Origin of the sequence: Rhizobium sp. R339 (assembly GCF_002211395.1) — a bacterium.
Lineage (GTDB): Bacteria > Pseudomonadota > Alphaproteobacteria > Rhizobiales > Rhizobiaceae > Rhizobium.
On sequence record NZ_LOKV01000009.1, the window covers coordinates 1 to 162,738 of the forward strand.

A 162,738-nucleotide genomic window follows, 5' to 3' on the forward strand; every position below is an offset into this window, starting at 1 on the left:
CGCACCGCGCTGCAGGATGCCGCCTCCGTTGCCGGCCTGCTGGTGACGACGGAAGCGATGATCGCCGAGAAGCCGAAGAAGGAAGCCGCTCCGGCAATGCCGGCCGGCGCCGGCATGGACTTCTAAAAAGGCGATCGGCAAGGCTCGCCCCAAGCCGCCGTGGGGCGAGCCATTGTGGAGGAAACATGAACTTGCCGTCAAAAGAAGATGCGCGCCTTTGCGCCGGCGTCGTCAGAGAGGTTGCCCGCGCCAAAGGTATAAATGGCCACCCAGCTCCTATGGGTCGATTGACCGCGACGGTTGCCAGACTGTTCAGCATGGGCATCCGAGACCGGGACCGTTTGCTATCAGAAGCGATGGCAGCCGCCGAAATGCCAGTGGTGCTCAAGGAGCACCATTCGATTCGTGCTGAGCCGCTGAACTTCACCCCAGGAACCATCGATTTATCTTTGGAGCCAGAATATGAGAGAGGACATCAACACCAATAGAACGAACCACAGCGCCGAAGCAGCCATAAGCGCCACGCACCTGCTTCATCCGGCGCATCATTTCGGTCACCCGCGTGACGTGCTTGCCGCCGATCACATCGGCCATGACGAAAAGCGCGCCATCCTTGCATCTTGGGCGTCCGACATCTTCGCCGTCGATTCCATACCAGCTCTTCGTCTTCATCCTGAGACGAATAAAGCTGTCTCTTACGATGAGATTGTGGAAGCGTTGAAAATGCTCGACGCGCACGATCAACAGCCTGAAAAACCCTGTTCGTCCGAATCCTTCAGCACCCGCCGGGCCCGTCATTGGAGGCCGAAAGAACGCCGGTTCAGTGGCCTTGGCCTGTGCAGCTATCGAAAAGGGAACCATCGCCGACAGCCACTTGAGATTTAGAGCTTCCATCTGACTTGCCGCGTACCTTGTTAGGGACGCGGCCCTGGTTTTTACCGAGGACTCTTTGCTCAATTGAGGAGGTTTTGCCGATGAAGATCGCCCAGATCGCACCACTCGCTGAAAGCGTTCCGCCCAAACTCTATGGGGGAACCGAGCGCATCGTTTCCTATCTCACCGAAGAACTTGTCGCCCAGGGCCATGACGTCACGCTTTTTGCCAGCGGCGACTCCATCACCAACGCCAGGCTGGTGGCGTGCTCGGATGTCGCGCTCAGGCTCAACCCTGGCGTCAGGGATCACCTGCCGCATCAGGTCGTGATGCTGGAGGAAATCCGTCAGCGCGCACATGAGTTCGACGTCCTGCATTTCCATATCGATCTCCTGCATTTCCCGCTGATCCGGGACTTTGCCGACCGCACGGTCACCACGCTGCACGGGCGTCTTGACCTGCCTGATCTCAAGCCCTTCTACAGGGCTTTTGCCGATATTCCCCTCGTCTCGATCTCCAATGATCAGCGCCGCCCGATGCCTCCGGTCAACTGGTCGGGAACAGTCTACCATGGCCTGCCGGTCGACCTGTTGCCATTTACCGAGAAACCGAAGGGCAACTATCTTGCCTTCCTCGGACGGATATCGCCGGAGAAGCGGCCTGATCGTGCCATCACGATCGCGGCGAAGGTCGGCATGCCCCTGAAAATCGCAGCCAAAATCGACAATGCCGACAAGGCCTACTGGGAAACGGTGATCGAACCAATGGTCAAGAGCCATCCGAATGTCCAATTCATCGGCGAGATCAACGAGCATCAGAAAGCCGACTTCCTCGGCAACGCCCGCGCGCTGCTGTTTCCGATCGACTGGCCTGAGCCCTTCGGGCTAGTCATGATCGAAGCGATGGCGTGTGGTACGCCGGTCATTGCATTCGGATGTGGCTCCGTGCCGGAGGTCATCGACAATGGTGCCTCGGGCATTCTCGTCGACAGCATGACGGAAGCGGTCGAGAACGTCGAATGGGCTTTCAGAATGGATCGAAAGAAGGTTCGTGCGACCTTTGAGAAGCGCTTTAGCGCCCAGCGGATGGCACAGGACTATCTTGACGTCTATCGCAATCTTCGTGGCGTCCGTACCAAAGCGGCCCCGCTGCGCCGTGCTAACGGTCAGGACCTCGATCTTCAGATCGTCGCATGATCCGGAGGACTTGAGCATGTCGATCTCTTCTGGACACGACGGTTCCGCGCCTGCAGACGGCCAGGCGCCGCTCGCGCAATTTTTCATTCCGGCGACCGCCTCGCTGCAGGAACGGCGGCCTCGCACCCTGAAGCACGGCGACACATTCGCCGTCTTCGACCACAATGGTGACGCGCTTTCCGGGCCTGGCAGCCCGGAAGGCGTTTTCCATCGGGACACGCGGTACCTTTCGCATCTGCATCTAACGATCAATGGCAAGCGGCCGATGCTTCTGTCGTCGACGCTGCGCGACGACAACGCGACGCTGACCTGCGATCTCACCAATCCTGATCTTTTTGATGAGAGGCGTAAGCTCACGCTTGAGCATGATCTCATTCATATGCGCAGGACACGCTTTGTGTGGAATGCCGGTTGTTATGAGCGCTTGGCGATAAGGAACTACGACGAGCGACGACAACAAATGCGCATCGAAATTTCGTTCGGAGCGGACTTCGCCGATCTGTTCGAGGTTCGCGGAACTGTCAGGGCGAAGAAAGGCCGCCAGCTTCCGGCCGTGGTGGAACAGGACCGCGTTCTTCTGTCCTATATCGGCCTCGACGATCAGAAGCGCCTCACGCAGTTGTCCTTCGATCCGCGCCCAGACGAACTTGGGAGCGGCCATGTCATTTATGATCTTGATCTGGCGCCACACGAAACGCGGTCGCTGTTCATCCAGATCTGCTGCGACCAAGCCAAAGACCAGCGTCAGGGCTCTCAGTCGTTTTTCCTTGGCCTGCGGGATGCCCGCCGTGCATTGCGCTCCTCTTCCTCGCGCGCGGCATCGATCGTCACGTCAAACGATATTTTTAACGAAGTGGCGCGGCGCAGCGTCTCCGATCTCTATATGCTGACGACCGACAAACCTGAAGGTCCGTATCCGTATGCTGGCATTCCCTGGTTCAGCACCGTGTTCGGACGTGATGCTCTGATCACCGCGCTGGAAACGTTGTGGCTTGATCCGCAGATTGCGCGCGGCGTCCTTAGCCATCTTGCGGCAAACCAGGCGACCGAGGTCGATCTGGCAGCAGACGCCGAGCCCGGAAAGATCTTGCATGAGGTGCGCTATGGCGAAATGGCCGAACTGGGCGAAGTGCCCTTCCGCCGCTATTACGGCAGTATCGACTCCACACCATTGTTCATATTACTGGCAGGCGAGTACCTGAAACGAACCGGCGATCTTGCCACAATCAATCGCCTTCTGCCGAATATCGAGGCCGCTCTCACCTGGATCGATGAACACGGCGATCGCGACGGTGATGGTTTCGTCGAATACGGGCGGTTGACGGAGGAAGGGCTGATCAATCAGGCCTGGAAAGACAGCCACGATTCTGTTTTCCACGCCGACGGCAGCCTCGCCAAAGGCCCGATCGCCATTGCCGAGGTTCAGGCTTACGTTTATGGCGCCTGGCAGGCAGCCGCCGCGATTTTCCGCCTGCTCGGCAGACCCGAACGCGCGGCAAAATTTTTGGCAAGGGCGGAAGGTCTTCGTCGTGCCTTCGATACGAGTTTCTTCGACGAGGAACTCGGCACCTTCGTTTTGGCGCTCGACGGGAACAAGCAGCCTTGCAGGGTCCGGTCTTCGAATGCGGGCCATGCCCTCTTTACCGGTGTCGCGTATCCCGAGCGGGCCACCGAGATTGCCAAAACCCTGATGAGCGCCTCGTCCTTTTGCGGGTGGGGCATCCGCACCATCGCCTCCACGGAGGCACGCTACAACCCGATGAGCTATCACAATGGCTCTGTCTGGCCGCATGACAATGCAATGATCGCCAGCGGTCTCGCCCGCTACGGCTACCGCGCTGAGGCAACTCGGATCTTCGAGGGTCTTTTTGCGGCCTCGACATATCTGGACTTGCGCCGTCTTCCGGAGCTCTTCTGTGGCTTGCCACGCCAGCAGGCTCAGGGGCCGACCTTCTATCCTGTTGCCTGCTCTCCGCAAGCGTGGGCCGCTGCCGCACCGCTCCTTCTGCTGCAATCCTGTCTCGGCCTCGACTGCGACCCGCATGCCCGGATCATCAGCTTCGACGAGCCGCAACTGCCCGCGTTCCTGGATGAGGTGATGCTGCGACACCTGCGGGTCGGGAACGGCTGGGCCGACGTTGCCATTCGCCGCTCAGGACGTCGCGTGGTGGTTGACACTGTCGGTCGCCAGGGCGAGGTTCGCGTTTTGACCACCGCATAGGCGAGGCTGCTTCCACGCGGGCGCCTTACCTACTCCAACTCCTCTTGGTCTGAGACGAGAAGGCGGTCCTGCCTGTCGGCAGAGGCCGCCGTTCACTCATCAACGCTTCGTCGCTATTGACCCATGCGAAGCTTCCGCCAGTTCAGCTTGGTCGCCACCAGTCGCCACCACGTCAGCTATCAAAGTTTCGTCGTCAGGTCCGAGGATGGCGATGACGTCTTCGGAGGTCATTGTCATACCTATTACTCCTTTTGTTTCATCACAGAATCCGGGGTGATCCTTATAGAAAGATCAAATTGTCAACCGGGCAATTCTAGAGCTCTTGAAACTGCAAGCCACTGAATTATATAACTATTGTTCGATCGCCCAATGGGGGTCGACAAGTCCAGGAGGCGCCATATGCTCTTGGCGCCTCCATGTATCCATGTTGCTTACAAGGAGGATATGGCGATGAGGGCAAACCTCGATTTTTCTCCCCTGTACCGTTCGAGCATCGGCTTCGACCGAATGCTGAATGCGCTCGAGGCTGCAAGCCGCATCGAAACGATCGACAACTGGCCACCCTACGATATCGTCAAGTCCAGTGAGGACGAATACCGCATTGCCATGGCAGTGGCAGGCTTCTCGCAGGACGAACTGACGATCACCCAGGAGCAGAACATGCTCTTCGTATCGGGCCAGAAGGCAAATGCCGAAGACGTGCAATATCTGCACCGCGGGATCGCCGGGCGTTCGTTCCAGCGTCGGTTCGAGCTTGCCGATCACGTCAAGGTCGTCGGCGCGGGCCTCGTCAACGGTCTGCTGACCATCCATCTCAAGCGGGAAATTCCGGAAGCGATGAAGCCGCGCCACATCGAGATTGCGACCGACACGGCTCTGCCGAAGGCCGAGACGAAACAGATCGAGGCCGAAAAGCAGGCAGCCTGAGCTTCCATCAGCGCAACACGCGACGAGGTGCCGGGCGATGCCCGGCACCAGTAGGGAAGCTTTTTCAACTAACCCCCAGAAAGGAGAAGAAACATGAGTGTTCGTGATCTGATTCCCTGGGGCCGCAACAACGGCAACCAGGTTCCAAGTCTCCTGCGTGACGACGACCGGGATCCCTTCCTGTCGCTGCATCGCGAGGTGAATCGCCTGTTCGACGACGTCTTTCGCGGCTTCGGCTCCGGCCTGCCGGCCCTCGGCAGCGGCACCGCGTTCAGCGCCGGCTGGCCGAGCGTCGAGATTTCCGATACCGAAAGGGAGATCAAGGTAACCGCCGAAGTGCCCGGCCTTGAAGAGAATGACATTGAGGTCCTGCTCAACGACGGCGTGCTGACGCTGAAGGGTGAAAAGCGCTCCGAGACCGAAAACAAGGACCGCCAGTTCACCGAGCGGTATTACGGCCGTTTCGAGCGCCGCATCCCGCTCGGCGCCGAGGTCAAGGATGATCAGGTTGATGCTCGCTTCAAGAACGGCGTGCTGACCGTTACCTTGCCCAAGGACGAGAAGGCGCAGTCGCAGGTCAAACGCATCGCGATCAAACATTAAGGAAAGAAGCCGGAGGACGTCCTCCGGCTTTTTTCTGCGTCAGCATGTTCGAAACGAAGGAGGGACCATGTCTGCGTTCGTACGGCTCATCAGGCCATTGATCATCGTCTTCCCCGTCTCCCTGCTCATTGGCGGATTTCCAGCCCAGGCGCAATTCGTGCCCGGGATCGGCGGCAGCGTGCCGACGCTTGCTCCGATGCTGGAAAAGGTAACGCCGGCAGTCGTCAACATCTCGGTTGTCTCGCAGGCGCCCGAAGAGGATAACCCGCTCTACAGTGACCCCTATTTCCGCCGCTACTTCAACCTTCCGGATCGACCTCAGGCGGAGCCGCGTCTGAGCGCCGGATCGGGCGTCATTGTCGATGCAACACGAGGCTACGTGCTGACGAACCATCATGTCGTCGCAAATGCCCGCAAGATCCTCGTGACGCTGAAGGATGGAAGGCGGCTGGATGCAAAGCTTGTCGGCTCTGACATGGGTACCGACATCGCCGTTCTCCAGATACCGGCCGCCAATCTGACCGCGTTGCCCTTTGGTGACTCAAACGCTTTGCGCGTCGGCGATTATGTTGTGGCGATCGGCAATCCGTTTGGGCTTGGTCAGACCGTCACGTCCGGCATCGTCAGCGCGCTTGGCCGAAGCGGTCTCAGCCGCGAAGGTTATGAGGACTTTATCCAGACGGACGCCTCGATCAACCCGGGCAATTCGGGTGGCGCCCTCGTGACCGTCGACGGACGGCTCGCAGGGATCAACTCCGCAATACTGAGCCCAGCCGGCGGCAACATCGGTATCGGATTTGCGGTGCCTAGTAAGATCGCAAGATTGGTGATGACTCAGCTGATCCAGCATGGCGAGGTCATTCGCGGCAAGCTCGGCGTGGCGATCCAGGATATCGATTCGGATATGGCAGCGTCACTCGGGCTGGATGACGCGGGCGGCGCGCTGATCGCCGCGGTTGAGCAGGGATCCCCGGCCGCTGCAGCGGGCTTGAAACCGGGTGACGTGGTGGCAGCTGTCGATGGTCGGCCGGTTCATGGCGCTGTCGATCTGCGCAATCGCATAGGTCTGACACCAGTGGGCTCGCAGATCGAGCTGACCGTCAGGAGCAGTGGCTCGGAGCGTACGATTAAGGCGCGCGTGAGCGGATCATAGAAGCCGCCGCGCTTCATGTTTCCGGCCGCGGTTCGTCCACGGCCGGGAATCCTCATCAACGGGGAATTCAATGGTTCCAGCTTTCGTAGGCTGTTGGCGAACGCAAAGAAGCACTCGACGAGCTCTAGCGGAATCCATCGTCTTGAAGGGACTAAAACTCGCGGCCCTCATTTAAATGCCAGGACCTCCTGCCGAAAATTCAACGAGTTAGAAGCGAGATCATTGATGAGTTCCGCCTAAGGGTTCAGCGCTTTAGTGAGGTCATGCAACCCGACCATCAGCATCATGGGGTCGGAAGGAGAAGGTAGGAAGCCGACGGCCTCATAGAAGGCTCGTGCGTCATCTGAAATCGCATGAACGAGCATACCTCGAATGCCAAGTACTTCAGCGGCATTGAGCAAGCGCAGGCCCGCGTCGCGCACCAATGCCTTGCCAATACCGCGCCCTTGGTAGGATTGATCAATGGCGAGGCGACCAAGCACAGCGACCGGAATTGGATCGGGCATATTGCGCCGAAAACGGCCAGGCGCCTCCGGCTGCTTGAGGGCGCCGGAAGCGAGCGCGTAATAGGCGACGACGCGACTCTGCTCGCACACGACGAAGGTCCGCGATGCGCCGCTCGTTTGATTAGACCGGGCGCGACGTCGCAGCCATTCATCTAGTTCAGTGACTCCGGAATTGAACTCGGCCAGCTCATGATGATCGGCCAAGGGTGCCGGTCGGCTGAGGGTCACGCCTTATCCCACGGTGCTTTGGTCGCCATGGTGCGTGCTAAACGCTCATTGGGCTGCGTGGGCGCATCGAGCAGGGCAAGGTATTCAGCATAGATTTCCGAGCTTACCGTGAAGATAGTGCGGTCGAGCAGTACTTCCTCGGCTCGGCGCTCGGACGCTTCCAACATGAAATCTGTTCGCGTCTTACCAAGCAACTCAGCGGCTCGATCAATCAGATTGCGGGTCGCAGGCTTGATGCGCATATTCAGCGGTACGCTCGCGTCCGAGCTTTTGCTCGTGTGTGAGGTCGGCATGGCAAACTCCTGTTTGCACCTAGATAGCGTAACGACGATATCTTTACAAGGTCCGTAAAGGCATTGTCGTTACACAATGCGCGCATTCCTAATTCGCGGCATTTGGCTCATCTACGCTCTTGATGAGAATCGAACGCAGGACATCAACCTAAGACTGGGATGCATAACCCCAGGAGAGCGTTAGGCGATGTAACCCAAAGATCCTCCCTTACGAGACAGCCGATAAAACAATCACGCGATCTGGTCCATAAGCGCCAACGACTCGACCACTTTGAGCAACACCTGGGTACCGGAAATCATATGCGTGTCGGTTACGAACTCCGCCTCGTTATGGCTGATGCCATTGCGACACGGCACAAAGATCATGGCCGTTGGAGCTACGCGGCTAACAAACAGCGCATCGTGAAAGGCCCCGGAAACCATTTGGCGGCTCTTGAGACCAAGAGCTTTGCAGGCCTCCTCGATTGTTCCTGTTATCGATGATGCAAAGCGGCCTGGTGCCATGTCGACGCGCTGGCTGATGGCAACGTCACAGTCCCAGCGCGCGGCCGCTGTCTCGCATTCCTTCCGCACATGCTGGTCCACTGCGGCAAGGGCAGCGGCGTCCGGATGGCGGATATCGACCGTGAAGGCAACAGAACTGGGAATGACGTTGATGGAACCCGGTTCGGCGGTGATACGGCCGACCGTCAACCGTGCCTCCGGATCCGCAGGCATGACCGCAGATTGAAGACTTGCGATTGCGGCTGCTGCCGCGCTCATGGGGTCCTTGCGGAATTCGAGCGGCGTCGTGCCGGCATGCGCGGCGACGCCCGAGAAGGTCACTTCAAGCCATTTCGTGCCCTGTACCGCCGTGACCACGCCGATTGGCACATCTTCTTGTTCAAGGATCGGGCCCTGTTCGATATGCAGTTCCACAAAGGCAGAAATGGCATGGCCTACTGGACGCACAGCGGCTTCGGGCAGCGTTGCTAGCGTTGTCGCCAGCTCATCGGCCAGCCGCGTGCCGTCCGTCGCATGTATCGACTTCCAGTCCGCGACAGTTCCGACCCCTGCGAAGGCCATAGATCCCATGCAGCCCGGCGAGTAGCGGCTCCCCTCCTCGTTGGTGAAGGCAACCACTTCGACGGCACGGTCGGTCTCGACACCGGCGTCGGCGAGTGCTTCGAGCGCTTCGAATGCGCTGAGCGTGCCAAGCGCTCCGTCAAAGCGACCACCGGTCGGCTGGCTGTCGAGGTGGCTGCCGATGAGGAGCGGCGGCAGCGTGATATCCCTGCCCTCCCGGCGAATGAACAAGTTGGCGATATCGTCCTGGAAAATAGTAAATCCGCGGGCAAGCGCACGCTCGGCTAGCAGCCGCCGCGCCGCGCGGTCTTCTACGGTCAAAGCCTGCCGGTTGACACCACCGGCAGGCGTCGCGCCGATCGCCGCGAAATCGGCGACGGACGCAAGAAGGCGTTCGGCGTTAACCTCCGGCTTCCTACTCATCGACCGAGGCCCGCGATAAAGCGTTTGACCCGGTCGAGCTCAACCGCATTCCACCAGACGCCATCGTATTTAAGGGCACTGGCAATGATCACGCCATCCGCGACTGAAAGAATATCGTTGGCATTATCATGCGTGACGCCACTGCCCACCAGTGTCGGCAGCGATGCCGCTTCCTTGATCATTCTGATGTAGCCGAGATCGGCGGCGTGGCCGGTGCGCTGGCCGGTCGCAATGACGACATCGGCATCGAAGAAGACAAGATCCTTGACCTGCTCCTCGACCGGTCGGTCTGCCACGATGGCGTGCGCGCCGTGCTTGACGTGGGCGTCGGCAAAGATGCGGATGCCGCGAGCGCGAAGATGGGCGCGGTAGCGCATGGCACGCGCTGCTTCTCCCTCCACGAAACCCTCATTGGCGATGTAGGCATTGGCCCACTGGTTGACGCGGATGAAGGATGCAGACGATGCACATGCGATAGCCAGTGCCGGGATCGCCGCATTGGCCAGCACGTTGATGCCGATGGGACGGCCGAGTTCCCGACGGATGCGATCGGCGATAACGGCCATATGCGCTGATGTTTCGTGCCCGATATCGTCGGGCTTGGCAAATGGCACATCACCATGGTTCTCGACAATGACGGCGTCGCAGCCGCCGGAAAGATAGGCTCGCGCATCCGAAAGACCGCGCTCGTAGATCGCCTCGACGCCTTCGCCGTCGTAGCGCGGCGCGCCCGGCAGCGGCATCAGATGCACCACGCCGATCACCGGTTTGTCGCGCCCGAAAAGCGTCTTCAGTGTATCCTTGTCCTGCCGTCCGATCGGGTTGCTCATGGCGTTCACATGTTTTCCGGTTTGAATATCTTGGTGAGGGCGGCAAGCTCCGCCGGGGTTGGGAAGGAGACAAGCGTGCCGGGACGGCCAACCGCGAGACCCGCCGCCCGTGTTGCAAGTCTTGCGGCATCGCAAAGGGGTACGCGCTGCGCGAGAAGCCCGGTCAACGTGCCCGCAAAACAGTCGCCGGCCCCGCTGGTATCCACGGTTTCGCGTTTTTCAGCCGGGATCTGGAGCCGAGAAGATGCCTCCAGAACGAAGGCGCCCTCCGAACCGAGCGTCACGATGACGGTGGCCGCACCCATTGCGCACAGGCGGTCGGCAGCGCGGTCACCATGCGTTTCCCCGGTCAAGGCTTCGGCCTCTTGCCGGTTGACGATCAGAAGCGACACCGCCGCCAGATCCAGCTCCTCAGCATGAAGCGGGCTCGGATTGAGGACCGTGAAAAGCCCGGCCGCGTGCGCTGCCTTCAGGCATTGCGCTGTCACATCGGCACCAAGGTTGCCCTGCATCAGCAAAATGTCTCTGGCGCACCAGGTCGATGCGAGTGCGCACATCGCCAGCGGATCGAACGCCTCCGCGCAGGCGGCAGCAGTGACGACAACATTCTCGCCATGGCGGTCGATAAGGATCACCGAGCGGTCACTGGGTAGGTCAAGGCGCGAGAGGCGCAATTCGGAAATCTCCGCCGAGAGCACGCTCTCCATCCCGTCGCCGGCAGCATCCCGGCCAACAGCTGCCCAAAGCGTCACCGATGCGCCTGTCCGAGCGGCGGCAGCGGCCTGGTTCGCTCCCTTGCCGCCGACGCCTTCTCCGGCAGCCGCTGCGTTCAGCGTTTCGCCCGGGCTCGGCAGCCGCTCCAGGCGAAAGCTCGTATCGACGCAGACGTTGCCGACGACGTGGATGGTCATGGTCTGGACCCTTCCGATCAGTCCGTAGCCCAGGCGAGCATCTGCTCGAACAGGGTCTTATAGCCCGGCCAGGCGATGAATTCCGGCGGCAGCCAGTGCGGGCCGACATCGGACGTCCAGACAAGCGTGCGACCCTCGCCATAGGTGCCGGTGACGAGCAGCGGCAGCGAACCGTATTCCGACGAAACGGTCATAAGCTGGTTGGCGCCTTCCTTGAGCGTCACTTCGTTGAAACCGAGCAGATACGGGAACTCACCGGTTATGCCCGCAAGGATCGGATGCGAAGCATCGCCCGACACAATGGGCGTAAAGCCCTCAGGCACCTCCACACGGTCGTCGACGGAAAGGCAGGAGACCGGCAGTACGTCTTCGACAGCCGTGTTTCGGAAGCGCGCGCCGCCATTGATGCCCTGGAAGGAATAATAGCCACCGAACATCAGGAGTGCCCCGCCTTGGGCGACGTAGTCGCGCATCAGTTTCAGACGGTTCGGCGTGCGACGCGAGTGAATCCAGGTGTCCGGATGCAGAAGCAGCGTATTGGCGCCGATATCCGAGAGCACGATGGCTTCGTAGGCCCTAAGGCCTTCGAGCGTGCTCGGAAACTCCTTCTGTGCCTCGTGTGCCGGCATGAAGGTAACGTCGAAGGGGCTATCCTTCAGGGCCTTCAGCAATTCGTCCGCGCCGGTATGATAGGTCACGGTAGGGAACTGGTCAAAGCCCTTGATATGGGTGGCGGTCGATACCCAGGATTCGCCGGCGAGCAGCACTTTCTTCTTGGTCATGGGAACTCCTTGAACGATGGCCAACGCTCAGCGCATGGCGGAAAAGACGGATTTCGGATTGTCGATCAGCATGCGGTCAATGGCCGCTTGATCGACGCCATGGCGCCTCAAACGCGGCAGGAAGTGCTTGAGAACGTAGCCATAGCCAAAACCGCCGTAGCGCGTCAGCATGATCTTCAGGAACACATCCTGCGAGAGCAGCAGCCTGTCGCCAAACCCCTTGTCGACAAGGGTGGCGATAGCACGGGCATTCTCCTCGTCGGAGGGCGACTGGGCATCCTGATCGGCATAGTAATAGTCCATGCCGATCATGTCGTATTCCAGGAAGGCGCCGCGCCTTGCCAGCGCCATCTGGTAATCAAGATCGTTATGACTGGGGTTCATGTGGCAAAGGACAGTATGGCGCAGATCGGCCCCCTCCTCCTCGACCACATCGAGCACGCGATGCGCCAGACGCTCCCAGCCCGGCAGGTGAACGGAGAGCGGCAGGCCGGTGATGCGTGCCGCCCGCGCTGAAGCACGAAGCGACTTCTCTTCCTCGGCGGTGAAATGACGGCTGACGCCGACCTCACCGATAATACCTGCCATGATCTCCGGCTGCGTCTCGCCGCCGCCGACATCATCGACGATGAACTGCGCAACCTCTTCGATGTCCATGGCTTTCAGCCAGTCGGGATGGGTGTGCTCCAGATAGAAGCCTGTACCCATGATAATCCGGAGCCCCGACATGCGCGCGATGCGGGCGAGTCCCGCCGCATCACGGCCGATGCCGAAATTGGTCGTTTCCACCACGGTGCAGCCGCCGAGCGCCTGGAACCGTTTGAGCTCTCCCAGCGCCAGATCCCCATCATCGAGCGAGACATTGTCCCGGTTCATGTAGGGGTTCATACGCAATTCGCCGATAATCTCGATCGAGACCTTCTGTTCGGCGATCGCCTTTTCGTCCGGGTGGCAGGGGCAGATCCAGCTGGTCGCGCCATTGAGGAAGATGTGCTCGTGCATTAGCGTCACGCCCAGATCCTCCACCGGAACGGGGCCGGTGACGGTCATGGCTGTGCCGGAATTCACCCCGATGGGATGCCGCTTTTTCGGCGCGCCCGTGAAGAGACGATCGAGCATCCTCAGCGCCCCTTCGCGCCGCCGCGGAACAGGCGGAAATTCAGCCAGATGGCGACGAGGATGATGAACCCGGTGACGATCGGCGTGAAGAAGGGCGATAGATGTGAAAGGATGAGGCCGTTTGCGAGCACCGCGACGGTCAGCGCGCCGAGAATCGTCCCCACGAGAGAGCCGCGTCCACCAAAGAGGCTGGTGCCGCCGAGCACGACGGCTGCGATGACATCCAGCTCAAAACCCTGTCCCGCATTCGACGAGCCGGAGCCGAGACGGGCGGAAAGGATAACGCCGGCGGCCGCCGCGGCCGTACCCGACAGCACATAGACCCAGAGGATGACCCGGCGCGTGTTGACGCCTGCCCGCCGTGTCGCCTCGGCATTGGCGCCGACGCCCGTGACGTAGCGGCCGAAATGGGTTTCGTTGAAGGCGATGTAGGCGATGGCGAGAATCACAATCGCGATCAGCGCCGGAGCCGGAATGCCAAACACCCAGGCGCGGCCAAGGGCTACGAAGGGGCTCGTCGGCTCGATGGGGATCGAATAGCCGCCAGTGATGAGCAACGCGAAACCGCGGATCACGGAAAGACCGGCGAGCGTAACGATGAAGGCGGGGACGCGCTCATAGGCGATAAAATAACCTTGGATGACACCCACCACGCCGCCGAGCAGAAGCATCAGCACGATGGCAAACGGCCAAGGGACGCCCGCCTGTAGGGCTGCGGCCGACAAGGTGGCCGTCAGGGCAAGGACGGAGCCAACCGAAAGATCGATGCCCCCGGTCGTGATGACGAAGGTCATGGCCGCCGCGACGATCAGCAACGGGGCGGATTGCCGGATGACGTTGAGGAGATTCGGCGCGGTCAGGAAGGCATCCGTTGTCACCGAGAAGAACAGGCAACAGACGACGAAGAACAGCGCGATCGACATGACGCCGCCATTGGCCACGACCTTGTCGAGGATCGTCGGCTCGCGCATGCGGGGCGGATGGCTGGCATAGGCGTTGGGTTCGGAACTCATGCGGAGGCGCCCTTTTCCCGGTTATGGCCTGCGGATCGGGCTGCAAATTTTCGCCCGACGATGAGATTGACGACGTCCTCGATATTCGTGTCTTCGATCCGGCGCTCGGCGATGTTACGCCCCTCATACATCACCTGGATGCGGTCGCAGACGAGGAAGAGGTCCTGCAGGCGATGCGTGATGAGAATGACGGACACGCCGCGTTGCGAGACGGTGCGGACGAGTTCGAGCACCGCCTCCACCTCAGCGACGGCGAGTGCCGCTGTGGGCTCGTCCATGATGAGCACCGAGGGGTTGAAGGATGCGGCGCGGCCGATGGCGATGGACTGACGTTGGCCGCCCGAAAGGTTTTCCACCTTCATGCGCGTATCGGGGATGACGATGCCGAGATTGGAGAGCATGTCGCGCGCACGCTCATGCATCAGCGTCTTGTCGAGCATCGGTACGCCGGCCACCCGCCGTTTCGGCTCGCGGCCAAGGAAGAGATTGCCAGCCACATCGATCGTGTCGCAGAGCGCCAGGTCCTGGTAGACCATCTCGATACGCGCTGCGCGCGCATCTGCGGGCGAGGTGAAGGCGACCGCTCTGCCGTCGATCTCGATCGTTCCTGAATCGGGGATCACGGCGCCGGACAAAACCTTGCTGATGGTCGATTTGCCTGCTCCGTTGTCACCCACCAGGCCGAGAACTTCCCCGGGCTTCAGATCGAGCGAGGCGTTGTCGAGCGATTGCAGCGCGCCATAGCGCTTAGAAATGCCGGTCATACGAACGCGGCTGACTTGCGTGTCGGTCATATTCAATGGCCCTTGCTGAAATCCGGCCGCCCAGCCTGATCGACAGCCCGGGCGACGGCGGCAGTTCGCCTTACTTGAATATATCGCGGTACTGATCGACATTCGACTTGGTGACGATGGTAACCGGCACATTGATGATCGGCTCGATCTTCTCGCCCTTTTTGACCTTGACGAGCGCCTCGACCGCAGCCTTGCCCTCGCCGGCCGGATCCTGCTGGATCACAGCGGTCACGAACCCTTGGTCGATGCCATCGATGGCGGACTTCGTCAGATCCCAGCCGAAGACCTTGATGCTATCACCGCGGCCCTGGCTGGCAACCGCGGAAACCGCGCCGAGCAGCGCCGGCTCGCCGGTCGCATAGAGCGCCGTCATGTCGGGGTTGGCCGTCATCAGGTTTTCGGCGGCAGACAGCGCGACGTCCTGCACGTTCTGGCCATCAACGGTGTTGAGGAATTCGATCTTCTGACCGCCCTCGCCTACCGCAGCCTTGAAGCCGTCGAGGCGCTGGTTCTGGATGAACGAGTTAAGCGCGCCGACGACGCCGACCTTGGCCGCACCGCCCATGTCGCTCTTCACGTAGTCAGAGAAGAACTTGCCAATCTCGCGACCGGCGGCGGTATTGTCGACACCGACGAAGGCTATGTTGTCGCCTTCCGGAATCTGCGCATCGATGGCGATGACCGGAATGCCGGCATTCTTCGCAGCAGTGATGGCCGGCTTCACGCCGTTCACATCGATGGCGACCAGGATGATGCCGTCGACTTTCTGCGTGATGTAGGTCTCGATCGCATCGTTCTGCGCCGAAGGCACGTTGTTGGCGTTGAAGATGACGAGGTCGACGCCAGCAGCCTTTGCGGCAGCGTTGGCACCATCATTGATCTGGTTGAAGAAGAGTGCCTGCTGATTGATGGTGACGAGCGCGAACGTATCGGCAAAGGCGCCTGAAACACCCATGGAAAGCGTCATGGCGACGGCTGCGGCGCAGCTGAGGAGATATTTGGTCCGACCCATTTTTAAGTTCCCCTTGTTAGACGCCGCGGGCGGCGTTCAGAATTTACAAGGGCATTATTCAAGTGACTTGAATTATTGTCAAGTCGCTTGAATGGTCGGAGCCACAAAAGTCAAATCATGAGTTTTTTGAGGTAATCAAAATGTTGGCGGCGTATTGACCCAGAAAATCGAGGCACGCTGGCTTCCGACATTGCGATACCAATGGGCCAGCTCTGAATTGAATACGAAACTGTCTCCGGCGGACAGGTGAAAGGTCTTATCGCCGATCATCAACTCGATCTCGCCGACGAGCACGTAGCCGACCTCTTCGCCGACATGCTGGATCGGGCCGGCGCTCTCGCCTCCCACATCGATATGGTGGATGTTGCACTGGAGCAGATGACCCTGCGAATAGGGAATTATACGTTCGAGCGATATGCCCTCGCCGCGTCGCAGCGGATCGAGCGAGATCAGCGGCCGTGTGCCGGCGCGAAACACCACGCCCTCGTCGGCATCCGTCTCCTCGAACATCCAGCCGATATTGGAATCGAGCGCCTGCACCAGCCGGTGCAGCATGGGCAACGATGGCGAAGCCTTACCGTTCTCGATCTTGGACAGCAGGCTTTCTGAACAATCCGCAGCCAGCGCCAGTGCCTTCAGCGTCAAGCCCCGCGTCTGCCGCGCCAGCTTGAGGCGTGCGCCAAGCCGCACCGGATTCGACTGAACTTTATCCTCCCGGCTATTGTCAGACGGTGAAGGCGGCTTGACGATATTCATGTTCGAGGCATCGCATTAATCGGGACTCCAATCATAGGTCGTTCAGTCCAGTTAGGATACCCCCGACATGATCCAGCAGCACTGTGGTCGCCTACTGGAAAGGCTATCGGTACCCAGGCTTCGGCTGCCGATTCCACTTCGATGATCTGGATTAACTAGGTTGGAGCTGACCCGATGTCTCTTCGGCCTCATCGACGTCGATTGCCCATGCGACCCTGGCCTCGTTTCAGTTAGTGTTCGATCGCGGGATTGCCAGCCCATCGACCAGAGTGGCAATGGCTGCCTCCAGCGGCGCCGATCCGACCTTTTCTGGCACCAGAAGTCCATCGATCGCGAGCAGGGTCATGCCGTGAATAAGCGCCCATGCGGCGGTCGCCTGTCCCCTGACTGGCCGCTTGCGAATGGTGCCAGCAGCCTGACCGCGTCCGAGCATGTCAAGCACTACGTCGAATACAGCGAGCGCCCTCTCATCGAGATGCATTCCCACGGCCTGCCCCTCCTCCGCGTTGAACATCAGGCGATATAAGGCCGGGTTATCGGTTCCGAACGCGACATATGCCAGAGATATCGGAGTGATTTCCTCGAGCAGAGATCGGGGGACTTCGGGTTTCGCCTCCAGTAGCGCCTCGCGTAGTCGATCGAACCCAATCATGGCGAGTTCGACGAGCAGAGCCGTTTTGTCCGGAAAGTGCTTGTAGGGTGCTGCGTGGCTGACGCCAGCCCGGCGGGCGACTTCCCGCAGCGTGAACTGCCAGTCCTTCTCGGTCCGAAGCATGTCCAGAGCAGTTTCAATAATCACACGGCGGAGATCCCCGTGATGATAGGGGCGGTGGGGTGTAGCCTGCATGGCACCTCGAAGTTGCTCTCAGAAACATTGTTGACAGTGGTAACTTTGTCGCCTATTTAAAGACTATGTTTCTTATGTCTACATCGGAGCCCACATGAACGCCATAGCAAAAATCACCGGCGCAGGATCGATCCCCCATCACTCGCTCACCGTCACGCCAACCTCGCTGAACTGACGCAGGCGCTGATTGGTCGACGCGCGGCTCTTGAGGCCGCTGGCACTTCGGACCTTGGGCATCGCGCTCGGCACGCGCGATTATGGGGTCTTCGGTTAAGCAAGAACCTGCGCCGTTCATGCGGCCTCAGCGCCGTCATGTCCGCTCCTGATGCATCGGCAGGCAGTTATGAGCAGGGACGGTGTGAAGGCGTCAACTGGTTCCACCCCCGTTACCGAAAGCTGGTCGAGCGCATCCTGAACCTGATGCTTCGGGGAAGGCCAAAACTCTGCAGGGACTTAGAAGCAAGGCTTCGTGTCCGCTCCGCCGAAATATATCCATGCAGTTGAAAGGAAACCAAATGCAAAACGTTGCTAACGCGGAAACGCAGACGTCCCTCATAGGGAAGTCAAAATGTGCCGCGACGAAGCGAGCCCTAATTACCGGTGCCTCCAGTGGCATGGGTCTCGAATATGCCAAGCTCTTGGCAAAGCAGAAGGTAAATCTTGTGCTCGCCGCCCGGCGCAGGGAGCCGATGGAGAGGCTCGCCACAGAGCTTCGGCAGAAATACGGTGTCGAGATCGTCGTCCAACCGATCGATCTTGCCGTCCCTGGCGCTGCCGCTCGCTTGAAAAGCAGTCTGGACGACAAGTCGCTGCAGATTGATATTCTTGTGAACAATGCCGGGTACGGGTTGCATGGGGACTTTTTGGACACGCCGCTGGAGCGCACGACCGATATGATGCAACTCAACATCACGGCGGTAACGGAACTGAGCTTTATCTTTGGGCAGGATATGGCAACCCGTGGGTCTGGGCAGATACTTCTCATAGCGAGCATTCTGGCATTCCAACCCGTCCCTGGGTTTTCTGCCTATGCAGCAACGAAGTCTTACGTGCTGTCGTTTGGAGAGGCTTTGCACGACGAACTCAGCCCTCGAGGCGTGACTGTCACCTGCCTTTGCCCAGGACACACCGAAACCGGATTCGATTCGGCCGCCAGCGCCCCTGTTTCGCGCATGCTGCGCCTTCTGACGATGAAGCCCCGCCCCGTCGCCGAAAGCGGTCTCCGCGCGCTGTCACAAGGCAAGGCCTCCGTAGTTGCCGGGTTCATGAACAAGATCATCATTTTTTCAAATCGCCTGACCCCGCGTTCGATGCAGCGAACCGTTATGAAAAGCGTTACAGGGGGATAGAATTGCAGTCGACGACGGACGCCTCCGTTGCCAGCCTGTTGATCTTGGCAGCCTGACGTGGATGACCACCATGTTGCGGCGACGGGCGGCTTCGAGGACCTTCTTCGAATTGGCGACCGCAGTGTCGATCTGCTCGCGGTCCTGGAACAGCCGCCGCCAGGAATGGCGGAGCTCGAGGTGGCTCTCGAACGCGTCGATGACCGCCGTGAGGATCATATCTTCCACCTCGATAGGGGTGCGCGCTTCTGCGCCAAGCAGAACTCATGCCCGCGCATGAGATATCGACGCCGGGTCAGGAGAATGTATGACGGTGCTGCGAAGGTGTTCTCGTACCATTGCGCGGAGCTCGCCGAACGTCCGAAACCCGATGTGCTGTGCAAGCCGGTGGACAGTCGTTTGTGAAACGCTGCACCTGCGTGCAATCGCGGCAGCACTTTCGAAGGCAATGATTTCCGGTCGTTCCAGCATCAGCCTCGCGACTTGCTCGAGACTGTTGGGAAAGACGAGCTGCCGCTTGGCAATAAAACACTTCAGTTCCCGCAGCGTCGCGGGAGGACGGTGGCCTTTGTCTTGTAGCATGGCGCTCACCTTTTAAAGAACCGTCTTCCCGTAATCTCGGTGCCACCCGAGCACCGTCAGGACGCGACATGTCATCCTCCGTGGCGGGAAGACATGGCCGCATGGCATCGAACCTTGCTACTCGACCTGCACCGGCCTGCCCGTCTTCCAGCTCACGGTCGCCGCCTCCGCCAGTTTCTGGGCCTGAAGTCCATCCAGTCCACCGGGTCTCAGGGATCGGCTGCCGCTTCCGATCGCGTCGATGAAGGCATTGATCTCGTTGGCGTAGGCCTGCGCATAGCGCTCAAGGAAAAAATATTGAACGGGATCGCCCCTGATACCGCTGGCGTTGGAAAGCTCGACACTGGTTGCCTGGATATTCCGTGCCGCAAGCATGCCGGCAGAACCATGAACTTCAATGCGTTGATCGTAGCCGTAGGTTGCCCGGCGCGAATTGGTGATGACAGCGATCCGACCCGACGCCGTCTGCATCTGCACCGCGGCAGTATCCACGTCACCTTCGGCCCCGATCGCCTTGTCGACGAGAGACGATCCAACCGCGCTTACCACGACGAATTCCTCGCCCATCAGGAAGCGGGCCATATCGAAGTCGTGGATCATCATGTCGCGGAACAGGCCGCCGGAAGATTTGACGTATTCGGCTGGCGGCGGAGCGGGGTCGCGGCTGGTGATGGTGACGATTTCAATGTCGCCGACATCGCCGCGACGCAGCCGCGCCTCCACGCTGGCGAAACTGGGATCGAACCGCCGATTGAAACCGATCATCAGGGTGGAATTGTTCTTCTCGACAAAGTCTAGGCAGGTATTGATACGTTCGACCGACAAGGATACCGGCTTTTCGCAAAGGATCGCCTTGCCGGCCTTCGAAGCCGCCTCGATGAGATCGGCATGACTGGGTGTCGGCGTTGCTATCAGTATCGCATCCACCGCAGTAGAATTGATGATATCCTCTGCGTCAGCGACCTCGGCGCCCGTCTGGGCAGCCAGCGCCTCTGCCGTGGCCCTGAAGGCGTCGGCCACATAAACGAGTTTCGCCTTCGGGTTCGCCGCGATGGTGGCGGCATGTACCTTGCCTATCCGGCCGGCGCCGATCACTCCAAACCTGATCATCGATATTTCTCCGTATTTGCAAGCGTTAACAGTCAGATCGTTAAACCGTGAAGGCATCGCGGAAGCGGTCGAGCGCCGCCTCATCGTCGCCGGAAGCCCAAGCTTCCATACCGATGGCGCCGCGATAACCCATGTCCTTGAGCGCGCGTGCGATCATCTTATAATGGACCTCGCCAGTGCCCGGCTCGCAGCGGCCGGGCACATCGGCCACCTGGATTTCGCCGATCCAAGGCAGGCATTTGCGGCAAAGCTCGATCAGGTTTCCCTCTCCTATTTGGGCATGGTAGAGATCGAGATTGAGGCGGAGCCGCGGATGATTGACGCTTGAGACCAGCGCCAGCGTGTCTTCGGCGCGCCCGAATGGCACGCCCGGATGATCGACCGGCAGATTGAGGTTTTCGAGAGTGAAGGTGACGTCCTCTTCTTCGGCCATGTCAGCGACCCGGCAGAGGGTGTCGCGCGCCTTTAACCACATGGCGCCGGTCACAACTTCGACCGGCTGGACCGGCAGACCTCCATCTCCCAGACCGGTGCCGTGCAGATTGAGCCTTTGCACGCCGAGTCGCTTTCCGATCTGCGCGGTCTCTCGCGCTGTGCTCAGAAGTTCGGCCGCGCCTTCATCGTCGGTCAGCCGGCCAGTGATGTAGCCGTTCATGATCGTGAAGGTCGCTCCGGTTGCTTCCAGCTTGTCGAGATCGTGTTCGGGCCAGTTCCAAAGTCCGACGCCGAAACCCATTTCCGTCAAGCGTGAAGCGCGCCACTCGATCGGGCGGTCGCGCCAGAGCATTTCAGCACATGCCGCAAGCGTGAAAGGGCTACCATTATTCCTCGTTCGATCGCTCATGATCGTCTTTCGTAATTGTTGCGTGATTTTCGGGCGGCGCCTGCTTTCGAGAACGGGCACCACCTGCGACGTGACGCGGACTAGATCGTACCACCGAGCTCTTCGGACAATTGCTGCAGTTCCTTGCCGCCGGCCATGAGGTTCTGAAGCTCATCCATGGCTATGTCGACCTTGGCAAAGGTGCCGAGCGTCTGGCCTCGATTGAGGATCGTGAAACGGTCCGCCACGGCATAGGCGTGTCGGACATTGTGGGTGATGAAAATGACACCCAGCCCATTCTGCCGGACCTGATGGATATATTTCAGCACCATTGAGGTTTGCGCCACGCCGAGCGCCGAGGTCGGCTCATCGAGAATGAGGATCTTGGCGCCGAAATAGACCGCGCGCGCAATGGCGACGCATTGGCGTTCGCCCCCCGACAGAGTGCCCACGGCCTGATTGGGATCACGGATATCAATGCCGATCTTGCGCATCTCCTCCCGCGTGACATTGTTGCAATGCATGAGGTCGAGGTGACGGAAGGGGAAGAAACCTTTGCGGGGCTCCCGCCCCATGAAGAAATTGCGCGTGATCGACATGAGAGGGATCATCGCGAGGTCCTGATAGACGGTCGCGATGCCGGCATCGAGCGCGTCGCGGGGACTGCGGAAATCGACAGGCTTGCCTTCGACCAGGAAGACGCCCCCGCTTGGCCGGACGACGCCGGAGAGCGTCTTGATCAAGGTGGATTTGCCCGCGCCATTGTCGCCAAGGAGACAAAGCACCTCTCCGGCCGAAACTTGTATCGACACGCCGTTGAGAGCGATCACGGAGCCGTAGTGCTTGACGATATCGGTTACTTCGATGATCGGCGTTCGGTTGTTGACGTCTGGCATGATCAGCGCTCCCCGGTAACCTTGCGGCGGATGAAATTGTTGAAGAGAACAGCCAGCAGCAGCATCGAGCCGAGGAAGACCTGGAACCAGTCGGAGTCGAACCTGGTATAGGTCAGGCCGATGGAAACCGAGCCGAAGATGATCGCTCCGAAGAAGGCACCGATCGCTGAGCCGTATCCGCCTGTGAGGAGGCACCCGCCAATGACGGCGGCGATGATCGCTTCGAACTCTTTTTGAAAACCGCGCCGGGCATCGGTCGAGCCGGCGTCAAGCACCGTGATGATGGCGACCAGCGCGGCGGCACATGCCGTCAGCGCGAACAGGCCGGTTTTCACCCTATGGACAGGGACGCCCGAGTTTCTTGCTGCATTGGGATCGCCGCCGGCCGCGAAGATCCAGTTGCCCATGCGGGTGCGCAGCAGGACCCATGTTGCAGCCAGGGCAAGCACGACAAACCACAGGACCGATACGGGGATGCCGGTGACCTTCGGCAGGCCGTTCGGGAACTTGTCTATCAGATCGTGATCTGCAAGCCACACGAACAGGCCCTTCAGCGCATCGCCGGAAAAGAGCCCGAGCAGAGGACTGTCCTTCACATAGTCGCCGATGCCGCGAAGCTGCGTCGAGCCGCCGGTGGCCCATTTCAGACCCACGAGGGTCAAGCCGCGCAGTATGAAGAGAAATGCCAGGGTCACAATGAACGATGGCAGCCGGGTGTGGATGACGATCTGCCCATTGATCGCGCCCATGAACGCCGCAAACAGCATCGTCATGACGATGGCAACCGAAAGCGGTTGACCGAAATTGGTCAGGATGACGCCGAAGATCAGTCCTGCGAAAGCTACCATCGAGCCGATCGAGAGATCGAACTCTCCGCCGATCATGAGCAGTGCCGCCGCAATGGCGAGAATTCCCAGTTGCGATGCAGGCGCCATGATGGTCATCAGGCCCGAAAGGGAGAACATCGTCGAATCTGCGGTAAGAAAGAAGAACACGATGACGAGGACAAGGCCGGCCACGGCACCAAGCTCGGGCCGCCGCATCATATGCGTCAGAAAACTCACTTGTTTGACGCGCTCATCGGCCTTCGGCGCAGCCGCCGCCTTTTGCTCAAGCGAAGCCATAACTCCTCCCACGGGATCGTAATTTAGGATAACGGCGGCGCTGCTCAGCACCGCGCTCTGTCAGCCAAACCCCCTCCCCGGTTCAGAGGAGGAGATTCTGGGAGAATGCCTTTCGGCAGTTCTTTTCAGCGAATGCCCTTGGCGGAAAGATCTACGACCTGGGCGGCCTTTTCCTTGGTGATCAGGTTCGGGCCGGATGGGACGTTACCCCCTGGGATAAGTCCGTATTTGGCGTAGTTGGCCAGGAACACGACCGGCAGATAGCCCTGGAGGAATTGCTGCTGATCAATCGCGAAGGCCGCCTTGCCATCGGCCACGGCCTTCAGGAAATCTGCCGAAAGGTCGAAGGTCGCGACATTGATCTTGCCGATCATTCCTACATCCTCGACAGCTGCCAGAGACGGCTCGCCGGCGGTGCCGGCGCCGAGCGCCATGACGGTATCGACCGCGGCATTCGAACTCAGCGCCGCCTTGACCTTCGCACGGACGTCGGCAGGATCGTTGCTGACGGGCAGAACCGTGACCTTGCCGCCAAAACCGTCGGCAAAGCCCTTGCAGCGCAGATCGAGCGCGACATTGCCGACCTCCTGGTTGACGCACAAGCCTTCCTTGCCGCCCAGTTCCTGCAGCTTCGCGCCGGCGGCCTTGCCTGCGGTATATTCGTCCTGGCCCACATGCAGAAGCGCTCCCAGCTCCTTCGAAACATCGGATCCCGAGTTGATCGAGATGACCGGAATGCCGGCGGCCACGGCCTTCTTGATCGACGGGCCGAGCGCCGAGGCATCCGGAATGGAGACGACGATCCCGTCAGGCTTCTGATTGATGGCAGCATCGATGAGCTGCCCCATCGAGACCATGTCGAATGTTTCCGGCGCGCGGTAGTCGACGCTGACGCCAATATCCTTCGCAGCCGCGTTGACGCCGTTCTTGACCACGGACCAGAACGGATCATTGGCCTGGCCATGGGTGACGGCAACGATGCGAATATCCGCAGCGTTGACAACTGCCGAAGAGCACATGAGCGCGACGGCGGCGCCTGCGAGAAGCGATTTCAAACGTAATTTCATTTTATCCTCCCAAAAAACAGTCCGCCTTATGCGGGCCAGCATTTGCTACCGGTTGCAACTCCTTTGCTACCGGTAGCAAGGACGGTCAAATTACTTTATTGTCGTCGAAAATCAAGCATCCATTCCATTTTTATTTTTTTATGGAATATTCATTCCGATCGAGAGGAGAAAGGCATGCGCAAAAGGGCAACCGCGAAAGAGGTGGCGGACGCCGCCGGCGTATCGAAATGGACGGTCATCCGCGCCTTCACCCCCGGTGCGTCCATTACAGATGCCAGCCGGCAGAAGGTGCTTCAGGCGGCAGAGGCTCTGAATTACTCACCCAATCTGCTTGCTCGCAGCCTCGCGACGAACATCACGCATCAGGTCGCCGTCTTCGTAGACGACTTCGCCAACCCGCACAAGCTCCCGGTCCTGGAGATGCTGACCGAGCGACTGCAGGCGGAGGGACTGCTGACGGTATTGATCAATATCAACCGGCATTTCGATCACGTTCACGCGCTGATCAATGCCGACCAACGACAATTCGACGCCGTTATCCTGTTCGGTACGGCCTTTCGCGAAGAAACGCTGGGTGATCGGCGGCTTGGTCGGGGTCTTCCCCCAATGTTTGTCCTTGCCAGAGACAGTCAAATCCCCGGCGTGCCGGCAATAGCGTGTGACACCGAAGTCGCTTTGAACGAAATCGTCGAATATCTATTCGATAAAGGGTACCGCCGCCCGGGGTTCATGACGGGAGCGAGAACACTTTCGACCGCTCTGGGCAGACGGCGTCACTTTGCGCATTGCTGGCGCCAGAAGGACATTGAAGGTGTAGTGGAACTGACCGCGGAAAGGTATAGCGTTCAGGCCGGCGCAGAGGCAGCGCGGGCCTATTTGAGCGCTACCTCTCCGGCATCGCGCATCGACGTGTTGATGTGTGAGAACGACATTTTGGCGCTCGGAGCAATGGACGTCGCCAGAAGCGAATTTGGACTTCGAGTTCCACATGATCTCGCTCTCGTCGGTTTCGACAACATTGAACTGGGCGCGAGCCCCGCATACGAGTTGACCAGCTACGAACAGCCAACCGAAACGATGATCGATGCCATTGTCGGCATGATCACAGGGGAGCGTGCATCCGAAACAATCGCCTTCCCGGGCAGCATTATCCGAAGATTATCAGCTTGAACTGCGAAGGCGTCATTTGCTTCATCTCTTGCCCCCATGATGAAGTGTGTCAGTGCAGATTCCGATCATCTGCTGGGACCGATTGGCCGTCCAGATCTCCTTTCGCAAGTCGAAAACCTGATGCTCTTTAATGATCGCTCGGAGTACGAACGCGATCGCTTCACATGTAATACGCCGGTGTAGCAAGCCCTGCTCGTATCTGCGATTTGTCCGTTAGCGAGTGGGGCAAGATGTTCGCTGTCCATCTTTGCGGGGCATCGCTTCTGGCCAAACATTGCTACCCTCATTTGAAAAAGAACGGAGGTGCAGTCGGCTCAAGTTGGTGTCAACAGGCTCGCGCCGGTCGGCACATTGGGGTCTGCCCACCGACGGATGGTACCGGTGCCCAAATCAGCACCGTAAAGCCAGCCGTCCGGTCCCTTCTCAATGTCTACCAAATAGGGGACGCCCGTGTCGAAGACCTGCACGTTCGAGATCTGCCGGCTTGCGTTCATCGTTGCGGTGTAGACATTTCCATTGACAAGATCCGCAAACATCAAGGTGTTGTCGTTATAGAAGTCCCCGACCGTGATCGCAGTGGCGTTGTCAGGCGAGCCGTGGCTTCTCGATAGCAGCGGAAAAACAGCAGCCTGATCGGAAGGACTGTTTCGGTTCCCATTGTTGTAAAAGCTGATCGCCTGAGGCAGATTCTGGTAGCCGCCCGTTTGGGCAGGACCTTCCAGATACGGCCAACCGAAATTGGATCCTGCAGGGCCGGTATTTATTTCCTCCCAAGTGGTCCAGCCGACATCTCCGACAACGGGCAGGTTGGTCACTGGATCGAAGGTGAAGCGATAGGCGTTGCGCACCCCGGAATAGAATACCTTGGACTGATTGCTGTTCGGATCTGCGGGGTCATAGAAGGGGTTCCCCGGAACGCCCGCGCCGGTCATGGGATCTATCCTCAGGACTTTGCCGGACAGATTGTGAACGTCTTGAGCCCGAACCGTGCGAGGGTCCATGAAATTGTATGACGTGCCGTCTCCGTTGCTGAAGTACAGCATGCCGTCGGGCCCGAAATGGAGAGCTCCATTGGAATGGGAGTCACTGTCCGTCGCCAGATAGTCCCGAATATTCTGGTTCTGGATTCCGGCGCGATCTGGATCGTTGTCCTGGGTTCCCACCTCGATTTGGCTTGCAGGGGCGGTAATGGTGGTGCCGTTGACGATGCCGGACGGCGGTATGTTCACAGCGCCGGTGCTGTCGAGATCCGGACGGCTGGTGTAGGCCCAGGTGCTGTTGGTACCGGCCAGCACGACCAGGCTGGCCGGATCGGCGATCATCGTGTTGGGGTTGATCGTAAGCCGAACGAGGCGAGAAGGACGGTTCCCCTTGGTGTCCGGTCCCGCCAGACCGGTTCCATTCGCGGTTTCTGGCGGATCGTAAGTGTAGAGCAGATAGACGTATGGATTTGCCGCGAAGTTCGGATGAATGGCCATCCCCAGCATTCCGCGATCGCCGGGCGTATAGTTGACCTGGCTGGACAAATCGACAAGCGGCGTCGATCTCAGCGTGCCGTTGTCCACCACCCGCACAATGCCATTCTGTTGCGCGACAACCATATAGCGGCCATCGGGGGTCCAATCCAAGGCCGTCGGCTCGCTCAAGCCGGACACGACGGTCTGTCGGACAAGATTGCCGAGGTTGCTATCGTCGTCCAGAATGTTGACGGTCGCTGTCGCTTGGCTCCCCAGGACAGCACCTGTCGGGTTGCTCAAGGTTAAGGTGAAGCTTTCATTGCTCTCGGCCGTGGTGTTGTTGAGCAGCGGAACGGAAATGGTCTGGATCGCTTGCCCTGCGGCAAATGTCAGCACGCCTGTTGTTGTCGTATAATCGGAACCGGCGATCGCGCTGCCATTGCTCGTTGCATATGCAACGGATGCCGTGGCATCGATGTTTCCACTGCGCTGAACCGTGATCGTCGCGGTGGCCGCCGCCTCCGACAAGGTGATGACCGGATTGCTCAAGGAGATGGTGGGTGCGGAATCGTCGTCGACGATCGAGACCAGAACAGTCCGTGGCGCCGCCAGCGAGCCACCAGGTCCAGGATTCTGGATGCCGACAGAAAATGTCTCTGTCCCTTCGGCATTAGGGTCGTTGACGATGGGGATGACAAACGTCTTGCTGCTCTCGCCGTCCGCGAAAACAACTTGGCCGGTGTTTGCCCGGCCATTGAAGGTCGGTTGCGTATAGTCCGCTCCAGCCTGGGCCGCTCCGGCTCCGCCGATCTCATTGGTCGTGTACTCCAGTGTCAGCTGCCCGCTCGTGCTGCCTGTGCGAACGACGGTGATGGTTGCAGCGCCCGCTGTTTCACTCACGAAGATGGTGGCGTTGTCCCGCAAGGCAACGCTTGATCCAGCAGAGAACACGACATCGCGGAAGTAGTTTTCGTTCTGGTAGACGAGGGTGGGAAACGTGCCGATGGTTTCGTTGTAGACGCCGGCGCCGACCGGGGCGGTCAATCCGCCATTGCTGATGGGGTTGGCAAAGCCGTTCGAGGTCACCGAATAGTAGCTGTTGGCATTGACCGAGACGACATAGGTGGTGCCCGCATTGATGACCAGCGGGCTTGCCAATGTCTGCTGCTGCCAGCCTGAGGCCGTCTCATTGGTGAAGGTGACGCTTGCCAGCTGCTGCCCGGTAGCCGACCAGATGCGGCCGACATGCGTGCCGGTCTCGCTGGGGGATTTGTAATAGCGGATCGCCTGGATCGAACCGGTATTGCTGCTGACGAAGCGCATCCCGACTTCCCAGTCCACTCCAGGTCCGTCGGTGAAGTTGGGTTGGGCCGGCGTCTGGGTGGTGAAGAGGCTGACCGGGCTGGAACTTACGGACGTAATCGGGGCAGTCGCTGCGCTCACGACGGTCTCGCCAGTGCCACGCAGGTCGGTATAAGTGGCATTCACCCGCAGGCGCTTGCCGACGAGACTGCTGCCCAGCGTCAGGCTTTGCCCGGCCGCGACGTCAGTCCACGTACTGCCGTTGTCGCTGCTCTGCCACAGATAGCTGACGCTCGCCGGCAGGCCATCGATGTCACTGAGGTTCGCGGTCAAGGTCTGGCCCTGGCTCGCTACGCCATTGATCGAGATCACGCCGGGATCATTGACATTGGCGACTGCCGAGGGCGTCGCCGGGCTGGTGACATTCTCGCTGTTGCCCAAGTTGTCGATGTAGCTGGCCGTAGCCCGCACGAAATTGCCGACCTGGGCCTGCTGCAGGGTCAGCGTATTGGCAGTCGCTCCGCCGATATTGCCCCACGTGGTCCCGTTGCTGCTCTGTTGCCACTGATAGGTCACCGATCCCGGCACACCGTCCGCGTCGGTGACAGCGGCCGTCAACACCTGACCTTGCGTCGCCGTTCCGCTGATGCCAAGCGCGCCCGGCTGGTTGTTGGGATTGGCCGCCGCAGCAGAGAACACGACATCGCGGAAGTAGTTTTCGTTCTGGTAGACGAGGGTGGGAAACGTGCCGATGGTTTCGTTGTAGACGCCGGCGCCGACCGGGGCGGTCAATCCGCCATTGCTGATGGGGTTGGCAAAGCCGTTCGAGGTCACCGAATAGTAGCTGTTGGCATTGACCGAGACGACATAGGTGGTGCCCGCATTGATGACCAGCGGGCTTGCCAATGTCTGCTGCTGCCAGCCTGAGGCCGTCTCATTGGTGAAGGTGACGCTTGCCAGCTGCTGCCCGGTAGCCGACCAGATGCGGCCGACATGCGTGCCGGTCTCGCTGGGGGATTTGTAATAGCGGATCGCCTGGATCGAACCGGTATTGCTGCTGACGAAGCGCATCCCGACTTCCCAGTCCACTCCAGGTCCGTCGGTGAAGTTGGGTTGGGCCGGCGTCTGGGTGGTGAAGAGGCTGACCGGGCTGGAACTTACGGACGTAATCGGGGCAGTCGCTGCGCTCACGACGGTCTCGCCAGTGCCACGCAGGTCGGTATAAGTGGCATTCACCCGCAGGCGCTTGCCGACGAGACTGCTGCCCAGCGTCAGGCTTTGCCCGGCCGCGACGTCAGTCCACGTACTGCCGTTGTCGCTGCTCTGCCACAGATAGCTGACGCTCGCCGGCAGGCCATCGATGTCACTGAGGTTCGCGGTCAAGGTCTGGCCCTGGCTCGCTACGCCATTGATCGAGATCACGCCGGGATCATTGACATTGGCGACTGCCGAGGGCGTCGCCGGGCTGGTGACATTCTCGCTGTTGCCCAAGTTGTCGATGTAGCTGGCCGTAGCCCGCACGAAATTGCCGACCTGGGCCTGCTGCAGGGTCAGCGTATTGGCAGTCGCTCCGCCGATATTGCCCCACGTGGTCCCGTTGCTGCTTTGTTGCCACTGATAGGTCACCGATCCCGGCACACCGTCCGCGTCGGTGACCGCGGCCGTCAACACCTGACCTTGCGTCGCCGTTCCGCTGATGCCAAGCGCGCCCGGCTGGTTGTTGGCACTGGCAATCGCTGCGGTCGACGTGCTCACTCGGTTGGTTTCGACCCCACCCAACTGATCGGTGTAGGTGGTTCTCACACGGACTTGCCTGCCCACCTGCGCCGCCTGGAGTGTCCAGTTGGCACCGGTGGCTCCAGCGATGTCGGTCCAGGTCGTCCCGATCAGCTGCTGCCAGCGATAGGTGATCGACACGCTGGCGAGCCCATCGAGATCGGTAACGGCCGCGGTCAGGGCTTGGCCCTGAACGGGGGCACCGGTGATCGTCACCACGCCTGCGTCGTTCAGGTTGGCGACTGCCGTCGTCGGACCGCTGGCGACCGTCTCGTTGTTACCAAGGGCATCGGTGTAAGTAGCGATCGCCCGAACCTGCTTCCCAACCAGTGCTTGCTGCAGGCTGAGTGTTTTCGCAGTGGCACCGGCAATGTTGCTCCACGTGCCGCCGCCATTGCTGCTTTGCTGCCACTGGTAACCGACGATGGTCCCGGGCGGGAGCCCGTCGACATCGGTAACGCTCGCGGCGATTGTGCGATTTTGAGTTGCGGCCCCGATGATGGAGACGACGCCAATGTCGTTACCGGCAGGATTGCTCGCGACGATTGGGGACGTGGCCAAGCTGGTTCGATTGTTTTCGGTTCCTCCCAACTGATCGGTATAGGTTGCCTGGACGCGGACTTGCCTGCCAACCTGCGCCGCCTGAAGCGTCCACGTCGAACTGGTGGCGCCCGCGATATTGCTCCAGGTGGTTCCGATCAGTTGCTGCCATCGATATGTGATCGACACGTTGGCGAGCCCATCCAGATCCGAGACCGCGGCGGTCAGGGCTTGGCCTTGCAGGGGTGTACCGTCGATCGTGACGACGCCGATGTCGGTCACGTTGGCGACCGCGGCATTGGTGGTGCTGGCAGCCAGTTCTTGGTTACCCAAAGCATCGGTGTAAACAGCGGTTGCCCGCACCCGCTTTCCGACTTGAGCCTGCTGCAAGGTCAGGGCGGCCGTGGCTGCACCTGTTATGTTGCTCCACGTGGCACCGTTATCGCTGCTCTGCTGCCACTGATAGGTAATGACCGTCCCTGACGGCAACCCGTCAACATCAGTGACGTTTGCCGCCAGAGTCTGATTCTGAGTCAGAGTCCCGCTAAGAGAAACAACGCCCTGCGCCATCACGCTACCTCCGCATCAACCTGAAAATGTTGTCTGCTAAGTCGTCGAGGCGTGGCCGCAGGAGTACTGTATCCCGCTTTTTCCCACGCGCGCTGATACCCCACTGGCGGACTATGCTCCGATCCTTTGGACTTTCCAATAGCTCTTTCTTGGTAGAACTCTGTCAATCCGCACACGCCCTTGGTGCGCTGGAGCTCAGTTGCAGCTGGCAAATGGATGCGGACGACGCGGCTTTGCCATTCTATGCGCCAGAGACGTCGAGGCTCGTGGCCCACCTTCGTGGCCGATAAGTACCGTATCGGTCTGGCATTCACGCGCTTTTCCTGAGCAAGGGCTAGCAAAGAGTGCACGCGCGAGGCGCTCTTGACCGTCACAGGCGCGGGAGCGCTTGCCATCAACCTGTCCTGCGCCTTCCTGCTTGCGGCTTTCCGTCACAAGAGCGGCAGCCTCACGCGAGCTGCCCTTCTTTGCGCACGCAATAATACGCTCGCCAATATACGAAGCAGCTTGAGCGAACACTCAAGAGAGCGACAGTGCTACATGCCGACAGCCCCACGGCGGCTCTCGACTTTCTTGCCGACCGAGAATGCGATGCGGCGGCTGGACTGACCGACTTCCTCTTCAACGCCTCTGAGCGGATGGAAGGCTTCCGGATGGTGGACGGAGTGTTTTCGCGAATTCCTCAGACGATCGCTGTGCACAAACGGGCCACCAACGCCTCGCTCTTCATCGCGAACTTCGTGCAGCGTTTGATCGACATCCACAGGGCAAACGGTGGTGTCGTGATAACGTCGCAGCAAGGCGGTACTATCGCCTAATGCTGCCTAATCGCGCCAAGTCGAACCAGCGCATACCCCGCGCCTCCAATTTGAACTAAAAGGTCTGCTCTCATTTCCCCGTCGGTGACGACCTTGATTTTGGTCCATTTGTCTGTCCTGGTACCGAGCGGGAGAGGCAAGCCTTCGCGCAGCAAGAGGGTAAGCTCAGGTGCTCTTTCCGACTTATAGATGCAAATCCTCATCGCATGGCGCTCTAACTGCACAGATTTGTGACAGTTATATTGCAGTGCATTCTTGATTATTGCAATGCCACGAAAACGTTCTCCGCAAATGTCAGCTTGCGGTGAAGTTGGTGCGAGAGCGCGGCGCCAGTGTTGCGCAGGCAGCTCGCGAGCTGGACGCCTTCAGGAGCAGATAGGTCTGTCGCTTGTCCTCGCTGGCTCGTCTGCTCGAACCCGCAGAAGGCGACATATCGTCCGCACCGAAAACTGCAAGCGATGAAGGCAATGCAACGTACTTCATTTTGCTCCCCATAATGGTGCTGCCGACAAGATCCCGTCCCGCAGAACTTGGGTAATGCACAGGCCAAGATGATCGTCGAAGATGTCTCCAGCCAGATTGCTGAGGTAGCAATGGCCGGCGCGGAGCAGCAAGAGAAGTAAGAGAGAACCGATCGCGCTTGATAATAGTTGATAAACGGCATATCTTGTCTCCATTGGAACCGATGGAGAGCAGAATGATTAGTGCCGATCTGGGAAAGCAGCTCGAAACCTATATCCAGCAACTTGTCGACACAGGTCGCTACGGCTCGAAAAGCGAAGTTCTCCGCGAAGGTGTTCGACTGGTTCAGGACAGGGAGACCCGGCTTGCCGCACTGGATGCTTCCATCATGCGCGGCATTGCCGATGCCGAGGCGGGCCGGACCAAGCCGGCGAGCGATGTCTTCGACCGGCTCGAGGCAAAGTACAATGTGATGGTTGATCAGGCCGAAAAATCGGCATGATCCTTGAATTTTCCGACGAGGCGGAGAACGATCTTGAGCTGATCACCGACTACATCGCGTGGGACAATCCACGCCGTGCCCTGTCATTCGTCCGGGAGCTCCGCAGCAAGTGCGAAGACCTCGTCGACAACCCCAACGGTTTCGCCCTCGTTCCCCGCTACGAGCACCATGGTATCCGTCGACGCGGTCATGGCAACTATCTGATCTTCTACCGCGTCGAGGACGCGAAGGTGATCATCATCCATGTCCTGCACGGCGCGACGGACTATGGCGCAATCCTGTTCGGCGAGTTTAATGGGTTGATCTGAGGCGACCTCGCGCACCAAAGCCGAGCTAAGCGGCTACCTTGGTCTCAGCATCATCGCGCGGATCAGCCATTCCACAATCATGCAGTTGAAGGGATCTGGACCGGCGGTGCGTTAACTCAGATAAACTAAGCGCCTGATAAACCGAAATCACGGCATAACTTTATGGATTTCATATCATTGGTGGCGGTGATTGCGGTTTCCTGTCAGCACAGGGACTCTGGGACTCGAATCGAAAGCTCCCGGATGTGCTGACAGAATATCTGTCGGAACTCCCTGAAGTTATCGAACTTTGCAGCCGACCCGCAAACGGCTGCGTCTTCTGCCACATCGACAACGGCATTCCAGACGGCATCCGCACCGATGTGAACGAAAGTCTCTGATCTAGCGCAGCCGATGGCGTCCATTGCTTCGAGACGACGGGAAACTGGCGGGCAAGATCCGTGTCCCCCAGATCGTTGCAAACCTCATCTTCGGCGGGCCCAAACGCAACCGCCTCTTCATCGCCGCCACCAGCTCACTCTGTTCGTCTACATCGCAGCAACCGGGCGCCTATAGGACGCGGCATGTTCCGACTTCTTGTGTGAGGGGATTCACATCGGGGCGTTCCCGGTACGCAACAGAGCAAAACGAAGAGGCATGATCAAATAGGTGCTGGCTATCTTCGTTGTCGCAATAATTATAGCGGTGGCGTGTTTGGCCTTCTTCACGCCCGGTCAAGTATAAGCTCTGCGCGCAAGTCGACAGTGGGAATCGCAGTCGTTTGTCCTGGCACCGGACCCAGAGGGTTTGCCGCCGCAACGAACAGCCCGTCATCCACCTCGCGCAGTCAGTCGCTTTTCTTCTGCACGAATATCTCCCGTAACCTGGCCACTCTCTTCCCATCCAGGCTTGTTCGCCTAGAAAGGCGACTGGCGATTAGTCCGGGAGAGGAATGAACTCGCCGCGATCGTCAACCGGGAGGTCGAAGCGTCCCTCGCCCCACTTTCCGGCCCGCCACTCGGCCTTGGCCTCTTCGATACGTTCCATCGACGAAGCAACGAAATTCCACCAGATGTATCTGGGTCCGGAAAACGTGGCGCCGCCGAGGATCATAATGCGCGCGCCCTGCTCACCTGCGGCCACCGTGATCCGGTCTCCGGGGCGGAAAACCATCATCTGCATCGTGCTGAATTCCTGCCCGGCGACGGAAATCGAGCCTTCGACGATGTAGATCGCCCGATCTTCATGGTCGTCGGGCATTGGCAGCCGCGCCGACGGCTCCAGCTTGACGTCGGCGTAGAATGTCTCCGAGAACATCCTGGCGGGCGCATTCTCGCCGTAGGCGCTGCCCAGGATCAGTCGCGCCGAAACGCCCTTGTCTTTGATTATGGGAAGCGCGTTCCTGCCATGGTGCTCGAATGACGGCGTCAAATCCTCATGACTTTCCGGCAGGGCAAGCCATGTCTGAATCCCGAACAAGCTGTTCGGTCCGGTCCGCGCCGCAGCGCTCGTACGCTCTGAATGGGATACGCCCCTTCCCGCGACCATCCAGTTCAATTCGCCCGGCCTTATGATCTGGTCGGCGCCAGTGCTGTCCCGGTGATGGAAGTCGCCGCGATAGAGGTAGGTGACTGTGCCGAGACCAATGTGAGGATGGGGGCGAACGTCGACGCCCTGCCCGGTCAGGAGTTCGGCAGGACCTGCCTGATCGAAGAAAATAAACGGGCCGACCATCTGTCGGTTCGGTGCGGGCAGAGCGCGCCGGACTTCGAAGCCGCCAAGGTCGCGCGCCCGGGGAACGATCAACGTTTCGATCGCGTCCACCCCGACCTCGTTGGGACAGCCGGGTTCGATGGCATGGTTCCAGCTCATGTACTACGTCCCTCTTATGGCGTTGATCATCCCTGCTTGTTGGAGAGCGAGGCGCAATGCGCGTTCCCTCTCCAACTGTAAGCAGGATTATACCCCTGCGCCAGCCTTGGGCGCCGGGGAGTTGAGCAACTGCTGCTCCCATAGATATGCGATCCCGCTACCACCAGAATGCTGGACGATGACGTCCGTCACCTTCGCTGCCTGTTCGGCGCGGGCCCAGTCGCGCTGCCACTCGGCCGTAAGCGCCAGCCAGGTCATCATGTTGACCCCGGCTGCGATCATGCGCTGGATCGCGACCTGGTGCGCTTCGACCGAGACTGCTCCAGATGCATCGGTGATCACCGTCACATCCCAACCCTCGCCTGCGGCCTGAATTGCTGGCATGGCGACGCATACCTCGGTCCACAGACCCGCGATGATCAGTTGCTTGCGCCCGGTCGCCTTCACGACGTCGACAACCTTCGGATCCTGCCAGGTGTTGATGAATGTCCGGTCGATAATTTCCTGGCCCGGAAACACCTCCGCGATCTGCGGGAACAGGTTTCCACCCCGCTCTGCGATGACGGTCGTAAGGATCGTCGGAACGTCGAAGGCTTTGGCTGCCTTCGCCAGACCTATGGTGTTGTTGACGACCATCGTAGGCTCGTGGCTGTTCACATTGGCGAGCTGGTAGGGCTGATGATCGATGAGGACGAGCACCGAATCTTCAGGACGGAGGAGGGAGCTGAGGCCGTTACGATATGTCATGGAATATCCTTGGCTGGTGGTTCGTCGAAACTCATGTGGACGCTTCGTTCGGAGGCGGTCCACGAGAACCTTGTCATTGCCACCCACGATGCGGTAGCCCTCGGATAAAGGGAGCTGTGTTGCAGAATGGGGAACGCTTAATGGAAATAGAGGATCTCAGGACTTTCGTGGAAGTCGCGGATGCGGGCGGGGTGACGCCTGCCGCGCAACGCCTTGGCATCTCAAAGTCGATGGTCAGCAGGCGGATCACCAGGCTCGAAGCGGAGCTGGGCGCACAGCTTGTTTCAAGAACGACTCGAGGGATTGCGCTCACCGAGGAAGGAGCCACTTTCCGGGACTACGCCGCGCGAGTCGCGTCCGAAATCGATGCTGCGCGCGAGACGATCTTGCCGGCAGGCGAGCTTCGGGGCCGCCTGCGAATTGCAGCACCTCTGTCGTTCGGTCCGACGCACTTCGCCCCGGTGCTCGCACAGATGGCACGTCGACACCCGCAGTTACAGGTCAACTCGTGCTATACCGACCGCTTCGTCGACCTCATCGCGGAAGGTTTCGACTGCGCCATTCGGATTGGCTATCTGCCTGATTCCAACCTCGTCGCGAGACGCGTCGGACCGCTGTATGGAAAGTTCGTTGCGAGCCCTTCCTATATCGCCGCGAACGGGGCACCCGAGACGCCGGACGAGCTTCTCCAACATCAAGCCCTCATGCAAGGAACGGAGGCCTGGCAGGTCACCGACGGCGACCAAGTCCTCACCATTCGGCCGCAAGGACGCTTCAAAGCCGACAACGGAGTAGCGCTTCTAGCGGGCGCGCTCGAAGGGATCGGCATTGCGAGACTTCCGAACGGCCTTACAGATCAGCATATCGCCGCTGGGAGGCTTGTCGAGGTGATGCCACGCCACCCCCCGCCCGCAGCCGGCATCTTCGTCGTCCGACCTCCTGGACAGCATCCGTCGCGAAAAGTTCGTGTGCTGACGGAGATGCTGATCGAGTGCTTCGATTCCGGCTCGTAAAGAAGCGCATCGATTTCGAGCGCAGGGTCTTCGGAATGGAGTTCGGCCAGCCGCGCGAGCGCCTGGTCGACATATTCCCGCTTGTATACAGGTCGTAGCCGCCGCGCCGCCCGGTGTTGCCGGGTCGGTCCGCGGCGCCGGCCCACGATAACTCGCAGCGGTTGCGTAGCAGCTCAGGCACGAGACTGAACGCGCCTAAATTGTGCAGGCCGCCGTAGCTGGCGAAATGCAGGCGGTTGGTCGAGTTCGGCTGGCGATACTCCAATTCCCGATAGAGCGTGACGGGGCTTCACACAGCCCGGATTTGTACTTCCCGCGTCCTCCACTTCGCCAAGACTTATCGAATATCCAAGGCCCTCCGTGGAACGTGCCGCGCATCCACCCCGTCCGCTCCGCCGCCATCTCGGTAAGGGTTGGCGGTCGTGGGAAGCCACCGCCGCATCGCTTCACCGACGTCGTTGGCGACGATCGTGCCGCGCGCCTTGAGGCGGCGTTCGGTCTGCGCGGCCTTGATGGCGTACCCGCCGCCGGCGCAGATTCCAAGCAGTCCGACGCGCGCCCCAGCCACGCGGGATACCGTTGTGAGATAATCTACCACGCATCGAATGCCCCTCTTCTGCGACATCATCCCTCCCTAGAAGAGCCGCCCGAACGCCCGGAAGCCATTTAGGACGTCTACTGGCGTTGCAACGTAAGCCGACTTGCAACCCCGAAGCCGAGCATCGGGTTGTGCGACGGACGCCGCCTAGGAGCAGCGGAAACCCGAGGCCCCCTGTTCCTCCTCGTGCAACGCGCTGTCGCAAGTCCCGTCACTTTAACGGCCGCACTACAAGCACAAGATAGTTGAACATTCTGTCAGGGCTTCCGCATGCCTGTTGCCCCTCTGCAAACGAAATGAAAGGAAACGACGCACATGATTGATTTGAGTGGAAAACGCGCCCTCGTTACGGGCGGATCCCGCGGTATAGGAGCGGCTATCGTCCAAGCCCTTGCTGACAACGGGGCTGATGTGGCGTTCACCTACCGCCGCTCAATCGAGAAGGCTGAAGCGCTCGCAAGAGGCATCGAAAGTCGCGGCACTCGAACGGTCGCTCTTCAGGCCGATGGCGCCGACCCGCAGGCCATCGATCAAGCAGTTAAGAAGGCCGTGGCTGAGCTCGGCGGGCTGGACATTCTTGTCAACAGTGCAGCCATTGGTCATGCGGGGAATGTCGTCGATCTGAAGTTGGACGAATATCAGGCCGTGATGGATATCAACGTCCGCGCGCCGGTGCTTTTCGCAAAGGCTGTGATTCCGCACCTGCACGAAGGAGGCCGTATCATTACGATCGGTTCCGCACTGGCGGAGCGGGTGCCTTTCCCTGGGATTACGACATATGCCATGTCGAAGGCGGCGCTGACCTCGTTCACCCGCGGTCTTTCGCGGGAACTCGGTCCTAACGGCATTACCGTTAACCTTGTCCAACCTGGCGCGACGGAGACGGATTCGAACCCCGCGGACGGCGCGGCTGCAGATTTCCAGCGAAGCCTAACGTCGCTGGGACGCTTCGGGGAACCGAGCGAGATCGCGAACGTGGTTGTCTTTCTCGCAAGTCCCGCCGCGAGCGTCGTGACGGGCGCGATCCTCACCGCCGACGCCGGAGCAATCGCCTGACGGTGGTGGCTGTCGGAGCAGCCCGCGATGCGGCTGACCCAGCGTCGTGGCTGCTCGCCGCACATTGGCACATCCTCCGGCAACCGACGATGGTTCCGACTAACCAGTGAATGACGAGCCAGGAACGAATTGAGGTGCGCCGCTGCCTGATTCTGAGAGAGCTTCCCCGGCGTTGCGACGATGACTCCGTCGGGGCGCTCGGAAATCATCATCTCGGCAAAACTGGGGAACCATCTGACACCAGCCTCACTAGCAATCGCTTGACCGACTGGCGTGGGATCCACAACTGCCGTCAGCTCTGCGGCCGGCTCTTCCATCACGTGCTTGATATGACGCTTGCCGATTAGGCCCGCCCAAGGACCGCCAGCTTGACCCGGTTCGCCATCGCCATCAGTCCTTGCTCTCGATCTTGAGCATGGTCGCAACTCTGCGTATGCCGAGTTGATAGCCTTCGGTGCCGAGACCTGCAATGACGCCGTCGGCCCGGTAGGACACGAAGGAGTGGTGGCGAAAAGTCTCGCGCTTGTGGACGTTGGAGATATGGATTTCGATGACGGGGCCTTCAAAGGTATTCAGTGCGTCGAGGATAGCAAGCGAAGTGTGAGTGAACGCGGCCGGATTGATGACAATGCCAGCGCCGTCCTCACGCGCCTGATGGATCCAGTCGATGATCTCATATTCGCGGTTGCTTTGATGGAAACGGATCTCGTGCCCCAGTTCCGACGCCAACTTTCGGCAGTCCGCCTCGACGTCAACCAATGTCTCGTGCCCGTAGATATGCGGCTGGCGCTTGCCGAGGAGGTTGAGGTTTGGTCCGTTGAGAACGTAGATGACGCTCATTGCATTTGTCCTTGTTAGGCGTTGCCGGGATCAGGTGAACGCTATGTCCTGAAGCGCGAAGTTCGGGTCGGATTCATAGAGATCTGCGCGAAGCCCAAGCCGACCGGTTTCCAGTGCGGAAGCTGCGGCGTCACGCGCAGCTTCAAGCACCGATTTCAGCAGCTCTCGTTTGACCTCCGGAGGACGGCCTGGGGCCATGCGTACAATTATCTGCACAAAGTGATTGTCGGGATGCTCGTCGCCGACGCATGAGACGGTGGCTTCTCTGGCGAACGTGCGGACCACGGTTGGCTTGACCATCCCTCCGTCGCGGACTCGGCGATGAACCGCGCGGGTCAACTCGTCGATGGCGATGCATTGCGCGGCGCCTCGGCTGTAGTCGATGATAATATGCGGCATGGCGTAGTCCCCCGATCAGGCTGCCACTCCACACAGCTCGTCGAAATGGCGTGACATTCGTTCCGTATCAGGCGCCCGGCCCGTGAAAAGCGCGAAGGCTGCGGCCGCTTGGAACACGGTCATTCCTCCGCCTGGGAGCGTTCGGCAGCCCTTCTGCCTCGCCAACGCGAGGAGTTCGGTCACCAAAGGCATATAGACGATATCCGCCACCCAGTGATGATGCTGGATCCAATCGGGATCGACCGGAAGCCCCGGATGGCTTCCCATACCAGTCGGCGTGGCGTGGATCAGGCCATCTGCGGCGGCGAGCGCAGCACCGACGTCTCTGACCGGCCTTGCAACCTCTCCTGAAAATCTCTCGTTGAGCTGATCGGCGAGAGCGGAGGCGCGGCGCTCGTCCTGATCAAAGATCGAAAGCTTTTCTATGCCGACTTTCACGGCAGCGTGCGCGACGGCCACCCCAGCACCACCAGCGCCAAGCAGAACAGCATGAGCCTTCGCGACGCCGGGCAGGCCCCGCTCGAAATTCTTGTAGAAGCCATACCAGTCGGTGTTGTGTCCGATCCGCTCGCCGTTCTGAAGCACGACCGTGTTTACGGCTCCAAGCATCTCAGCATCTTCGGACAGGCGCGTCAGGTGGGCCAGAACGGTCTGTTTGCATGGGTGGGTGATGTTAATTCCCGCAAAGCCGCGGCTTTCCAGTTCGTTCAGAAGATCTGGCAACGCGGAAGGAGGTAAACCGCGCGCTGCCAGGTCCACCAGCTCGTAATCGTATTCGAGTCCCAAGTGGCGCCCTTCCGTTTCATGGAGCGCCGGCGACTTTGACATCTGGATGTCGGCGCCGATCAGGCCGACCAGGAATTTGTTGTTGTCCATGTCTCTGCCCGATTAGTGATGCGCAAGGATATCGCCGAGGAATACCTTCGTCCGGTCATGCTTGGGGTTCTTGAAGAAGGTTTCGGGCTCCGCCTCCTCGACGATCTCTCCGGAAGCCATGAAGATCACCCTGTCGGCGACTTGCCGGGCGAAGCCCATTTCATGGGTCACGCAGATCATCGTCATGCCGTCTCTTGCGAGGCCGATCATGGTGTCGAGAACCTCTTTGACCATTTCGGGATCCAAGGCGGACGTGGGTTCGTCGAAAAGCATCGCTTTCGGCTCCATGCACAGGGCGCGCGCGATAGCGACGCGCTGCTGCTGTCCGCCACTGAGTTGTGCTGGATACTTTTCCGCCTGATCGAGAATGCGAACGCGCTCGAGATACTTTCGCGCCAACTTCTCTGCGTCGGCACGGCGTGCGCCTCGCACTCTCATGGGTGCAAGCGCGCAGTTTTGCAGGACGGTCATGTGCGGGAACAGATTGAAGTTCTGGAAAACCATTCCGACTTCACGTCGAATGGCGTCGACCGCCTTGGAGGTGCCGTCCAGCAGCTGACCTTCCACCACGATCCTGCCGCCCTGAATTAGTTCAAGAGCGTTGATGCAACGGATCAAGGTAGACTTGCCAGAACCGGACGGTCCGCAAAGGACGATCTTCTCTCCCTTGCGAACCGATAGATTGATGTTCTTCAGGGCGTGGAAGGAACCGTACCATTTCTCCACTTTATCAAGGGATATCAAGGTCGATTGATCTTTAGGGGAATTGAGCACGGCGCCCTCCATTTATGCTTTACTTGACCGTAAACGGGATGTTGGGGATGGATTCGGGGAACGTGGGAAGATCGATTGCCATCCACTTCTTGGTGATGGCCGCGAGTTCGCCGTTGCCCTTGATCTTGTCGAGGAACGCGTTGACGGTCTCGTTCCAGTCCTTCTCGCCGAGTCGCGTTCCGACGCCATTATAAGTCGTCAGGAAGTCGATCTTTCGTTCGTAGGTGCCGGCGCTGGCTGCATCGAGCCTCTGCCCATAGAACTGATTACCACCCACCGCCTTCACCTGTCCGGAGATCAGGGCCTGGATAGTGGCCGCGTCATCGTCGAAGCGGCGAATGGTGGCCGTCGATCCGACCGCGTCGGTTACAGCCTTGTCCTGCGAGCTGGACTTCGGCACGCCGATTTCCCAACCAGCCAGGTCGGCCGGCGATTTCACGGCGTCGGCTTTGGCGGCATAAAGCGAAATCGTGTTAGCCGCATAAGGTTTGCTGTACTGGATCGACTTGGCGCGCTCTTCCGTCATTGCCATCGTGGCGAAGAGGATATCGACCTTGCCGGTGGTCAGCGCGGGAATACGGTTGGCTACCGCGAGCGGTTGGAACTGGACTTTCACGCCGAGTTCCTTGGCGAACAGCGTCGCCACGTCGGCGTCAAAGCCGTCCTGTTTGCCGCTCGAGTTCACAAATCCCCATGGCGCGTTGTCGCCTTGGATGCCCACGACGAGCGCTCCCCTCGACTTGATCTCCTCGACAGAGGCCGCGGTGGCTGCCGCAGCGCCAACGGTGGCGAAGGTTGCGGTCGCCAGCGCTAGACCGAGAAATTTCCTGCGATTGGTATTCATTGCACTTTCCTCCTCTTGTGTTGTTTGCTTCTCCCGAAGCAGGCTTAGCGGGCGGCTTTTGCCATCCGTTTCTCGAGGCCGCTCCCGACATAGGAGAGAGGCCAGCAAATCATGAAGTAGATTATTCCGACGATCCCGAAGACGAGCAGCGGGCGGTAGGTCTGGTTCGATATGATCTGGCCAGCGCGGGTCAGCTCGATGAAGCCCACGATCGCCGCAAGCGACGTCCCCTTAATGAGCTGCACGAGAAAACCGATGGTCGCAGGCATCGAGATCTTCAAAGCCTGTGGCAGAACCACGTCCTTCATTCGGGAGACGTAATGCAGGCCAAGTGCGTTCGCGGCTTCCGTCTGCCCTTTCGGAACGGCTTCAATCGAGCCTCGCCATATCTCGCCGAGGAAGGCGCTTGCGTGGAGAGTGAAGGCGATGGCGACTGCGACCCAGGCGTTGACGTCGATGCCAAGCAAGGCAACGCCGTAGTAAACGACAAAGAGCTGCATCAGGAGCGGCGTGCCTTGGAAGAGCGCGATATAGCCAGACGATGCAAGCCGGGCGAACTGATGCTTCGACGCGCGCACAAGCGCGATCAAAATGCCGAACACGCCTCCGCCGATGAAACCGATGATCGCCAGCAATACGGTCCATTTCAGACCCTGCAGGAGGAAGAACAGCTCGTTTTCGCCGATGGGACCCATGCGCCCCTCCTATCGAGTCGGATAATTGAAGTAGGAACGGGATATCAGAGCGAAGATTCCCATCATTAAGCTTGAGATGACCAGGTAGATTGCGGTTACCGTGAAGTAGACTTCGAAGCTTCGGAACGTATCTGACTCGATGCGTTGCGCCGCGGATGTCAGCTCATATGCGGCGATCGACGTGCACACCGACGTGGTCAAGGTCAGCATCACGAATTGGCTCGTCAGAGACGGGTAGATCGCTCGCAGTGCCGGCTTGAGAACGATGAGGCGGAAGACGTCAGCCTTGTGCAGCCCGAGCGCTAACCCAGCTTCGACCTGTCCCTTGCTGATGCTCTCAACGCCCCCGCGGATGATCTCGATGGCGTAGGCACCTCCGTTGATCCCCAGCGCGATGATTGCAGTGATCGTCGGGTTCAGGCGGATGCCCATAAGCGGAAGGGCGAAGTAGATAAAGAAGATCTGCACCAGGAAAGGCGTGTTGCGGACGACTTCGACGAACGCGATGATCGGAGCGCGAACCCACGCGATCTTCGACGTTCTCACTGCAACGCCCAGGATTCCAATCACGAGAGCGAGCAGCATCCCGGCGCAGGCGAGACCCAACGTTCCAAGCGAACCCCAAAACAATTCCGGGGCGCGGTCGAAGACCGCACCAAAATCAAACGTGTAACCCATGTGTTGGCTTCCTCCACTCGGCGCGGCTTTCGCCTCGCCGGCGCCGGGATCACTGATCCGGCTTAAATATTCGTACGGCCCCTTCGAACAGGCGCTTCAAATGCTCCTCCGCGTCTGCCGAGCCTGAAAGAGGTACTTCGACTGAGACCGATGCGGCCCCGTCGGCGATGGCGACCAATTCGCCTAAGGGCAATTCCCCCTCGCCGGGAGCAAGACGTTTGCTTCGTGCCTCCGCGATCATGGCCTCGGCCGTGCTCGGAGCGGGTCCGGCGACGTCGCACAACTGGACGTGCTTGACCCTGTCGATCTCGGCGCGCAACGACGTCAACGTTCCGCCGTTCCTGAAGAAATGCACTCCATCGACGAGTGCGCCGGCATTGGGCGCACCGCTCGATTTCAGGAGATCGACGCTGTCAGCGAAGGTTCTGACCGTCCGCCAACCCATGTTCTCGATATCGACCGCCAATCCGTAGCCGCTTGCAAGATCGCAGAATTCGCTGAAATTCGACTGCAGCCTGCTCTGTTCCGGATCGTCGCCGCACACGCTTAGACGCTTGGCCCCGATGTTGGCAGCCGCGGCCACCACGGGCTCCAGAGACGCGGCATTGAACGATGGGTCCATGACAAAGAACTCGATATCGAAAACGTCGAGCGCTTCGCCGCGAAGTACGGCTTTCAATTCTTCCGCTGCGCGGCCGCCTACAGGCAGTTCGTAGTGCGGCGCTCCAGGAAATGCCGGATTCAGCCTCAGCCCAATTCTGGAAAAGCCCGCCCCCGCTGCAGCCTTCGCAAAATCGCTCGGTGTCAGGGAGATGGCGGAGAAGTGCGCTACGCCAATCTGTTGCTCTGATTTCGATCCGGGCGTCACCATCACACGATCCCTTTCGTCGCGAGATGATTTCGAAGGTTCGTCCCGGTGCGGTGGATGTGCTGTCGCAGTTTCTCGGTAGCGTATTCGATATCCCGCGCGACCGCTCCTTGCGCAATCTCGCTATGCTCCTGCCCGACGTTCCGGTCGCCGGAAGTCCTGATGAGGAAGACCCGGCGGTATCGGTCATTCAGGTTCAGCAAGAGGCCGCAGAAATGCAACAGAAGCGGTTTGCCGCAACCGGAAATGAGCGTGAGATGGAATTCCCGGTGAAGCGCCTCCCATTGCTCGAGCGTCTCAGGCCGTGAGGCATCTCGTTCCGTGCGGTTCAGGCGATGGAGCGAGCGCATTATATTGCCCTCCCACTCGACATCGCCCATACGCATGGATTCCCGCAGCGCGAAGACTTCGAGCTCTTCGCGGAGCGTCGTGATTTCTTCCAGATTCGCCAGCGAGATCGGAGCTACGCGATAGCCGCGGTTGTCCTGAAACTCCACCAGGCCGTCGGAGATGAGGCGGGCAAGTCCCTCCCTCAGAGGGCTGAGGCTGACGTTGAACGTGCGGCGCGCCTTATCGAGATTGATCTTGCTGCCGGCCTCCAGCTCGCCAGAAATGATCGCCTCGCGGAGACGCGACGCCAACTGACTTCCGATAGTGTTCTTGCCATCATCGGCAAAACCCGCGGACGCTGTCTCCTCGTCTGTCATTGGCGCAGAGGCGCTGTCGTCGGTCGAGCTCATCCCTGCTCCCTGGCAATTTTGATTAATTGTCGATGATCGATATAATAAACGATTATTTGTGTCAACGAAAAATGCAAACGAGCCGATCTTGTTAGCTATGGTCTGTTTGCTTTTCGATTTTAAATAAATATTATCAATACATTAGACCGGCACAAGGCTAATCTCCTCCCGGCCGGCGGGAAAAGTCGTCGTAACATTCCTTGACAGATAATCGATTATTTTTATAGTCGGCTCCACTAGGAGGTAGCCCTATGGCCATAAAAACCGAAAGCGATCTGACGCCTGCGGTCCTCGCGGCGATGAACAAAACGGAGGATCCGCGTCTTCGCGAGATTCTCGTAGCGATGGTGAAGCATCTCCATGCATTCGTGCGGGAGGTGAGATTGTCCGAAGTCGAGTTCCGCGAAGCTACGGCGATACTAAACGAGGTCGGACAACTGCAGACGGACAGCCACAACGAGTTTGTTCTGATGGCCGGATCTCTTGGCGTATCCTCGCTGGTTTGCCTGTTGAATAACGGCGATGGCGGTCAGACGGAGACGTCGCAGTCTCTTCTTGGCCCGTTCTGGCGCCTCAACTCTCCCCGTGTCGACAACGGCGGTACGATTGTCCGCTCCGACACGCCGGGCACGCCACTCTTTGTCCGCGCCAGGGTGGTGGACCGGGACGGGAGGCCGATCGCGGGTGCCGAGATCGACGTTTGGCATGCTTCTCCTGTTGGGCTCTATGAAAATCAGGATCCCGATCAGGCTGAGATGAACCTCCGGGGCAAGTTCACCACGGATGCCGACGGCCGCTTCTGGTTCAGGACCGTGAAGATGGTCGGCTACCCGATCCCGATCGACGGCGTCGTCGGCCGACTGTTGAAGGCGCAGGGACGTCACCCGTACCGACCAGCGCATCTTCACGCCCTGATCTTCAGGCAGGGATACAAGACGCTGATTTCCCAGGTCTTCGATCCAAGCGATCCGAACATCGATTCCGACGTTCAGTTTGGAGTGACCGCAGCCCTGACCGGCGACTTCGTCCGCCATGACGAACCGCATCCGTCCGAACCGGACGTCGACGGTCCCTGGTTCTCGCTCGACTACACCTACGTCATGGAGCCCGGCGAAGCCGTGCTGCCGCGCCCACCAATCAAGTAACCAACGACAGAGCCGAACCGATGATCACAGAACAGGAGCGCCAAGAGGCGGCCAATGCCCTTCTGAAGGCAGAAACCGACCGCAAGCCAATTGTCCAACCGAGCAAGACCTATCCCGGTTTGGAGCTTGAAGATGCCTACAAAATTCAGGCGCTCTGGGCGGAGGCTCGGGCTGCGAAGGGTGCTCGGGTCGTAGGCCACAAGATCGGCCTTACGTCGCGCGCGATGCAGATGGCATCCAAGATGACCGAGCCCGACTATGGTGTCATCCTGGACGACGCCCTTTACAATGACGGAGCGCAGATCAAGGCGGAACTCTTTATCAAGCCCCGCCTCGAGGTCGAACTCGCCTTTGTGATGGGCGAGGATCTCGACGGGCCCGGAACTCGGGTCTACGACGTGATGAGGGCGACCGAATTCGTAGTCCCGGCTCTCGAGATCATCGACTATCGCACCGAGGTTCCGAGGGCGATCACTGACACGATCGCCGACAATGCGGCTTTCGGGGCGATCGTTGTAGGGGGTCGCATCGTTCGTCCAATGGACATCGACATCCGCTGGGTGGGCGCCACCCTCTCGAAGAACGGCATTATCGAGGAATCCGGTGTTTCTGCAGCGATCATGGGCCATCCGGCAGCCGGGATCGCCTGGCTGGTAAACAAGCTCTATGCAGTGGGCGGCGGTTTGAAAAAGGGGCAGATCGTGCTGGCCGGCTCTTTCACCCGCCCTGTGGACATCGCCCAGGGCGACGTGATCCAGGCCGACTACGGCCCCGTGGGGTCTATCGGCGTCTCATTCGTGTGAGGATCTAATGGAACTTCCCCTCAACAGGTTCAAGCGAAAGCTGCGGGCCGGTCAAAGTCAGATTGGATTATGGTGCGGCCTTCCGGGCAGCTATACAGCGGAAATCGTCGCACCGTCCGGTTTCGACTGGCTACTTTTCGATACCGAGCATTCTCCCAGCGACGTCCTCACGGTGCTGCCACAGTTGCAGGCGGTCGCGCCGTACGACGTCGCCCCCGTGGTACGCCCTGCCTTCAACGACCCTGTATTGATCAAGCGCTTTCTGGATATCGGCGTCCAGACGCTTCTCATTCCATATGTGCAGAATGAGCCGGAGGCGAAGGCGGCCGTAGCCGCCGCGCGTTACGCACCGCGAGGTATCCGCGGCGTATCCGCCCTCACCCGCGCCACCCGTTTCGGGCGCGTGCCGAACTACGCACAGACCGCCGAACAGGAGATCTGCCTCCTGCTGCAGATCGAGACTCGAGAGGCGCTCGATCAGCTTGAGGCCATTGCAGGGGTCGACGGGGTCGATGGGATCTTCATCGGTCCTGCAGACTTGGCCGCCAGCCTCGGTTATCCCGGTCAACCAGGACATCCCGAGGTAATCTCGGCGATCGAGAGTGCGATCGAGCGCTTGAAAGCCGTCGGCAAGCCGTCGGGCATCCTGACGCCTGACGAGAAGTTTGCGGCTCGCTGCATAGCGCTGGGAACGTTGTTTACGGCAGTTGGCGTCGATGTTGCCCTCCTTGCCAGAGGATCGGAGGCACTCGCGTCCAGGTTTTCTCGCTAGGGAGACATAGCATGTTCACTCTGGATCAGGTTCGGTCGGAAATAGCACCGGGTGGAACCGTCAGGGCCGCCGTTAACATGTCGAACGCAGCATTAATTCGCTGGGACGAAAACGCGGGCGCGTTAGTGGGACCGAGCGCGGAAATTGCGGATAGGATAGCCCGCGAACTTTATAGAGGGCTTTCTCTGATACGATACGGTTCGGCTGCGGATATTCTTTCCGCTGCCGCCCCGAGTGAGTGGGACATCGCCTTCATCGCGTCAGACCCATCGAGAACCGATCGCTTCAGCTTCTCACCCCCCTATATCTCGGTCGAAGCCACTTACCTAGTTCCAGTAGCTTCACCCTACCGGACGGCGGACGAACTGGATTCCACTGGAATTCGCATCGCGTCCGCGCGTAGTGCCGCCTATACGAAGCAGCTTGAGCGAACACTTAAGCGAGCGACAGTGCTACATGCCGACAGCCCCACGGCGGCGCTCGACTTTCTTGCCCACCGAGAATGCGATGCGGCGGCTGGACTGACCGATTTCCTCTTCAACGCCTCTGAGCGGATGGAAGGCTTCCGGATGGTGGACGGAGTGTTTTCGCGAATTCCTCAGACGATCGCAGTGCACAAACGGGCCACCAACGCCTCGCTCTTCATCGCGGACTTCGTGCAGCGTTTGGCGACATCCGCAGGGCAAGGAGACTTCTGACTTACAAGGATGATCTCACGAAGTCCCAAACGATCAGACGCATGGTGCGAAGTGAAGGCCGCCTCCTCATCATGCGGAAGATCCTCATCATCTGCATACTGACTTGTTGCAAAATTGACGGGGGGTATGCAGGCCTTGATGGGACACGAACTGCCGACTCGTGATTATTGCCCCACCACGCCTCCCGTTCGGCCTTTGGGATGAACTCAAGAGGCTGTTTGAGTTTGTGCTTGCGTAATGAGCAAGCGTCTCTATATTGCTAGCATGAACAGCAAGCAGAGAAAGACTCTCGCGGCGGTCTTCAAGGACCCGGTCTCGGGAACCATTGAATGGGCCGCTATAGAGAATCTGCTTGTGGCTGCCGGAGCCGACCTCATTGAGGGGAACGGTTCCCGCATTAAGTTTGAAAAAGACGGGATCATTGCGAGCTTCCATCGACCACATCCGGCCAAGGAAGCAAAGCGTTATCAGGTACGCGATGCTCGCGAGTTCCTGATGCAGATTGGAGTAACGCCATGAACATCATGAGCTACAACGGATATCACGCTCGCATCGAATTCGATGCTGAGGACGATGTGTTTTTCGGCAGGATTGCAGGTATCTCCGATGTAATCGGCTTTCACGGTGACAGTGTCGCTGAACTCAAGAAAGCCTTCCATGAGGCAGTCGATGACTACCTGGAGACCTGCAGGAAAATCGGCAAAGAGCCCCAGCGACCCTATTCCGGGAAGATGATGTTTCGTGTCGCTCCCGAAGTCCATCGCCGAGCAGCTCTTGCTGCTGAGCTTTCGGGAAAGAGTCTGAACCAGTGGGCAGAAGAGGTGCTGGAAGAAGCCGCCGACCATTTTGCCGGGGCGCGCTTGCCGGCGTAGTGCCCTTCCCCTTATAGGCATCCAAAATTTGCGCGCCGAAACACAGTGAAGCGTCTGCGTCCTCGCAACGAGAGCGCCCCAAAAGCCTCCGGCTCTACCTTGTGAAGTTGCTTGTCGATTAATGCGTTCACACGTCCCTAGTGGCCGTGGCGCAAGTGCATGGCCACGACTGTTTCCATGTAAACTGCCTGGGCGCGAGCGGCATGCCAGATCTCATGCATATCGCTATGCGAGCTCAGCACCTGCAACCTGAGGAATTGCGCACGAGACAGAACTGCAGGAACGCCTGGACTGGGCTCCGCTCCGAGCAGGAGCTTGAACAAAGCTGAACCGTTTACTGTTTCGTGAAAGCCTCAAATTCGCACTTCGAAATAGAATGTAGCAGGGCATTGGGGCGGCGACGAATACGGTAAACCAGAACTTCTCGTCCCATCACATCTGTGTCCGGGTCCTATGTCGCCCATGCATACCCTCCAAGGCTTGCCGGCTAAAGCTCGGACCGCGCGGCGGTTATGCTTGTCTTGGTCGAGAACCGCCTGGTACGAATCTTGCGCGCGGGCGTCACCAATGATGCTGGTGCATCGGCGAGTGCCTCGCGGGCAGCTGAGGTCAAGCTGGTGGCAACGAAATCAGCCTCCCCAAGCGTAGGCAATTGCTCTTCCTCCTGATTTTCCACCCAAAGTACCGCGCCGACGCGAATGGCCGGGTATATGCGCTTGAACCGACGAATAAGTATGCGTGCGTGCCTTGCCGAGTCCTCGTTGAGGAAGCAAACCACGATGGCGTTCGATTGTTTCGGAACGAGGCTCATGGCGCGCCGATTGGGGATGTCAGAATGCCTCGCTGCGACCACCTCGGCTCCCTGTACCTGAAGAACCTGGGCGAGCATCGCAGCCGACGCGTCGTCGAGCGGGCCCCTGCCTCCGATGCAGAAGACGGTCTTGCCCCGTCCGTCAGGCAGTTCGCTTTCATCTTCATTGCCTTCCTTGGGGTGAGTGCTGGGGGGACCTGACACTCCCTCCTTCTGTTCTTCCTCTTTTTCCTCCTCTTCCTCTTCTTGTCCTTCTTCCTGCGCAATTTCCGCAAGGTTCGAGACCAGCGTGATGGCGGTCCCGAACACCTGTTCCATCTGCTCCGCAGTCAACACGCCTCGACGCCTATCCTTCTCGGCGAGTAGAAGGGCGGGAATGGCGACCTCGCCATAATAATCTTCCAGATAGTCCTGCTCTAGGAATTCCTCAGCGTAATCGGTCGCCTCGTCGGGATCGCCAGCAAGAAGCCGCTGGTACAGCCGCTCCTTGGGATCGAGCACTGGGTCACTACCAAAAACCACCTCAAGGAACTCGAACTGCGGGACATACCGCCCCAGCACTGCAAGACACACGGTCAGCGGCGTGGACAGTACAAGACCGACTGGGCCCCACAGCCATGCCCAAAAAATCGCTGCTACGATGATTGCCAGCGGAGACAGGCCGGTACGAGAACCATAGAGCCAAGGCTCGATGACGTTGTTGCTGGTCAATTCCAGCACGACGAAGATGGCAGCAACCCAGAGAACCAGGCTCCAGCCAGGGTCGACTGCAAAGGCCAGGAACAGCGGCAGAACTGTCGCGATGACAGGCCCGATATAGGGGACAAATCGAAGGACGATCGCCAGCATCCCCCAGAGTGCTGGATTTGGAATGCCAACCGCCCAAAGTCCGAGCGCCAACGGAACACCGTAAGCGCAGTTCACCACCAACTGCATAAGAAGATATCGCGCGACGCGGCTTCCCGCCTCCTGGATGGCTTCTGTTGTGCGATGCAGATCGCCATAGCCAACGAGCCGGATAAAGCGATCGCGAAGCTCTTCCCGCTCTAACAGCATGAATATTACGACGACGATGATCAAACCCAGTGAGGCGATGGGGCCAAGCAGAGGACCGATCAGGCTAGTAAGCGTTTCAATTGGTCTGCTCGGCGCGAATATTTCGACGAGCACGGGCTCCCTTGGTCTTGATCCGCTACCTGAAGCAACTGGGCGCTCCTCGGCGTTGCTAAGCTCACGACCGACGCTCTCAATGACGGACGTCAGGCGCCGCACAATACCGCTGTCCGTTCCACTTTCCTGGAGAGATCGAATTTTTGCAATGATATTGCCCTGGTAGGCCGGAAGGTTCTGGGCCACTTCGGCAACGTGTCCTGCTACGACAAGCCCGAACAAGACGAGGACAAGAAAAGCGATCACTACAGTGATTATTACCGCCGGTATACGGGGCAGGCCAAGCTTTCGAAGACGAGAGGAAATAGGAGCCAATGCGAATGTCAACAGGACTGCGATTGCTAGAGGAAGAAGTACTTCCTTGCCGAAATACAGAATAGCAATAACAGCGAGTACACTCGCGAAGGCAGGCATGCGTGAAGGGGAGGATGGCGAGGTCGAATAGACGCGGGGGCCGAGGTCATTTTCCAATTCCGCCTCCGTGGTCTTTGGCGTTGCTCGAAGACATCGATGTTGTCGGTCGCTCTCGCCAAGTCTTTGCAATTAGGGCGCAGTGTGACCTCGGCAATGGCTGTGACGTGCCTCACTTGACGGCCTCTATGGCATCGCGTGCGGGAGGTGACCGCACGGTCAAAGAGACTGCCTGCAAATGGGCTCTGTTGCAAAAAATCCCATTGACGTTTGAAAGAGCGCCGAGGATTTTCAGCGAGATTTTTGATAAGCGATTTCAAGTGGCGCCATTTTCAGGGTGATGCGATATTGTCGGCAGTGCGGTGGTATTGCCGCCATGGCGCTACCGTGATCTGATGGGCGAATAGGGCTTGTTTGTCGATCATTCGCCAACCTATCGCTGGGCCCAGAAATACGCGCCAGAGATTGAAAAGCGGCTGCGTTGGCACTGGCGACGGCCACAGGCAACGAGCTGGCGGGTCGATGCGACCTATGTGAAGGTTCGTGGCAATGGACGTACCTTTACCGGGCCGTCGGCATTTCGGCAACACGATTGATCGTACCTGTCTCAGACGCGCAATGCCAAGGCGGCGAGTCGGTCCCGCGCTTGTCGCGCAAATCTTCGGTGGCCACTGTTAGACCGGCATACGGAACAGAAAGGCGGTTTGCTTTGTGTCGGAGTGCACCTCCAAACGACCGCCATGGCTTCGAGCAATCTCGCTGCAGATAAAAAGACCGAGGCCAAGCCCCTGCTTTTCCGCAGAACCAATCACCTCCAATAGCCTGTTTGAGGAGGGCAGTCCGCGCTGTTTTACGACGGACGTGACCGATCTTCGTGAGACCGAGACTGCCCGCCATGGAAAGCGACGAGCGACTGGCCGCAACCTGTGGCGCCGCCACGATCGGGTTTGCTGAAGCCGACAAAGACGACCAGCTGCTCCGCGTCAACGACACCCTCTGCCGGATGTTGGAACGCTCCCGCGAGGAGCCGCTCAATATGACCTTTTTCGAGTATACGCAATAAGAGCACCGGCAGGAGGATGGCGCACTATATAGCCGCGAAATCGATAACTACGGGCGCGACGGACACGGATTCGAACCCCGCGGACGGCGCGGCTGCAGATTTCCAGCGAAGCCCTAACGTCGCTGGGACGCTTCGGGGAACCGAGCGAGATCGCGAACGTGGTTGTCTCTCTCGCAAGTCCCGCCGCGAGCGTCGTGACGGGCGCGATCCTCACCGCCGACGCCGGAGCAATCGCCTGACGTGGTGGCTGTCGAAGCAGCCCGCGATGCGGCTGACTCAGCGTCGTGGCTGCTCTTCTCCTTGCCGATTGTATCGAAGACTTCCTCCGGCTTGCCGCTTGTTCTCCACTCATTGGCACGTCCCCCGGGAACCGACGATGGTTCCGGCGAACGAGTGAATGACGAGCCAGGAACGAATTTAGGTGCGCCGCTGTCTGATTCTGAGAGAGCTTTCCACGTAACGTCGGACTTCCGTCAATAGTCCCCGACAGCGTAGTCCCCTGCAATATGCGGTATATCGGTGTCCCTGTGAGCCTTCTGAGTTCCGCATTCAGGTGAGATGATGGACGCTACATCCCCATGCCAGTAGCTGAGGGACAGCACTATTGCCTTGAACATATCGGAACAGGCGGCTCGGGGTATCTGATCGGGCTCGCTGCCGCCACAGGCAAAGAGCGCGCACTGGCAAATGCGCAGCCACCTGCCTTCGGACCCATTTATCGAAGGCTGCACAATTTATGTGCAAATGCATTTGGCGGCGATTTCGAAAGCAAATGGCAATTACCATCTTATGTAAAATCAACAGGTTACGACCTGGCACACCGCTTGCTTCGAGATTTGCGAGTTGGTGGCTAGGGTTCCGGCGCTCTCTTTGGGGGCGTGCTGGTCCGAGAGCCACCACCGGCTGGGAGAGAAATCCCACCGGATGCACGGCGGGATAAAAGCCCGGGAGACCTCGTAAGCCAAGGGATTGGCGGCGCGACGGTCTTTGCCGATCCCTTTTTGAAAAAGCAAAAGGGGAATTTCTATGCAGACTTTTTCGAAGATTCTTTCCGTAGCGGCCCTTTCGGTATCGTTGGCTTTCGGGTTCGGCTCTGCCGCCGGGGCGGCGCCGAAAACCAGCTTCAAGGTCGCCTGGTCGATCTATGTCGGGTGGATGCCCTGGGGCTATGCGAGCGACCACGGCATCGTCAAGAAGTGGGCCGATAAATACGGCATCAACATCGAAGTCACCCAGTTCAACGACTACGTCGAGTCGATGAACCAGTATACGGCGGGCGCCTTCGATGCCGTGACGCTCACCAATATGGACGGTCTCTCGATCCCGGCCGCCGGCGGGGTCGACACGACGGCCGTCATCGTCGGCGATTTTTCGAACGGCAACGACGCCGTGATCCTGAAGGACAAGCCGAGCCTTGGCGACATCAAGGGTCAGAACGTCAATCTCGTCGAGTTTTCCGTCTCGCACTATCTGCTTGCCCGTGCGCTTGAAAGCATCAAGCTCAGCGAGCGCGACGTGAAGGTGGTCAATACATCAGATGCCGACATGGTCGCCGCCTACAAGACGCCTGATGTCAGCGCCGTCGTCACCTGGAATCCACTCGTCTCCACCATTCTGGAGGATCCTAGCGCCAAGAAAGTTTTCGACAGCTCGCAGGTCCCGGGCGAGATCATCGACCTAATGGTCGCCAATACCGACGTACTGAAGGACAATCCGAATTTCGGCAAGGCGCTTGCCGGCATCTGGTACGAGACGGCAGCGCTGCTGCGGGCCGATACCGCCGAGGGCAAAGCCGCCCGCGAAGCCATGGGCGCAGCATCCGGCACTGATCTCGCCGGCTTCGAGGCGCAGCTCGCCGCGACCAAGCTCTTCGACAAACCGGCCGACGCCGTTGCCTTCACCGCCTCGCCCAGCCTGCCGAAGACCATGGATCTCGTCCGCGGCTTCCTCTTCGAGAAGGGCCTGCTCGGCAATGGCGCGCCATCTGCCGACGTGATCGGTATCGAAATGCCTGACGGCAAGGTGCTGGGCGATGCCGCCAATGTGAAGCTCCGCTTCACCGAGACCTACATGAAGGCAGCGGCCGACGCCTCGCTCTGATCACAACAGGGGCGCGGTTCGCCCGCGCCTCCTCCCCTTTCCAAGCGGAGCATTTCCCATGCGTTGGATCAACACGAGGCCGAGCCGGGGCGCGCAGCTTGCCTTGACGCTGCTGCCCTTCGTGCTGCTCGCCCTTGCCTATGCCTTCGGCTCGGCAGCGCGACTGGCGGAAAACGCCAATGATAAGCTTCTGCCGAGCCTGGCGGGCTTCGCCGATGCGATCAACCGTCTTGCTTTCGTTGCCGACCAGCGCACGGGTGAATATCTGCTCTGGTCGGATACCGGAGCAAGCCTGATCCGGCTGCTCTCCGGCCTCGGCATCTCGACGGCGATCGCGCTTCTCATCGGCATGCTAATCGGCATGTTGCCTTATCTCCGGGCGCTGCTCGCCCCTTTCATCGCCGTTATCTCCATGGTGCCGCCGCTCGCGCTTTTGCCGATCCTCTTCATTGTGATGGGGCTCGGCGAAACCTCAAAGATCGCCCTCATCGTTATCGGCGTTGCGCCGACGATGATCCGGGACCTGGCATTGAAGGCGCTGGAGCTGCCCCGCGAACAGATCGTCAAGGCTGAAACGCTCGGCGGCTCCTCCTGGCAGATCGGCCTGCGTGTCGTGCTGCCGCAGATCCTGCCGCGGCTGATCACATGCCTCCGGCTGCAGCTCGGCCCCGCCTGGCTGTTCCTGATCGCCGCCGAAGCGATCTCGTCCGATTCCGGCCTCGGCTACCGTATCTTCCTCGTTCGCCGCTATCTTTCGATGGATATCATCTTTCCCTATGTCATCTGGATCACGTTGCTTGCCGTGGTCATGAACGCCCTGCTCGACCGCTTGCGGATCGCCGTCTTCCCCTGGTCGGAGCTGGAGAAGCAGGCATGAGCGAACTGAAGATCGAACGGGTCTGGAAGGAATATGGCGACCAGATCGTATTGGAAGACGTGTCGCTCACCGTCGCTTCGCGCGCATTCGTCGCCCTAGTCGGCCCCTCCGGCTGTGGCAAGACGACGTTTCTGCGCATGCTGCTCGGCCAGGAGCAGCCGACGAAGGGCAAGATCCTGCTCGACGGCGAACCTCTGCCGCCGGAGCCGGGGCCGGATCGCGGTGTCGTCTTCCAGCGCTACTCCGTCTTCCCGCATCTGACCGTGCTCGGCAATGTGCTGCTCGGCAGGGAATTTACCGCCGCGCGCTACAGGGCCAGGCTCTTCGGCGCGGCGCGCCGCAACGCGCTCGAGGAAGCGCGCCGGCTGATCGCCGAGGTGGGCCTTGCCGGATCCGAAGGCAAATATCCGGCGCAGCTTTCGGGCGGCATGCAGCAGCGCCTTGCGCTGGCCCAGGCGCTGATCATGAAACCGAAAGTGCTGCTGCTCGACGAACCCTTCGGCGCGCTCGATCCCGGTATCCGCGCCGAGATCCACACGCTGATGAAGCGGCTCTGGCACGAGACGCAGATGACCGTCGTCATGGTCACACATGACATGCGCGAAGCCTTCACGCTTGCCAGCCGCGTCGTGGCTTTCGAACGCCGCCGCAACCGGCCGGAGGAACGGGAACGCTACGGCGCCACCATCACCAAGGATATTTCCATCTGGCCGCCGCGCCTTGCCGGCCAGCCCTCGATCTTCAGCCCCGACCGGGACGGCCCGGTCGCTTCCCTGGGGCACAGCCGGGACGACCTGGCACCGTCAGGAGAGATGCAATGATGCATGTGGGACGCTCACCCGAAGAAATCGCCGCCAACCGGGCGCGCTATGAGGAGCATCAGAAGAAGGGGCTGGAATTCGCCCCCAAGGCGCTGCCCGGCCCAAGCCCCTTGCCGGCGCCGGCGATCGACGCCGGCGCCATCATCCACCAGGAAACCGTCCCCGGTGGCTGGTACTGGTCGACGAAAGTCTCGCGCGGCGAAGCGATCCGCATCGATCAGGCGGAGGGCAATTCCACCGTGGCGCTCGTCGCCTGGAGCGCCGCTGATACCAGCGAACGGATCAATCTGGTCGATACCGCCAAGGTCCAGTGGACGACAGCGCTCGGCAGGGGCCGCGTGATCTTCTCCGACATGGGCCGCGTCATGTTCTCGATGATTGAGGACAGTTCCGGCGCTCATGACTGTCTGATGGGCGGCTCGACCGCTGCCTCGAACGCGGCGAAATATCCGGGCGAAAAGACGCGCAATACCCGCGACAACCTGATCCTCGTCGCCGGCAAGCTCGGTCTTACCCGTCGCGATATTCCCGGCATCCTCAATCTCTTCGCGCCCGTGCACCTTGCCGAGGCCGGCGGCTTCGGCTGGCAGGCCAAGCGTTCCAACAGCGGCGATTATGTCGAACTGCGTGCCGAGATGGACATGCTGGTCGGCTTTTCCAATTGCCCGCATCCCCTCGATCCGGATCCGAACTACCAGCCGAAACCTGTTGTCATCACGCGCTACAACGCTGCAGTCCCGGCTGCGGACGATCTTTGCCGCACGGCAACCGCCGAAGCGGTGCGCGGTTTCGAAAACAACGCCTTGATGCAGGCCTGAGGAGAAGACGATGTCCGATTTCATCCAGACCTCCCCTGCCCGCGCCGTGGAAAATGCCGCGCAGGATCACTTCATCGCAGCCGAAGCGCCGTGGTCCGGCATCGTGCGCAAGGGCCAGATCATCCGTATCGAGGATAGCTACGGCCAACAGGCGATCGACACGCTTTTCTATCGCGCCGATGATTTCTCCGAGCGCTATTCCAACCAGGACACGATGCGCATGCAGGGCGCCGCCTATGTCGGCATCGGCACGAAGATCATGTCGAGCGAAGGCAATGTCATGCTGACCATGACGGCCGACAGCTGCGGCCGCCACGATACCTCGGCCGGCGCCTGCTCCTGCGAGAGCAATACGGTGCGCTTCGGCCACGGCACGAAATACCTGCATGCCTGCCGCGACAACTTCCTGCTCGAAGTTTCGAAACACGGCATGGGTAAGCGCGATATCGTGCCGAACATCAACTTCTTCATGAACGTGCCGATCCAGCCGACCGGCGAGATGACGATCGTCGACGGTATTTCCGCGCCCGGCGACTATGTCGAACTCGTCGCCGAGATGGATGTGCTCTGCGTCATCTCCAATTGCCCGCAGGTCAACAACCCGTGCAACGGCTTCGATCCGACACCGATCCGGGTGCTGATCTGGGATGGCGAGGCCTGATCATGTTCAAGAAAATCCTGATCGCGAACCGCGGCGAAATCGCCGTGCGGGTCATCAAGACGCTGCAGCGCATGGGCATTGCCTCGGTCGCCGTCTATTCCGATGCCGACCGTTTCGCCAAAGCGGTGATGATGGCCGACGAAGCCGTCCGTCTCGGCCCGCCGCCGGCCGGCGAAAGTTACCTGAATGTCGATGCCGTCATCGCCGCGTGCAGGTCGACGGGAGCGGAAGCCGTCCATCCCGGCTATGGTTTTCTCTCCGAAAATATCGGTTTTGCCGAGCTGCTTGCCGCCGAAGGCATCGCCTTCATCGGCCCTCGGCCGGAGCATCTATCGGCCTTCGGCTTGAAACATACGGCCCGCGAACTCGCCAAGGCGAGCGGCGTACCGCTTCTGCCCGGTACGGGCCTGTTGTCGAGCGCCGAGGAAGCGCTTTCCGCAGCGGAAGCGATCGGCTACCCGGTGATGCTGAAAAGTACGGCCGGCGGCGGCGGCATCGGCATGCAGCTCTGCGCCGATCCGGAAAGCCTGAAGGCTTCGTTCGAGAGCGTGCAGCGCACGGCGCGCGCAAGCTTCGGCGACGCACGCGTCTACATAGAACGCTTCGTGGCGGAGGCCCGGCATGTCGAGGTGCAGATCTTCGGCGACGGCAGAGGCAACGTCATCGCGCTCGGCGAGCGGGACTGCTCGCTGCAGCGGCGAAACCAGAAAGTGGTCGAGGAGACCCCTGCCCCCGGTCTTTCAGCTGCAACCCGTGGCCGCCTGCACAAGGCAGCCGTCGATCTCGGCGCTTCGGTTTCCTATGAATCGGCAGGCACGATCGAATTCATCTACGATCCGCTGCGCGAGGAATTCTATTTCCTTGAGGTCAACACGCGTCTTCAGGTCGAGCATCCCGTCACGGAAGCCGTGTTCGGCATCGACCTCGTCGAGTGGATGATCCGCCAGGCCGCGGGCGAAGACGTGCTCTCCGGCGCCAAAACACTAGGGCCGAAAGGTGCAGCGATCGAAGTGCGCGTCTATGCCGAGATGCCGCATGCCGACTTCCGCCCGAGCGCTGGGCTGCTGACGGAGGTCGTCTTTCCCCAGGACGCGCGCATCGACGGCTGGATCGAAACCGGCACGGAGGTGACGCCCTTCTACGACCCGATGCTTGCCAAGGTGATCGTCTCCGCCGAAGACCGCCCGACGGCGATCGAAAAGCTGAAGAAGGCTCTTGCGGAAACATCGATATCCGGCATCGAGACCAATCTCGATTATCTCAGCGCCATTGCCGGCTCCGAACTCCTCGCCGGCGGCAAGGTGGCGACGACGGCGCTGCGCGATTTTTCCTTCGTGCCTGACGTCATCGAGGTGATCGCGCCCGGCGCCCAATCAAGCATTCAGGAACTGCCGGGCCGGCTTGGCCTCTGGCATGTCGGCGTGCCGCCGAGCGGCCCTATGGACGAGCGCTCCTTCCGCCACGCCAACCGCCTCGTCGGCAATGGCGACACGGTTGCAGCACTGGAACTGACGGTGTCCGGCCCGGTGCTGAAGTTCCACACCGATACGGTGGTCGCGCTTGCCGGCGCCAGAATGGCGATGAGCGTCGACGGCGAGACAATGCCGCATGACGTGGCCGTGATGATCCGCGCCGGTCAGATCCTCTCGATCGGCAGCATCGATGGACCGGGGCAGCGCGCATACCTCGCCGTCGCGGGCGGTTTCGCCGCCTCGATCGTCCTCGGCTCGCGCGCCACCTTCGGCCTCGGCCAGTTCGGCGGCAACGCCACCGGCACGCTGAAGACCGGCCACGTTCTGCATCTTGCCCGCAAGGCCGCGGCCGAGCCGCCGATGCCCGCGACGGAGCCCGCTGAACTGACGCGGGAATGGGATGTCGCCGTTGTCTACGGTCCGCATGGGTCGCCGGATTTCTTTCAGGACAGCGATATAGAAACGCTGTTTTCGACGAGCTACGAGGTGCATTTCAACAGCGCCCGCACGGGGGTGCGCCTCATCGGCCCCGCGCCGAATTGGGCGCGTAGCGACGGCGGCGAGGCTGGCCTTCATCCCTCCAACCTGCATGACAATGCCTACGCCATCGGCGCAATCGACTTCACGGGCGACATGCCGATCATCCTCGGGCCCGACGGGCCGAGCCTCGGCGGCTTCGTCTGCCCGGCGGTGATTGCCCGTGACGAGCAATGGAAGATGGGTCAGTTCAAGCCTGGCGACCGGATCCGCTTTCATCCCGCCGTGCGGCCAGAAGATCCGGTCGCCGGCCCAGTCGTGCATCGGGCAAGGGAGGAGGCGGGCTCGCCGATCATCGGCAAGCGCGACGACGGCCCGGTCTCCGTCGTCTATCGCCGCCAGGGCGACGACAATCTGCTCGTCGAATATGGACCGATGACGCTCGACATCGCTCTGCGGCTGAGGGTGCACCTGCTGATGCAAGCCGTATCGCAGGCACGGCTGCCCGGGATCATCGATCTCACGCCCGGCATCCGCTCGCTGCAGATCCACTATGACGGCACGACACTGACCCGCAAGCGCCTGCTCGGCCTCCTGGCAGAGATCGAGGCGGGCCTGCCGGCCGCGCAAGACGTCAAGGTACCGAGCCGCATCGTCCATCTGCCGCTTTCCTGGAATGACGCGGATGCCGAGCTCGCCATGCGCAAATATCAGGAACTCGTGCGGCCAAACGCGCCCTGGTGCCCTGATAACATCGAGTTCATCCGCCGCATCAACGGTCTGCCGGATGAACAGGCGGTGCGCGATATCGTCTTCGACGCCAGCTATCTCGTGCTTGGGCTCGGCGATGTCTATCTCGGCGCACCGGTCGCGACACCGGTCGATCCGCGCCATCGGCTGGTGACGACAAAATACAATCCGGCCCGTACCTGGACGCCGGAAAATGCCGTCGGCATCGGCGGGGCCTACATGTGCATCTACGGCATGGAAGGCCCTGGCGGTTATCAGCTTTTCGGGCGTACCATCCAGGTCTGGAATACATGGAGGCAGACGCCGGTGTTTGCCAAGGACAAGCCGTGGCTGCTCGACTTCTTCGATCAGGTCCGCTTCTTCCCCGTCAGCCACGAAGAGCTGACCGAAGCCCGCGCCGCCTTTCCGCGCGGAGGATATCCGGTCAGGATAGATGAAAGCGAGTTCTCCTATGGCGCCTATGAGACCGGGCTTGCCCGCGAGGCCGCCGCCATAGGCGCCTTTAAAGCGAGGCAGCAGGCTGCATTCGAAACGGAGCGGCAACGCTGGAAGGAACTCGGCCTCGACAGCTTCACCGTCGATGAGAGCACCGGCGCCAGCCTTACCGGCGAGATACCGCAGGGTTGCTTCGGTGTCGAAAGCGCCGTGCCGGGCAACGTCTGGAAGATCCTCGTCGAAGAAGGGCAGCCGGTGGCCGCCGGCGACACATTGGCCATCATCGAATCCATGAAGATGGAAATCAACGTCACCGCACATGCCGGCGGCCGCGTCCGCGATCTGCGCGCCGGCCCCGGTCGCAATGTCAAAGCCGGCGATGTGCTGGTCATTCTGGAGGAAATCTAATGCTCCCCACCATTCTTGATCTTGCCTCGCTGCGGTCCGCCTATGTGGCGGGCCTGTCCCCGCTCGAGCTGGTGGAAGAGGTCATCGCAAGATGCAGTGCGTCCGACGATCCGGCCATCTTCATCACGATGACGCCCGAGGAAGAATTACGCGCCGCCGCCCGAGAGCTGGTGGCCCGCGCGCCCGAACCGAACAGCCTGCCGCTCTGGGGCATTCCCTTCGCCGTCAAGGACAATATCGATGTCGCCGGCCTGCCGACGACGGCTGCCTGCCCAGCCTTCGCCTATCACCCGCAGGCGGATGCGACAACGGTTGCACGGTTGCGGGCAGCCGGCGCCCTCGTGATCGGCAAGACCAATCTCGACCAGTTCGCAACGGGGCTGAACGGCACGCGCTCGCCGCACGGCGCGCCGCGTTCGGTTTTCGATCGCAACTATGTCTCCGGCGGCTCCAGCTCTGGTTCGGCCGTCGCCGTGGCGGCCGGTCTGGCAAGCTTCTCGCTCGGAACCGACACGGCCGGTTCCGGCCGCGTGCCGGCCGCTTTCAACAACCTCGTCGGCATCAAGCCGACGCCGGGGCTGGTGCCCAATGTCGGCGTGGTGCCGGCCTGCCGCAGCGTCGATGTCGTCACCGTCTTCGCCGCGACGGTCGGCGACGGCATCGCCATCCGCGGGATCATGGAAGGCTATGACGCCCGGGATCCGTTTTCACGGCAAGCCACACGGGCGAGCCTGCCGTCGACGCGCCCGCGCATCGGTGTCCTCGATGGTGCTGAACGGGAATTTTACGGCAACAGGCAGGTGGAGGCGCTCTATGACGCGGCAATCGAAAGGGCGCGGTCGCTGGGTGCGGTGATCGTGTCCTTCGACTACGCGCCTTTCCGGCAGGCGGCCGAGCTGCTCTACAATGGCCCCTGGGTCGCCGAGCGGCTGGCGGCGGTCAAGGAATTCCTGGCAACGAATGACGGCGACTTCGACCCGACGGTGCGAGTAATCATCGAAGGGGCAAAGGCCTACGATGCCGTCGACGCCTTTGAGGGCCGCTACAGGCTGGAAGCATTGCGGCAGAAAACAAGGGCCGAATGGGAGAAGGTGGATTTCCTGATGCTGCCGACATCCCCCACCACCTACAGCGTCGAAGAAATGCAGGCGGACCCGATCGTCAAGAACAGCCATTTCGGCCGCTATACCAATTTTGCGAACTTGCTCGATTGCGCGGCGATCGCCATTCCCGCCGGCTTTGACGCAGACCGTCATCTGCCTGCAGGCGTGATGCTGGTGGGACCCGCCTTCACCGATGATGCGCTGGCGCCCTTTGCCGACGCCCTGCACCGCACGGCGGAAGCGGGAATGGGTAGGGACCGCAACATCGCGCTGCCAGAGGAAAGCCGCGTTTCACCGCCGGCCGACGACTTCGTCCCGATCGTCGTCGTCGGTGCCCATCTGACTGACATGCCGCTGAACCACGAACTGACGCGAACGGGCGGATACAGGTTGAGAACGGGACGAACGGATGGCAGCTACCGCCTCTTTGCCCTCCCCGGCACGATCCCGCCCAAGCCCGGGCTGGTGCGCGATCCGGCCTTTGCCGGCGATGGCGTGGAGATCGAGATCTGGGCGCTGCCACCGGCCGCATTCGCCCGTTTTGTCCAGAACATTCCAGCGCCGCTCGGCGTCGGCAAGATCACGCTCGACGACGCGAGTTGCATCACGGGATTCCTGTGCGAGGCGCATGCGGTCACGGGCGGCCGGGAGATCACCGAATTCGGCGGCTGGCGCAACTATGTTCGCTCAATCAGTCCGGTGGCGTGAAGGGGGAGAGGATGCGAGGATTTCTATCGAAGGCAGCACAGCTTCTTCTGAGGGGTCTCATTGCCAGGACCTGCGCGATCTCGGCGAACAAGCCTCAAAAAGGCATCGGTCCGGCCGCAAATTGATGCTTTTCGCGCGCAATAATTTTCCCTACTCACTGCTTGAAAGCAACGAGAGGTGCGGCGATGGCGATGCCATTCTACTGGAACGAACTCAATACCGGCGATTTCGCCGGCCTTTCGCCCGACACGACCATTGCCATCCTTCCGATCGCCTCTACGGAACAGCACGGTCCGCACCTGCCGATCGCGACCGATGTTGCAATTGCCAACGGCATGCTGGCTGAGCTTCGAAAGCAGAAGCCCGCCGATCTCGATTTCCTTGTTCTGCCGACGCAGGAGATCGGAAAGGCGAATGAACACGTTTATGGGCCGGGAACGCTGTCGCTCAGCGCAGAACTCTTGATTCCGGTCTGGACGGCGATTGGCGCCAAGGTGGCCGAAGCCGGCATCCGCAAGCTGGTGATCGTCAATTCTCATGGCGGCAACGTCGATATCATGAGCATCGTCGCGCGCGAACTGCGCGTGCGTCACCAGATGGCCGTCGTCTCCACGCAATGGGGCCGCTTTGGACACCCGGAGGGGATGATCGGCGAACAAGAGCTGAAATACGGCATCCACGGCGGCGAGGTGGAAACTTCGCTCATGCTCCATTTCCGGCCGGACCTGGTGCGGATGGACAGGGCGGAGAACTTCACCTCGAAGGCGGAGTGGATGCGCGGGCAATCGAAATACATCCAGCCGCTGCCGCCGCATTCGCTCGCCTGGATCGCCCACGACCTCAATCCCAACGGCGTCGTCGGCGACGCGTCGCTCGGCACCGCCGAGAAGGGCGAAGCGATCTGCCGCCACCAGGTCAAAGGGTTCATCGAACTGCTCCATGACCTGAAGCGCTACCCGCTTTCCAATCTCTATTCGAGATAGGTCTGCGCCGCGGCACCGCTCACATCGCTGCGGGTTTTTCCGCCGCGATGTGGCCTTTGGCCTGCAATTCCTCCACCAGACCGGCCAGTTCAGCCAGGAGATATTCGACGAAGAGACTGGTCGCGGAATCGAGCGGCGCGCGGGCGCGGGCAAAAAGCTTCATCGGCTGGTGGCGGGCATGCGGCTCCGCGATTGGCCGGAAGACCAGCTCGCCCTGGCGGCATTCGGTGATGACGTCGAGCGGATTGAGGATCGTCAGCCCCGCTCCCGACTTGACCAGCTTCTTCAGCATCTCCGAGGCATTGGTTTCGAGCACCGGCTCGACATGCACGTCGAGGCGCGCGAGCGCCAGATTGATCACATCGCGCAGGCTGGTGCCTTGCTGCGCCAGCACCAGGCGCTCCTGGACGATATCCGCCAGGTTGATCGGGCCGGACCCGATCAGGTGGTGACCGGGGGGCAAAACCACACCGATCGGAATGTCGAAATTGCCAAGCGTCCGGATGCCGGGCGTTGCCGGAATATTGAAGCCAAGGCCGATATCCACCTCGCCTGAGATCACCGGGTTGAAGGTCATCGTACCGGCGTCGTTGCGCAACTGCATGAAGACACGCGGATGCTCCGACTGGAACCGGGCAATGATGTCGGGCAGCGGACCTGCCGCCAGGCCAACCGTGGTGACGATGCGGACCTTGCCGGCCTGCTGCATCTTCAGGCTGCGGATGCGCCCCTCCAGCCGCTCGTAATTCTTCAGCACCTCGCGAATATGTTCGATGCAAAGTTCGCCGGCGGCCGTCAGCCGCAGACCGCGCGGCAGGCGCTCGAAGAGCGGCGCGCCCATCTCCTCCTCCAGCGCAAGAATTTGCCGGTTGATCGCCGACGACGCCACGTTCAGCCGCGCCGCCGCCTTGCGGATCGAGCCGGTGCGGGCGATCTCATTGATGTAGATAAGCTTTCTGGAATGCAGCATCGCAACCTCGTTGCATAAAAATAAAGCAGACGCACAAATTAGGCACAGGCTTTCGCTGAGATGCCGAAAAGGCATCATTGCGCACGAAATTTGATGCTTTTCAAAGAGCAACGCAACCGCTCCTATGAGGAAAATGGAACGTCGCGATGGGCGTTCCGCGCTCAGAAGGGGAACGCAGATCATGGCCGATGCACTGAAGAACTGGGGCCTTTCCGCACTTGCCGGTCTTGGCGGCGCGCTTGCCGCCATGGCCTCCGCCCATGCGGCCGACAAGGTGAGTTACGGCACGAACTGGCTAGCCCAGGCCGAACACGGTGGGTTTTACCAGGCGGTCGCCGATGGCACCTATGCCAAACACGGCCTCGACGTGACCATCGTGCAGGGCGGCCCGAACGCGGCAAACAGCGCGCTTTTGATCTCCGGCAAGATCGACTTCTACATGGGCGGCCCGCAGGGCGAAATCTCGGCCGTCGAACAGGGCATTCCGCTCGTCGATGTCGCGGCGATCTTCCAGAAGGATCCGCAGGTGCTGATCGCCCACCCGGACGCCGGCATCGAGAAATTCGAAGACCTCGCGAAGCTGAAGACGCTGTTTCTCGGCAAGGACGGCTACCTCACCTATTTCGAATGGATGAAGGCGAATTTCAAAGGCTTCAAGGACGAGCAATACAAGCCCTACAATTTCAGCCCGGCTCCGTTCCTCGCGGACAAGGAGTCCGCGCAGCAAGGCTACCTCACCTCGGAGCCCTATGAGATTGAGAAGCAGGCCGGCTTCGAACCTAAGGTCTTCCTGCTCGCCGACAACGGCTACTCTCCCTATTCGACGATGATCACCACGACGCAAACGATGATCGACAGTAAGCCGGATGTGGTTCAGCGCTTCGTCGATGCCTCCATCGAGGGCTGGTACAACTATCTCTACGGCGACAACCGCAAGGCGAACGAACTGATCAAGAAGGATAATCCTGAAATGACGGATGGTCAGATCGCCTATTCGATCGCCAAGATGAAGGAATACGGCATCATCGAGTCCGGCGACAGCCTGGACAAGGGCATCGGCTGCATCACCGATGCCCATTACAAGGCGTTCTTCGAAGAGATGGTCGCGATCAAGGTCTTCAAGCCGGAGACGGATTACACCAAGGCGTTTACGACGAAATTCGTCTGCAAGAGCACCGGCATTGCGATGAAGAAGTAGGCTGGCCGCACCCCCCAATGATCCGCCGCGGGTCGCGGCGGATTGCAACTTCCCGCATGAACGAGACAGGCAATGCCGTTAGCAGAAGCCCAGGCCGTATTCCCGCAAGAGACGCGCAAGCGGCCACTGGTCGTCATGCGCTCGGTTTCGAAGGTCTTTTCCAGCGGAACCGTCGCACTTTCGGACATGTCACTCACCGTCGAAAGCGGCGAATTCGTCAGCCTCCTCGGCCCTTCCGGCTGCGGCAAGTCGACGGCGCTGCGCATCATCGCCGGCCTCGGCGACGCGACATCGGGGGCGATCGACTGGCCGAGTTCGCGCATCAATTCGAAAGGCCTGCCGGAGGGCGATATCGGCTTCGTCTTCCAGGAGCCAACGCTGATGCCCTGGAAGAACGTATTCGACAATGTCCACCTGCCGCTGAGGCTGAGGCGTGTTTCGAAAGCGGCAGCCTCCAAGCGGATCATGGATGTACTGACCACGGTCGGTCTGCAGGATTTCGCCAAGGCCTATCCGCGCGAACTTTCCGGCGGCATGAGGATGCGGGTCTCGATCGCCCGCGCGCTGGTGACGAAACCGAAACTTCTGCTGATGGACGAGCCCTTCGCCGCACTCGACGAAATCACCCGTCAGAAGCTCAACGACGACGTGCTGCGGCTCTGGAAGACGACCGGCATCACCGTCATCTTCGTCACCCATTCCGTCTTCGAGTCGGCCTATCTCTCGAACCGCATCGTCGTGATGAAGGCAAGGCCCGGCCGGGTGCACGCAGACGTCCCGCTAACGACCAGCCTGGAGCGCGATGCCTATTACCGCAGTTCCGAAGAATACAGGAAGGCCTGCGAGACGGTCTCCCATTCGCTCATCGGCGCAATCAATTCGGCTGGAGATCATTGATGAGCGACGAGACCGGCGCATCGCCCCATCCGGATGCCGCGAGCGCCAGGCGCCGCGATCTCGCCTTGCGGATCGCCGTTCCATTGCTCGTCATCGCTCTCCTCCTTCTGATCTGGTACGCCTATGTGAAACTGTCAGACGTGCCGCCTTATATCCTGCCGGGGCCAGCGGCTGTCGCGAACGCCTTCGTGACCGACTGGGCCACGCTTGCGCCCGCCTTCTGGGTCACCACCAAAATCACCTTCCTGTCGCTGATGCTGGCACTTGTCGGCGGCGTCGGCTTTGCGATCTTCCTCGTGCAATCGCGCTGGATCGAACTCGCCTTCTATCCGCTCGCGGTCATTCTGCAGGTGACGCCGATCGTCGCGATCTCGCCGCTGATCCTGATCTATGCGCCCTCGACGCAGGTGGCGCTTTTGATCTGCGCCTTCCTCGTCGCCTTCTTTCCGATCCTGTCGAACATGGTCCAGGGGCTGAAAAGCGTCGACCACAATCTCATCAATCTCTTCGAACTCTACGGCGCCTCCCGCTGGCAGACACTGCTCTATCTCAAGCTGCCCGCCGCCCAGCCCTATTTCATGACAGGCCTTAGGATCGGCGGCGGCCTGGCGCTGATTGCCGCCGTCGTCGCGGAATTTGCGGCAGGATCGGCGGGTGCGGGTTCCGGGCTCGCCTTCCGGCTTCTCGAAGCTCAGTACCGGCTCAACATCCCCCGCCTCTTCGCCGCGCTGCTGATGCTTTCGCTTCTCGGCGTCGCGATCTTTGCCCTCACCTCGTTCATTTCCTGGCTTGCCCTGCACCGCTGGCACGAGAGCAGCCTGAAACGGGAAAACTGATGACCTATCCCTTCATCTCTCCGCCCAATGCCGGCCGCTTCGCACTGTGCAACGCGACGCTTCCCGCCGCCGCCACCGTCGGATTTGACGCGCCTGCCGTCGAAGGTCTGATCAAGGCCGATATCGTCATCACCAATGGCGTCATCTCCGCACTGCTGCCGGCGGGCGAAACGCCGGCGGAATTCGCGAGATCCGACCTGAAGGAGGGCATGGTCTGGCCGTGTTTCGCCGACATGCACACGCACCTCGACAAGGGGCATATCTGGCCGCGCAACGCCAATGCGGACGGCACTTTCATGGGCGCGCTGGAGGCCGTGCGCACGGACCGCGAAGCGAACTGGTCAGCGGCGGATGTCTGGAAACGCATGGAATTTTCGCTGCGCTCGGCCTATGCGCACGGCACCAGCCTGATCCGCACGCATCTCGACTCGCTGGCGCCGCAGCACCGCATTTCCTTCGAGGTTTTTGCCGAGATGCGCGAGGCATGGAAGGACCGGATCGCGCTGCAGGCTGTAGCGCTCTTCCCGATGGAAAATATGGCGGATGCGGCCTTTTTCGCCGACCTGGTTGCTGTCGTACGCGAAAAAGGCGGACTGATCGGCGGCGTCAGCCGGATGACCGCCGATCTCGACAGCCAGCTCGACGTGCTTTTCAGAACTGCCGCCGACAACGGCCTCGATGTCGACCTCCACGTCGACGAGACCGACGATCCCGCTGCCGAGACCTTGAAGGCGATTGCCGAGGCCGTGCTGCGCAACCGGTTCGAAGGCCAGTTAACGGCCGGCCATTGCTGCTCGCTCGCCCGCCAGGACGAGGAGGCCGCAAAGCGCACGGTCGAGCTCGTTGCAAAGGCCGGCATTTCCATCGTCTCGCTGCCGATGTGCAACATGTATCTGCAGGACCGCTACCCCGGCCGGACACCGCGCTGGCGCGGCATTACTCTCTTCAAGGAACTGGCCGCGGCCGGTGTGGCAACGGCGGTCGCCTCCGACAATACCCGCGACCCCTTCTACGCCTACGGCGATCTGGACCCGGTGGAGGTATTCCGCGAGGCGGTGCGCATCCTGCATCTCGATCACCCATTGGATACGGCCGCGCGCATCGTCACCACTTCGCCCGCCGATATTCTCGGCCGCGCCGATATGGGCCGCATCGCCGTCGGAGCCCCGGCCGATCTCGTGCTCTTCAGCGCCAGGCGCTGGAGCGAATTTCTTTCCCGTCCGCAGTCAGACCGCGTCGTCCTTCGCCGCGGCAAGGTGATCGACCGCAGCCTGCCGGACTATCGTGAACTCGACAGCGTCGTTGGAGCCTGACATGCCGGATTATCAGACGATCAAGAAGGAACTCGAAGGCATCGCCGTCGAGGACAATCCGGCGCTGGTGCGCCAGAAGAGCCGTGACTTCTACTGGTATTCGCCGATCCTGAAGGCGCAGCTCGACAATGTGACGGCCGACCTCGTGGTTACCCCGAAGACCGAGGAAGAGGTCATCCGCACGCTGAAAGTGGCTTTCGCCCATGGCGTGCCGGTAACGCCGCGCGGCGCCGGCACCGGCAATTACGGCCAGGCCATGCCGCTTTCCGGCGGCATCGTCCTGAACCTTGCCGGCATGGACAAGGTCAAGGAAATCCATCCCGGCCGGGTGATCTGCGAACCTGGCATCGTGATTGCCCAGCTTGACAGGCAGACCAAGGCCCATTCCGGCCAGGAGCTGCGCTTCCATCCGTCGACGGCGCAGACGGCGACCGTCGGCGGTTTCATCGCCGGCGGCTCCGGTGGGGTCGGCTCGATCACCTGGGGCGGCCTGCGCGATCTCGGCAATATTCTGCGCCTGCGCGTCGTCACCATGGAAGCCGAACCGCGCGTGCTCGACCTCACCGGCTGGGACCTGCAGAAGGTCAGCCATGCCTATGGCACCAACGGCATCATCACCGAGATCGAAATGCCGCTGGCGCCAGCCTATGACTGGGTCGACGTGCTCGTCGGTTACGACGACTTCATGGCCGCCGTACGCTTCTCGGATGCGCTCGCCAAATGCAACGGCATCCTCGTCAAGGAGATCGCGCCGATCGCCGCACCCATACCGCATGATTATTTCACCCGCCACAAACCCTATATTCGCAAGGGCCAGTCGGTGGTGGTGCTGATGATCGCGCCGCATTCAATGGACGCGTTCCTGGCCTTCGCCGCCGCGCACAAGGGCGAGGTCATCTTCCAATCCGATACGGTCGAAACCATGAAGGGCATTCCGCATGCCTATGAGCTTGCCTGGAACCACACGACGCTGCGCGCCCTGAAGGTCGATCCCAACTTCACCTATCTGCAGGTTCAGTATCCGGGGCCGGATCACGTGGCCAAGGTCGCCAAGATGGTCGAGATCTTCGGGGACGAAGTGCCGGGCCATCTCGAATTCATCAGGTTCGACGGGCAGATCCAGTGCTCCGGCCTGCCGTTGGTGCGCTATACCTCGGAGGAACGCCTCGAGGAGATCATCAGGATCCATCAGGATCACGGCTGCCCGATCTTCAATCCGCACCGATACACGCTCGAGGAAGGCGGCATGAAACGCACCGACAAGGTGCAACTCGCCTTCAAGCACGAGACCGACCCGAGGGGGCTCCTCAATCCCGGCAAGATGATCGCCTGGGAGAACCCCGATTTCGATTTCGATGCCGGCAAGAACTATCTCTTCCCAGGGCTTGCGAGCGTCATGGGGGCCTCATGAGAGTTCTCGTCCTTCACTCGCATCCGGTCGAGGAAAGCTACGGTAAGGCGCTTTACAAACAGACGCTGGAAAGCCTTCGCAAAGCCGGTCACGAGGTGGATGCCTGCGATCTCTATGCCGAGAAATTCGATCCCGTGCTGTCACGCAACGACCGGCTCGCCTATCACGACTACCCCGGCAATACCGCACTGGTGAAGCCCTATGTCGATCGGCTGAAACAGGCCGAAGGACTGGTGCTGGTGACGCCTGTCTGGAATTTCGGTTTCCCGGCAATCCTCAAGGGCTATTTCGATCGTGTCTGGCTCCCGGGCGTCTCTTTCGAACTCGTCGACGGCAAGGTGGAATCGCGGTTGCGCCATATCACCAAGCTCGCCGCCGTGCTGACCTACGGCGCAACCCCATTCCGCGCCTTCGTGGCCGGCAACCCGCCGAAGAGGATCGTCAAGCGCGTGCTGAGGGCGCAGATCAATCCGCTTCGGCCGGTCACCTTCCTTGCTCATTACGACATGAACAATTGCACGCCTGAAACACGGGCGCGGTTTCTGGAAAAGGTGCAGATGGCGATGGAACGGTTCTGACACGCGTCATCACAATATTTTGGCGGCGGTGACCTCGACTTCGACGAGGAATTCCGGTCGGGTGAACCCGCCGACGATGATCAACGTCGAGACCGGCTTCGGATCGAGCGTATAGCGATCGCGCACCGCCATATAGGCCGGAAAATCCTCACGCTTCGTCACGAATGCCGAAATGCGGATGACATCCGCAAAACTCATGTCCGCATCGGCGAGAATGGCCTTGATCGCTTCGAAACAAAGCTCCGCCTGTTTGCCGATATCTTCCGGCACCTTTTCGTCGAGACCGATGCCGAGCTGGCCTGAAACGACGAGCAGCGAAGCCCCTGGCGGCACCAGCAGCCCGTGATTGTAATTTCCAAATGGACGGCGGACGGACGGCGGATTGAAAATCTTCTTCATCGGCACTTCCTGCTGAAGCGGAACACTAAGCATCGTTCCCATCTAGTTGAATAACAAGGACAGGAAAGGATGCAAAGGGCGGTTTCCGCCTACTCCTGGGCACCCCTCTCCGACGTCAAACGCCGCGCTCTTTCCGCTCGGCAGCGGCCGCAAAGACGGCGCTGGCATCGCTGACGATTTCCACATGCGCATAGGCGGCGCGCGCGGCGGCCGCGCCATCCGCCCGCATGATCGCGGTCACGATCACGTCATGCTCGTCATAGGATTTCGCCAGCCGGCCGGACAGCCGGAACTGCGCTCGACGAAAGGGCGCAAGCCGGGCCCTGCTCTGCGTTACCAGCTCATAAATGTGCTCGTTGTGCGAGCCGCGATAAAGCCGGCTGTGAAATTCGGTGTTATAGGCAGCATATTCTTCGTCGGCGCCCTGGCGCACGAGCCGGGCCGAGGCGCGGTGCTCGATTTCCAACAGGCGCCGTTCTTCGATCGTCATCCGCTCGGCGGAAAGCCGCGCGCAAATGGCCTCGAGCTCCGCCATCGCCTCGAACATCGAATGCAGATAGGTTTCCGTCACATTGGTGACGACGGCGCTGCGGTTCGGCTCGCGTTCGACAAGCCTCATCGCTCCGAGCTCCCGGAGCGCCTCACGGACCGGGGTGCGCGACACTTCGAAACGGGCTGCCAGCGAAATTTCGTCGAGCTTGTCGCCCGGCAGCATCTGCCCGGTCACGATCATGTCGGCGATTGCCCGCACCATCTGCTCGACAGTCGTTCCTGCCCGGATGATCTCCCGGTGCCGGATCTGCTTCGATGGGTCACTCTGGTCCTTCGTCATGCTGCATACACATGCATTGTCCGCGAAACAAAGTCAAATACGGAAACAATACATTGTTTTCATGTGGAAAAATGAATTAATCCGCGGCTGGAAACAAGCTCACTTTCTTTATAACGTGGAATTTCAGCCAACTTTATAGGCTTTGCATAAATTTTATACTTTGAATCGGTGAAATTGCATACACTTATGACACCCGTCGAACCGCTTTGAAATTACCGTCGCAAAATCAATCCCTTAATATCTGGCACATCAGTTGCATGCACTCCCCCGTAACCAATGAACCGGCAGAAACCGCCGCAAGGGGAGCATTCCAATGACCAAACTCCTTTCCATGAACCGCCGCAATTTTCTTCAGGCTTCTGCTGCTGTTGCCCTTGCCGGCGCCGCGCCCGGCCTCCTCTCCTCGCGCGCCCTTGCCCAGAGCGCCCTTACCGTCGGATTCATCTATGTCGGTCCGAAGGACGACTATGGCTACAACCAGGCGCATGCCGAGGGTGCAGCCGCCGTCAAGGCGCTGCCCGGCGTCACCGTCGTCGAGGAAGAGAACGTGCCGGAGACGGTCGACGTCCAGAAGACGATGGAATCGATGATCAACCTCGACGGCGCGGCTCTGCTTTTCCCGACCTCCTTCGGCTATTTCGATCCGCACATGCTGGCGATGGCCGCCAAATATCCCGATACCCAGTTCCGCCATTGCGGCGGTCTCTGGCAGGAGGGCAAGCACCCGGCCAATACCGGCTCCTACTTCGGTTACATCTTTCAGGGCCAGTATCTGAACGGCATCGCGGCCGGCCATGCGACGAAAAGCAAGAAGATCGGCTTCGTCGCCGCCAAGCCGATCCCGCAGGTGCTGCAGAACATCAATGCCTTTCTGCTCGGCGCACGCACCGTCGATCCGACGATTACCTGCCAGGTGATCTTCACCGGCGAATGGTCGCTCGCCGTCAAGGAAGCCGAAGCCACCAACGCGTTGGTCGACCAGGGCGCCGATGTCATCACCTGCCATGTCGACAGCCCGAAGGTCGTGGCCGAGACGGCGGCGGGCCGCGGCGCCTTCGTCTGCGGCTATCACGCCAACCAGAGCCCGCTCGCGCCCGAGAAGTACCTGACCGGCGCCGAATGGGCCTGGGGCAACGTCTACAGCGACTTCGTCAAAAAGGCCCAGGCCGGCGAAAAGCTCGGCAACTTCGTGCGCGGCGGCCTGAAGGACGGCTTCGTCAAGATGAGCGCACTCGGCCCCGGCGTTTCCGATGCCGGGCGCAAGGCCTTCGAGGCCACCCACGCCGAGATGATGAAAGGCGGCTTCTCGGTCTTCAAGGGACCGCTCAAGGACAACAAGGGCAGCACGGTCGTGACCGCCGACCAGAGCTACGCCGAAGACGCGATCGAGCTCGAAAGCATGAACTATCTGGTCGAAGGTGTCGTCGGGTCCACGGCGTAAACCGCAAAGGGAGAAGCGCCATGACCGTCCAGGCCAATGATCCCGCAATATCCATCGCCGAAAACCCGGCTTCGCTGCGCCCCATCCTCGAATGGATCGCGCGAAAAGCCGAACCTTTTGTCATCGGCCTTGCCGCCATCCTGATCGGTCTTGCGCTCTTCTCCCTGTTCGTCCTGGCGATCGGCAAATCGCCGGCAGTGCTTTTTGGGCTCATGTATACCGGCGGCTTCGGCAGCTGGTTTTCGGTGCAGAACAGCCTAAGCCGTGCCGCACCCCTTCTCCTGACGGCACTCTGCGTTGCCCTGCCCGCTCGCCTCGGCCTCGTCATCATCGGCGGGGAAGGAGCGGTCGTGCTGGGCGGCGTTGCCGCCGCGGCCATGGCCATGCCGCTCGCGGGTTCGGCGCCGGTCTTGCTGACGTTCGTTCTCATGGGAATTGCCGCCATGGCGGCCGGCGGCATCTGGATCGGCCTTGCCGGTTTCCTGCGCCACTACCGCGGCGTCAACGAGACCATCTCGTCGCTGCTGCTCTCCTATATCGCCATCGCCTTGATGAACCAGTTCGTCGAAGGGCCGCTGCGCGATCCTGCAAGCCTCAACAAGCCGTCGACCAAACCGCTGCCCGCCGACTATATGCTCGGCAACATCCCCGGCATGGACGTGCATTGGGGCCTTGTCATTGGCATTGTCGCCTGCATCCTCTCCTGGCTCCTGATCGAACTGACGAGCTATGGCTTTGCCGCCCGTATTGCCGGCGGCAATGTGCGCGCGGCCCAGATTCAAGGCTTGCCTGTGGGCCGGCTGATTGCCGGCTTCACTGCGATCGCCGGCAGCTTCGCCGGGCTTGCCGGCATGATCGAGGTCGCCGCCGTCCAGGGCAGCGCTAATGCTTCGCTCGCCGCCGGCTACGGCTATACCGGCATCCTCGTCGCCTTCCTTGCCCGCCACAATCCGCTGGCGATCATTCCGGTCGCGATCCTGCTCGGCGGCATCGACGCCTCGGGTGGCCTGATCCAGCGCCGCATGGGGCTGCCTGATGCCACGGTGCTGGTGCTGCAGGGTATGCTCTTCCTCGTCATCCTCTTCTGCGAAACCTTCTACGGCCGTTTCAAGATCTTCAATCCCGACCTCTGGAAAAGGAGCCTCTGATGGAAGAGACCGGCATCGGCGCATGGGGCGTGCCCCTCGCCATCCTTGCGGGCGCCATCCGCGTGTCCACCCCCTTCATTTTCGTCAGCCTGGGAGAGACAATCACCGAGCGCTCCGGCCGCATCAACCTCGGCCTCGAAGGCACGCTCGTCTTCGGCGCGATGACGGCCTATGCCGTCGCCGTCATGACGAATTCCCCTTGGCTCGGCGTGCTCGCGGCCATGGCGACAGGCGCGGTCTTCGGCCTCGTCCACGGCTGGATCTGCAAATGGCCGAAGGTCAACGATATCGCGATCGGCATCGCCATGATGCAGTTCGGCCTGGGTCTCGCCTTCTTCCTCGGCAAGCCCTTCATCCAGCCGGCAGCGCCGCATCTGCCGGCAATTCCGCTCGGCTTCTGGTCCAATCTGCCGCAGATCCAGGCGGCGTTGAACATCAACGTGCTGTTCCTTCTAGGAGCCGCCCTTGCCTTCGTCCTCTGGTGGGCGTTCAGGAATACCCGCGTCGGCCTCGTCCTGCGCGTCGTCGGCGACAGTACGGATGCAGCACGGGCCATGGGCATCAACCCGGATAGCGTGCGCCTGCTCGCCACCGCCGTTGGCGGTTCGCTGGCGGCGATCGGCGGCGCCTATCTTTCGCTCTATTACCCCGGCTCCTGGAACGAGGGCATTTCCTCCGGTCAGGGCCTGATGGCCGTAGCCCTCGTTATCTTTGCCAGATGGAATCCCATCGGCTGCTTCCTTGCCGCCCTGCTCTTCGGCGGCGCCGGCGCGCTCGGGCCGGCGCTGCAATCGGTTGGGGTGAGCGAGGGTTATTATCTCTTCTATGCCGCCCCTTACGTGCTGACGCTGGCCATCATGATCGCCACCTCCTCGCCGACACGTTCGCTCGCCGGTGCGCCCGGGGCGCTTTCCCTGACAAAGTAGCATGAAAGGAGCCAAGTCATGAACGGCCTCGGCGGATTGAACAAATCGGAACATGGCGTCGGCATCGGCCTCGTCCAATTGCAGCTTCCCGTTACGGTCACCAGAGAAGACCTCGCCCGCCAGACACAAGTGATCGTGGATCTCGTCGGTAAAGCGCGACGCAACCAGCCCGGCATGGATCTGGTTGTTTTCCCTGAATATGCCCTTCACGGCCTGTCGATGGAGATCAATCCCGCGATCATGTGCGCGCTCGACGGGCCGGAGGTCGCAGCCTTCAAGAAGGCTTGCAAGGGGAACGCGATATGGGGCTGCTTCTCGATCATGGAGCTGAACCCTGAGGGAATGCCCTACAATTCCGGGATCGTCATCGACGATAAAGGCGAGCTGAAGCTTTATTATCGCAAAATGCATCCATGGGTGCCGGTCGAACCATGGGAGCCTGGCAATGTCGGTATCCCGGTCATCGACGGGCCAAAGGGTGCAAAGCTCGCGCTCATCATCTGCCATGACGGTATGTTCCCGGAGATGGCACGCGAATGCGCCTACAAGGGTGCGGAAATCATGATCCGCACGGCCGGTTACACCGCGCCAATTCGTGAAAGCTGGAAATTCACCAACCAGTCGAATGCCTTCTGCAATCTCATGGTCACGGCGAGCGTCTGCATGTGCGGCTCGGACGGCACCTTCGATTCCATGGGCGAAGGCATGGTCTGCAATTTCGACGGCACGATCATCGCTCACGGCGCCTCTGGGCACGTCAACGAGATCATCACCGCCGAAGTCCGTCCCGATCTGGTGCGCGAAGCACGCCTCGGCTGGGGCGTCGAAAACAATATCTACCAATTCGGCCATCGCGGGTATGTCGCTGTCTCCGGCGGCGCGGGTGACGCACCCTATACCTACATGCACGACCTCGTCGCTGGCAAATACCACCTTCCCTGGGAGGATCGGGTGAAGGTCAGGGACGGTACGTCCTGCGGCTTTGAGAAGCCGACGCGGCGTTACGGTGAAACATTCAAACTCGCAGGCGAATAGGAGAAGCAGACGATGGACGCCATGGTCGAAACCAAAGGACATTATATCGACGCCGACCCCTATGCCTGGCCCTATAACGGCGATCTGAGGCCAGAGAACTCCGCCCTCATCATCATCGACATGCAGACGGATTTCTGCGGCAAGGGCGGCTATGTCGATCACATGGGCTATGACCTGTCGCTCGTCCAGGCGCCGATCGAGCCGATCAAACGCGTGCTGGCGGCCATGCGCGCCAAGGGCTATCACATCATCCACACGCGCGAAGGCCATCGGCCCGACCTTGCCGACCTGCCGGCCAACAAACGATGGCGCTCGCAGCGGATCGGCGCAGGAATCGGCGATCCAGGCCCTTGCGGGCGTATCCTGACCCGCGGCGAACCCGGATGGGACATTATCCCCGAACTCTATCCGATCGAAGGCGAAACGATCATCGACAAGCCGGGCAAGGGTTCCTTCTGCGCCACCGACCTTGAACTGATCCTCAACCAGAAGCGCATCGCAAACATCATGCTGACCGGCATCACCACCGATGTCTGCGTCTCCACCACGATGCGCGAGGCCAACGACCGCGGTTTTGAATGCCTGCTGCTGGAAGATTGCTGCGGCGCGACCGACTACGGCAACCATCTCGCCGCCATCAAGATGGTGAAGATGCAGGGCGGTGTCTTCGGCTCCGTCTCCAATTCGCAAACGCTTGTGAGCCAGCTGCCATGAGCACGGTCCGCGACACACCTCTCCCGCAGACCGGCAGGGCCGTCGGGATCGATACGCTCGACATGACGATGCGCTTCGGCAGCTTCACGGCGCTCGACCATGTCTCGATCAAGGTGCCCGCCGGCAGCTTCCATGCTTTGCTCGGCGAAAATGGGGCCGGCAAATCGACCCTCGTCAAATGCATCATGGGCTTCTACCGCGCCACCGCGGGAACGCTTTCGGTGGACGGCCGCGAAGTGGCCATCGCCTCACCCAAAGACGCCGCCATCTATGGTCTCGGCATGGTCTATCAGCACTTCACGCTCGTCCCGTCGCTGACCGGCGCCGAAAACCTCGTCATCAGCCGCGCCGAAGTGCCGGCCATCATCAACTGGGCGAAGGAGCGGAAGGACCTTGCCGCCTTCATGGAGCGCATGCCGTTCAGGATCCCGCTGGACCGGCCGGTGAGCGAGCTTGCCGCCGGCGAGAAGCAGAAGCTGGAGATCCTCAAGCAGCTCTATCTCGGCCGCTCCTTTCTCGTTCTCGACGAACCGACCTCGGTTCTGACGCCTGCCGAAGCCGATGAGATGCTGGGTCTCATCAGGGGAATGACCGAGCGCGGCAAACTGACCGTGCTGATGATTTCGCACAAGTTCCACGAGGTGACGAAATTCGCCGATGCCGTCTCGATCCTGCGGCGCGGCAGGCTGGTCGGCACCGGCAAGGTCGGCGACCTCTCGACATCGGATATGGCCGCCATGATGATCGGCGACGTGAAGCTTGCAGAACTCGACAGCCGCGTTCCCGTCGCCGAAAACGCCAGGCCCGTCCTTGCGGTGGAACAGGTCAAGGCGCCGGACCGCTCTGGCCTCAAGACCATCGCGATCGACAATCTCATCGTCCGCTCCGGCGAGATCGTCGGCATTGCCGGCATTTCGGGCAATGGTCAGAAAGAGCTGACGGAAATCCTCGCCGGCCAGCGGCCGGTCGACAGCGGCCGCGTGAGCGTCAATGGCGAGGCCTACGGCGCAACGCGCCCCGAGACCCGCAGGAACAACGTCCGCTTCATCCCGGAGGAGCCGTTGCAGAACGCCTGCGCCCCGCGCATGACGGTCAGCGAAAATCTCGCCTTCCGGACCTTCGACCTGGCGGCGAACGGCAAGGATGCGACCTGGCTGAACAAGGGCAAGATGAAAGAGCGGGCGGCCGTGCTGATTTCGGATTTCAAGGTGAAGACCGCTTCCACATCCTCGCCGATCGCGGCACTTTCAGGCGGCAACGTGCAGCGTGCCGTGCTCGCCCGCGAACTGACCGGCGAGGTGGACCTGCTGATCGTCTCAAATCCATGTTTCGGCCTCGACTTCTCGGCTGTCGCCGAAATTCGGGCCCGCATCATGAAGGCCCGCAATTCCGGCACTGCCGTCCTGCTGCTGTCCGAAGACCTCGACGAGCTGCTCGAGATATCCGACCGCATCATGGTCATTTCCGAAGGCAGGCTCGTTTACGAGACGCCGGCGCGTGCGGCCGATATCGCCGTGATCGGCGCTCACATGGCGGGGCATCACTGATGGCTGAGATCAAGGCAGAACCCTTCGCTTTCCCGGTAAAGAACGACCAGCTCGCCCTTATCGTCATCGATATGCAGCGTGATTTCGCCGAGCCCGGCGGCTTCGGCGCAAGCCTCGGCAACGACGTCAGCCGCATCGGCAGGATCGTCCCCGATGTCAAACGTCTGATCCAGGGCTTCCGCTATGCCGGCCTGCCGGTCATCCATACGATGGAATGCCACCGGCCCGACCTTTCGGATCTGCCGCCGGCAAAACGCGACCGTGGCAATCCCATGCTCAGGATCGGCGACGAAGGCCCCATGGGCCGCATCCTCATAGCGGGCGAGGCGGGAACGGCGATCCTGCCGGAGCTTGCTCCGATCGACGGCGAAGTCGTCATCGAAAAGCCCGGCAAGGGCGCCTTCTATGCCACCGGGCTCACGGAGGTGCTGCAGCGAAAGGGCATCAGGCAACTGGTCTTCGCCGGCGTGACCACCGAGGTCTGCGTGCAGACGACCATGCGCGAGGCGAACGATCGAGGCTATGAGTGCCTGCTCGCCGAGGAGGCGACGGAAAGCTATTTTCCTGAGTTCAAGGCCGCCGCCATCGCCATGATCCGCGCCCAGGGCGCGATCGTCGGCTGGACCGCCCATGTCGACGACATTCTGGAAAGCATTGCCCATGCCTGAAACCACCCGCGAACGTCTGACATCCGGCGGTTGGAAGGAATTGGCATTCGGCCCCTTCCGCGATCAGGTGACCATCCATTGGATCCGTCCCTTTGAGGACGACCACCCGGGCGTGGCGCTTCTGAAATACGAGGCCGGCGCCAGCGTTCCGCGCCATCGGCATGAGGGACTGGAAACCATTCTCGTTCTCGATGGCGTACAATCGGACGAGGCGGGCGATTATGGTCGCGGCAGTTATATCGTCAACGCTCCCGGTACCGAACATTCGGTCTGGAGCGAAACCGGCTGCGTCGTGCTCATTCAATGGGATCGGCCGGTGAAAATACTAGAATTGGACGTCGCATAAAACCGGAGATCCGGCCTTCGACATTGCCCCGCTGCGCCAGTCTGTGGCAATGACCTCAGCACGCCGCGATCGTTGTATGATTTCTGGCCGCGTGACCGATCCTGGCATGAAGCCGTACGATCAAGGGTCCCACGTAGGTTTTTCCAATCGATTCGCGTCGAAGGATAAGAAGCGACGACCCCGTCGTATAGTCGATATGACCACGCCCAATTTCCGTCTACTGGCAGCTACTTGCTCCTGGAATGGCCGATATGGGCCGAGACAAGAACGGCAGCTTTTAGGTGTAGAGGATACATCTTCCCTCCTCTTTAAGAAGCATCGACTGATCGCTAAACTCACTGCACGGGAATATGATCTGTCGCTGTCTGAGGTAACGGAACCGTTCTGCGGTTGGTGGACAGTTTGCGGTATTTTGTCGGCGTTAAGTTGTGGTGACGTAGAAACACCCGGTTGAAGTTCGACAGATTGCGATAGCCCACCTCGAAGCAGATGTCCGTTATTGGCAGAGAGGTATCGGTCAATAGCTGACCTGCCTTCCAGATACGAAGCTTGTTGATATGGTCGGTGAAGGTGTGGCCGCTGTTTTTCTTGAAGAATCGCGAGAAAGCGCTGTCACTCATGCCGACCATGCGAGCCATGTCAGGCAACCGGATGTCCTCCGACAGATTGGCAAAGAGATACGCGAAGACCTGTTGCAGGGCTTCCAGCGAACCATAGCTCAGGTCCGGCACGTAAGCCTCTGAAGACAGCGTATCGAACTCGTCGGTGTCCCGCAGCAGCGAGAGCAATGCCAGGAAGGTCGAAAGCCGCACCGAGCCGGTCTGGAACTCCATGTCTAGTATCAGCCCCTCCGCCTGTTCCCGGGCCCGGCCCTTGAAGGAGAGCCCCCGCTGCGCGCGGGCGAGAAAGTCACGCAGCCCCGCCAGTTCCGGCAGGAAGGCCGAAGCCTGCTCCAGCTTGGCCGGCGGAAACTGGATGACGATGTCACGTCCTGGAATGCGCTCATTCGGTCCGAGCGGCGTCACCCAGTCGTGCGGCAGGTTGCTGCCGATGACGGAAATATGGCCCGGCGTGAACGCGCCGACATGATCGCCTGCAAGCAAGACGCCGCTGGCGTTGGGAATGTAGTGGATCTCCACCTCCGGGTGGAAATTCCAGACGTTGCGTTCCCACGGATAGTCATCGCGGCGCCACAGGAACGACTCGTCCGCGCCAGTCAAGACATACTCAAATCTCGCGACCGTCGGCGAAATAACTGACATTGCGGACATCCTCCATTGCTTCCCGCTATGCTCGTTGCGCTGCCAATCAATATTAGATTGTGCAACGCACACAGAAAATCATGAATATATTCGGCATTTCGCGCATGAGAGTATCAGTATCGCGCAACGGCCGCGCTTGTGTCCACCCGTACTTTCTACAACTATTGGGGTCCGTTGAGCGTGTCGGAGGAGAGTTTAGCACGCACAACCGGACAGATTTTGGGATCCAAATGGAGGAGAACAATGAACAGTTTCGTCAAAGCCGTGGGCGTCGGCTTCATTTCGCTTGGCCTTTGGAGCTCGACAGCTCTTGCTCAAGATTCCTGGTGGAAGACTGCCGCCCAGCCCTATCAGGGCGCGACCATCCGGGGCATCTCGGAATCGACCCCAGCGTCGAAATATGTCGAGCAAGTGCTCGGTCCCAAGTTCACCGAAGAGACCGGCATCAAGGTCGAATTCGAGGCGACATCGTGGGACCAAATGTACGACAAGGCGATCAAGGACATGGAAGCCAATACCGGCATCTATGACTTCGTCTATATCGAGCAGGACATCGTATATACGTATCTGGCCCGCAACTTCCTGGTCGATATCACCAAGTCGCTGGCCGATAATGCGAAGATCGCTTCGCCGGACTTCAAGCCGGAGAATTTCACCACTTTCCTGAACTATTTCAAGGATCCGAAGTCGGGCAATGTCATGGGCGTCCCAATGGAAGCTTTCATCAAGCCTTACCTCTACCGTAAGGATCTTTTCGATGATCCGGCGATCCAGAAAGCCTACAAGGATTCCACCGGTGCGGATCTGAAGCCCGCGACGACGCATGACGAGTATACCCAGATCGCCAAGTTCTTCACCGAATACGGCGCGGACAAGGAGCTCTGGGGAACCACCGTACAGGCCTCGTCGAGCCACCCCGCCGCCTTCTACGAATTCTTTGAGTCGGTCGCGCCGACGTTTGGCGTCTACAACTGGGGCATCGATGGCAAGACCTTCGCAGCCACCGAAGCCAACGGCGGCCAGATGAACTCCGCCGCCGCGAAGAAGGCACTCAACTACTGGGTCGGCCTGCTGAAATACGCGCCGCCTGAATCGACGTCGTCCACTTGGGACGAGGTTGCGGGGACATTTGCCGCCGGCCGCGCAGCCCAAGGCCTCGTCTACGGTGAGAACGCTGCCTGGATCGCCACCGACGAAAGCAAATCGACCGTCGTTGGCAAGGTGGGCGTAGCATTGCCTCCGGTTGAGGCGGGTGTCATGGAAGCAGCCGAAGCCGGCAAAGGATATATCGGCTATTACGATGGTGGCGCGTTCGGCATCCCGCATTCGTCCAAGAACAAGGACGCGTCTCTGCTATTCCTGCAGTATATCGGTCAGGCTTCAGTGCAGACCGACTGGGCGCTGGCCGGCTCCCGCATCGTCATGAACTCGACCTACGACGATCCCAGGATCGTCGATCAGGATAAGAAGATGAACGGCTATTACACGCTGATGCGTGAGGACGGAAAGCTGTTCGCCGGAGCTCCGCCGTTCCCGTTCCACGCGCAAGTTCTGCAGGTTGTCGCGCCTTTCATCTACAAAGCGATCGTCGGGGAGATCAAACCGGACGATGCGCTGGACCAGGCCGCCTCGGCAGCCGAAGCTGAACTCGTGAAGCTCGGCTACCGCAAGTAAAAGACCGCCTCCCAAGCGGTTGGCGGTCGCCTTCAGCAAGGTGACCGCCCCTTTCCTGACTGCGGTTTGCGGGCCCGCCCGCGACGCTGCAGGCGAATAAGTGTCAAGGACGATCTGACGGAGCGCAGGATGAGACAATCCAACATCGGATGGCTGTTTCTAACACCAGCCACGCTAATCCTGTTCGTTGTCGGGTTCGTTCCCTTCATCTACATTCTCTATGTCGGCTTCTTCGACTGGAACACCAACGCCGTCGACCCCACCCTGCGCTGGGCAGGCCTCCAGAATTATCGCAGCCTCGTTTTTGACACGACATTCCTGAACTCGCTGGCGCGCACGCTCATCTTCGCATTCTTCGTCGTTGTGAGCGAACTGTTGTTGGGCTACGTCCTGGCCCGCGCACTGATGGCAGACCGCCTGTGGGGCCGGCAGTTCTTTCGCACGATCCACACATTGCCGATCGTTGTCGCGCCCATTGCAGTCGGCGCTACCTGGCGGCTGCTTTGCGTTCCGGGCTTCGGCATCGTGCCCTATTACCTGAAACTGTGGTTCGGCATCGACTACAACATCTCGACCAATGCCTATCACGCCTTCGCCACGGCGATCATCATGGACCTGTGGCACTGGACGCCGTTCGTCACCCTGTCGCTCATGGCGGGACTGACGGCCTTGCCGAAAGAACCGCTGGAACAGGCGCAGATCGACGGCGGCAACAAGCTGCAGATTTTCTGGTACGTGATCGTTCCGATGTTGAAACCGGTGCTGCTGACAACCGTCTTCATCCGGCTGATGGATGCATTGCGCTCGGTCGACGAAATCTGGATGCTGACAAAGGGTGGTCCGGCCGAGTCGACGCGGTTCATCGGCCTTCATATCTGGATCAACGTCTTTCCGAAAACCGATTACGGCTACGGTGCGGCCATGTCGCTGCTGACGCTGTACGTCACGATCGTTCTGAGCTGGCTGCTGTTCGTTGCCATGACTGGCCGCAAGGGAGGTGCACAATGAGACGCTCCGGTATAGCTTCCTTCGTCCTTTGGATATGTCTGACCATTCTGACACTCCTTCCGGTTTGGTGGATGCTGGTCGTTTCCATGCGTCCTCGCGTGAAGCTCTATTCGAAGTCGTTCCTCATCGACGATCTTTACTGGAACAATTTCCTGGCGGTGCTGAACAGCTCGACCTTCCTGCAGTATCTCTGGAATTCGCTGGTCGTGGCGACATCGAACGCAGCGCTGGTGTGCGCGCTCGGCCTGCTCGCGGCGTTCGGGCTGTCGCGTTACAAAATCGGCGGCGGTGACAATGTGTTTTTCTGGTTGATCACCAACCGCATGGCGCCGCCAGCCGTGTTCCTGCTGCCGCTCTTCCTGCTGTTCACCAAGTGGTTCGTGTTCGGTGATTTCATGCTGTTCGACACGAAGATTGGCCTGATCCTGCTCTATTGCGTCTTCAACCTGCCCTTCGCCGTCTGGCTCTTGAAGGGCATGCTCGACGGGATTCCTCTGGAGCTTGACGAAGCGGCGCGGGTCGATGGTGCGACAACCGGCCAGGTGCTGTCCAACGTCATCCTGCCGCTGGCGCGGCCGGGGTTGGCCGTCACCTTCATCCTGACCTGGATTTTCGCCTGGAACGAGTACCTGTTCGCAGCGACCCTGACGTCGTCGGCTGACGCCAGGACGGTGACGACAGCGCTCGCTGAATATGTCTCGGTCACCGGAACAAACTGGGGCGAGATGGCGGCGATGGCGTTCCTGACCACGCTTCCGGCCCTGATCGTGCTGGGCTTCGTCCAGAAGCACATCGTGACCGGCCTCACGTTCGGCGCATTGAAAGGGTAAGAGATGGCTGGCATTCAACCCCAGAAAACCCAACGCGACGGATTCCTGCCTATCCGAACCAACGGCTTCGACAGGGGCTTCATCTCGGTCGTGATCCTGATCCTGGTGCATCTTCTATGGATGCGCTTCCTCGAGGGCGTGTTTCCCCTGTGGGTGGCGACGGTGCTCTGCCTGGCGCTGGCCGTATTCATTATCCGAAAGGGCTGAAGACATGAGATCGCTCGTCCTCGAACGCAAAGACGAACTGCGCATTCGCGACCTGGACCCGAAGGAGGCGCTCGGTACCACTGACGTGCGCATCGCCATCAAGACCGTTGGCGTCTGCGGATCCGACGTTCACTATTATACTCACGGCGCGATCGGACCTTTCGTTGTGCGCGAGCCGATGATCCTCGGGCACGAAGCCGCCGGCATCATCGAAGAGGTCGGCAGCGCGGTGCAGAACCTGAAAGTGGGCGACCGCGTTTGCATGGAGCCCGGCATTCCCGACCCTCAAAGTCGCGCGTCGCGGCTAGGTCTCTACAACCTCGATCCCGCGGTGCGCTTCTGGGCGACGCCACCGGTGCATGGCGTACTGAGACCGAGCGTGATCCACCCGGCGGCCTTTACCTTTAAGCTTCCGGACAACGTTTCCTACGCCGCAGGCGCCATGGTCGAGCCGCTAGCTGTAGGCTTTCACGCAGTCTCCAAGGCGAGGCTGACGCCCGGTGCGATCGCGCTGGTTACCGGCGCCGGGCCGATCGGCATGGTGACAGCGATAGCGGCGCTATCGGCTGGCTGCGCCAAAGTTATCGTTACCGATGTCGTCGACGAAAAGCTTGCCGTGGCGCGCAGCCTCGGCCCTGCCATCATCACCGTCAACGTACGTTCACAGGACCTGAAGAGCGTCATAGCCCGCGAAACCGACGGCTGGGGCGTCGATGTCGTCTTCGAATGTTCCGGCGCGGCTGAAGTGATCGCAGACACGGCGCAGCATGGTTGCCCCGGCGGCGCCATCGTCCTTGTGGGCATGCCCGTGAAGCCGGTCCCGCTCGATGTCGTCGTGGCCCAGACCAAGGAACTGCGCATCGAACACGTATTCCGCTACGCCCATGTCTACCCCCGCATCGTCGCGCTCTTGGGATCGAACCAGATCAATGTCGATGCGCTAATCACCGATACCTACGCCTTCGAGGATTCCGTCGAAGCATTCGATTACGCCGTGCGGCCAAAGCCGGCCTCCGTGAAGATCCAGATCGAGCTTGGGAAATAGCATGTACCTGCGCAAGTTCGATCTCAGTGGAAGAGTGGCGGTCGTCTCCGGCGCGGGGCGCAACATCGGCTATGCCTGCGGGACAAGGACTGGATGCACATGATGCCGATGAAGCGCATGGGCGACGTCGAGGAAATTGCATCTGTCGTCCAGTTCCCGGCCTCCGACGCCGCCAGCCTGATGACCGGCAGCATCGTCGTTGCCGATGCAGGATACCTCGTGGTGAAGCTGCCCGTGACCCGCCCCGACCACAACTGACCAAGGATTGACACATGGCGACGATCGAACTCGACAAGGTCGATAAGCATTACGGCTCCTATCACGCACTGCGCAATATCTCGTTCGATATAGCCGACGGTGAGTTCGTCGTGCTGGTCGGTCCCTCCGGTTGCGGCAAATCCACGCTGCTGCGGTCGCTCGCCGGCCTTGAGGAGATCACCGGCGGCACGATCAAGCTTGGCGGAAATCGCATCGACAACATCGCCGCCAAGGACCGCGACGTGGCGATGGTGTTCCAGAACTACGCGCTTTATCCGCACATGACCGTTCGGGAGAACATGGCCTTCGCACTGAAATTGCGCGGCGAGAATCTCGCGGATCGCAACGCCAAGGTCGACAAGGCTGCCGAGATGTTGCGCCTTACGCCCTATCTCGACCGGTATCCGAAGGCGCTCTCCGGAGGCCAGCGGCAGCGTGTTGCCATGGGGCGCGCGATGGTTCGCCGCCCGAAGGCGTTCTTTTTCGACGAGCCGCTGTCAAACCTGGACGCCGCGCTGCGCGTAGACATGCGTTCGGAGATCAAAGCTCTTCACCAGCGCCTCGGCGCTACGTCCGTCTATGTCACGCATGACCAGATTGAAGCCATGACAATGGCGGACCGAATTGTCGTGCTTCGCGACGGCAAGGTGGAGCAGATCGGTGCGCCACTGGAGCTTTACGACAGGCCGGCAAATACCTTCGTCGCCGGCTTCATCGGATCGCCGGCGATGAACATGCTACCGGCCACCATCGAACTCTCCTTGAACTCGGCGCGGCTCGCTGACGGATCGGGCCTTCCTCTTCCACAAGGCATGCGGGCGAGTAACGGCCAGGACGTGATCTACGGGGTCCGCCCTGACCAGTGGATACTGTCGAACGGCGATGCGGGGATACCGGCAACTGTCGAGCTGATCGAGCCGACCGGGGCCGAAATTCTGCTGGCAGTCCAATTGGCGGGCAAGCGGGTCCTGTGCGCCTTTCGCGAGCGCCACGCGCTGAAGCCCGGCGACAGGATACGGCTCGATGTCGATCCTGCCGCGGCTCATGTGTTCGACAAGCAAACCGGGCAAAGACTCCCGTTGTGAGCAACAGGCATCGGAAGGATCAACCATGTCGGACTTTACAGGAAAAACGGTAATCATCACCGGTGCTGGCAAGGGCATCGGTCGCGCCTGCGTTGAACTGCTCACCCACCGTGGCGCACGAATAGTAGCCCTGTCGCGTACCCAGGCCGATCTGGATGATCTTGCGGCAAAGTGCGGCGCGACGGTGATCTCAGTCGATCTCGCCGACAATGCAGCAGCACGCGCCGCCATGAAGAAGGCGGGACTGGCAGACGCGCTGATCAATTGCGCGGGAACCAATGTGCTTGAAAGCGTTATCGATATGACGGAGGAGGGCTATGAGCAGGTCCTCGGCATCAACCTGCGGGCCGCGCTGATTTGTGCGCAGGAGTTCGCGCGGGCTCGCATTGCAAACGGAGGCGGCGGAACGATCGTGAATGTGACCTCGATCGCCGGCCATCGGGGTTTCGTGGATCACGTGGCTTACGCCGCTTCGAAGGCGGGACTGGAAGGCGCGACACGTGTCATGGCCAAGGAACTCGGCGCCTATGGAATCCGGGTCAATGCAGTGGCGCCTACGGTTACCACGACGGAGCTTGCCGCCAAGGCGTGGTCTGAGCCCTCCAAACGTAACCCGATGATGGTTCGCCACCCGATGGCGCGTTTTGCAGCGGTCGACGATGTCGCGCGCTCGATCGCACTGCTTATGTCAGAGGACGCCCCGATGATCACCGGCGCAGTCCTGCCAGTCGATGGCGGCTTCCTTGCTGTCTGAAATCAAAAGCGAGACAAGATGATGACTAAACTACTCGAAGGAAAGATCGCTGCGGTAACCGGCGCAGCTTCCGGTATCGGGCTGGCGACGACCCGTGCCCTAGTCGATGCCGGCGCCAAGGTCGTGATGGTCGACTACAACAGACAGGCGCTGGAAACCTACGCTGCCGAGTTCGGCGGCGCCGTGGTCATGCAGGTCACCGATCTTCTGGACGCCGCAAGTTGTGCGGCCATGGTGCCGGAAATCCTGGCAAAGGTCGATCACCTCGACATCCTGCACTGCAATGCAGGGTCCTACATTGGCGGGGATCTTATCGATACCGATACCGCTACAATCGATCGGATGCTGAACCTCAACGTGAACGCCGTCATGAAGAACGTCCGCGACATCGCTCCGCATATGATCGAGCGCGGCACCGGGGACATTTTGGTCACTTGCTCCGTAGCCGGCCATGCGCCGATCCAATGGGAGCCGGTCTATTCCAGCTCTAAGTGGGCGGTTACCAGTTTCGTCCAGATCATGCGCCGGCAATTGAAAAACCACGGCATCAGGGTCAGCCAGGTGTCGCCCGGCCCGGTCGTTTCCGCTCTGCTTGCGGACTGGCCCGCGGAAAACCTCGAGAAGGCAAAAGCCAATGGGAGTCTGATCGAGCCCTCAGAGGTCTCTGATGCCATCATCTTCATGCTGACCCGCCCGCGAAACGTCACGATCCGGGACATGATTGTCCTGCCGACAAATTTCGACGTGTAGGTAAGGAAAACAAAGTCGTTGCGGAAGCAGATTTCCGGGCTTCACGCCAAAGGTCTGCGATCGCACCAGTTTGTATTTCTGTCGACGGCTGCTTTTGACGATGCCGAAGGTAAGTCGCCGTGCAGTTTTTTTGTTGGATGGCTGGTCATGCTTCCACGCTTGGTAAGGGGTGTCCCTGACGCTGACACCTTCGTTTGTTTCCCGGACGGTCGATCGATTGTGATTTATGCGCTTGGCTTCTCGATGCCGCCCCAGCTCCACGATGGTGCCAGGGCGCAAGTAGAGGATCACTTTGAGTCCAATTCTGCTTGCGCGGCGTGAGGGATCAGGCGCAGAATAAAGTTATGGACCCTTTATCCAGTTCCAGTCGCGCCCGCGAACGCTTTCTCGACGCGATCCTTCAGAGCGCCATCGAATACGCCATTATCTCCGTGGACCTCCATTCGAGGATAACCAGTTGGAATGAGGGTGCTCGCCGGATTCTCGGTTGGGATGAAACCGAAATCGTCGGCCAGCCCGTGGCCTTGATATTCACAGAGGAAGACCGGGAGGCGGGGGTTCCTCAGCGGGAAATGACCGCCGCTTTGACCGACGGTCACGGAGATGATGAGCGCTGGCACATCCGAAAGGACGGCTCGTTATTCTGGGCGTCTGGACAGATGATGGCATTGCGGTCAGATGATGGTGAACTTGAAGGCTTCCTGAAGATCCTTCGGGACCGAACCGAGCAGCGAGAAAGCGAGGAGCGACAGCGTGTCCTGATGCATGAACTCTCTCACCGCATCAAGAATACACTCGCCGTCGTTCAGGCCATCACCAACCAATCCTTCCGAAGCGCTGCCAGCATGGAGGAAGCGGAGCGGTCGATCCGGTCGCGCATAAACGCTTACGCGAAAGCGCATGATATTCTGCTGCAGAAGAACTGGCTGTCCGCAAGCTTGGACACGATCGTCGAAGCGACCGCGACCAACCTCGGACTTGCGACAGACCGCGTCAATGCCAGCGGCCCTGACGTTGAGCTAAACCCCCAGGCGGCTCTCGCGTTTTCCCTCGTGCTGCACGAGCTTGCCACGAATGCAACGAAGTATGGATCTCTATCAGGGGCTGCCGGCACCATTGAAATAAAGTGGTCTGTGCGCCGAACAGTAGGGGACAATCGCTTGGATTTTGTCTGGCAAGAGCGTGGCGGGTCTGTTTCGGATGCCCCCGGCAAGGAGGGCTTCGGCTCTCGGCTCATCCAGTCTACCCTCTCCGCATTTGGGGACGTCGCATTTGACTTCGCCGCGACAGGTCTGACGCTGAAGCTCAACGCATCTCTTCAGAAACTGCAATATCCAAATTGCGCGGACGCTGAAGCGTAGCCACACGTAGGCGCAAGGTAGTCCGTGAGGGATAATCCTCAATTCCTCCAATAGCTCTGTCCAAGAACGCGGATCTGTCAGCGACCCATCCAGCAGTCGGCAATTGTGCGCGACGGGAACGGCAGCCTGCTGCTTGCCCGCCGCCAGGGGTATGACCAGGTCTTTGTCGGCTCCGTCGGAACAGGGGGCAATGCCAGGATGCTGGTAGCCGACAAGCACGCTCAATCAGAAGACCAATCGGCCGGCCCTGCCGCTCAAGGGCAAGAGCCGGTCTTCGTCCAGCCGACCTTGCTCGCCGAGATCGCGTTGCGGAGGGACCGATGGCGGCAGCTTGCGGCCGAATTCGCCGTTTTGGCGGGGATTTAAAGCGTGCACTAAGCAGCAGACAGCGAGGCTGGCCAGTTGCTCGTGCGCCCATCGATCTCAGAGATCCAGAACGCTCCGGATGCGCACAGCAAGATCTTTGATCGAAAAAGGTTTCTGCAGGAGGTGAACCCCTTTGTCGAGGCGGCCGTGGTGCACTATGGCGTTGCGTGAGTAGCCCGTGGTAAACAGCGCCTTCACAGCGGGTTGCAGCTCCCTCGCCTTCGCGACTAGGTCGGCGCCGCTCATGCCCCCGGGTAACACGACGTCGGTAAAAATAAGATCCACCGGCAGGTTAAGCTTCAGCACCCGCAGAGCTGTCGGGCCGTCCTTTGCTTCCAGCACGCGATAACCGAGCTCTGTCAACGACTCGACTGAATAGGCAAGTACATCGGGATCATCCTCGACCACCAAGATGATCTCCCCGAAACCTGCTTCGGGCAGTGGCATGCAGTCGACGGTTGCCTCATTTACTTGGCCCGATAGGAGCCTCGGCAGGTAAATCTTAACCGTCGTTCCTTGCCCAATCTCGGAATAGATTTTCACATGCCCCTTCGACTGCTTGGCGAAACCGTAGACCTGGCTTAGACCGAGCCCGGTACCTTTCCCCTGGTCCTTGGTCGTGAAAAACGGCTCGAAAGCACGAGCGACCGTTTCTGCGTCCATCCCCGCTCCGGTGTCGGAAACCGATATTGCAACATATTGCCCCGGCACCACTTCGGCGTGATTTACTGAATAGGCCTCATCCAGGTGAGCGTTGAAGGTTTCGACCGTGAGCTTTCCGCCACTCGACATCGCGTCCCGTGCATTGATGGCCAGATTGAGAAGTGCACTCTCCAAAGCGTTCGGATCTGCTTCCGTCCTCCAGAGGCCGCCGGCAAGAACGATCTCCAATTCGTAAATTTCTCCCAGTGTTCGATGCAAAAGATCCGACATCCCCCGGATCAGACCATTCGCGTCGACAGGTTTCGGATCGAGCGGCTGGCGCCTGGCGAAGGCAAGGAGCCGTTGTGTCAAAGCCGCAGCTCGTTCGGCGCCATTCATCGCCTGCGAAGCAGCGCGGCGGAGCCGGCCTGCGTCAGCCGGCAGCGTCCGCAACAGCGTGTCGAGATTTCCAACGATGATCTGCAGCAGGTTGTTGAAATCATGCGCGACGCCTCCGGTGAGCTGCCCGACAGCCTCCATCTTTTGCGCTTGTCGCAGAGCGTCGGCATTGCGTGTCAACTCATCCGTCTTCTGGGCGACAAGATCTTCCAGGTGAGCATTCAGTTCCTTGAGGGCCTCTTCCGCGCGCCGTCGCTCCTCCAGTTCCCGTTGCGCAGCCTCGAACAGGCGAGAGTTGTCGATGGCAACAGCGGCCTCACCGGCAAGGCCGAGCAGTCCCCGCTCCGACTCCTCACTGAACATGCCGGTATCGGCATGGCCGAAGAACAATCCGCCGATCACCTCTCCCGTGCGAGAAATAACAGGCACCGCGAGATAGCTCCTGACGGGAAGATGTCCTTCGGGCATCCCTGCGTAAGGAGCATTGCGCCCATAACGAGGATCCTGCGTGATGTCATCTGACCGAACGATGCCTTCCCCGCTGAATGTTGCCGCAAACACAGCCGTGTTGCGAGGCATGGGGAAGCTTGAGAAAGCTTCTTGGGGGGCGCCTGCGAGCGAGTAGAGCATGTAGCTTTCGCCGGCGTGATCGACGAGGTTGTAAAAAAACGCGCCGAACTGGGCCCCGGTGAGTTCGACGCCTGCGTCCGTCACCGCCTGAACAAGCCGTTCAAGATCATTTTCGCGCGCAAGGATAGCTCCCGCACGGTTGAGAACCTCGAGTGCGCGCGTGCGCTCGCGAAGTGCGGTCTCCGTCCGCCGTTGCTTGGTGCGATCTCGGAGAATTTTTACGAAACCGATAAGGCCTTGGCCATCGGCAAACAGCGGCGTGGTTTCTCCGACCGCCCAGATTTTGCTCCCGTCTTTGCGAAATCGCCACCCCTCGCCGCCACCCTTGCCGTTTGCCTTTGCATCGGCAAGTTCGGTAGCCAGCAGGCTTGCGGCGTCCTTCTCCGCCGGGAAAATCCCAACCAGAGTCTTTCCCAGCATCTCATCTTCAGTCCAGCCAAGCAGATTGCTGGCCCCTTTGCTCCAACTGACAACGATTCCGTCCACGTCTAAGATAATGATGCCGGTATCGACTGCACTGTCGAGGATTTGCTGGAGTCGCTCGGCAGGCAGGTACGTGGATGAGTTCATCTTCTACCATCGGGAGTGGGATGAGAGCGAATTGGCGCCAAAATATCATAAGTACCTTCCCGGTCCAGCAGTTACTCTGACGCCTGGCAAACCTGGCCAAATTCGTGAGTTCATCCAAGGCTGAGATAGCAATCCGACAAATCACAGATTCAAACGGCGGAATGGCGGTCACCGATGCTGATTCCCAGCGGGCGCCGGGTCACCTCTTCAATCCCCATGTTCGCAGCAGCGTCAGCGGTGCGGAAATGCCGGCCTCGAGAACGTATGGATCGAAGCGCGCTGTTTGACCCTTCCTGGCTGAGCGGCGGACCGGCAAGCCGTGTCCAAAACCCTTCAGCGAATAGAATGACACCTGGACCGCATTTTTGGATTTCCATTGGGTGAGCTCACCCCAGGGCTTTAAGGTCGTTCGGCCAGCCTCCTCGTTGATCCCACGGACCGCGAGACATTGGGAGACGGACGCCCGCGCGTTGGACGAGTTTACCACCCTGTCATCGGTTCCATGCCAGATGGAAATCGGGGGCCACGCTTCTCGGTCGGGCGAGACTGTGCGAATGAGATCGCCCCAGTCACCCGGCGATCGCGACACACCGGATTTCATCGCACGCAGGGCCGACATCGCATCCCTGGCAGCTCCCAGTGGCATGCCGGCGAAAATCGCGGCTCCAGCAAATAAATCGGGATATGTCGCAACCAAGGCGGCGGTAAGCGCGCCTCCCGCCGACAGTCCCGCCACGTAGATCCTGGAACGGTCGATTCGATGCCGGCTGCAGGTAAATTCGACCATCTGGCGCACCGACATTAGTTCGCCCCGATCGCGAGCGATCGCACTCGGCCGAAACCAGTTGAAACATCGCTGCGGGTTGTTTGCCTCGGACTGTTGAGGATAGAGGAGAACAAATCCGCATTGGCGCGCGAGCGTGGAGAAACCGCTGGCGGCATCGAAGCTTTCGGGCGTCTGCCGACATCCATGCAGCATCACCACCAGAGCCGGCGTCGCGGCAATCCGGCTGGGCACGTAAAGCTTCATGGATAGCCGTCCCGGGTTGCTGCCGAAACCCTTGACTTCACTCAATCCATTTTTGGCGGTAGAGCGCGGCGCCTTCTTGGGTCCGATTGCCGGCTGAAGCAGACTCTTCTTCAGGGTCCGGCGCAGTCTCTTTTGCGATCTGAGGATTTGCGACAAAGATTTCGGGAACTTGAATTTCATCAATACGTCTCTTTCGAAAAGGTCCTCGACACGTTCCCAGGGCATACACCATCGTCGATGGACGGGTTATTCTATCGATATCGCGGGCCCTGATCCCGCCCCACTTGACGCTTGGAGCCCGTGCGCCGGATATATGAGTTCAACGGCAAAGCCGTAAGACTGGTGTTCAGCTATATGTTCCGGAACTTGGAGCGAACAGGCTCGGGTGGGGTTTCCAGCTCACGGATCCGAGAGGTCCGACACGAGGAAATTCCCATGAACAAGTTCTTTTTCGCCGCCGCGCTTCTGGGCGCTTCGGCATAGCCAGCCATTGCCCAGACCGCACCCGCAACGAATACGGCCGAGATTTCCATCGAAATAGGTGTCATAGACGGCGGTAAGGTGCAACGCGCCTGAACTAGCGGTGTAGATTGGCTTGTCGCCAAGGTATCGGCCAGTGTCTCCCGTGTTGCAAAGGCCCAACTCCGCTTCATTCAATGAGATATTTATCTTATCAAACTGAGTGTAGTCTCTGATGAGGTCGTAGGTCCCCGTACGGTTTCATCGAACACGTAATTGTGCGCATCGAAGTCGTAACGAGCTACTCTGGACACGCCCAGGACGTTCCCGACATAGAACGTATCCCTTTCACTCTCCTTTGAGATAGTCGGCTGCCGCGTCGGCCTGCGGATCCGAGCCATTTGCGCAAATGACATCCGCACCCTTGCCCCCATAAAGAAAGTCGGCGCCCGCGTTTCCTTTGACGATATCATCGCTGCGGCTGCCGTTGATAACATCCCCGCCAACAGAGCTCACAATGTCTCATTTCAACCCCACAAACCCGCAGACGACCGAAGATATAATCTGCCTTCTCGGAACCGGCCTAGAAAACTTTAACGGCGACGGGGTGTTTTTGCCTGCTTCACTTTCGCATATGGACGTGCATGCAGATGAGCCGGCTGCGAAATACTGAAGCCAGAAACACTGCCTTGTTGGCAGCGTCCAGCAAGTGGTATATGCGGGGCTTCCGGAAGATCTACAGCCTCCTGCAGGGCTCAACGGCCCAGGCGGGCTTTGGATCGTGGCGCGTGAAGATGACATCCTGGCGGGAAAGACCTTGCTCGCGTGTGAATATGTCGAGGATTGAAAAGTTACTCTATCCGGCCAGAGTGGCGGTATGGCGCACCAAGAGCAGTCTTGGGCGAGGTGCGTCGGCCTGGCCCATGACGGTGGAGGTCTCGCACCACGTGGATGCGTACGAGCCTGACGCGGAGGGGTTCTATCACTATCATTATGAGTATGCGATTTTTAAATTCACCGATGGCGTTATGACGCTACTGGCGCGGGCCTATAGCGACGAGCCTCGCCGGGCCGCCCTGATGGCGTGGAACGAGGGTATCAATAGCCGTCTGTTGAGAAAGCGGGATTTGCGCCATCCGCTATTCCTCGGGGCCATGGCCTATCTCGAGAGGGCCGGCAAATCCGAGCTGGATTGGCTCGACAGAAACAGCGGATCCTATCTGCCAATCGTCGATCGGGGTGAATGATTTGCGCCGTTCCAAACCAAACTCAAAGAAACGTCATTCGAATAGACCATCCGTCAGTGGTTTCACGCCAGCGGGTATCGCCTCGGATCTTTCGTGGGTGCCCGATATGGTTGCTCTGGAGCTACCATCGGTGACCGCGGAGGCATATGTGGAGGCCTACCTGGCGGATCCAAGTGGATGGTGGTGGTCTACGATTTTGCTTCATGATTCGAGAGAAACCGTATTGAAACGGGCCCTGGCCATCATTGCTCAAGCCCGGCTGCCTGATCACGAAACGGCGCTCGGTCAATTGGGCGCGGGTCCTCTTGAAGATATGATGGGGAACGAACTACTCGATGCTTTAGGGAACTGGACCCCGTTCACTGCCGCGATGTGCCATGCTCTCCGCATGGTAAGGATGGACGCCAAGTCGCCCGCACTGCGGCGACGCCTGGATGCGATGATTCTGGAGCCCTAACGCAAGAGGTAGAGCATCGCATTGATGATCATGACTCCTTTGAGTGGCAGGACTGACAAATCCTCGCGCGTAATGTTAAGGCCTTTGTGACAGGCAGTTGGTCATTCCGCTGGATGCGACACCTGAACAACCTGTGACCATCCCGCTTATCGAAAATGCGCCGGCTGCGGTGCTGCATTTGGATGTAAATGCCATCGAGTTTTGGTTTCCGCGCAGATATGCGCCTAACCGGCTCGGTTCTGCGCGGAAATCGAGATCACCATCTACAATCCATGCCTTGACGAAGATGGCAGCGCCGGGCAACGGTTTCAAACATCGCCTGCTGCCATTCCCCGTACCTTCGCGTCATGTTTACCGTGGATGACATCGACGAGACGCTTGAAAGGCTGCGCAGGCCCGCGCGGGTCACAGGCGTAGTCGTCGATTATAGGGATGTTTATTGGCTCTACTACATCAGTGGGTGCATCGGCCTAGCCAAGGCGTCCGCTGAGCGTCGAGCGCCCTGCTCCTCAATCTCGAGACGCTTCGATCAGCGCTTTTGCGCGGCGCAGCAAGGGGCTCGAAAGACCTTCCGCGAACTGTTGATAGATGGGAGACAGGACATTCTTCGCGTCGCCTTGGTGTCCCGCCGCCCCGCGGAAATCTACGAGACTTACCGCCGAGGTCAATTGCCAGTACAGCGCTTCCTGCCGAGCGGCTTCCGTTACGGCGTTCTGGAAAAGGTCTTCTATCTCCAAAGGCGTTCTCAAGTCCTGATCCCTGAGAACCTCCCCCTTTCTCCTCAAGATTTCAGGGATCATCCAGTGGTAGCCGTGCTCCCGCGAAAATGACAATGCCTGGCCGAGCTCGCTCAACGCCTCATTGAACCGGCCCAAGGCTTGCAGCGCCGCAGCGAGTTCGCAAAGGAAGGTGGGATAGAACAAAAGGTATGACGCTTCGCGCATCTCCGTAATGCCGGCCCGCAGATCTTCGACGCCGGCGTAGGCATTGCGGAGCCTGCGCGCAATCGCTCCTCTGACGCTCAGGCCAACGGCATGAAAGGGTCGAAGGCCATGTTGCGACGCCTGCCGCGACAGCTCATCGCCCCACGTTTTCGCCCGGTCCAAGTCGTCGATGCTGAGCGCGACGAAGGAGGCAGACCAGGCGAGCGCGACGCACAGGACAAATGGCTGCCCGGTTTCCCGGGCCTCTTGAATTGCCTGCTCTGCCGTTTCCGCCGCCTGCTCCAGCAGGCCGCGCGCGATGAGGTTGACGGTGTTATGGGACAAGGAAGAGGTGCGGACATCCGCTTCCAGCCTCAGCAGATCGGTCTTGCGGTGTTCGACCGGATAGTTCGCCGCTGCCCAACTCAACCGATCGCCGGCCTCCCGGTGGCGCGCCTGATAGGTTTGCGGAATACCGACAAGCCATGAAGCGGTGGTGCGCCCGTGCAGGTCTTGCTCGTCGAGCGTGGCTTCGTATTCCTGCGCAAATGTCAGCGCGTCGTCCAGCCGCGCCGATCTCGCGGAAAAGAGCCACAAACCACAGGTGACGCGCTGGCGGTAGTCGGGATCGTTGAGGCTTCTCGCCAGATGCAGCGCGCCGATGAGCACCTCTTTACCGCGCGGATTCATCCCTTGCGTATAAATGAGGGCGTACCCGAGCGCACAGCGCAAGACCATTTCGGTGCGGCTTCCTTTTTCATCGCCGAGACGGTCGAGAGCACGCTCTGCCCAGTCGCCAGCTTCGGAAACCAGAGAGATCGCCGTCCAGAAGTCACTCGATGTTGCAGCGAGCTTGGCGCCAAGGGCACCCTTGCCGCCCTCGGACAATGCCCATCGCAGGGCCGCCCGCAAATTGTCGATCTCGCGTCGATAGTGCCCGATATTTTCGATGGCCGCCGAAAGCGTGCGGGGTTGCGAAAAGGGTTTGAAGAGCTTGAGGAAATGCTTTCCAACTTTGCACATCGTCCGGCGGAAATCTTCCCCATCGCCGAGCTTCTCGAGCGAATAGACACGCACCGTCTCCAGCAGACGCCAGCGCGGTGCATTTTCCGCTCCGTCGAATGTGATCAGGGATTTGCTGACGAGGTTGGATATGGCCAGCGCCGTTTCTGCATCCCCTTCACCGCTCACGGCCACGGCGGCATCCAAAGTGAAGCCTCCGGGAAACGCTGCCAGCCTGCACAATAGCTGGCGCTCGGACTCAGGCAGGAGCTGATAGCTCCAGTCCAAGGCTGCTCGCAGCGTTTGATGACGCGGCAAGGCGGTGCGACGACCGCCGGTGAGCAGAACGAACCGGTCGTCGAGACGCCCGGCGATCTGCTGTATTCCAAGGGTCGCGGCGCGGGCCGCCGCCAATTCGATGGCGAGCGGGATGCCGTCGAGATGCCGGCAGATATCAGCAATCGTTGCAAGCTTCTCTTGGTCCGGCTCGAAATCCCATTGAAGCGCCCGCGTGCGCGCAACGAACAGATGGATGGCGCTGTGTTCTGCGGCACTGACCGCCTCTCCACTGCCCGGCACCTCCAACGGCGGCACGCGGTAGGCGAATTCTCCCTCTATTCGCAGAGATTCTCGGCTCGTCGCAATAACCGTCACATTCGGGCATATTCGCAGGATCGTGTCGATCATGGCGGCAGCGGCGTCAATGACGTGCTCGCAGTTGTCGATGAGAAGCAGAACCTTGCGTGCGCCGACGGCCCGCGCCACCACCTCGGCGGAAATTTGATCGCTTTGAAGCTTCAGATCGAGAACTTGGGCGACGGTCGTCGGAACAAGCCCAGGCTCCGCCAGCGAGACGAGCTCCACGAAGAATGCATCGCCACCAAGCTGCGGCAGCAGATGACGCGCCAATTCAGACGCGAGCACTGTCTTGCCGATGCCGCCAGGACCGGTCAGCGTGACGACACGATATGCCGAGGTCAGCGTCAGAAGTCTGCGCAGGGCGCTCTCGCGCCCAACCAGTTCGGAGGTGGGTGCCGGAATGTTCGAGACAGGCTGGGTTTCCAGTGACCGCAGGCCTGTTGTCGCAGTCTGCGCCGTGGCAGACGGACGATCGGATTTCCACTGACCGATCAGTCGATACCCTCGGCCCGAGATCGTCTTCAGCAGATCCCGGTCTTTTCCCAGCGCTTTCCGGATTGCCGATATATGGACCTGGATCGTGTTGTCCTCCACGACAAGGCCAGGCCAGACGCGTCGCATGAGATCGTCTTTGGTGACGGACTCTCCCGAAGCTGTCGCCAGCACTTCCAGGATATCGAAGGCGCGGCTGCCCAAAGGGACCGGCGCCCCGAGAGCACGAAGTTCCCGCTTCTCAAGATCCAGCTCCCAGCCCGAGAATTCGAATAGATTTCGTTCTATCTGTCCCAAGCTAATCCGATCTCTCTTGCCAAAGCCGCGAAATTCAGGGACCGCTGAACCTCAAGAACGCGCCTGCTTGTAAAACAATGCCTGCTGCCCAAGCAGATATATTTCAGGATATTTCAGATTCGCTCAAGCCACTTAAGTCGCGTTCGTGGTCATCCCGGCTTAGAACGTTGACGCAGGTTCAGCGCCGCATGGGCGCAACAGCAACCCTGGACCGCCAAGATCACAAAGAGAAGGAGGATGGCATGTATAGTGGCAATCTACTTCAGTTCCCCGCAAAAAAGATAGCACCGCCGGCGGAAGATGCACCGGTCGTATGCCTCGTGAGCAACGATCTGGTATTTCATCGATCGCTGGACGAAGAGATTCGAACGCTCGGTTCGCGGCCGGCCAGCTTCAGTTCTGCACGGGATTTTCTCACCCATGCTCGGGATGCGTGCTTCGCGTGCGTCATCATCGACAATGCCGTGCCCGATCTTGACGTAGACGTCCTTACCCTCCTGATTTGCCTGCAGGCAGTTCGTCACCCCGTGATCGTGCTGACGTCCGAGGGCGATGCTCAGGTGACGTTGACTGCCACGCGATATCCGGTGACGTTTCTGCCGAGACCTTTCGGCACGGACAATCTCGTCCAACTGATCCGCTCCTCCGTTGAGGCGACCATCTCGATCAGCCAGCTGGATTGCCGTTACCAGAGCCTTTCGGCGCGCGAACGGCAGGTCATGAAGTTCGTCGTCGAAGGCCTGCTGAACAAGCAAGTCGCATATAAATTGAATATCAGCGTGATCACGGTAAAGGCCCACCGCGGACAGGTGATGAGGAAGATGCGAGCCCGCTCGCTGCCGGAGCTGGTGAATATGGCCGCGAAGATCGAACCGGGCCTCTGCGCCGCATGCTGAACGCTGCGCCCTGACCGTTCGCGACAGTTTAGCCAATACCTAAGTGTAGTTATAAGTGCGCGCCGACCATTATAGTCTCCTCCTAAAACAGCGACAGTGCTCCCGCGTCCTCCCCTCCGCCGGAGCGCGCGGATCCGCAAGGTCCGCCAGAGGCCGTCTCCGTCCGCCCGGAGACGGCCCTTTCTTCATGCGGCCGTCAGTCGCGCGCCCCCGCGATCGCGTACCGGCCATAGTGACAGAGACGGTTTCAGTTCCTATATCGGCCCCGACAGTTTGAAAGGAAATCGATCATGACAATCAACGGAAACCTGCTCATTGCGGGAACGGAAAAACGTGGCCCGAACGGTGAGTTTCATGGCATCGAAGCGGCCACCGGAAAGCAACTTCCCGTTTCCTTCGGTGGTGCTTCGCCCGAAGATGTCGAGCAGGCAGCCGAACAGGCATGGCAGGCCTTCGCCACCTACCGCGAGACCGATCTGGAAGTCAGAGCAAAATTTCTGGAAAAGATTGCCGAGGAAATCGAAGCGATCGGCGATGATCTCGTGGTCCGCGCGATGGCGGAAACCGGGCTCCCCCGGGGACGTCTGGAGGGGGAGCGGGCGCGCACGACCGGCCAGCTCCGCCTGTTCGCCAGGGAGGTCCGTGAAGGCCGCTTCCAGGAGCTGCGCTTCGATGCAGGCGATCCTTCCCGCAAACCCGTTGCGAAACCGGATCTCAGGCTCAGAAACGTCGCGCTCGGCCCCGTGGCGGTCTTTGGCGCCTCGAATTTTCCGCTCGCCTTCTCCGTCGCCGGCGGCGACACGGCATCCGCGCTGGCCGCGGGCTGCCCGGTCGTCGTAAAAGCGCACTCGGCGCATCCGGGCACCTCGGAGCTCGTCGGCCGGGCGGTGCAGCGGGCGGTCGCAAGCGCAGATCTCCATCCGGGAACCTTCTCGCTGCTGTTCGACACCGGCTTTGAGGTCGGTCAGAGGCTCGTGGCGGAATCCAGGATCCGGGCGGTCGGCTTTACCGGCTCCCGCCGCGGCGGAACGGCACTGATGGAAATCGCCTCGAAGCGCAAACAACCCATCCCCGTCTACGCCGAAATGAGCAGCATCAACCCGGTCATCCTTTTCCCCGGCGCGCTGAACGCCAGGGCAACCGATATTGCTGCCGGTTTCGTGACATCGCTTGTCCTGGGCGCCGGCCAGTTCTGCACAAATCCCGGCCTGATCCTCGCCGTCGACGGCGCTGCCCTTGACGCCTTCGTTGCACGGACAGCCGAGCTGCTTCGGGATGTCGCGCCTCAGGCAATGCTGACGCCGTCGATCGCAAAGGCCTATTGCGACGGCGTTGCCAAACTCAGGCAGCATTCCGAGGTGCGGGCGGTGGCATTGGGCAGGCCCGGCAGCGAATTTGAAGGCACGGCGGCGCTGTTCGAGACGTCGGCGGACGCCTTCCTCGCCAATCACGAGCTTCAGGACGAGGTCTTCGGCGCCGCCGGCCTCGTCGTTCGTTGCAGGGATCTTCAGCAGCTCGAGGCGGTGCTCGACGAGCTGGAAGGCCAGCTCACCGTTGCGCTCCACATCGCGGACGAGGACGAAGCCGCGGCACGCCGACTGGTCCCCAAGCTGGAGATGCTGGCAGGCCGGCTGCTCGTCAACGGTTTCGGAACCGGCGTGGAAGTGTCTCCCGCCATGGTCCATGGCGGACCTTATCCGGCAACGGCGGACGGACGATCGACATCCGTCGGCACTCTGGCGATATATCGGTTCCTGCGGCCGGTATCCTATCAGGACTTCACGAAGGCCCTGTTGCCGGCAGGGCTTCGATAGCGACAAGACAGGCGGTCGCCGTCTGTCTCGACAGGCGACCGGCTCACATTGGGTTCCGGCAGAAGGCGGCGAAGCTCGTCGCCGTCGTCGATTCCATCCTGATATAGGACGACCAGGCAACGTGCCGCGCCCTCGGCCTCAGGTCCGTGATTGTGGCAGCTTCTGGCTGTGCAGTAGTCCCTGAGGATGTCCCGGATCATCGAGATCGCCTCCAGTCCCAGCGGGCGGCCACCCCAATCAAATTCCCGATCGATCGACCTGTGTCCCAAAGGGGTCAGACCGGAATGCGTGAGAGGCAGACCGAAGAGCACGCCGTCCCCGCCTTGTCCTGCGTTCGCTCGGGGTCGGCCGGCGCTGCCGGAACCCAGACCCGGGTCGCCTGCACGGGCTGCCCTATGAACACCAATGCGGCGATCAGCGCTGCCATTGCGAGCAGAATAGCGAAGCCTGGAAAAATCGAACCTCGTCCCTGGTCATCATCGTACATCGTCCTCTCCTGTGCTCCGCGTCAAAGATTGAAGACGAGTATGTCGATGGCCTGCCGGAAGGACAGCTGCACATAGGTATCGCCTATACCTTGGTATCACCGATACCTTCGTTCAGTAGCGCCCCCGTGTACCGCCCTTCACAGTCTTACCGTCAACCGCGCGTGCCGCAGCCGCTCCTCCGGAAGGTTTGCTGGTGCGCATGTCTTTGGAGACGCAACAATGCGGAACATCGAAATCGCGAACCTGACGCGCCGGACATTCGGCGGTGTCGCTCTAGGGCTGACGGCGGCAGGAATTCTTGGAGAGATGGCTGGCGCCGCGCAAGCGGAGCAACCGACCCCAGTCCCGGCCGCCGAGGCGACGCTGAACGCCAGCGAGCGTATTGACGCTGGAGACCTCAACATTGCCTATGCGGCGCTCGGCCCGGCCGATGGCTCGCCGGTTCTGCTCCTGCATGGCTGGCCCTACGATATCAATAGCTTCGCGAAAGTGGCTCCAATACTGGCCGACCGCGGACACCGGGTCATCGTTCCCTTTCTCCGCGGATATGGCGGCACGACATTCCTGTCGGCGAAAACGAAACGCAACGGCCAGCAGTCGGCGCTCGCCCTGGACGCCATCAAGCTCATGGATGCCCTGAAGATCGACAGGGCGACGGTCGCAGGCTTCGACTGGGGAGCTCGCACGGCCGATATCGTTGCCGCACTCTGGCCGGAACGATGCAGAGGCCTCGTCTCGGTGAGCGGCTATCTCGTGGGAAGCCAGAGCGCCGGCAAACAGCCGCTGCCGCCATCCGCGGAGTTGCAGTGGTGGTACCAATATTATTTTGCCACCGAACGCGGCCGTGAGGGATACGAGAAATATACCAATGATTTCGCAAAGCTCATCTGGAAGCTGGCTTCGCCGCACTGGAATTTCGATGATGCCACGTTCGAGCGGAGCGCGGCTGCCTTTTCCAACCCCGATCACGTCGCCATCGTGGTCCATAACTATCGCTGGCGTCTGGGCCTGGCCGAAGGAGAAAAGAGGTTCGACAAATACGAGCAGAGGCTCGCCACCGGCCCCGAGATTAAGGTGCCGACGATCACGCTGGAAGGAGATGCCAATGGCGCACCGCATCCGGACCCCAAGGCCTATGCGGCGAAATTCAAAGCAAGATACGAGCATCGCGACATCGGCGGCGGCATCGGACACAACCTCCCGCAGGAAGCGCCTGAAGCCTTTGCCAAGGCCGTCATCGACGCGGATTCCTGGGCTTAATCCCGAGCAAGAGCCGACGCATCTGTTCCACGCGAACTGCCGCGCGTGGAACATTTCGATTCGAACCTGCGATCAACTCGCGCCAAAGATCAGCCGCTGATAAGCAGCGAGCATGGTGGGATCCTCAACCGATCCATGATGATGGAGTTGGCGCCATCGGCCATCATTCCGGACGAACCAGCGCGTCGTGCGGAAAGCAAGGTCCAAGCGTGTTTTCGGCGTCCAGCACACGCCGCGCTCGCGGCCGACGAAGAGATGCCAGTCCTCTCCTCCCTGACTGGTAAAGTCGTGGAAAGTCACATTGACACTGGCTGCGCCGCCGAAGAGCTTGGTATAGCCATCGGCGATCGACGCCCAACCGCGCCTTATCCCGCCGATCGGATTATCCATGCTGGGTGCCTCGCCGTCGAACCAGAGGGCTTCAAGCCCTTTCATGTCGCCGGAATTGAAGGCATCGTAAAAATCGATGAGGGCGTCGAGAGGACCGCCGTCGCCGGCCCTCTTCTCCTTGCCTGAGATTTCGGGCAGATGCTCAAGCATTGGACAGCTCGTATTCGTTCTCGAGGAGGCGCAGGAGCGATTGCGCCGCAGCCGTGGACGAGGCAGGGTTCTGCCCAGTGATCAGGCGGCCGTCGACGATCGAAAAACTTGCCCAGTCTTCGGCCTTCTCGTACCTGCCGCCGAGCGCTTTCAGGTCATCCTCTACCAGGAAAGGCACGACCTTCGTCAGCTGAACGGCCTCCTCCTCGCTGTTGGCGAAGCCGGTCACCCGCTTTCCCTTCACGAGGGGCTGGCCGTTATGGGTGACGTGATGGAAGACGGCCGGAGCGTGGCAGACAGCAGCCACAGGTTTGCCGGCATTGTAGAAATCCTCGATCAGCGAGATCGATTTGCGATCCTCGACGAGGTCCCACATCGGACCGTGCCCGCCGGAATAGAAGACCGTGTCGAAATCCTTGGCATCGACGGTGTCGAGCCGCACGGTGGCGGCAAGGACCGATTGAGCGTCTCTATCCCTTTTGAAGCGCTCCATGGCAGGCGTCTGGTTGCCCGGCTCGTCGCTCTTCGGATCGATTGGAGGCTGGCCGCCTTTGGGCGAAGCGACGGTTATCTGCGCGCCGGCATCCTTGAAGACGTAATAAGGCGCCGCGAACTCTTCCAGCCAAAACCCCGTCTTGCGTCCGGTGTAGCCAAGACGATCATGCGAAGTCAGAACCATCAGGATCTTGCTCATCGTTCTCTCCATTGAAACGTTGTGAAGGCGTGCGGCGCCTTTCCGGTCTCGGGCGAAACTATCAGACGTGATCTTGCGCGCCGTCGACGTGCCTACCTTGCGCATGAATGACGATGGGTTCCATTGCACTATGGTGTCGCCGGCGGCGGCAAAACCGGAGCCGCTGCTTACGCTTTGCGGGCTTTCGAATGCGCATCGAGGACCGCGATGGCCTCGTCAAAGAGCGACCTCGTGAGCTCGCCGGCCGGCAGATGTTTCGCCAGCCTGGCCGACTGTCCCGCCCACAGGTTGGTGAAATCGTCGCTCCCCCTGCCCTCCGCTTTCGCCCGGATGGGCGAAAGGGCCGCGCCTGCCGTCGGAAACGGCGGGGCGGCATCGGAAATCGGCCCGAGTTCGCGCATGATCCGGTTGACGACGCCGCGTGCAGGACGCCCGGTGAAGAGGTTGGTGATCGCCGTGCTGGCATCGCCTGCGTGGCCGAGCGCGGCCGCGTGCACGGCCGCTATCTTCGCTTCGGCGCTGAAGAGATAGGCCGTGCCGATCTGAACTGCTGACGCGCCGAGCATCAATGCTGCCGCCACACCCCGTCCGTCGGCGATGCCGCCGGCGGCGATGACGGGAACTTGCACCGCATCGACGACCTGCGGGACGAGAGCCATCGTCCCGACCTGCGTGGCCATGTCCTTCGTAAGAAAATTGCCGCGGTGGCCGCCGGCCTCGAAGCCCATGGCGATCACCGCGTCGACACCGTTGGCTTCCAGCCAGACCGCCTCCTCCACAATGGTCGCCGAGGATATGATCCTGGCGCCGGTGGCCCTCACGCGCTCGACCAGCCGCGGCTCCGGAAGGCCGAAATGGAAGCTGACGACGGCTGGACGAAACTCTTCGACGACATCGCAGAACGCATCGTCGAAGGGCGCCCGGCCCGAACCGGAGACGGGAGCGGCGGGATCGATCCCGAGCTCCCGGTAATAAGGCGCGAGGGCCGAGCGCCATTTCATCTGGGCGGCCGGATCGTCGGCCGGCGTCATATGGCTGAAGAAGTTTACGTTGATGGGAGCGGCCGTGTCCTGGTGGATGCGCCGAAGCGCCTCCCGCAGCTGCTCGACGGAATATTGCGCGCTCGGCAGCGAGCCGAGACCGCCGGCCCTGGAGGCCGCTATCACCATGTCGACCGTGGTCGCACCGGCCATCGGCGCCTGAATAATGGGAAGTTCAATTCCGAAAAGATCAAGAATGCGACGGTCGTGCCAGGCTGTCATATCGGGCTCCATTCGAAGCGTTGCGCTCGCGGGTGATATCCTTCTTGGCCTCACCGGTCCATTACACCTTGGTGTTCCCGGCCCCGACCGATCCAAAGGTATCGGCGACACCTTGGTGCAATAGCTCCCCAGTGCCTTTGGCGCGAAAGTCGGCACCAGCGGTATGAAGATCAACGGCCGGACCCTCCGGCCAAGCCGCTCAGACAGATTTCCGACCCGTGAGACGCCCGGTTCATCCCACCTGGTGACGGGGCCCCGCGCGCAAATAGAACGGAGCCATGGAAATGAGCATACACAAGACGATCGTCATCACAGGCGCTTCGCAGGGCATCGGTGCCGGACTCGTGAAGACGTTTTTCGACAAGGGCTGGAACGTCGTCGCGACATCCAGGCGGATCAGCCAGACGACGCTGTTTGATCGGACCGGGCGACTTGAGCTGATCGACGGGGACGTCGGCGACCCTGGGACAGCAGAGCGTGTCGCGCTGACGGCACTGGAGCAGTTCGGCTCGATCGACGTCCTCGTCAACAATGCCGGCATCTTTTTGACCAAGCCGTTTCTCGACTACACCATCGAGGATCTTCGCCGCCTTTCGGCGACCAATGTCGAAGGCTTCCTGCATTTCACCAAACAGGCCGTGCGCCAGATGCTCCGCCAGAAGGCCGGCGGCAGCATCATCACCATCACCTCGTCCCTGACCGATCACCCGATCGCCGGCGTGAATGCATCGCTGGCGATGATCACCAAGGGCGGGCTCAACGCGATCACCAAGAGCCTGGCGCTGGAATTTGCCGGCGACAATATTCGCGTGAATGCCGTTTCTCCGGGCATTGTCGATACGCCGATGCACGCGACGGATTCGAAAGACTTCCTGAAATCTCTCTCGCCCATGGGCACGATCACCGCGGTCCAGGAAATCGTCGACGGTGTCGTCTATCTCGCGGAGTCGTCCAACATCACCGGGGAGGTGCTGCACGTCGACAACGGCGCACATCTCGGCAAATGGTGACGCCGAGCGCAGAAGCGCGGCTGCGGGAACTGGCGCTGGACCTGCCTCCTCCGCCGACGCCGTTCGGCGCCTACGTCGAAGCGGTTCAAGCCGGCACGCTGCTGTTCCTGAGCGGCATGCTCCCCGTTGTCGGACACGTGCCGAAATATCTGGGGCGGCTTGGTGAGGACCTCTCTGTTGAAGAGGGCTACGACGCCGCGAGAACGGCGTGCCTCAGCGGATTGTCGGCCGCCAGAGCGCATCTCGGATCTCTCGACAGGATCAGGACGATCGCCAAGCTCGGCGTCTACATCGCAACCACCAGCGATTTCCGGGAGCACCCCAAGGTCGCCGATGGCGCCTCCGAGCTGCTTTCCCGGATCTTCGGCGAAACACGGGTTCCACCCCGCATCGTACTCGGCGTTTCGAGCGTGCCGCTCGGAATGCCCGTCGAGGTCGAGCTCGTCCTCGAGATCGAAACCTAGCGAACACTTCGCTCATTTTCCTTGGAGCCAGTCATGAACGTGAGAATGCAGAAATCGACCACATTCGCCACCTTGTCATCTCAGTTTCTCGCCGCTGCGGCGCTGCTGATGCTGCCGGCGCCCGCACTTGCCGGGCAAACGCTTGTCGCGGAGACATCCGACCCCGCGCCTGAGATCACAGCCCAACCGGGCAAAGAGCGGCCGCAGATCAGGATCGACAAGCGGTCGCCCGCCTATTGGCGCGTCACTTTCGACAATCCTCCCTTCAACATCTTCGGTCCTGAAACCATCCCGCAGATGGAGAAAGTCGTGGCGGAGATCGAGACCGATCCGAATCTGAAGATCGTCGTCTTCGACAGCGCCGTGCCGGGCTTTTTTCTCACCCACTACAACTTCACCCCGCCGCTTGCAGAATCAACCAGCCTCCCCTCGGGGCGGACGGGTCTCCATCCCCTTCCCGACATGCTGGTGCGCATCAGCAAGGCGCCCGTCGTTTCCGTTGCGCTGATCCGCGGCCGGGCGACGGGAGTGGGAAGCGAACTCGCGCTTGCGAGCGACATGCGTTTTGCCAGCAGGGAAAAGGCGATCCTGTCGCAGTGGGAGGTGGGCGCCGGGTTCGTGCCGGGCGGCGGACCGATGGCTCGCCTTCCGCGGCTTGTGGGACGCGGCAGAGCGCTCGAAGTTTTGCTCGGCTCCGACGATATCAACGGCGATCTGGCGGAGAAATACGGCTACGTCAACCGCTCCTTTGACGACGACGGGCTCGATCCCTTCGTCGACGCCCTCGCCGCGAGGATCTCCGGTTTCGATCGCCAGGCGATCGCAGATACCAAACGTCTGGTCGATTTCGCCAGCCTGCCGTCAGATCCGGAAATCGGGGCCGGCTGGGATGCTTTCATCTCCTCGGTGCAGCGCCCCGTGGCGCAGAAGAACATCGGCCGCCTGATGGAGATGGGTTTGCAGACCGACCCCGATATCGAAGCGCGGCTTGGGCACTACACCCAGACCTTGAGCAACGACTAGCCGAAACGCTGTCCTGCAGTGCTACGGCAGGGCAGCGATATCGGGCTCATTCGATTGCCTTTGCACATTACCACTGACAATTATGGAGAGACCACATGCACAGCATCGAAAACCAGATCGTCGATTCAAGTTTCTCTGCGATCATCAATGCGCCGGTCGAACATGTCGACATCCCGGCATGGTGCTTCGCCCTGCCGGAGAAAGAATATCAGCAGTGCTCCCCAGCGCACATCGCCGCGGGCTTCACCACGGCGCCTGACGGCACACGGATGTCGATCAACGTCGAAACGATCGGCGGGAGCCTGATGGTCCAGCACTACATCGAGACGCTGGGGGAAAAGCACCATCTCGTTCTCGATTCCGATTCCGATGTCTTCACGCCCACTGGCCGCGTTACCATCCACGTCACGTGGGAGCTGAGCGTGAAGAGAATCGACGCGCAGCGGTGCGAATTCACAAACCGTGTCAGATCCTACGCAACGGACGAGATGAAGGCGTTCCTGGACCGACAGGGCATTCCCTTCGAGGTTTTCCGAACCCAGCGGCAGCCGATGTCCATTGCCCACAACAAGGGCGAAACGCCGCTTTTCGCCGCAAGCATCGAACGCGCTGCCCTGCGTAATGCCTCTTCGATCAAGGCAGCCTGATTTCCGGGAGGATTACCATGACAGAACTGTCCTACGACCGCAGCAACACGGGATTGATCGTCGTCGATCCCTATAACGACTTCATCTCGGAAGGCGGGAAAATCTGGCCCCGGCTCAAGGAGGTTGCCGAGGCGAACAATTGCGTTCCGCACATGCTCGAAGTGCTGAACGCCGCGCGGCAGGCAAGGCTGCGCGTCTTCTTTGCGATGCACCACCGCTACAGGCCCGGCGATTACGAAAACTGGAAATTCGTTGCGCCGATCCAGCGCGCGGCATGGCATCGCAGGAGCTTCGAGTTCGGTACCTGGGGCGGCGAATTTCGCGCCGAATTCGTGCCGCTGGACGGCGAAGTCGTCGCCTCGGAGCACTGGTGCTCGAGCGGCTTCGCCAATACGGATCTCGATCTCGAGCTGAAGCGGCACGGGATCCAGAGAGTGATCGTGATCGGCCTCGTCGCGCACAGCTGCATCGAGGCCACGGTTCGCTACGCTGCCGAGCTCGGCTATGATGTGACGGTGGTGAAGGACGCCGTTGCAGACTACTCTCCGGAGATGATGCACGCGGCGCTCGAGATCAACTTGCCGAACTATGCCAGCGCGATCGTGGAGACAGGGGAGGTCGTTACCGCTCTCTCCGCAAGCAACGCCGCATAGGCACACCAACCCGCCACGGCGCAGTGATGCCCCGGCTGACCAACACCTATGCATAATGGACAGCCGTCTGGTCGGCGCGCATCGTCTCTCGCGTTGCGGCAAGAGCCGCAGGAGAGTTCACCTTAGGGAGATCGAAATGACTGTTCATGAATCGATGAATTCGAATGCCGCCGCCCTGACCGAGATCGATATGAAGCTCGAAGTCGTGGTCATTCCCGTATCGGACGTCGACCGCGCCAAGGCATTTTACACCGGCCTCGGGTGGCGGCTCGATGCAGACTTTCCGGGTGAGGACGGGTTCCGTGTCGTGCAGGTGACGCCGCCTGGATCGCCATGCTCGGTCATCTTCGGATCGAAGGTCACCTCGGCTTTGCCTGGCTCGGCACAAGGGCTTCATCTCATCGTCTCCGATATCGAAACGGCGAATGCCGCACTGGCCGCAAGGGGTGCCGAGATGAGCGGCGTCTTCCACGACGCCGGCGGCGTGTTCCACCATCAAGGCACCGAACAAAGGCTGGCTGGTCCACATCCGTCCCGCGCCAGCTATGGCTCCTTCGCCGCATTCACCGATCCGGACGGGAACGGCTGGCTCTTCCAGGAAGTCACGACGCGGCTGCCCGGACGGGTCGATGAGAAAGGCGCGACCTTCACCTCCACGGCCGATCTTGCCGGCGCCCTCCGTCGTGCGGCAGCCGCCCATGGCGAACATGAAAAGCGGACCGGTGGTAAACACGACGAAAACTGGCCGGACTGGTATGCGCAATACATGCTCGCCGAGCAGTCCGGGGCAGCACTGCCGACCTGACAGCTCACGCCGCCGATCAACCTCAAGCTCAGCATATGGGGCGGCCACGGGCCGCCCTTGCTTTATCAGCGGGACTGACCTCTTGGCATGCGCGCATCACCGGCTCGTGGCAGCGATGGTCCGCGCGGCGATTGCGACCCGAAAGGTACAAATCCAAAGGTATCGGCGACACCTTGGTGCAATAGATCCTGGCTTCGGCAAGTGTGAAGCTCACCTGCGTCCAAACACCCATCACAGGAGAACGCCATGCCGTCCACCGAACATCTCGTCACCCGCCGAACTCTTCTTGCCAGCGCCGCAGCTGCCGGCGCGTTGAGCGTCCTGCCACAACAAGTGGCCTTCGCCAAAGAAGGCGGGGAAGGTATCCGCCGCTTCAGCTTCAAGGCCAGCCAAGAGCAGCTCGGCGATCTGCGCCGCCGCATCGAAGCAACGCGCTTTCCCGAAGCTGAGCTCGTCGCCGACAGCTCGCAAGGCGTCCAGTCCGCAACGATCGAGAAGCTGGCGAAATATTGGGCGACGAACTACGATTGGAGAAAGATCGAAGCCAAGCTCAACGAATTGCCGCAGTTCATCACGGAGATCGACGGCGTCGACATCCACTTCATCCATGTCAAATCCAAGCATGACGGCGCCCTCCCGATCATCGTGACGCATGGATGGCCGGGCTCGATCATCGAGCAGATGAAGATCATCGGACCGCTGACGGATCCGACCGCACATGGCGGCGCGGCATCCGACGCCTTCGACGTCGTCATCCCTTCTATTCCGGGGTACGGCTTCTCCGGCAAGCCGACCGAAAAGGGTTGGGATCCGATCCGCATCGCCCATGCGTGGATCGAGCTGATGAAACGTCTTGGCTACGCCAGATACGTGGCCCAGGGCGGCGACTGGGGCGATGCGGTGACCGAACAAATGGCGCTGATCGCCCCGCCCGAACTCCTCGGCATCCACGTCAACATGCCGGCAACCGTACCGGAGGACATCGCCACGGCCCTGCAGCCTGGCGGCAAGAAGCCGGCGGGATTGTCGCCGGACGAATCCCATGCCTACGATCAGCTGGCCGACTTCTACGCACACGGCCTCGGCTATGCGATCGAGATGGCGAACCGGCCCCAGACGCTCGTCGGCATTGCGGATTCTCCCGTCGGCCTCGCTGCCTGGATGATCGACCACGACATCCGCAGCTATGAGCTGATCGCTCGTATCTTCGACGGGAAGACGGAAGGTCTCAGCCGAGACGATATTCTCGACAACGTCACCCTCTACTGGCTCACGAACACGGCTGTTTCGTCGGCGCGGCTGTATTGGGAGAACAAGCTCGCCTTCTTCCAGCCCAAGAACGTCAAGATTCCGGTCGCAGTCAGCGTCTTCCCCGACGAAATCTACGCCGCGCCGCGAAGCTGGACCGAGAAGGCCTATGCGAACCTGATCCACTTCAATAGGCTCGACAAGGGCGGCCATTTCGCCGCCTGGGAGCAGACCCAATTGTTCTGCGAGGAAATGCGGACGTCGTTCCGCACGGTTCGAACCTAAAACCGAGCTATCGCTTCTGAAACGGGGCCGGACTCAAGCCTGATTGAGTTCGGCCATCGCAGGAGCCGGCGGCGCGATGATGCCTTTCAGGATCTGATGAGCGAATGGAATCTGGCGGGCAGCGAAGCCGGGCTCACGGCCGTTGGCTGAAGGCAGCCTCGAGACATCCGATCAGCGTGCTGACGTCGACTGGCTTGCGGAGAAAGGCGAAGGCGCCGCCATTGAGCGCAGCTTTGCGCGTGCGCTCATCGTCGTAGGAGGTCACGAAGATCATCGGCGGGCGGTCGCCGCGGCGGTTGAGCTCAGCCAACAATTCAAGGCCGGTAAGGCCGGGCATCTTGACGTCCACCAGCATGCAGTCGATCTCGGCGCGTGGCTCGAAATCGAGAAACTCTTCCGCAGAGGAGAACAGCCGGCTTTGGTAACCGAAGTTCTTGATCAGGTCATCCATCGCTTCGCGAATAGCCTGGTCGTCGTCAACGACGGCAATGGTGGGAACGGAGGGCAATGAGGCAGCCTTTTTTGTTGTTCTATGCCGCCCTTATGCGCCCACGCCCGCTTGAAAGATACCATACTAAGATACAGTCGGCCGGTGACGGTCGCCGAGGATTTCAGCTTTGCGCACCAGATCGGCGACAGACCGGACTTCCATCTTGCGCATGACATTGCCGCGATGGAGTTTCACCGTCACTTCGCTAATGCCCAGTTCGAAAGCGATCTGCTTGTTCATCAGCCCCCTGACGACGGCATCCATGACTTCGCGTTCGCGCGGCGTCAACCTTGCGGCAAGTGAGGCGACAGCCGCGCTCTGCGCGCTCTCCTGGCGCCGTACGGCATCGCGCTCCATCGCGGTCGCCACGGCATCGAGAATGTCCTGCTCCTCGAACGGCTTGGTCAGAAAGTCGACGGCGCCGGCCTTCATTGCCCGCACGCTCATCGGAATGTCGCCGAAGCCCGTCATGAAGACGATCGGCATCTGGTTGCCGATGCGCTCCAGCTCGACCTGAAAATCAAGGCCGCTGACGCCGGGAAGCTGCACGTCGAGGAGGAGGCAGCCTGGTCGGCTCAGATCGGCCTTTTCAAGAAAGGCGGAGGTGCTTTCGAACGCTTCTGCGTCGAATTTCATCGAGCGGAACAGGTCGGTCAACGCCTCTCTCATCGAGATATCGTCGTCGACGATGAAGACGACGGACGCCGCTGGTTCCTTGGCTGCTTTGCGCATATCAGGCATATTCCATCTCCGGTCTGATCGGCAGCGACATTTCAAAGACCGCGCCACCCTCGGGATGGTTGCCGCCTTCGAGCTTTCCACCACGGGCCTCGAGCGTGGTGCGGCAAATGGAGAGGCCCATCCCCATGCCTGCCGCCTTCGTCGTGAAGAACGGCGCAAACAGCTTCTCCTTCGCATCCGCTGCTATGCCGGGCCCGCTGTCGCGCACGGCGACGCGAATATGATCCCTATCCTGCTGCTCGATGCGCACGGTGATGGCGCGCCGGCTGGTGCCGGCTGCGTCCATCGCCTGGATGGCATTGGTGATGAGGTTGATCAATACCTGCTGCAGCTCGATTTTCACCGCCTTCAAAGGCGGGGTGTCCTCTCTTTCAACCAAGACCGTCGTGCCGCTTCGCTGAAGTTCGTGCTCCATCAGGATCAGCGTCTCATCGATGAGCTCGTCCAGGCTGATGGTTTCAAGCGTGCCTTCGGACTTGGCAAGCAGGTTTCGCGTGTTCTGGATGATGTCGCTGGCGCGCTTGCTGTCCCGGATCATCCTTTCGGCCGAGCGGCGCGCGGCCGGAAGGTCCGGCGGTTCGCGGTCGAGCCAGCGCAGCAGCGTTTGCGCATTGACGATGATCGCGCCGAGCGGCTGGTTGAGTTCATGGGCAAGCGAGGCGGACATGGCGCCAACGGTGGCAGCTTTCGACGCTCTGGTCAGTTCCGCCTGCGCCTCGGCAAGTGCCTTCAAGGCGAGCTCGCGTTGAGTAATATCGACCATGCTCACGACGACCCTGTTGAAGGCGGCCGGCTCCTTCGGGAAGCTGATGCTGAGCAAGGCGAGCTTGTCCTCGTTGTCTTCGGTGCGCAGTTCCACCTTGTCTTCGAAGGTGCGTTCACCGTTCATGATTGCCTGCATCACGTCCAGGAACTTCTCCTTGGCGGCGATTATGGACGGCTTGAGATCTCCCTTCGCGGAGAAGCGCGGCCCGAGCAGCTCCCTCGCCGCCTCATTGGAGGCGACGACCTTGATGAGATCCATGCAATGATCGGCAAAACCGGGGTTTGCCCGGGCATGGTCCTTGATATTGAGGACGCCTTGCTGCTTCAGGCTCATCAACGTGGCGTGGAGTTCGGAATAATCGCGTTCCCACAGCGCCACGCGCGTCCGGTCGAAGATGGAGCGATAGCGAGCCTCGCTCTCTTTGAGGGCGTTGTTGATCGACAGCAACGTCAGGCGGGCGGACTCGGTTTTCAGCAACAGCATGGTGGTGACGACCAGCGCCGCAAGCGCGACAACGAGGCGAATCGTCGATTGCAGATCACCATCCTGCCCATGCGTCACAGCGTAGGAAAGAAGCGTCATCGTCGCGCAGGTGGCCGAGATCATCAGCAAGCCAATCCGGGTCACCGCCTGCGCGGCCAGCAGCATCGTCACCACGTAAATGACTGCGATTGCACCTTCTATATCAGTGTAGGTATCGACATAGAAAACGGCAGCTGCGAGCACTGCGGCGAGCAAGGGGAAAGAAAGATGATGCCTTCCGCCTTGCAAGTCGCGAGAGCGAAACATCGTTGACCCGATCGACATTGGTCCCCCAGTACGATTTCCCTCGACACTACAGGTTTCGGGCAAATGCTGACCTACACATTCGTGCGGTCGCTATACCTTGCCCCCGCTTCGGCCACGCGACGGTACCGCGTTTTTCGCGCTCTTGTCTCTCGCATTTATCTTCGGGTTCTGCTGTTTTCCGCCGCCCCGCGTCTGCTCATGCGTATAGTCGGGGTGCAGCGGCCCGAAGGGCATTGCGCCCATCAGGGAAACCAGAAGCAGACCCGATACTGCCGACCAGAAGGACAACATGAATATGTCGGAATAGGCCAGGACATAAGCCTGTGCGCGCAGTTGCGTCGCGGCAATCGACAGTGTCTCGAGACCACCGCGGGCATGCCCATCGAGAAGCGAGGCTATTTTCGACGTCCATGCATGAAGCTCAGGTGAGGCGGCGGTGATCCGGTGTCCGAGCACATTGGAGTGAAATTGCTCCCGCTGCCGCAGCCAGGTGGTCATCAGGCTCGTGGCCAGTTCGACGCTGCCAAGCCTTATGACCTGAATGTAGGCCGATACGGCGGTCGAGCGTGTGGCGTCCGAATTGGCGATGAGATAAACGACGGTCGAGAGAAAGGCGAATGACTGGCCGGCTGTGTACAACAGCACCGGAATCAGGAAATTCGAGGCTGACCATGCCTTGGTCAGCTGAGATCCCAAAAGCGCCCCTGCCGCCATCATCAGAAGACCGATGATGATGCAGAACCTCGAATCTACTCGGCGCTGGAGGACGATCGCCATCGCCGTGAATAGAAACACCGGAATGACCGCGCCTGCGAAATAGAGGTCGGAGGCGGCGATTGGCCTCAGGCCGCCGACATTCTGCAGGAAGCCGGGAACGGCAATGGAACCGCCGGCGCTGCTGAGACTGAAGCAGATGATGACGGCATAGCCGATGCCGATGTTGCGCGACAGGATGACGCTTGCATGCGCCCAGGGCCGCTCGACAAGGCTTTCATTGACGAGGAAGCAGGCTGCGAGAACCGCTCCGCCAACCAGCAGCGAGGTCACGACACCCGATTGGAACCAGTCGAGCCGGTTGCCCTGGTCGAGCGCGACGTAGAGCATCGTCATCGATGATCCGAGCAGCAGCATTCCGCCCCAGTCGGCCTTTTCCAGCAGCCCGATGTTGATCTCTTCCTTCGGCGCACCAACGACCAGCAGGAGCGCGATGACAGGGGCGACGATCACATCCTGCCAATAAAGCCACTGCCAGCCGAGATAGTCGCCGTAGATGCCGACCAGCACGAAGCCGAGGCTCTGCGACAGAGGGACACGCAGCGCATAGAGCCCGATGCCGATCAGCCAGTATTTGGTCGAAAGGTTCCGGAATATCACCATGAGGGTCGCGGGGATGAACACACCGAGCAGAAGCCCCCTCAGCGCATGGAGCACGAAAAGCGCCGTCCCGCCCGTGATCTGAGGAATGGCAAGCGAGACGGCGGCATAGAGGAGCGCGGACGGGATCATGACGCGGCGAATGCCGAAGACGGTGACAAGCCAGGCGACTGCCGAAGCGATGAGAATTTGCGGCGCGTTGGCGATCGTGCTCAGCCAGGATGCCTCGTCGGCACCGAGCGAATAGGCGCCGCGCAGATCCGGAAGGCCGACAGAGAATACCCGCGTGTCGAAGCCGACGACGAAGGATGCCAGGAGGAGCGCGGCGACGATGAGATAGGGACGGCTTGCGGTCCTGCCGCTGGTCAGCGGACCGAACACGAGCGACATCTGGCTCACCGGCTGGCTCCGGCAGGGGTATCGACCGTCACGACGGCCGACATTCCCGGTCTCAGCTGGCCAATCATGGGCTGACCCGGATCAAGCTCTATCCTGACGGGAATGCGTTGGACGACTTTCGTATAGTTTCCGGTTGCATTGTCGGGCGGCAAGAGGGCGAAGATCGCACCACTGGCCGGCGAAAGGTCGGCGACCTTGCCGTGCAGTACCTGTCCGGGGAATGTATCGACGGTGATCTCGGCGCTGCGGCCGGGCGTCATCCGGGCTAGCTGCGTCTCCTTGAAATTGGCAGTGATATAGACGTTCGGCAGAGGAATTTCGGAAACGATGCCGGTGCCGGCGCCGACGACATCGCCCTCATGGACGAACCTGCGGCCGAGAATCCCGTCGAACGGCGCTTCGATGCGCGTGTAGCTCTGGCGGACGTGCGCCGTGTCGAGGTTTGCCTGTGCCGCCCTGACCTCCGCCTGCAAGAGGGGCTCCTGGCCCTGCAGAACCTTAAGCTGCGCCTGCTGTTGTTCGATCGCCGCGGCGGTGGAATTTACCGTGGCCACCGCCTGCAGATAGGCCGACTGGGCTTGCTGAAGTTCATGCTGGGATGTTGCCCCGCCGAGCTGCTTCTGCCGCTGGAATTCCTGTTCAGTTTGCGTCTGCTGGGCAAGCGCCGAGGCATTCTGCGCCTCTGCCGCCCGCAAGACCGCCCTCTGCAATTCGATCTGATTGGCGAGGTTGGCGAGAGAGGCCTGTGCCGAGGCGAGATTGGCGCCCGCCGCTTCGACCGCGGCATCATATTCGCGGGAGTCTATCTCTGCCAGCACCTGACCTTTCGTCACTTTCTGATAGTCGGCGACCGGCGTGCGTTTGATGATCCCGCTGATCTGCGCGCTCAGCGTCGAGACATCGGCGCTGATAACGGCATCGTCGGTGGCTTGGCGGTCCGCGTCCGCAACCCAGCTGTTCCAGTCGACGATCGCCCAGGCAACGGCTGCGCTGACGGCGGCAACCGCGGCGAATGGAATAACGAGACGCCTGAAGTCGGCCGCGGTGACCGCCGGACGTACGGGAGCCGCCGGCTGCTCGGCTTGGGCAGCCGCCTTGGCGGGAGCCGAAGGAAAGTGCTTCGAAACATGATTGGGATGGGTGTCCATTACCGCCTCACACCGTTTTGCGGGCTTCAGCACACACGCTTCTCGTCGCGGTCGCCGGGCTGACAGAGACATGTTCGGTGCGGGGCAAAAGCATCCAGCAAGCGGCCGCCATCATCGTCGCGAAGCTTGGCGGATTGCCGAGGAAAGCGCAGGCAGCCATTGCGCCTATGGCGCAGGCGGCCGCAGGGGCCGTCAAGGAGTCATCCGACTGAGCAGAGCCTCTGACCGAATTCCTGTACATGACCATATCCCCCGCTGCCCTCTTGCCGGCAGCCTGTCTTTCGATGGGGAAACGCTAAACCCGCGCCGAGCTCGGGTGAATTATACATAGGTGTAGGGCGGGTCCGAGGAAGTCAGAAGCAGTGCCATGGCGAATGCCGTTGCGGCCATTGCCTCATGCAATGGCAATGCCGCACGGTCGCCATACATGCTTCATGCCCTGTTACATCGCGGCGGCCGCCACCGTGATCGGCACACCCTTGTAGGACGGCGTGCCGGAAAGATGGTCGTAGTGGTCGATCGCTACGACGACATTCATTTCTGGATAATATCCGGCAACGGAACCGCTTGGGATGTCGTAGGCAACGGCGGTAAATCCCCGCGCGACGCGCTCGGTCTCGTCTTGTCCGGCAAGTCCGCGAATGTCGATGCGATCGCCATCCTTCAGGCCGCGGCGTGCCAGATCGCCCCTGTTCATGAAGATCACGTCGCGCCGGCCGAAGACCCCGCGATAGCGATCGTCGAGCCCGTATATGGTCGTATTATATTGGTCATGGCTGCGGATCGTGGTGAGGACAAGGGCATCGGGATTGTCGAGGAGAGGATCTTCGTCGAGGCCCGCCGACACGAGAAAGTTGGCCTTGCCGTTTTCCGTGTTCCAGCGGCGGAATGAGGCCGCGACATCGAGGCGAAAACCGCCCTGCGCCCGCACCCGCCTGTTGAAATCCCTAAAATCGGGAAAGACGTGCTCGATCTTGTCGCGGATACGGTCGTAGTCGCCGATGAGCCATTCCCAGTCTATCCCGTGGCGATCGCCAAGGGTCGCCCTCGCGATGCCGGCAATGATCGCCGGTTCCGATTTTAGCATCTCTCCGGGCGGTCTCAGGAAGCCTCGCGATGCGTGGACCATCGACATGGAATCTTCCACCGTCACGGCCTGCGGGCCTGAGGCCTGCGTGTCGAGATCGGTGCGGCCGAGGCAAGGCAGAATGACCGATGTCTTGGCAGTAAGGAGATGCGACCGATTGAGCTTCGTTGCGATGTGAACGGCGAGATCGAGTTTGCGCATGGCATCGAAGGTCAGTTCGGGATCGGACATCGCCACGGCCAGGTTGCCTCCGAGGCAGACGAGCGCCTTTGATTTGCCCGCGGCGATAGCCTCGATTGCCTCCACGGCATTGTGTCCCTTCTTGTCGGACGGGCGAAAGCCGAAGGCGCGTTCCATGCCGTCGAGCAGCGCCTGGTTCGGGATTTCCGTAATCCCCACCGTCCGATCGCCCTGCACATTGGAATGGCCGCGGATCGGCGCGATGCCGGCGCCCTGCCTGCCGATATTACCGCGGAGCATCAGCAGATTGGCGATCTGCTGCACATTGCCGGTGCCCTTGGCGTGCTGCGTTATGCCCATGCCGTAGCAGACGATGACATTTTTGGCGTTGGCATAGATGCGCGCTACGCTCTCGAGCGCTTCCTTGGAAAGGCCGCTGACGGAGATGATCCTCTCCCACGGCGTGTTTTCCAGGTCCGATTGCAGCGTCTCGAACCCAACTGTGTGCTCCTCGATGAAAGCGCGATCGAGCAGTCCTGGGCCTCCGGCCTCCCGATCTGCCGCATCCAGCTCGAAAACGGCTTTCATGATACCCTTCAGCGCGGCAAGGTCACCGCCGGCTCGCACCTGGTGATAGGCCGAAGCGATCGGCGTGGACGACAAGGTCGCCATCTCCACCGGATCCTGCGGCGCGGCAAATCGTTCCAGTGCACGTTCCTTCAGGGGATTGAACACCACGATCGGCACGCCTCGGCGGGCTGCATTATGCAGCGTGGTCATCATGCGCGGGTGGTTGGTGCCGGGGTTATGGCCGAAACTGAAGATTGCATCGGCGTGATCGAAATCATCAAGAGTGACCGTGCCCTTGCCGACGCCGATTGATTTCGGAAGACCGACGCTGGTGGCTTCATGGCACATGTTCGAGCAGTCGGGGAAATTGTTCGTCCCATAGGCGCGCACGAAGAGCTGGTAGAGGAAGGCGGCTTCGTTGGAGGCGCGGCCCGAAGTGTAGAATTCGGCCTGATCCGGATCGTCGAGCTTGTTCAATTCTTGCGCAATCAATTCGAAAGCGGCATTCCAATCGATCGGCTCGTAGCGATCGCTGCCAGCGTCGTAGCGCAGCGGCACAGTCAGCCTGCCGGCATCTTCCAGCTTGTGGTCGGTCCATTCCCAAAGCTCCGAGACGGCATGGTCAGCGAAAAAATCCGGTCCCGATCGTTTTGCGGTCGATTCCCAGGTGATGGCCTTCGCCCCATTTTCACAGAACTCGAAAGACGATGTGTGCTTGGGATCGGGCCAGGCGCAGCCGGGACAGTCGAAACCCTCCGGCTGGTTCGCTTTGAGCAATGTCATCGCCCCCTGCGCGACCACTTGTTGGTGCGCAAGCGTTTTTGCGACGGCCTTGAGCGCATCCCATCCGCCAGCCGGGCGATCATACTGCTCGATACCTTCCGGACGCTTATCTTTCATGTCGGCAACTCCTCAAGGCTCTGATAGCTTTGTGATCTGGACGCACGGGCGCGACCGCCAGAAAGATAGTGCCGAAGTCGGACGACGGACATAGTACACTGGGATAGGCCCGCGGGCGCGTTCGCCGTCGCGGTCCGCGAGGCTCATCCCTCGATGCCTCTGTCGTGGAAACCATCCGCGGAGCCCCGACAATATGAACGGACAAGGGCGCGGCCCCTCGATGGACGGGCCGCGGGATTGAACCGGAATTAACGAACCGGCTTGAAGGCCGCCCGCAATTCTTCGGCGAAGAGCTGCGGCTGTTCCCAAGCGGCAAAATGCCCGCCTCGCTCCACCTGGTGGTAGTAAACCAGGGAAGGATAGGCCTGGCGGCTCCAGCTCTCCGGCGCTTTGTAAATTTCCTTCGGGAAGACCGAGATTCCGACCGGGATCTTTATGTCCCTGGTCTTCTGCGCTTCGGAGCTGAAGTTGTTGTTGTTATTTTCCCAATAGAAGCGGGATGATGACGCGCCCGTGTTGGTCAGCCAATAGAGCGTGATGTCGTTCAGCATGTCATCCCTCGACAAGACGCGTTCGGGAACGCCGTCACTGTCGCTCCACTGCGCGAATTTCTCATAGATCCACGACGCTAGTCCGGACGGCGAGTCCGAGAGCGAATAGCCGATCGTCTGCGGCCGGGTGACCATCATGGCGCCGTAGGCGGCGTTGCGGCCGAAAAACACGCTCAAGGAATGGTAGGCTTCCTTTTCGGACTGGGACAGTCCGGCAGGGGCCGCGTCGCCGCTATTGATCCCCCGCATGAGTTCGCCAGGCACCGTCGCCGGCATGTTCAGATGGATTGCCAGCAAACCAGCCGGTGCCTGCCTTGCCAAAGCATCCGAGATCACCGAGCCGTGGTCGCCGCCCTGCGAGACGTAATGGGTGTAGCCCAGCCGCTTTACCAGGACATCCCAGGCGCGGGCGACGCGGTCGGGCCCCCAGCCTTGACCCGTCGGCCGGCCGGAGAAGCCGTAGCCGGGGATCGACGGAATGATCACGTCGAAGGCGTCTTCCGGCTTGCCGCCATAGGCAGTCGGGTCGGTGAGAGGGCCGATCGCCTTGATGAACTCGAACATCGAGCCGGGCCAGCCATGGGTCAAGATAACCGGGAGGGCGTTCGGATGGCGGGAGCGGACGTGAATGAACTGGATGTCCACCCCGTCGATCGTCGTGACGAACTGCGGCAGGGCGTTGAGCTGGTCTTCGGCTTTGCGCCAATCATAGTCGGTCCCCCAGTAACGGACGAGCTCCTGGACGCGCGCGAGCTGGATGCCCTGAGAGATATCTCCGACGGTCTCCTTATCCGGCCAGCGCGTTTCTGCGATCCGTCTCTTGAGATCATCGAGCTGGCTCTGCGCGACGTGAACGTGAAACGGCCGAATACTCTCGTCCGACGCTGGCCGCGTCTGCGCGATCGGCGCGCTCGTTTCTGCCGCGCCAGCGGACTGAACATAAGCCGTCGATATAAGCATGGTCGATCCGAGCGCGATCGCGACCGCGCGTACAAATAACGGGTTCGACCTGGAAAACTGGGCAATATTGGTCACTGAAACTCTCCTTCGCCTGTCGTTCTGCAACTACTCGCAAGGGGAGTGCTAGGCGGCGGAAGTATCACATATGTTTCGTCGCGATATCTCTTTTGTCACGGATTGTACCGTCGAAGTCGTCAGATACGCGTTGATACAAATCCTGACATTACTCGTCCGTTGAAAAAATCCGACATCGTCGACACTGCCTTTCGGCACGCGCCGCAAAGGAGCTCGGCTGAAACGAGCATCACCTCATTCAACGATTTCGGAATTTATCGTTCTATGGAATACGGCGAACCAGATCAGCGGATTATCGTGCGCAGATCGTCCCTCAATCCCGGTGCGCACCCCCCCCTGGTGTCGCCGGGAAAAAAGCTGAAAGATCGAGATTCGGCGCTGGCCAGAGATCAAATAATCGAGGATCGACGAATGCTGGATTCCGCTCCGGAGAAGTCAAACAAGCGTAGTTCCCTGATACTCACCTGTTCCGCGATGAACCGGGGCCTTCGCCTCTGCAGTCGGAGCTGTCATCAGTCCAGCACTTCCGAGGACCGAAACGAGGATCAGTCGGCCGGGGAAGCAAGCGGCACCGGCAATGAAGCGATCAGGGCTCAAGCATCCGTGCTTGTCGACCAAGGCGACCCCTGCTGGGAACACCTATCAAGCCTAAGACTGTTTTCTGAAAGCGACCCGCGCGGCAACCGACTGGCGCACGATCATGTCGCACTCCAGCTTGACCTTGTGATTGTCATGCTGCATCCGCGGCGCGGCGATCATCTCGGCCAGCTTTTCGACCGCATAGCGCGCCATGTCGGCATGGGGCAGCTGCATGGTGGTGAGCGGCGGCAGCATGTCGCCGGAATAGGATTCGTTGTCGAAACCGATGACGGAGAGATCTCGCGGGATCTGTAAGCCGGCCTCCTTCGCTGCCTCGTAGACACCCATGGCGATGCGGTCGCAGAAGCAGCATATTGCCGTCGGCCGGTCATCGAGCACCTGAAGGCGCTTGAAGGCGGCATAGCCCCCTTGAATTGTCCAGCGCCCTTTGATGATCAAATGATTATCGACGGGAATGTCACGCATGGTCAGGGCTCGACGATAGCCCTTGATCCGCTCGCGGGAAGCTTCGATCGAATCCTCTCCGCCGATATAGGCGATGCGGGTGTGGCCGGCATCGATCAGCGCCAGCGTCGCCTTCATCACTGCCGAGAGGTCTCCCGGCACCACGCTCGGCAGAGGTTTTTCGACAGCGTAGCAATTCAAGAGGACCGTCGGCCATTCAGTGAGCTGCGGGGGAAGCGTGACCTGCTGGGTGATCAGCCGCGCATAGATGACCCCGGCAACAGACAGCGTCGCGAGATGATTGAGAGCCGCCTGCTCCGCCTCTCCATCGGCATCCGTCGGCATCACCGACAGCAGATAGCCAAGCTCGTTGGCCGCCTCTCCGGCCCCGTCGATCAGGCCGGCGACATGGGGCGAACTCGTCACCTCATTGATGAGCATGGCGATCAGCGGACGCCTGCCGGTCCGGCGCACGGCCGTGCTGTATCCCATCCGGACTGCCGCACTCAACACCGCGTCACGCGTTGCCGCCGATATGCGGGTTCCCGGAGCATTGTTGAGCACGAGCGAGACCGTAGCCTGCGAAACGCCGCAGGCAGTGGCGATGTCGGACATTGTCGGCTTTTTGATCACGCGCACCCCTCGGAAGACTGGCTACCGATTAGCACGAAGTTTTGTGAACAGAAAAGCGCCGAGGGCTTGCCTGCTAATATTTTTAGTTATAGGTGGTAATTTATAACTAATCACTCTGGGAGGAGTGCATGGCGGGTGTAACGCTGGCGGGAGTGTCGAAGAAGTACGGCGCGGTGGATGTCATCCACGACATTTCACTCGCGATAGAGGACGGTGAATTTGTTGTCTTCGTCGGACCTTCCGGCTGCGGCAAATCCACCCTTCTGCGCATGGTCGCCGGCTTCGAGACCATTACTGGCGGCGACGTCCTGATCGGCGGCCACAAGGTCAATGATATCGCCGCGCGTGACCGCGGCGTCGCCATGGTCTTCCAGAACTACGCGCTTTACCCGCATATGACCGCCCGCGAGAACATGGCCTTCGGCCTGCGCAACATCGGCACGCCCAAGGCTGAGATCGTCTCGCGGATCGACAAGGCCGCGGCAATCCTCCAGCTCGAACCATATCTCGATCGAAAGCCCAAGGCGCTTTCTGGCGGTCAGCGTCAGCGTGTTGCGATCGGCCGCGCAATTATGCGGGAGCCGGATGTCTTTCTGTTTGACGAGCCGCTTTCCAACCTTGATGCCGCCCTTCGGGTATCGATGCGCACCGAGATCGCCAAGCTCCATCACCGCCTCGGCGCAACCATGATTTATGTCACCCATGACCAGACCGAAGCCATGACCATGGCGGATCGCATCGTGGTCCTCAGAGGCGGCAATATCGAACAGGCCGGCGCACCGATCGAGCTTTATGACCGCCCTGCCAATGCCTTCGTGGCTGGCTTCCTCGGCGCGCCGCACATCAACTTGATCCCGGCAACCGTGACGTTCGTGGAGGGTGAAACGGTCGAACTGGCCTGTGCTGGCAACGCTCGCATCATCGCCAAGGTGCGCACCAGGCCTGCCGAAGGCGACAAGGTCACTCTCGGTTTGAGACCGGAAATTCTGTCGCCGGCGGATGAAGGTCCGCTGAGCGGTATTGTCGATGTCGTCGAGCAGCTCGGTTCGGTGCAGCTCGTCTATGCGACGCTTGCCGATGGCACATCGATCGTTTCGGAACTTCGCGGCGGGGCGGCGCCCTCGATCGGCTCCGTTGCCCGTTTCGCGATTGGCCCGGGCACGCGCCACGTGTTCGACGCAGCTGAGGCTTCGATCACCCTCCATTTCGGAGGTGGAGCATGAATGCCACCAGTCAGGCCGCGGCGCGCAGGCGCGATGCGCTCGCCGCCTATCTCTTCCTCGCGCCCTTCGCGGTGATCTATGCCACCTTCCTGGTGTACCCCTTCTTCAAGGGATTGTGGATCAGTCTCCACGACTGGGAGCTTGCCGGTGATTACCGGAAGTATGTCGGCCTGCTAAATTACGAGGATATGTGGTTCGACACGATCTTCTGGAAGGCGGTGGGAAACACCCTGACTTTCGTCGCCATGACCGTGCCGACCATGACGCTGCTGGCACTGGTGCTGGCTCTTGCAGTCTTCGGTCAGGGTCGGCTCAAAGGCGTGCTGCGCTCTGTCTTCTTCATGTCGAGCGTGTTTTCGGTGTCCGTCGTCACGCTGATCTGGTCGATGGTGCTTTCCGCTGACAACGGCTTGCTGGTACCGCTCTTCAATGCCATCGGCGTTAAGCCGATCAACTTCCTCGGCCACCCGACGCTCGCCATGCCTTCGATTGCACTGACAACGCTCTGGTGGGGCGTCGGTCTTCCCATGGCCTTGTTTCTGGCTGCACTCAGCCAGATTCCGCCGGAGCTCTATGAAGCGGCCGAACTTGATCACGCCAGCCGCTTCACGGTCCTGAAGAGCATCACCCTGCCCTCGATCCGTCATACGGTGCTCCTTGTTCTGGTCCTTCAGATCGTCGGGCAGTTCCAGATCTTCGGCCAGGCGCACCTGATGACACAGGGAGGCCCGGCCAATCGCACGCGCACGCTGGTCCAATATATTTATGAGACAAGCTTCCGCGATTGGCAGGTCGGATACGCCACGGCGATGTCCTTCGGCCTATTCATCCTGATGCTGGGCTTCACCATGCTGCAGCTCTGGCTCGGCCGCAGGGGAGACGAATAATGGCAAGCGCCCGCAACCGCGGCCTGCGCCGCGCCACCGATCTTCTCATCCTCGGCGCCACTATCGCCTTCGCGATCCTCTGGCTTGTACCGGTCATCTGGGTCGTCACCATGTCGCTGAAGCCGAATGCCGAGCTGATGCGTTCGACGGCCGGCTTCCTGCCGATCCCGTTTACGCTCGACAATTATCTCGGCCTGCTGAAGCTCGAGACGGTGCCACGCTGGCTGATGCACAGCCTGATCGTCTCGGTCACGATGACGTTCCTGGTTCTGGTCGTCTCGTCCATGGCGGGCTATGCCTTCGCGCGGCTGGAATTCCCCCTCAAGAAGACGCTGTTCATGCTGATGGTCGCCGGCCTGATGGTGCCCGAGCAGGCTGTGTTCATTCCGCTCCACACCATGATCTCGGGCTGGGGATTGCATAACACCCATTTTGCGCTGGTGATGCCGCGCATCGCCGTGCCGATTGGCGTATTTCTGATGATGCAGTTCTTCCGGAGCGTTCCGAAGGAGCTGGAGGAAGCAGCCGCCATTGATCACGCCTCGCGGCTGACGATCTTTCTGAAGATCATGTTGCCGCTCTCCGTGCCGGCATTGACGACGCTCGGCCTCTTCACATTCATCTTCGCCTGGAACGATTTTCTCTGGCCGCTCGTGTCGGCGACCAAGGCAGACATGTACACGGTCACGGTCGGCCTCGCCTCGATCCAAGGCAACTTCGCGTTTTCGGAAGGCGTGGGCGCCGTGATGGCTTCGGCCGTTTTCGCCAGCCTTCCCATCGTTCTTCTATTCCTGATCTTCCAGCGCTTCATCGTGGCAGGCGTCGCCATGAGCGCCGGCAAATAGAGCCGGCCGACCAGCCGCGCCGGAAGGGCTTCTACAACCGCATCGACAAGGAGGATATGATGCACAAGACGAAAATGCTGCAACGTCTGGCGCTCGCCACGACGCTGATGACTGCGCTCCTGGGAGGAACAGCGCAGGCCGTGGAAATCTCGCTCTTTCGCTTCTTTGGCGAGTGCCAGAGCGAGTACGGCGACGTCACGGATGTCTCCAAGGCCAATGGCGAATGCGGCATCATCACTGCGCTCACCAACAAGTTCAACGCTGAAAACACGATCGGTGCCAAGGTCGTGACCCAGACGGCCGAATGGGGTGCCTATTACGACCTGCTGACGGCGACTTATTCCACCGGCAACATCCCCGATGTCGCGGTGATGCATGCCTCGGTCATGCCGAATTTCTCCAACCGGGACCTTCTGACGCCGCTGACCAAGCCGATGGCTGATCTCGGGGTTCAGACCGATGACTTCGTGCCGGCGGCCTTGAAGAACGCCACGTCGGGAGGCGAGGTTTACGCCCTCCCATTTGACCTTCACGCGCTGCTCCTCCATATCAACATGGACCTGATGAAGAAGGCAGGTCTCGTCAATTCGGACGGTTCGCCGATCCTGCCGAAATCGCCTGAAGAGCTGCTCGAACAGGGCAGGAAATTCAAGGAAGCAACCGGCAAGTATTATATCGGCTCGGAGGCGCAGAGCTCCGAAGGCATGATGGTGCGCCTGTTCGACACGCTGCTCTGGCAGCAGGGCGTCGATGTTCTCTCGGCCGACGGGAAGACGGCAGGCATCAACACGCCGGAAGGCCTGAATGCCGCCAAGCTTATCTCAACGATCTTCGCGGAAGGTCTTGCCAATCCGGCGCTCGATTATCCCGGCTCCGAGCAGGCGTTTCTCAACGGCGAAACCGGCATCCTGCTCAACGGCACCTGGGGCGTCGATAACTACGACACCCAGGCCAAGAGCGGCAAGGTTGCGCTCAAGGATTATCGGGTCGCGAACGTGTCGCAAATCTACGCGAAGCCATCCGTGTGGGCCGATAGCCATATGTGGGTGATTCCGAAGGATGCCAATCGCAGCGAGGAAAAGACCAAGGCCGCGCTCGCCTTTCTCAAGTTCCTGAACGACAACAATTTCCAGTGGTCGCGCACCGGCCATCTGTCGATTCGTCAATCGGTCCTGAATTCTGCCGAATTCAAGGCTCTGCCGCATCGCGCCGAATATGCCGACACTGCCAAGAACGCCACAGCATTGCCGCAGATCCAGAACCAGCGTGCGGTATACAACGCGATGATCACGGACCTCAACGCCATGTGGCTGACGGGCACTGACCCTCAGGCCGCAGTTGAAGCGATGCAAGCTGGTGTCGAGCGAGTGCTGCGCCGCAACCGCTGAACGCTTTTTCAACCCCTCCTCAGGGATTGGTCTTCCGCCGGGATACGCAGCCGTGCGTATCCCGGATCCACCGACATACTTGATCTCCAGGGACAATAAGATGACCACACGCTCCCAGTCGCCCGCCCCGGTGGCCACGCCGCTCCGTGCAACGCTTTCCCTTGATGGGGCATGGGAGTTTCGCCACGAAACCGATCAGGAATGGCGGCAGGCGAAAGTGCCGGCGCACTGGCAGGCTTGTTTCGAGGATCTGGCCGTCAGCTTCGGATCGGCAACCTATCGCCGTGGTTTCTTGCTTCCCGCGGAATGGATAGGCCGGGAAATCGCCATCTGCTTCGCTGCCGTCAGCGATCTAGCCATCGTCTCCATCAACGGCACCGAGTTGGGCCGTCATGAAGGCGGCTATCTTCCCTTCGAATTCACCATCCCCGCGGATCTCTTGAAGGCTGATAACACGATCGAGGTCTTGGCCTCTCTGCCGGATGCACATCGCAACGAAAATGGCACCGACTTTGCAGAAATCCCGCACGGCAAGCAAAGCTGGTACGGCCCGCAGGGCGGCATCTGGCAGTCTGTCCGGCTTGAAGCGCGTGATCCGGCTCACATCTCCTCGCTTCGCCTCGATCCGATGTGGCCGGACGGCAGGCTCGAATTCGAAGCCGAGCTTACCGGCTTGACCGAACGCAAGCTGACAGTCGAAATCTCCGGCCCGCAGGGCGAGACCGTTTATACCGGTGAGATTCCAGCCTCTGGTCATAAGATCAAACATTCGATCCAGCTGGAGACTGTGGCGCAATGGTCGCCGGATAGCCCGAGCCTCTATTCGATCAGCGTAACCCTTTTCGCCGGCGGCACCGCGACCGACAGCCGGAAGGACAAGTTCGGCTTCCGGCGGTTCGAAGCCAAGGATGGCTTCCTGCACCTGAACGGTGCTCCGCTTTATCTGCGCGCGGCCCTGGACCAGGATTATTATCCGGATGGTTTCGGCGCTCCGCCGTCTCTCGAACTGCTGGAAGACCAGTTGGGCAAGGCCAAGGCGATGGGGCTCAATTGCCTGCGCTGCCACATCAAGGTGCCGGACCCGCGCTACTACGAGGTTGCCGATCGGCTCGGCATGCTGATCTGGACCGAAATCCCCAATATTGAAACCTTCACCCCTGCCTCCGCCGAGCGTCTGCGCCGGACGATGGAAGGCATCCTCGCACGCGACCGCAACCATCCCTCGATCGTGATCTGGACCCTGATCAACGAAGATTGGGGAACCCGCTTGCGCGAATCGGCAGAGCAGCGGCAGTGGATTTCCGCCATGGTGGACTGGCTGCGCGCGGAAGACCCGCTGCGTCTGGTCGTCGACAATTCCGCATGCTTCCCGAACGTCCACCTAAAGACCGACATCAACGACTACCATTTCTACCGGACGACGGTAGACCGCCGCGAGGAATGGGAGATGCTCTGCCGCGAGTTCGCCGGCAACGCCGACTGGACCTTCTCGACTGATAAGGAAGCCGTGCGCACGCGGAAAGAGCCACTCATCCTTTCCGAATTCGGCGTCTGGGGTCTTCCCGACCCTGCCCGTCTTCGCAGCGAGGATGGCGGCGACCCCTGGTGGATGGCCCATGGCGCGACCTGGGCGGATGGCACGGCGCTGCCGCAAGGCATCGAAGCGCGTTTCCGCGAACTCGGACTGGGGCAGATTTTCGGCGATCTCGGCCGGTTCATCGAGCAGGTGCAATGGTATCAATACATGAACCTGAAATACGAGATCGAGGTGATCCGCACGCACGCCCCGATCGGCGGCTATGTGATCACCGAGTTCACCGACGTTCATTGGGAAGGCAACGGACTGATGGACATGGCGCGCAATCCGCGCGTTTTCGCCGAGGCGCTGCCGGCCGTCAATTCCGATGTGGTCATTGCTCCCGGGGCCGCACGCCATGCTGTCTATGAGGAAGGCACGGCCCGCTTCGATATCAAGATTTCGAGCGGTGGAAAGGCACTGCCCGAAGGCACGCGCCTTCTCTGGGAATTCGGCGCGGAAAACGGCGCGATAGATTTGCCGGCCATTGCGCCGATGCAGGTTCACAATGCGGACATATCCGCGGCCGCGCGTAAGGTAGCAGCACCGGACGTTCAGAAGGCAGGCTTCCGCATCGTTGCGCCCGACGGAACCATTTTGTCCGGCAACTCCGAGACCATCGCCGTATACGGAAGGCGCCATGCACTTGCGCCTATCCGCTTTGCCGCCGACGATGACGGCCTCTCCGACCGGTTGTCAGCCCTTGGTCACGTGATGGTTTCGCCGAACGAGGCGGATGTCTTCGTCACTGGAGACATCGATGCCGCACGGGTCGAGGCGATCCATTCCGGTCAGCGTGTATTGCAGATCGTTGCGAAGGATCCCGGCCGCCTTCGCGACGACACGCCACCGCGCGACGGTCCGATGTCGATCGAGATCGATGCAGGCGGCGGCGGCATGCTTTCCGGCCCATATTTCAGCTTTCCGGGCTATGGCCTGGTCAACCGTCATAAATCAATCTGGCGCGGCGACTGGGTCGGCAACTTCTCCTGGCTGCGCAGGGACGGCGTTTTCGCTCATATTCCGGGCGGTCCGCTGTTCGACATGTCTTTCACCGGCGTCGTGCCGCACCAGTTGATGACAGGCTTCCGTCCCTGGGAATTCCAAGGTCGCGTCCATGCCGGTGTCGTCGTCGGCTGGGTCCACAAACCTGCCGCCTTCATCATCGAAAAACGGCTCGGCCGCGGCAAGCTGGTTGCCACCACCTTCCGGCTGAACCGGGAAGCGCCGGATGTCGATCCACTGGCAACGGCGCTCTACGACGGCCTCCTCACGCTCGCGGCAAGGCCGTGAGCTGCGCGAAGAACGAGCCTGTCACGACAGGCTCAGCCGGCCTCGGCTTTCCTCCCGCTCACCGATTCGCGGAAATGACGCGGCGTGGTCCCCGTGCGCTCTTTGAATATCTCGTAGAAGCGACTGCTGGAGCCGAAGCCGCAGTCAAAGCCGATCTGCAGGATGGGATCGTCGGTATCCGTCAAAAGCTGCATCGCCCTCGCCACCCGGTATCGGATCAGATATTCGTTGACCGATATTCCGAGGACCTTTCGGAACGCACTGTTTGCCGTGCTCGGATGCATGTTTGCGAGCCGGGCGAGTTCGGGAACGCTGATCGGGTTCGCATAATGAATATTGATCAGATCGCTCAGTAGTTCGACGTGTCCGACGGCCTGGCCTGCCAGAGGCGCCGGAGCTGATTGTGTCGCGGCATTTTCCGTCTCGCCATTATCGAGGATCAGGCGTCGTATGCGCAATCGCACCTCCTCGACAATCAGTTTCCGCCGTGCATTGCCTCCTGACTGCCATTCGCTTTCCCACCGCGGAAACATCGAAAGATCAGGCGTTTCCTGATCTGCCTGCGTCAGGAAGCGCCCCTGCATGATCGATTGCCGGGCTCCTCTGTCTATGGGCAGAGCGAGAAAATCGACGAGTGGGAGATAGACGCACACGAGGGGCGCGTTTTCGGTCACGGCGATCGTCTGGTGCGGGATCGCCGCCCAGAACAGGACCAGCCGCCCGGCCGCCACCTGTTCCTGCCTGCCGTTGAAAAGATAGGTCATCCGGCCGTCCATCAGCAGGTTCAGCTCGACATGGTCGTGCCAGTGCGCTGCCGCCATCGCATCGGCTATGTGGCGCTCGATCAGGAATTCGCCTCTCGATGAGATCCACTCGGTTCGGTCGTGACTGCGCTTCATTTTCTGGTCCCGACTCGGATTCCGGAATTATTCGTCTGGCTGCCGGAAGAAATTCTGATTCAGAAGGAGCATTAAGCAATCACAACCGATAGGGAGATTGCAATGCCGAAGATTTGCCTTGTGGGTGCCGGCAGCACCGTGTTCGCGCAGAATATTCTGGGAGATGTCTTATCCTCGCAAAGCCAGGGGAGCTACGTCATCAGTCTGTTCGATATCGATCCGGAGCGATTGAAGACTTCTGAAATCGTTGCCCGCCGGATCTGCGAAGCGCTCGGGCATTCCAGCGTCAGGATCGAAGCCACCTTGGACCGGCGTGAAGCTCTTCGCGCATCGGATTTCGTAATCCTCATGATGCAGGTCGGCGGTTACAAGCCGGCGACCGTGACGGATTTCGAGGTTCCGAAGAAATACGGCTTGCGTCAGACGATCGCCGACACCCTTGGTATTGGCGGCATTTTCCGCGGCTTGCGGACGATCCCGGTCCTGGAGGCGATCTGCCGGGACATGCAGGAAGTCTGCCCGCAGGCCCTGCTGATGCAATATGTGAATCCGATGGCTATCAACTGCTGGGCAATCAAGGAATTCGCGCCTGACATACGGACGGTCGGCCTGTGCCACAGCGTGCAGCACACTGCCGCCCACCTTGCGGATTGCCTTGGCGAAGACCTCGCCGACATCAACTACCTGTCTGCCGGCATCAACCACGTCGCCTTTTTCCTGAAATATGAGAAGGTCGACAGCGACGGCCGAAGGGAAGACCTTTATCCGCGGTTGAAAGCCTTGGCGAACGAAGACAGCATCCCGGCCGATGACCGCGTTCGCTTCGATGTGCTCAAGCGCCTCGGCCATTTCGTGACGGAGTCGAGCGAACATTTCTCGGAATATACTTCCTGGTACATCAAGGAAGGCCGAAACGACCTGATTGACCGGCTCAACATCCCCTTGGACGAATATATTCGTCGTTGCGAAGTGCAGATAGGCGAATGGCATGCCCTGAGGCGGGAACTGGAAGGCGAGAGGCCGATCGAGGTCTGCCGCAGCAACGAATATGCTGCCGGCATCATCCACGCTGCCGTAACCGGCGCCCCTGCTCTGATCTACGGGAACGTCCCAAACAACGGCCTGATCGAGAACCTGCCCGACGACTGCATCGTGGAAGTGCCTTGCCATGTCGACAGGAACGGAATTCAGCCTGTTCGCATTGGACGGATTCCGTCTCAGCTGTCCGCAGTCATGAACCTGAGTGTTTCGGTGCAGCGGTTGACCGTGGAAGCCGCTCTCACAAAGAGCCGCGAGCGTATCTATCAGGCCGCCCTCCTGGATCCTCATACCTCCGCCGAACTTTCCCCGGATCAGATTTGGGGCCTTGTCGACGATCTTGTCGAGGCACATGGCGATCTCTTGCCCGAATATCACTGACGCGTCAGGCATAGCTGATTCCATGGTACGCGCCGCGATACTCGCGGCGCGTTTTCCTTTGCCTCATCAACAAAACATCAGAAAAGATCAAAAATCTGATTGACTCTGATCATATCAAGTGGAAGTGTGATCGATATGGAGACAATTTTCGGAGGCTTTCGGTGAACCAGGCAGGCGGAGTGAAGGTCGATCGTCTGGATGCAATCCGCAGCCATCTTTATGCGAACGGCTTTTCCACCATCCAGGCACTTGCCGACGCCATCGGCGCGTCGCTTGCCACGGTGCGCAGAGACCTGCAGATCCTCGAGCAGGAAGGAGCGATCGATCGCGTGCACGGCGGGGCCCGCATCGCGGAAGGCTCTTCGGTCGAGGTCGCGTTTCAGGAGCGGGAAAAACGACACCTGTCGGCCAAGCGCGCCATTGCGACTGCTGCCTATGAATTGCTGCATCCGCGCACGGCGATCTTCCTCGATGCGGGCACCACGGTGCTGCAGCTCGCGCGCCTCATCAGGATCAACCCAATACCACTCAGGATCTTCACCAATGGCCTGACCGTGGCGCAGGAATTCCTGAACATTCCGAACCTCGAAGTCGTTCTTCTCGGCGGCCAGCTGCGCAGCGAAAACGCGTCGCTCGTGGGGCCGCAGGCGGAGGCGATGATCGAGACGATCTGGTTCGACCAGCTCTTTCTCGGCGCAAGCGCCATCAGTCCCGATGGGGCGATCTATAGCGTCGACAGCGCCGAAGCGAGCCTCAATCGCCGTATGCTGGCTCGGTCGGCGAACCGCTTCGTCCTCGCCGATTCATCGAAATTCGGGACGATGGCGACCTACAAAGTAGCGCCGCTGAACACCGCAAAGGTCGTTACCGATTCCGCACTTTCGCGCCATTGGCGCGAGGAACTGGCGAATTTCGGTGTCGACGCAACGATTGCGGAGCTGGGAGCCAAGGAATGAGCGGCGAGCTGATCCTCGGTATCGATGGTGGCGGTAGCAAGGTCGTCGTTGCCGTTGCAGATCGGAGCGGCCGCATTTTGCGCAGTTCCCGCGGTCGCGGCGTCAATCCCATGGACAATCCGAACTGGCTGGAAGAGCTGGATCGGCACCTGCTCCCGTTTCGCAACGAGACGAAGTTGATGGCGGTCGCCGCGGGGCTTCCCGCCTATGGTGAGGTCGCGCGCCTGTCCGCCTCGCAGCGCGATGCGATCCAGCGCGCCTTTCCGAATGTTCGCCGCGAAGTCCTGAATGACGTCGACGCGGCCCATCTCGGCGCCTTCGCGGGCAAGCCGGGGATCCTCATTCTCTCCGGTACGGGTTCCATGGCCTGGGCGCGTAACGAGGCGGGCAAATCGGCACGAACCGGCGGCTGGGGCGATCTGATCGGCGACGAAGGCAGCAGTCACTGGATTGGGCAGCGGGCGCTCAACCTCGTCAGCCAAAGCCTGGACGGGCGCGCTCCACCGACAGCTTTGGCGTCGGCCTTGATCGACCAACTCCGCATCGATCCTGCCGATCCGATGAACGGGCTTGGCGACTGGGCGAGTTCGCTCGCAAATCCAAGGGCGGAAATTGCAGCAATTTCAGCTCTCGTGGATCGGGTAGCGAGCGGGGGTGACGAGGGAGCCGTCAGCCTGCTGGAGCAGGCAGCCGACGAACTCTCGAAACACCATCACGCGATTTCGCGGCATTGCCGGGCAGATGCCGATTGGACCTATGCCGGCGGCACGTTTTCCAGCCGGCTGCTGCTGGAAGCGCTCGGACGCAGGATCGGCAAGCCTCCGGCGCCACCGAAACTTCCCCCCATTGGCGGCGCCCTCCTGGCTGCCGCCCAACTTCTCGACTGGCCTGTGGACGAAGGCTGGTTCGGGCAAATCGCGACCACTGCCCACGGCATCGGCACGCACGCAGTTTAATCCGAGCATCAAGAAAACAATGAGGGATGGGAACATGCACAAATTAGTCTTGCGACTACTTGCTTCGGCGGCTCTGGCCATTGCCATGCCCGCCCTCGCTGACGACGCAAAGCCGCTCGCCGGCCAGTCAATCACGGTATTGATGCCGTCACCCCAGGGGCCGACCATCGCGGCAGACTTCGAAGCCGAGACCGGCATTCACGTCGACCTGCAGACGCTCTCCTGGGACGACATCCGGCCGAAGCTGGTGACGGCCCTGGTCGCAGGCACCGCGCCGGCCGACGTGACCGAATTCGACTGGTCATGGACAGGGCAGTTCAGCGCCGCCGGCTGGTTCCTGCCGCTCAACGACGTAATCGATGCCGACAGCGTCAAAGACATCGGCGTGGCGAAGATTTTCACCGTCGATGGCAAGCTTCTCGGCGTTCCCTATACGAACGACTTCCGCGTGATGCTGATCAACAAAAAGCATTTTGCCGATGCCGGCGTAGCGGAAATGCCCAAGACGCTCGACGACCTCGTCGCGGCCGCCAAGAAGATCAAGGAAAAGGGCATCACGCAATACCCGATCGGCCTGCCGCTTTCGGCAACGGAGGGCGCCTCGACGAGCTGGTATCTGTTGACGAAGGCCTTCGGCGGAGAGCTTTTCGACAAGGATTTCAACCCGCTTTTCACATCCCCCGACTCGGCTGGTTACAAGGCGCTCGCTTTCGAACTCATGCTTCTCAAGGAAGGGCTCGTCGATCCGGCATCCACCGGCCTCAAGGACAGCCAGATCAACGAAAGCATGTTCGGCCAGGGCATTACCAGTATCATGATCTCCGGCGAGCCCGGACGCCTCGGCCAGATGAACGATCCCAAACAGTCGAAAGTCGCCGGCCAGGTGGAAGCCATCCTGGTGCCGACCGCGAGCGGCGAAACGCGAAGCTTCGGCCTTCCCGAGGCGCTCGCCATTCCGAACGTCTCTCAGAACAAGGAGGCGGCAATCGCCTTCGTGAAGTGGTTCACGAGCAAGGACTTCCAGAAGAAGAATGCTGCAAACGGCTTCCTGCCGACACGCACGTCCGCGCTCTCCGAGTTGAACCAGGACGGCAAGTTGAACAGCGGCGATGTTCTGGTGGCGCAGTCCAAGACCGTGGAGCCGCTTTTCCCGCAGGGCACCCCGCCTTGGTATCCGCAGTTCTCGAGTGGCGTGAACACTGCGATCAACAGCGCAGCCAAGGGCCAGATGAGCGTCGACCAAGCCGTGGAGGCGATCGCTGCCGCTGCCAAGCAGGCGATGGCGCAATGACCGCCTTCGCATCTGAAGGCCTGTCAAGCAAGCGTGGGGTCGGCTTCAACGCCGACACCACCCTCGGGCTTCTGCTGATCTCCCCGATCGTGATCACGATGGTGGCGCTCGTCTTCTATCCGATGGGCCGAACGGTCTGGGACAGTCTGCACAGGGTCAATCCCATGCAGGCCGGCACGCCCTTCGTCGGTCTGGAAAATTACGCGAGGATGCTCTCCGACGGCCAGCTCGCGACGACCTGGAGCAACACGCTCATGTATGTCGTCCTGGCGGTTATCGCGGAAACTGTCTTCGGCGTGCTTGCGGCGGCGCTCATCAACCAGATCAAGATCGGGCGCCAATGGGTTCTTGCCGCGGTGATACTGCCTTGGGCGCTGCCTGGGGTCGTGAATTCCGTCATCTGGCTTTGGATTTATCAACCCGGCGCCGGCCTGCTGAACGGCATTCTTTCCGCACTCGGACTTCCATTCGAAAATCACGTCTGGTTCAACGATCGCACCAGCGCGATCATTGCCGTGACGATCGTACACGTCTGGCGGATGATGCCGCTGACGATCGTGATCGTTCTGGCTGCAATGCAGAGCATCCCTGCGCATCTCTATGAGGCCGCGCGCATCGATGGCGCCACGCGCTTCCAGATGTTCGGCCTGGTGACACTGCCCCTGGTTCGAAGCGCAATCGCCGTGGCGATGACGAACGCAACGGTAAATGCCTTCAACCTCTTTGATGAAGCCTGGGTCCTGGCTGGAGCCAGCCTCGAGACAAGGCCGGTGCTCGTCCAGATCTACCTGGAAACGTTCCAGAACCTTCGCTTTTCCTACGGGATGGCGCTGTCGGTGGTGATCACGCTCGTCTCCCTGCTGATCTCGCTCGTCTACGTCCTTCGCGTATACCGCAACACACGGTTCGACTGATGAAAGCCACCCTAACCTATCGACTGATGATCTGGGCCGGCGTCCTGGTGCTGCTGATCTGGTCCCTCGGACCAATCTACTGGACCATCGCGAGCTCGGTCACGCCGAGCGAAGACTTCTCGGTCCGACCCATCAACTTCTTCCCGCAGCACTTCACGCTGGATCATTATTCGCGACTGTTCGGCATCGACATTGCCCGAATCGGAGGGGTCGAAGTCTTCAAGCAGTTTCGCGCTGCCTTGCTGAACAGCGTTGTCACCGCGGTCGCCGCCACGCTGCTCTGCGTTGCGATATCTGCGCTCGGAGCCTACGCCTTCACCCGGCTTCAGTTCCCCGGCAGGAAGGCGATCTTCGTTGCCGTCGTCGCGACGCTCGCCATTCCCGCCTACGCGGTCCTGATCCCGCTCTACCAGATCATGATCAAGCTGCACCTCGTCGATACCTATGTCGGCATCGCGCTGATCTACGTCTCGGCGTTTCTGCCGCTCTCGCTCTGGCTGTTGCGGAGCGTCTTCGAAGCTCTTCCGATCGCGCTCGAGGAAGCGGCGCAGCTCGATGGCGCAGGCAGGCTTTACATCTTCTTCAACATCGTCTTGCCGCTCGCCGGACCGGGGCTGACGGCGGCAGCGATCCTGACCTTCCTGGGCGCCTGGGGACAGTATCTTGTCCCACTGATCTTTTCACCGCAGGCGACGAAGCCGTTAACGGTGCTCATACCTGAATTTGTGACGAAGAACTTCATCGACTACGGGCTGATTACGGCCAGCGGCTCGATCGCGATCGTCATCCCCGCCCTCGTCGTCATTTTTCTCAACCGTTATCTCGTCAGCGGCCTGCTGGCTGGTTCGGTTAAATAATCGGAGACTTCATGAATACGACCGAAAAGGTTATTTTCGAGCAATTTCCCTATTGGGAGAAAGCCATCGGTGCAAATCCGGCCGATAGCGGTTCCAGGTTACTGGTCTTCGTAGGCTGCGGCACGTCCTACAATCTCGCGCTCTCGCTTGTAGCCTACTCCAACCTCGCCGGGCGAAAGGCAATTGCGGTGCCCGGCGCCGAATGGGAAAGACGGCCTTCGGCATTCTGGCCCGACTGGCGCGACACCCATGTCGTGGCGCTGTCGCGTAGCGGTGAGACAACAGAGACAGTCGCTGCCGCAAAAGCAAGCCGGGCCGCCGGCGCATTCGTCACTGCCGTGACGGTCGAGCCGGAAAGCTCTCTTGCGAGGAATTGCGATCGGATGATTTCTGCCGAGACCCATTCTGACGAAGGTATCGTCATGACGGTGTCGGCGAGCCTGATGGTCCTTCTTGGCCTGCAGATGATCGGGCAGCATGTGCCGAGCTCCGTTGTCGGCGCCGCCCGCAAGCTCGCCGGCGCTCTCGATCGTGTGCTTCCCGCCATGATCGCCGATCGGACGCATTTCGTATTTCTCGGCGGAGGTCCGTTGTTCGGCATCGCTCTGGAAGGAGCGCTGAAGCTCATGGAAATGAGCCAGATCATGACGCAAGCCTTCCACCCCCTGGAATACCGTCATGGACCGATCAGCCTTGTCGACGAAAAAACCGCTGTCGTGATGCTCTACAGCTCGGACCAGCGGGAGGCCGAGACGAAGCTGGTCGGCGAATTGAGAGACAAGGGTGCGGTCGTCATCGGCCTCGGCGGTCCGGGCGACGTCGAGCTCGCCGTGGATGTCGATCTGTCGCTTACAGGTCTGGTCGTCCTGCCGGCGCTGCAAGTCCTTGGCGAACGCGCCGCTCAGGCCCGGCAGATCGATACGGTTTCTCCCCGTCACCTGACCAAGGTCGTGAAGCTGGCATGACTGCGATCGAAGAGAACCGCCAGACCGCTTTGCAGAAGCTTCTGGGCACGGGAAAACTTGCCCTTCCACGCGGCATCACCTCGGTCTGCTCCGCGCATCCGCTGGTCATCGAGGCCGCACTCCGGCGCGCAGCCGCAGAAGACCGGCCTGTCCTCGTCGAAGCCACCTGCAATCAGGTCAATCAAGAAGGCGGGTATACCGGGATGACGCCGGCGGACTTTCGCCGCTTCATCGAGGACATCGCCGCGGCCGTTGGCTTTCCTGCCGAGCGCATCATCCTGGGTGGCGATCATCTCGGCCCGAACCCATGGAGGAAGCTGCCGGCCGATGAGGCGATGGTGCGCGCGTCCGCCATGGTCGCGGCCTATGTCGAGGCTGGATTTGAGAAGATCCACCTGGACACGTCGATGGGCTGCGCGGGCGAACCGGCTGCACTGGAGGACGAAGTGACGGCCGCCCGCGCCGCACTTCTGGCAAAGGCTGCCGAAGAGGCCGCTCACCGCGCCGGCCGGCGGCCGCCCGTCTATATCATCGGGACAGAGGTGCCGCCTCCCGGCGGTGCAACCCACGCACTTCAGGAAATCGACATCACGAGGGCCGATGCGGCGCTGAAGACCCTGGCTGTCCACAGGGTGTCCTTTGCCGAAGCCGGTTTGGCTTCCGCCATGGAGCGGGTGATCGGCATGGTGGTCCAGCCGGGAGTCGAGTTCGGCAATACGAACGTGGCGCTCTACCAGCCCGACAGAGCGATCGGCCTCATCCGGTCGCTGGAGGAAATGCCCGGACTGATTTTCGAAGCGCATTCCACAGACTACCAGCCGTCCAGTGCCTTGTCGGCTCTGATCGACGGCGGCTTCGCCATCCTCAAAGTGGGGCCTGGGCTGACGTTCGCGCTTCGCGAGGCGCTCTACGGTCTCGATGCGATCGCCGGCGTGCTTGCCGGAACGACGGCGCAAACTACCGGACTGGCCGCTGCCATGGAAGCAATCATGGTGGAGCAACCGGCGCACTGGGCAGGTCACTACAGCGGCAGCCCCGAAGAAGAGCGCCTGCAGCGGCATTTCAGCTATAGCGATCGTATCCGCTATTACTGGCCTAATCCAAGGGCCTCCGCGGCAGTGGACGAACTGTTCAGCCGGCTCCCCGGAGACATCCCCGAGTCATTGATCAGCCAGTATCTGGCAAGACTATACCCCGACGTGGTGTCAAAGCGGATCGCTCCCAACGCCCGCGAACTTTGCCTTGCGGCCATCGACGCGGCTCTGGCTCCCTACTCTGCCGCGACAGCAATGCAATAAGCAATCCTGCGGCCGCTTCCACGAAGGGCTGCCCGTCGAACTGCGAACATCAGCCGGAGAAAATCATGGCGTCAGTAAGTGTGGCGAACGCCCGTAAGAGCTACGGTCACTTCGAAGTCCTGCATGGGGTCAATATCGATATCGAGGACGGCGAGTTCGTCATCCTCGTCGGCCCGTCCGGATGCGGGAAATCGACATTGTTGCGGATGATCGCCGGGCTGGAAGAGATTTCCGACGGCAGGATCTCGATCGGCAGCAAGGTAGTGAACAATGTTGCGCCGAAGGAGCGCGACATCGCCATGGTCTTCCAATCCTACGCGCTCTACCCGCACCTGACGGTCGAGGCCAATATGGGTTTTTCTCTGAAGCTGGCTAAGGCGCCCAGAGAGCAGACCAAGCAGCGTGTTCGCGAGGCGGCCCAGATTCTCGGGCTCGAGCATCTGCTCGAAAGATATCCGAGGAACCTCTCGGGCGGCCAGCGCCAGCGTGTGGCGATGGGCCGTGCGATCGTGCGCAATCCGCAGGTCTTCCTGTTCGACGAGCCGCTGTCCAATCTGGACGCGAAGCTGCGCGTTCAGATGCGCTCCGAAATCAAACAGCTGCACCAGCGGCTGAAGACAACAACCATCTATGTCACACACGATCAGATCGAGGCGATGACGATGGCCGATCGCATCGTCGTGATGCGAGACGGATTCGTGGAGCAGATAGGCTCCCCCTTGGACCTCTATGACGAACCGGCCAACCTGTTCGTGGCAGGTTTCATCGGATCTCCGGGCATGAATCTCATTCGCGGTCAGGTCAGCGCATCGGGACCTCTTGAATTCCTCGCCGATGGTGGCGGGAGGCTGCCTCTGCCCCAAGGCGCAGCGTTGACGCGCGGCGTCGAAATCATTTACGGCATCCGGCCTGAGCATATGACGATCGGACAAGGCCCTGTGACGGCAGAGGTCGTCCTTGTCGAGCCGACCGGAGCCGAGATCCAGATCACTGCCAAGCTAGGCGCCGATACCCTTGTCGCGACGGTGAGGGAGCGCCTCGAACTGCGCGCCGGCGACCAAGTGGTCCTTGCGCCTGACCTCGGCAAGCTGCATCTATTCGACGCCAAGACTGAACGGCGGTTGATGCCGCTCTGATCGTCTGAGCGACCGGCAGCAGATCCCTGGGGATAATTGGTTGACTGATATCGCGATCTGAGTGCTACGCAGGTCAAATATGCGATTAACAATGCGATCGGAGAGCTTGTTGGCAGCAAAGATGTCCGGGAATTCAAGGCAGTCATCGATCGGGAAAGGGCAGAGATGGGCCTGTTCATCTGCCTCAATGAATCAACTCGCGACATGAGCACTAAGGCTGCTGCTTTCGGTCTTGTACAGACCGCGCACGGCCATCTCCCAAAGCTGCAGATCGTGTCGACAGCCGAGTGGTTCCCGGGGAAAGCGCCCTCACCTGCCGTCCTTGGGTCACATATCCCGCGAATTCTTCGAGCCCGAGAAGCGCGTGAAGCAGAAGAAGGGGTCGGCTCCCCGATCCCAACGCACCTGAATTTACATTCAGCTTTCCGGGAACCAAAGCTGACAACACCGTCGTCCATTTCAATGGCTATGAAAGCCGAAAGCCTCTCAAAGTGAAGGCTGGCGCGGGATAATGCTTCCGAGTTGTGCGTGTCGCTCAGGATTAGTGACGCCATTTGGCGACGCGTAAAGATGCGCCAGGAGAACTGGCGAGCGGGCTGGGGCAGAGTTTCGTCACCGGATGGCCTCAATCTGCACAAGTGCCAAGGATCGGTGTCATCAGCCGCACATGCTTATCGATGCGCTCGAGAACTTTCTCCGGAACGACTGTGCGTTCCGGCAGTGGCCACCAAAGTTCGTTCACGCGCTCTACCGTGTCGGCCACAGCCTTGAGTACGGCCGCTTCCGGCAAGCGCGCACGATTGGAGAAAGCTTTCCAGCGCTGCACATTCAAAGCTTTGAAGGAGCGCTCGCCGGCGAGTGACAGAGCCATGGCATCCGCAGGGATGTAAGGGATTGTCGAGAGCACGTCGTAGACAGGCGCGAGTTGCGGTCTGTCGCCGGCCCCGCGGTAGATCAATGACCAGTTCTTCAGGTGCATGTCGCCATTGCCGGTTATGGCAGCGAGAGCCAGTCGGCGGGCGAAATCGAGCGCCGCGGTGGGCGAAACGGCGACATTCAAAGCTGCGGCGATATCATGATAGGCAGCTCCTTCGTACTTCCGCGAAGGATAGACGCCGAACACCTGCGCGAAATCCTCGATATGGATCCGCTCACCATTTGCGCCACGATCGAAACGTCTGACGAGCAGGACTTTTCCATCCGACAGCGTCTCGAATTCCGTTGGAATGCCTTCGAACTCCGACTGCTCAACAAGCTCGCGTTCCGGAACCTCCATACCGATTGCTTCAGCCAGTGCCAGATTGGCATATTCATTTTCCGACACGCCAGGAAACGAGGTCGATGGAAACTTGGCTATGTAGGATCCCTGCTCGTCGCCGAGCGGCAATGTCAGTCCACCGCCCTTCCCCGTATTCTTGATAACCGAAAGCTTCATCTGGACGCCAGCGAGCGAAAAACGTGCTTTGGGCTTGGGAGCAGACAAGTTGTCGAGACGCACAAGCGTTCTCCCGCTCGGGACGACGCGGACTGCACCAGGCAGATCCGACCCGAGAGCGACGAGCAGGTCGAAATCGTTTCCCACACGAACGCTTCCCGCATGGTGTTTTTCCATCGCCTCGCGCAACTTGTCTTCGGGGAGCAGATTGGCAAAGAATGCCGGCAAGGCTCTGGCCACGGGTTTCGGGTCCTTGCGTAAGCCGCCAGTGGCTGCACGAAAAGACAGGCTGAGCACCGGAAAGCCGCCGGTTGCGCGATAACTGTCCTCGAAGCTGAAGGCGTTGAAATCGCCGGGTGTCCTCACGATCGTGCCGATCTTCACATCGTTCAGCAGCACCTTGAGCGACGAGATGGATCTCGGATCGGAAGTAGCCTCAGACATTCTCATCCCCGTCTGGATGCGCTATGAATGCAGGGAGATCGTCGAAATCGTCCTGCGGCCGCAGCAGCGCGCCAACGGCAGGAACCATCGACTGCGGTATGAGCATCAATTCGAGCCCGAGAGCGCGGCCGATGTTGATCAGTGTCGTCGTGCGCGCGGCACTGCTTCCGGCTTCTATCTCCCGATAGCGGGGACGCGATATGCCCGCCATGTCGGCAACCTGCTCCTGGGTCAATTGCCGGCCTTTTCGAGTAGCCTTCAGCAATTGCCCAATTTCCAACAGAGCATCTGACTCAGACCGCGCCATGCTACCTTCCCAAACGTTCTCCTCAGAGCCGTGTAACTATCTCAGACATTCTCAGCTCGGTCAACACAAAAGATACTAATACGGATCATTGCGCATAAATTGATCCGTTTATGTATCATTCACGTTGTTTTTTCCGAATGGCCGCGCCAAAGTTGGCAAGTCGTACTGATCATACATGCTTTGTTAAAGCCGCTCCCTATTCCCGCTCGCGCTCGACACTGTTGCCAGAGAGAAACGGTCCAAGGCTGAGACGTAACGACGTAACTGGGCGGCGCCCCATTGCGCACGAGTGTAGCGGATCACCGAACGTAGATCCGATTCCGCCTCCGCCGTCAGAATGTAGGTCGTCAAGCACGATCCTCGGCAATCTCCTCGGCGAGGATCTCACCTACAGTTTTAGTCGATAGCTTTCCGGCGAGCCCGTCAGTGATGCGCGCGTTCACAACGTCTTCAACTCCTCCCAGGTTCGTTCTCCGTCTGCGTCACCTGGAAAAAGGCGCTCGAGCGCATACTGCTTGATAGTCTTGCCCTGCAAAGCGGCGAGCGCCTTTAGGCTTTGATGTTGTTGGTCCGTTATGTCGATCGTCAATCGGCTCATTGAAAAGGTGCTCCCGAGCTGAGAAGACCCACATTAGCGATATGTGGGTATGTGGCCACTGCAGCGATGCTCACGTCTCCGCCGAAATCCTCGAGATCGCCAGCCGCACGGATGACCGCCTGGCCTTTCCCCAAGGCGTACCAACTGCGACAATTTTGGGTTCGGAGGGGCGGCCGGGCAGCCGCTGGCGTGCCGCCGCTCCGGATTTATTGCACTACTACGACGACGAGCGGGGCTTTCCCGTCGATGTCGTCGACCGCCGCTTGTTCTAAAACCTTAAGCTCAACAAGGCGCCTAGGTTGATCGGCGGGAACATGGCGGCGCTGAAAGGCGCGAGGTAAAAGCACGAGAGGTGAGCGCCGTCGGCGCAGGTACGGCGGCGCAGCTGCACAGGCTCTACGGAGATTGCACCAGCTTTACCGTGCCGAGATAGCTTCTCGGTTGCCGGTCGATCAGCGCTAATCAGGTTCGCCTCGCCCGCCGTTTCAGTCGGAGCGGAAATAGGCAACGCCCCGGCGCAACCTTATCGGTCGAGCCGCTTTCTCTCTTTTGTTCGCGTCCCGGTGAGATCAGCCGGGCAAGAAGTTTCCAAGGAGACGCCATCGATCCGACCTCGCGCTTGATCCGGAAAGTAGGCAGTGAGTGTTAGCTTCAGCCACAGCGTTCATCGTTGCCAAATTGCATGTCTCGATGAGCATGGAAAAACGGTCGGCGGTTCACCCAGCTGCTTTATCAATCGAGCTTGAGCCGTTTGCGCAGATCGGCATTTTCAGCGCGAAGTTTTTCAGCCAGAAGCTTGCGTAGCCGCCGATTTTCCTCTTCCAACTGCAAAAGGTCTGCCATCCCATCGATCTCGGTCATAGGCGCGGCCGTCTCTGCCTTCACGGCCTTTGCAGCACGGCGCACAGATCCGCGTTTGACGCTCGCCGCAGCTTCGATCACCTTCGCCTTGCGCCCTCTCCTCTTCACACCGCCGGCACCAGCCAGAGCAGCCGCTGGCTCTGCCGTAGTGCCAGCTGACGCGGCCTCAAGTGCCGCGGCTTTCTTGGCGCGGGGTTTTCGCTGTTTCTTGGGCGCAATAGGCGTTTCGCCAACGGTCGGTCCATCGGCATTGGTCATCGTAGCCGTCTCGTTGGCCATGATTATCTCCTGTCTATCTGATGCTGTTGTCGACGCCGCGAGAGGCGGTGTCAACAACGGATTGGCCTGATCGGCTTTTGGTAAAGACATGTCGTCGGATTTGCCACTTTGAGAGCTAGCCGACAGAAAAGACATTGCCTCTTCCTCCAGGTCTCGAGCGGCGGACTTTAAATCCACGTTGCCCCAGATCGAGTTTGACCTGGGATCGAGTTTTCGCCTGCCGCTTTTGTACTCGACGGCAAAACTGCGTTGCACTTTTTTCAATATAGGAGGCCTTGGAGAATTTACGGGATGGTTTGGTGATGTGCTGGTCCATCACGAATAGCGCCAACCGGACTGCCAGTCTATACCACCTCACATCCGATCCACCGCAGCATCTCTGGGGTAGGAATATGTGGCGAATTCAATAGGGGACGCTATACGCTCAAAGCTCCTAAAAGGAAGCCGCGGCCATTAGTTCGTCCCGAGACATTTTTTCTAAAAGGTTCCCGACGATCCATTATGCGATCTTTTTGGCCTAATACGTGAACTCCATAGGAACAAGCCGGACTCTGGCCTGCACAGCTCTCGCCGTGCCAGAACCGTTGATCGCGCTCTTCCAGTGTCAGTGGCGTAAACGGTATGGAATTGCGCGGCGCACATTCGGCGCCGAGGAAGCCGGATGGCGGCCGCCCCTTGGCCAATTGCGCTCACCGCCGCAATTACATAGCTGGCAGCAGCGTAACTTCATTTCGCCCAAGATCGACCTGAACAATAAATTCTGGTGGGTCGGTCACGGTATTTGGATCAGATGCTCCCTCAACAGCGAACGTCACAAGATACTGGTCGACAGCAAGATGACGAGCGGAGATGGGTTCCTCGAATAGAAGCCCTTTTTCGGTCGCGCCGGCAACCAGCCCAGACATCGCGTCAAATTTCGTATGGCACTCGTATGTCCGGCATTTCACGAGGGAAATCCTTCGTGTTTCGGGTGATCAGCAACATCGAGTGAACATTGGCCGTTGCCCAGATGATGGCATCTGGAAGCTTGATACGATGAAGTTGTCGCAGAGAAACTGCTCGTTCGGCTATGGCGTTATCGACAGCGATGACTGCAAAGCCGGCCAGGAAAGCGCGCGTTCCGATTGCCACCTCAGGCTTGGCACCGACGAGAACCTCCATCCAGGTAGTAATGCTAATCGCCTTTTCGCGATATCTCCTCAGTTCGTCTCGCGCTTGTGGAACTGCGTTGAGATAATCGATCAAGACATTAGTGTCGAACAGAGACTTTACCATTCGCTGCGCATGTTTTCCTGATAGGCCAAACCATCGATCTTTCGATCGCCCCAGAGCCCGAACGCTTCTGCTTCGACACCGGCATTGTTTCTTGCCAGAAAGTCATTGATCGCCTTTCGGATCAGCGCTGCTCTCGACATTTTTTCCCGCTGTGCCAGCCGGTCCAGCGCTTTGACTTCTGGGTCGCCGATATCTACCAACGTTCTCAAGAGATAAGCTCCGATATATGATATCGGCAGTATATATCATCGCTCATCGGAATCTTCAATGATTCACTAGGTCGTAAGCGACGGAACCCTGCATCATTTCGCCAACAGGCCCGGTGTTGGAAGTGGCTGGATCCTGTAGATCATCCTATTTGGCTCTACGCCAAGAGTGGCTGGGTGGATGAACCCTTCACAACGAAAGGCTAGCGGGCGGATTTCGACCTGCTGATCATCGTCAACAACGGGAAGCTCTGCGAGTCCGCCGAGTATTGGTATAAGGCTGCCGACCGTCTGAGGACGGTGGTCGTCGGAGTTTTTCAGCAGCTTATTGATGTGCGACTTGGGAAGCTGCTGCCATCAATTCTTCGGGACTCGGCGCCCGGCATATATTCTGCCCTTCCTCTTCGGCTTCTGTGAAACTCCATCGCACAGTGCCTTCCCGATCAAGCAGGAACTCCCCGATAAGCGGCATGTGACCGGCAATCATAATCTGCCGGTCGGCCGCCGTAATTTCATACCAGTCCTTTTTCTCAAGAAAGTCGCCCGCCGCAGCCGGGTTCATCGGCACGGGCAACTCACCCGGCAGATCGATCCGCATTGCCATGACCGCGTCCATACCGAGCTTGTGCGGCCATTCGGTTTCATTCTCCGTGAACTCGACGATGGGTAGACCAAAGGCGCGATGCGAACCCCCCTCCGGGTCGGATGCGCTAAGAAGGTCGGGTAGCGGATGGTAACGGAAGTAGAGCCGCGCCCGCTCGACCGGCGTCTTGACCACGGCGAGACATTCGATGCCTTTCTCCTTCAGGGCCGTGTTGAGTTGCGCCATCGCCGAGACATGACGCCGGCAGAACGGACAGTGCAGGCCTCGAAACAAACCGATCAGTAACGGGCTGCGGCCTCGAAAATCATCGAGCGCGATCTTGCCTTCGCGCGAGATCGCGTCGAATACAACATTCGGTGCCCGGTCACCCGGCTGCAGCGGGCGGTCGACACTACTCGGGGACATGAACAACCTCCTCGCCTGGGATCAGCAAAAAAGCAGCACACCCAGCGCTCCGGGGCTCGAGTCCCTGGTGGGAGCAAACTCCCTACGCCCGGGCAAAGTAGCTTTCGGCCACATTGCCGACGTCGAGATTGAGCCTTGCAAGGCTATCATAGCACGGAAAAGCGTCTGCGGGCGAACATTCAGGCTGGTCAGCAATCCGCAGCGTGCTATGTCCTCTGCGAGATCTTCGGATGGCACGTCCAACACTGAGCGTGATTTTCTCCTGTACCATGTCATTTCTCCGTGACGGGCCGGCGGGAACTCTATCCAGCTTCTAAACACCCGTCGGAAAATCCCCCTCCTCTACCTCTTCCGCGTGCTCGCCTGGAAACATCTCAGATGATGCCAACACGCCCGAGTATTTTCGAAGTCGCGAGTTCTTCTGGTGGAGTTGCTGGCGAGAATGGCGTCTGGCGCGGCAGAAGAGCTCGCAAAGTTCGAGGCACCTTAGGTCTCATTTTGATCGACGACGTCGCTCCGCTGGTTTCCGGCGTGTCTTTGTTTAGAAGGTCGTGGCAAAAAGATCGTCAAGGTGTTGACCGTGCGGAAGGTCTCTCACCGAAAAAGATAGGCCGAAAGGTGGATGCCATCCCATCGACAAAGGTGCCGTGGTACTAGGACCGGAGACCGGTCACGCGGTTTGGCGCAGCTGAAAGGATTCGGACCGCAGGTCACTACCGCGAAATACCTGAGTGCTTGGCAAGCAGCACGTTTTTCTGCTTCGCAACTATGGCCAGTTCCCTTCGATCCATTATGCGATCTTCCTGGCCTAAAACGCGAACTCTATGGCAACAAGCCGGTCGCTGGACTCGAGAGCTCTGGCCGTGCCAGCGATGTCCTCAACGCGCTGCATAGGCAGCGGGCGCCTTCCTCGATCTTCCCAGAAAGAATACGAACGCGGCGAAAAAATACCAGTATGGCACGCGTCGTCTTCCCTCTCATTGAAAACTGTCAGAAACTTGCATATATTTCTGACAGGAGACATGCCATGCAAAAGCTGACATCGCAAATCATGGGACATGCTGAACGACTGCCGGAAGGATCCGCGCTTTCGGCAAAGAGCTTTCTGCACCTCGGAAATCGTCCCGCCCTGGACCAGGCTCTGTCGCGCCTGGCCGAGCGTGGCGAGCTCGTCCGGGCGGGCCGTGGTATCTATATGCGGCCCGTCAAAAGTCGCTTTGGCAGCCGGCCGCCGACGGTCGAACAGGCCGTAGAGGCGGTGGCGCAGCAACGCGGTGAGGTCATCGTCTCGAATGGCGCCGCCGCGGCAAATGCCTTGGGCCTGACCACCCAGGTCCCGGTCCGCTCCGTCTACCTGACATCCGGCCGCAGTCGGACGATGAACCTTGGACAGCAGACGGTCGAGCTCAGGCATGTGCCTCGCTGGCAACTGGCCTTGGCCGATCGGCCCGCCGGCGTGGCGGTCCGTGCGCTCGCCTGGCTTGGGCCCGAGAAGGCCGATGAAGCACTGTCGCGGATCAAGCGAAAGCTGCCGCCAGACGCGTTCGGCGAGCTGGTGGCGGCGGCACCGCAGTTCCCGACCTGGCTTGCAAGAAGCGTGGGAAAGGCTGCGCATGGCTGATCAGTTCCTGACTTTGTCAAAGGATGACCGACGCGAAGCCTTGGCCGTGGCGGCCGATCGCACCGGACGGCCCATTCATCTGCTCGAAAAGGATGTCTGGGTCGTCTGGACGCTGCAGACGCTCTTTTCGTCCAAGCTCGGCGAGCACCTCGTCTTCAAGGGCGGCACTTCGCTTTCGAAAGCCTACGGCGTCATCAAAAGGTTCTCCGAGGACGTCGACCTGACCTATGATATCCGCGCCCTGGCGCCGGACTTAGTTGGCGACAATGATGAGGCGCTGCCGAAAACCCGCAGTGAGGAGAAGCGCTGGACCAGCGAAGTGCGAAAGCGGCTTCCGGTCTGGGTCTCGGACTCGGTGGAGCCGGTGATCGGCGGCGCGCTGCGCGATCAATCTCTTCCGGCGACAATTCGCATCGAGGATGACACGCTCTATCTGGACTATGACGCGGTGAGCAGCGGATCCGGCTATGTGGCCCCGAGCGTCATGCTCGAATTCGGGGCCCGATCCACCGGCGAGCCAGCCAGTATTCGCGATGTCGACTGCGACGCCGCGGGTCAGGTCGATGGTGTCGAATTTCCGAAAGCGAGTCCTCGCGTCATGCACGCGGAGCGGACGTTCTGGGAGAAAGCGACCGCAATCCATGTCTTCTGCCTGCAGGAACGTCTCCGCGGTGATCGGTTTGCGCGCCACTGGCATGATGTCGTCCGGCTGGACGATGCTGGTTTGGCCGACAAAGCATTCGCGGATCGGCAGCTTGCCAATGCGGTGGCCAAACACAAATCCATGTTCTTTGCGGAAAAGGCGGCGGACCGCTCGCCCATCGACTACCCCGCAGCCGTCAACGGCGATCTGGTCTTAACGCCATCCGGAGAAGGTCTGCGCGCGCTCGGCCAAGATTACGCGCGTATGGTCGACGACGGTCTGCTGCTCGGCGATTCCGAGCCGTTCGAGCACCTATTCGAGCGATGCACGCAGATTCAGGCACGCGCCAACAAAGCCGATACGCCGAAATAGCCGCTTGCAATTTGAGGGAACAGAACCGTCCACCCCGAAACTTTCAGTGCCCTCTGGCATAAGAGGTATTTATGGAACCCACGCCCCTATCCGCCTGATTGGCGGCATACCGTGTGTCTATTTGCTCAAGACCCGACGCGAGAACCTCTTTTGCGCGAGGACCGGTGCGCAGCCTTCTTCGCATCTATGACCACGCCGGCGGCTTAGGCGCGCTGGTTGCGACAAGCTCGTCCGCCGCCCAAGCCGCGACCGCGTCGATAAAGGCGCGCACTTGAGGCGGCAAGAACGCGCGCTCGGGGTAGACGAGGGCGATCTGCATTTCGGCGCCAACGACGCCGGCAAGCACCTGCACGAGCGCGCCGCTTGCGAGGTGCGGCGACACGAGACCACGCGGCAGAAGCGCGATGCCCAGCCCGCTTACGGCGGCGTCGCACAACAGGGCGATGTCGTTCGCGAAGAACGCGCCGTCCACCTGGAGCTTGCCGCCAGAGATCAGTGGCCAGTGGGTCTCCGGCAGCTCGCCGCGTGCAAAGCCAAGAAGGCAGCGGTGGGTCCGCAGATCGCGTTGCGTACGCGGCGTGCCGCGATCGGCCAGATAGGCGGGCGCCGCGACAGCGATCATCGGGTCACGGAAAAGCGTGCGCGCGATAAGGCCGGGCTGGAGTTGGCTGCTGGCACGTAGCGCGACGTCATAGCCGCCGTGGAGAATATCAACGAGCTGGTTTGCGGTGTGAACATGGACGCGCAGCTCGGGGTAGAGCCTCGCAAATTCGCAAAGCATCGCATGGAAGCTTCCGCTCACCATCGGCGGCACCGACACGCGTAGATCGCCGCGCACGACATCGTCGGTCATCCGCACGCTCTGTTCCGCGAGCCGCACCGCCTCAAGCGCGATGCAGGCCTGCCGATAGAACAGCTCCCCGATATCCGTGAGGACAAGGCTGCGCGTGGTGCGGCGCAGCAGCCGCGCGCCCAGACGCTCCTCGAGGCGAGCGAGACGGCGGCTCACGGTCGCGCGCGGAACGCGCAGCTCGGCGGCGGCACGAGAGAGGGACTTGGCGTCGACCGTCTTGGTGAAGGCAACGAGTTCGGCGGTCTCCACGGGATCGCTCATATGAATCAAATCCTGGCAAATGATGTCAACTGTTGAAGCATTGTTACGAATTTCAATCCGCCGCAAGATGGTGCCGCAGATGATCGACAGGCCGTTTCCGCATCAGTGCGGCACGCCTCAAGCTGAAAGTGAAAGAGCTACAGATGGTATCCAACGAAAAGAAGCTGATCGCCGTGTTCGGCGCCACGGGAAACCAGGGCGGCGGCGTTGTGCGAGCCTTGAAGACGAGCGGCCAGTTCAATGTGCGCGCGCTCTCGCGCGATCCGGGCAAGTACAACGGCGTCGCAGACGAAGTCGTCGCGGCAGATCTGGACCGGCCGGAGACGCTTGCAGCGGCCCTCGACGGCGCGCACGGCGTCTTTCTCGTCACCAACTTCTGGCAAGACGGCACCGGCGAGATCAAGCAGGCGACAGCGGCAATTCAGGCCGCGAAAGCTGCAGGCGTCAACCATCTCATCTGGTCGACCCTTCCAAACGTCGAGGCGATCAGCGATGGCAAGTTCAACGTTCCCCAGTTCACTGGGAAGGCTAAGGTTGACTCGTTTGTGAAGAATGCTGGATTTCCACGACATACCTTTGTCATACCGCCCGCCTACTATCAGAACTTCGCGGGGCCATACGGTCCGCGAGCGCAGCAGGATGGAAGGTTGGGCTGGACGCTGCCTATCGATCCGACGGTACGTTGCCTTCACGCTGGTGACATCAACGAACTGGGCAACATCGTGGCTGGTGCATTCGCACATCCGGAAGAAACTGGCAACGGCGCATATCTGCCGCTGGTCGGCGCCTTCCTGAGCTTCAATGAACTCGTAGACACGTTGAATGAGTTGGGCCACAAGGTCTCGTTCACCCAGGTTCCTCGGGAGGTATATGCAGGCTTCTTCCCGGGGGCTGACGCGTTAGGTGATACACTGGCCTACTACGAGACCTACACCTATCTTGGACCCGGCTCACACGACGACCAGATCGCGCGCGCGAACATGGTAGCAGGCAAGACGCCGACGACATTTGCGTCATGGGCTCGGGACAACTTCCAGCTCGGAGCAGCGTCCGCAGCTTGAACATAACGACTTTCAAAACCACGAAAACGGTGCACGCGGCGAATGCCTCACCCGCTCGTCGCGAGCGCGATTCGATCATGCCTGTGCTGAGTATCTCTCTAGATTCCGCCTTAAGAGATCAAGCAGAGCATCCCTCTCCGGATCACGAACTGCTTTCATCCAGGCAACTGCCAACGGCAGTTTCTGCGTAGGCTGGTCGGCCCCTTCTTCCACTGGCAGAAAGCGGACGCCGGCTGAAGCAAGCGATGATGTCCATCTTGGGACGACGGCGAGACCCAGCCCCGCCGCCACCATACTGACGATCGTTTGTTTTTCGTCCGCGACCTGGGCGATGCGTGGGTGCAGGCCTACCGCCGCGAACAGCTTCAGCGTCAGATCATAGCTGTGAGGTCTGGACCGTCTGTTCGGTACGATCAGCGGCGCATTCGCCAGATCAATAAGAGAGACGCTCTTACGGTCGGCGAGTGCGTGCGCGGCCGGCACCGCCACGACGGCCGTTTCGAAAAAAAGGTCCTCAACCGCAATGCCACGGTTTACGCCTGAGTGCGGCCTGATGAACGCCAGGTCCAGCCCGCCGGCCAAGAGCTTCGGCACCAGCCGAACGGATTTGTCCTCCATCAGCTGCGTCTTGACGTCGGGCGCGATTGTCCGAAAGTCCTGGATCAGCGTGGGCAGGAGGCCGGCGGCCGCGCTGTCGATTGCGCCTATGCGCAAGACATGACTGCGTCGACGCGGATTGGCGCGAAACCGTTGTTCAAGCTCATCCAGCCGGACCAGAAGCGGTCTGACCTCTTCTAGGAGAGCGACCCCGTCCTCGGTTAGCGAGACGCTTCGGGTTGTGCGGTACAGCAACTGGCTTCCCACTGACTCTTCGAGCAAGCGGACGTGGCGTCCGAGCGATGCGGGAAGCAGCCCTAGTCTTTGAGCCGCCCGACCGAAATGAAGCTCCTCGGCAACAGCGATGAAGCAGCGCAGTTGTTCAAGCTCCATGTGCGTCTCCCATTATATCGCTAATTTATATAATTTTTTTGTGATTGAGCCAACCGGACGCCCGGCCCTACGCTTTATTAGCGCGGAAAGCTTTGTGCGGTGAATGGAGTAGATTGATGCGTGAACATTCTATTGCAGCCATCCCGGCGGATGGCATCGGACCCGAGGTCATTGCTGCCGGACAAACGGTGCTCGCACGTCTGGGAGAACGCATCGGTGACGTGAAGTTCGCCATCGAACATTTCGACTGGGGTTCCGAATATTACAAAAGGCACGGCGCAATGATGCCGTCGGACGGCCTTGAGCGGTTGAAGAAATTCGACGCGATTTATTTCGGCGCTGTCGGCGCGCCGGATGTACCCGACCATATCACTTTATGGGGGCTCAGGCTGCCGATCTGCCAGGGCTTCGACCAATATGCCAATGTCCGACCGACCAAGATTCTTCCGGGGATCACCCCTCCCCTGCGCAACTGCGGCGTCGGCGATCTCGACTGGGTGATCGTCCGCGAGAATTCCGAAGGTGAATATTCCGGCAATGGCGGCCGTGCCCATCGAGGCCTGCCAGAAGAAGTTGGAACCGAAGTCGCTATCTTCACGCGCGTCGGCGTCACCCGCATCATGCGCTATGCGTTCAAGCTGGCGCAGGCGCGGCCGCGCAAACTGCTGACGGTCGTCACCAAATCTAACGCTCAGCGCCACGGCATGGTCTTGTGGGACGAGATCGCCGCCGAGGTGGCCGAGGAATTTCCCGATGTGACCTGGGACAAGATGCTGGTCGATGCCATGACCGTTAGGATGACGCTGAAGCCGAACAGCCTCGATACCATCGTTGCGACCAATCTGCATGCCGACATTCTCTCCGACCTCGCTGGTGCGCTCGCCGGCAGCATCGGGGTCGCGCCAACGGCCAATATCGATCCGCAACGCCGGTTCCCCTCAATGTTCGAGCCGATCCACGGCTCAGCCTTCGACATCGCTGGCAAAGGCATTGCCAACCCTGTCGCCTCCTTTTGGACTGCAGTCCAGATGCTCGAGCATCTCGGCGAGGAGGACGCAGCGGGGCGCCTGATGCGCGCGGTCGAAGCGGTCACCGGCGCCGGCATCCTCACCCCGGATGTGGGCGGAACGGCCACCACCAAGGAAGTCACTGATGCGGTTTGCGACGCGATCCACTCCTCCAACGTCTAAAGGCGGAACGAACGTGACCTGGGACGATCAGGAGACGCTGCCATCGCCAGCGCCGCTCCCCCTGATCGTCCCGCAGCATCTGTCACTTCCAGCAGAGGGCATCGCATCGTCGGTGGCGCCGGAAAGGGCGCCGATGACGTTCGCGCGTTCTTCCCCGCAGCGATCCAGAAGATCGACCAGGTGATGGAATGCCACCTCGTTTCAACAGACTAGGACTACCTTTCGAAGTTCCTCACGACGGGAATTCAGGAGTACCAGACCATCGTCGAGTGGCTCATCGACACGGAGATCGCGTTGACAAAAATTTCAGTTTCATCGTGCTCAAGACCCCGCTCGTGAAAGCGCGAACGCCCCTGAGCTTGTTTCTGCTGAGGCACAGGATCGGAGACGGCAGCACAAAAGCGCGTTCCTGCAATTTGCCGCAGTCGCTCGTTCCTACCGAAAGCTCGAAACGCAATCGACATGTTGGTCCAACGTGTTACTCTGACGGTCCGAGACGAGGCAGCACAACATGCTGCGCCCTTGCAGCTCGACAGGCGGAGTGACGCAATGAAACTCGACCGGATCGATATAAAGATTCTACATGAGTTGCAGAAGAATGGGCGCGTGACCAACGTAGAACTCGCCGAGCTCGTAAACCTTTCGCCGAGCCCTTGCCTGATGCGAGTGAAAAAGCTGCAGTCGCAAGGTTTTATCGAAGGCTATTCCGCTCAGATCAATGTTGCCAAGCTCGGCCAGATGCTAACAGTGTTCACCGAGATTACCCTGAAGAACCACCGGCAGATCGACTTCGCGCGTTTTTTGGCGACGGTCGAAAAGGTTGACCAGGTCATGGAATGCCATCTCGTCTCGGGCGGATATGACTATCTCGTGAAATTCGTTACGGCCGGGATCAGCGAGTATCAGACGATCATGGAGCGACTGTCCGATATGGAGATCGGCATCGACAAATATTTCAGTTTCGTGGTGCTGAAGTCGCCCATCGTCAAAGCGCATATGCCGCTAACGAGCCTATTTCCTCTGTAGGCTGGCCACGCGCTTTCAGCATGAGGACAGATGCTTGACAATAGCTCTCCGACCGCTCGGAAAGTTGCCGAACAATCCTCTGACCTGACGGTTGTGCCGCGGCACCTCCATTCATTGCTATGAAACCCGTAAGCGGCGGCGCTCAGCCTTGCTCGTTGCGCGGGTCACCCAGCGCCTGGTCGCTAAGGCAAAGATGGTGGAAGGGGATCACGGCGGCGGTATCGATCCTGAGAAACTTGCCGGGCGGCGCGGCAATAAATAGGAAGCGAGCGCTTTGGCATCTTCGAGCTTGGTGGCGACCACAGGACCAATAATCTCGCCACGGCCGAAGGCGCGAAGGAAGGCGAAACCCGTGACCTTTCCATTATGACGTACCACAACTAGTTCACCGGCTTTGGTGAGATAGATGAGATCAGATCGCTGCGGTCGGCGCCGAAAGCCTTCCGATTGCGTTCTTCCATGACAGCGAAATCGGTTGCCGATGCGGCCATCGCGGCTGTCGGCGATTCTCGGCTGTTCCATGCGGCACTCATTCTGCATTTTCCGGCCGGGGCCTTCGTCGGATCGGTCAGGGCATCAAGTCCTTTATTCGGTAATAGGTGCCTACAACAGGCAGGAACCAGGGATTCCCCGTGTGCAATGGCACCGCGGGCCAGGCAAAACCGTCAAGCGGGTTGGCGTCCTTCCGCCCCATGGCCATATCGGCAAGGGCGTTACCCATAAACGTCGATAACTGGGCTCCGTGGCCGGAATAACCCATACTGTAAATCACCCCATCGGCGCTGCCCGCTCGAGGATAACGATCTTGCGTGCAACCGACGAGGCCGCCCCAGCAATAGTCGATTTCGACGTTTGCGAGCTGCGGAAATATGCCAACCATCTGCTGGCGCAGAAGTTGGCCAGAGCTAACGTCGGTTTTCTGGTTCGATGCCGCCGAAAATCTGGCCCGCCCCCCGAACAACATGCGGTTGTCGGGTGTGAGGCGGAAATAATTGGCAATGTTGAGGGAGTTTGTGAAGTTGCGGTTGCCCGGAAGGGTCGCGGCAGTTTCCTGCGGAGTGAGCGGCCGCGTCACGATTATGAAGGAAGCGATCGGCATGAGCCTTCGCCGGAAATAGTTGAAGGTGCTCGGCGTATAGGCGTCTGTTGCCAGAATGACCTGGCGGGCGGTTAGTGTGCCTGTCGGCGTTTTCAGTCGCCAGCCATTCCGCTCGCGTTCCCGCGCTGTGACGGGGTTACGTTCCCAGATCTCAGCGCCATGGCGGTGGGCCGCCAGCGCCAGGCCGTTGGCGTAGCGTCCCATGTGCATCATTGCCGATTTCGGAGAGAGAATACCACCATGGAAGGCATCAGATAACACCTCCTTGCCGAGCTCCTCACGCGTCAGCCATTCGGCGGACGGGTCAACCTCCCGCCGGATTTCTGCGCACATCGTTCGGAGCTTCGCCACGTGGGACGGCTTCGAGGCCAGCTTGATTTTGCCGCCCCGGCGAAAGTCGCACGCGATCTTTTCATCCTCGATGATGCGTTCGATCATATCGATCGAGTCATCATAGGCTCGCCACAGGCGGTGTGCCCGGTCTTCCCCGAGATGCTGTTTTGCGGCGCTGAAACTTGCGAAGTGACCGCTGTTGAGGTGCCCACCGTTGCGACCGGACGCACCGTATCCAACGTGTTCCGCTTCCAGCAGAGCGACCTTCACCCCTTCTTGCGCCAGTTTGCGCGCAGCGCTCAGGCCCGTGAAGCCCGCACCGATCACCGCCACCTCGAAATCCCCCGAGACCGGGGCAGCAGTCCCCCTAGCAAAGGGGGTGGAAGTTTCATGCCAGTACGAAGCAGTTCTCATCGGCGCAAGCCCTTATGCTCGTCTCATCGAATACACCAAGTATAGCCCTGCTTGCGCTCAATAGTGCGGGACGATCCGTTGCGTTCCGAAATAATTGGCTTTCTTGCGAGGGGCAAACGACAGGATATTCTGTCTGCGTGTCACGCGTCCCAGATGCCGCAGATTTGAAGGTGCTCGCTGCCTTCCGGGCACGCAAACATTGTTTTACCCAGCGTTTCGAGGGAGGTTCACTCTGCCTTGCTGCCGGTTGCGACATAACAGGAGTGCAGGCCCGATTGTCGCGCACCGGGATGGAGAGATCCCCTTGCCTCCTCGTCCGGCGGCAGTAGCCCAATCCGCGACACCTCCGCTGGAGGTGTGCAGGACGGAGGAATTGCGACCATTGGCGAGAACATCTTTGGCCTTCATGCGCGGACGGTTGCCGTTTTAGTCGCCTTGGATGATACCGCTCTAAGCGGAGCCCGAGTGCTTCTTGCCGAATTGCGGCTTTGTTAAATAAAAAATGCTGATAATGGCCGAAAGCAAGCCGAACCTGCCGCTCCTTGCATGCAAATATTCTAACAATTGCAACCTAAGCCGGGATCAGAGACACTGTCAGCGCGGTGTGCGATCCGGAGAACGGAGCGGATAGCTGAAATGCAAAAATCGGTGCGCCTGAAATCGTTCGAACTCGTCGCCCAGGATATCAGAAGCGTTGACGTAAGTCTGCTTCATGCCTTGTCGACCGGCGTGGGCTGGCCGCACCGTCCCAAGGATTGGGAGTTCCTGCGCCGCGCCGGCCGAGGCATCGTCGCGGTCGACGGAATTGGACGGGTCTTCGGAAGTGCAATGTGGTTTCCTCATGGAGACGATTTTGCCACCGTCGGGCTCGTGATCACATCGCCTCGGACGCAGGCAGAGGGAAACGGCCGCTGGTTGATGCAACAAGTTTTCGAGCAGTGCGGCGACCGGAATCTGGCTCTGAACTCGACCGAAGCGGCTTATAAACTCTATCTGTCGCTCGGCTTCACAAAGGAAGCGACGGTTTACCAGTACCAGGGGGAAGTTCCTCCCGCGCTTCCCGCGCTGCCAGCTTTGAATGGCGATCTGAGCGCGCTGTCGATCGAAAAGATCGAGGACATAACCGCTCTGGACACATCTGCCTTCGGGACGAACCGAACACAATTGCTTGCCCTCCTCGCAGAAGGTGCTGCAATTTGCGTGCTTCGGCGCGGCGGTGAAATTGTCGGCTATTCCATGTGTCGCGAGTTCGGACGGGGTCATGTGGTCGGCCCTATCGTGGCAAGCAATGATCACGATGCGATGCATCTCGCGGCCGTGCATCTTAAAGATCTGGCTGGTCAATTTGCTCGCGTCGACACACGGGAGAAAGGTCCGTTTGCGGACTTTCTTCAACAAAGCAGGCTGGCTATTTCCGAGACCGTTACCACCATGTCTAAAGGCCGTCGCTTCCTGAATCGACAAGCGGACGAACCGACCGTGTATGGCCTCGCCGGCCATGCCTTGAGTTAAGCCCAGACGAGCGAAAATTCAAAGCTGACCATCTAGCACGACGGTATCCCGCTGATCTGGCGCGCAAGACACGCAGACGATCGTGCAGTCACTTGCCTCCTCCGGGGGGCGATCAGCACGATATCACGATGATTGAACCGGCCCTACGGCAATTTGGACTTGCGAGTTGCGCCGGTTCCTTCCTGGCAGTATCAGCTGACGTTTAACCGTGGTCCTCCAGCACCTTGGGTGCGGGTTTTGTCGGCGGGCGCAAAAAGAGTTGTGCCCGACTTGGCGAGTTTCGACCTTGAAGGCAATATCACCCACACGTCACGGGCTCCAAAACTGTCCGAACAGAAGTTACGCCCAACATGAACGTCGTGCGCCTCTCCTCATCATGTCGGGCGAGTGGTGGCATGATTAGGAGCCATCGGTGCGTGATGAGGTAGCCGTTTGCCCATTCTGCCGGTTGGCGATCAGATCGTCGACGACGGCGGGATCGGCGAGCGTCGAGGTATCGCCGAGAGCGCCGAAATCGTCCTCGGCGATCTTGCGCAGGATGCGGCGCATGATCTTGCCGGAGCGGGTCTTCGGCAGGCCCGGCGCGAACTGGATCTTGTCGGGAGCAGCGATCGGGCCGATTTCGGCGCGCACGTGTTTCACCAGTTCCTGGCGAAGCGTGTCCGTCCCCTCGTGGCCGGCCATCAGCGTCACGTAGCAATAAATGCCCTGGCCCTTGATCGAATGCGGATAGCCGACGACCGCGGCTTCCGAAACCAGATTATGCGAGACGAGCGCGGATTCGACTTCCGCCGTACCCAGCCGGTGGCCGGAAACGTTGAGCACGTCGTCGACGCGTCCGGTGATCCAGTAATAGCCGTCTTCATCGCGGCGGCAGCCGTCGCCGGTGAAGTACTTGCCCTTGTAGGTGGAGAAATAGGTCTGGATGAAGCGCTCGTGGTCGCCATAGACCGTGCGCATCTGGCCCGGCCAGCTGTCGGTGATGCAGAGATTGCCGTCGGCCGCCCCTTCCAGCACCTTGCCCTCGTTGTCGACCAGCTGCGGCTTGACGCCGAAGAACGGCATCGTTGCCGAACCCGGCTTCAGATCGGTGGCGCCCGGCAGCGGCGTGATCATGTGGCCGCCGGTCTCCGTCTGCCACCAGGTATCGATCACAGGGCAGCGTTTGTCACCGACGACATTGTAATACCACTCCCAGGCTTCCGGATTGATCGGTTCGCCCACAGTGCCGAGCAGGCGCAGCGAAGAGCGCGAAGAGCGCGTGACGAATTCGTCGCCCGCGCCCATCAGCGATCGGATCGCCGTCGGTGCGGTATAGAAGATATTGACCTTGTGCTTGTCGATAACTTCCCAGAACCGGCCCTGATCGGGGAAATTCGGCACGCCTTCGAACATCAGCGTCGTGGCGCAGTTCGCGAGCGGCCCATAGACGATATAGGAATGGCCGGTAACCCAGCCGACATCGGCCGTGCACCAGTAGATGTCGCCATGATGGTAGTCGAAGACATATTCATGCGTCATCGCCGCATAGACGAGATAGCCGCCCGTCGTGTGCAGCACGCCCTTCGGCTTGCCGGTCGAACCTGACGTGTAAAGAATGAAGAGCGGATCTTCCGCCTTCATCTTCACCGGGGGGCATTCCGGCTTCACCGTCGCGACTTCCTGGTGATACCAGAGGTCGCGGCCCGGCGCCCAGCCGGTCTTGCCGCCAGTGCGGCGCACGACCAGCACCTTATTGACATGCACATGCTGGCGGGCGGCGATGTGGATCGCCGTATCCGTATTGTCCTTCAGCGGCACCGGTTTGCCGCCGCGCAGACCTTCGTCGCAGGTGATGACGAAGGTGGATTCGCAGTCGACGA

At 60.2% G+C, this 162,738-nt stretch carries 152 protein-coding genes, 13 pseudogenes and 1 riboswitch; of the genes and pseudogenes, 93 read left to right on the forward strand and 72 right to left on the reverse strand.

Annotation, left to right across the window (positions count from 1 at the left end):
- Positions 1-185: 185 nt before the first annotated feature.
- From ATY76_RS34125 to ATY76_RS12320, 4 genes are all read left to right on the forward strand, one after another.
- A complete protein-coding gene (locus ATY76_RS34125; RefSeq protein WP_088675046.1) occupies positions 186-488 on the forward strand; it encodes a hypothetical protein in 303 nt (100 codons plus the stop codon).
- Positions 463-885: a hypothetical protein gene (locus tag ATY76_RS34130; protein WP_088675047.1), complete on the forward strand. Its 423-nt coding sequence runs from the start codon at positions 463-465 to the stop codon at positions 883-885. Before ATY76_RS34125 ends, ATY76_RS34130 begins: the two co-directional genes overlap by 26 nt.
- Positions 886-974: 89 nt before the next feature.
- Positions 975-2,069 carry a glycosyltransferase family 4 protein gene (locus ATY76_RS12315; protein ID WP_088675048.1) on the forward strand — a complete coding sequence of 365 codons (1,095 nt, stop codon included), beginning with the start codon at positions 975-977 and terminating at the stop codon, positions 2,067-2,069.
- A 16-nt stretch (positions 2,070-2,085) separates the two neighbouring features.
- Positions 2,086-4,290 (forward strand): amylo-alpha-1,6-glucosidase, encoded by a 2,205-nt coding sequence (locus tag ATY76_RS12320; protein ID WP_088675049.1) that lies wholly within the window; start codon positions 2,086-2,088, stop codon positions 4,288-4,290.
- 99 nt (positions 4,291-4,389) lie between these two features.
- Here the strand turns inward: ATY76_RS12320 and ATY76_RS12325 are convergent, their stop codons facing one another.
- The gene (locus ATY76_RS12325; protein ID WP_245309815.1) at positions 4,390-4,527 is read right to left on the reverse strand and encodes a hypothetical protein; all 138 of its coding nucleotides are present in this window, start codon (positions 4,525-4,527) and stop codon (positions 4,390-4,392) included.
- 213 nt (positions 4,528-4,740) lie between these two features.
- On the opposite strand from ATY76_RS12325, the gene ATY76_RS12330 reads away from it, so the two are divergent.
- The 3 genes and pseudogenes from ATY76_RS12330 to ATY76_RS12340 form a co-directional block, all read left to right on the forward strand.
- The gene (locus ATY76_RS12330) at positions 4,741-5,217 is read left to right on the forward strand and encodes an Hsp20 family protein (RefSeq protein ID WP_088675183.1); all 477 of its coding nucleotides are present in this window, start codon (positions 4,741-4,743) and stop codon (positions 5,215-5,217) included.
- Positions 5,218-5,310: 93 nt separating this feature from the next.
- Complete coding sequence (locus ATY76_RS12335; protein WP_088675050.1) at positions 5,311-5,820, forward strand: Hsp20/alpha crystallin family protein; 510 nt, start codon at positions 5,311-5,313, stop codon at positions 5,818-5,820.
- A 67-nt stretch (positions 5,821-5,887) separates the two neighbouring features.
- Positions 5,888-6,925 (forward strand): annotated as a pseudogene (locus ATY76_RS12340) (trypsin-like peptidase domain-containing protein); the annotation flags it as partial.
- Between the two features lie 284 nt (positions 6,926-7,209).
- On the opposite strand, the gene ATY76_RS12345 reads toward ATY76_RS12340, so the two are convergent.
- From ATY76_RS12345 to ATY76_RS12400, 12 genes are all read right to left on the reverse strand, one after another.
- Positions 7,210-7,707 carry a GNAT family N-acetyltransferase gene (locus ATY76_RS12345; protein ID WP_088675052.1) on the reverse strand — a complete coding sequence of 166 codons (498 nt, stop codon included), beginning with the start codon at positions 7,705-7,707 and terminating at the stop codon, positions 7,210-7,212.
- The gene (locus ATY76_RS12350) at positions 7,704-8,000 is read right to left on the reverse strand and encodes a DUF1778 domain-containing protein (protein WP_088675053.1); all 297 of its coding nucleotides are present in this window, start codon (positions 7,998-8,000) and stop codon (positions 7,704-7,706) included. Before ATY76_RS12350 ends, ATY76_RS12345 begins: the two co-directional genes overlap by 4 nt.
- 231 nt (positions 8,001-8,231) lie before the next feature.
- Positions 8,232-9,488 carry a Zn-dependent hydrolase gene (locus tag ATY76_RS12355; RefSeq protein ID WP_088675054.1) on the reverse strand — a complete coding sequence of 419 codons (1,257 nt, stop codon included), beginning with the start codon at positions 9,486-9,488 and terminating at the stop codon, positions 8,232-8,234.
- Positions 9,485-10,318, reverse strand: a complete 834-nt coding sequence (locus ATY76_RS12360; RefSeq protein ID WP_088675184.1) for a BtpA/SgcQ family protein — start codon at positions 10,316-10,318, stop codon at positions 9,485-9,487. The genes ATY76_RS12355 and ATY76_RS12360 overlap by 4 nt, the downstream gene beginning before the upstream one ends.
- Before the next feature lie 5 nt (positions 10,319-10,323).
- The gene (locus tag ATY76_RS12365) at positions 10,324-11,229 is read right to left on the reverse strand and encodes a PfkB family carbohydrate kinase (RefSeq protein ID WP_088675055.1); all 906 of its coding nucleotides are present in this window, start codon (positions 11,227-11,229) and stop codon (positions 10,324-10,326) included.
- Between the two features lie 17 nt (positions 11,230-11,246).
- On the reverse strand, positions 11,247-12,011 hold the full coding sequence (locus tag ATY76_RS12370; protein ID WP_088675056.1) for a glutamine amidotransferase: 765 nt from the start codon (positions 12,009-12,011) through the stop codon (positions 11,247-11,249).
- 27 nt (positions 12,012-12,038) lie between these two features.
- Positions 12,039-13,130 carry a phosphotriesterase gene (locus tag ATY76_RS12375; protein WP_088675057.1) on the reverse strand — a complete coding sequence of 364 codons (1,092 nt, stop codon included), beginning with the start codon at positions 13,128-13,130 and terminating at the stop codon, positions 12,039-12,041.
- Between the two features lie 2 nt (positions 13,131-13,132).
- Positions 13,133-14,101, reverse strand: coding sequence for an ABC transporter permease (locus ATY76_RS12380; protein ID WP_245309833.1), 969 nt, complete (start codon positions 14,099-14,101; stop codon positions 13,133-13,135).
- Between the two features lie 38 nt (positions 14,102-14,139).
- The gene (locus ATY76_RS12385; protein ID WP_088675059.1) at positions 14,140-14,937 is read right to left on the reverse strand and encodes an ATP-binding cassette domain-containing protein; all 798 of its coding nucleotides are present in this window, start codon (positions 14,935-14,937) and stop codon (positions 14,140-14,142) included.
- A 70-nt stretch (positions 14,938-15,007) separates the two neighbouring features.
- Positions 15,008-15,949, reverse strand: a complete 942-nt coding sequence (locus ATY76_RS12390; protein ID WP_088675060.1) for a substrate-binding domain-containing protein — start codon at positions 15,947-15,949, stop codon at positions 15,008-15,010.
- Positions 15,950-16,084: 135 nt separating this feature from the next.
- Positions 16,085-16,705 (reverse strand): cupin domain-containing protein, encoded by a 621-nt coding sequence (locus ATY76_RS12395; RefSeq protein ID WP_088675061.1) that lies wholly within the window; start codon positions 16,703-16,705, stop codon positions 16,085-16,087.
- Positions 16,706-16,931: 226 nt separating this feature from the next.
- The gene (locus ATY76_RS12400) at positions 16,932-17,552 is read right to left on the reverse strand and encodes a TetR/AcrR family transcriptional regulator (protein WP_088675062.1); all 621 of its coding nucleotides are present in this window, start codon (positions 17,550-17,552) and stop codon (positions 16,932-16,934) included.
- A gap of 515 nt (positions 17,553-18,067) precedes the next feature.
- Between ATY76_RS12400 and ATY76_RS12405 the strand changes: the two genes are divergently transcribed.
- Positions 18,068-18,901: an SDR family oxidoreductase gene (locus ATY76_RS12405; protein ID WP_088675185.1), complete on the forward strand. Its 834-nt coding sequence runs from the start codon at positions 18,068-18,070 to the stop codon at positions 18,899-18,901.
- A 261-nt stretch (positions 18,902-19,162) separates the two neighbouring features.
- On the opposite strand, the gene ATY76_RS12415 is transcribed toward ATY76_RS12405, so the two are convergent.
- The 6 genes from ATY76_RS12415 to ATY76_RS12440 all read right to left on the reverse strand — a co-directional run bounded on the left by ATY76_RS12415 (position 19,163) and on the right by ATY76_RS12440 (position 24,500).
- Positions 19,163-19,480 carry a MurR/RpiR family transcriptional regulator gene (locus ATY76_RS12415; protein ID WP_088675064.1) on the reverse strand — a complete coding sequence of 106 codons (318 nt, stop codon included), beginning with the start codon at positions 19,478-19,480 and terminating at the stop codon, positions 19,163-19,165.
- Between the two features lie 117 nt (positions 19,481-19,597).
- Positions 19,598-20,590 (reverse strand): inositol 2-dehydrogenase, encoded by a 993-nt coding sequence (iolG, locus tag ATY76_RS12420; protein ID WP_088675065.1) that lies wholly within the window; start codon positions 20,588-20,590, stop codon positions 19,598-19,600.
- Between the two features lie 40 nt (positions 20,591-20,630).
- Entirely contained in the window at positions 20,631-21,434 is an 804-nt protein-coding gene (locus tag ATY76_RS12425) for a TIM barrel protein (RefSeq protein WP_088675066.1), read from the reverse strand.
- A gap of 80 nt (positions 21,435-21,514) precedes the next feature.
- Positions 21,515-22,309, reverse strand: a complete 795-nt coding sequence (locus tag ATY76_RS12430) for an ATP-binding cassette domain-containing protein (protein WP_088675067.1) — start codon at positions 22,307-22,309, stop codon at positions 21,515-21,517.
- 2 nt (positions 22,310-22,311) lie between these two features.
- Entirely contained in the window at positions 22,312-23,433 is a 1,122-nt protein-coding gene (locus ATY76_RS12435) for an ABC transporter permease (protein ID WP_088675068.1), read from the reverse strand.
- A gap of 125 nt (positions 23,434-23,558) precedes the next feature.
- Positions 23,559-24,500, reverse strand: coding sequence for a sugar ABC transporter substrate-binding protein (locus ATY76_RS12440; RefSeq protein ID WP_088675069.1), 942 nt, complete (start codon positions 24,498-24,500; stop codon positions 23,559-23,561).
- Between the two features lie 174 nt (positions 24,501-24,674).
- On the opposite strand from ATY76_RS12440, the gene ATY76_RS12445 reads away from it, so the two are divergent.
- Positions 24,675-25,670 carry a LacI family DNA-binding transcriptional regulator gene (locus tag ATY76_RS12445; RefSeq protein WP_088675070.1) on the forward strand — a complete coding sequence of 332 codons (996 nt, stop codon included), beginning with the start codon at positions 24,675-24,677 and terminating at the stop codon, positions 25,668-25,670.
- Between the two features lie 314 nt (positions 25,671-25,984).
- Here the strand turns inward: ATY76_RS12445 and ATY76_RS12450 are convergent, their stop codons facing one another.
- Entirely contained in the window at positions 25,985-31,315 is a 5,331-nt protein-coding gene (locus tag ATY76_RS12450; protein ID WP_088675071.1) for a DUF4082 domain-containing protein, read from the reverse strand.
- 363 nt (positions 31,316-31,678) lie between these two features.
- Here ATY76_RS12450 and ATY76_RS34140 point away from each other — a divergent pair.
- Together ATY76_RS34140 and ATY76_RS12460 are read left to right on the forward strand one after the other, a co-directional pair.
- Positions 31,679-31,813 (forward strand): annotated as a pseudogene (locus tag ATY76_RS34140) (cation transporter); the annotation flags it as partial.
- Positions 31,814-31,848: 35 nt separating this feature from the next.
- Complete coding sequence (locus tag ATY76_RS12460) at positions 31,849-32,133, forward strand: hypothetical protein (RefSeq protein WP_190233639.1); 285 nt, start codon at positions 31,849-31,851, stop codon at positions 32,131-32,133.
- 259 nt (positions 32,134-32,392) lie between these two features.
- Here ATY76_RS12460 and ATY76_RS33195 read toward each other — a convergent pair whose 3' ends face one another.
- On the reverse strand, positions 32,393-32,797 hold the full coding sequence (locus ATY76_RS33195; protein ID WP_141105012.1) for a hypothetical protein: 405 nt from the start codon (positions 32,795-32,797) through the stop codon (positions 32,393-32,395).
- A 33-nt stretch (positions 32,798-32,830) separates the two neighbouring features.
- On the opposite strand from ATY76_RS33195, the gene ATY76_RS12470 reads away from it, so the two are divergent.
- The 3 genes and pseudogenes from ATY76_RS12470 to ATY76_RS12480 form a co-directional block, all read left to right on the forward strand.
- Positions 32,831-33,097: a type II toxin-antitoxin system ParD family antitoxin gene (locus ATY76_RS12470; RefSeq protein WP_088675073.1), complete on the forward strand. Its 267-nt coding sequence runs from the start codon at positions 32,831-32,833 to the stop codon at positions 33,095-33,097.
- Positions 33,094-33,405 (forward strand): type II toxin-antitoxin system RelE/ParE family toxin, encoded by a 312-nt coding sequence (locus tag ATY76_RS12475; RefSeq protein ID WP_088675074.1) that lies wholly within the window; start codon positions 33,094-33,096, stop codon positions 33,403-33,405. The genes ATY76_RS12470 and ATY76_RS12475 overlap by 4 nt, the downstream gene beginning before the upstream one ends.
- A 305-nt stretch (positions 33,406-33,710) precedes the next feature.
- Positions 33,711-33,931: pseudogene (locus ATY76_RS12480) on the forward strand (SMP-30/gluconolactonase/LRE family protein); the annotation flags it as partial.
- 389 nt (positions 33,932-34,320) lie between these two features.
- Here the strand turns inward: ATY76_RS12480 and ATY76_RS12485 are convergent.
- Both ATY76_RS12485 and ATY76_RS12490 read right to left on the reverse strand, forming a co-directional pair.
- Positions 34,321-35,256: a pirin family protein gene (locus ATY76_RS12485; protein ID WP_088675075.1), complete on the reverse strand. Its 936-nt coding sequence runs from the start codon at positions 35,254-35,256 to the stop codon at positions 34,321-34,323.
- Between the two features lie 87 nt (positions 35,257-35,343).
- Complete coding sequence (locus ATY76_RS12490) at positions 35,344-36,003, reverse strand: hydrolase (RefSeq protein ID WP_088675076.1); 660 nt, start codon at positions 36,001-36,003, stop codon at positions 35,344-35,346.
- 140 nt (positions 36,004-36,143) lie between these two features.
- Here ATY76_RS12490 and ATY76_RS12495 point away from each other — a divergent pair, with 140 nt between their 5' ends.
- Entirely contained in the window at positions 36,144-37,016 is an 873-nt protein-coding gene (locus tag ATY76_RS12495; protein WP_088675077.1) for a LysR family transcriptional regulator, read from the forward strand.
- A gap of 337 nt (positions 37,017-37,353) precedes the next feature.
- On the opposite strand, the gene ATY76_RS12500 is transcribed toward ATY76_RS12495, so the two are convergent.
- Entirely contained in the window at positions 37,354-37,641 is a 288-nt protein-coding gene (locus ATY76_RS12500; protein ID WP_088675078.1) for a hypothetical protein, read from the reverse strand.
- 288 nt (positions 37,642-37,929) lie between these two features.
- On the opposite strand from ATY76_RS12500, the gene ATY76_RS12505 reads away from it, so the two are divergent.
- Positions 37,930-38,670: an SDR family oxidoreductase gene (locus ATY76_RS12505; RefSeq protein WP_088675079.1), complete on the forward strand. Its 741-nt coding sequence runs from the start codon at positions 37,930-37,932 to the stop codon at positions 38,668-38,670.
- A 167-nt stretch (positions 38,671-38,837) separates the two neighbouring features.
- Here the strand turns inward: ATY76_RS12505 and ATY76_RS12510 are convergent.
- The 10 genes and pseudogenes from ATY76_RS12510 to ATY76_RS12555 form a co-directional block, all read right to left on the reverse strand.
- Positions 38,838-39,055: pseudogene (locus ATY76_RS12510) on the reverse strand (Gfo/Idh/MocA family oxidoreductase); the annotation flags it as partial.
- A 5-nt stretch (positions 39,056-39,060) separates the two neighbouring features.
- Positions 39,061-39,510 carry a type II 3-dehydroquinate dehydratase gene (gene aroQ, locus ATY76_RS12515; RefSeq protein ID WP_088675080.1) on the reverse strand — a complete coding sequence of 150 codons (450 nt, stop codon included), beginning with the start codon at positions 39,508-39,510 and terminating at the stop codon, positions 39,061-39,063.
- Between the two features lie 30 nt (positions 39,511-39,540).
- On the reverse strand, positions 39,541-39,909 hold the full coding sequence (locus ATY76_RS12520; protein ID WP_088675081.1) for a 5-carboxymethyl-2-hydroxymuconate Delta-isomerase: 369 nt from the start codon (positions 39,907-39,909) through the stop codon (positions 39,541-39,543).
- Between the two features lie 15 nt (positions 39,910-39,924).
- Positions 39,925-40,785, reverse strand: coding sequence for a shikimate dehydrogenase (locus ATY76_RS12525; RefSeq protein WP_088675082.1), 861 nt, complete (start codon positions 40,783-40,785; stop codon positions 39,925-39,927).
- A gap of 12 nt (positions 40,786-40,797) precedes the next feature.
- A complete protein-coding gene (locus ATY76_RS12530) occupies positions 40,798-41,571 on the reverse strand; it encodes an amino acid ABC transporter ATP-binding protein (RefSeq protein WP_190233640.1) in 774 nt (257 codons plus the stop codon).
- Between the two features lie 7 nt (positions 41,572-41,578).
- Positions 41,579-42,403: a transporter substrate-binding domain-containing protein gene (locus ATY76_RS12535; RefSeq protein ID WP_088675083.1), complete on the reverse strand. Its 825-nt coding sequence runs from the start codon at positions 42,401-42,403 to the stop codon at positions 41,579-41,581.
- A 44-nt stretch (positions 42,404-42,447) separates the two neighbouring features.
- Positions 42,448-43,098, reverse strand: coding sequence for an amino acid ABC transporter permease (locus ATY76_RS12540; protein ID WP_088675084.1), 651 nt, complete (start codon positions 43,096-43,098; stop codon positions 42,448-42,450).
- Between the two features lie 9 nt (positions 43,099-43,107).
- A complete protein-coding gene (locus ATY76_RS12545; protein WP_088675085.1) occupies positions 43,108-43,776 on the reverse strand; it encodes an amino acid ABC transporter permease in 669 nt (222 codons plus the stop codon).
- A gap of 49 nt (positions 43,777-43,825) precedes the next feature.
- Complete coding sequence (locus ATY76_RS12550; RefSeq protein ID WP_088675086.1) at positions 43,826-44,647, reverse strand: sugar phosphate isomerase/epimerase; 822 nt, start codon at positions 44,645-44,647, stop codon at positions 43,826-43,828.
- A complete protein-coding gene (locus ATY76_RS12555; RefSeq protein WP_088675087.1) occupies positions 44,647-45,384 on the reverse strand; it encodes a GntR family transcriptional regulator in 738 nt (245 codons plus the stop codon). Before ATY76_RS12555 ends, ATY76_RS12550 begins: the two co-directional genes overlap by 1 nt.
- A gap of 251 nt (positions 45,385-45,635) precedes the next feature.
- Here ATY76_RS12555 and ATY76_RS12560 point away from each other — a divergent pair, with 251 nt between their 5' ends.
- The 6 genes from ATY76_RS12560 (at position 45,636) to ATY76_RS12585 (ending at position 49,674) form a co-directional block, all read left to right on the forward strand.
- Positions 45,636-46,529, forward strand: coding sequence for an intradiol ring-cleavage dioxygenase (locus ATY76_RS12560; protein ID WP_088675088.1), 894 nt, complete (start codon positions 45,636-45,638; stop codon positions 46,527-46,529).
- Between the two features lie 20 nt (positions 46,530-46,549).
- Positions 46,550-47,332: a 2-oxo-hept-4-ene-1,7-dioate hydratase gene (gene hpaH / locus ATY76_RS12565; protein ID WP_088675089.1), complete on the forward strand. Its 783-nt coding sequence runs from the start codon at positions 46,550-46,552 to the stop codon at positions 47,330-47,332.
- Positions 47,333-47,339: 7 nt separating this feature from the next.
- On the forward strand, positions 47,340-48,104 hold the full coding sequence (gene hpaI, locus ATY76_RS12570; RefSeq protein ID WP_088675090.1) for a 4-hydroxy-2-oxoheptanedioate aldolase: 765 nt from the start codon (positions 47,340-47,342) through the stop codon (positions 48,102-48,104).
- Between the two features lie 11 nt (positions 48,105-48,115).
- The gene (locus ATY76_RS12575; RefSeq protein ID WP_088675091.1) at positions 48,116-48,802 is read left to right on the forward strand and encodes a transporter substrate-binding domain-containing protein; all 687 of its coding nucleotides are present in this window, start codon (positions 48,116-48,118) and stop codon (positions 48,800-48,802) included.
- Positions 48,803-49,066: 264 nt separating this feature from the next.
- Positions 49,067-49,321 (forward strand): type II toxin-antitoxin system HicA family toxin, encoded by a 255-nt coding sequence (locus ATY76_RS12580; RefSeq protein ID WP_088675187.1) that lies wholly within the window; start codon positions 49,067-49,069, stop codon positions 49,319-49,321.
- A complete protein-coding gene (locus ATY76_RS12585) occupies positions 49,318-49,674 on the forward strand; it encodes a type II toxin-antitoxin system HicB family antitoxin (protein ID WP_088675092.1) in 357 nt (118 codons plus the stop codon). The genes ATY76_RS12580 and ATY76_RS12585 overlap by 4 nt, the downstream gene beginning before the upstream one ends.
- A gap of 487 nt (positions 49,675-50,161) precedes the next feature.
- Here ATY76_RS12585 and ATY76_RS12595 read toward each other — a convergent pair whose 3' ends face one another.
- A complete protein-coding gene (locus tag ATY76_RS12595) occupies positions 50,162-52,069 on the reverse strand; it encodes an AI-2E family transporter (RefSeq protein WP_245309835.1) in 1,908 nt (635 codons plus the stop codon).
- Between the two features lie 303 nt (positions 52,070-52,372).
- On the opposite strand from ATY76_RS12595, the pseudogene ATY76_RS12600 reads away from it, so the two are divergent.
- Positions 52,373-52,640: pseudogene (locus tag ATY76_RS12600) on the forward strand (DDE-type integrase/transposase/recombinase); the annotation flags it as partial.
- Between the two features lie 100 nt (positions 52,641-52,740).
- Here the strand turns inward: ATY76_RS12600 and ATY76_RS34145 are convergent.
- A pseudogene (locus ATY76_RS34145) lies at positions 52,741-52,860 on the reverse strand (PAS domain-containing sensor histidine kinase); the annotation flags it as partial.
- Between the two features lie 101 nt (positions 52,861-52,961).
- Here ATY76_RS34145 and ATY76_RS12605 point away from each other — a divergent pair.
- From ATY76_RS12605 to ATY76_RS12650, 10 genes are all read left to right on the forward strand, one after another.
- A complete protein-coding gene (locus ATY76_RS12605; protein ID WP_245309819.1) occupies positions 52,962-53,129 on the forward strand; it encodes a hypothetical protein in 168 nt (55 codons plus the stop codon).
- 149 nt (positions 53,130-53,278) lie between these two features.
- Positions 53,279-53,368 (forward strand): hypothetical protein, encoded by a 90-nt coding sequence (locus ATY76_RS34150; protein WP_245309837.1) that lies wholly within the window; start codon positions 53,279-53,281, stop codon positions 53,366-53,368.
- Positions 53,369-53,968: 600 nt separating this feature from the next.
- A riboswitch (guanidine-I (ykkC/yxkD leader) is annotated at positions 53,969-54,082 on the forward strand.
- Between the two features lie 73 nt (positions 54,083-54,155).
- Positions 54,156-55,229 carry a putative urea ABC transporter substrate-binding protein gene (locus ATY76_RS12615; protein ID WP_088675095.1) on the forward strand — a complete coding sequence of 358 codons (1,074 nt, stop codon included), beginning with the start codon at positions 54,156-54,158 and terminating at the stop codon, positions 55,227-55,229.
- 58 nt (positions 55,230-55,287) lie between these two features.
- Positions 55,288-56,106 carry an ABC transporter permease subunit gene (locus ATY76_RS12620; protein ID WP_038691029.1) on the forward strand — a complete coding sequence of 273 codons (819 nt, stop codon included), beginning with the start codon at positions 55,288-55,290 and terminating at the stop codon, positions 56,104-56,106.
- Positions 56,103-56,927 carry an ABC transporter ATP-binding protein gene (locus ATY76_RS12625; RefSeq protein ID WP_088675096.1) on the forward strand — a complete coding sequence of 275 codons (825 nt, stop codon included), beginning with the start codon at positions 56,103-56,105 and terminating at the stop codon, positions 56,925-56,927. The genes ATY76_RS12620 and ATY76_RS12625 overlap by 4 nt, the downstream gene beginning before the upstream one ends.
- Positions 56,924-57,745, forward strand: coding sequence for an urea amidolyase associated protein UAAP1 (locus ATY76_RS12630; protein ID WP_088675097.1), 822 nt, complete (start codon positions 56,924-56,926; stop codon positions 57,743-57,745). The genes ATY76_RS12625 and ATY76_RS12630 overlap by 4 nt, the downstream gene beginning before the upstream one ends.
- 10 nt (positions 57,746-57,755) lie before the next feature.
- Positions 57,756-58,406 carry an urea amidolyase associated protein UAAP2 gene (locus ATY76_RS12635; protein ID WP_038691053.1) on the forward strand — a complete coding sequence of 217 codons (651 nt, stop codon included), beginning with the start codon at positions 57,756-57,758 and terminating at the stop codon, positions 58,404-58,406.
- A gap of 2 nt (positions 58,407-58,408) precedes the next feature.
- Positions 58,409-61,948, forward strand: coding sequence for an urea carboxylase (gene uca / locus ATY76_RS12640; RefSeq protein ID WP_088675098.1), 3,540 nt, complete (start codon positions 58,409-58,411; stop codon positions 61,946-61,948).
- A complete protein-coding gene (gene atzF, locus ATY76_RS12645) occupies positions 61,948-63,759 on the forward strand; it encodes an allophanate hydrolase (RefSeq protein WP_088675099.1) in 1,812 nt (603 codons plus the stop codon). Before uca ends, atzF begins: the two co-directional genes overlap by 1 nt.
- Before the next feature lie 185 nt (positions 63,760-63,944).
- Complete coding sequence (locus ATY76_RS12650; RefSeq protein ID WP_088675100.1) at positions 63,945-64,742, forward strand: creatininase family protein; 798 nt, start codon at positions 63,945-63,947, stop codon at positions 64,740-64,742.
- Positions 64,743-64,761: 19 nt separating this feature from the next.
- Here ATY76_RS12650 and ATY76_RS12655 read toward each other — a convergent pair whose 3' ends face one another.
- A complete protein-coding gene (locus ATY76_RS12655; protein WP_088675101.1) occupies positions 64,762-65,712 on the reverse strand; it encodes a LysR family transcriptional regulator in 951 nt (316 codons plus the stop codon).
- Between the two features lie 247 nt (positions 65,713-65,959).
- On the opposite strand from ATY76_RS12655, the gene ATY76_RS12660 reads away from it, so the two are divergent.
- The 6 genes from ATY76_RS12660 to ATY76_RS12685 all read left to right on the forward strand — a co-directional run bounded on the left by ATY76_RS12660 (position 65,960) and on the right by ATY76_RS12685 (position 71,945).
- Complete coding sequence (locus ATY76_RS12660; RefSeq protein ID WP_245309846.1) at positions 65,960-66,910, forward strand: ABC transporter substrate-binding protein; 951 nt, start codon at positions 65,960-65,962, stop codon at positions 66,908-66,910.
- Between the two features lie 72 nt (positions 66,911-66,982).
- Positions 66,983-67,807, forward strand: a complete 825-nt coding sequence (locus ATY76_RS12665) for an ABC transporter ATP-binding protein (protein ID WP_088675103.1) — start codon at positions 66,983-66,985, stop codon at positions 67,805-67,807.
- Positions 67,807-68,643 (forward strand): ABC transporter permease, encoded by an 837-nt coding sequence (locus tag ATY76_RS12670; RefSeq protein WP_086156363.1) that lies wholly within the window; start codon positions 67,807-67,809, stop codon positions 68,641-68,643. Before ATY76_RS12665 ends, ATY76_RS12670 begins: the two co-directional genes overlap by 1 nt.
- Positions 68,643-69,956, forward strand: a complete 1,314-nt coding sequence (locus tag ATY76_RS12675; RefSeq protein WP_088675104.1) for a cytosine deaminase — start codon at positions 68,643-68,645, stop codon at positions 69,954-69,956. The genes ATY76_RS12670 and ATY76_RS12675 overlap by 1 nt, the downstream gene beginning before the upstream one ends.
- Before the next feature lies 1 nt (position 69,957).
- Positions 69,958-71,367, forward strand: coding sequence for an FAD-binding oxidoreductase (locus ATY76_RS12680; protein WP_088675105.1), 1,410 nt, complete (start codon positions 69,958-69,960; stop codon positions 71,365-71,367).
- The gene (locus ATY76_RS12685; RefSeq protein ID WP_088675106.1) at positions 71,364-71,945 is read left to right on the forward strand and encodes an NAD(P)H-dependent oxidoreductase; all 582 of its coding nucleotides are present in this window, start codon (positions 71,364-71,366) and stop codon (positions 71,943-71,945) included. Before ATY76_RS12680 ends, ATY76_RS12685 begins: the two co-directional genes overlap by 4 nt.
- Positions 71,946-71,954: 9 nt before the next feature.
- Here ATY76_RS12685 and ATY76_RS12690 read toward each other — a convergent pair whose 3' ends face one another.
- On the reverse strand, positions 71,955-72,344 hold the full coding sequence (locus ATY76_RS12690) for a Rid family hydrolase (protein WP_088675107.1): 390 nt from the start codon (positions 72,342-72,344) through the stop codon (positions 71,955-71,957).
- A 115-nt stretch (positions 72,345-72,459) separates the two neighbouring features.
- Complete coding sequence (locus ATY76_RS12695) at positions 72,460-73,176, reverse strand: GntR family transcriptional regulator (RefSeq protein WP_088675108.1); 717 nt, start codon at positions 73,174-73,176, stop codon at positions 72,460-72,462.
- A gap of 313 nt (positions 73,177-73,489) precedes the next feature.
- Between ATY76_RS12695 and ATY76_RS12700 the strand changes: the two genes are divergently transcribed.
- The 8 genes from ATY76_RS12700 to ATY76_RS12735 are packed head-to-tail and all read left to right on the forward strand — an operon-like array spanning position 73,490 to position 81,001.
- Positions 73,490-74,617 carry a BMP family ABC transporter substrate-binding protein gene (locus ATY76_RS12700; RefSeq protein WP_088675109.1) on the forward strand — a complete coding sequence of 376 codons (1,128 nt, stop codon included), beginning with the start codon at positions 73,490-73,492 and terminating at the stop codon, positions 74,615-74,617.
- Positions 74,618-74,637: 20 nt separating this feature from the next.
- The gene (locus ATY76_RS12705) at positions 74,638-75,765 is read left to right on the forward strand and encodes an ABC transporter permease (RefSeq protein ID WP_088675110.1); all 1,128 of its coding nucleotides are present in this window, start codon (positions 74,638-74,640) and stop codon (positions 75,763-75,765) included.
- Positions 75,765-76,691, forward strand: coding sequence for an ABC transporter permease (locus ATY76_RS12710; protein WP_088675111.1), 927 nt, complete (start codon positions 75,765-75,767; stop codon positions 76,689-76,691). Before ATY76_RS12705 ends, ATY76_RS12710 begins: the two co-directional genes overlap by 1 nt.
- Before the next feature lie 18 nt (positions 76,692-76,709).
- Positions 76,710-77,726 (forward strand): formamidase, encoded by a 1,017-nt coding sequence (locus ATY76_RS12715; protein WP_088675112.1) that lies wholly within the window; start codon positions 76,710-76,712, stop codon positions 77,724-77,726.
- A 12-nt stretch (positions 77,727-77,738) separates the two neighbouring features.
- Positions 77,739-78,440: an isochorismatase family cysteine hydrolase gene (locus tag ATY76_RS12720; protein ID WP_088675113.1), complete on the forward strand. Its 702-nt coding sequence runs from the start codon at positions 77,739-77,741 to the stop codon at positions 78,438-78,440.
- Complete coding sequence (locus ATY76_RS12725; RefSeq protein ID WP_088675114.1) at positions 78,437-79,987, forward strand: ABC transporter ATP-binding protein; 1,551 nt, start codon at positions 78,437-78,439, stop codon at positions 79,985-79,987. Before ATY76_RS12720 ends, ATY76_RS12725 begins: the two co-directional genes overlap by 4 nt.
- Positions 79,987-80,655: an isochorismatase family cysteine hydrolase gene (locus tag ATY76_RS12730; protein ID WP_088675115.1), complete on the forward strand. Its 669-nt coding sequence runs from the start codon at positions 79,987-79,989 to the stop codon at positions 80,653-80,655. The genes ATY76_RS12725 and ATY76_RS12730 overlap by 1 nt, the downstream gene beginning before the upstream one ends.
- A complete protein-coding gene (locus tag ATY76_RS12735; RefSeq protein WP_088675116.1) occupies positions 80,648-81,001 on the forward strand; it encodes a cupin domain-containing protein in 354 nt (117 codons plus the stop codon). The genes ATY76_RS12730 and ATY76_RS12735 overlap by 8 nt, the downstream gene beginning before the upstream one ends.
- A gap of 335 nt (positions 81,002-81,336) precedes the next feature.
- Here ATY76_RS12735 and ATY76_RS12740 read toward each other — a convergent pair whose 3' ends face one another.
- Complete coding sequence (locus ATY76_RS12740; RefSeq protein ID WP_088675117.1) at positions 81,337-82,263, reverse strand: AraC family transcriptional regulator; 927 nt, start codon at positions 82,261-82,263, stop codon at positions 81,337-81,339.
- Positions 82,264-82,506: 243 nt separating this feature from the next.
- On the opposite strand from ATY76_RS12740, the gene ATY76_RS12745 reads away from it, so the two are divergent.
- The 11 genes and pseudogenes from ATY76_RS12745 to ATY76_RS12800 all read left to right on the forward strand — a co-directional run bounded on the left by ATY76_RS12745 (position 82,507) and on the right by ATY76_RS12800 (position 91,601).
- On the forward strand, positions 82,507-83,937 hold the full coding sequence (locus tag ATY76_RS12745; RefSeq protein WP_088675118.1) for an extracellular solute-binding protein: 1,431 nt from the start codon (positions 82,507-82,509) through the stop codon (positions 83,935-83,937).
- A gap of 129 nt (positions 83,938-84,066) precedes the next feature.
- Positions 84,067-84,945 carry a sugar ABC transporter permease gene (locus ATY76_RS12750; protein WP_088675119.1) on the forward strand — a complete coding sequence of 293 codons (879 nt, stop codon included), beginning with the start codon at positions 84,067-84,069 and terminating at the stop codon, positions 84,943-84,945.
- Positions 84,942-85,775, forward strand: a complete 834-nt coding sequence (locus tag ATY76_RS12755; protein ID WP_088675120.1) for a carbohydrate ABC transporter permease — start codon at positions 84,942-84,944, stop codon at positions 85,773-85,775. The genes ATY76_RS12750 and ATY76_RS12755 overlap by 4 nt, the downstream gene beginning before the upstream one ends.
- 3 nt (positions 85,776-85,778) lie before the next feature.
- Complete coding sequence (locus tag ATY76_RS12760; protein ID WP_088675121.1) at positions 85,779-85,982, forward strand: DUF2160 family membrane protein; 204 nt, start codon at positions 85,779-85,781, stop codon at positions 85,980-85,982.
- A gap of 4 nt (positions 85,983-85,986) precedes the next feature.
- On the forward strand, positions 85,987-87,027 hold the full coding sequence (locus tag ATY76_RS12765; protein ID WP_088675122.1) for an NAD(P)-dependent alcohol dehydrogenase: 1,041 nt from the start codon (positions 85,987-85,989) through the stop codon (positions 87,025-87,027).
- 90 nt (positions 87,028-87,117) lie between these two features.
- A pseudogene (locus ATY76_RS12770) lies at positions 87,118-87,285 on the forward strand (SDR family oxidoreductase); the annotation flags it as partial.
- Between the two features lie 14 nt (positions 87,286-87,299).
- Positions 87,300-88,370 carry a sn-glycerol-3-phosphate ABC transporter ATP-binding protein UgpC gene (ugpC, locus tag ATY76_RS12775; protein ID WP_088675124.1) on the forward strand — a complete coding sequence of 357 codons (1,071 nt, stop codon included), beginning with the start codon at positions 87,300-87,302 and terminating at the stop codon, positions 88,368-88,370.
- Positions 88,371-88,395: 25 nt separating this feature from the next.
- Positions 88,396-89,124: an SDR family oxidoreductase gene (locus ATY76_RS12780; RefSeq protein WP_088675125.1), complete on the forward strand. Its 729-nt coding sequence runs from the start codon at positions 88,396-88,398 to the stop codon at positions 89,122-89,124.
- Positions 89,125-89,145: 21 nt separating this feature from the next.
- Entirely contained in the window at positions 89,146-89,874 is a 729-nt protein-coding gene (locus tag ATY76_RS12785) for an SDR family oxidoreductase (protein ID WP_088675188.1), read from the forward strand.
- 344 nt (positions 89,875-90,218) lie between these two features.
- Positions 90,219-91,235 (forward strand): HWE histidine kinase domain-containing protein, encoded by a 1,017-nt coding sequence (locus ATY76_RS12795; protein WP_088675127.1) that lies wholly within the window; start codon positions 90,219-90,221, stop codon positions 91,233-91,235.
- A gap of 105 nt (positions 91,236-91,340) precedes the next feature.
- On the forward strand, positions 91,341-91,601 hold the full coding sequence (locus tag ATY76_RS12800) for a hypothetical protein (RefSeq protein WP_088675128.1): 261 nt from the start codon (positions 91,341-91,343) through the stop codon (positions 91,599-91,601).
- A gap of 57 nt (positions 91,602-91,658) precedes the next feature.
- On the opposite strand, the gene ATY76_RS12805 is transcribed toward ATY76_RS12800, so the two are convergent.
- The 3 genes from ATY76_RS12805 to ATY76_RS12815 form a co-directional block, all read right to left on the reverse strand.
- Complete coding sequence (locus ATY76_RS12805) at positions 91,659-93,842, reverse strand: ATP-binding protein (RefSeq protein ID WP_088675129.1); 2,184 nt, start codon at positions 93,840-93,842, stop codon at positions 91,659-91,661.
- Between the two features lie 199 nt (positions 93,843-94,041).
- On the reverse strand, positions 94,042-95,052 hold the full coding sequence (locus ATY76_RS12810) for a PHB depolymerase family esterase (protein ID WP_088675189.1): 1,011 nt from the start codon (positions 95,050-95,052) through the stop codon (positions 94,042-94,044).
- A 627-nt stretch (positions 95,053-95,679) separates the two neighbouring features.
- Positions 95,680-95,847: a hypothetical protein gene (locus ATY76_RS12815; RefSeq protein WP_190233641.1), complete on the reverse strand. Its 168-nt coding sequence runs from the start codon at positions 95,845-95,847 to the stop codon at positions 95,680-95,682.
- Between the two features lie 134 nt (positions 95,848-95,981).
- On the opposite strand from ATY76_RS12815, the gene ATY76_RS33965 reads away from it, so the two are divergent.
- The 3 genes and pseudogenes from ATY76_RS33965 to ATY76_RS34155 form a co-directional block, all read left to right on the forward strand.
- Entirely contained in the window at positions 95,982-96,578 is a 597-nt protein-coding gene (locus ATY76_RS33965) for a hypothetical protein (protein ID WP_210199516.1), read from the forward strand.
- 148 nt (positions 96,579-96,726) lie between these two features.
- A complete protein-coding gene (locus ATY76_RS12825) occupies positions 96,727-97,035 on the forward strand; it encodes a hypothetical protein (protein ID WP_348627512.1) in 309 nt (102 codons plus the stop codon).
- A gap of 335 nt (positions 97,036-97,370) precedes the next feature.
- Positions 97,371-97,508: pseudogene (locus tag ATY76_RS34155) on the forward strand (VOC family protein); the annotation flags it as partial.
- A gap of 36 nt (positions 97,509-97,544) precedes the next feature.
- Here ATY76_RS34155 and ATY76_RS12835 read toward each other — a convergent pair.
- On the reverse strand, positions 97,545-100,388 hold the full coding sequence (locus tag ATY76_RS12835) for a winged helix-turn-helix domain-containing protein (RefSeq protein ID WP_088675132.1): 2,844 nt from the start codon (positions 100,386-100,388) through the stop codon (positions 97,545-97,547).
- A gap of 167 nt (positions 100,389-100,555) precedes the next feature.
- Between ATY76_RS12835 and ATY76_RS12840 the strand changes: the two genes are divergently transcribed.
- Together ATY76_RS12840 and ATY76_RS12850 are read left to right on the forward strand one after the other, a co-directional pair.
- Entirely contained in the window at positions 100,556-101,284 is a 729-nt protein-coding gene (locus tag ATY76_RS12840) for a LuxR C-terminal-related transcriptional regulator (RefSeq protein WP_245309821.1), read from the forward strand.
- Positions 101,285-101,574: 290 nt separating this feature from the next.
- Positions 101,575-103,098 (forward strand): aldehyde dehydrogenase (NADP(+)), encoded by a 1,524-nt coding sequence (locus ATY76_RS12850; RefSeq protein WP_088675134.1) that lies wholly within the window; start codon positions 101,575-101,577, stop codon positions 103,096-103,098.
- 274 nt (positions 103,099-103,372) lie between these two features.
- Here ATY76_RS12850 and ATY76_RS12855 read toward each other — a convergent pair whose 3' ends face one another.
- Entirely contained in the window at positions 103,373-103,585 is a 213-nt protein-coding gene (locus ATY76_RS12855; protein WP_088675135.1) for a hypothetical protein, read from the reverse strand.
- A 220-nt stretch (positions 103,586-103,805) separates the two neighbouring features.
- On the opposite strand from ATY76_RS12855, the gene ATY76_RS12860 reads away from it, so the two are divergent.
- Positions 103,806-104,846 carry an alpha/beta hydrolase gene (locus ATY76_RS12860; RefSeq protein ID WP_088675136.1) on the forward strand — a complete coding sequence of 347 codons (1,041 nt, stop codon included), beginning with the start codon at positions 103,806-103,808 and terminating at the stop codon, positions 104,844-104,846.
- 72 nt (positions 104,847-104,918) lie between these two features.
- On the opposite strand, the gene ATY76_RS12865 is transcribed toward ATY76_RS12860, so the two are convergent.
- From ATY76_RS12865 to ATY76_RS12875, 3 genes are all read right to left on the reverse strand, one after another.
- Positions 104,919-105,386, reverse strand: coding sequence for a nuclear transport factor 2 family protein (locus ATY76_RS12865; RefSeq protein WP_088675137.1), 468 nt, complete (start codon positions 105,384-105,386; stop codon positions 104,919-104,921).
- Positions 105,379-106,080, reverse strand: coding sequence for a type 1 glutamine amidotransferase domain-containing protein (locus ATY76_RS12870; RefSeq protein ID WP_088675138.1), 702 nt, complete (start codon positions 106,078-106,080; stop codon positions 105,379-105,381). Before ATY76_RS12870 ends, ATY76_RS12865 begins: the two co-directional genes overlap by 8 nt.
- Before the next feature lie 167 nt (positions 106,081-106,247).
- Entirely contained in the window at positions 106,248-107,342 is a 1,095-nt protein-coding gene (locus ATY76_RS12875) for a nitronate monooxygenase family protein (RefSeq protein WP_088675191.1), read from the reverse strand.
- A gap of 284 nt (positions 107,343-107,626) precedes the next feature.
- On the opposite strand from ATY76_RS12875, the gene ATY76_RS12880 reads away from it, so the two are divergent.
- The 7 genes from ATY76_RS12880 (at position 107,627) to ATY76_RS12910 (ending at position 113,477) form a co-directional block, all read left to right on the forward strand.
- Positions 107,627-108,352, forward strand: a complete 726-nt coding sequence (locus ATY76_RS12880; protein WP_088675139.1) for an SDR family oxidoreductase — start codon at positions 107,627-107,629, stop codon at positions 108,350-108,352.
- On the forward strand, positions 108,346-108,816 hold the full coding sequence (locus ATY76_RS12885; RefSeq protein ID WP_088675140.1) for a RidA family protein: 471 nt from the start codon (positions 108,346-108,348) through the stop codon (positions 108,814-108,816). The genes ATY76_RS12880 and ATY76_RS12885 overlap by 7 nt, the downstream gene beginning before the upstream one ends.
- A gap of 33 nt (positions 108,817-108,849) precedes the next feature.
- On the forward strand, positions 108,850-109,839 hold the full coding sequence (locus ATY76_RS12890; RefSeq protein ID WP_190233642.1) for an enoyl-CoA hydratase/isomerase family protein: 990 nt from the start codon (positions 108,850-108,852) through the stop codon (positions 109,837-109,839).
- A 95-nt stretch (positions 109,840-109,934) separates the two neighbouring features.
- Positions 109,935-110,486 carry a hypothetical protein gene (locus tag ATY76_RS12895; RefSeq protein ID WP_088675141.1) on the forward strand — a complete coding sequence of 184 codons (552 nt, stop codon included), beginning with the start codon at positions 109,935-109,937 and terminating at the stop codon, positions 110,484-110,486.
- A gap of 17 nt (positions 110,487-110,503) precedes the next feature.
- Entirely contained in the window at positions 110,504-111,139 is a 636-nt protein-coding gene (locus tag ATY76_RS12900) for an isochorismatase family cysteine hydrolase (protein WP_088675142.1), read from the forward strand.
- Positions 111,140-111,275: 136 nt separating this feature from the next.
- Entirely contained in the window at positions 111,276-111,944 is a 669-nt protein-coding gene (locus tag ATY76_RS12905; protein WP_088675143.1) for a VOC family protein, read from the forward strand.
- 246 nt (positions 111,945-112,190) lie between these two features.
- A complete protein-coding gene (locus ATY76_RS12910; protein ID WP_088675144.1) occupies positions 112,191-113,477 on the forward strand; it encodes an epoxide hydrolase family protein in 1,287 nt (428 codons plus the stop codon).
- 133 nt (positions 113,478-113,610) lie between these two features.
- On the opposite strand, the gene ATY76_RS12915 is transcribed toward ATY76_RS12910, so the two are convergent.
- From ATY76_RS12915 to ATY76_RS12955, 8 genes are all read right to left on the reverse strand, one after another.
- Positions 113,611-113,985, reverse strand: coding sequence for a response regulator (locus ATY76_RS12915; RefSeq protein WP_088675145.1), 375 nt, complete (start codon positions 113,983-113,985; stop codon positions 113,611-113,613).
- Positions 113,986-114,051: 66 nt separating this feature from the next.
- Positions 114,052-114,708: a response regulator transcription factor gene (locus ATY76_RS12920; RefSeq protein WP_088675146.1), complete on the reverse strand. Its 657-nt coding sequence runs from the start codon at positions 114,706-114,708 to the stop codon at positions 114,052-114,054.
- Positions 114,701-116,281: an ATP-binding protein gene (locus ATY76_RS12925; protein ID WP_088675147.1), complete on the reverse strand. Its 1,581-nt coding sequence runs from the start codon at positions 116,279-116,281 to the stop codon at positions 114,701-114,703. Before ATY76_RS12925 ends, ATY76_RS12920 begins: the two co-directional genes overlap by 8 nt.
- A 72-nt stretch (positions 116,282-116,353) precedes the next feature.
- Positions 116,354-118,027: an MFS transporter gene (locus ATY76_RS12930; RefSeq protein ID WP_245309847.1), complete on the reverse strand. Its 1,674-nt coding sequence runs from the start codon at positions 118,025-118,027 to the stop codon at positions 116,354-116,356.
- 5 nt (positions 118,028-118,032) lie between these two features.
- On the reverse strand, positions 118,033-119,184 hold the full coding sequence (locus ATY76_RS12935; RefSeq protein ID WP_088675148.1) for an HlyD family secretion protein: 1,152 nt from the start codon (positions 119,182-119,184) through the stop codon (positions 118,033-118,035).
- Positions 119,185-119,626: 442 nt separating this feature from the next.
- Positions 119,627-121,921: an FdhF/YdeP family oxidoreductase gene (locus ATY76_RS12945; RefSeq protein WP_088675150.1), complete on the reverse strand. Its 2,295-nt coding sequence runs from the start codon at positions 121,919-121,921 to the stop codon at positions 119,627-119,629.
- 248 nt (positions 121,922-122,169) lie between these two features.
- Complete coding sequence (locus ATY76_RS12950; protein WP_088675193.1) at positions 122,170-123,432, reverse strand: epoxide hydrolase; 1,263 nt, start codon at positions 123,430-123,432, stop codon at positions 122,170-122,172.
- A 723-nt stretch (positions 123,433-124,155) separates the two neighbouring features.
- Positions 124,156-125,166 carry a LacI family DNA-binding transcriptional regulator gene (locus tag ATY76_RS12955; protein WP_245309823.1) on the reverse strand — a complete coding sequence of 337 codons (1,011 nt, stop codon included), beginning with the start codon at positions 125,164-125,166 and terminating at the stop codon, positions 124,156-124,158.
- Between the two features lie 146 nt (positions 125,167-125,312).
- Between ATY76_RS12955 and ugpC (ATY76_RS12960) the strand changes: the two genes are divergently transcribed.
- From ugpC (ATY76_RS12960) to ATY76_RS12980, 5 genes are all read left to right on the forward strand, one after another.
- Complete coding sequence (ugpC, locus tag ATY76_RS12960) at positions 125,313-126,407, forward strand: sn-glycerol-3-phosphate ABC transporter ATP-binding protein UgpC (protein WP_088675152.1); 1,095 nt, start codon at positions 125,313-125,315, stop codon at positions 126,405-126,407.
- Positions 126,404-127,294, forward strand: a complete 891-nt coding sequence (locus tag ATY76_RS12965) for a sugar ABC transporter permease (protein ID WP_088675153.1) — start codon at positions 126,404-126,406, stop codon at positions 127,292-127,294. The genes ugpC (ATY76_RS12960) and ATY76_RS12965 overlap by 4 nt, the downstream gene beginning before the upstream one ends.
- Positions 127,294-128,139, forward strand: coding sequence for a carbohydrate ABC transporter permease (locus tag ATY76_RS12970; protein WP_088675154.1), 846 nt, complete (start codon positions 127,294-127,296; stop codon positions 128,137-128,139). The genes ATY76_RS12965 and ATY76_RS12970 overlap by 1 nt, the downstream gene beginning before the upstream one ends.
- 59 nt (positions 128,140-128,198) lie before the next feature.
- Positions 128,199-129,527 carry an extracellular solute-binding protein gene (locus tag ATY76_RS12975; RefSeq protein ID WP_088675194.1) on the forward strand — a complete coding sequence of 443 codons (1,329 nt, stop codon included), beginning with the start codon at positions 128,199-128,201 and terminating at the stop codon, positions 129,525-129,527.
- A gap of 100 nt (positions 129,528-129,627) precedes the next feature.
- Positions 129,628-132,396, forward strand: a complete 2,769-nt coding sequence (locus ATY76_RS12980; RefSeq protein WP_088675155.1) for a glycoside hydrolase family 2 TIM barrel-domain containing protein — start codon at positions 129,628-129,630, stop codon at positions 132,394-132,396.
- Between the two features lie 32 nt (positions 132,397-132,428).
- Here ATY76_RS12980 and ATY76_RS12985 read toward each other — a convergent pair whose 3' ends face one another.
- A complete protein-coding gene (locus ATY76_RS12985) occupies positions 132,429-133,295 on the reverse strand; it encodes a helix-turn-helix domain-containing protein (protein WP_088675156.1) in 867 nt (288 codons plus the stop codon).
- Between the two features lie 102 nt (positions 133,296-133,397).
- Between ATY76_RS12985 and ATY76_RS12990 the strand changes: the two genes are divergently transcribed.
- The 9 genes from ATY76_RS12990 (at position 133,398) to ugpC (ATY76_RS13030) (ending at position 143,087) form a co-directional block, all read left to right on the forward strand.
- Entirely contained in the window at positions 133,398-134,714 is a 1,317-nt protein-coding gene (locus ATY76_RS12990) for an alpha-glucosidase/alpha-galactosidase (protein WP_088675157.1), read from the forward strand.
- A gap of 161 nt (positions 134,715-134,875) precedes the next feature.
- Entirely contained in the window at positions 134,876-135,670 is a 795-nt protein-coding gene (locus ATY76_RS12995) for a DeoR/GlpR family DNA-binding transcription regulator (RefSeq protein WP_088675158.1), read from the forward strand.
- Positions 135,667-136,626: a BadF/BadG/BcrA/BcrD ATPase family protein gene (locus ATY76_RS13000; protein ID WP_088675159.1), complete on the forward strand. Its 960-nt coding sequence runs from the start codon at positions 135,667-135,669 to the stop codon at positions 136,624-136,626. The genes ATY76_RS12995 and ATY76_RS13000 overlap by 4 nt, the downstream gene beginning before the upstream one ends.
- A 34-nt stretch (positions 136,627-136,660) precedes the next feature.
- Entirely contained in the window at positions 136,661-137,917 is a 1,257-nt protein-coding gene (locus ATY76_RS13005) for a sugar ABC transporter substrate-binding protein (protein ID WP_088675160.1), read from the forward strand.
- Positions 137,914-138,831 (forward strand): sugar ABC transporter permease, encoded by a 918-nt coding sequence (locus tag ATY76_RS13010; RefSeq protein ID WP_088675161.1) that lies wholly within the window; start codon positions 137,914-137,916, stop codon positions 138,829-138,831. Before ATY76_RS13005 ends, ATY76_RS13010 begins: the two co-directional genes overlap by 4 nt.
- Positions 138,831-139,688, forward strand: coding sequence for a carbohydrate ABC transporter permease (locus ATY76_RS13015; RefSeq protein ID WP_088675162.1), 858 nt, complete (start codon positions 138,831-138,833; stop codon positions 139,686-139,688). Before ATY76_RS13010 ends, ATY76_RS13015 begins: the two co-directional genes overlap by 1 nt.
- A gap of 11 nt (positions 139,689-139,699) precedes the next feature.
- Positions 139,700-140,653 (forward strand): SIS domain-containing protein, encoded by a 954-nt coding sequence (locus ATY76_RS13020; protein ID WP_088675163.1) that lies wholly within the window; start codon positions 139,700-139,702, stop codon positions 140,651-140,653.
- On the forward strand, positions 140,650-141,951 hold the full coding sequence (locus tag ATY76_RS13025; protein ID WP_088675164.1) for a D-tagatose-bisphosphate aldolase, class II, non-catalytic subunit: 1,302 nt from the start codon (positions 140,650-140,652) through the stop codon (positions 141,949-141,951). The genes ATY76_RS13020 and ATY76_RS13025 overlap by 4 nt, the downstream gene beginning before the upstream one ends.
- A gap of 65 nt (positions 141,952-142,016) precedes the next feature.
- Complete coding sequence (ugpC, locus tag ATY76_RS13030) at positions 142,017-143,087, forward strand: sn-glycerol-3-phosphate ABC transporter ATP-binding protein UgpC (RefSeq protein WP_088675165.1); 1,071 nt, start codon at positions 142,017-142,019, stop codon at positions 143,085-143,087.
- A gap of 625 nt (positions 143,088-143,712) precedes the next feature.
- On the opposite strand, the gene ATY76_RS13035 is transcribed toward ugpC (ATY76_RS13030), so the two are convergent.
- The 9 genes and pseudogenes from ATY76_RS13035 to ATY76_RS13080 all read right to left on the reverse strand — a co-directional run bounded on the left by ATY76_RS13035 (position 143,713) and on the right by ATY76_RS13080 (position 148,495).
- On the reverse strand, positions 143,713-144,966 hold the full coding sequence (locus ATY76_RS13035; RefSeq protein WP_088675166.1) for a HipA domain-containing protein: 1,254 nt from the start codon (positions 144,964-144,966) through the stop codon (positions 143,713-143,715).
- A complete protein-coding gene (locus ATY76_RS13040; protein ID WP_088675167.1) occupies positions 144,959-145,273 on the reverse strand; it encodes a helix-turn-helix domain-containing protein in 315 nt (104 codons plus the stop codon). The genes ATY76_RS13035 and ATY76_RS13040 overlap by 8 nt, the downstream gene beginning before the upstream one ends.
- A gap of 210 nt (positions 145,274-145,483) precedes the next feature.
- Positions 145,484-145,624, reverse strand: a pseudogene (locus ATY76_RS34160) (type II toxin-antitoxin system RelE/ParE family toxin); the annotation flags it as partial.
- Positions 145,621-145,871: pseudogene (locus ATY76_RS34460) on the reverse strand (antitoxin). The pseudogenes ATY76_RS34160 and ATY76_RS34460, both read right to left, overlap by 4 nt.
- A gap of 388 nt (positions 145,872-146,259) precedes the next feature.
- Positions 146,260-146,474 (reverse strand): annotated as a pseudogene (locus ATY76_RS34170) (hypothetical protein); the annotation flags it as partial.
- Between the two features lie 129 nt (positions 146,475-146,603).
- Positions 146,604-147,275, reverse strand: a complete 672-nt coding sequence (locus ATY76_RS13065; protein WP_088675169.1) for a transcriptional regulator — start codon at positions 147,273-147,275, stop codon at positions 146,604-146,606.
- A gap of 437 nt (positions 147,276-147,712) precedes the next feature.
- Positions 147,713-147,916 carry a hypothetical protein gene (locus tag ATY76_RS13070; protein WP_088675170.1) on the reverse strand — a complete coding sequence of 68 codons (204 nt, stop codon included), beginning with the start codon at positions 147,914-147,916 and terminating at the stop codon, positions 147,713-147,715.
- A 4-nt stretch (positions 147,917-147,920) separates the two neighbouring features.
- Complete coding sequence (locus ATY76_RS13075; RefSeq protein WP_088675171.1) at positions 147,921-148,286, reverse strand: type II toxin-antitoxin system VapC family toxin; 366 nt, start codon at positions 148,284-148,286, stop codon at positions 147,921-147,923.
- Positions 148,280-148,495: a CopG family transcriptional regulator gene (locus ATY76_RS13080; RefSeq protein ID WP_040112718.1), complete on the reverse strand. Its 216-nt coding sequence runs from the start codon at positions 148,493-148,495 to the stop codon at positions 148,280-148,282. Before ATY76_RS13080 ends, ATY76_RS13075 begins: the two co-directional genes overlap by 7 nt.
- A gap of 156 nt (positions 148,496-148,651) precedes the next feature.
- Here ATY76_RS13080 and ATY76_RS34175 point away from each other — a divergent pair.
- A pseudogene (locus ATY76_RS34175) lies at positions 148,652-148,786 on the forward strand (nucleotidyltransferase); the annotation flags it as partial.
- Between the two features lie 31 nt (positions 148,787-148,817).
- Here the strand turns inward: ATY76_RS34175 and ATY76_RS13090 are convergent.
- Positions 148,818-149,501: a redoxin domain-containing protein gene (locus tag ATY76_RS13090; RefSeq protein ID WP_088675172.1), complete on the reverse strand. Its 684-nt coding sequence runs from the start codon at positions 149,499-149,501 to the stop codon at positions 148,818-148,820.
- 1,027 nt (positions 149,502-150,528) lie between these two features.
- Here ATY76_RS13090 and ATY76_RS13095 point away from each other — a divergent pair.
- Positions 150,529-151,122 (forward strand): DUF6088 family protein, encoded by a 594-nt coding sequence (locus tag ATY76_RS13095; protein ID WP_088675173.1) that lies wholly within the window; start codon positions 150,529-150,531, stop codon positions 151,120-151,122.
- Entirely contained in the window at positions 151,115-152,137 is a 1,023-nt protein-coding gene (locus tag ATY76_RS13100) for a nucleotidyl transferase AbiEii/AbiGii toxin family protein (protein ID WP_088675174.1), read from the forward strand. The genes ATY76_RS13095 and ATY76_RS13100 overlap by 8 nt, the downstream gene beginning before the upstream one ends.
- A gap of 184 nt (positions 152,138-152,321) precedes the next feature.
- On the opposite strand, the gene ATY76_RS13105 is transcribed toward ATY76_RS13100, so the two are convergent.
- Positions 152,322-153,251 (reverse strand): LysR family transcriptional regulator, encoded by a 930-nt coding sequence (locus ATY76_RS13105; RefSeq protein ID WP_088675175.1) that lies wholly within the window; start codon positions 153,249-153,251, stop codon positions 152,322-152,324.
- Between the two features lie 143 nt (positions 153,252-153,394).
- Here ATY76_RS13105 and ATY76_RS13110 point away from each other — a divergent pair, with 143 nt between their 5' ends.
- Positions 153,395-154,312, forward strand: a complete 918-nt coding sequence (locus ATY76_RS13110; protein WP_088675176.1) for an NmrA/HSCARG family protein — start codon at positions 153,395-153,397, stop codon at positions 154,310-154,312.
- A 75-nt stretch (positions 154,313-154,387) separates the two neighbouring features.
- On the opposite strand, the gene ATY76_RS13115 is transcribed toward ATY76_RS13110, so the two are convergent.
- Positions 154,388-155,302 (reverse strand): LysR family transcriptional regulator, encoded by a 915-nt coding sequence (locus ATY76_RS13115; RefSeq protein WP_088675177.1) that lies wholly within the window; start codon positions 155,300-155,302, stop codon positions 154,388-154,390.
- Between the two features lie 116 nt (positions 155,303-155,418).
- Here ATY76_RS13115 and ATY76_RS13120 point away from each other — a divergent pair, with 116 nt between their 5' ends.
- From ATY76_RS13120 to ATY76_RS13125, 3 genes and pseudogenes are all read left to right on the forward strand, one after another.
- Positions 155,419-156,492 carry a tartrate dehydrogenase gene (locus ATY76_RS13120; protein WP_088675178.1) on the forward strand — a complete coding sequence of 358 codons (1,074 nt, stop codon included), beginning with the start codon at positions 155,419-155,421 and terminating at the stop codon, positions 156,490-156,492.
- Positions 156,493-156,642: 150 nt separating this feature from the next.
- Positions 156,643-156,863 (forward strand): annotated as a pseudogene (locus ATY76_RS34180) (Lrp/AsnC ligand binding domain-containing protein); the annotation flags it as partial.
- A gap of 178 nt (positions 156,864-157,041) precedes the next feature.
- Positions 157,042-157,518, forward strand: a complete 477-nt coding sequence (locus ATY76_RS13125; RefSeq protein WP_088675179.1) for an Lrp/AsnC family transcriptional regulator — start codon at positions 157,042-157,044, stop codon at positions 157,516-157,518.
- Between the two features lie 207 nt (positions 157,519-157,725).
- Here ATY76_RS13125 and ATY76_RS33220 read toward each other — a convergent pair whose 3' ends face one another.
- On the reverse strand, positions 157,726-158,040 hold the full coding sequence (locus ATY76_RS33220; protein WP_141105015.1) for a hypothetical protein: 315 nt from the start codon (positions 158,038-158,040) through the stop codon (positions 157,726-157,728).
- 46 nt (positions 158,041-158,086) lie between these two features.
- Positions 158,087-159,364 (reverse strand): FAD-binding oxidoreductase, encoded by a 1,278-nt coding sequence (locus tag ATY76_RS13130; RefSeq protein WP_088675180.1) that lies wholly within the window; start codon positions 159,362-159,364, stop codon positions 158,087-158,089.
- Positions 159,365-160,000: 636 nt separating this feature from the next.
- Between ATY76_RS13130 and ATY76_RS13135 the strand changes: the two genes are divergently transcribed.
- Entirely contained in the window at positions 160,001-160,876 is an 876-nt protein-coding gene (locus ATY76_RS13135) for a GNAT family N-acetyltransferase (protein ID WP_088675181.1), read from the forward strand.
- A gap of 399 nt (positions 160,877-161,275) precedes the next feature.
- On the opposite strand, the gene acs is transcribed toward ATY76_RS13135, so the two are convergent.
- On the reverse strand, positions 161,276-162,738 hold a 1,463-nt coding region (gene acs, locus ATY76_RS13140; RefSeq protein ID WP_088675182.1), incomplete at its 5' end, for an acetate--CoA ligase.

What these genes read in the sequence shown, in the direction of transcription:
- ATY76_RS12365 (WP_088675055.1), bottom strand. Translation starts at nt 11,229, where the DNA reads ATGACCATCCACGTCGTCGGCAACGTCTGCGTCGATACGAGCTTTCGC.
- ATY76_RS12320 (WP_088675049.1), top strand. Translation starts at nt 2,086, where the DNA reads ATGTCGATCTCTTCTGGACACGACGGTTCCGCGCCTGCAGACGGCCAG.
- ATY76_RS12970 (WP_088675154.1), top strand. Translation starts at nt 127,294, where the DNA reads ATGGCAAGCGCCCGCAACCGCGGCCTGCGCCGCGCCACCGATCTTCTC.
- ATY76_RS12690 (WP_088675107.1), bottom strand. Translation starts at nt 72,344, where the DNA reads ATGAAGAAGATTTTCAATCCGCCGTCCGTCCGCCGTCCATTTGGAAAT.
- ATY76_RS13105 (WP_088675175.1), bottom strand. Translation starts at nt 153,251, where the DNA reads ATGAGCGATCCCGTGGAGACCGCCGAACTCGTTGCCTTCACCAAGACG.
- ATY76_RS12870 (WP_088675138.1), bottom strand. Translation starts at nt 106,080, where the DNA reads ATGAGCAAGATCCTGATGGTTCTGACTTCGCATGATCGTCTTGGCTAC.
- ATY76_RS33195 (WP_141105012.1), bottom strand. Translation starts at nt 32,797, where the DNA reads ATGCCGTTTATCAACTATTATCAAGCGCGATCGGTTCTCTCTTACTTC.
- ATY76_RS13120 (WP_088675178.1), top strand. Translation starts at nt 155,419, where the DNA reads ATGCGTGAACATTCTATTGCAGCCATCCCGGCGGATGGCATCGGACCC.
- ATY76_RS13095 (WP_088675173.1), top strand. Translation starts at nt 150,529, where the DNA reads ATGCAAAAGCTGACATCGCAAATCATGGGACATGCTGAACGACTGCCG.
- ATY76_RS13040 (WP_088675167.1), bottom strand. Translation starts at nt 145,273, where the DNA reads ATGGCGCGGTCTGAGTCAGATGCTCTGTTGGAAATTGGGCAATTGCTG.
- ATY76_RS12475 (WP_088675074.1), top strand. Translation starts at nt 33,094, where the DNA reads ATGATCCTTGAATTTTCCGACGAGGCGGAGAACGATCTTGAGCTGATC.
- ATY76_RS12625 (WP_088675096.1), top strand. Translation starts at nt 56,103, where the DNA reads ATGAGCGAACTGAAGATCGAACGGGTCTGGAAGGAATATGGCGACCAG.
- ATY76_RS12575 (WP_088675091.1), top strand. Translation starts at nt 48,116, where the DNA reads ATGTTCACTCTGGATCAGGTTCGGTCGGAAATAGCACCGGGTGGAACC.
- ATY76_RS12635 (WP_038691053.1), top strand. Translation starts at nt 57,756, where the DNA reads ATGTCCGATTTCATCCAGACCTCCCCTGCCCGCGCCGTGGAAAATGCC.
- ugpC (WP_088675124.1), top strand. Translation starts at nt 87,300, where the DNA reads ATGGCGACGATCGAACTCGACAAGGTCGATAAGCATTACGGCTCCTAT.
- ugpC (WP_088675165.1), top strand. Translation starts at nt 142,017, where the DNA reads ATGGCGTCAGTAAGTGTGGCGAACGCCCGTAAGAGCTACGGTCACTTC.
- ATY76_RS12370 (WP_088675056.1), bottom strand. Translation starts at nt 12,011, where the DNA reads ATGACCAAGAAGAAAGTGCTGCTCGCCGGCGAATCCTGGGTATCGACC.
- ATY76_RS12580 (WP_088675187.1), top strand. Translation starts at nt 49,067, where the DNA reads ATGAACAGCAAGCAGAGAAAGACTCTCGCGGCGGTCTTCAAGGACCCG.
- ATY76_RS12785 (WP_088675188.1), top strand. Translation starts at nt 89,146, where the DNA reads ATGACTAAACTACTCGAAGGAAAGATCGCTGCGGTAACCGGCGCAGCT.
- ATY76_RS12675 (WP_088675104.1), top strand. Translation starts at nt 68,643, where the DNA reads ATGACCTATCCCTTCATCTCTCCGCCCAATGCCGGCCGCTTCGCACTG.
- ATY76_RS12975 (WP_088675194.1), top strand. Translation starts at nt 128,199, where the DNA reads ATGCACAAGACGAAAATGCTGCAACGTCTGGCGCTCGCCACGACGCTG.
- ATY76_RS12895 (WP_088675141.1), top strand. Translation starts at nt 109,935, where the DNA reads ATGCACAGCATCGAAAACCAGATCGTCGATTCAAGTTTCTCTGCGATC.
- ATY76_RS12550 (WP_088675086.1), bottom strand. Translation starts at nt 44,647, where the DNA reads ATGGTGACGCCCGGATCGAAATCAGAGCAACAGATTGGCGTAGCGCAC.
- hpaH (WP_088675089.1), top strand. Translation starts at nt 46,550, where the DNA reads ATGATCACAGAACAGGAGCGCCAAGAGGCGGCCAATGCCCTTCTGAAG.
- ATY76_RS12705 (WP_088675110.1), top strand. Translation starts at nt 74,638, where the DNA reads ATGACCGTCCAGGCCAATGATCCCGCAATATCCATCGCCGAAAACCCG.
- aroQ (WP_088675080.1), bottom strand. Translation starts at nt 39,510, where the DNA reads ATGAGCGTCATCTACGTTCTCAACGGACCAAACCTCAACCTCCTCGGC.
- ATY76_RS12395 (WP_088675061.1), bottom strand. Translation starts at nt 16,705, where the DNA reads ATGAATATCGTCAAGCCGCCTTCACCGTCTGACAATAGCCGGGAGGAT.
- ATY76_RS12540 (WP_088675084.1), bottom strand. Translation starts at nt 43,098, where the DNA reads ATGGGTCCCATCGGCGAAAACGAGCTGTTCTTCCTCCTGCAGGGTCTG.
- ATY76_RS12750 (WP_088675119.1), top strand. Translation starts at nt 84,067, where the DNA reads ATGAGACAATCCAACATCGGATGGCTGTTTCTAACACCAGCCACGCTA.
- ATY76_RS12950 (WP_088675193.1), bottom strand. Translation starts at nt 123,432, where the DNA reads ATGCTTATATCGACGGCTTATGTTCAGTCCGCTGGCGCGGCAGAAACG.
- ATY76_RS12930 (WP_245309847.1), bottom strand. Translation starts at nt 118,027, where the DNA reads ATGTCGCTCGTGTTCGGTCCGCTGACCAGCGGCAGGACCGCAAGCCGT.
- ATY76_RS12910 (WP_088675144.1), top strand. Translation starts at nt 112,191, where the DNA reads ATGCCGTCCACCGAACATCTCGTCACCCGCCGAACTCTTCTTGCCAGC.
- uca (WP_088675098.1), top strand. Translation starts at nt 58,409, where the DNA reads ATGTTCAAGAAAATCCTGATCGCGAACCGCGGCGAAATCGCCGTGCGG.
- ATY76_RS13090 (WP_088675172.1), bottom strand. Translation starts at nt 149,501, where the DNA reads ATGTCCCCGAGTAGTGTCGACCGCCCGCTGCAGCCGGGTGACCGGGCA.
- ATY76_RS12920 (WP_088675146.1), bottom strand. Translation starts at nt 114,708, where the DNA reads ATGCCTGATATGCGCAAAGCAGCCAAGGAACCAGCGGCGTCCGTCGTC.
- ATY76_RS12380 (WP_245309833.1), bottom strand. Translation starts at nt 14,101, where the DNA reads ATGCGCGAGCCGACGATCCTCGACAAGGTCGTGGCCAATGGCGGCGTC.
- ATY76_RS12695 (WP_088675108.1), bottom strand. Translation starts at nt 73,176, where the DNA reads ATGACGAAGGACCAGAGTGACCCATCGAAGCAGATCCGGCACCGGGAG.
- ATY76_RS12655 (WP_088675101.1), bottom strand. Translation starts at nt 65,712, where the DNA reads ATGCTGCATTCCAGAAAGCTTATCTACATCAATGAGATCGCCCGCACC.
- ATY76_RS12730 (WP_088675115.1), top strand. Translation starts at nt 79,987, where the DNA reads ATGGCTGAGATCAAGGCAGAACCCTTCGCTTTCCCGGTAAAGAACGAC.
- ATY76_RS12630 (WP_088675097.1), top strand. Translation starts at nt 56,924, where the DNA reads ATGATGCATGTGGGACGCTCACCCGAAGAAATCGCCGCCAACCGGGCG.
- ATY76_RS13070 (WP_088675170.1), bottom strand. Translation starts at nt 147,916, where the DNA reads ATGTCTGGGCTGGTTGCCGGCGCGACCGAAAAAGGGCTTCTATTCGAG.
- ATY76_RS12415 (WP_088675064.1), bottom strand. Translation starts at nt 19,480, where the DNA reads ATGCTACAAGACAAAGGCCACCGTCCTCCCGCGACGCTGCGGGAACTG.
- ATY76_RS12315 (WP_088675048.1), top strand. Translation starts at nt 975, where the DNA reads ATGAAGATCGCCCAGATCGCACCACTCGCTGAAAGCGTTCCGCCCAAA.
- ATY76_RS12725 (WP_088675114.1), top strand. Translation starts at nt 78,437, where the DNA reads ATGAGCACGGTCCGCGACACACCTCTCCCGCAGACCGGCAGGGCCGTC.
- ATY76_RS12740 (WP_088675117.1), bottom strand. Translation starts at nt 82,263, where the DNA reads ATGTCAGTTATTTCGCCGACGGTCGCGAGATTTGAGTATGTCTTGACT.
- ATY76_RS12860 (WP_088675136.1), top strand. Translation starts at nt 103,806, where the DNA reads ATGCGGAACATCGAAATCGCGAACCTGACGCGCCGGACATTCGGCGGT.
- ATY76_RS12670 (WP_086156363.1), top strand. Translation starts at nt 67,807, where the DNA reads ATGAGCGACGAGACCGGCGCATCGCCCCATCCGGATGCCGCGAGCGCC.
- ATY76_RS12385 (WP_088675059.1), bottom strand. Translation starts at nt 14,937, where the DNA reads ATGACCGACACGCAAGTCAGCCGCGTTCGTATGACCGGCATTTCTAAG.
- ATY76_RS12535 (WP_088675083.1), bottom strand. Translation starts at nt 42,403, where the DNA reads ATGAATACCAATCGCAGGAAATTTCTCGGTCTAGCGCTGGCGACCGCA.
- ATY76_RS12715 (WP_088675112.1), top strand. Translation starts at nt 76,710, where the DNA reads ATGAACGGCCTCGGCGGATTGAACAAATCGGAACATGGCGTCGGCATC.
- ATY76_RS13015 (WP_088675162.1), top strand. Translation starts at nt 138,831, where the DNA reads ATGAAAGCCACCCTAACCTATCGACTGATGATCTGGGCCGGCGTCCTG.
- ATY76_RS12980 (WP_088675155.1), top strand. Translation starts at nt 129,628, where the DNA reads ATGACCACACGCTCCCAGTCGCCCGCCCCGGTGGCCACGCCGCTCCGT.
- ATY76_RS12585 (WP_088675092.1), top strand. Translation starts at nt 49,318, where the DNA reads ATGAACATCATGAGCTACAACGGATATCACGCTCGCATCGAATTCGAT.
- hpaI (WP_088675090.1), top strand. Translation starts at nt 47,340, where the DNA reads ATGGAACTTCCCCTCAACAGGTTCAAGCGAAAGCTGCGGGCCGGTCAA.
- ATY76_RS12905 (WP_088675143.1), top strand. Translation starts at nt 111,276, where the DNA reads ATGACTGTTCATGAATCGATGAATTCGAATGCCGCCGCCCTGACCGAG.
- ATY76_RS33220 (WP_141105015.1), bottom strand. Translation starts at nt 158,040, where the DNA reads ATGGAACAGCCGAGAATCGCCGACAGCCGCGATGGCCGCATCGGCAAC.
- ATY76_RS12445 (WP_088675070.1), top strand. Translation starts at nt 24,675, where the DNA reads ATGCGCAAAAGGGCAACCGCGAAAGAGGTGGCGGACGCCGCCGGCGTA.
- ATY76_RS12780 (WP_088675125.1), top strand. Translation starts at nt 88,396, where the DNA reads ATGTCGGACTTTACAGGAAAAACGGTAATCATCACCGGTGCTGGCAAG.
- ATY76_RS12805 (WP_088675129.1), bottom strand. Translation starts at nt 93,842, where the DNA reads ATGAACTCATCCACGTACCTGCCTGCCGAGCGACTCCAGCAAATCCTC.
- ATY76_RS12875 (WP_088675191.1), bottom strand. Translation starts at nt 107,342, where the DNA reads ATGACAGCCTGGCACGACCGTCGCATTCTTGATCTTTTCGGAATTGAA.
- ATY76_RS12660 (WP_245309846.1), top strand. Translation starts at nt 65,960, where the DNA reads ATGGCCTCCGCCCATGCGGCCGACAAGGTGAGTTACGGCACGAACTGG.
- ATY76_RS12390 (WP_088675060.1), bottom strand. Translation starts at nt 15,949, where the DNA reads ATGGGTCGGACCAAATATCTCCTCAGCTGCGCCGCAGCCGTCGCCATG.
- ATY76_RS12615 (WP_088675095.1), top strand. Translation starts at nt 54,156, where the DNA reads ATGCAGACTTTTTCGAAGATTCTTTCCGTAGCGGCCCTTTCGGTATCG.
- ATY76_RS13110 (WP_088675176.1), top strand. Translation starts at nt 153,395, where the DNA reads ATGGTATCCAACGAAAAGAAGCTGATCGCCGTGTTCGGCGCCACGGGA.
- ATY76_RS12330 (WP_088675183.1), top strand. Translation starts at nt 4,741, where the DNA reads ATGAGGGCAAACCTCGATTTTTCTCCCCTGTACCGTTCGAGCATCGGC.
- ATY76_RS12560 (WP_088675088.1), top strand. Translation starts at nt 45,636, where the DNA reads ATGGCCATAAAAACCGAAAGCGATCTGACGCCTGCGGTCCTCGCGGCG.
- ATY76_RS12900 (WP_088675142.1), top strand. Translation starts at nt 110,504, where the DNA reads ATGACAGAACTGTCCTACGACCGCAGCAACACGGGATTGATCGTCGTC.
- ATY76_RS12935 (WP_088675148.1), bottom strand. Translation starts at nt 119,184, where the DNA reads ATGGACACCCATCCCAATCATGTTTCGAAGCACTTTCCTTCGGCTCCC.
- ATY76_RS12355 (WP_088675054.1), bottom strand. Translation starts at nt 9,488, where the DNA reads ATGAGTAGGAAGCCGGAGGTTAACGCCGAACGCCTTCTTGCGTCCGTC.
- ATY76_RS12450 (WP_088675071.1), bottom strand. Translation starts at nt 31,315, where the DNA reads ATGGCGCAGGGCGTTGTTTCTCTTAGCGGGACTCTGACTCAGAATCAG.
- atzF (WP_088675099.1), top strand. Translation starts at nt 61,948, where the DNA reads ATGCTCCCCACCATTCTTGATCTTGCCTCGCTGCGGTCCGCCTATGTG.
- ATY76_RS12680 (WP_088675105.1), top strand. Translation starts at nt 69,958, where the DNA reads ATGCCGGATTATCAGACGATCAAGAAGGAACTCGAAGGCATCGCCGTC.
- iolG (WP_088675065.1), bottom strand. Translation starts at nt 20,590, where the DNA reads ATGATCAGGTTTGGAGTGATCGGCGCCGGCCGGATAGGCAAGGTACAT.
- ATY76_RS12375 (WP_088675057.1), bottom strand. Translation starts at nt 13,130, where the DNA reads ATGCTCGATCGTCTCTTCACGGGCGCGCCGAAAAAGCGGCATCCCATC.
- ATY76_RS12405 (WP_088675185.1), top strand. Translation starts at nt 18,068, where the DNA reads ATGCAAAACGTTGCTAACGCGGAAACGCAGACGTCCCTCATAGGGAAG.
- ATY76_RS13130 (WP_088675180.1), bottom strand. Translation starts at nt 159,364, where the DNA reads ATGAGAACTGCTTCGTACTGGCATGAAACTTCCACCCCCTTTGCTAGG.
- ATY76_RS12555 (WP_088675087.1), bottom strand. Translation starts at nt 45,384, where the DNA reads ATGAGCTCGACCGACGACAGCGCCTCTGCGCCAATGACAGACGAGGAG.
- ATY76_RS12945 (WP_088675150.1), bottom strand. Translation starts at nt 121,921, where the DNA reads ATGAAAGATAAGCGTCCGGAAGGTATCGAGCAGTATGATCGCCCGGCT.
- ATY76_RS12605 (WP_245309819.1), top strand. Translation starts at nt 52,962, where the DNA reads ATGGAAAGCGACGAGCGACTGGCCGCAACCTGTGGCGCCGCCACGATC.
- ATY76_RS12335 (WP_088675050.1), top strand. Translation starts at nt 5,311, where the DNA reads ATGAGTGTTCGTGATCTGATTCCCTGGGGCCGCAACAACGGCAACCAG.
- ATY76_RS12760 (WP_088675121.1), top strand. Translation starts at nt 85,779, where the DNA reads ATGGCTGGCATTCAACCCCAGAAAACCCAACGCGACGGATTCCTGCCT.
- ATY76_RS12735 (WP_088675116.1), top strand. Translation starts at nt 80,648, where the DNA reads ATGCCTGAAACCACCCGCGAACGTCTGACATCCGGCGGTTGGAAGGAA.
- ATY76_RS12665 (WP_088675103.1), top strand. Translation starts at nt 66,983, where the DNA reads ATGCCGTTAGCAGAAGCCCAGGCCGTATTCCCGCAAGAGACGCGCAAG.
- ATY76_RS12710 (WP_088675111.1), top strand. Translation starts at nt 75,765, where the DNA reads ATGGAAGAGACCGGCATCGGCGCATGGGGCGTGCCCCTCGCCATCCTT.
- ATY76_RS33965 (WP_210199516.1), top strand. Translation starts at nt 95,982, where the DNA reads ATGAGCCGGCTGCGAAATACTGAAGCCAGAAACACTGCCTTGTTGGCA.
- ATY76_RS34130 (WP_088675047.1), top strand. Translation starts at nt 463, where the DNA reads ATGAGAGAGGACATCAACACCAATAGAACGAACCACAGCGCCGAAGCA.
- ATY76_RS12755 (WP_088675120.1), top strand. Translation starts at nt 84,942, where the DNA reads ATGAGACGCTCCGGTATAGCTTCCTTCGTCCTTTGGATATGTCTGACC.
- ATY76_RS13115 (WP_088675177.1), bottom strand. Translation starts at nt 155,302, where the DNA reads ATGGAGCTTGAACAACTGCGCTGCTTCATCGCTGTTGCCGAGGAGCTT.
- ATY76_RS12470 (WP_088675073.1), top strand. Translation starts at nt 32,831, where the DNA reads ATGATTAGTGCCGATCTGGGAAAGCAGCTCGAAACCTATATCCAGCAA.
- ATY76_RS13125 (WP_088675179.1), top strand. Translation starts at nt 157,042, where the DNA reads ATGAAACTCGACCGGATCGATATAAAGATTCTACATGAGTTGCAGAAG.
- ATY76_RS12595 (WP_245309835.1), bottom strand. Translation starts at nt 52,069, where the DNA reads ATGCCTGCCTTCGCGAGTGTACTCGCTGTTATTGCTATTCTGTATTTC.
- ATY76_RS12505 (WP_088675079.1), top strand. Translation starts at nt 37,930, where the DNA reads ATGATTGATTTGAGTGGAAAACGCGCCCTCGTTACGGGCGGATCCCGC.
- ATY76_RS12485 (WP_088675075.1), bottom strand. Translation starts at nt 35,256, where the DNA reads ATGAGCTGGAACCATGCCATCGAACCCGGCTGTCCCAACGAGGTCGGG.
- ATY76_RS13075 (WP_088675171.1), bottom strand. Translation starts at nt 148,286, where the DNA reads ATGGTAAAGTCTCTGTTCGACACTAATGTCTTGATCGATTATCTCAAC.
- ATY76_RS12885 (WP_088675140.1), top strand. Translation starts at nt 108,346, where the DNA reads ATGGTGACGCCGAGCGCAGAAGCGCGGCTGCGGGAACTGGCGCTGGAC.
- ATY76_RS12325 (WP_245309815.1), bottom strand. Translation starts at nt 4,527, where the DNA reads ATGACAATGACCTCCGAAGACGTCATCGCCATCCTCGGACCTGACGAC.
- ATY76_RS12965 (WP_088675153.1), top strand. Translation starts at nt 126,404, where the DNA reads ATGAATGCCACCAGTCAGGCCGCGGCGCGCAGGCGCGATGCGCTCGCC.
- ATY76_RS13035 (WP_088675166.1), bottom strand. Translation starts at nt 144,966, where the DNA reads ATGTCTGAGGCTACTTCCGATCCGAGATCCATCTCGTCGCTCAAGGTG.
- ATY76_RS12400 (WP_088675062.1), bottom strand. Translation starts at nt 17,552, where the DNA reads ATGCAGGCTACACCCCACCGCCCCTATCATCACGGGGATCTCCGCCGT.
- ATY76_RS13005 (WP_088675160.1), top strand. Translation starts at nt 136,661, where the DNA reads ATGCACAAATTAGTCTTGCGACTACTTGCTTCGGCGGCTCTGGCCATT.
- ATY76_RS12765 (WP_088675122.1), top strand. Translation starts at nt 85,987, where the DNA reads ATGAGATCGCTCGTCCTCGAACGCAAAGACGAACTGCGCATTCGCGAC.
- ATY76_RS12850 (WP_088675134.1), top strand. Translation starts at nt 101,575, where the DNA reads ATGACAATCAACGGAAACCTGCTCATTGCGGGAACGGAAAAACGTGGC.
- ugpC (WP_088675152.1), top strand. Translation starts at nt 125,313, where the DNA reads ATGGCGGGTGTAACGCTGGCGGGAGTGTCGAAGAAGTACGGCGCGGTG.
- ATY76_RS13100 (WP_088675174.1), top strand. Translation starts at nt 151,115, where the DNA reads ATGGCTGATCAGTTCCTGACTTTGTCAAAGGATGACCGACGCGAAGCC.
- ATY76_RS12520 (WP_088675081.1), bottom strand. Translation starts at nt 39,909, where the DNA reads ATGCCGCATATTATCATCGACTACAGCCGAGGCGCCGCGCAATGCATC.
- ATY76_RS12865 (WP_088675137.1), bottom strand. Translation starts at nt 105,386, where the DNA reads ATGCTTGAGCATCTGCCCGAAATCTCAGGCAAGGAGAAGAGGGCCGGC.
- ATY76_RS13025 (WP_088675164.1), top strand. Translation starts at nt 140,650, where the DNA reads ATGACTGCGATCGAAGAGAACCGCCAGACCGCTTTGCAGAAGCTTCTG.
- ATY76_RS12440 (WP_088675069.1), bottom strand. Translation starts at nt 24,500, where the DNA reads ATGAAATTACGTTTGAAATCGCTTCTCGCAGGCGCCGCCGTCGCGCTC.
- ATY76_RS12925 (WP_088675147.1), bottom strand. Translation starts at nt 116,281, where the DNA reads ATGTCGATCGGGTCAACGATGTTTCGCTCTCGCGACTTGCAAGGCGGA.
- ATY76_RS12620 (WP_038691029.1), top strand. Translation starts at nt 55,288, where the DNA reads ATGCGTTGGATCAACACGAGGCCGAGCCGGGGCGCGCAGCTTGCCTTG.
- ATY76_RS12880 (WP_088675139.1), top strand. Translation starts at nt 107,627, where the DNA reads ATGAGCATACACAAGACGATCGTCATCACAGGCGCTTCGCAGGGCATC.
- ATY76_RS12350 (WP_088675053.1), bottom strand. Translation starts at nt 8,000, where the DNA reads ATGCCGACCTCACACACGAGCAAAAGCTCGGACGCGAGCGTACCGCTG.
- ATY76_RS12545 (WP_088675085.1), bottom strand. Translation starts at nt 43,776, where the DNA reads ATGGGTTACACGTTTGATTTTGGTGCGGTCTTCGACCGCGCCCCGGAA.
- ATY76_RS12650 (WP_088675100.1), top strand. Translation starts at nt 63,945, where the DNA reads ATGGCGATGCCATTCTACTGGAACGAACTCAATACCGGCGATTTCGCC.
- ATY76_RS12990 (WP_088675157.1), top strand. Translation starts at nt 133,398, where the DNA reads ATGCCGAAGATTTGCCTTGTGGGTGCCGGCAGCACCGTGTTCGCGCAG.
- ATY76_RS12720 (WP_088675113.1), top strand. Translation starts at nt 77,739, where the DNA reads ATGGACGCCATGGTCGAAACCAAAGGACATTATATCGACGCCGACCCC.
- ATY76_RS12525 (WP_088675082.1), bottom strand. Translation starts at nt 40,785, where the DNA reads ATGGACAACAACAAATTCCTGGTCGGCCTGATCGGCGCCGACATCCAG.
- ATY76_RS12855 (WP_088675135.1), bottom strand. Translation starts at nt 103,585, where the DNA reads ATGTACGATGATGACCAGGGACGAGGTTCGATTTTTCCAGGCTTCGCT.
- ATY76_RS12795 (WP_088675127.1), top strand. Translation starts at nt 90,219, where the DNA reads ATGGACCCTTTATCCAGTTCCAGTCGCGCCCGCGAACGCTTTCTCGAC.
- ATY76_RS12430 (WP_088675067.1), bottom strand. Translation starts at nt 22,309, where the DNA reads ATGCCAGACGTCAACAACCGAACGCCGATCATCGAAGTAACCGATATC.
- ATY76_RS13000 (WP_088675159.1), top strand. Translation starts at nt 135,667, where the DNA reads ATGAGCGGCGAGCTGATCCTCGGTATCGATGGTGGCGGTAGCAAGGTC.
- ATY76_RS12700 (WP_088675109.1), top strand. Translation starts at nt 73,490, where the DNA reads ATGACCAAACTCCTTTCCATGAACCGCCGCAATTTTCTTCAGGCTTCT.
- ATY76_RS12685 (WP_088675106.1), top strand. Translation starts at nt 71,364, where the DNA reads ATGAGAGTTCTCGTCCTTCACTCGCATCCGGTCGAGGAAAGCTACGGT.
- ATY76_RS12425 (WP_088675066.1), bottom strand. Translation starts at nt 21,434, where the DNA reads ATGAGCGATCGAACGAGGAATAATGGTAGCCCTTTCACGCTTGCGGCA.
- ATY76_RS12530 (WP_190233640.1), bottom strand. Translation starts at nt 41,571, where the DNA reads ATGGAGGGCGCCGTGCTCAATTCCCCTAAAGATCAATCGACCTTGATA.
- ATY76_RS12890 (WP_190233642.1), top strand. Translation starts at nt 108,850, where the DNA reads ATGAACGTGAGAATGCAGAAATCGACCACATTCGCCACCTTGTCATCT.
- ATY76_RS12810 (WP_088675189.1), bottom strand. Translation starts at nt 95,052, where the DNA reads ATGAAATTCAAGTTCCCGAAATCTTTGTCGCAAATCCTCAGATCGCAA.
- ATY76_RS12490 (WP_088675076.1), bottom strand. Translation starts at nt 36,003, where the DNA reads ATGACATATCGTAACGGCCTCAGCTCCCTCCTCCGTCCTGAAGATTCG.
- ATY76_RS12360 (WP_088675184.1), bottom strand. Translation starts at nt 10,318, where the DNA reads ATGAGCAACCCGATCGGACGGCAGGACAAGGATACACTGAAGACGCTT.
- ATY76_RS13135 (WP_088675181.1), top strand. Translation starts at nt 160,001, where the DNA reads ATGCAAAAATCGGTGCGCCTGAAATCGTTCGAACTCGTCGCCCAGGAT.
- ATY76_RS12435 (WP_088675068.1), bottom strand. Translation starts at nt 23,433, where the DNA reads ATGGCTTCGCTTGAGCAAAAGGCGGCGGCTGCGCCGAAGGCCGATGAG.
- ATY76_RS13020 (WP_088675163.1), top strand. Translation starts at nt 139,700, where the DNA reads ATGAATACGACCGAAAAGGTTATTTTCGAGCAATTTCCCTATTGGGAG.
- ATY76_RS34125 (WP_088675046.1), top strand. Translation starts at nt 186, where the DNA reads ATGAACTTGCCGTCAAAAGAAGATGCGCGCCTTTGCGCCGGCGTCGTC.
- ATY76_RS12745 (WP_088675118.1), top strand. Translation starts at nt 82,507, where the DNA reads ATGAACAGTTTCGTCAAAGCCGTGGGCGTCGGCTTCATTTCGCTTGGC.
- ATY76_RS13010 (WP_088675161.1), top strand. Translation starts at nt 137,914, where the DNA reads ATGACCGCCTTCGCATCTGAAGGCCTGTCAAGCAAGCGTGGGGTCGGC.
- ATY76_RS12985 (WP_088675156.1), bottom strand. Translation starts at nt 133,295, where the DNA reads ATGAAGCGCAGTCACGACCGAACCGAGTGGATCTCATCGAGAGGCGAA.
- ATY76_RS12955 (WP_245309823.1), bottom strand. Translation starts at nt 125,166, where the DNA reads ATGTCCGACATCGCCACTGCCTGCGGCGTTTCGCAGGCTACGGTCTCG.
- ATY76_RS12495 (WP_088675077.1), top strand. Translation starts at nt 36,144, where the DNA reads ATGGAAATAGAGGATCTCAGGACTTTCGTGGAAGTCGCGGATGCGGGC.
- ATY76_RS12500 (WP_088675078.1), bottom strand. Translation starts at nt 37,641, where the DNA reads ATGTCGCAGAAGAGGGGCATTCGATGCGTGGTAGATTATCTCACAACG.